210 protein-coding genes, 2 tRNA genes and 10 pseudogenes (2 of these 222 running past the window's edge) are annotated in these 227026 nt (G+C 69.5%); 116 read left to right on the top strand and 106 right to left on the bottom strand.

The genetic code is table 11. The features are described from left to right. From FNV62_RS43200 to FNV62_RS43180, 5 genes are all read right to left on the bottom strand, one after another. A protein-coding gene (locus tag FNV62_RS43200; RefSeq protein WP_144316063.1) for a ribonuclease inhibitor crosses the window boundary here: on the bottom strand, window positions 1-939 show its 5' portion. 285 nt of this gene lie to the left of the window's left edge; 939 of the gene's 1224 nt are visible here — the first part of the coding sequence; it begins with the start codon at window positions 937-939; its stop codon lies beyond the left edge, outside the window. Further along, complete coding sequence (locus tag FNV62_RS43195) at window positions 933-2270, bottom strand: SDR family NAD(P)-dependent oxidoreductase (RefSeq protein ID WP_144316062.1); 1338 nt, start codon at window positions 2268-2270, stop codon at window positions 933-935. The genes FNV62_RS43200 and FNV62_RS43195 overlap by 7 nt, the downstream gene beginning before the upstream one ends. A gap of 28 nt (window positions 2271-2298) precedes the next feature. After that, window positions 2299-2370, bottom strand: a tRNA-Glu gene (locus FNV62_RS43190). 40 nt (window positions 2371-2410) lie between these two features. Beyond that, window positions 2411-2482: transfer RNA gene (locus FNV62_RS43185), tRNA-Ala, on the bottom strand. 95 nt (window positions 2483-2577) lie between these two features. Continuing rightward, window positions 2578-2826 (bottom strand): WhiB family transcriptional regulator, encoded by a 249-nt coding sequence (locus FNV62_RS43180; RefSeq protein WP_177324188.1) that lies wholly within the window; start codon window positions 2824-2826, stop codon window positions 2578-2580. Window positions 2827-3059: 233 nt separating this feature from the next. Here FNV62_RS43180 and FNV62_RS43175 point away from each other — a divergent pair, with 233 nt between their 5' ends. After that, window positions 3060-3851: a VOC family protein gene (locus tag FNV62_RS43175; protein WP_143603722.1), complete on the top strand. Its 792-nt coding sequence runs from the start codon at window positions 3060-3062 to the stop codon at window positions 3849-3851. 192 nt (window positions 3852-4043) lie between these two features. Beyond that, window positions 4044-4709, top strand: a complete 666-nt coding sequence (locus FNV62_RS43170) for a TetR/AcrR family transcriptional regulator (RefSeq protein WP_144316563.1) — start codon at window positions 4044-4046, stop codon at window positions 4707-4709. A gap of 62 nt (window positions 4710-4771) precedes the next feature. Here FNV62_RS43170 and FNV62_RS43165 read toward each other — a convergent pair whose 3' ends face one another. Beyond that, a complete protein-coding gene (locus tag FNV62_RS43165; RefSeq protein WP_054228071.1) occupies window positions 4772-5809 on the bottom strand; it encodes a LacI family DNA-binding transcriptional regulator in 1038 nt (345 codons plus the stop codon). Window positions 5810-5965: 156 nt separating this feature from the next. Then, window positions 5966-6982: a non-homologous end-joining DNA ligase gene (gene ligD / locus FNV62_RS43160; protein ID WP_060897322.1), complete on the bottom strand. Its 1017-nt coding sequence runs from the start codon at window positions 6980-6982 to the stop codon at window positions 5966-5968. 141 nt (window positions 6983-7123) lie between these two features. On the opposite strand from ligD, the gene FNV62_RS43155 reads away from it, so the two are divergent. The 4 genes from FNV62_RS43155 (at window position 7124) to FNV62_RS43140 (ending at window position 11940) form a co-directional block, all read left to right on the top strand. Next, window positions 7124-7453: a hypothetical protein gene (locus FNV62_RS43155; protein ID WP_144316061.1), complete on the top strand. Its 330-nt coding sequence runs from the start codon at window positions 7124-7126 to the stop codon at window positions 7451-7453. Between the two features lie 157 nt (window positions 7454-7610). Continuing rightward, window positions 7611-8591 carry a threonine/serine dehydratase gene (locus FNV62_RS43150; RefSeq protein WP_144316060.1) on the top strand — a complete coding sequence of 327 codons (981 nt, stop codon included), beginning with the start codon at window positions 7611-7613 and terminating at the stop codon, window positions 8589-8591. A gap of 1127 nt (window positions 8592-9718) precedes the next feature. Next, entirely contained in the window at window positions 9719-10789 is a 1071-nt protein-coding gene (locus FNV62_RS43145) for an ATP-dependent DNA ligase (RefSeq protein WP_060897319.1), read from the top strand. 155 nt (window positions 10790-10944) lie between these two features. After that, window positions 10945-11940 (top strand): DUF3048 domain-containing protein, encoded by a 996-nt coding sequence (locus FNV62_RS43140; RefSeq protein WP_240363704.1) that lies wholly within the window; start codon window positions 10945-10947, stop codon window positions 11938-11940. Window positions 11941-12023: 83 nt separating this feature from the next. On the opposite strand, the gene FNV62_RS43135 is transcribed toward FNV62_RS43140, so the two are convergent. From FNV62_RS43135 to FNV62_RS43120, 4 genes are all read right to left on the bottom strand, one after another. Beyond that, on the bottom strand, window positions 12024-13262 hold the full coding sequence (locus tag FNV62_RS43135; protein WP_144316059.1) for a DUF2201 family putative metallopeptidase: 1239 nt from the start codon (window positions 13260-13262) through the stop codon (window positions 12024-12026). Further along, a complete protein-coding gene (locus FNV62_RS43130; RefSeq protein ID WP_144316058.1) occupies window positions 13259-14518 on the bottom strand; it encodes an AAA family ATPase in 1260 nt (419 codons plus the stop codon). Before FNV62_RS43130 ends, FNV62_RS43135 begins: the two co-directional genes overlap by 4 nt. Before the next feature lie 168 nt (window positions 14519-14686). Further along, complete coding sequence (locus FNV62_RS43125; protein ID WP_144316057.1) at window positions 14687-16174, bottom strand: hypothetical protein; 1488 nt, start codon at window positions 16172-16174, stop codon at window positions 14687-14689. Between the two features lie 89 nt (window positions 16175-16263). Next, the gene (locus FNV62_RS43120; protein ID WP_143656295.1) at window positions 16264-16767 is read right to left on the bottom strand and encodes a MarR family winged helix-turn-helix transcriptional regulator; all 504 of its coding nucleotides are present in this window, start codon (window positions 16765-16767) and stop codon (window positions 16264-16266) included. A 221-nt stretch (window positions 16768-16988) separates the two neighbouring features. On the opposite strand from FNV62_RS43120, the gene FNV62_RS43115 reads away from it, so the two are divergent. The 7 genes from FNV62_RS43115 to pcaD are packed head-to-tail and all read left to right on the top strand — an operon-like array spanning window position 16989 to window position 23428. After that, window positions 16989-17744, top strand: a complete 756-nt coding sequence (locus tag FNV62_RS43115) for a CoA transferase subunit A (RefSeq protein ID WP_097287254.1) — start codon at window positions 16989-16991, stop codon at window positions 17742-17744. After that, window positions 17744-18403, top strand: coding sequence for a CoA transferase subunit B (locus FNV62_RS43110; protein WP_144316056.1), 660 nt, complete (start codon window positions 17744-17746; stop codon window positions 18401-18403). The genes FNV62_RS43115 and FNV62_RS43110 overlap by 1 nt, the downstream gene beginning before the upstream one ends. After that, window positions 18400-19602, top strand: a complete 1203-nt coding sequence (locus FNV62_RS43105; protein ID WP_144316055.1) for a thiolase family protein — start codon at window positions 18400-18402, stop codon at window positions 19600-19602. Before FNV62_RS43110 ends, FNV62_RS43105 begins: the two co-directional genes overlap by 4 nt. Window positions 19603-19612: 10 nt before the next feature. After that, entirely contained in the window at window positions 19613-20383 is a 771-nt protein-coding gene (gene pcaH, locus FNV62_RS43100; RefSeq protein WP_060900686.1) for a protocatechuate 3,4-dioxygenase subunit beta, read from the top strand. Between the two features lie 2 nt (window positions 20384-20385). Beyond that, window positions 20386-20949 carry a protocatechuate 3,4-dioxygenase subunit alpha gene (pcaG, locus tag FNV62_RS43095; RefSeq protein ID WP_143610005.1) on the top strand — a complete coding sequence of 188 codons (564 nt, stop codon included), beginning with the start codon at window positions 20386-20388 and terminating at the stop codon, window positions 20947-20949. Further along, on the top strand, window positions 20946-22295 hold the full coding sequence (gene pcaB / locus FNV62_RS43090) for a 3-carboxy-cis,cis-muconate cycloisomerase (protein WP_144316054.1): 1350 nt from the start codon (window positions 20946-20948) through the stop codon (window positions 22293-22295). Before pcaG ends, pcaB begins: the two co-directional genes overlap by 4 nt. After that, window positions 22292-23428: a 3-oxoadipate enol-lactonase gene (pcaD, locus tag FNV62_RS43085; protein WP_144316053.1), complete on the top strand. Its 1137-nt coding sequence runs from the start codon at window positions 22292-22294 to the stop codon at window positions 23426-23428. The genes pcaB and pcaD overlap by 4 nt, the downstream gene beginning before the upstream one ends. 48 nt (window positions 23429-23476) lie before the next feature. On the opposite strand, the gene FNV62_RS43080 is transcribed toward pcaD, so the two are convergent. Further along, window positions 23477-26158 carry an ATP-binding protein gene (locus FNV62_RS43080; protein WP_144316052.1) on the bottom strand — a complete coding sequence of 894 codons (2682 nt, stop codon included), beginning with the start codon at window positions 26156-26158 and terminating at the stop codon, window positions 23477-23479. Between the two features lie 190 nt (window positions 26159-26348). After that, entirely contained in the window at window positions 26349-27584 is a 1236-nt protein-coding gene (locus FNV62_RS43075; protein ID WP_225900592.1) for an RNA-guided endonuclease InsQ/TnpB family protein, read from the bottom strand. A 274-nt stretch (window positions 27585-27858) separates the two neighbouring features. On the opposite strand from FNV62_RS43075, the gene FNV62_RS43070 reads away from it, so the two are divergent. The 3 genes from FNV62_RS43070 (at window position 27859) to FNV62_RS43060 (ending at window position 31427) form a co-directional block, all read left to right on the top strand. Beyond that, window positions 27859-29151: an MFS transporter gene (locus tag FNV62_RS43070; protein ID WP_144316051.1), complete on the top strand. Its 1293-nt coding sequence runs from the start codon at window positions 27859-27861 to the stop codon at window positions 29149-29151. 4 nt (window positions 29152-29155) lie between these two features. Further along, complete coding sequence (locus tag FNV62_RS43065) at window positions 29156-30313, top strand: anhydro-N-acetylmuramic acid kinase (protein WP_144316050.1); 1158 nt, start codon at window positions 29156-29158, stop codon at window positions 30311-30313. A gap of 109 nt (window positions 30314-30422) precedes the next feature. Beyond that, entirely contained in the window at window positions 30423-31427 is a 1005-nt protein-coding gene (locus FNV62_RS43060) for a DUF2510 domain-containing protein (RefSeq protein WP_143629171.1), read from the top strand. A gap of 687 nt (window positions 31428-32114) precedes the next feature. Here FNV62_RS43060 and FNV62_RS43055 read toward each other — a convergent pair. The 4 genes and pseudogenes from FNV62_RS43055 to FNV62_RS43040 form a co-directional block, all read right to left on the bottom strand. Continuing rightward, window positions 32115-33347 (bottom strand): annotated as a pseudogene (locus FNV62_RS43055) (IS256 family transposase). A 160-nt stretch (window positions 33348-33507) separates the two neighbouring features. After that, complete coding sequence (locus tag FNV62_RS43050) at window positions 33508-33717, bottom strand: hypothetical protein (protein ID WP_143629167.1); 210 nt, start codon at window positions 33715-33717, stop codon at window positions 33508-33510. Window positions 33718-33920: 203 nt separating this feature from the next. Beyond that, window positions 33921-34268 (bottom strand): hypothetical protein, encoded by a 348-nt coding sequence (locus FNV62_RS43045; RefSeq protein WP_143629165.1) that lies wholly within the window; start codon window positions 34266-34268, stop codon window positions 33921-33923. Further along, on the bottom strand, window positions 34265-34480 hold the full coding sequence (locus tag FNV62_RS43040) for a hypothetical protein (RefSeq protein WP_143629163.1): 216 nt from the start codon (window positions 34478-34480) through the stop codon (window positions 34265-34267). Before FNV62_RS43040 ends, FNV62_RS43045 begins: the two co-directional genes overlap by 4 nt. A gap of 171 nt (window positions 34481-34651) precedes the next feature. On the opposite strand from FNV62_RS43040, the gene FNV62_RS43035 reads away from it, so the two are divergent. From FNV62_RS43035 to FNV62_RS43015, 5 genes and pseudogenes are all read left to right on the top strand, one after another. Beyond that, window positions 34652-35404, top strand: coding sequence for a DUF6879 family protein (locus tag FNV62_RS43035; protein WP_144316049.1), 753 nt, complete (start codon window positions 34652-34654; stop codon window positions 35402-35404). A 10-nt stretch (window positions 35405-35414) separates the two neighbouring features. Continuing rightward, window positions 35415-36266: a helix-turn-helix domain-containing protein gene (locus FNV62_RS43030; protein WP_143629159.1), complete on the top strand. Its 852-nt coding sequence runs from the start codon at window positions 35415-35417 to the stop codon at window positions 36264-36266. Between the two features lie 43 nt (window positions 36267-36309). Then, window positions 36310-36504, top strand: a complete 195-nt coding sequence (locus FNV62_RS43025) for a hypothetical protein (protein WP_143629157.1) — start codon at window positions 36310-36312, stop codon at window positions 36502-36504. A gap of 117 nt (window positions 36505-36621) precedes the next feature. Further along, the gene (locus FNV62_RS43020) at window positions 36622-36903 is read left to right on the top strand and encodes a hypothetical protein (protein ID WP_144316048.1); all 282 of its coding nucleotides are present in this window, start codon (window positions 36622-36624) and stop codon (window positions 36901-36903) included. A gap of 121 nt (window positions 36904-37024) precedes the next feature. Continuing rightward, window positions 37025-37998, top strand: a pseudogene (locus FNV62_RS43015) (IS5 family transposase). Between the two features lie 545 nt (window positions 37999-38543). On the opposite strand, the gene FNV62_RS43010 reads toward FNV62_RS43015, so the two are convergent. Together FNV62_RS43010 and FNV62_RS57255 are read right to left on the bottom strand one after the other, a co-directional pair. Then, window positions 38544-38747: a hypothetical protein gene (locus FNV62_RS43010; protein ID WP_144316047.1), complete on the bottom strand. Its 204-nt coding sequence runs from the start codon at window positions 38745-38747 to the stop codon at window positions 38544-38546. Window positions 38748-38880: 133 nt separating this feature from the next. Beyond that, window positions 38881-38967 (bottom strand): annotated as a pseudogene (locus FNV62_RS57255) (hypothetical protein); the annotation flags it as partial. 45 nt (window positions 38968-39012) lie between these two features. Here FNV62_RS57255 and FNV62_RS43000 point away from each other — a divergent pair. After that, the gene (locus FNV62_RS43000) at window positions 39013-39348 is read left to right on the top strand and encodes a DUF6233 domain-containing protein (protein WP_144316046.1); all 336 of its coding nucleotides are present in this window, start codon (window positions 39013-39015) and stop codon (window positions 39346-39348) included. Between the two features lie 2 nt (window positions 39349-39350). On the opposite strand, the pseudogene FNV62_RS42995 reads toward FNV62_RS43000, so the two are convergent. After that, window positions 39351-40255: pseudogene (locus FNV62_RS42995) on the bottom strand (Ku protein). Between the two features lie 124 nt (window positions 40256-40379). Between FNV62_RS42995 and FNV62_RS42990 the strand changes: the two are divergent. The 3 genes and pseudogenes from FNV62_RS42990 (at window position 40380) to FNV62_RS42980 (ending at window position 42966) form a co-directional block, all read left to right on the top strand. Then, complete coding sequence (locus FNV62_RS42990; protein ID WP_143629149.1) at window positions 40380-40616, top strand: hypothetical protein; 237 nt, start codon at window positions 40380-40382, stop codon at window positions 40614-40616. 355 nt (window positions 40617-40971) lie between these two features. Continuing rightward, window positions 40972-41520, top strand: a complete 549-nt coding sequence (locus FNV62_RS42985; RefSeq protein ID WP_144316045.1) for a hypothetical protein — start codon at window positions 40972-40974, stop codon at window positions 41518-41520. 59 nt (window positions 41521-41579) lie between these two features. Then, a pseudogene (locus tag FNV62_RS42980) lies at window positions 41580-42966 on the top strand (IS1380 family transposase). A gap of 291 nt (window positions 42967-43257) precedes the next feature. Here the strand turns inward: FNV62_RS42980 and FNV62_RS42975 are convergent. Continuing rightward, on the bottom strand, window positions 43258-43770 hold the full coding sequence (locus FNV62_RS42975) for a hypothetical protein (protein ID WP_144316044.1): 513 nt from the start codon (window positions 43768-43770) through the stop codon (window positions 43258-43260). Between the two features lie 90 nt (window positions 43771-43860). Between FNV62_RS42975 and FNV62_RS42970 the strand changes: the two genes are divergently transcribed. Continuing rightward, the gene (locus tag FNV62_RS42970; protein WP_225900591.1) at window positions 43861-44244 is read left to right on the top strand and encodes an NUDIX domain-containing protein; all 384 of its coding nucleotides are present in this window, start codon (window positions 43861-43863) and stop codon (window positions 44242-44244) included. Between the two features lie 52 nt (window positions 44245-44296). On the opposite strand, the gene FNV62_RS42965 is transcribed toward FNV62_RS42970, so the two are convergent. Continuing rightward, window positions 44297-44443 (bottom strand): hypothetical protein, encoded by a 147-nt coding sequence (locus FNV62_RS42965; protein ID WP_164331844.1) that lies wholly within the window; start codon window positions 44441-44443, stop codon window positions 44297-44299. 298 nt (window positions 44444-44741) lie between these two features. Between FNV62_RS42965 and FNV62_RS42960 the strand changes: the two genes are divergently transcribed. Next, a complete protein-coding gene (locus FNV62_RS42960) occupies window positions 44742-45239 on the top strand; it encodes a DUF6083 domain-containing protein (protein WP_225900590.1) in 498 nt (165 codons plus the stop codon). A 93-nt stretch (window positions 45240-45332) separates the two neighbouring features. On the opposite strand, the gene FNV62_RS42955 is transcribed toward FNV62_RS42960, so the two are convergent. The 5 genes and pseudogenes from FNV62_RS42955 to FNV62_RS42935 all read right to left on the bottom strand — a co-directional run. Continuing rightward, window positions 45333-45710, bottom strand: coding sequence for a hypothetical protein (locus FNV62_RS42955; RefSeq protein WP_143629140.1), 378 nt, complete (start codon window positions 45708-45710; stop codon window positions 45333-45335). A 31-nt stretch (window positions 45711-45741) separates the two neighbouring features. Further along, window positions 45742-45984: a hypothetical protein gene (locus FNV62_RS42950; RefSeq protein WP_144316042.1), complete on the bottom strand. Its 243-nt coding sequence runs from the start codon at window positions 45982-45984 to the stop codon at window positions 45742-45744. Between the two features lie 113 nt (window positions 45985-46097). Further along, window positions 46098-46382 carry a hypothetical protein gene (locus FNV62_RS42945; RefSeq protein WP_144316041.1) on the bottom strand — a complete coding sequence of 95 codons (285 nt, stop codon included), beginning with the start codon at window positions 46380-46382 and terminating at the stop codon, window positions 46098-46100. A 108-nt stretch (window positions 46383-46490) separates the two neighbouring features. After that, window positions 46491-46844, bottom strand: a complete 354-nt coding sequence (locus tag FNV62_RS42940) for a hypothetical protein (RefSeq protein ID WP_143651754.1) — start codon at window positions 46842-46844, stop codon at window positions 46491-46493. Between the two features lie 211 nt (window positions 46845-47055). Next, a pseudogene (locus tag FNV62_RS42935) lies at window positions 47056-47946 on the bottom strand (ISAs1 family transposase); the annotation flags it as partial. Here FNV62_RS42935 and FNV62_RS57250 point away from each other — a divergent pair. The 3 genes from FNV62_RS57250 (at window position 47938) to FNV62_RS42925 (ending at window position 49605) form a co-directional block, all read left to right on the top strand. Beyond that, window positions 47938-48066 carry a hypothetical protein gene (locus tag FNV62_RS57250; protein WP_263986803.1) on the top strand — a complete coding sequence of 43 codons (129 nt, stop codon included), beginning with the start codon at window positions 47938-47940 and terminating at the stop codon, window positions 48064-48066. The pseudogene FNV62_RS42935 and the gene FNV62_RS57250 overlap by 9 nt on opposite strands. A 306-nt stretch (window positions 48067-48372) precedes the next feature. Beyond that, window positions 48373-48597, top strand: coding sequence for a hypothetical protein (locus FNV62_RS42930; RefSeq protein ID WP_144316039.1), 225 nt, complete (start codon window positions 48373-48375; stop codon window positions 48595-48597). Between the two features lie 54 nt (window positions 48598-48651). Then, a complete protein-coding gene (locus FNV62_RS42925) occupies window positions 48652-49605 on the top strand; it encodes an IS481 family transposase (RefSeq protein WP_144314686.1) in 954 nt (317 codons plus the stop codon). Between the two features lie 37 nt (window positions 49606-49642). Here the strand turns inward: FNV62_RS42925 and FNV62_RS42920 are convergent, their stop codons facing one another. The 6 genes from FNV62_RS42920 to FNV62_RS42895 form a co-directional block, all read right to left on the bottom strand. Then, window positions 49643-49918, bottom strand: a complete 276-nt coding sequence (locus FNV62_RS42920) for a hypothetical protein (RefSeq protein WP_144316038.1) — start codon at window positions 49916-49918, stop codon at window positions 49643-49645. A 348-nt stretch (window positions 49919-50266) separates the two neighbouring features. Next, window positions 50267-50485 carry a hypothetical protein gene (locus FNV62_RS42915; protein WP_143629132.1) on the bottom strand — a complete coding sequence of 73 codons (219 nt, stop codon included), beginning with the start codon at window positions 50483-50485 and terminating at the stop codon, window positions 50267-50269. Window positions 50486-50736: 251 nt separating this feature from the next. Further along, the gene (locus FNV62_RS42910) at window positions 50737-51156 is read right to left on the bottom strand and encodes a hypothetical protein (RefSeq protein ID WP_143629130.1); all 420 of its coding nucleotides are present in this window, start codon (window positions 51154-51156) and stop codon (window positions 50737-50739) included. Beyond that, entirely contained in the window at window positions 51153-51374 is a 222-nt protein-coding gene (locus tag FNV62_RS42905; protein ID WP_143629128.1) for a hypothetical protein, read from the bottom strand. The genes FNV62_RS42910 and FNV62_RS42905 overlap by 4 nt, the downstream gene beginning before the upstream one ends. Further along, complete coding sequence (locus FNV62_RS42900) at window positions 51371-51568, bottom strand: hypothetical protein (protein WP_143629126.1); 198 nt, start codon at window positions 51566-51568, stop codon at window positions 51371-51373. Before FNV62_RS42900 ends, FNV62_RS42905 begins: the two co-directional genes overlap by 4 nt. A gap of 348 nt (window positions 51569-51916) precedes the next feature. Continuing rightward, window positions 51917-52531, bottom strand: a complete 615-nt coding sequence (locus FNV62_RS42895; RefSeq protein WP_143629124.1) for a TetR/AcrR family transcriptional regulator — start codon at window positions 52529-52531, stop codon at window positions 51917-51919. 259 nt (window positions 52532-52790) lie between these two features. Here FNV62_RS42895 and FNV62_RS42890 point away from each other — a divergent pair, with 259 nt between their 5' ends. Together FNV62_RS42890 and FNV62_RS42885 are read left to right on the top strand one after the other, a co-directional pair. Continuing rightward, the gene (locus FNV62_RS42890; RefSeq protein ID WP_144316037.1) at window positions 52791-53690 is read left to right on the top strand and encodes a phosphatase PAP2 family protein; all 900 of its coding nucleotides are present in this window, start codon (window positions 52791-52793) and stop codon (window positions 53688-53690) included. Beyond that, window positions 53687-54646: a DMT family transporter gene (locus FNV62_RS42885; protein ID WP_143603691.1), complete on the top strand. Its 960-nt coding sequence runs from the start codon at window positions 53687-53689 to the stop codon at window positions 54644-54646. Before FNV62_RS42890 ends, FNV62_RS42885 begins: the two co-directional genes overlap by 4 nt. Window positions 54647-54771: 125 nt before the next feature. Here FNV62_RS42885 and FNV62_RS42880 read toward each other — a convergent pair whose 3' ends face one another. The 4 genes from FNV62_RS42880 to FNV62_RS42865 all read right to left on the bottom strand — a co-directional run bounded on the left by FNV62_RS42880 (window position 54772) and on the right by FNV62_RS42865 (window position 59242). Next, complete coding sequence (locus FNV62_RS42880; RefSeq protein ID WP_054236090.1) at window positions 54772-55629, bottom strand: phospholipid scramblase-related protein; 858 nt, start codon at window positions 55627-55629, stop codon at window positions 54772-54774. A 52-nt stretch (window positions 55630-55681) separates the two neighbouring features. Beyond that, the gene (locus FNV62_RS42875) at window positions 55682-57733 is read right to left on the bottom strand and encodes a phosphocholine-specific phospholipase C (protein ID WP_144316036.1); all 2052 of its coding nucleotides are present in this window, start codon (window positions 57731-57733) and stop codon (window positions 55682-55684) included. A 205-nt stretch (window positions 57734-57938) separates the two neighbouring features. Beyond that, complete coding sequence (locus FNV62_RS42870; RefSeq protein WP_097287240.1) at window positions 57939-58847, bottom strand: hypothetical protein; 909 nt, start codon at window positions 58845-58847, stop codon at window positions 57939-57941. Further along, on the bottom strand, window positions 58844-59242 hold the full coding sequence (locus FNV62_RS42865) for a hypothetical protein (RefSeq protein WP_143603683.1): 399 nt from the start codon (window positions 59240-59242) through the stop codon (window positions 58844-58846). The genes FNV62_RS42870 and FNV62_RS42865 overlap by 4 nt, the downstream gene beginning before the upstream one ends. Before the next feature lie 154 nt (window positions 59243-59396). Between FNV62_RS42865 and FNV62_RS42860 the strand changes: the two genes are divergently transcribed. Both FNV62_RS42860 and FNV62_RS42855 read left to right on the top strand, forming a co-directional pair. After that, window positions 59397-59708: a hypothetical protein gene (locus FNV62_RS42860; RefSeq protein ID WP_144316035.1), complete on the top strand. Its 312-nt coding sequence runs from the start codon at window positions 59397-59399 to the stop codon at window positions 59706-59708. After that, the gene (locus FNV62_RS42855; RefSeq protein WP_144316034.1) at window positions 59708-62560 is read left to right on the top strand and encodes a CHAT domain-containing protein; all 2853 of its coding nucleotides are present in this window, start codon (window positions 59708-59710) and stop codon (window positions 62558-62560) included. Before FNV62_RS42860 ends, FNV62_RS42855 begins: the two co-directional genes overlap by 1 nt. A gap of 75 nt (window positions 62561-62635) precedes the next feature. Here the strand turns inward: FNV62_RS42855 and FNV62_RS42850 are convergent, their stop codons facing one another. The 5 genes from FNV62_RS42850 to FNV62_RS42835 form a co-directional block, all read right to left on the bottom strand. Further along, window positions 62636-63100, bottom strand: a complete 465-nt coding sequence (locus tag FNV62_RS42850) for a hypothetical protein (protein WP_144316033.1) — start codon at window positions 63098-63100, stop codon at window positions 62636-62638. Between the two features lie 2 nt (window positions 63101-63102). Continuing rightward, window positions 63103-63303, bottom strand: a complete 201-nt coding sequence (locus tag FNV62_RS56190; RefSeq protein ID WP_225900589.1) for a hypothetical protein — start codon at window positions 63301-63303, stop codon at window positions 63103-63105. Further along, window positions 63300-63734 (bottom strand): ATP-binding protein, encoded by a 435-nt coding sequence (locus tag FNV62_RS42845; protein ID WP_225900588.1) that lies wholly within the window; start codon window positions 63732-63734, stop codon window positions 63300-63302. Before FNV62_RS42845 ends, FNV62_RS56190 begins: the two co-directional genes overlap by 4 nt. Before the next feature lie 458 nt (window positions 63735-64192). Then, a complete protein-coding gene (locus FNV62_RS42840; protein ID WP_225900587.1) occupies window positions 64193-64978 on the bottom strand; it encodes an anti-sigma factor in 786 nt (261 codons plus the stop codon). Between the two features lie 25 nt (window positions 64979-65003). Then, window positions 65004-65606, bottom strand: a complete 603-nt coding sequence (locus FNV62_RS42835; protein ID WP_143603678.1) for a sigma-70 family RNA polymerase sigma factor — start codon at window positions 65604-65606, stop codon at window positions 65004-65006. A gap of 577 nt (window positions 65607-66183) precedes the next feature. Here FNV62_RS42835 and FNV62_RS56185 point away from each other — a divergent pair. From FNV62_RS56185 to FNV62_RS42815, 4 genes are all read left to right on the top strand, one after another. Beyond that, a complete protein-coding gene (locus FNV62_RS56185) occupies window positions 66184-66729 on the top strand; it encodes a cupredoxin family copper-binding protein (protein WP_225900586.1) in 546 nt (181 codons plus the stop codon). Next, a complete protein-coding gene (locus tag FNV62_RS42825) occupies window positions 66726-67727 on the top strand; it encodes a metallophosphoesterase family protein (protein WP_143603676.1) in 1002 nt (333 codons plus the stop codon). Before FNV62_RS56185 ends, FNV62_RS42825 begins: the two co-directional genes overlap by 4 nt. Then, window positions 67724-68164, top strand: a complete 441-nt coding sequence (locus FNV62_RS42820; RefSeq protein ID WP_143603673.1) for a hypothetical protein — start codon at window positions 67724-67726, stop codon at window positions 68162-68164. Before FNV62_RS42825 ends, FNV62_RS42820 begins: the two co-directional genes overlap by 4 nt. A gap of 62 nt (window positions 68165-68226) precedes the next feature. Beyond that, complete coding sequence (locus tag FNV62_RS42815; RefSeq protein WP_143609991.1) at window positions 68227-68499, top strand: hypothetical protein; 273 nt, start codon at window positions 68227-68229, stop codon at window positions 68497-68499. Between the two features lie 155 nt (window positions 68500-68654). Here the strand turns inward: FNV62_RS42815 and FNV62_RS42810 are convergent. The 3 genes and pseudogenes from FNV62_RS42810 to FNV62_RS42800 all read right to left on the bottom strand — a co-directional run. Then, window positions 68655-68972, bottom strand: a pseudogene (locus FNV62_RS42810) (SDR family oxidoreductase); the annotation flags it as partial. Between the two features lie 10 nt (window positions 68973-68982). Further along, window positions 68983-69390: a cupin domain-containing protein gene (locus tag FNV62_RS42805; protein ID WP_143603669.1), complete on the bottom strand. Its 408-nt coding sequence runs from the start codon at window positions 69388-69390 to the stop codon at window positions 68983-68985. An 82-nt stretch (window positions 69391-69472) separates the two neighbouring features. Next, on the bottom strand, window positions 69473-69799 hold the full coding sequence (locus tag FNV62_RS42800) for a carboxymuconolactone decarboxylase family protein (RefSeq protein ID WP_060897459.1): 327 nt from the start codon (window positions 69797-69799) through the stop codon (window positions 69473-69475). Between the two features lie 217 nt (window positions 69800-70016). Between FNV62_RS42800 and FNV62_RS42795 the strand changes: the two genes are divergently transcribed. The 8 genes from FNV62_RS42795 to FNV62_RS42760 all read left to right on the top strand — a co-directional run bounded on the left by FNV62_RS42795 (window position 70017) and on the right by FNV62_RS42760 (window position 76820). Continuing rightward, entirely contained in the window at window positions 70017-70913 is an 897-nt protein-coding gene (locus FNV62_RS42795; protein WP_225900585.1) for a helix-turn-helix transcriptional regulator, read from the top strand. Window positions 70914-71103: 190 nt separating this feature from the next. Next, window positions 71104-72168: an aromatic ring-hydroxylating dioxygenase subunit alpha gene (locus FNV62_RS42790; protein ID WP_144316031.1), complete on the top strand. Its 1065-nt coding sequence runs from the start codon at window positions 71104-71106 to the stop codon at window positions 72166-72168. Further along, window positions 72165-72356: a hypothetical protein gene (locus tag FNV62_RS42785; protein ID WP_054236076.1), complete on the top strand. Its 192-nt coding sequence runs from the start codon at window positions 72165-72167 to the stop codon at window positions 72354-72356. The genes FNV62_RS42790 and FNV62_RS42785 overlap by 4 nt, the downstream gene beginning before the upstream one ends. Continuing rightward, window positions 72353-73288, top strand: a complete 936-nt coding sequence (locus FNV62_RS42780; RefSeq protein WP_144316030.1) for a PDR/VanB family oxidoreductase — start codon at window positions 72353-72355, stop codon at window positions 73286-73288. Before FNV62_RS42785 ends, FNV62_RS42780 begins: the two co-directional genes overlap by 4 nt. 187 nt (window positions 73289-73475) lie before the next feature. Next, on the top strand, window positions 73476-74447 hold the full coding sequence (locus tag FNV62_RS42775) for an ABC transporter substrate-binding protein (protein WP_144316029.1): 972 nt from the start codon (window positions 73476-73478) through the stop codon (window positions 74445-74447). Next, window positions 74444-75217: an ABC transporter permease gene (locus FNV62_RS42770; RefSeq protein WP_144316028.1), complete on the top strand. Its 774-nt coding sequence runs from the start codon at window positions 74444-74446 to the stop codon at window positions 75215-75217. The genes FNV62_RS42775 and FNV62_RS42770 overlap by 4 nt, the downstream gene beginning before the upstream one ends. Next, window positions 75214-75993, top strand: a complete 780-nt coding sequence (locus FNV62_RS42765) for an ABC transporter permease (protein ID WP_144316027.1) — start codon at window positions 75214-75216, stop codon at window positions 75991-75993. Before FNV62_RS42770 ends, FNV62_RS42765 begins: the two co-directional genes overlap by 4 nt. A 20-nt stretch (window positions 75994-76013) precedes the next feature. Beyond that, window positions 76014-76820, top strand: coding sequence for an ABC transporter ATP-binding protein (locus tag FNV62_RS42760; RefSeq protein ID WP_144316026.1), 807 nt, complete (start codon window positions 76014-76016; stop codon window positions 76818-76820). A 58-nt stretch (window positions 76821-76878) separates the two neighbouring features. On the opposite strand, the gene FNV62_RS42755 is transcribed toward FNV62_RS42760, so the two are convergent. From FNV62_RS42755 to FNV62_RS42705, 11 genes are all read right to left on the bottom strand, one after another. Then, on the bottom strand, window positions 76879-78471 hold the full coding sequence (locus FNV62_RS42755; protein WP_054236070.1) for a glycoside hydrolase family 13 protein: 1593 nt from the start codon (window positions 78469-78471) through the stop codon (window positions 76879-76881). 30 nt (window positions 78472-78501) lie between these two features. Then, window positions 78502-79383: a carbohydrate ABC transporter permease gene (locus tag FNV62_RS42750; protein WP_054236069.1), complete on the bottom strand. Its 882-nt coding sequence runs from the start codon at window positions 79381-79383 to the stop codon at window positions 78502-78504. Further along, window positions 79380-80351: a carbohydrate ABC transporter permease gene (locus FNV62_RS42745; protein WP_144316025.1), complete on the bottom strand. Its 972-nt coding sequence runs from the start codon at window positions 80349-80351 to the stop codon at window positions 79380-79382. Before FNV62_RS42745 ends, FNV62_RS42750 begins: the two co-directional genes overlap by 4 nt. 8 nt (window positions 80352-80359) lie before the next feature. After that, window positions 80360-81709 (bottom strand): ABC transporter substrate-binding protein, encoded by a 1350-nt coding sequence (locus FNV62_RS42740; protein ID WP_054236067.1) that lies wholly within the window; start codon window positions 81707-81709, stop codon window positions 80360-80362. Between the two features lie 158 nt (window positions 81710-81867). Next, entirely contained in the window at window positions 81868-82866 is a 999-nt protein-coding gene (locus FNV62_RS42735; RefSeq protein ID WP_179858356.1) for a LacI family DNA-binding transcriptional regulator, read from the bottom strand. A gap of 63 nt (window positions 82867-82929) precedes the next feature. Then, window positions 82930-83622, bottom strand: a complete 693-nt coding sequence (locus FNV62_RS42730) for a GntR family transcriptional regulator (RefSeq protein WP_097287220.1) — start codon at window positions 83620-83622, stop codon at window positions 82930-82932. A 58-nt stretch (window positions 83623-83680) separates the two neighbouring features. Continuing rightward, window positions 83681-84682: a proline racemase family protein gene (locus FNV62_RS42725; protein ID WP_060897444.1), complete on the bottom strand. Its 1002-nt coding sequence runs from the start codon at window positions 84680-84682 to the stop codon at window positions 83681-83683. Between the two features lie 57 nt (window positions 84683-84739). Beyond that, window positions 84740-85636 carry a dihydrodipicolinate synthase family protein gene (locus FNV62_RS42720; RefSeq protein WP_144316024.1) on the bottom strand — a complete coding sequence of 299 codons (897 nt, stop codon included), beginning with the start codon at window positions 85634-85636 and terminating at the stop codon, window positions 84740-84742. A gap of 73 nt (window positions 85637-85709) precedes the next feature. Next, a complete protein-coding gene (locus FNV62_RS42715) occupies window positions 85710-87185 on the bottom strand; it encodes an NAD(P)/FAD-dependent oxidoreductase (protein WP_144316022.1) in 1476 nt (491 codons plus the stop codon). Continuing rightward, window positions 87175-87474 (bottom strand): (2Fe-2S)-binding protein, encoded by a 300-nt coding sequence (locus FNV62_RS42710; RefSeq protein WP_060898511.1) that lies wholly within the window; start codon window positions 87472-87474, stop codon window positions 87175-87177. The genes FNV62_RS42715 and FNV62_RS42710 overlap by 11 nt, the downstream gene beginning before the upstream one ends. Next, window positions 87471-88622, bottom strand: a complete 1152-nt coding sequence (locus FNV62_RS42705) for an NAD(P)/FAD-dependent oxidoreductase (RefSeq protein WP_143603647.1) — start codon at window positions 88620-88622, stop codon at window positions 87471-87473. Before FNV62_RS42705 ends, FNV62_RS42710 begins: the two co-directional genes overlap by 4 nt. 165 nt (window positions 88623-88787) lie before the next feature. Here FNV62_RS42705 and FNV62_RS58155 point away from each other — a divergent pair, with 165 nt between their 5' ends. From FNV62_RS58155 to FNV62_RS58150, 5 genes are read left to right on the top strand one after another with little or no spacing between them, the layout of a single operon-like run. Beyond that, window positions 88788-89900, top strand: coding sequence for a TniQ family protein (locus FNV62_RS58155; RefSeq protein ID WP_144316021.1), 1113 nt, complete (start codon window positions 88788-88790; stop codon window positions 89898-89900). Continuing rightward, the gene (locus FNV62_RS42695) at window positions 89881-90651 is read left to right on the top strand and encodes a TnsA-like heteromeric transposase endonuclease subunit (RefSeq protein WP_225900584.1); all 771 of its coding nucleotides are present in this window, start codon (window positions 89881-89883) and stop codon (window positions 90649-90651) included. Before FNV62_RS58155 ends, FNV62_RS42695 begins: the two co-directional genes overlap by 20 nt. After that, window positions 90648-92801, top strand: coding sequence for a DDE-type integrase/transposase/recombinase (locus FNV62_RS42690; RefSeq protein WP_143603643.1), 2154 nt, complete (start codon window positions 90648-90650; stop codon window positions 92799-92801). Before FNV62_RS42695 ends, FNV62_RS42690 begins: the two co-directional genes overlap by 4 nt. Then, on the top strand, window positions 92801-93991 hold the full coding sequence (locus FNV62_RS42685) for a TniB family NTP-binding protein (RefSeq protein WP_143603641.1): 1191 nt from the start codon (window positions 92801-92803) through the stop codon (window positions 93989-93991). The genes FNV62_RS42690 and FNV62_RS42685 overlap by 1 nt, the downstream gene beginning before the upstream one ends. A 54-nt stretch (window positions 93992-94045) precedes the next feature. After that, a complete protein-coding gene (locus tag FNV62_RS58150) occupies window positions 94046-95188 on the top strand; it encodes a TniQ family protein (protein WP_164404951.1) in 1143 nt (380 codons plus the stop codon). A 26-nt stretch (window positions 95189-95214) separates the two neighbouring features. Here FNV62_RS58150 and FNV62_RS42675 read toward each other — a convergent pair whose 3' ends face one another. Both FNV62_RS42675 and FNV62_RS42670 read right to left on the bottom strand, forming a co-directional pair. Then, window positions 95215-96168, bottom strand: a complete 954-nt coding sequence (locus FNV62_RS42675) for a TniQ family protein (RefSeq protein WP_143603638.1) — start codon at window positions 96166-96168, stop codon at window positions 95215-95217. Further along, complete coding sequence (locus FNV62_RS42670; protein ID WP_164657664.1) at window positions 96161-97645, bottom strand: DUF6221 family protein; 1485 nt, start codon at window positions 97643-97645, stop codon at window positions 96161-96163. The genes FNV62_RS42675 and FNV62_RS42670 overlap by 8 nt, the downstream gene beginning before the upstream one ends. A gap of 232 nt (window positions 97646-97877) precedes the next feature. Here FNV62_RS42670 and FNV62_RS42665 point away from each other — a divergent pair, with 232 nt between their 5' ends. Genes FNV62_RS42665 through FNV62_RS42655 form a run of 3 tightly spaced genes read left to right on the top strand, consistent with a single transcriptional unit; the run spans window position 97878 to window position 101529 of the window. Beyond that, complete coding sequence (locus FNV62_RS42665; RefSeq protein WP_143603634.1) at window positions 97878-99089, top strand: ABC-three component system protein; 1212 nt, start codon at window positions 97878-97880, stop codon at window positions 99087-99089. Next, window positions 99086-99577, top strand: coding sequence for a three component ABC system middle component (locus FNV62_RS42660; RefSeq protein ID WP_143603633.1), 492 nt, complete (start codon window positions 99086-99088; stop codon window positions 99575-99577). Before FNV62_RS42665 ends, FNV62_RS42660 begins: the two co-directional genes overlap by 4 nt. Next, window positions 99574-101529, top strand: coding sequence for a DUF3732 domain-containing protein (locus FNV62_RS42655; RefSeq protein ID WP_143603631.1), 1956 nt, complete (start codon window positions 99574-99576; stop codon window positions 101527-101529). Before FNV62_RS42660 ends, FNV62_RS42655 begins: the two co-directional genes overlap by 4 nt. Window positions 101530-101690: 161 nt before the next feature. On the opposite strand, the gene FNV62_RS42650 is transcribed toward FNV62_RS42655, so the two are convergent. Beyond that, the gene (locus tag FNV62_RS42650; RefSeq protein WP_164404949.1) at window positions 101691-102074 is read right to left on the bottom strand and encodes a transposase; all 384 of its coding nucleotides are present in this window, start codon (window positions 102072-102074) and stop codon (window positions 101691-101693) included. A gap of 401 nt (window positions 102075-102475) precedes the next feature. Here FNV62_RS42650 and FNV62_RS58145 point away from each other — a divergent pair, with 401 nt between their 5' ends. Both FNV62_RS58145 and FNV62_RS42640 read left to right on the top strand, forming a co-directional pair. Further along, window positions 102476-102826 (top strand): SLOG family protein, encoded by a 351-nt coding sequence (locus FNV62_RS58145; RefSeq protein ID WP_143603627.1) that lies wholly within the window; start codon window positions 102476-102478, stop codon window positions 102824-102826. 192 nt (window positions 102827-103018) lie between these two features. After that, window positions 103019-103420, top strand: a complete 402-nt coding sequence (locus FNV62_RS42640; RefSeq protein WP_143603625.1) for a RidA family protein — start codon at window positions 103019-103021, stop codon at window positions 103418-103420. A gap of 23 nt (window positions 103421-103443) precedes the next feature. Here FNV62_RS42640 and FNV62_RS42635 read toward each other — a convergent pair. The 9 genes and pseudogenes from FNV62_RS42635 to FNV62_RS42595 all read right to left on the bottom strand — a co-directional run. Beyond that, window positions 103444-103547 (bottom strand): annotated as a pseudogene (locus FNV62_RS42635) (IS5/IS1182 family transposase); the annotation flags it as partial. Between the two features lie 211 nt (window positions 103548-103758). Further along, a complete protein-coding gene (locus FNV62_RS42630; RefSeq protein ID WP_205523053.1) occupies window positions 103759-105186 on the bottom strand; it encodes an alpha/beta fold hydrolase in 1428 nt (475 codons plus the stop codon). Between the two features lie 87 nt (window positions 105187-105273). Beyond that, entirely contained in the window at window positions 105274-105714 is a 441-nt protein-coding gene (locus tag FNV62_RS42625) for a hypothetical protein (protein WP_143603623.1), read from the bottom strand. A 34-nt stretch (window positions 105715-105748) separates the two neighbouring features. Continuing rightward, window positions 105749-106708 carry an ornithine carbamoyltransferase gene (locus tag FNV62_RS42620; RefSeq protein WP_225900583.1) on the bottom strand — a complete coding sequence of 320 codons (960 nt, stop codon included), beginning with the start codon at window positions 106706-106708 and terminating at the stop codon, window positions 105749-105751. 47 nt (window positions 106709-106755) lie between these two features. Further along, a complete protein-coding gene (locus tag FNV62_RS42615) occupies window positions 106756-107814 on the bottom strand; it encodes an ornithine cyclodeaminase family protein (protein ID WP_143603622.1) in 1059 nt (352 codons plus the stop codon). Next, on the bottom strand, window positions 107811-109955 hold the full coding sequence (locus FNV62_RS42610) for a prolyl oligopeptidase family serine peptidase (RefSeq protein ID WP_143603620.1): 2145 nt from the start codon (window positions 109953-109955) through the stop codon (window positions 107811-107813). Before FNV62_RS42610 ends, FNV62_RS42615 begins: the two co-directional genes overlap by 4 nt. Further along, window positions 109952-116377 (bottom strand): amino acid adenylation domain-containing protein, encoded by a 6426-nt coding sequence (locus FNV62_RS42605; RefSeq protein WP_143603619.1) that lies wholly within the window; start codon window positions 116375-116377, stop codon window positions 109952-109954. The genes FNV62_RS42610 and FNV62_RS42605 overlap by 4 nt, the downstream gene beginning before the upstream one ends. Further along, window positions 116374-117255 carry an HAD-IIA family hydrolase gene (locus FNV62_RS42600; RefSeq protein ID WP_164404948.1) on the bottom strand — a complete coding sequence of 294 codons (882 nt, stop codon included), beginning with the start codon at window positions 117253-117255 and terminating at the stop codon, window positions 116374-116376. Before FNV62_RS42600 ends, FNV62_RS42605 begins: the two co-directional genes overlap by 4 nt. Then, window positions 117252-118859 carry an aminotransferase class I/II-fold pyridoxal phosphate-dependent enzyme gene (locus FNV62_RS42595; protein WP_143603617.1) on the bottom strand — a complete coding sequence of 536 codons (1608 nt, stop codon included), beginning with the start codon at window positions 118857-118859 and terminating at the stop codon, window positions 117252-117254. The genes FNV62_RS42600 and FNV62_RS42595 overlap by 4 nt, the downstream gene beginning before the upstream one ends. A gap of 286 nt (window positions 118860-119145) precedes the next feature. Here FNV62_RS42595 and thrC point away from each other — a divergent pair, with 286 nt between their 5' ends. Continuing rightward, a complete protein-coding gene (gene thrC / locus FNV62_RS42590) occupies window positions 119146-120300 on the top strand; it encodes a threonine synthase (protein ID WP_164404947.1) in 1155 nt (384 codons plus the stop codon). Between the two features lie 38 nt (window positions 120301-120338). Here the strand turns inward: thrC and FNV62_RS42585 are convergent, their stop codons facing one another. The 3 genes from FNV62_RS42585 to FNV62_RS42575 form a co-directional block, all read right to left on the bottom strand. Then, window positions 120339-121160: an HAD-IA family hydrolase gene (locus FNV62_RS42585; protein ID WP_143603615.1), complete on the bottom strand. Its 822-nt coding sequence runs from the start codon at window positions 121158-121160 to the stop codon at window positions 120339-120341. After that, window positions 121145-121993 (bottom strand): class II fructose-bisphosphate aldolase, encoded by an 849-nt coding sequence (locus tag FNV62_RS42580; protein WP_164404946.1) that lies wholly within the window; start codon window positions 121991-121993, stop codon window positions 121145-121147. The genes FNV62_RS42585 and FNV62_RS42580 overlap by 16 nt, the downstream gene beginning before the upstream one ends. 521 nt (window positions 121994-122514) lie before the next feature. Next, on the bottom strand, window positions 122515-122910 hold the full coding sequence (locus FNV62_RS42575; protein ID WP_164404945.1) for a transposase: 396 nt from the start codon (window positions 122908-122910) through the stop codon (window positions 122515-122517). A gap of 203 nt (window positions 122911-123113) precedes the next feature. Between FNV62_RS42575 and FNV62_RS42570 the strand changes: the two genes are divergently transcribed. Further along, the gene (locus FNV62_RS42570) at window positions 123114-124403 is read left to right on the top strand and encodes an ISAs1 family transposase (protein WP_225900582.1); all 1290 of its coding nucleotides are present in this window, start codon (window positions 123114-123116) and stop codon (window positions 124401-124403) included. Here FNV62_RS42570 and FNV62_RS42565 read toward each other — a convergent pair. Beyond that, window positions 124396-125349, bottom strand: coding sequence for a TauD/TfdA dioxygenase family protein (locus FNV62_RS42565; RefSeq protein WP_143603612.1), 954 nt, complete (start codon window positions 125347-125349; stop codon window positions 124396-124398). The genes FNV62_RS42570 and FNV62_RS42565 overlap by 8 nt on opposite strands. A 592-nt stretch (window positions 125350-125941) precedes the next feature. Between FNV62_RS42565 and FNV62_RS57245 the strand changes: the two genes are divergently transcribed. Next, window positions 125942-126070: a hypothetical protein gene (locus FNV62_RS57245; RefSeq protein ID WP_258320972.1), complete on the top strand. Its 129-nt coding sequence runs from the start codon at window positions 125942-125944 to the stop codon at window positions 126068-126070. Between the two features lie 20 nt (window positions 126071-126090). Here the strand turns inward: FNV62_RS57245 and FNV62_RS42560 are convergent, their stop codons facing one another. The 4 genes from FNV62_RS42560 to FNV62_RS42545 all read right to left on the bottom strand — a co-directional run bounded on the left by FNV62_RS42560 (window position 126091) and on the right by FNV62_RS42545 (window position 129302). Next, window positions 126091-126615, bottom strand: a complete 525-nt coding sequence (locus FNV62_RS42560; protein ID WP_143603611.1) for a flavin reductase family protein — start codon at window positions 126613-126615, stop codon at window positions 126091-126093. Between the two features lie 50 nt (window positions 126616-126665). Beyond that, complete coding sequence (locus FNV62_RS42555) at window positions 126666-127826, bottom strand: GNAT family N-acetyltransferase (protein WP_164404944.1); 1161 nt, start codon at window positions 127824-127826, stop codon at window positions 126666-126668. 73 nt (window positions 127827-127899) lie between these two features. Further along, on the bottom strand, window positions 127900-128922 hold the full coding sequence (locus FNV62_RS42550) for an acyl-CoA dehydrogenase family protein (protein ID WP_143603609.1): 1023 nt from the start codon (window positions 128920-128922) through the stop codon (window positions 127900-127902). A gap of 113 nt (window positions 128923-129035) precedes the next feature. Next, on the bottom strand, window positions 129036-129302 hold the full coding sequence (locus FNV62_RS42545; RefSeq protein WP_164404943.1) for a class II fructose-bisphosphate aldolase: 267 nt from the start codon (window positions 129300-129302) through the stop codon (window positions 129036-129038). Between the two features lie 263 nt (window positions 129303-129565). On the opposite strand from FNV62_RS42545, the gene FNV62_RS42540 reads away from it, so the two are divergent. The 14 genes and pseudogenes from FNV62_RS42540 to FNV62_RS57695 all read left to right on the top strand — a co-directional run bounded on the left by FNV62_RS42540 (window position 129566) and on the right by FNV62_RS57695 (window position 145353). Beyond that, complete coding sequence (locus tag FNV62_RS42540) at window positions 129566-130900, top strand: ATP-grasp domain-containing protein (RefSeq protein ID WP_143603607.1); 1335 nt, start codon at window positions 129566-129568, stop codon at window positions 130898-130900. A gap of 58 nt (window positions 130901-130958) precedes the next feature. Continuing rightward, the gene (gene sbnA / locus FNV62_RS42535) at window positions 130959-131960 is read left to right on the top strand and encodes a 2,3-diaminopropionate biosynthesis protein SbnA (RefSeq protein ID WP_225900581.1); all 1002 of its coding nucleotides are present in this window, start codon (window positions 130959-130961) and stop codon (window positions 131958-131960) included. Beyond that, complete coding sequence (locus FNV62_RS42530) at window positions 131957-133144, top strand: ATP-grasp domain-containing protein (RefSeq protein ID WP_143603605.1); 1188 nt, start codon at window positions 131957-131959, stop codon at window positions 133142-133144. The genes sbnA and FNV62_RS42530 overlap by 4 nt, the downstream gene beginning before the upstream one ends. A 58-nt stretch (window positions 133145-133202) precedes the next feature. After that, window positions 133203-134333 (top strand): saccharopine dehydrogenase NADP-binding domain-containing protein, encoded by a 1131-nt coding sequence (locus FNV62_RS42525; protein ID WP_164404942.1) that lies wholly within the window; start codon window positions 133203-133205, stop codon window positions 134331-134333. Further along, entirely contained in the window at window positions 134330-135352 is a 1023-nt protein-coding gene (locus tag FNV62_RS42520) for an NAD-dependent epimerase/dehydratase family protein (RefSeq protein WP_143603603.1), read from the top strand. The genes FNV62_RS42525 and FNV62_RS42520 overlap by 4 nt, the downstream gene beginning before the upstream one ends. After that, window positions 135349-136566 carry an ATP-grasp domain-containing protein gene (locus FNV62_RS42515; RefSeq protein ID WP_164404941.1) on the top strand — a complete coding sequence of 406 codons (1218 nt, stop codon included), beginning with the start codon at window positions 135349-135351 and terminating at the stop codon, window positions 136564-136566. Before FNV62_RS42520 ends, FNV62_RS42515 begins: the two co-directional genes overlap by 4 nt. 106 nt (window positions 136567-136672) lie before the next feature. Further along, the gene (locus FNV62_RS42510) at window positions 136673-138184 is read left to right on the top strand and encodes an FAD-dependent oxidoreductase (protein ID WP_143603601.1); all 1512 of its coding nucleotides are present in this window, start codon (window positions 136673-136675) and stop codon (window positions 138182-138184) included. Beyond that, window positions 138181-138864 carry an MOSC domain-containing protein gene (locus FNV62_RS42505; RefSeq protein ID WP_169080942.1) on the top strand — a complete coding sequence of 228 codons (684 nt, stop codon included), beginning with the start codon at window positions 138181-138183 and terminating at the stop codon, window positions 138862-138864. The genes FNV62_RS42510 and FNV62_RS42505 overlap by 4 nt, the downstream gene beginning before the upstream one ends. A gap of 28 nt (window positions 138865-138892) precedes the next feature. Further along, the gene (locus FNV62_RS42500) at window positions 138893-140110 is read left to right on the top strand and encodes an ATP-grasp domain-containing protein (protein ID WP_143603599.1); all 1218 of its coding nucleotides are present in this window, start codon (window positions 138893-138895) and stop codon (window positions 140108-140110) included. A 61-nt stretch (window positions 140111-140171) separates the two neighbouring features. After that, window positions 140172-141509 (top strand): MFS transporter, encoded by a 1338-nt coding sequence (locus tag FNV62_RS42495; RefSeq protein ID WP_143603598.1) that lies wholly within the window; start codon window positions 140172-140174, stop codon window positions 141507-141509. Then, window positions 141506-142828 (top strand): ATP-grasp domain-containing protein, encoded by a 1323-nt coding sequence (locus FNV62_RS42490; RefSeq protein ID WP_143603597.1) that lies wholly within the window; start codon window positions 141506-141508, stop codon window positions 142826-142828. Before FNV62_RS42495 ends, FNV62_RS42490 begins: the two co-directional genes overlap by 4 nt. A 221-nt stretch (window positions 142829-143049) precedes the next feature. Further along, window positions 143050-143403: a transposase gene (locus tag FNV62_RS42485; RefSeq protein WP_225900580.1), complete on the top strand. Its 354-nt coding sequence runs from the start codon at window positions 143050-143052 to the stop codon at window positions 143401-143403. 560 nt (window positions 143404-143963) lie between these two features. Then, a pseudogene (locus tag FNV62_RS57700) lies at window positions 143964-144881 on the top strand (reverse transcriptase domain-containing protein); the annotation flags it as partial. Next, window positions 144820-145353, top strand: a complete 534-nt coding sequence (locus FNV62_RS57695) for a group II intron maturase-specific domain-containing protein (RefSeq protein ID WP_309171971.1) — start codon at window positions 144820-144822, stop codon at window positions 145351-145353. The pseudogene FNV62_RS57700 and the gene FNV62_RS57695, both read left to right, overlap by 62 nt. A gap of 127 nt (window positions 145354-145480) precedes the next feature. Here the strand turns inward: FNV62_RS57695 and FNV62_RS42475 are convergent, their stop codons facing one another. The 3 genes and pseudogenes from FNV62_RS42475 to FNV62_RS42465 all read right to left on the bottom strand — a co-directional run bounded on the left by FNV62_RS42475 (window position 145481) and on the right by FNV62_RS42465 (window position 148143). Beyond that, on the bottom strand, window positions 145481-145795 hold the full coding sequence (locus FNV62_RS42475; protein ID WP_143603596.1) for a hypothetical protein: 315 nt from the start codon (window positions 145793-145795) through the stop codon (window positions 145481-145483). Then, window positions 145792-146622: pseudogene (locus tag FNV62_RS42470) on the bottom strand (IS5 family transposase). Before FNV62_RS42470 ends, FNV62_RS42475 begins: the two are co-directional and overlap by 4 nt. Before the next feature lie 285 nt (window positions 146623-146907). Next, complete coding sequence (locus FNV62_RS42465) at window positions 146908-148143, bottom strand: MFS transporter (RefSeq protein ID WP_225900579.1); 1236 nt, start codon at window positions 148141-148143, stop codon at window positions 146908-146910. Window positions 148144-148269: 126 nt separating this feature from the next. On the opposite strand from FNV62_RS42465, the gene FNV62_RS42460 reads away from it, so the two are divergent. The 3 genes from FNV62_RS42460 to FNV62_RS42450 all read left to right on the top strand — a co-directional run bounded on the left by FNV62_RS42460 (window position 148270) and on the right by FNV62_RS42450 (window position 150387). Then, entirely contained in the window at window positions 148270-148788 is a 519-nt protein-coding gene (locus FNV62_RS42460; protein WP_225900578.1) for a CGNR zinc finger domain-containing protein, read from the top strand. A gap of 198 nt (window positions 148789-148986) precedes the next feature. Beyond that, window positions 148987-149355: a flavin reductase family protein gene (locus FNV62_RS42455; protein WP_225900577.1), complete on the top strand. Its 369-nt coding sequence runs from the start codon at window positions 148987-148989 to the stop codon at window positions 149353-149355. Between the two features lie 783 nt (window positions 149356-150138). Beyond that, on the top strand, window positions 150139-150387 hold the full coding sequence (locus FNV62_RS42450; RefSeq protein WP_225900576.1) for a hypothetical protein: 249 nt from the start codon (window positions 150139-150141) through the stop codon (window positions 150385-150387). A gap of 657 nt (window positions 150388-151044) precedes the next feature. Here the strand turns inward: FNV62_RS42450 and FNV62_RS57690 are convergent. After that, window positions 151045-151611, bottom strand: a complete 567-nt coding sequence (locus tag FNV62_RS57690) for a hypothetical protein (RefSeq protein WP_309171810.1) — start codon at window positions 151609-151611, stop codon at window positions 151045-151047. Window positions 151612-152244: 633 nt separating this feature from the next. On the opposite strand from FNV62_RS57690, the gene FNV62_RS42440 reads away from it, so the two are divergent. The 5 genes from FNV62_RS42440 to FNV62_RS42420 all read left to right on the top strand — a co-directional run bounded on the left by FNV62_RS42440 (window position 152245) and on the right by FNV62_RS42420 (window position 155847). After that, complete coding sequence (locus FNV62_RS42440; protein WP_143603593.1) at window positions 152245-152508, top strand: helix-turn-helix transcriptional regulator; 264 nt, start codon at window positions 152245-152247, stop codon at window positions 152506-152508. A gap of 159 nt (window positions 152509-152667) precedes the next feature. Next, complete coding sequence (locus FNV62_RS42435) at window positions 152668-153555, top strand: DUF6083 domain-containing protein (protein ID WP_143603592.1); 888 nt, start codon at window positions 152668-152670, stop codon at window positions 153553-153555. Continuing rightward, window positions 153552-154040, top strand: a complete 489-nt coding sequence (locus FNV62_RS42430; protein ID WP_143603591.1) for a hypothetical protein — start codon at window positions 153552-153554, stop codon at window positions 154038-154040. Before FNV62_RS42435 ends, FNV62_RS42430 begins: the two co-directional genes overlap by 4 nt. 73 nt (window positions 154041-154113) lie before the next feature. Next, a complete protein-coding gene (locus FNV62_RS42425) occupies window positions 154114-155583 on the top strand; it encodes a UvrD-helicase domain-containing protein (protein WP_143603590.1) in 1470 nt (489 codons plus the stop codon). 12 nt (window positions 155584-155595) lie between these two features. Beyond that, window positions 155596-155847, top strand: a complete 252-nt coding sequence (locus FNV62_RS42420) for a hypothetical protein (protein WP_143603589.1) — start codon at window positions 155596-155598, stop codon at window positions 155845-155847. A gap of 672 nt (window positions 155848-156519) precedes the next feature. Here FNV62_RS42420 and FNV62_RS42415 read toward each other — a convergent pair. The 4 genes from FNV62_RS42415 to FNV62_RS42400 are packed head-to-tail and all read right to left on the bottom strand — an operon-like array spanning window position 156520 to window position 160533. Beyond that, complete coding sequence (locus FNV62_RS42415; RefSeq protein WP_097287214.1) at window positions 156520-157335, bottom strand: ABC transporter permease; 816 nt, start codon at window positions 157333-157335, stop codon at window positions 156520-156522. A 10-nt stretch (window positions 157336-157345) separates the two neighbouring features. Further along, entirely contained in the window at window positions 157346-158236 is an 891-nt protein-coding gene (locus tag FNV62_RS42410; protein ID WP_143609980.1) for an ABC transporter permease, read from the bottom strand. 9 nt (window positions 158237-158245) lie between these two features. Then, on the bottom strand, window positions 158246-159466 hold the full coding sequence (locus tag FNV62_RS42405; protein WP_179858355.1) for an ABC transporter substrate-binding protein: 1221 nt from the start codon (window positions 159464-159466) through the stop codon (window positions 158246-158248). Window positions 159467-159495: 29 nt separating this feature from the next. After that, window positions 159496-160533: an ABC transporter ATP-binding protein gene (locus FNV62_RS42400; protein WP_143603587.1), complete on the bottom strand. Its 1038-nt coding sequence runs from the start codon at window positions 160531-160533 to the stop codon at window positions 159496-159498. Window positions 160534-160637: 104 nt separating this feature from the next. Between FNV62_RS42400 and FNV62_RS42395 the strand changes: the two genes are divergently transcribed. Further along, complete coding sequence (locus FNV62_RS42395; protein ID WP_375336806.1) at window positions 160638-161474, top strand: FadR/GntR family transcriptional regulator; 837 nt, start codon at window positions 160638-160640, stop codon at window positions 161472-161474. After that, the gene (locus tag FNV62_RS42390; protein WP_143609977.1) at window positions 161431-162210 is read left to right on the top strand and encodes a hypothetical protein; all 780 of its coding nucleotides are present in this window, start codon (window positions 161431-161433) and stop codon (window positions 162208-162210) included. The genes FNV62_RS42395 and FNV62_RS42390 overlap by 44 nt, the downstream gene beginning before the upstream one ends. A 31-nt stretch (window positions 162211-162241) precedes the next feature. Here the strand turns inward: FNV62_RS42390 and FNV62_RS42385 are convergent, their stop codons facing one another. After that, window positions 162242-162889, bottom strand: coding sequence for a hypothetical protein (locus tag FNV62_RS42385; protein WP_164331843.1), 648 nt, complete (start codon window positions 162887-162889; stop codon window positions 162242-162244). Between the two features lie 240 nt (window positions 162890-163129). Here FNV62_RS42385 and FNV62_RS42380 point away from each other — a divergent pair, with 240 nt between their 5' ends. From FNV62_RS42380 to FNV62_RS42365, 4 genes are read left to right on the top strand one after another with little or no spacing between them, the layout of a single operon-like run. Continuing rightward, window positions 163130-163786: a helix-turn-helix domain-containing protein gene (locus tag FNV62_RS42380; protein WP_144316019.1), complete on the top strand. Its 657-nt coding sequence runs from the start codon at window positions 163130-163132 to the stop codon at window positions 163784-163786. A 32-nt stretch (window positions 163787-163818) separates the two neighbouring features. Beyond that, entirely contained in the window at window positions 163819-164349 is a 531-nt protein-coding gene (locus tag FNV62_RS42375; protein WP_054236102.1) for a hypothetical protein, read from the top strand. A 15-nt stretch (window positions 164350-164364) separates the two neighbouring features. Then, window positions 164365-165573, top strand: coding sequence for an MAB_1171c family putative transporter (locus FNV62_RS42370; protein WP_144316018.1), 1209 nt, complete (start codon window positions 164365-164367; stop codon window positions 165571-165573). Continuing rightward, the gene (locus FNV62_RS42365) at window positions 165557-167005 is read left to right on the top strand and encodes an FAD-dependent monooxygenase (protein WP_143656280.1); all 1449 of its coding nucleotides are present in this window, start codon (window positions 165557-165559) and stop codon (window positions 167003-167005) included. Before FNV62_RS42370 ends, FNV62_RS42365 begins: the two co-directional genes overlap by 17 nt. Window positions 167006-167099: 94 nt before the next feature. Here FNV62_RS42365 and FNV62_RS42360 read toward each other — a convergent pair whose 3' ends face one another. Then, on the bottom strand, window positions 167100-168143 hold the full coding sequence (locus tag FNV62_RS42360) for an alpha/beta fold hydrolase (protein WP_054236051.1): 1044 nt from the start codon (window positions 168141-168143) through the stop codon (window positions 167100-167102). Between the two features lie 239 nt (window positions 168144-168382). Between FNV62_RS42360 and FNV62_RS42355 the strand changes: the two genes are divergently transcribed. Beyond that, window positions 168383-168625 (top strand): hypothetical protein, encoded by a 243-nt coding sequence (locus FNV62_RS42355; RefSeq protein ID WP_054236050.1) that lies wholly within the window; start codon window positions 168383-168385, stop codon window positions 168623-168625. Here FNV62_RS42355 and FNV62_RS42350 read toward each other — a convergent pair. Both FNV62_RS42350 and FNV62_RS42345 read right to left on the bottom strand, forming a co-directional pair. Further along, a complete protein-coding gene (locus FNV62_RS42350) occupies window positions 168622-169314 on the bottom strand; it encodes a 4'-phosphopantetheinyl transferase family protein (RefSeq protein ID WP_097287205.1) in 693 nt (230 codons plus the stop codon). The two genes, FNV62_RS42355 and FNV62_RS42350, sit on opposite strands and share 4 nt — an antisense overlap. Next, on the bottom strand, window positions 169262-170170 hold the full coding sequence (locus FNV62_RS42345) for a metallophosphoesterase family protein (protein WP_144316017.1): 909 nt from the start codon (window positions 170168-170170) through the stop codon (window positions 169262-169264). Before FNV62_RS42345 ends, FNV62_RS42350 begins: the two co-directional genes overlap by 53 nt. A 288-nt stretch (window positions 170171-170458) precedes the next feature. Between FNV62_RS42345 and FNV62_RS42340 the strand changes: the two genes are divergently transcribed. Both FNV62_RS42340 and FNV62_RS42335 read left to right on the top strand, forming a co-directional pair. After that, on the top strand, window positions 170459-171637 hold the full coding sequence (locus FNV62_RS42340) for an ATP-grasp domain-containing protein (protein WP_144316016.1): 1179 nt from the start codon (window positions 170459-170461) through the stop codon (window positions 171635-171637). Window positions 171638-171816: 179 nt separating this feature from the next. Then, complete coding sequence (locus FNV62_RS42335) at window positions 171817-173514, top strand: carbohydrate binding domain-containing protein (RefSeq protein ID WP_225900575.1); 1698 nt, start codon at window positions 171817-171819, stop codon at window positions 173512-173514. 378 nt (window positions 173515-173892) lie between these two features. Here FNV62_RS42335 and FNV62_RS42330 read toward each other — a convergent pair whose 3' ends face one another. The 3 genes from FNV62_RS42330 to FNV62_RS42320 are packed head-to-tail and all read right to left on the bottom strand — an operon-like array spanning window position 173893 to window position 179086. Continuing rightward, complete coding sequence (locus tag FNV62_RS42330; protein ID WP_144316015.1) at window positions 173893-176940, bottom strand: alpha-mannosidase; 3048 nt, start codon at window positions 176938-176940, stop codon at window positions 173893-173895. A gap of 44 nt (window positions 176941-176984) precedes the next feature. After that, entirely contained in the window at window positions 176985-178322 is a 1338-nt protein-coding gene (locus FNV62_RS42325; protein ID WP_054234545.1) for a 6-phospho-beta-glucosidase, read from the bottom strand. After that, complete coding sequence (locus FNV62_RS42320) at window positions 178319-179086, bottom strand: DeoR/GlpR family DNA-binding transcription regulator (RefSeq protein WP_054234544.1); 768 nt, start codon at window positions 179084-179086, stop codon at window positions 178319-178321. Before FNV62_RS42320 ends, FNV62_RS42325 begins: the two co-directional genes overlap by 4 nt. A gap of 126 nt (window positions 179087-179212) precedes the next feature. Between FNV62_RS42320 and FNV62_RS42315 the strand changes: the two genes are divergently transcribed. The 7 genes from FNV62_RS42315 (at window position 179213) to FNV62_RS42285 (ending at window position 190146) form a co-directional block, all read left to right on the top strand. Continuing rightward, window positions 179213-180250: a carbohydrate kinase family protein gene (locus tag FNV62_RS42315; RefSeq protein ID WP_054234551.1), complete on the top strand. Its 1038-nt coding sequence runs from the start codon at window positions 179213-179215 to the stop codon at window positions 180248-180250. Window positions 180251-180398: 148 nt separating this feature from the next. Beyond that, window positions 180399-181685 carry an ABC transporter substrate-binding protein gene (locus FNV62_RS42310; RefSeq protein ID WP_097287200.1) on the top strand — a complete coding sequence of 429 codons (1287 nt, stop codon included), beginning with the start codon at window positions 180399-180401 and terminating at the stop codon, window positions 181683-181685. Next, window positions 181685-182647 carry a carbohydrate ABC transporter permease gene (locus tag FNV62_RS42305; RefSeq protein ID WP_054234542.1) on the top strand — a complete coding sequence of 321 codons (963 nt, stop codon included), beginning with the start codon at window positions 181685-181687 and terminating at the stop codon, window positions 182645-182647. Before FNV62_RS42310 ends, FNV62_RS42305 begins: the two co-directional genes overlap by 1 nt. A 12-nt stretch (window positions 182648-182659) precedes the next feature. Beyond that, window positions 182660-183544 carry a carbohydrate ABC transporter permease gene (locus FNV62_RS42300; RefSeq protein WP_225900574.1) on the top strand — a complete coding sequence of 295 codons (885 nt, stop codon included), beginning with the start codon at window positions 182660-182662 and terminating at the stop codon, window positions 183542-183544. Further along, the gene (locus FNV62_RS42295) at window positions 183544-186462 is read left to right on the top strand and encodes a glycoside hydrolase family 2 TIM barrel-domain containing protein (RefSeq protein WP_144316014.1); all 2919 of its coding nucleotides are present in this window, start codon (window positions 183544-183546) and stop codon (window positions 186460-186462) included. The genes FNV62_RS42300 and FNV62_RS42295 overlap by 1 nt, the downstream gene beginning before the upstream one ends. 109 nt (window positions 186463-186571) lie before the next feature. After that, window positions 186572-188416: a LamG-like jellyroll fold domain-containing protein gene (locus tag FNV62_RS42290; RefSeq protein WP_144316013.1), complete on the top strand. Its 1845-nt coding sequence runs from the start codon at window positions 186572-186574 to the stop codon at window positions 188414-188416. Window positions 188417-188475: 59 nt separating this feature from the next. Then, window positions 188476-190146, top strand: a complete 1671-nt coding sequence (locus FNV62_RS42285; RefSeq protein ID WP_097287197.1) for a histidinol-phosphatase — start codon at window positions 188476-188478, stop codon at window positions 190144-190146. Window positions 190147-190172: 26 nt separating this feature from the next. Here the strand turns inward: FNV62_RS42285 and FNV62_RS42280 are convergent, their stop codons facing one another. The 4 genes from FNV62_RS42280 to FNV62_RS42265 are packed head-to-tail and all read right to left on the bottom strand — an operon-like array spanning window position 190173 to window position 193951. Then, a complete protein-coding gene (locus FNV62_RS42280) occupies window positions 190173-190628 on the bottom strand; it encodes a MaoC family dehydratase (protein ID WP_054234537.1) in 456 nt (151 codons plus the stop codon). Next, the gene (gene menE / locus FNV62_RS42275) at window positions 190625-192151 is read right to left on the bottom strand and encodes an o-succinylbenzoate--CoA ligase (protein ID WP_097287196.1); all 1527 of its coding nucleotides are present in this window, start codon (window positions 192149-192151) and stop codon (window positions 190625-190627) included. The genes FNV62_RS42280 and menE overlap by 4 nt, the downstream gene beginning before the upstream one ends. A gap of 10 nt (window positions 192152-192161) precedes the next feature. Then, window positions 192162-193034 (bottom strand): amidohydrolase family protein, encoded by an 873-nt coding sequence (locus FNV62_RS42270; RefSeq protein WP_054234535.1) that lies wholly within the window; start codon window positions 193032-193034, stop codon window positions 192162-192164. Next, complete coding sequence (locus FNV62_RS42265) at window positions 193034-193951, bottom strand: SDR family NAD(P)-dependent oxidoreductase (RefSeq protein ID WP_144316012.1); 918 nt, start codon at window positions 193949-193951, stop codon at window positions 193034-193036. Before FNV62_RS42265 ends, FNV62_RS42270 begins: the two co-directional genes overlap by 1 nt. 292 nt (window positions 193952-194243) lie before the next feature. Here FNV62_RS42265 and FNV62_RS42260 point away from each other — a divergent pair, with 292 nt between their 5' ends. From FNV62_RS42260 to FNV62_RS42245, 4 genes are all read left to right on the top strand, one after another. Next, complete coding sequence (locus FNV62_RS42260) at window positions 194244-194672, top strand: MarR family winged helix-turn-helix transcriptional regulator (protein WP_054234533.1); 429 nt, start codon at window positions 194244-194246, stop codon at window positions 194670-194672. Continuing rightward, the gene (locus tag FNV62_RS42255; protein ID WP_144316011.1) at window positions 194669-195436 is read left to right on the top strand and encodes an IclR family transcriptional regulator; all 768 of its coding nucleotides are present in this window, start codon (window positions 194669-194671) and stop codon (window positions 195434-195436) included. Before FNV62_RS42260 ends, FNV62_RS42255 begins: the two co-directional genes overlap by 4 nt. 251 nt (window positions 195437-195687) lie before the next feature. Continuing rightward, a complete protein-coding gene (locus FNV62_RS42250) occupies window positions 195688-196959 on the top strand; it encodes an Ig-like domain-containing protein (protein ID WP_144316560.1) in 1272 nt (423 codons plus the stop codon). A 173-nt stretch (window positions 196960-197132) separates the two neighbouring features. Next, the gene (locus FNV62_RS42245) at window positions 197133-198518 is read left to right on the top strand and encodes a glycoside hydrolase family 16 protein (protein WP_060898837.1); all 1386 of its coding nucleotides are present in this window, start codon (window positions 197133-197135) and stop codon (window positions 198516-198518) included. Window positions 198519-198617: 99 nt separating this feature from the next. On the opposite strand, the gene FNV62_RS42240 is transcribed toward FNV62_RS42245, so the two are convergent. Beyond that, window positions 198618-199529 (bottom strand): helix-turn-helix transcriptional regulator, encoded by a 912-nt coding sequence (locus tag FNV62_RS42240; RefSeq protein WP_097287193.1) that lies wholly within the window; start codon window positions 199527-199529, stop codon window positions 198618-198620. Between the two features lie 146 nt (window positions 199530-199675). Here FNV62_RS42240 and tkt point away from each other — a divergent pair, with 146 nt between their 5' ends. The 8 genes from tkt to FNV62_RS42200 all read left to right on the top strand — a co-directional run bounded on the left by tkt (window position 199676) and on the right by FNV62_RS42200 (window position 209207). After that, window positions 199676-201751 (top strand): transketolase, encoded by a 2076-nt coding sequence (tkt, locus tag FNV62_RS42235; protein ID WP_144316010.1) that lies wholly within the window; start codon window positions 199676-199678, stop codon window positions 201749-201751. A gap of 19 nt (window positions 201752-201770) precedes the next feature. After that, window positions 201771-202916, top strand: a complete 1146-nt coding sequence (tal, locus tag FNV62_RS42230; RefSeq protein WP_144316009.1) for a transaldolase — start codon at window positions 201771-201773, stop codon at window positions 202914-202916. After that, window positions 202913-204598, top strand: coding sequence for a glucose-6-phosphate dehydrogenase (gene zwf, locus FNV62_RS42225; RefSeq protein WP_225900573.1), 1686 nt, complete (start codon window positions 202913-202915; stop codon window positions 204596-204598). Before tal ends, zwf begins: the two co-directional genes overlap by 4 nt. Next, window positions 204595-205533 carry a glucose-6-phosphate dehydrogenase assembly protein OpcA gene (gene opcA / locus FNV62_RS42220; RefSeq protein WP_143656272.1) on the top strand — a complete coding sequence of 313 codons (939 nt, stop codon included), beginning with the start codon at window positions 204595-204597 and terminating at the stop codon, window positions 205531-205533. Before zwf ends, opcA begins: the two co-directional genes overlap by 4 nt. Next, window positions 205526-207175, top strand: a complete 1650-nt coding sequence (gene pgi / locus FNV62_RS42215; RefSeq protein ID WP_097287189.1) for a glucose-6-phosphate isomerase — start codon at window positions 205526-205528, stop codon at window positions 207173-207175. The genes opcA and pgi overlap by 8 nt, the downstream gene beginning before the upstream one ends. Before the next feature lie 5 nt (window positions 207176-207180). Then, window positions 207181-208059 carry a phosphogluconate dehydrogenase (NAD(+)-dependent, decarboxylating) gene (gnd, locus tag FNV62_RS42210; RefSeq protein WP_054234525.1) on the top strand — a complete coding sequence of 293 codons (879 nt, stop codon included), beginning with the start codon at window positions 207181-207183 and terminating at the stop codon, window positions 208057-208059. A 5-nt stretch (window positions 208060-208064) separates the two neighbouring features. Next, window positions 208065-208670, top strand: coding sequence for a histidine phosphatase family protein (locus tag FNV62_RS42205; protein ID WP_144316008.1), 606 nt, complete (start codon window positions 208065-208067; stop codon window positions 208668-208670). Window positions 208671-208751: 81 nt separating this feature from the next. Continuing rightward, window positions 208752-209207, top strand: coding sequence for a tellurite resistance TerB family protein (locus tag FNV62_RS42200; protein WP_054234523.1), 456 nt, complete (start codon window positions 208752-208754; stop codon window positions 209205-209207). A gap of 53 nt (window positions 209208-209260) precedes the next feature. Here the strand turns inward: FNV62_RS42200 and FNV62_RS42195 are convergent, their stop codons facing one another. The 3 genes from FNV62_RS42195 to FNV62_RS42185 form a co-directional block, all read right to left on the bottom strand. Beyond that, window positions 209261-210223: a hypothetical protein gene (locus FNV62_RS42195; protein ID WP_097287187.1), complete on the bottom strand. Its 963-nt coding sequence runs from the start codon at window positions 210221-210223 to the stop codon at window positions 209261-209263. A gap of 263 nt (window positions 210224-210486) precedes the next feature. Further along, the gene (locus tag FNV62_RS42190) at window positions 210487-212289 is read right to left on the bottom strand and encodes a bifunctional sugar phosphate isomerase/epimerase/4-hydroxyphenylpyruvate dioxygenase family protein (RefSeq protein ID WP_144316007.1); all 1803 of its coding nucleotides are present in this window, start codon (window positions 212287-212289) and stop codon (window positions 210487-210489) included. A gap of 235 nt (window positions 212290-212524) precedes the next feature. Further along, window positions 212525-213400 (bottom strand): shikimate dehydrogenase, encoded by an 876-nt coding sequence (locus tag FNV62_RS42185; protein ID WP_143605728.1) that lies wholly within the window; start codon window positions 213398-213400, stop codon window positions 212525-212527. Between the two features lie 162 nt (window positions 213401-213562). On the opposite strand from FNV62_RS42185, the gene FNV62_RS42180 reads away from it, so the two are divergent. After that, on the top strand, window positions 213563-214228 hold the full coding sequence (locus FNV62_RS42180) for a TetR/AcrR family transcriptional regulator (protein WP_097287185.1): 666 nt from the start codon (window positions 213563-213565) through the stop codon (window positions 214226-214228). A gap of 307 nt (window positions 214229-214535) precedes the next feature. Then, window positions 214536-215888, top strand: a complete 1353-nt coding sequence (locus FNV62_RS42175) for an MFS transporter (protein WP_144316006.1) — start codon at window positions 214536-214538, stop codon at window positions 215886-215888. An 81-nt stretch (window positions 215889-215969) separates the two neighbouring features. Here the strand turns inward: FNV62_RS42175 and FNV62_RS42170 are convergent, their stop codons facing one another. Next, entirely contained in the window at window positions 215970-216635 is a 666-nt protein-coding gene (locus FNV62_RS42170; protein ID WP_060896775.1) for a TetR/AcrR family transcriptional regulator, read from the bottom strand. A 133-nt stretch (window positions 216636-216768) separates the two neighbouring features. Here FNV62_RS42170 and FNV62_RS42165 point away from each other — a divergent pair, with 133 nt between their 5' ends. Next, window positions 216769-217695 carry an NAD(P)-dependent oxidoreductase gene (locus tag FNV62_RS42165; protein WP_144316005.1) on the top strand — a complete coding sequence of 309 codons (927 nt, stop codon included), beginning with the start codon at window positions 216769-216771 and terminating at the stop codon, window positions 217693-217695. Here the strand turns inward: FNV62_RS42165 and FNV62_RS42160 are convergent. Continuing rightward, on the bottom strand, window positions 217648-218088 hold the full coding sequence (locus tag FNV62_RS42160) for a PPOX class F420-dependent oxidoreductase (RefSeq protein WP_144316004.1): 441 nt from the start codon (window positions 218086-218088) through the stop codon (window positions 217648-217650). The genes FNV62_RS42165 and FNV62_RS42160 overlap by 48 nt on opposite strands. 99 nt (window positions 218089-218187) lie before the next feature. Here FNV62_RS42160 and FNV62_RS42155 point away from each other — a divergent pair, with 99 nt between their 5' ends. The 3 genes from FNV62_RS42155 (at window position 218188) to FNV62_RS42145 (ending at window position 221477) form a co-directional block, all read left to right on the top strand. Next, window positions 218188-218766 (top strand): TetR/AcrR family transcriptional regulator, encoded by a 579-nt coding sequence (locus FNV62_RS42155; protein WP_143603568.1) that lies wholly within the window; start codon window positions 218188-218190, stop codon window positions 218764-218766. After that, the gene (locus FNV62_RS42150; protein ID WP_205522315.1) at window positions 218763-220175 is read left to right on the top strand and encodes an MFS transporter; all 1413 of its coding nucleotides are present in this window, start codon (window positions 218763-218765) and stop codon (window positions 220173-220175) included. Before FNV62_RS42155 ends, FNV62_RS42150 begins: the two co-directional genes overlap by 4 nt. 75 nt (window positions 220176-220250) lie before the next feature. Continuing rightward, window positions 220251-221477 carry a serine hydrolase domain-containing protein gene (locus tag FNV62_RS42145; protein WP_143656268.1) on the top strand — a complete coding sequence of 409 codons (1227 nt, stop codon included), beginning with the start codon at window positions 220251-220253 and terminating at the stop codon, window positions 221475-221477. Window positions 221478-221483: 6 nt separating this feature from the next. Here the strand turns inward: FNV62_RS42145 and FNV62_RS42140 are convergent, their stop codons facing one another. The 5 genes from FNV62_RS42140 to ribA form a co-directional block, all read right to left on the bottom strand. After that, complete coding sequence (locus FNV62_RS42140; RefSeq protein ID WP_144316003.1) at window positions 221484-222635, bottom strand: saccharopine dehydrogenase family protein; 1152 nt, start codon at window positions 222633-222635, stop codon at window positions 221484-221486. Then, the gene (locus FNV62_RS42135; RefSeq protein WP_143656266.1) at window positions 222628-223755 is read right to left on the bottom strand and encodes a saccharopine dehydrogenase; all 1128 of its coding nucleotides are present in this window, start codon (window positions 223753-223755) and stop codon (window positions 222628-222630) included. The genes FNV62_RS42140 and FNV62_RS42135 overlap by 8 nt, the downstream gene beginning before the upstream one ends. Then, window positions 223752-224897, bottom strand: a complete 1146-nt coding sequence (locus tag FNV62_RS42130; protein WP_097287177.1) for an NAD(P)/FAD-dependent oxidoreductase — start codon at window positions 224895-224897, stop codon at window positions 223752-223754. The genes FNV62_RS42135 and FNV62_RS42130 overlap by 4 nt, the downstream gene beginning before the upstream one ends. Then, entirely contained in the window at window positions 224894-225871 is a 978-nt protein-coding gene (locus FNV62_RS42125; RefSeq protein WP_144316002.1) for an ornithine cyclodeaminase family protein, read from the bottom strand. The genes FNV62_RS42130 and FNV62_RS42125 overlap by 4 nt, the downstream gene beginning before the upstream one ends. Window positions 225872-225946: 75 nt before the next feature. Further along, window positions 225947-226636, bottom strand: a complete 690-nt coding sequence (gene ribA / locus FNV62_RS42120; RefSeq protein WP_054234509.1) for a GTP cyclohydrolase II — start codon at window positions 226634-226636, stop codon at window positions 225947-225949. A 49-nt stretch (window positions 226637-226685) separates the two neighbouring features. Between ribA and FNV62_RS42115 the strand changes: the two genes are divergently transcribed. Further along, window positions 226686-227026: the start of a creatininase family protein gene (locus FNV62_RS42115; RefSeq protein ID WP_060898578.1), read on the top strand. Its footprint extends 463 nt past the window's final position; 341 of the gene's 804 nt are visible here — the first part of the coding sequence; it begins with the start codon at window positions 226686-226688; the stop codon falls past the right edge of the window.

Raw genomic sequence — 227026 nt, 5'->3', positions numbered from 1 at the left:
GGTGGCCGCCGCGAGGTCGAGGCGGTTGTCTGCGGCGCCGAGCACCGCGGCCGCCCGCACCCGGCCGAGGTCGAGCAGGGTGACCCCCGCCGCGGTCGCCGCCGCCACCAGCCGGGCGGCGGCGCTCGGCCCGATGCCGTTGCTGGCGACGGAGAGCCGGGTGAGCCGTCCGTGCGGTGCCCGCGCCAGCGCGTCGGCGAGGCGCAGCGCCCCCGCGTCGCCCAACTCTGCCGCGGATACGTAGAGTTCGTCGACCGCGCCCTCGGCGATGAGCGCGGCCAGCGGCACCGCGCCCGCCGCGCCGAGCGGATTGCCGCCCACGAACAGCCGCTCGATGCGGCGGCCGTTCTCCGTCGCGGTGAGGAGGGCGTCGACGAGGACGACGGCGCCCGTCGCGTCGAGCCCGGTCTGCACGAGGTCCAGCGTGCGCAACGACTTTGCGGCCTCGACGAGTTCGGCCGCGGCCCGCCCTCCCCCGCTGCCCAGCGGGTTGCGTTTGAGCCAGACGCCCGTGACGACCCGCGGCGAGGCGCGCAGGTTGTCGGCGATGCGGCAGGCGCCGCCCGCGGTGATCCCGTTGCAGCCGAGGTACAGCGTCTCGACCTCGGCACGCGCGGCGACCGCGACCGCGCCCTCGTCGCCGAGCCCGTCGGTGCCGAGCAGCAAATGCCGTACGGGAGAGGGCCTGTCCGAGACGCCGGACATCTCGGAGAGGGCTTCGGCGACCAGCGCCGCGCCCCGCGCTCCGAGTCCCTGCTTGCACAGGTCGAGGCGTCCGTCGGGCAGCGCCGTACCGGCCGTGAAGTCCAGCCGCTCGCCGGCCGGACGGCCGTCGCGCAACCAGTCGAGCAGCGGGGCGAGTTCGGTCAGAGGGCGCGGTACGACCGCCGGTACGCCCGCGAACCGCGGGTCCGGCTTGCGCTGCGGCCCGGTCACCATTCCGCCTCCCGGTAGTCCTTGAGGAACACCCCGGACACGGGTGCGCCCGACTCGCCCCGCACGATCGGGTCGTACACCCGCGCCGCTCCGTCCACGATGTCGAGGGGGGTGCGGAACCCCGCGCCCGCCATCCGCTCCTTCTTGGGAGCGGGGTTCTCGTCGGTGATCCAGCCGGTGTCGACGGCGCACATGTGCACGCCCTGTTCGGCGAGTTCGGCGGCGCTGGTGCGCGTGAGCATGTTGAGGGCGGCCTTGGCCATGTTGGTGTGCGGATGGCCGGCCATCTTGTTGCGTACGGCGAAGCGGCCCTCGACGGCGGTCACGTTGACGACATATCGCCGCGGGTGGGGCGAGGCGAGCAGCAGGGGCAGCAGTCGGTCGCAGAGCAGTGCCGGGGCGAGCGCGTTGACCAACTGGGTCTCCAGGACCTCGGCCGGGTCGAGTGCGCCCAGCCGGGCCGACCAGGAGTTCTCCGGGGAGGGGTCGGGCAGCAGCCCTGCCTCGTCGGCCTCCCGCAGCGCCGCGGGGAGCGCCGCGGGGCCACCACCGGCCAGCGCCCGCATCGGTGTGAACCCCGGTGCCTCCCGGGCCCCTTCGGGCAGTCCGGCGCGCTCCCCGGCGGCCAGCAGCGCGTACGAGGCGGCGGGCCGCCGTACCGTCTGCGCGGCGTTGTTGACCAGGATGTCGAGGGGCTCGCCCTCCTGCCTCAACTGCTCGCAGATCCCCAGCACCTGGCGCGGATCACGGAGATCCACCGCCAGCACCGTCAGCCGGTCCAGCCATTTCGCGCTGCCCGGTTCGGCGCGGAAGCGACGCATGGTGTCGTGCGGAAAGCGGCTGGTGACGAGGAGTTCGGCGCCGTCGCGCAGCATCATCAGGGCCAGCTGGAAGCCGATCTTGACCCGGCTTCCGGTGAGCAGCGCTCGACGGCCGCTCAGGTCGGTGGTGAGCGCACGCCGGGCGGTGTTGTCGGCGGCGCAGTCCGGGCACAGCCGGTGGTAGAAGGCGTCGACCTGTCGATAGGGCGTCTTGCAGACATAGCAGGAGCGGGGCTTCACGAAGACGCCGCCGCCGCCGGGACGGGCGAGCGGTGCGTCCTCCCGCCGGTCGAGCGCTCCCGTCGCGGTCGCGGCCATCACGGCCGCGTCGGCGGCGGAGAGTTCGGCGCCGCGCACCTTGCGCCTGCGCACCCGCCCGTCTCTCGCGAAGGACGCGGCGACCTGTTCGGCGCGCAGCCTCACCGGGTCGTCGACGGGCAGTGCCCGCAGCTTGCCGACCGTACGGTGGAACGCCGCCAGTTCGTCCTGTGTGATCGCGCCGCCGTCACCCATCTGTCCCCGCCCCGCGTGTGCGCCGCCGTGGTCCTGACCGGATTCGAACCGGCGTATCCGCCTTGAGAGGGCGGCGAGTCTGCCTCTGCTCTACAGGACCCCGCTGTCCCCGGCCGCGAGGTCCACCCGGCCGGACGCAGCCCGGACGACCGGATTCGAACCGGCGTATCCGCCTTGCCAAGGCGGCGAGTCTGCCTCTGCTCTACGCCCGGGTGCGCCACGCCGATCCTAGCCAGCGCCACCGGATCGCCCCACCGAATTACGACGGGGCCCGGCGTCGCAGGGGCCGGTTTCGGCGTCGTCGGGGTCAGTTCTGGTCCGCTCGCCGGAGGCTGAGCCGTTCCTTCTCGGACAGGCCGCCCCAGACGCCGAAGCGTTCGTCGTTGTTCAGCGCGTACTCGAGGCAGGCGGAGCGCATCTCGCACATCCCGCAGATGCGCTTTGCCTCACGCACCGAGCTGCCCGGCTCGGGAAAGAAGAAGTCGGCCCCGGTCTGCGCGCACAACGCCTGCTCCTGCCAGGCGGAGTCGGCCGGGGTCATGGTGTCGGTGTGCATGACGAGGATCGTGCCGCGCGGCGAAAAACGTTCGATCAACGTGGGATCAACGCCTTGTTCCGAGATACCAGGCGGCTCGCCGCAAAGTATGAAAACAAAACAAACACAACCGATCACCCAGGGTAATCATCATGGTCTCTCCTGCCCGCGGCGGGAGTCCTGGCCGCGATTGTCAGTGGGCGGTGCCAGACTCGGCGGTACAGGCAACGGGACCCTTCAGAGGAGGGCACAACATGCTCACCACCCGCTTTGTCACGGGCGCTCCGAACTGGCTCGACGTCGGCACCCCCGACATCGAAGGCGCCTCATCCTTCTATGGCGGCCTCTTCGGCTGGCAGTTCCAGTCGGCAGGGCCCGACGCCGGCGGCTACGGTTTCTTCCAGCTCGCCGGAAAGACCGCCGCGGGCGGCATGCAGACCACCGAGGAACAAGGACCGCCCTCCTGGACGGTGTACTTCCAGACTCCCGACGCGCAGGCCACGGCCAAGGCGGTCGAGCAGGCCGGGGGCAGTGTGATCGTCCAGCCCATGGATGTCATGGGCCAGGGCCACATGGCGATTCTCGGGGACGAGGCGGGTGTGCCCTTCGGCATCTGGCAACCGGCCCTGACCAAGGGCATCGACGTGGCGGGTGACCCGGGTTCGCTGTGCTGGGTCGAGCTCTACACCCCGGACGAGCCGGCGGCCGCCGCGTTCTACAACTCCGTGTTCGGCTGGGAGACCTCGGCCGCTGCGTTCCCCGGCGGCACGTACACCTGTATCAACCCGGCCGGGGCGGAGGAGTCGGACATGTTCGGCGGCGTCGTCCCGCTGGCCGACGACCCGACTGAGGCCCAGTCGGGCGCGTACTGGCTGCCGTACTTCGAGGTCACCGACACGGACGCCACCGTGAGCAAGGCCCAGGAGCTGGGCGGCACGGTCCGCATGCCCGCCACGGACCTGGAGGGCGTCGGCCGCATGGCGAAGCTCGCCGACCCGTACGGGGCGCGCTTCGCGGTCATCAAGAGCGCGACACGAGAGGGCTGAGCGTACGAGCGAGGCCGGTGGGACTCCTGACACGCGCGTCCCACCGGCCCCCTCTTCAGTCCTGCCCCGCCCGGGAATTCAGTTCTGCCCCGCCCCGCTCCGTCCGGAAAACGGGGATCACTCCCCAGTTCTCGATTCGACGCTACCATCAGTTCCGGGGAGTACTCCCCGGAACTTCCGAGAGGCGACATGATGAAGGTCGACGTGAACGGGCCCGATCCGGTGCGGCGGCGCGACGCACGGCGCAACCGAGAGCTGCTGGTCGAGGCGGCTCGCGAGGTGTTCGCCGCGCAGGGCCTGGACGCGCCGCTCGATGTGATCGCACGCCGGGCCGGTGTCGGAAACGCCACGCTGTACCGGCACTTCCCCAGCCGCGCCGCGCTGGTCGACGCGGTCTTCCGCGACTCGCTCTCGCAGACCATGGACGCCGGAGACCGGGCCCGGATCGCCGAGGACGCCTGGGCGGGTCTGCTGGGATACGTCGAAGAGGTCTTCGAGGGCCTCGCCGCCGACCGCGGTGCCAACGATCTGATGACCACCCATCTGGCGGGCGTCCGCTCCCTCGACTCCGTGCACGCCCACAACCGGGAGACGGTGGAGGTGCTGCTGCGCCGCGGCCGCGAACAGGGCACGGTCCGCGACGATCTCACCACCGAGGACCTCCTCGTCGCGCTGGCCGTACTCGGCCGCGCCGTCCCGGCCCTCACGAGCACCGCCCCGGACGCCTGGCGCCGTCCCCTCGCCCTCCTCCTCGACGGACTGCGCGCCTCCCCCACCGCCGCCCCGCTACCCGAGCCGTCGCTCACCCCGCCCCAACTCGGCACGTTCCTCGGCAACTTGGGGCCGCACCGGGACTGAAGGAAGCAGACGGAAGCGAACGGAGGCGAACCGGAGCGGGCGGACGCACCACGGGGACGGTCCTACGCGGAAACCCGCCGCACCAACGTCGTCGGCAGCACCACGCCGGCCGGGCCATCGTCCGCCCCCTGCTTGCCCGCCCGGCGATCGAGGTCCCGCAGCAGCAGTCGGGCCATCAACCGGCCCATTTCCTCTATGTCCTGACGGACCGTCGTGAGCGGTGGGTCCGTCTGTTCGGCGACCGGCAGCATGTCGTCGAACCCGATCACCGCGACGTCGTCCGGCACCCGCCGCCCCCGCTCGCGCAGCACCCGCAGGGCTCCCGAGGCCGTCAGGTCGTTCGCCGCGAACACCGCGTCGACATCCGGGCAGCGCTCCAGCAACTCCCGCATCGCACGTTCGCCGCCCGCGGGCGTGAAGTCGCCCTCGACGACGAGGCCCGGATCGGCGTCGCCCATGACGTCCCGGAAGCCGTCGAGCCGGTCGACGGCGGAGGTCTGGTCGAGGGCGCCGGTGATGTGCGCGACGCGGGTGCGGCCGAGTCCGACGAGATGGCGTACGGCCTCGCGGGCGCCGCCCCGGTTGTCGCTGTCGACGTAGACGGCCCGCCGCGCGCCGTCGCCCCAGCCGGGTCGCCCACCGAACACGGTCGGCACGCCCGCGCCGTGGATCAGCTCCGGCAGCGGGTCGTCGAGGTGCAGGGAGAAGACGAGCGCGCCGTCGACATGGCCGCCGGCGAGATACCGGCCGACACGCGCGTGGTCGTCGCGGCCCTCGGTGAGCAGCAGGACGAGCTGCGAGTCGTGCGCGGTCAGCTCCTTGCTGATGCCGCGGAGCTGGAGGGCGAAGAAGGGGTCGGCGAAGACCCTTGTCTCCGGTTCGGCGATGACGACGGCGACGGCGTCGTGGCGCCGGGTGACCAGGCTTCGGGCGGCCTGGTTGGGGACGTAACCGAGCTCCTCGACGGCCCGCCTTACCCGCTCGACGAGCGGTTCGCGCACTCCGTCACCGCCGTTGACGACACGCGAGGCGGTGGCCCGTGAGACCCCGGCTCGCGCGGCCACGGCCTCCAGCGTGGGGCGCGACGCTGTCTCGGTCACCTCAGGGCTCCTCCTCGGCGGTTGCCAAGAAGGATAGCCCTGGGCAGCACGCGTTGAGAGCGCTCCCCTGACGACGTCCACCGCGGCACCGCGGGACTGCCTACCGACGTCCACCGCGCCGCCGCGGGACCGCCGACTTGATCCGCCGGACAGGCCCTAGCCGTCCTCGCGCTTGGCTCGGCTCGGTTGTACCCGTTTGGGCTCGCCCGGCATCTTCGGGTACTCCGGGGGATACGGCAGGTCCCCGAGACCGTGGTCGTGTTCGTCGCGGCTGGCCAGCTCCAGGAGCGCTTCGAGGGAGAAGGCGTGGTCGTCCATGTCGGCGTGCACATCGCCGAGTTCGGCGAAGCGCTTGGGCATGGTCGCCAGGTCGAAGTCCCGAGGACGCGCTTCGGCCACCTCGTCCCAGCGCAGGGGCGCGGAGACGGGGGCGTGCGGGCGGGGCCGTACCGAATAGGCGGAGGCGATCGTGCGGTCCCGCGCGGTCTGGTTGTAGTCGACGAAGATCTTCTCGCCGCGTTCCTCCTTCCACCAGGCGGTGGTCACCTGGTCGGGCATCCGGCGTTCGAGTTCGCGCCCGGCGGCGATCGCGGCCCGGCGGACCTGGGTGAAGGTCCAGCGCGGCGCGATCGGGACGAAGACATGCAGCCCTCGGCCGCCGGACGTCTTGGGCCAGCCGCGCAGATCGCCGTACTCGTGCAGGACCTCGCGCAGCTCATGGGCGGCGCGCACGGCGTCGTCGTAGTCCGTGCCGGGCTGTGGGTCGAGGTCGATGCGGAGCTCGTCGGGGTGGTCGACGTCGTCGCGGCGCACCGGCCACGGGTGGAAGGTGAGGGTGCCGTACTGCGCGGCCCACACCACGGCCGCGACCTCGGTGGGGCACATCTCGTCGGCGGTGCGCCCGCTGGGGAAGGTGATGTGCGCGGTCGGGATCCACTCGGGCATGTTCTTGGGCGCCCGCTTCTGGAAGAAGCTCTCGCCCGTGACGCCCTCCGGGTACCGCTCCAGGGTGGTGGGGCGGTTGCGCAGGGCACGCAGGATGCCCTCGCCGACGGACAGGTAGTACTGGGCGAGGTCCAGCTTCGTGAAGCCGCGCTCCGGGAAGAAGATCCTGCCCGGGCTGGACAGACGTACGGTCCTCCCGGCTGCGTCGAGTTCCACCGCATCGGCCATGCGAGCCACGGTAGGCCCAGCCCGCACAGCTCGCACACCGGGCGAAAGGCGTCGTGTCGCCGCAGAATCGAAACGCTCCTCATCCAGCCTTACAACAAGGTCGCGGACCTCAAGGGGTCGAAGGGCGTCTCCGACCCGTGGGTGAAGTCGCACGAGGCGACGATCAAGCACCTGGAGGCGTACGCGAAACGCGAGGACGAGGCGCTCCGCGGCCTCGCGGCAACGCGGGACTCCGCCGCGACGAAGCTCAAGGCGGCGCAGAAGAACCTCGCCGCATACTGCACCAAAGCCGCGTACGCGAGCGACAACCCTGGATACAACGCTGACGCCTCACCCGCAGCGCCTCTCAAGAAGGTGCAGCTCGCGGTTGGTCGCCTGCTGAGGTCGTCCGTGATCGAGACCGACACGGTGGCCGCGGGGCCTGCCACGTACTGTCCTGCCGACGCTGTGGCTGATCAGGCACGGCCGTGAGAGACAGGGGGCGCGTGAGCCCGTGCACGACTGCAACGACCAAGGGGCCCCGTCGAACACCCCGAGGAACCCGTCGCAGCGTGACGCACCTCAACCGACCTGCGACTCCCGACAGTCGCTCATGGGCCCAGCGCCGGTGGCGCTACGCTGCTGTGCCGTGCAGGAGACGCGTCTCGACACTGCCCGGATCCGTGCGGCCCGCCGGGTGATCGACCCGGTCTTTCTCGACACTCCGCTGTACCGCTGCGAGGCGCTGGAGCCCGGCCTCGGGTGCACGGTGAGCATCAAGCTCGAAACGGCGAACCCGGTCCGCAGCTTCAAGGCCCGCGGCACCGAGGTAGTCGCGAGCCTGCTGGCCGACCATGCCTCGCGGGCCGTGGTGTGTGCGAGTGCGGGCAACCTCGGCCAAGCCCTCGCGTGGTCCGGTCGCGGCCGGGGGCTCGACGTCACCGTCGTGGCATCCCGCTTCGCGACCCGGGCCAAGCTTGATCGCATCCGCGCATTGGGTGCCGGGTTGGAGCTGGTGGACGGCGACCACGAGCTGGCTCGCGAGCGGGCGGCGGCCATCGCACGGTACGACGGCATCCGGCTGGTCGAAGACAGCCTGGACATCGAGACCTGCGAGGGCGCGGCGACCATCGGCCTGGAACTGGTGGGCACCGCACCGTCGTTCGACACCGTCCTGATTGCTCTCGGCGGTGGGGCGCTGGCCACCGGCGTGGGTCATGTGGTGAAGGCACTGGCACCCGAAGTCGAGGTGATCTGTGTCCAGCCGCTGGGCGCGCCGGCGATGACACACTCGTGGCGCAGGCGGCGTGTCGTCACCACCGATTCGACCGACACCATCGCTGACGGCGTCGCCGGCCGGCATCCCATCCCGGCCGTCCTGGACGACCTCCTCCTTGTCGCCGACGACGCCGTCCTGGTCCAGGAGGCGTCGATCATCGCCGGTATGCGGATGCTCCTCGACCACGCCGGCCTCGTCGTCGAACCTTCGGCCGCGCTCGGCATCGCGGCGATCCTCGAGGACCGCGACCGCTTCGCCGGCCGACACGTCGTCACCATCGTGTGCGGCAGCAACGTCGACGTAGACGCCTACCACCGCTGGGTCGGCGCGGCTCCCCTCCACGCGTCTTGACAATTGCACTGCGGCGTTCACGGGGATGGGGGGAAGTCGAGGCGGGTGTCGTCGGGGAAGCCGACGGTTGCCGCGACGAGCGGGGCAGCTACGGCGGCTCTCCGTGCGTGCATGACCCCAAGGACGTGCTGTTGCTGAGGGGGCGTCATGCGCGGTGCCGGGGCCGCGTGTACGCGGTGTGGGTGTCACGTGACACGTGGGGGGATGTCCGCCGCGGCGGACGAGGAGGCGCACGCCCTCGGAGGGTGACGCCGACTGCCGGGCGGCCTGCTGGGCGGTGAGGTTGCCGTGGCGGGTGATCTGCGACTCCATGCCCTCCACGATGCGGCAGGGACCCGTTGGGGGAGTCGAGGTGCTGGACGGTACTGCTGACGCTGGCATGCGGCAAGTTGCAAGGTCCATCAGGGTGATTAGAGTAGTAATGACCGCATTTGGCCTATGTGACTGAGGGGTAAGGCCGTGAACGCCAGTCATTGGAAGCGATCCGTCGTCTTGAGCTCGACCCTCATTCTCGCCCTCGCTCCGGTTGGCCTGCAGCAGGCTTCGGCGGCCACGCCGAGCGAGACCCACGCGAGTGCGCCTACAGCCGTTTCAAATCAGAGTGAGTACCGCCGGGGCTACAGGGACGGCTTCCGGGATGGCTATAACGATGCCAGACACGACTGCCACAAGGACCGCGGCGGGTATGGATACGGCCGCTCCAACGGCGACTACTACCGCGGCTACAGCGATGGCTTCGGCGACGGGTTCTCCCGGGCCGAACGGCAGTACTGCCACCACTAAGTGGGTGGAGCTGTGGCGGGCGCCAGAAGACTCTTCCTGGGGGTCCATGGCCGTAGAGACCCCCCTCTTGATCCACTCGCTGGGTAGGGGTGGCCAGGAGAAGGGGGTCTCGTAGCGGGGGTTGTGGAGTCCTCCCCCTCTACCGGGCGTTGAGGAGCTCGGCGGTCATGGCGGCTTCGAGGTCCTCGCGACGGTATCCGGTGAGGTTCTTGCCGCCGCCGGTGACGAGGACGCCGAGACTCACGGTTCTGCTGGCAGGCGGCGACAAAAGTCCAGGCCAGCGGGACCCCGGCGGTCAAACGGCGCAGCGTGCGGACACCATGGACGACTCGTAGAGTCGAAGCATGGATCTGCCGGTGATGCCGCCCGTGAAGCCGATGCTCGCCAAGTCCGTGGCGAAGATCCCGCCGGACATGCAGTACGAGGCGAAGTGGGACGGGTTCCGCGCGATCGTGTTCCGCGACGGCGACGAGGTCGAGCTCGGCAGTCGTACCGGCAAGACGCTGACCAGGTACTTCCCCGAGCTGGTGGCGGCGTTGCGGGAGCGGCTGCCGGAGCGCTGTGTGATGGACGGCGAGATCGTGATCGCCAGGGAGGGCCGGCTCGACTTCGACGCGCTCACCGAGCGCATCCATCCCGCGGACTCCCGGGTGCGGATGCTGGCGGAGAAGACTCCCGCCTCCTTCGTGGCCTTCGACCTGCTGGCACTGGCCGACGAGTCGCTGCTCGACGTGGCCCTCGGCGACCGGCGGGCCCTGCTGACGATGGCGCTGTCCGGGGTGACGGCCCCGGTTCACGTGGCACCGGCGACCACGGACCGCGAGGTGGCGGAGCGGTGGTTCGAGCAGTACGAGGGCGCGGGCCTCGACGGGGTCATCGCCAAACCGCTCAACCTGCGCTACCGGCAGGACGAGCGGGCCATGTTCAAGATCAAGCACGAGCGCACCGCGGACGTCGTCGTCGCGGGGTACCGCCTCCACAAGAGCGGGCCCGTCGTCGGTTCCCTGCTGCTCGGTCTGTACGACGACGGGGGCACCCTCCAGCACGTGGGGGTGAGCGCCGCCTTCCCGATGAAACAGCGGGCACAGCTGGTGGAGGAGCTGGAGCCGCTGCGCATGGAGGACGTCGAGCGGCATCCCTGGGCGGCCTGGTCGCAGGAGTCGGCGCACGAGTCCGCGCGGCTGCCGGGCGCGCCCAGCCGGTGGTCGACGAAGAAGGACTTCTCCTGGGTGCCGCTACGGCCCGAGCGGGTGGCGGAGGTGGCGTACGACCACATGGAGAACGGCGTGCGATTCCGTCACACGGCCCGCTTCCGCCGCTGGCGCCCGGACCGGACCGCGGAGAGCTGCACGTACAGCCAGTTGGACGAGCCCGTCGGGTACGACCTCACGGAGATCCTCGGCCCGCAGAACTGACGCGGTCACCCGCACAACCGACCTGCGGCCCGATCGGTCCAACAAGTGGGCTGATCGGCCCTACTCGGCGCACACGAACAGAAGTGAGCGGGTATGGCCACCGATGAACCCATGAGCGCACAATCGATGGCACGGGACAGGGTGGCACGTTGAGCATGCGACAGATGGCGCGGACGCGGTGCGGCGCGATGACGGCGGCGCTGCTGACCGTCGCCGCGGCGGGCTCTCTGGTGACGGGCTGTTCCTCGGGCAGCAGCGCCACCGACGACGGACGCGCCCCGGCGCCGAGCCGCAGCCAAGGGCAGGAGACGGCGCCGACCCAGAGCCCCTCCAGTACCGCCGGTCCCGTACTCGCCGTGAAGATCGACAATGTGAGCGCGGCACGCCCTCAGACGGGTCTCGACGCGGCGGACGTCGTCTACGCGGAGCAGGTCGAGGGCGGTCTGAGCCGGCTGATGGCCATCTACGCGAGCAAGCTGCCCAGCGCCGTCGGGCCGGTGCGCAGTGCGCGCGAGTCGGACCTGGAGCTGCTGCGCCAGTTCGACAGGCCGACGCTCGCCTTCTCGGGTGCCCAGCACAAGTTGCTGCCGGTCATCGCCAAGGCACCCGTGCATGCGGTGTCGGCCGATGAGGGCTCCAGCGCGTATTACCGCAGTGCCTCCAAGGTGGCCCCCCACAACCTCTTCCTGCACCCGAAGCAGCTCATGCAGTCCGCGCCGGGGGCCGCCGCCCTCACCACCGGGTTCCACTTCGGTGCCGCCCCGGCGGGCGGCAGCCCGGAGACCTCGCGCACGGTGCGCTTCCCCGCGGCCAGCTTCACCTTCGCCTGGTCGGCGAGCAAGCACCGCTGGCTGGTGTCGATGGACGGGACACCGACGGTGACGACGGACGGGAAGCGGGTGTCGCCCGCGACCGTGGTCGTGCAGTACGTGAAGGTGCGCAACTCCAAGTACCACGACTTCCTCGGCAACAACACGCCGTACACGGAGACGGTGGGCTCGGGGACGGCGAAGGTGCTGCGCGACGGCAAGGTCTTCGACGTCGACTGGAAGCGCCCGACCGCCGGCGGCGGCACCGACTTCACGACCGCCGACGGCGCGCCGATGAACTTCGCGAAGGGGCAGGTGTGGGTGGTCTTCGCCAAGGCATGACGACGTAGCCATGGCGACGAAACCGTGACCGCGGCGGGCGACGGGACTTGTCGGGCTCGTCGAGCTTGTCGGGGTCGTCGGGGTTACCCGATGACCACCACCCGTGCCCACGCGGGCGGTGCGTCCGGTGCGTAGTCGGGATCGTCCTCGGCCCCCGACCCGGCTGCCGGCTCCCGGGGGAACAGACCCACCACCGTCCGGCACGGTGGCCGGTCCGGCCACGGGGTCTGCCCGTCCGTCAGGACCACGACGACGTCCGGTCGGGGCCGCGCCCGGAGCGCCTTGGCGAAGCCCGTGCGCAGGTCCGTACCCCCGCCACCCACCAGCGGTACTCCCTCGGCACGGCACAGCGCGTGCGCGATCGGGGCCGCCGCGTCGCAGGGCACCACGGTGACCAGGTCGCGGCGGCCGCCCACGGCACGGGAGATGGCGGTGACCTCGAGGAGCGCGCTGCCCAGTTCGGCGTCACTGACCGACCCGGAGGTGTCGATGACGACGCAGACCCGTGGCGGCCTGCGTCGCAGGCTCGGCAGCACGGCGCCTGGTACCCCGGCCGAGCGCCGCGACGGCCGGCCGTACGTGTAGTCCTCGCCCACGCCGGAGCTGGAGGCCGCCGAGCGGACCGCCGCGCCCAGCAACTCCCGCCAGGGCTGCGGCGGATGGAACGCTTCGTCCGCCCACCGCCGCCACCCGTTCGGGGTGTCTCCCGGACGGGCGGTGATGCCCTGCGCCACCCGGAACCGGACCGCGTCCCGTTCCTGCGGGCTGAGGCCGTGCGCGCCGTCCGGGCCGAGGTCCCACTCCCGTTCGAGTCCGTCGGCGCCGCTTCCGCAGTCCAGCCAGGCCAGGCTCTGGGTGAGCGCCCCGAGGCGGAACTGGCCCAGGTAGTCCTCCATGAGCTGTCCCTCGGGCAGCTTCAAGAACCGTGGCGTGACGGCGCCTTCGGGCCGGAGCAGGCCGTCGCCGAACGCGTCGTCGTTGATCTCGCAGTCCGCGGCGATGTTCATCCGCAGCCGTTCCCCCGGGCCGGTCAGTCCGCGCTCCCGCGCGACCCTGTCCCCGCGCCCGTGGTGGTCGCGCAGGAGGTGCGACACCTCGTGCACCCACACCCCGGCCAGTTCCTCCACCGGGGTCCGGTCCACGAACGTCGGCGAGGCGTAGCAGCGCCAGTGCCGGTCGACGGCCATCGTCGGCACGCGCCGCGACTCCACGGTGTGCAGGGCGAACAGCGCCGTGGCCAGGTAGGGCCGGACCCGGGCGGCGTGCAGCCGGGCGGCGAAGAGCTTGTCGAGGTCCAGTGTCCCCGGTGCGGGCGCGGTCATCGTCCGCCCTTCGCGGCGGCGGTCCGGACCGCCGCCCGGTCCGCCCGCCGGGACAGGGACACCGCGCCGGCAAGCCGCTCGATCGCTGCCGGAACGTCCCAGTCCTCCTGGCGCAGCGAGGCGAGGGTGGTCGCCGGAACGACCACCAGGTCCGGGGCTCCGGTCTCCAGCGCCCGCACCAGGAGCGCCCATGCAGCGTCCCAACGGGACCTCTCCGGACGCCCGCGGACCGCGGCCACCACACCGTCGAGCACGGCTTGGCGGAGGTCCCCCCGCTCGGGCAGGTCGGCACCCGCCGGGTCGGCGAGCAGCGTCTCGGGGTCCGGGAGGTCCATCCGGTCCAGGCTTGCCAGCAGTTCCAGCCCAGGACCGTCTCCCACCGTGCCCCTGACCAGCAGGGAAAGCACCTCCCGGGAGGAGCCGGCCGCGGTGGCGAAGGCGACGAGGCCCAGGGTCATCTCCCAGCTTCGGGGTGACGGCCAGGGGCCGCCCCGGCGCGTTTCGTTGCTGGGCAGCCGGTGCACGAGTCCGGGGCGGGCGGAGAGGAGCCCGCACACCGCGCGGCGGGCGAAGTCCACGGCCTCCGGCAAGCGCTCCGGGTCGAGCCGGGGCAGTGTCGCCCGCGGCCATGTCCCCCCGAGGCCGCGCACCACGACCTCGTGGTCGTGCGTCCACTGAAGATGCACGAACCGGTTGGCCAGCGGCGGGCTCAGCTCCCAGCCGTCGGCAGCCGAGGACCGCGGATTGGCGGCAGCCACGATCCGTACCTCGGGCGGCAGTTGGAGGGCGCCGATCCGCCGCTCCAGGACGAGGCGGAGCAGGGCGGCCTGGACGGCCGGTGGCGCGGTCGACAGCTCGTCCAGGAACAGCAGGCCGCGGCCGGCCCGTACCAGTCGCACCGCCCAGTCCGGCGGGGCCATCGGGACACCCTGCTGCGCGGGGTCGTCGCCGACGATGGGCAGTCCCGAGAAGTCGGACGGCTCGTGCACGCTGGCGATCACGGTGGTCAGCGGAAGGTCCAGCGCCGCGGCCAGCTGGGTCAGGGCCGCGGTCTTGCCGATCCCCGGCTCACCCCACAGGAGCACGGGCAGGTCGGCGGCCACGGCCAGCGTCAGTGCCTCCAGCTGGATGTCAGGGCGCGGTTCGGTGCCGGCGTCACGCAGCAGCGCCAGCAACGCGCCGGCTACGTCGATCTGGGAGGCGGTGGCCGGGTCGGCAGGAGTGTCGGTCGCAACGAACGGTATACATGTGGGCATATTTCATCACCTTTGGTTCGTGGTGGAACGAGTGGGTGGGTGCTTGGTGGGTGCTCAATGGGCGCTTGGTGGGCGCTTGGGCGGGGTGCTCGGTGGGTGTGCTTGGTGGGTGTGCTTGGTGGGTGTGCTTGGCGGCCAGGTGGGCGCAGGGCGACGGAAGTCCCCGGGTCAGCGAGCGGCCGTGTGGCGCGGGTGCGCTCGGTGCCAACGGGGGCGGTCGAGGCCTGGGAGCAGGCGGCCGGATCCGGGGCCGGGGCCGGTCATACCCGCTCTGAACAGGCCGTACGTGATCCGCCGTAGCGCGGCCGCTTCGAGCTCGTCCCGTAGTGGGCCGCTGCGCAGCACCGCGTCCGGACCCAGCAGGCCCTCGACGACGTCCAGCGCACCGGCGGTGTCGCCATGGATCAGGCGTTCGCGGACCCCGGTGAGGCAGTCCGGACGACGGTGCGCCTCGTCGATGGCCCGCAGGCAGGGAAGCGGCGTACCGGTCAGCGCGACCAGCAGTTCCTCCCGGCGGATCTCGGCCGGGTCGTGGTCCAGCGGCGCCAGTACCCCGTCGACCAGGCCGATACGGTGCTGGGCTCCCCGGCAGTCCACGAGGCGCGGCTGCCCGGCCCCGCCCGGTGTCCGGGAGGGACCGGCCGGGCCATGCTCCGGCGCCCGGCAGGAAGCGGTCGGCGAATGATCCGGTACCAGTGCCGAGGCGACCAGCGGATGCAGCCGATCGACCTCGATCGAACCGGTGCGGATCAGTTCCAGGTCGGGCAGCAGCCAGGTGGCCGCGTCGGGCAGGACGGGCAGCGCGGAGACACTGCCGTCCGTGGGCGCCGCCGCGATCCGCACACCCGGCGGCCCGACACCGTCCCTGTCCGCGACCACGTCCAGGACCAGCCGGTCCCGGGCCCCGAGCCGCACGGCGACGGTACCGGCCGTCCGCCCCTGGGCCCGGAGCAGAATCTCCGCCTCGGCCGCCCAGCGATCCACGGCACACCCGCGCTCCCGCGGCACGATTCCCGGCGGATCCGGGTTCTCGGGGCGACCGTCGGCGGGCACCAGGTCGGCCCCGGACCGCACGCGCAGCTCATCGGTCCTGCGCGCGTCCCAAAGATGGCGGTGCAGGTCGAGGCGGAAGCGGCGGCTGGGACGGGGGTGCGGATGCCGGCGGACACCGGCCTCGGAGTGGGATCGGTCGTGAGATCCGACGTGAGATCCGACGCGGGGTCCGACGTGCGGTGCGGCCCACACGGCGAGGCTGATCCGCTGACCGCCGTCCGCCCAGGCCGGTGGAGTCCGCACGACGAGGTGCACCGGACCTACGCCGTCACGCCCTTGGGTGTCGTACCGGGCCAGGGCGATGGTCAGCCCCGGGCGCAGCAACCCGTGCGGGGCGATCCTCGGCATGTGCCAGCGCAGCAGGTCGGGAGCCAGATGGCGGAGATCGGCCCGGACCCGAGCGGCGAGGTCGTGGCCGTAAGTACGCGCCACGGAACGCAGATTGAGATCGACATCGATGCCTGCGGCGGCGCATGCCCCCGCCCAGTCCCCGGCACGGCGGCGGGCGGTCGCAGTCTCGATCATGGCGGGCGGCACGGCGAACTCTCGCACGGGCAGCCAGAAGGAAAGGCGGGAATCCCCATTCGCGGTCTGAGTGAGCATCAGCACTCACCTTGCGCGGACGGGACCCCCATTCTGCCGACAGAGTGAGTCATCATCGCGGGGAGCCTAGCGCTCCTGACCGTGATCTGTCAGATGTTTTCCCCTGGCGTCGCCCGGTGAAGGACCGTCCGGCGTTGCGTGGTGGGGGGTTCCGTCGGGTAGCGCAGCCCCTCTGCGGCGTCCGAGACACGCTGGATGAGGTCGAAGAAGACGGTCTGCTCCTCGGCGGAGAGCGGGGCCAGGAAGACCTGGTTCATACGCGCCGTGCGCACGGTCAGCTTGCGGTGCGTACGCGTCCCCTCGTCGGTGAGGCGCAGCAGGAAGCGGCGGCCGTCCTGTGGATCGCGCACCTTGTCGAGCAGGCCCCGTCGACTGAGCCGGCTGATGACCTCGGCGATGGTCGACCGGTCCAGGCCCACCCGCTCCCCCACCGTGCGCTGATCCAGTCCCGGCTCCGCGATCAGCGCGTTCAGGACCGCGAACTGCGGTGAGGTGATCTCCTCGGAGACCATCGTGTTCCACAGCAGATAGTGGGCCTGCTGGAGTCGCCGGGCGAGGTGCCCGGGGTGGGTGGTGAGGTCCACCGCGGCCATGCGCGCTCCCCCTGGGTGAGTCCGTCATTTCGTTGGTGCACTGAACGATACCGCGCATCACCGGTATGCGTACCAGCACGCTCACGGCCGTACACCCAACGATTTCATGAAACTCTTGACGACACGGGCCGCTGGTGGCAGCGTGAGTGAAACCTCGCAGAAATAATCAGTGCCCTGAGTAATTGAGGGCCTGGACGCTTGGAAGAGATGGGGCTTCACGGATGGACAAGGTGGTCGCCACGGCCCTGGAGGCGGTGGCCGATGTGCCGGACGGCGCGACCCTGGCGGTCGGCGGTTTCGGGCTGAGCGGTGTGCCGAACGTGCTGATCGAGGCGCTGTACGAGCGCGGAGTCGGCGGTCTGGGCGTGGTGTCCAACAACTGCGGGGCGATGGAGTCCGGGCTCGCGGTGCTGCTGTCCGCCGGGCGGATCGCGCGGGTGACCGGCTCCTACATCGGGGCGAACAAGGAGTTCGCGCGGCAGTATCTGGCGGGCGAGCTGGAGGTGGAGATGATCCCCCAGGGCACGCTCGCGGAGCGGTTGCGTGCGGGTGGTGCGGGGATCCCCGCCTTCTACACCCCGGCCGGGGTGGGCACGCAGGTCGCGGACGGCGGGCTGCCCTGGCGCTACGACGGCTCCGGCGGGGTGGCGCTGGCCTCGCCGCCGAAGGAGGTGCGCGAGTTCGACGGCACCGAGTACGTGCTGGAGCGCGGCATCCGCACCGACTTCGCGCTGGTGAGGGCCGCGAAGGGCGACCGGCACGGCAACCTCGTCTTCAGCAGGTCCACCCGGAACTTCAACCCCCTCGCGGCGATGGCGGGCAGGGTGACGATCGCCGAGGTGGAGGAGCTGGTCGAGCCCGGCGGGATCGACCCGGACGCGGTGCATCTGCCGGGGATCTTCGTACAGCGGGTGGTGGCCCTCACTCCCGAGCAGGCCGCCGCGAAGATGATCGAGAAGCGGACGGTGAGCGGCTGATGGCCTGGAGTCGTGAGGAGATGGCGGCCCGTGCGGCACGCGAACTCCAGGACGGGCAGTACGTCAATCTCGGCATCGGGCTGCCGACGCTGATCCCCAACCACCTCCCGGCCGGCGTCGAGGTGATCCTGGAGTCCGAGAACGGGATCCTGGGCACCGGCCCCTACCCCACCGAGGACCAGGTCGACCCGGACCTCATCAACGCCGGCAAGGAGACCGTGACGGTCCTGCCGGGCGCCTCCTTCTTCGACTCGGCGCTGTCCTTCTCGATGATCCGGGGCGGCCACATCGACGTGGCCGTGCTCGGCGCGATGCAGGTCTCCGCGGGCGGCGACCTGGCGAACTGGGCCATCCCCGGGAAAATGATCACCGGGATCGGCGGGGCGATGGACCTCGTCCACGGCGCCCGCACCGTCATCGTCGTCATGACCCACACCGCCAAGGACGGCTCGGCGAAGATCCTTCAGGAGTGCGCGCTGCCGCTCACCGGCAAGGCGTGCGTCAACCGGATCATCACCGACCTCGGCGTCCTCGACGTCACCGACGACGGGCTGATGCTCATCGAGACCGCACCCGGCGTCACGGCCGGAGAGATCGTGGCCAAGACCGCCGCGAAGGTCCGTGTCGCAGCCGAACCCACCGAGGAGACCCAACCGTGAAGGACGTCTACATCGTCGATGCGGTCCGCACCCCCATCGGCAAGTACAACGGAGGCCTCGCGTCCGTCCGCCCGGACGACCTCGCCGCCCACGCCATCCGAGAACTCCTCGCCCGCACCCCGGACCTGGACCCCGCCCGGATCGAGGACGTCTACCTCGGCAACGCCAACGGCGCCGGCGAGGAGAACCGCAACGTCGCCCGCATGGCCGCCCTGCTCGCCGGGCTGCCCACCTCGGTGCCGGGCGTGAGCGTCAACCGGCTGTGCGCCTCCGGACTCGAAGCCGTCATCCAGGCCGCCCGCGCCATCGCCGTCGGCGACGCCCACATCGCCCTGGCCGGCGGCGTGGAGTCCATGACCCGCGCCCCCTACGTCCTGCCCAAGAACGACCGGCCCTTCCCCGCCGGACACACCCAGCTGTACTCCACCACCCTCGGCTGGCGCATGGTCAACCCGAGGATGGACCCCCAGTGGACCATCCCGCTCGGCGAGTCCGCCGAACTCATCGCCGACAAACACAAGATCAGCCGCGAGCAGCAGGACGAATACGCCCTCGCCAGCCACCGCAAAGCCGCGAAGGCCCAGGCCGGGAATCTGTTCGAGCCCGAACTCACCCCCGTGCCGATCCCCCAGCGCAAGGGCGACCCGGTCATCTTCGCCGCCGACGAATCCGTCCGCCCCGACACCTCCCCCACCGCCATGGCCAGGCTCAAACCGTCCTTCCGCACCGAGAACGGCACCGTCACCGCGGGCAACGCCTCCCCCCTCAACGACGGCGCCGCCGCCCTCCTCCTCACCGACGAGGAAGGACTGAAGGCCACCGGCCGCGAACCCCTCGCCCGCATCCGAGCCACCGGCGTCTCCGCGACCGACCCCCAGTACTTCGGACTCGCCCCCGTCGAAGCCGTCACCCGCGCCCTGGCCAAAGCCGGCAAGAACTTCGCCGATCTCGACGTGCTCGAACTGAACGAGGCCTTCGCCGCGCAGGTCCTCGGGTGTGTGGCCGAATGGCCCGAGTTCGACCCCCAGGTCCTCAACCCCCACGGCGGCGCGATCGCCCTCGGCCACCCCCTCGGCGCCTCCGGCGCCCGCCTCGCCGGCACCGTCGCCCACCAACTCGCCCGCAAGGGAACAGGAGTTGGTGTCGCCACCCTCTGCATCGGCGTCGGCCAGGGCCTCGCCCTCGTCCTCGAACGATAGGAAGTCGACCATGGCCCTCACCCAGTCGGACATCGACGTCGAGATCAAGGATCTCCAGGACGCGTACGACAAGGCGGTCGCCGGCGGAGCACCGGTTCGCCACCACCCGTCGCGCGACTACCCCCCGTACCGCAGCTCCCTGCTGCGCCACCCCAAGCAGCCGCTGGTCGCCGTCGACGGCGGTGACCCGGAGACGGTCGAGCTGTCGGGTCCGGTGTTCGGCGTCACCGACATCACCGAGCACGACAGCGACCTGACCATCCAGCACCGGGGCGAGCCGCTCGGCGAACGCATGACCGTCTCGGGCCGGCTGCTCGACCGCGACGGACGTCCCGTGCGCGGTCAGCTCATCGAGATCTGGCAGGCCAACGCCGCCGGTCGATACGCCCATCTGCGCGAGCAGCACCCGGCGCCGCTCGACCCCAACTTCACCGGTGTCGGGCGGACCCTGACGGATGATCAGGGCCGCTACAGGTTCACCACGATCAAGCCGGGCCCCTACCCGTGGGGAAACCACACGAACGCGTGGCGGCCCGCGCACATCCACTTCTCGGTCTTCGGTACGGCGTTCACCCAGCGGCTGATCACCCAGATGTACTTCCCGAGCGACCCGCTGTTCCGCTACGACCCGATCCTGCAGTCCGTGACGGACCGGGCGGCCCGCGACCGCCTGATCGCCACCTACCAGCACGATCTCTCCCGGCCCGAGTTCTCCATGGGCTACGAGTGGGACATCGTCCTCGACGGTCCCTCCGCCACCTGGATCGAGGAAGGCCGTTGAGCATGACCGAGCGGTTGCTCCCCACCCCGTCCCACACCATCGGCCCCTTCTACGGGCACGCGCTGCCCTTCCCCGACGGCGGTCAGGTCGCACCGCAGGGCCACCCCGAGGCGATCACCCTGCACGGGTACGTGCTCGACGGCGCCGGCGAGGTGATCCCGGACGCCCTCCTGGACTTCTGGCAGGCGGCGCCCGACGGCTCCCTCGAGGGTGCCCCCGGTTCCCTGCGCCGCGACCCGTCGACGGGCGGCTTCCTCGGCCGCAACGGCGTCGACTTCACGGGCTTCGGCCGGGTCGCCACGGACGCCGACGGTCGGTACGCGCTGCACACCCTGCCGCCGGGCAACGCCGGGCTTCCGTACATCAGCGTGTGTGTGTTCGCGCGCGGTCTGGTGCACCACCTCTTCACCCGCGCGTACCTCGCCGACGGCGCCGACCCGCTGCTCGACTCGCTCCCTGCCGACCGGCGCGCCACGCTGATCGCGGCCGAGGGCGCGAACCGGACGTACCGTTTCGACATCCGCCTTCAGGGCGAAGGCGAAACGGTCTTCCTGGAGTTCCAGTGACAGCTGCCGGCCCGGTCCGTTCCGAGTCCGATGCCGAGTCCGATGCCGGGCTGCTCGCCCCCGGGTGGGCGGGCTCCCCGGCGGCGTCCGCGACCTCGGACGGCGCGCTGCTGGCGGCGCTCCTCGACGCGGAGGCGGCCCTGACCCGCGCTCAGGCGGGACTCGGGCTCGCGCCGGACGCGGCGGCGTCGGCGGTGTCCGCCGTGGCGGCGGCGGACCTCGACGTCAGGTCGATCGCGCTGCGCGCCCGAGGAGGCGGCAATCCGGTGATTCCGCTGGTCGCGGATCTGACAGCGGCGGTCGGCAAGGAGTACGGGCCCTACGTCCACCGGGGCGCGACCAGCCAGGACATCCTGGACACGGCGCTGATGCTGGTCGCCCGTCGCACGCTGGACCTGGTCCTGGCGGATCTCGAGCGGACGGCGCGGGCCCTGGCCCGACTCACCGCCGCGCACCGGAACACGGTGATGCCGGGGCGGACCCTCACCCAGCACGCCGTACCGACGACCTTCGGGCTGAAGGCGGCGGGGTGGCGGTCGCTCGCGCTGGACGCGCGGGACCGGCTCTCGGTGATCCGGCTCCCGGCCCAACTGGGCGGTGCCGCCGGCACGTTGGCCGCCTTCGCGGCCTTCGGTGCCGAGGATCCGGGCGCGCTCGTGGCGGCGTACGCCGGTGAACTCGGGCTCGCGGAACCGGCGTTGCCCTGGCACACCCTGCGGACACCGATCGGCGACCTGGCCGGCGGCCTGGCCTTCACGGCCGGGGCCCTCGGGAAGATGGCGGCCGATGTGCTCACCCTCTCCCGCACGGAGATCGCCGAGGTCGCGGAGGGAAGCGGTGGCGGGTCGTCCGCGATGCCGCACAAGGCCAACCCGGTGACGGCCACCGTGATCGCCGCCTCCGCGCGCCGCGCGCCGGGGCTCGCCGCCACGCTCTACGGGTCGATGGTCGCCGAGGACGAGCGGCCGGCCGGTGCCTGGCACGCCGAGTGGGAGCCGTTGCGCGAGCTGCTGAGGCTGGTCGCGGGCATCGCCCGGAACGCCGCCGAGCTGGTCGAGGGGCTCCGGGTGAACGCGGACGCCATGCGCGATCACCTCGCCCTCACCCATGGGTTGATCGTCTCCGAGCGCCTGGCCGTCGAGCTCGCTCCGGTGCTCGGGCGGGCCCGCGCCAAGGAGCTGCTGACCCGGGCCGCCGAGCGGGCCGTCGCCGAGAGACGGCCCCTCGCGGACGTACTCGACGAGGAGCCGGAGCTCAAGGAGCTCGACCTCGTGGAACTCACCGACCCCACCCGCTACACGGGCTCCGCGGGAGCCCTCACCGACCGTGCTCTGGAGCGAACGTGACCCGCACCCTGCTCAACCACCGCGCCGAGGGCCCCGAGAGCGCTCCCCCCTTGCTCCTCGGGCCCTCGCTCGGCACCTCCCACGCCCTGTGGGACAAGGTCGCGCCCGAGCTGTCCGCCACCCACCGGGTGGTTCGCTGGGATCTGCCGGGACACGGAGGGTCGGCGCCGGACCTGATCGGACCGGGAGCCACCGTCGGCGACCTCGCCGCCCTGGTCCTCGGCCTCGCCGACTCGCTCGGCATCGAACGCTTCGCCTACGCGGGCGTCTCGCTCGGCGGCGCGGTCGGTCTGCACCTCGCCGTCCACCACCCGGAGCGTGTGACGTCCCTCGCCGTCATCTGCTCCTCGGCGCACTTCAACGGCTCCAAGCCGTGGGAGGAGCGTGCCGAGCTGGTACGCCGGGAGGGGCTGGCCGCGCTCGCCGAGAACGCGAACTCCCGTTGGTTCACGCCCGGTTTCACCGTGCCGCGGTTGATCGAGGACCACCGGAACGCGGACCCGGAGGCGTACGCCGCCTGCTGTGACGCGCTGGCCGCCTTCGACCTGCGCGACCGGCTCCCCGAGATCTCCGTGCCCACCCTGCTGATCGCGGGCCGCCAGGACCCGGCGACGCCGCCCGCCCATCTGCGGGAGATCGCCGACGCGGTGGCGAGCGCCACGCTCGTCGAGCTCCCGGGAGCCTCGCACCTGGCGCCCGCGCAGTGTCCGGCGGCGGTCCTGACGGCGTTGCGGGCCCACTTCGACGGGGGCGCCGAGCGGGGCATGGAGGTGCGGCGCGAGGTGCTGGGCGACGCCCATGTGGACCGGGCCCAGGCCCGGCAGACCCCCTTCACCGCCCGCTTCCAGGACTTCATCTCGCGCTACGCCTGGGGCGAGATCTGGACCGACCCGACGCTCTCACGTCGCGAACGCAGCATGATCACCCTGACCGCGCTGGCCGCACACGGTCACTACGACGAGCTGGCCATGCACGTCCGGGCGGCGCGCCGCAACGGGCTGACCCCGGAGGAGATCGGCGCCGTACTGCTGCAGACGGCCGTGTACTGCGGTGTCCCGGCGGCGAACTCGGCGTTCGCTACGGCTCAGCGGGTGCTCGCCGAGGAAGAAGGCGACGACGGCGCCACAGGGTGACCCTGCCCGTCCGCTCCGGACACCTCGTCCTCACGCACGGCCTGGCGGCTACCTCAGCCCTCGCCCTGTCGCCAGGACCTCCTCCGCCCTCGCCACCAGCCCGTCCGCCCCGCACGAGCGCGCCAGCGTCAGACCCTTACCGAGCTCCGAGACCGAGCGCGACGCGATGCCGTACTCGACGCGGGCCGCCGCGTGTTCGTACTGGCAGGGCGAGGCCTCCAGGTAGGTGACGGCCTGGGCGGCCAGGCGTACCGCACGCTGGCCCGATTCGAGGGCCGCCGCGCAGCGCAGTGCCTCACCGATCGCGGTGTCCGTGCCGAAGCGCTCGGCCTGGCGGCGGGCGTCGGAGGCCAGTGCGGCGGCGCGAGCCGGGTCGTCCGAGGCGAGCGCGCGGGCGAGGTCGAGCGCCCAGGGCGCCATCACCGTGTTGTGGTGGCCGCGCGCCGCGGCGGCCTTCTCGGCGGCCTCGAGTTCGTTGATGCCGTCCTTGACGCGGCCGACGGCGAGCAGCAGCCGTCCGCGTACGGAACGGGTGTCGGGCAGCACGATGGTGGACGGGTACGGCGGTGCGAAGCCGTACTGCTCGGCGATCGCCCAGGCCTCCTGGACGTCACCGCGGGCGAGCAGTGTGTCGACGAGGCCGCAGGTGGCGGACCAGTACAGGGGCAGCCCGCGTCCGACCCGCTCGGCGATGCGCAGCGACTCGCGCAGGGTGGTCTCGGCGTCCCGGAGCCGGCCCCGCCTGCGGTGGGCGAGACCGAGGAAGGCGTGCGCCAGGGCGAGGTGGCCGCCGCTCCATCCGGCGCTCGTGTAGGAGCGCAGCGCCTCGGAGAAGAGGCTCTCGGCCCGGTCGAGCCGGTCCGCGTAGGCGTACGAACTGCCCAGCATCATGAGGAGTTCGATGCCCCACTCGGTGTCGGTCCAGCCGAGTCCGGGCGCGAGGCGGCCGTTGACGAGGGCGCGGTCGCAGAGTTCCACGACCTCCTCCGCGCTCTCGCCGCGGGTCATCGCGTCGAAGCCGCGCAGTATCAGCAGGGCGCGCTCGGAGTTGTCGCGTCCGGTGCAGGTCTTGACGAGTTCGGCGAGGCTTCGGGAGCGTCCCGGAAGGTGGTCCTCGCCCGCATGGATGCCCTGCCACATGTAGTGGACGGCCTGAAGCCGCATCCGGGCGGGGCCCGCGTCGAGCCGGGCGGCCTCCGCGTCGACCGTGCGGACGGCCTCGTCCAGCTGGTCGTTGTGGACCAGGGCCTGGGAGAGGCGGAAGACGGCGTCCACGCGCAGATCGCCCTCGAGGCCGGACTGGTCGAGCGCGGTGCGCAGATGGCTGATCGTGGTGGCGGGAGCGGTCAGGAGGGTGGCGCAGCCCAGTTCGTAGAGCACGCGCGCATGAACCTCCGGAAGCGGGGGTTCCGCCAGGGCGCGCTCCAGGCAGCGCCTGGCCGCTTCGGGCGCGCCGACGGCGAGGTGTTCGCGGGCGGCCTCGCGCATCTGCTCGACGAGTTCGGGGTCGTCGTCCGGGTGCACTTCGAGGAGGTGGCGGGAGGCGGCAGCGGCTCCGCGGCCCGATTCGGTGACCGCCCAGGCGGCCTGACCGTGCATCGCGGTGCGCAGCGCGTCGGGGATCGAGCGGTAGACGGCGCTGGCGATGAGAGGGTGTACGAACTCCAGCTCACCGCTGGTCAGTTCACGGCTCGCGGGTTCGGTCGGGGTGAGGATGCGGGCCGCGCCGAGCAGTTCGGCGCAGCGCACGGCCTCGTCGCACTGCATCCCGGCGAGCTGGGCGGCGAGGTCGAGGGAGATCCCGGTGCCGAGGATCGCGGCCGCCCAGGCGAAGCGGGTGGCGTCGATGCCGAGTCCTTCGAGGCGGGCGACGAGTCCGCGACCGCGTGCCGAGCGGTTCAGGGCGCGCAGTTCGGCGGCCGAGGCCTCGACCGGTTCCAGCTCGCTGTCCTGCACCTTGGCGAGCAGTTCGACGGTCTCGTACGGGTTGCCGCCGGTGACCGCCCACACCTCGCGGCAGAACGGGGCGTCCGCGTGCTCCCCGAGCGTGGCGCGGGTCAGTCCGGCGGTGGCGTCGGGTGTCAGCGCGCTGAGCGTGAGGACCGGTCGGGCCGCGGCAGCGACGGCCTCCAGCTGGCGGGCCCGCTCACCGCTGACGTCACCCGGCCTGCGGGCGACCACGACGAGGACGGGCAGGTCGTCGAGGCGCTCGGCGAACGCGACCAGCCACTGCAGGGTCTCCTGGTCGGCCCAGTGCGCGTCGTCGAGGATCAGGACGAGGGGCCACTCGCGCTTGGCCAGCCGCCGCGCCGCCGCGACCAGTCCGTCGCACACGCCCTGCGGGTCGGCCTGGCGGTCGCCCGGTTCGGCGATGCCGAGCGCGGGTCCGGCGATGTCGTACCAGTCGCCCAGGTATTCGCGGGCCTCTTCGGGCATCAGCGAGACGATGGCGGGCTGGAGGAGTTGCCGTATGACGTTGAAGGGAACGGAGGTGACGGTCTCGCCGCCGCGGGCCGACCACACCGTGCAGCCGTGGGCCTCCGCGATCCGGCGCGCCTCGGCGAGCAGCGCGGTCTTGCCGATGCCCGCCTCGCCGCTGAACACCAGCAGACTGCCGGAGGACGAGGCGTCCGCGCGAAGGGCCTTGACGGCCTCCACCACGTCGGCGATCTCCGCCTCGCGCTCCCACAGGGAAGACGAGGCGGCCGGTCCCGGCCGTGCCTCCGTCATGCCGCTACCTCCCCAGGTCGCCCGTACGACGTACAGACATCGAGCCTAGCCGTCCGGAAGCCGATGTGGCGGCCCGTCGGCGCACCTGTTGCCGAGACGGGTGACGGGAGGTGTCCGCAGGCGACGCGACGGCGCGACGACCAGCCGTGGTGAAAGTTGTCGACAGTCAAAAGACGTCAACTACCCGGCGCTAAAGCCGGGCTTGCACAACGGGCATCACTGGCGGTGATGCTGCGTTTGCGTCCAGCCCCACTCCCGGTTTCCGGGGTGGGGCGGGGGCCGTTGACGGGGCCCCGCGTCGCCACAACTCCCACGCGCGGGCGCGGATGTTGCGGGAGCTGTTCCGGTCTGCGTGATCAACGAATCCGCAGTTCCGGCACGCGAACCAGGCCTGCGAGACCCGGTTCGCCCTGTCGATGTGGCCGCACTCGGCACAGGTGCGGGAGGTGTACGCCGGATCGACGTACACCACCGCCACCCCCGCCCGGCGGGCCTTGTATCCGACGAAGCTCCCCAGCTGGGCGAACGACCAGGAGGAGTGGGTGGCCCGTTGGGGCTTGCGAAGCCGTACCCGCTCGCGGATCCCTGTCAGGTCTTCCAGGGCGATTCCACGACCGGTGCGTTCAGCCTCGGCCACCACATGCTTCGCGATCTTGTGGTTGATATCCCGCGCCCGCCGCGCCTCCTTGCGCCGCCGTTTCCGCAGGCGGCGCTTGGCGGACGGGGTGTTCTTCTGCTGCAGCTTGGCCCGCAGGCCTCGCTCGCGCAGGCGGGTGCGGTTCAGCTCGCGTCCGGCCATGATCTCGCCGTCCGAGGTCGTGGCGATGTTCACGATCCCCAGGTCGATGCCGAGGAAGTCCACCGGATCGGTGTTGCGCGGCGCTTCGGGGACCTCGCAGGTGGCGTTCAAAAACCACATGCCGTCCCGCTCCAGCAGGTCCGACTCACCCTTGCGGTACCGGGCCAGCGTGGCCAGCTGCTCCACCGAGGCGGTGAACGCCACGTTCTTGACCCGGCCTCTGGTGGTCCAGATGGACACCGTCCGGTCCGGGATCTGCCAGGACAGCATGCGATCGTCGTAGGGCTGCGCGCCCCAGGGGCGGAAGACGATCGGCTTCTCGATGGCCCGGCGGTATCGGCGTGAGCCGGGCCTGCCGAGGTTCCCGGCCCTCAGGTTCGCCTTCAGTGTGGTGTAGGCGTCGCACGCTTTCTTGATCGAGTGCTGCGCGGCCTGCGCACCGAGACTCCAGCGGGATTTGACAGCCTCGTAGGTGTGCTTGCGCAAGGCGAAGTTCTTGAACTCTCCACGCTCGAATGCGATCTCACTCACCCAGGTGGCGGCCTCGTTACAGGCGTGAAGGGTCGCCTCAAGTGCCGCCGCCTGTTTCGGTGTCGGCTCCAGCTTGACCTGCACGACCAGCTTCACGATCACCGATCGTAGGCACCCGCGCGAGACGCCACCACACGTTCGAGTCCGTTCATCACATTGAGCGAACCTACCGGCCATACGTTCGCACCACCCGGCTCCGCCGAGAAGGCATCCGGCCGCTCCGCGGCCGAACAGACACAGTGATACTGCGGCGCTCCGCGCCGCAGCCACGGGGATGCGATTCCTCCCGGGCGTAAACGCCCGGGGTTCCTCGCAAGAATTCGCTGAAAATGGCGCTAATTTTCCAAGGAACAGCGAGGAGGAGGGACCCATGAGCGGCGCCCGCGTGCACGACTCCGTCCCGCACACCGCCCGTCCCCCGCGCCCGCGGCGTGGGGCCCTGCTGGCGGGCTCGGTCGGCAACTTCGTCGAGTGGTACGAGTTCGGGGTCTACGGCTACTTCGCGACCGTCATCGCGGCCCGGTTCTTCACCCCGGTGGGCGGCAGCGAGACCGAGGGGCTGGTGAGGACGTACGCGTCCTTCGCGCTGGCGTTCTTCTTCCGGCCGGTGGGCGCGGCGCTGTTCGGACGGCTCGGCGACCGGATCGGGCGCCGCCCGGTACTGATCCTGGTGATCGCGCTGATGACGGGCGCCACGACGCTCATCGGCGTGCTGCCGACCTACGCCACGGTCGGTGCCCTCGCGCCCTGGCTGCTGACCTGCCTCCGGGTGGTCCAAGGGCTGTCCGCGGGCGGGGAGTTCGGGGGCGCGGTCTCGGTCATGACGGAGTTCGCGCCGCCGGGCAGGCGGGGGCTGTACGGGTCGTGGCAGTCGTTCACGGTGGCTCTGGGGCTGCTCGGTGGTGCGGGTGTGGCGGCGCTGCTGGCGACGGTGCTGACCGAGGGGCAGTTGAGCGACTGGGGCTGGCGGGTGCCGTTCCTGCTGACGCTTCCGCTGGGGCTGGTCGCGCTGGGGCTGCGGCTACGGCTGGAGGAGACGCCGGCCTTCCGGCACGAGGGAAGACGGGAGCGCCCGCCCGGGCGCGAGGTCGCGCGGGCCGTCGTCCTCGGAGCGGGGCGCGTGATGGGCTGGTCGGCGGCCGGATACACCTTCCTGGTCGTGCTCCCCTCGTACCTCCAGAACACCCTCCACACCGGCTTCCGGCAGGCGCTGCTCGTCACGGTCGTCGCCAACCTGGGCTTCGCGGCCACGATCGTCCCGGCGGGTCTGCTCAGCGACCGGATCGGGCGGCGCCCCGTGCTGCTCACCGGCGCCGGCCTGGTCGTGGTCCTGTCCGTCCCGCTGCTCAACCTCCTTCAGGACACCGGGACTTCGAACGCCGTGAAGGGTCTCGCCGTGTGCGGGGCGGGTGCCGTCGTCGGGTTGATGGCCGGGCCGGGGCCCGCCATGCTCTCCGAGATGTTCCCCACGAGCGTCCGCCACACCGGCCTGGGACTCGCCTACGCCCTGTCCAATGCCGTGTTCTCGGGCTGCGCGGGCCTCATCATCACCGAGATGATGAAGCGGACCGGAAGCGTGGACATCCCCGCGTACTACGCGGCGGCGACGTGCGCCGTCAGTGCGCTCGCCCTGGCCACGCTCCCCGACAACCGAGGGAGTTGAGCACGTGCGGGTGATCGGCCTGATGTCCGGGACGTCGTACGACGCGATCGACGCGGCGGCGGCCGAACTGACCCTCGAAGGTGAGGACCTCACTCTGCGGCCGCTCGGGATGGTCGGTGAGGCGTACGACGGCGCACTGCGCGAGGCGCTCGCGGCGGCGCTGCCCCCGGCGGCCACCATGCTGGCCGAGGTGTGCCGCCTGGACACCCTGATCGGGCAGGCGTTCGCCGCGGCGGCGGTCCGGGCCGATCGTGAACTGTGCGGCGGTGGAGCGGAGTTGGTCGCCTCGCACGGGCAGACCGTCTACCACTGGGTCGAGGACGGGCGGGCGCACGGGACGCTCCAGCTCGGTCAGCCGGCCTGGATCGCCGAGGCGACCGGACTGCCGGTGGTCGCCGACTTCCGCCCCCGGGACATCGCCGCCGGCGGTCAGGGCGCGCCCCTGGTGAGCCTGGTCGACCTGCTGTGGCTGCGCGGCAGGGCGGGGACTCCGGTGGCGCTGAACCTCGGCGGTATCGCCAACCTCACCGCGCCGGACGGCACCGCCTTCGACTCCGGGCCCGGGTGCGCCCTCGTCGACGTGGCCGTGCGGGGGTTGACCGGGGGACGGCTGCACTACGACGTGGACGGCGCCCTCGCCGCCCGCGGCACCGTGCACGAACCGTTGCTGGACCGGCTGCTCGTGGAGCCGTACTACGCGCTGCCCGCGCCCAAGACCACCGGCAAGGAGCTCTTCCACCTCGGCCATCTGCGCGACGCGCTGACCGGGTTCGGCACGCTCACCGCCGAGGACGTCATCGCGACCCTCACCCGGCTCACCGCCCGTACGGTCGCCGACGCGGTGCGCTCGGTGGGTGCCACGGAGGTGATCGCGTCCGGTGGCGGCACCCGCAATCCGGCGCTGATGGCGATGCTGGGCGCGGAGTTGCCGGGAGTGCCCGTACGCACGTCCGACGCTCTGGGTCTGCCGGCGGCAGCCAAGGAGGCGTACGCCTTCGCCGTGCTGGGTTTCCTGACTCTGCACGGCCTCACGGGCACCGATCCGGTGAGCACCGGGGCCCGGCATCCGAGTGTGCTCGGCTCGATCACGCCGGGGCGCGGCGGGCTGCGGCTGCCGCCGCCGAGTGCGGGGGCGGCGCCGGTGCGACTGGTCCTGGCATGACACCCGCTGCTCGTGACAAGGCACCCGGCGGCGCTTCCGGGGCGTTCTTGAAACGAATCTTCCGGATCCCTCTCATCCGCCTTTCACCCACGGCTCATACGGTGGGTCCATGACGCAGGTGACTCCTCCCGGTTGGTATCCCGACCCGGGGCAGACAAGTGACAGTCCCGCCACCGAACGCTGGTGGGACGGCAAGACATGGACGGACCAGACCCGCCCCGTCGGGTCCGCCGCCGCATGGGGTCCCCCGACGCACCCGCCGGCCGCCGGACCCTATCCGGCGCTCGCTCCGGGCGCCCCGCGGCGCGGACTGCGTACCGGTATAGCCGTCGCCGCCGCGATCGCGGTCCTCGCGGGCATCGGGGGCGGGGTGTACGCCCTGACCAAGAGCGACGGCGACGGCGGGAACAGCGCCACTTCCCAGGCCCCCGGCGGGCAGAACGGCGGCCAGGGCGGATTCGGCGGCCAGGGCGGCGGCAACGGGGGCCTCGAGGGCGGACCGGGCGGCGGCTCCGGGGGCTCGGGCGGTTCCGGGGGCCAGACCCCGGCACCGGGACAGTCCGGGCAGCCGCAGCTCGAGGACGGCTACGCCACCGACCTGATCAGCGGCATCAGTGTGCCGGTGCCCGACAACTGGACCGGCGGGAGCACCACGACGGGTGCCGTGCTGTCGACCAAGGACACCTACAAGTGCCCCGGCGACACCTCGCAGGAGTGCCAGCGGGGCGGCGCGTACTCGGCGACCGCCGCAGCACAGAAGCTGAAGTCCACCACGGCGGAGGCGGCGGCCAAGGAGGACATCTCCAAGAACGCCACCGAGTCGTACGGCAAGGGCTACGGCACGATCACCTCGCACACGGAGCTCGCCTCCAAGGCGGTCACCGTGGCCGGCGAGAAGGGCTACCTCGTCCGCTGGAAGGTCGTCACCAGCAAGGGTGACGACGGTTACGTCGAGTCGCTCGTCTTCCCGTCCCCCGCCGACTCCAAGTCACTGATCGTCGTCCGCTTCGGCATCGACGTCAGCTCCAAGGCCCCCAAGGAGTCCGTGATCGACGACATCACCAAGGGCATCAAGGTGGCGTCGGGAGTGAGCGGCAACGGGCAGAACGTCTAGCTGCAGGTAGGTGCGCTGAGCTGCCTGTCTGACCTGGAGGGACGAAGCCGGAATCCCGCTGGAGGGTGACCGCGCATCTAGAGATAACTGGAGATAACTAGAGGCAACTCTAGGAAGCTCGACTAGATCATCTCCCATTCGTCTCCCATGGGAAACGTCGACGGCCCCCGCAGGTTCAGGCCTGCGGGGGCCGTCGACCATTCCTTACCGGCGGACCAGGGTGGGGGCTCCACCTGGGGGGTGGAATCGCGCCCCCACCCTGGCCATACCATCCAACGATCAGATCAGGCACATGACACGGGCACTTGCATCACTCGATCCAACGAGTTTGCGCTCAGATCAATCGGACACGAACAGAAGCCGCCCGCCCGCCGACAAGGGGGTGCTCACGGCGGACAGGCGGCCGCCTTTGATGCGAGCCAGGCCCGAGTTGGCGTGCGGCGGAGCCGAGGGCGGCTGTGACCTCAGCAGGGAGCCCGGCAGCACTTCACTGTTTCGCGAAGGCGAGACAAAGAGGCACCAACTTATCGAGCGCTAAGTAAGTTGGCGTCGAGAGAATCGCCTGTCAACGCCGCCAGACGGCCTTGCACGAGCTGCCCGACCGCCCGCCGGTCGGCTGTCGGCTGGCAGCGAGAGCTCAGACCCACGCGCTCACGAGGGTCACGTCCCTTGTGATGGTGTAGGCGATCAATCTTGCGTAGCGTTCGGGATGTTGGGGAGTGCATGGGTGGTGGGGTCGGCGTGTTCGGCGGCGTAGATGGCAGTCATGCTGGCTTCGGAGAGGTAGCGGCGGGGGAAGGCGATCCATTCGTCGTCTCGCTGAGCACGGCGGTGACCAGCCGTTCGAGGGCGGCCGGGTTGGGGAAGACCTGCACGACGTCGGTGCGGCGCTTGATCTCGCGGTTGATCCGTTCCAGGGGATTTGAGGACTGGATCGTGGGAGATGGGGAAGGCGGCGAAGGCGGTCAGGTCCTCCTTGGCGTCCAGGAGCATCTGCCTGACCTTGGGGAACTGCTGCCCGAGCATGTCGGCCACAGTGTCGAGTTGGTGGTGAACGGCTTCGGCGGTGGGCTGGATGAAGATGGTGCGGATGGTCGCCGCGACCATTTCCCCGGATCCCTTGGGGATCACGGAGAACACGTTCCTCAGGAAATGGACACGACAACGCTGCCAGGCGGCGCCGAGCATGACCTTGCGGATCGCGGCCACCAGGCCGCTGTGACTGTCGGAGATGGCCAGCCGGACCCCGCCGAGGCCGCGTTCGCGCAAGGAGCGCAGGAACTCGCTCCAGAACGCTTCGGTCTCGCTGTCGCCGACCATCACGCCCAGCACCTCACGGCCGCCGTCCTCGGTGATGCCGGTGGCGATGACCACGGCCTGGGAGACGATCCGGTGGTTCACGCGCACCTTGCAGTAGGTGGCGTCCAGGTAGAGGTAGGGGAAGCGGCTGTGGTCCAGGGGCCGGCCGCGGAAGATGGTGAGTTGTTCGTCCAGGTCACCGCAGATCCGTGAGACCTCGCTCTTGGAGATTCCGCTGTCCGCGCCGAGCGCTTTGACCAGGTCGTCGACCGAGCGGGTGGACACCCCGTGCACGTATGCCTCCATGATGACGGCGTAGAGCGCCTGGTCGATGCGGCGGCGGCGTTCCAGCAGGCAGGGGAAGAAGCTGCCGCTGCGCAACTTCGGTATCGCCAGGTCCAGATCGCCGGCCTGGGTGGCCAGGGTCTTCTCCCGGTGGCCGTTGCGGAAGGCGGTGCGGGCTTCGGTGTGCTCGTTCCACTGGGCGCTGATCCGGCCGCTGAGCTCGGCCTCGATCAGCTCTTGCAGCATGCGCTCGGCGACGTTGCGGACGAGCTCGATCCCGTCCGCCGTGCGTAGTGACTCCAGCAGGCGTTGTAGGTCAGACTGAGACAAGGCCATCGGGCACCTCTCGGGTTGAACTGGCCGTTCACCAGGGAGATTTGCGCGGTGGCCTGCCCTATGCGCAGGGAGCGGAGACCGTCACCGGATGCACGCCCCGGGCACCCGCCCGCGCACACCCGCACCGTGATCGCCTACACCATCACGCGGGACGCCATCCTCACGAGGAGTTCGCCTCGCGGTACATCTCCCACAGGCTCTGGGCCGTCGCGCACTGAGGACTCTCCACCGCACACACGTCGCATAGGCGGCGGTGGTCGATATACGCGCGGTGCGCCCGCTGCACCTTGGCGAACTGGCCGTTGCTGGCGACGCGCCGCATCTGACCGAAGGCGCTGCCCGCATCCTCGTACTCGTACCGACTGCTCACGGCTGCCTCCCCCCGTCCGGGGGGGCTGTGCCACTGCCTGCCTGCGTAGACGTCCTGGTCCGGGTAGGTCTGCGAGTGGTCCGGGGGCCAGGTGTAACGGCCCGGCTCATGGGGGTTCTTCTCCCAGCAATAGCCAGCTGCGCGTCCAGCCGAACGGCTCGCCTGTTCCTCGACTGCTGCGGTTTGGCCTGCGCGACGTTGGCTCATCGGTGCTCCCTCATCAGCCGGTACAGACCGCGGCCGACATCGCATCGCCCCGCCTCCGCCACGCAGTCCTTGCACGTCGAGCAGTGGGCGAACATGGCCCGCTGCGCTCTGTCCACGACACATTTCGGGCAGGCGCGGGGGAACCAGCGCTCGCCTACAAGGCTGTGAGAGTCGGCGTTCGGGGCCAGCTGCTCGCCGAGGTCGACCACGGTCTCGATCGTCAGGCGTTCGCCGCCCCAAACGCAGTCGCGGCCGGCGGCCTTAGCCTCCGCGAGGCCTGCGAGGGCTGGCAACGCCAGGACTTCGAGGACCTCTGGCGGGATTGCCAGTGGCGTTCTGCTCATGCTGCTGCTCCTCGCTGGAGTGCTTGGGCCAGTCGTATGGCTACGTCCGCGCGGACACGCCCGAGCTCGATGAGGGCCAGGGCGGGGGTCGCCGGATCGACTGCAAGGGACGGCAGCACGATGCCGGCCGTGTCGAGGGCCGCCCGGAGGGACTCCATGGCGGTGAACGGGTCGACGCTGACGGCGTCGCGTAGCTCGGGTGCTGGGGCCATGAGCAGGACGTTAGGAAGGGGTGGCCGTCAGGGCATAGGCGATGTTCTCGAATGTTCTCGATATATGGCCGGATGTTCTCGTGTGGTCTCGTGGAAGGGACGGCACCTTGTAGAAGGGGGCTCGTCGAATGGTGATGCTGGTGGCGACAACCCCGTACTGACGGAGGCGACATGGCGCGACGACTGCGACTCAACGGCACGGACAGCAAGAACGGCGGATGCCCGGCGATCCACGAGGACCTCGACTCCGGAGAGGTCATCGTTCAGGGAACACCGGTCACTGATCCTGCGGACCTCGGCCAGCTGCAGCACTTCGGGCCACACGATGCTGCGGTGGTGGTGCCGCGGGAACTGATCGTCAACCACGGCCCCAAGGAGATGGAGCGGGTGCCCAAGCTGATTGACCTCGAGGCGTTTGGCCGGCTCTTCGAGACGTTCGAGCACTCGGCGTGGCACCTGGAGACGCGCCGCGGATACGCCTCGGACCGCGAGGATCCGGCGTTCGAGGACTTCCTTCGGACGGGCACGGCTCCGAGCGATCTGGACAGCGAGTGGTGCGCGAACATCAGTCGGCAGACGTCCAGCGGTAAGTACGTCGGCCGTGTGCGCGTCGTCGACAACCCGCCCACAGAGGGTCAGCTGTTCCTGCTGGACTACTCCAGGTGCAACGCAGCCACGGGCGAGGACGTCCGTACCATCTGGCGCGAGGATGCGCAGCGCGCGCACCTGCCCGCAGAGGACTTCTGGATCTTCGACAGCCGTCTCGTGGCCGTGCTCCGCTTCGACGACGAGGACGCCTTCCACGACGTAGAGGTGATCACGGAGCCCGCCGAGGTCCTGCGATACTGCCAGGTCCGGGACGCGGCCGTGCATCACGCCGTCCCGTACGACGAGTTCGCGGCGCAGCTGCGCGCCGATCGATAGCGGGGAGCCGGTGAGCACAGACTTCCAGCAGGCCCGGGAAGCCCTCGGAGCGCGGCTCCGGGAACTACGGCTCGCGGCCCCTGAAGGTCGGCTCACCGGCACTCAGCTTGCTCAGCGGCTCGGCTGGCCGCACTCCAAGATCTACAAGCTGGAGAACGGTCAGCAGACCGCGACGACCGAGGACCTACGCGCCTGGGCTGGAGGCGTCAGCCACCCGGAGGCCTTCGAGGAACTAGACGCGCGCCTCAAGGGGTTCGAGTCCCACATCCGCTCCTGGCGGCGTCAACTCGCCGCCGGCCACAGGCCCGTACAGGACAGCTGGAACATCGAGGTGAACCGGTCGACGGTCATCCGCGCGTGGGAGGAGGCCGTCATCCCCGGCATGCTCCAGACCGCGGACTACGCGCGAGCCATGTTCCTGCGGTACGCAGACCTCTACGGGACGACGCGCGACACCGACGAAGCTGTCCGCGCTCGCATGCTGCGCCAGAAGTGGCTCTACGAGACGGGCCACCAGTTCCACGCGCTGGTGTGGGAGCCAGCCCTGCACGCACTGATCTGCTCCCCCTCGGTCCTCGCGAGCCAGCTCGATCGGCTCGCAGGAACGATCGGCATGGACACCGTGCAGCTCGGCGTTATCCCGCTCTCTGCCTCGCTCAAAATCCCCACGGCGAACGGCTTCTGGGTCCTGGACGAGCGGCTCGTCATCGCCGAGGACTGGCACGCGGAATTGTGGCTCGACGATGACGACAGCGTGGCCGCCTACCTGCGCGTCTGGAGCACGCTTAGGGAATCCGCCGTGTACGGGGCAGACGCGCAGACCGCCATCACCCGGGCCCAGCGATCCGTCCGTCCACGCTGACGCGAAACTCCTCGTTGTCAGTGGCGAACCGTACTCTTTTCTCATGACCACCGACCCCGCGAGCCCTGGTTCCGCACGGTCAGCTGCCGAGTGGAATGAGCTGATCCGCGCCCTGTGGGAACGCGCGGGCGGCACGCTCTCCCCGGAGGAGCGGGCGGAGTACGAGGCGTACGTCGTGGAGTGGGCGGCGGCGGTACGGGCGGAGGTGGCGCCGCCGGGGATCGTCGAGGCAGCGTAGGAGGTTTCACGGAGGTCCGTGAAAACCCAGGTCAATCACTTCGGCACCTCCCGACGTGATGTCACTGTCGTGGTGCCGCGAATGTGATCAGCTCACCGCGACGTAGGATTCCCCCTCGTGGGCGACGCACCTTCTGATGATCTAATCCCCCTTGAGCAGGCAGCCGTGGACGCGCATGCCCGGCTCCTCGAACTGCAGGAACGATACGGCAGCCCCGGCGCAGGCGACGGCTGGACCAAGGCGCAGCACGCCGAATACGACCAGCCGTGGCAGCCCTGGCGCGACGCGGCAGCCTCCTTCCACGCGAAGCTGCGAGACAAGGGCGGCGACCGGATCGGCGAAGTGATGCGAGTCAAGGCGGCGGTCCGGCACAAGAGCGACGTCGTTGAGGCAGCCTGACAGCCGAGCGCCCCGCCCGGGCGCTGTCCGGGCGGGGCTTCAGCTCTAGGGCCTGTGTGGAGTTGTGATCTCGTGGGCCCCCGGCCCGGGAGGGTCGGGGGCCTTGGGGTAAAACGGTGGGGTGTCTCGACCTCAACTTTCGGATGCCGAGTGGGAGTTCGTCTCCCCGTTTCTGCCGGTCGGTGAGTACGGGCCGTACCCGGAGAACCTGCGGGCGCACTTCGAGGGCGTCGTGTGGCGGTTCAGGAACGGGGCGAAATGGCGGGAGTTGCCCGAACGTTTTGGGCATTGGTCCACCGTTTACGGCCGGTTTCGGCAGTGGCGGGATGCTGGGGTGTTCACCGCGGTGTTCCAGGGTGCGATCGCCGAGGCGGCGAAGCGGGGCCTGGTGGACTTGTCGCTGGTCAGCGTGGACTCGACCACAGTCCGGGCCCATCATGATGCTGCCGGGATGATCGTGGAGCCCGAGACCCTGGACGCGTTGGAGAAGGCCGCCGCAGAAAAAGGGGCGCCGGCCAGGAACAAGACGGGCAACTGGACCCGGAGCGGGAAGAACGACGACGCGTGAGGCGTCGCCGCAAGGCCCGACTCGCCGCCGCTGACCTGGGACGTTCCCGCGGCGGACTGACCACCAAGACGCACCTTTCCTGTGTGCCGCAATGCCTGCCCCTCTCGCTGAAGATCACTGCGGGGCAAGCCGGGGACAGTCCGCAGTTCATCCCCGTCCTGAACATGATCCGCGTCCCCGGCCCGGTCGGCCGGCCCCGCACCCGGCCCGACGCAGTCGCGGGCGATAAGGCGTACTCGTCTCGCCAGAACCGGTCTCACCTGCGCAAGCGTGGGATCAAGGCGGTCATCCCCGAGAAGAAGGATCAGGCCGCCCACCGCAAGAACCGCGGCTCACGCGGCGGGCGGCCCGTCACCTGGGACAAGCAGTTGTACAAGCTCCGCAACAGCGTCGAACGCACCATCAACAAGATCAAGGACTGGCGCGGCCTCGCCGTCCGCTACGACAAAAAGCCTGAAAGCTACCAGGCCGGACTCGAATTATGTGCCGGCCTCCTCTGGATCCGACACCTCGGATCACAGCCTTGATCACAACTCCACACAGGCCCTAGTGCCAGCAAGGGCTGATTGAAGAGGCCATGCTACGAGGCGCCACTGACAACGCGGGGCGTCACGGGCCACCGATGCTTGGCACCCCGATCGTCGGGACAGGTGACCCCTTCCGCGTCACCACGTACTCCGCCCCGCACGACGGGCACCGGTACTCGAATCATCGTCGGGTGGTGGCCACGCGACCGGGCCCTTCTGCTCCCTATCCGTCATGCCTGCGAGGGTGGCCCAGCGGCAGCCGCGCGACAAGAACGCCTCAGCGCGTGGACAGACGGTACTCGTCAACGGAGTGGGGGCTCTGCAGCAGCGTCGTAGCGCTGGGCAAGCCGCGGAGAGCAGCCTGCATTCGGCGCCCCGCTTCATGCAGGGTGGGCTGGTGCCTGCCACCAGCGGATTCGACACCGGCGCGGCGACGCGCCAGCTGCCGCCGGGCACGGTCGGCGTTTGGGTACGGGCGGTGGGCCATGGTCCCCTCCTCGAGTCGAGCTCAGCATGGCAGGGCCGCCGGATACCCGGGGGGACCGTCACTCTTCCGTGTCAGGCCAGGACGCCAGGACCCGCGGCTCCTCCTCCTCGTCGACGAGGACGATGCGGGCCGCGTCGACGTTGCCGTGCTTACCGATCCACAGCGTGAACATGTCTTCCGCCGTGTCCCACTTCGCCCACCAGCCGTGCATCACCGGCCGGGCGCCCGTGAAAAGGGTGAGGTGATACCGCTGGTCGTCCATCACGCGAGCCTGATCCCGCGGCGTCGGCCCGGCTCCCGGACGATCGCGTTCTTCGTCTCCAGCTCCCCCAGTAGTGGACGCTCGCGCTGCTACGCATGCCGACCCGCTCCCCGATCTCCTGCACGGTGGGCGCTTCGCCGCGGTCGGTGATGGCCTCGCGGATGCAGCGGAGAATCCGCTCCTGAGTGTCGGTGAGGTGCTCGACGCGATGTCTAGCCATACAGCGATTAGATCGGGTGTTCGAATTATGGTGCAAGCTGGCAGCATGCAAGACCTCCCGCCCGACCTGCCCAGACTCCGCACCCTGGAGACCTGGCTCGCCCACACCCTCGACCGGGTACGGCAGCAGATCGCAGCAGCCGAGCAGCGGGAAGCCGAACGGCGACACGGCGAACAGGCCCGGCCACCCGAGCCTGACTGGCTCACCGAGCAGCGGCTCGGCGGACTGCAGGCCGTGTACGTGCACCTCGGCGGCTGCCGCATGGCAGGCAAGCGATCCAGGGGCGTGGCGCGCGACCAGGCACTGCGGGCACTCGCCGAAGGAGTCGACGCCTGCACCCACTGCCGGCCGGACAGCGAGCTCGGGTTCGTCGAAGGGTGACGTCAGGCGCTCGACTTCCGCCCCGCCGTCTCCTTGCTCGTCTTCTTCGCCGCGGCCTTCTTGGCGGGCTGCTTCTTCACAGTCTCCTTGGCCGCGGTCTTCTTCTTCGGCATCTCGTGGACGGTGGCGTCCTCGCCACGGCCGGTGCGCGCCTTGGCGACAGACTCCTGCAGGGCGGCCATCAGATCGACAACCTTGCCGACCGGGGCCTCTACTTCGGGTACCTTCTGCGGCTCCCCGTCCTCCCGCTTCGCCTTGATGAGCTCAGCGACCGCGTCCGTGTAGTGATCCTCAAAGTCGGGCCCTTCGAGGTCGTCGCGGGTCAGGCGGTCGATGAGATGCTCGGCCTGGCGATCTCCTCGTAGGTGAGTTCCACCGTGTCCGGCGCCAACTCGGCGGGGTCGCGGATCTCGTCGTCCCAGCGCATCGCATGCAGCACGATCACATCGTCGCGAACCCGCAGCAGGCCGAGGCGCTCGCGGCCGGACCAGGCGAACTTGGCGACCGCCACCTTCGACGACCGCTCGAGGGCCTGCGCCAGCAGCTTGTACGGCTTCGCCGCCACCTGCCCGTCTGGCTGCAAGTAGTACCCGTCCCCCACCCGGATCGGGTCGATGGCCTTGGCCGGCATGAACGCCACCAGCTCGATGGCCTTCGCCGTGGGCAGCGGCATCTGTCGCAGCTCCTCGTCGAGCACCGGGATGATCGTGTCCTTGGTCAGCTCGTAGCCCTTGCCGATCTCGCCCGCCGTGACCTCGCGGTCCTCGAGCTCGCAGTACTTCCAGACGCGGACGCGCGCCATGTCGTCGAGGTAGACGAGGTGGAAGCGGATCGAGTGATCCTCGGTCGCGCTGACGACGTGGATCGGGACGCTGACCAGGCCGAACGAGATGGCACCTGACCAGATGTTCGGGGCATAGCAGACCTCCGCGACAAGCCCCGAGAAGGCCAGGCTATGGCCGACCTTCCTTCATGGCACTCCGGTAAACGCTAGCTTTCTCATCCGGCACAAGACCATCTGCGAGGCAGCCATGTGGGAACACCTGATCGTCCACTACAACGTGAACAACGCAAAGCGGTGGGTTCTCCCCGACTCGGCGATCCCCATCCCAGACGATGCGGGCCTCAATGACGGATGCGCGATGCTCGGGCGGGATGGCTGGGAGCTCGTCTCCGCCACTTCGCAGTCGGTGACCATCTCCATGAACTACTTCGGCACGGAGTACTCACTCTTCTTCAAGCGTCCAGCCTCACTGGCCCACGGGTAGGGAGTCACGCCGGCCCGGCACAGCCGCATGGCCTCCCGTGGGGAGCCGGGAGGAGCGGCGGGCCCCACCGCTCGCAGCGATCGGCAGGACCCGAAAGGGGCTCCCACCTGGGGGTGGAGGACCCGCAGAAGCAACGATGCACCCGAACCAGCCACAGGCATAGAGTCGTGACCGGAAATAGTTGCGTCGCTCGAGCTGGCTCCATCGCGCACGGCCGCAACGTCTCCCAGGGGTGTGATTCGCGCACCTCCGAGGCCCGAACACCATTGGCGGCGAGCCGTTACGCAGCGAAGCGATACTGAGCGGCTGGCCCATTCCCGCCACTCACGCGTGACTGCCTTGCTTGCATGCCAGCATGAGTCAGTTGGGGGTAGCACTAGTCAGTGCAGGGTCCGCGCTCACCGGCGCGACCATCGGCGGCCTGTTCACCCTGCTCAAGGGACGACAAGAAGCGCGCGAGCGGCAAGCCGACAGGGAAGAACAGCGGCGGCAGCAACGGCTCGACAATCGCCGCACGGCCTACGTGGCATTCCTCAAAGCGTTGTCGGAGGCTGAGGACAAACTCCACCTCCTATACGAGTTCAAGGTGCCGGAAACACTGGAGAACTTTGAGGTTGTTGAGCGCCCCGTGATCACCGCGTTCAATCAGCTGTTCCAGGCAAAGCTTGAGGTGGAAATGGTCGGACCGGCTGTGATGGCAGCACAGGCAGAGCGTGTACTGGAAAGAGTGATGACGATCATCGAGGAGTACGAAGGGGCCTTCGAGCACAACAAGGACCGCCCCGACCCCTCGGAACTGATCGCTCTCGTCCCAGGGCAGGGGCGCCTCTCCAATCGTCTCAGCCTCGATTCACCGCGTGGTGATCGGTCTGTGGACAGAGGAATAGGAAGAGGTGCCCGCTGACCTGCGATGATGGGAGTTCCTACGCTTCCAGCACGTACGATCGGCAAGGCACCTCTGAAGTGAAAGTCTCCCACAGGCCCGCGGGGCTGTTCGCCGCGTTCGACGACCCCGACCTGATCGCGCATGCCGGGCTGGTTCCCACGATCCGGCTGGCCGAGCGGTGCGGTCTCCCCGCTCTGGTGGCCGCGAAGGTGAAGCTGACCGGCGCGGCAAACGGCGCCGGGACGGCCGCCGAGGCGAAGGCACTTTCGATCGTGGGCGGGATGGTGGCCGGGGCGGACAGCATCGATGACCTGGACGTTCTTCGCCACGGCGGCCTGCCGCGCCTGTTCGGCGGGGTGCGTGCCCCGTCGACGCTGGGCACGTTCCTGCGCGCGTTCACCTGGGGCCACGTGCGCCAACTGGAGTCCGCCACGCGGGCGTTCACCTGCAACCTCGCCGCGCACACCGGACTGGTCCCTACCGGGGACGAGGTGGTGTTCGTCGACATCGACTCCAAGGTCAAGCAGGTCTACGGCCCGGCCAAGCAGGGTGCCTCCTTCGGCTACACCAAACAGCGCGGCCTGCACTTCCAGATCGTCACGGTCAAGACGGGCACCTGCGCGCCGGTGATCGTGGCAACGAGACTGCGCAAGGGCTCCGCAGGCTCCGGCAAGGGAGCGGCGAGTCTGCTGCGCGAGGCCCTTTCCACCGTGCGGGCGATGGGCATCACCGCGCAGATCATCGTCCGCGCCGACTCCGCGTACTTCTCCCACAAGGTCGTCGACGTCTGCCGCAAGGCCGGCGCACGGTTCTCCCTCGCGGTCGCGGTCAGGAAGAAGATCCGTGAAGCGATCGCCGGCATCGCCGAGGACGCCTGGACGCCGATCAAGTACGCCGCCGTCTGGGAGGCCGAAGAGGAACGCTGGATCTCCGACGCCGAGATCGCCGAAGTCCCCTTCACCGCGTTCACCAGCAAGAAGAAGGCGTTCCACGCCACGGCCCGGCTGATCGTGCGCCGCGTCAGGCGCCTGAACCCCACAAGCGTGCCCGAGGGGCAGGCCGAGCTGTTCGGCGTCTGGCGCCACCATGTCATCTTCACCGACAGCCCGTTCGTCCTGGCCCAGGCCGAACCCATGCACCGCGAACACGCCCAGGTCGAGCAGGTCTTCGCCGACCTGGAGGACTCCGCGCTCGCCCACCTGCCCTCGGGGAAGTTCACCGCGAAACGCCGCCTGGCTCACTCTCGCAGCCACCGCCTACAACCTCACCCGGGCCGCCGGCCACCTCGCCTCGGTCTTCCACGCCAGAGCCCGTACCGGAACGATCCGCCGCCACCTGATCAACATCCCCGCCCGGATCGCCACCGGCGCCCGCCGCCTCACCCTCCACCTGCCCCAACTCTGGCGCTGGCAGCACGACTTCACCGACCTGTGGGCCGCGACCGGACAGCGCATGGTCACCTGACCCGCGCGACCGCCCTGTCCGCCCACGACCTGAAAGATCTTGGAGACCCCGCACCGGACGGCCACCCGGCGATCACCGCTGCCCGCATCCCGAAGAAACCCCCGGACCCCGCCCGACGCCCGTGATCAGAATTCGGGCGGTGGATCGAGGCTGAATATGGAGCAGCGACCGCTGCCTATGAGCCTGACAGCAAACCTGTTGTTCCTGACTCTGAGAGTCACACTGGCCAACGGACAGGAGATCAATAGCAACAAGGGCCGGCTCAGGCACGTTGCTAAGAAACACCAAGACCTACTGGAAGCCCGCGAGCGCATGAAGGTGTTTCAACGACTGATGCCTGAACGGGACACAGACCCGACAGAGTTCGAATGCATCCATAGAAATCCTTGGAGAATGGAAGAGCAGTAGGCGGAGTAGCTTGATCACTTCGACGTACCGACCGGTGACTTGACCTTCGCGGGTGAGTTCGGCTTGCTGTTCATCTCGCTGCTGCGTCTCACGAAGTGTGGTCGCGAACTGCTGTTGAGCGTGCTCGAATTGGCGCTGGTCGAGTTCGTGCTTCTTGCGGGTGTACCAGAGGCCGAACGCCGTGAAAATGCCAGCGCCGATGGCGACGAGCATGGTGCGGAAGCCGGTGACGATGATCCCGGCGCTGGAGACCAGCTCGCCTTTGTCGTCCTTGAGGTGGTGGCCTTCAATCCACCAGGGCCCCCAGATCAGGGCGGTGATGAAGAGGGCGGCGCCGAGGGTTCCACCGACCCAGACTTTGATCGGCACTTTTGTCTTGTCGTCGCTGCCGCTCATGGCGGCATGATGTCCGTGCACACCGGAAGGCATGCGCCGAATGACCGTTCTCGGAGGGAGAGTTGAGGTTCCATGTCGGGTGGAGAGGCGATGATCGCTGGCGCGGTGATCGTGCATGCAGGGCGCGTCTTGCTGATTCGCCGCAGCGCTCCGGCGGCCTCTCTGCTGTGGACGTTCCCGTCGGGCAAGGTCGAGCCGGGCGAGACCGCGGGCCAGGCGGCGGCGCGTGAGGCCCTGGAAGAGGCCGGCGTGGTCGTGGAGCCGGTCTCGCTGCTGGGTGAGCGGGTGCACCCGGTGACCGGCTGGCAGGTGGCGTACGTGGCGTGCCGACTGCTGTCAGGTACGGCCCACGCGGCGAGTCCGCGGGAGGTTGCGGAGGTTCGCTGGGTGCGCCTTGGGGAGATTCCGGAGCTCGTGCCGGGCGGGCTGTTCGCGCCGGTCCAGGCGTACCTGGATGAGCAGCTGGCCGAGTAGTCGCACATAGCGAAGGCCCCGACCGCTGATCAGGTTCGGGGCCTTCGTCTACTCAAGGGCGGGCAGGCACCTCGGCTGCCATCTCCGGGTCGCGCTTGCGGGCGATTTCGACCATCGCCTTGGTCAGCCCTTCGAGTTCCTCAGGCGTGACTCGCTCGATGAAGATCTTGGCGACTTCTTCCCCGTTGTCGTAGGGCATTTTGGCGTAGGTCCCGTCGGCCCGCTCGTAGTAGATGTCGTCGTCGATGATTGCGACACCGCATGCCCGTCCAACGGCCTGCCGCGCGTGACGTCACGCCGCGTTGCGCCGTTCGGTGAGCGGCAGGTCGATGAGCTCGCGCCCTGTCTAGACCGCCTGTCCGGCCGCGTCCACCGCGGCGTGTGGGTTTGCCGGCGGCATGCCGTGCCCCGTGTGCCGCTCTGGGGCCGAACTCACTCACGCGTCCCGTCCGGTTCGCGCTCTACGCATATGCCGCCGCTTTGCGGACTCTGGCCGTATGGGGGTCTTTGAGGACGATTTCGTGCAGCCTGGGCGTCTGCTCGACGAGTCGGACGAGGCGTACTGGGGGCGGGTGCAGCGGGCGTCGGACCGGGTGGAGGCGGTGACGGAGGGCGCGATCGCACCCGCGCCTCCGAATCCGCCGGTGTGCCCGGAGTGCGGCTTAGAGGCTGACCGCTTCCCGACGCTGTCGCAGGCGTGGGTGCTGTTGGAGCCGTTGGATCCGGTGAATGTTCTGCCGGCGCATTTCGTGCCGCCTCGCCAGCGGTGGCTGATCAACAGTGATGGCGTGGCCTGGAATCCGTGGAATGCGGAGCCGACGGAGGGCGCCCAGTGCCGTATCTCGCACACGGTGGCGTGCCCCGGTATCGAGCCGCCGGATCTGTGGCCGTGGCTGACGGCGATGCGGGAGGAGAACGCGCGGCGTGCTCAGCGGCTGTTCAATCCACCGCGGACACCGACGCTGGCGAAGGTGGAGATGCCGGACGTCGGGTAGCGGCGCAGATCCGCCGGGCCTGCACCGGGCGGTTCTAGGCGCAGCGAAGCGCCCCCGCAGCCTATGCGGCTGCGGGGGCGCAGGCGTCCGACCCTACCGAGGTGACTGCTGATGCGGGTCGGTCGGCATCCGGAGGATGACCTCGTGGTAGTCGCCTCGCGGGTCTTCTGCGAATGATCGGCTGACGTTGTGGCTGAGCTGTTCGAGGAAGACGTCGATCTCTTCCCACAGGTTGATCCAGTTGTCGTCGATTGGGTACTGCGCTTCGAGCCAGCTTTCGAGAGCGCGGTCGCAGCCGCCTTTGTGGGAGGCGAAGAGCGGGGATTGCTGTCGCAGATCACCCTTGCCGCCGGCTCGGATGCACCAGACGACGTTGCCTTCACCGACGACCTGCTTGCGGCAGGTGTCGCAGATGACGGCGGGGCAGTTCATCGCTTCGGGCTCGCCGCTGTAAGGGACGTATTCGATCAAGGGTTTCTCCGGTGCGGGACGGATCGGCCGGCTAGCCGAGGTAGTTGATCTGCAGCACGGTGATGGTCTTCAGCGTGTGCCCGACGAGGAGGACGGCGAACGCCTGCTCGGTGATGATCATCCGCATGACACCGTCGTCTTCGCCGTAGGGCTCGGTGGCGGCTATCGGATCATGGCAGGCGTCGGCTAACGCGAGGGTGAGGGTTTCGCCGGCGGCCGGGGGCATCGCCTCGTGGACGGCTTCGGCGGCGGGGTCGTACTTGAGCCGGTACATCTGTGCGGCGGCCCTCCTGCTCGCGTGCGGATATGGGTATCCCCTGGTCTGCACGCCCCCGAGCAGAGCTCAGAGTGTAGCCGGGCGGTGACGCCGTGTGCGCACGGTTCGGGTCAGGCTGCGCCGCGGGCGCGAATACGCGCAGCGTCGCCAAGGACGCGTTCAGTCGCGTCGATCCACTCGCCCGGAGACTCCTCGCCGCGGGCTTCGGCTGCCGCGATCTCTCGTCCGCGTTCGACGACGGCGAGAGTGTCCTTGGCGATCCGCTCCCACTTGGCGAACACGGCGAGCAGCTGGTGCGCCGGCGCCCGGTTGATCTCGCCTAGGAAGCGCTGGGCGAGGGCAGGATTGCCGAGGGCGTTGCGGATGGACTCGATGGTCCACGGCTCGCTGCTCATCGCTGCCTCCTGCTGAAAGTGGTACCGCATTTGCAGCGTAGCGTTTTCTCTACCCCATGGTGATATCACCATGGGGATTCCCGCCCGCTTGTCCCGGCCGGGGCGCCGTCATGCGTGGTCCGGCTGCGGCTCGAGGTTGCTGGCTTCCCAGGCGGCGCGAATCACGGCGCGGTAGCCGTCCTTGTCGAGTAGGGCCTCGAGGGCGTTGAGCATCGTGTAGGCGAGATCGAGTCGCACGTCTGACGCCGCCCCGAATCGTCGCTCGAACGCCCGCTCACGGCGGAGGCCGAGGAAGTCATACCTGGTGGGTTTCTCAATCTCCTGATAGATGGCTTCCACGGCGCACTGAAGGACCGGCTGGTACCTGTCGCCGATCAGATTCTCCAGGACGGCGAGGTGGGCGGCTGCGGCCCGAACATGGAGAGGCCAGTAGTCGCCACCACCGTGCGTGTGCTCGAGCACTTGCCGAGGCGGGGCAGGGCTTCGGCGTAGTTGGCGGGCGTCCGTTTCGTGATCACTTGAGCCCGAGCAGGGCGAGCGGGTGGTCCGCGTTGCGGGCGTTGTGTCGCAGCGCCGCGGCGATGCTGGTCGCGCCGGCCAGCCGTAGGGCGCCGATGGCGAGGTTGCGCCAGGTGGCCATCGCCCAGGGCGCGTTGCCGGTTCGCAGCTGTGAGGCGTCTTCGGCGAACGTGGTGTCTCTGACGTGGTGCAGGGCTTCGATCTGCCAGTGATCACGGATCAGGGTCGCCAGCTGGGCGGGGATGGCTTGCTCAGCGGTGAGGCTGGTGACGGCGTAGACGGTCTTGATGGTGGTCTTGCCGGTCTTGCGGTCGGTGCGGCGGCGTTTGATCTGGACGGCCTGCCGGGCTCCGGGGAAGAGCAGGCTGTTGACCGTGACCGCCTTGATCCGTCGGATCTCCGAGCGTCCGTGGCCGGTGCCCTTCACGCGGCCCTGCAGCGGGATCTCTGTCCACGGAAGGGATCTGAGCTGCTTGCGGAGCTTCTTCTGGTTGCCCTTGACGATCACGATGTAGTGGGCTTCGCGGCCCAGGAGATAGTCGGCGTGCTCGCATTGGGTGTGCATGGCGTCGCTGGTGACGACCACCCCGGCCAGGTCGGCCATGGCCTCCAGCAACGGCTGGAAGCAGGTGATTTCGTTCGTCTTTTCCTGCACGTCCAGCTGGGCCAGGACCAGGCCGGTGGTGTGGTCCAGGGCTGCGAGCAGGTGGATCCTGCGGCCGTTGGCCCTGGCCGCGCCGCGAAGGCTCTTGCCGTCGACCGCCAGGCCGCGCAGCCGGCCCCGGGTTCGGTGGCGGCGGTCGGCGAGCCAGCGGCCGACCGCCAGGTCCAATGCGTCGCCGTCGATCCGGGCCAGTAGTCGTCGGACCGTCGTTTCCGCAGGCAGGCACCGTTTGGGGAACAGGGGGTCGAATCGCACGCCGACGTGTTCCAGCACGTGGGGCGGAGCGTCGGTGATCCATTCGCCGACCGCCAGCAGCGACGTCGCCCCCGCCAGCACCGCGCAGGCGACCAGGGCAAGGACGCCGACCAGAGCGTGGCGCACTCCACGGGGATCACGCGGATCGGGCACCTGGGCGAGGCGGCCCAGCAGTCCGGGCACTTCTTCCGGCGCGGCCTCTGGATGCTCGCGGAGTTGGTCAAGGGCAGGCGGGATCAGCGATGATGCTTCGGCAGGCACGGTCTTCCAGGCAGGTCACGGGGCGTCGAGAACTCCATGATCTTGGAAGCCGTGCCTGTTCCGCTCTCCCTGACCGACCAACCTGGCGGACCGTCATGAACCGGACGCCCGGCGACTACGCCGAAGCCCTGGGAGGCGGGGTGGTGGCGTGAGGCAGGTGTGGCTCATGCGGATCTTGCTACCTGGCCGAGTGCGCAGCCTCGCGGAGGCGCGCGCATCGGCCTGGGTGAAGCATTGATCGCCAGGTGGACGGTGCCGTGCCCCTCGAAGCCTCGCGCCAGTTGGGCGGGCATGGACGAGATCGATATCGCCTTGTCGCGGCAATTGGACCGCCCGGGCGAGCTGAGCCCGCTGCTCACCTTGGGCGAGGCTCGGGCTGCCCGCTACGCATTGCACCTGTTCGGCCAGGGCGATGGCCCGGGATCTCAGGCCGCCCGGGACCTCGAGGTCCGCCTAGATGTTCTGTCCACGGAGGTTGGTGACAGGTTTCACGGTGGGGTGATCTTGAACGAGTGAGGGCCTTCCGGGTTCGGTGTGGATTGCGACGTCTACACCGACCGAAAGGCCCTCGTGCTCCACCGTAATGCACCCCTGACCGAGACCGGACGCCTGCGTCTGGCCCGCTGCGTCGTAGAGGACGGCTGGACGCTGCGCCGGGCCGCCGAACGCTTCCAGGTCTCACCCACGACGGCTCAGCGATGGGCCGGCCGCTACCGCGAACTCGGCGAGGCAGGCATGGCCGACCGGTCCTCGCGCCCACACCGCAGCCCGCGCCGGACCCCGACCCGCACCGAACGCCGGATCATCAAGGTCCGCGTGCTGCGCCGCTGGGGACCGGCCCGCATCGCCTACCTCCTGGGCCTGAACCCGGCCACCGTCCACCGCGTCCTGACCCGCTACCGCCTGGCCCGGCTCACGCACCTGGACCGGGCCACCGGCCGGGTGATCCGCCGCTACGAGCGCGACCGCCCGGGCGAGCTGGTGCACGTCGACATCAAGAAGCTCGGCAACATCCCCGACGGCGGCGGACACAAGACCCTCGGACGCCAGGCGGGCCGCAAGACCCGCTCCGGCGCCGGCTACAGCTACCTCCACAACGCCGTCGACGACCACTCCCGCCTCGCCTACAGCGAGATCCTCACCGACGAGAAGAAGGAGACCGCCGTCGCCTTCTGGACCCGCGCCCACGCCTTCTTCACCCAGGCCGGGATCACCGTCGAACGCGTCCTGACCGACAACGGCTCCTGCTACAAATCGCACCTCTGGCGCAACTCCCTTGCAGAGTCGGGGATTTCACACAAACGCACCCGCCCCTACCGGCCCCAGACCAACGGGAAAGTGGAGAGGTTCAACCGAACCCTCCTCGACGAATGGGCCTACGCACAGCCCTACCGGAGCGAAGCCGAGCGACGCGAGGCATACCCCGTCTGGCTCCACACCTACAATCACCACCGCGGACACACCGCGCTCAAGGGCCAACCACCCGCCAGCCGCGTCCCCAACCTCACAGGTCAGTACACCTAGAGCGGCGGCTGGAGGCAATGTTCCCGGGCGAGGAAATCTACTTCGCCGAGGAAATCTTCAGGGGGGTGCCGGGTGGGCCAATCAACGCCCCTGCCAGCTGACGGCGAGCGCCAGCTGCACCGCGTAGGCGGGTGCCGGCGCGAGGATCAGTCAGGCGAGGACAGCCCAGATCGCGGTCACGCCTGCTCCCCGTGGACAGCGCGTACACCTCGGCCCATTCGCTGTGGCAGAGGGCACAGCCGTCGGTGAGTTCGTCGTGGCCGTGCTCCCAGCGGGCGGCGATCTCGTTGAGGCGGTCGGTCAGGTCGTTCACGGCTGCTCCTCGGCGTCGGGGCGCGGTCCGCGCCAGCCGAGGTGGGCGTCGAGGTTCGCAACGCGCCCCATTTGGCCGTATTGCGGTGTCGGACGGTACGGCGCGGCGTTAGTCGTGCATGAGCAGGAGTCGCAGGTTGCGGGATCTGTCAGGGCCTCAGGCGTTCGACCAGCTGCGTTCGCAGTTGGCTCGTGCCGCTGCCGGGGTAGCCAGGGAGAAGGAGCCGCGGCAGAGGGCGATCGAGACGGCGCTTCGTCCAACGCGTGCGGAGCCGGATGACATCCACGGTGAGGCGGGCCAGCCAGGTTCGAGCTGAGGTCATCACTCGCCCGCCCTCTCGCCGTCGAATCAGCGCCGATCGTCGGCCTTGCAGTCGGCGACGGTCGGACCGCCGTCGGTTGGCTGGGGTTCGTCGGAGCCCCAGGCGTCGCCGCTGTCGAGGGGGCCGTGGGGGGTTACGGCCAGTTGGTCGGCACGCTGCCCGTTCTCGATGGCCCGGTCGGCGTACTGGGCGGCCATGCGGACCGCGCGGCCGGGGCTCTCGCTGGCGGCGACGAGGAGCTCCATCCGTTCCGGACGGCGAGCACCTTCGAGGCGATGAACGCGTCCACGGTGAGGCCCCTCGATTCGGGTACGTCGCTGTGCCACTCGCGGAGAGCATCGGTCACGGCCGCTGTGTACTGCTCTCGCAGCGCGCCCGGGTCGTTCGGGGGCGGCTGCAGGTGCTTGCGGTGGGCGTTCGGCCCGTGCGCCCCGACGAGGCAGTCTTCGCACGGCTCCCTCAGCTGCTGCGCCCACTTCTCGGCGAATCTCGCGCGCTACTCGGGCGTGCTCGCTTGGGTGAAGAGGATGGTGCCGCCGTCGACGGGCATCGTCCACGTGCCGTCGTCCTGCTGGGTCCAGCCGCCGGTCGCTTCGGTCGCTGCCTTGGCGTCGGCTGCCAGCTGCCTGCCGCACCGTGCGCCCTCGGGATCCGGCTTCTTCAAGGCGCCGATGCGGTCCAGCTCGCGGACGACGCTGGAGATCATGGCGTCGTGGAAGGCGCCGAGGGTGCAGGTGCCGCCGCAACCGCAGGACTTGCAGCAGGGGTGGGTCGGGCCGGCCACGGGGTGGCCCATGGTGTCCATCCACCAGCGGGCGGTGGCGTGTCCGAAGTGCTGGAGTTCCTCTTCGTCGTTCCAGACGACCATGTCCATGGGTAGGAGATCGATGAGGTCGTCCCGCTCTTCCTCGGTCACGCTGCCTCCTTGTGGTCGTGTTCGGTGCGGGCCCACGAGGGCGTGGGGCGGGTGTCGGGCGGGTCGGGTGGGTCAGGTGCGGGCGCGGAGCCTTCGGGCGGGCTGTTCGGCGTTCCGCGGGTCGTACGTCGTCGCAGGGGCCATGGCTGGTTGTGGTGGCAAAGGCTGATCGCGGAGAGGGAGATGACGAGGGCGATGAACGCCAGGACGCCGATCACGCTGCCTCCCGGTAGTCGCGTGCGTCTGCGCGCTTGGTCCAGGCCCGGGACGGCCATGTGCCGGCACGCCACACCCAATGGATGCCCAGCACCACGGCGGCCAGGGCGGCGGTCGCTGCGGCGGCGAGGATGACGATCCAGGCGACGATGGCCCAGCCGATGGACACGGCGGTGTCTATGGCCTCAGCGATCACGAGGTGGACTCCGGGGTGTGCTCGGCCTCGACGGCGTGCACGGTCGTCGCACGAACGAGCCGGTAGGCGCGTGACTGTGAATACGCCGACTTCGAGGCCACGGCCGTGGCGACCGCGGCCTGGAAGTCCCCGCGTCATCACCAAGGGCATCAAGGTGGCGTCCGGGGTGAGCGGCAACGGGCAGAACGTCTAGCCCGTAAATCCGTCCCCCGGACATGAATCGGCCGGGTAGGGTGCCCCTCCGCTCAAGAGGAACCCCACCCGGCCGGGGGTGCGCGCCGCCCCCGTCCCCACGGTGCGGCGCGTGCAGGCCGACGTCCGGTCATCCCGCGGACGGCGACCTGAGTCTCAGGTCAGGCCGAGGGCCGGAATCACGACGGCCTCGACGAATTGTGTGAGATACGCCGCGTCGGCGTTCCGCCCTTCCAGCACGGGACGAACCCGCACCACACCGAAGAGCTGCGCCGGGATGAACTCCAGCGCCGGGTGGTCCGCGGCGACCTCGCCGCGGGCGACCCCGCGGGCGAGGATCTCCTTGACCGCGCTGATCTCGGGCTCGACGAGCGCGTCGCGCAGCGCCTCCTGCAGTTCCTTGTCCTGGAACACGGCGTGGCCCAGTGCCTGGTGCAGCTGACTGTCGCGACCCGACCAGTTCCCCGCGGCCTGCGCCATCGCGCGCAGGTCCCCGGCGAGCGTGCCGGTGTCGATGCCCGAGAAGCGCGGACAGCTGTTGGCGCGCAGGGCGGCGGCCACGAACTGCGGCTTCGTCTTCCACTGGCGATAGAGCGTGGACTTGCTGCACCGGGTGCTCGCGGCCACGCCCTCCATGGTGAGCGAGTCATAGCCGCACTCGCGGATCTGCTCGAGCACGGCGTCGTAGAACTCCTGCTCACGCTCGGGCGTGATCTTGGAGCGGCGCGAGGCGACGACCGTCTCCGGTCCGTCCGCGGCCTGCGACGTCATGGCTCATCTCCTCGCTCGGGTGGGTGACTCGCCTGGTGTTCCGCTTCTCACAGTGTATATCGATACGCCACTGTACCGGTACGGGTCCGTATCGGTACAGTGGCGTATCGGTACACCTTCGTATCGGTACACTTCCGTATCGATGGGCCTTGGACAGGACCCACTCCGCTGTCGAGTGAATCTCGAGTGATCGAGTGGATTCTGTCCTGGGCTCACCGCGCACCACCCCGAGCAACATCGTCAGCAAAGGGGCCGGGGGATGGATTCCCGAACCGAGCCTGCGGAAGCAGAACCAGAGCCGGCCGCGGCGATACGGCGGCCGTCGCCGCCGAGCACCGCGGCACGGCCGCCTCTCGTGCGTGAGCTCCTGCTCGTCGTAGGGCTCTTCGTCGTCTACAAGGTCGGCAGGCAGCTGGCCGACGGCCACACCGCCGAGGCCTTCCGCAACGCGAACCGCGTGTGGGACTGGGAGCGGACGCTCCACCTGCCGGGCGAAGGCTCCGTACAGGGCGCGCTGCTGCACAGCGACACCGTGGTGCACCTCGCGAACACCTACTACGCGACCGTGCACTTCCCGGCCACCGTGGCCTTCCTGGTCTGGATGTACCTGCGGCGGCCGGTCCACTACGTGTGGGCCCGCCGGGTCCTGGCCGCGGTCACCGCCGCCGCCCTGGCGCTGCACCTCACCTTCCCGCTCGCCCCGCCCCGGCTGCTGGCCGCCGCCGGCCTGGTGGACACCGGACAGGTGTACGGACCCACCGTCTACGGGGCGCACCCGGCGACCGACGAGATGGCGAACCAGTTCGCGGCGATGCCCTCGCTGCACTTCGGCTGGGCCCTGATGGTGGCGATCGGCCTGATCGCCGCGACCCGCTCCCGCCTGCGCTGGCTGTGGCTGCTGCATCCGCTGCTCACCCTGGTGGTGATCGTCGGTACGGCGAACCACTACTGGCTCGACGCGATCGTGGCGACCGCCCTGCTCGGCATCGCGCTGGCCGTGATCCGTCAGCCGCGCGGGGCCGGGGCGACCGAGGCGCACGGCCTTGTCGCCGCCGACAAGACATCTGACGAAGCCGACGGAGCAGCCGGGAATTCCGGCGGGGCCGGCGGTGCTGGCGAAAAGGAATCCGTACCGGAGCTCGTGGGGGCAAGACGATGAACGCCACACTCGCCGCCGTGGTCCTCTCGCTCTTCTCGGCCGTGGCGTACGCCGCCGCGGCCGTGGCCCAGGAGCGGCTGGCCTCCCGGACGACCGACTCGGGCATGCTGCGGCTGCTGGGCAGCGGGGCCTGGTGGTGGACCGTCGTACTGAACGCCTCCGCCGCGCTGCTGCACGTCGCCGCGCTGAAGTACGGCACGCTCACGCTGGTACAGCCGCTCGGCGCGCTCACGCTGGTGGCCGCGGTGCCGCTCGGCGCACGGGTCGCCGGACGGCGGGTCAGCCCGGTCGAGTGGCGCGGTACCGCGCTCACCCTGATCGGACTGTCCGCGCTGCTGGTCACGGCGTCCGGGCCCGCGCCCGACGACGTGCTGAGCGTGCCGCAGGCGCTGGGCGTGGCCGCCACGACGGCCGCCCTGATCGGCATCCTGTCGCGGCCCGGCTCCCGGCCGGGGCTGCGGCACGCGACCGCCTCCGGGTTCGCCTCGGGTGTCGCCTCCGCTCTCACGCAGACGGTGACCGTGGCCGTGACGGACCGCTCCGGCCCGCTGCTCAGCGCCCAGGTGATCGTGGTGGCCCTGCTCGTCGCCGCCTTCGCCGCGGGCGGACTGCTCCTGTCGCAGACCGCCTACCGGGGTGGTCTCGGCGCCCCGCTCGCCGTCGTGACGCTCGCCAACCCGGTCGCCGCCGCGGCGATAGGCCTCTTCCTGCTCGGTGAGCAGTTGCAGGGCGGCCCGGCCGGTCTGCTGCTGGCGGCCATGGGCGCGGGCGTGGCGGCGTGGGGTGTGGTGACGCTGTCCCGCTCGGTGCCGGAGCCGGCGCTGCCCGGACCTCTGGTGGACGCCGGGGACGAGCACCCCGTCGCCGCGGTGCTGGCACTGGAGCCCGGATCGGCGGCGTACGAACCCTCGTTGCTGCCGAAGCAGCCCGGCTCGGGTCAGCTGACGCCCCTCTAGGGGCTCCCGCGGGGCTCCAGGAAGGCTCTCAAAGGAGCACGCACGACAAAGAGCTCCAGGAGCACGCACAACAAGAAGGGTGGCCGCGGAGAGTTCCGCGGCCACCCTTTTTGTTGTGCGCCGGTTCAGCCCAGCCCGCGGGCGTCCTGCTTGAGCGCCGTGTCGACGGTGAGCGCCGTCGCGACGACGAGGCTCAGCAGGGGCTCGGGAAGCTGGTAGTGGATCTGGAGGACGTAGTTGTCCGCCGTGGTGAACATCGTCTTGGCGAGGCCTTCCCAGGTCTTGGTGATCCGGGCGACCTCGTTGTCCGTGTGGTCGACGATGGCGAAGTTCCAGGCGCGCCAGTTCTCCGCCTTGATCGCGCCGACCTGCTGGCCGTTGACGTTGATCGCGAAGTTGATCTTCCCGATCATGTTCTGCTGCACGATCTCGCCGACGGGCTGCCCGTCCGGACGCTCCACGACCACCCGCGACTTGATGAACTTCGCGGGACGCGTGAGCCGCAGTACCGGCTGCCCGTAGGCGTCACGGATCTCCAGCTTGTGCGTCATGTACTGGTCGAGGCTGGAGACGAAGCGGATCGCCTTCTTCAGACCGCTCTGACCGACCTCGACGACCGCGCCGAGCTGGTTGCCCTGCTGGTCCATGACCTTGTACTCGTTGGTCAGCTCGATCAGCTTGGCCTTCTGGTTCACCACCAGGACCGGCTCGGTGAACAGGGTGCCACCGCCGGCACCACCACCCGCGACACCCGCCTGCTGCTGCACCTGCCGCTGCACCTGCTGCTGCACGCGAGGGTCGGGACCGGCCGCCGGCTGTCCGTACGGCTGCTGGGCCTGCTGCGGAACCGTCTGCCCCGCCGGGGCCGCCTGGTCCGCATTGGTGTGCTCGGTCCACTGCGAGCCGTCCCAGTAACGCAACGTCTGGGGCGCCCCGTGCGGATCCGGGTACCAACCTGCAGGAGTGTTCGAATGCGTGGTCACCGGGGCACACTACCGTGAGTTGGCCGGAAATTGACCAGAGCCGAGATATCCATCAGAAGGTGACGATCGCCGGGTCGCTCACACCCGCGTGACCGTTCTCGACATGTCCGGCGAACCGCCTCAGGAACCCCGCGTCCGCCGTGGACACGACGGTCAGGTCGTACCAGCGCCGGCTCGCCCGCAGGTCCACCGTGTGCCGTACGGTCGCGCCCGCCCGTACCTTGAACGAACTCGGCCGCCCTCCGTAGCCGTTGGTGAGCTTGAGCTCGACCGTGCCGGACCCCTTGTTGGTGAAGGTCAGCTCCACGTTCGCGCCGACGTGGCGCGCGGTGACCTCGGGTCCCGCGGTCTTGCCGGGGCCCTTGAAGACGCGCAGGAAGCCGTTGGGACCGTGCACCGTCAGGTCGTACGAGCCGCCGGAGTACGCCGAGTTCCAGGTGTCCGAGACGGTCTTGCCGGCCTCGGTCGTGTACGTCCAGGGGCCGTCGGTGCGGTTGCCCGAGGTGATGAAGAAGGCGGCACCGGCCTTGGCGCCCGAACCGAAGGTGAGCGTGAACTTCCCGGCCGCCGCGTCCGCCGAACCGTCCACGAGGGGCGCGTACTTGAGCGGGCGGGCCGGGCGCGAGCCGCGCTCCTGCCGGGGCAGCACGGGGTTCGCGGGCGGGGTCGGCACATAGTCGGGGTGCCGGTCGTGGTCCGGCGGCTGGTAGCCGTCGGTGTCCGGCAGCGCGACCGGCTTGGTGTCCTTGCGCGAGAAGTCGAAGGCGGCGGTGAGGTCACCGCTGATCGCACGCCGCCAGGGCGAGATGTTGGGCTCGTGCGCGCCGAAGCGGCGCTCCATGAACCGGATGATCGAGGTGTGGTCGAGGGTCTCGGAGCAGACGAAACCGCCCTTGCTCCAGGGCGAGACGACGAGCATCGGCACCCGCTGGCCGAGTCCGTACGGTCCGGCGGCACGGCCGGCGTCGCCCTTGTAGAGGTCCGGGCCGACGTCGACCGTGGACTTGCCCTGCGCGTCCGACTGGGGCGGGAACGGCGGCACGAGGTGGTCGAAGAAGCCGTCGTTCTCGTCGTAGGTGATGAACAGGGCCGTCTTCGCCCACACCTCGGGGTTGGAGGTCAGCGCGTCCAGGACCTGGGCGATGTACCAAGCACCGTAGTTCGCGGGCCAGTTGGGGTGCTCGGTGAAGGCCTCGGGCGCGACGATCCACGAGATCTTGGGCAGCTTCTTGCCCTTGACGTCGGCCTTCAGCTGGTCGAAGAAGCCCTCGCCCTTGCGGGCGTCGGTGCCGGTGCGGGCCTTGTCGTACAGCGGGTCGCCGGGCTTGGCGTTGCGGTACTGGTTGAAGTACAGCAGCGAGTTGTCGCCGTAGTTGCCCCGGTAGGCGTCCGGGATCCAGCCCCAGGAGCCGTTCGCGTCGAGGCCGTCACCGACGTCCTGGTAGATCTTCCAGGAGACCCCGGCGGCCTCCAGCCGCTCCGGGTACGTCGTCCAGTCGTAGCCCGCCTCGTCGTTGCCGAGGACCGGGCCGCCGCCCTTGCCGTCGTTGCCCGTGTAACCCGTCCACATGTAGTAGCGGTTCGGGTCGGTGGAGCCGATGAACGAACAGTGGTACGCGTCGCAGATGGTGAACGCGTCGGCGAGCGCGTAGTGGAACGGTATGTCCTCGCGCGTCAGGTACGCCATCGTCGTCGACGACTTGGCGGGCACCCACTTGTCGTACTTGCCCGCGTTGAACGCGGTGTGGCCGTCGCTCCAGCCGTGCGGGAGGTCCTGGATGAACTGCAGGCCCAGGTTGTCGGCGGCGGGCCGGAAGGGCAGCACCTCCTTGGTGCCGTCCGACTGGTGCCAGACCGACTTGCCGCTGGGCAGCGTGGACGGGCGGGGGTCACCGAAACCGCGGACGCCTCTGAGCGAGCCGAAGTAGTGGTCGAAGGACCGGTTCTCCTGCATCAGCACGACGATGTGCTCGACATCGTCGATCGTGCCGGACCCGTGGTGCGCGGGCAGGGCGGCGGCGCGCTCGATGCTGTTCGACAGCGCGGTGAACGCCGCGGTGCCACCGGCGAGTTGGAGGAAGCGGCGTCGGTTCACTTGAGGCATGACTGGGTGACCTCTTGTCCTGACGTGGTGCTGTGGATGGGACCTGCGCGGGGGGAGTGTTCCAAGAGGAACGAACGTCGGGGAAGACCCCGTGGCGCTGGTGTGACGCACAGGGGTCTGCGATGCGAACACCAGCGCGCGTGCTGTCCGCGCCGATGCGCGGTCTCAGGCGCCCTTGCGGAGCAGCGCGGCCCGGGTCACGGATTCAGGCACCCTTGCGGAGCAGTGCGGTGATCTCCAGGCCGGTTTCCCGGTCCAGCCTGCCCGGGCAGTCCACGCCCAGCGCGAGGGCCAGGTCGCGGCCGTGGAGGTCCACCGCGGACTCGACCAGCTCGGCGAAGGCGTCCATCGCCGACCGGCCCCGGCGCGCTCCGAGCATCGCCAGGCCCAGCGCGATCACGGCGGACGGCCACCACCAGACGGCGACCAGCAGGTACGGCAGGCTCCACGCGGTGAGGCGGACGGCGGCGTCGTAGGCCTCCCGCGCGGTGCGCAGTTCGGTGCGGGTGTCGGCGGGCAGGACGAGCCAGAGCCGGGACCAGGCCGAGTCGAGGTCGAGCCGGTAGGCCTGGTGGACGCGCAGGTCGAGGGCGCGGACGCGATCGCCGGTCCAGCAGGGGTGGGCGGGCTCGACCAGGGAGATCCGGTTGCGTACCGCGGCGAGTCGGGCGAGTTCGCGGACCGTGCCGGGGTCGAGGGGCGGCCCCTGCTCCACGGCTCGCGCGTCCACCCGCGCGTAGGCGTCCTCGGCCGCCCGCCACCTCCCTCGCCGACGCTCGGTCAGCCGTCCGCCGAGCGGCCGTACCGGTGGAGGCCAGTCCCCCGTCCAGAGCCGCTCCACCGACCCGCCGAGCGCCTGGGCGAGGAGGCCGAGTCCGGCCGAGGCGATCACCGTCGCGGCGGCCGCCAGCACCACACCGCCGGTCGACCGGCTCGCCGGATGCCCGGCCAGCTCGTCGAGCGCGCGGGTGACCCGGCCGACGTCGTACCAGTGCGCCTGGCCCAGCAGCCGCCCCGCCCCGGCGACCGCGAGGAACAGCAGCCCCGAGGGGACGAGGTGGGTGAGCCAGCGCGCGGCCAGGTTCTTGCCCAACTCCGCGAGCACGGCGTTCATGACAGCCTGCGGCGGCGCATCGGCTCGCCGTACAGACGGCAGGTCTCCGGCACCGGCTGGTTCCGGGCCGGGGCCCGGCGGTCGCAGCGGTCCCCCGGGCAGACGTACGCCTCCACCACCGGGTGCCCTTCCACGGCCGCCGGGAGCCCGCCGATGCCCGCGCCCCGGGTGAACGCGCGCAACCCGGCCGCCACCCCGCAGCGGCGCAGGAGTCGGTGGAGCGCGGCCTGCGGGCCGGCCGGGTCGCCGCTCCCCCGCAGCGCCTCGAGGATCTCCTCCAACTCCGGCCGGCGCTCGGCCGGTACCACGCCCCTGATCTCGTCCAGCCGGGCGCAGATGTCCGACCGCACCGCCCTGGACCCGCCGTCCCCGTCGCCGGTGCGGATTTCCGCCATCCTCGCAACCTCCTTACATGTCAACCGAGTTGAGAGGATACTGGGCGATCACCGACGGTCACGGGGGGTGATGCCGATGTTCTGGCGTCGACGCACGCGGGCACGGAGAGCGGAGCAGGACGGATCGGACGGACCGCGGTTCACGTTCCGGGCGATGCCGTCGGAGGCCGAGCTGCGCCGGGCGGCCGAGACGGGCTCCCCGCAGGCGCTGAACCAGTACGGCGTCAAGCTGCGGCTCGACGGGCGCCTCGAGGAGGCCGTGGAAGTACTCACCGAGGCGGCGGAACAAGGCAGCCAGGACGCCACCGCCAATCTCGCCCTGACCCTGCTCTCGCTGGGGCGCGACGACGAGGCCGCCGCATGGTTCGACCGGAACGGGCCGATGGGCGCGCTGATGGCCCGACGCATCCGCGAGAAGCGCGACGAGCGTGACACTCCGGGATCTCCTGGGCAGCACGGTTCCTGATGTCCGCCCCGTACGGCCTGTTCGGCACACCCGGGTACGAGCAGTTGCTCGCGGTGCTCGGCGCCGCCGAGGAGTCGCACACCCGGTACGAGCGCACCGGCCGGCTCCCTGACCTGGAACGGGCCCTGGTCCTCTTCGACGCCGTGCTCGACAGGACGCAGAACATCGACCTCCGCGGCGCCGCCATGAACGGGGTCGGCACGGTCCTGTGGTCCCGCTACGAACGGTTCGGCGAACCGGCCGACCTGGACGGGGCCATCACCCTGTTCCGCGAGGCCCTGGCCCCGTACGGGACGGAGGTCACCGCTGTCACGCCCTCCTATTGGACGAACCTCTCCGGCGCGCTGCGGCTGCGGTGGCTGCGTACGCGCGACGCCCGGGATCTGACCGCCTCCGTCGACGCGATCCGCACAGCCCTCGACTCGACGCCGCCCGGGGGCGCGCGACGCTCCAACCGTCTGGACAGTCTGGGCGACGCGCTGCTGAGCCTCTACCACGTGCACGGCGACTCCGCCGCGCTCGCGGAGGCCGTCGGAACCTTCCGGGCGGCCGTGGCCTGCGCCGAGCCGGGCACGGAGGAGCAGACATGGGCCCGCTCCAACCTCGCCGAGGCGCTGCGTCTGCATCACCACCAGTCCCCCGACGGCGCCCCGGAGGCGCTCGACGAGGCGGCTGTGCTGGCGCGCGCGGTCCTCGCCGCAGTCCCACGGCGCCATCGGCTGTATCCGCGGTTCCTGTCGAACCTCGCCTCGATCCTGGCCGAGCGCCATCAGGCCCGGGCGGACCCCGCCGACCTGCGCGAGGCCGCCCGGGCCGCCCGCCGGGCGGTCGACGCGACCCCGGCGGGGCATCCCAACCTGGTGCAGCGCAACGCGGTGCTGGCGAGCGTACGGCGGCTGGAACTGATCGGCGCGGCAGATGTCGCCGCGCCCGCACCCGGGGTTCTCGACGGTGGCGGCGGACGGCGTTCGACGCGCCGCGAACGGCGGGCCGTGCGCGCATGGGTCCGGGCGACCGCCGAGGCGTACGCCACCACTCCCGAAGGGCACGCGCTGCGCGGGCTCGCCCTGCTGAACCACGGTTCCGCCCTGGGCACGCGGGCGGTGACCGAGGGCGATCCGCACGCCCTCGCGGCGGCGATCGACCTGTATCGGAAGGCCGCGTCCGACCCGACCATGGACGTCAGCGTCCGGGTGGGCTGCGCGCACCTGTGGGCGCTGAGCGTCATCGGCGGCGGCGAGAGCCGCTCGCCCGACGACCACGCGGCGGCCATGGAGCCGTTCCGGCTCGCGGTCGAACTGCTGCCGCGTACGGCGTCGTACCGCATCGGACGCATGGACCGCGCACGCCAGTTGGGCAAGTTCGCGGGTCTCGCGCAGGACGCGGCGGCCTGCGCGCTGGAGCTGGCCGACCCCGAACTCGCGCTGCGGCTCCTGGAGCAGGGCCGCGGCGTGCTGCTCGCCCAAGCCCTCGACGCCCGCACGGACACCACGGACCTGCTGAGCCGTCTGCCGGACGAACTCGCCGCCGAATCCGCCCGGTTGATCCCCCAGCTGGACCGCCCCGAAGCCGCCGCCTTCATCGCGTCCGGGCCGGCCGGCGCCGGCCACTCGGGCCCTGGCACCCCGCTCGCGGGCGAGGACCGGCACGCCCTGGCCGAACGGTGGGACCGGCTCGTGGCGGCGATCCGACGCGAGCCGGGCTACGGAGACTTCCTGCGGCTCCCCCGCACCGCCGAGATGCTCGCCGGACTCGGTGACGAGGGCCCGGTGGTGATGGTCAACATCAGCCCGCTGCGCTGCGACGCGCTCGTCCTGCGCGAGGGACGCGTGCGGTGCGTACCGCTGACGGGGCTCAGTCACGCGGAGGTGGTCCGACGGGCCGACGCCTTCCTCGTCGCCGTCCGTACGGCGGGCGACGCCGGCCTGCCGTTGTCCCGCCAGCGCGACGCCCAGTCCGACATCCGGGAGACGCTCGCCTGGCTGTGGACGGCGGTGGCCGAACCGGTCCTGGACGCGCTCGATTTCCGCACCGACGGCCGGCCCGGCGGGGAGTCCCCGGGACGGATGTGGTGGATCCCCACCGGCCCCCTGACCGCCCTGCCCCTGCACGCGGCCGGGCGCCACGAGAACGACCGGGACAACCTGCTCGACCGTGCCGTCAGCTCGTACGCCCCGACCGTCAACAGCCTCGTGCACGCCCGGCGCCGCCAGACCGCAGGACCGGACCGGCGGCCGACCGTCCCCACGGCCCCGCTGGTGGTCGCCGTGCCGGCGCCGCCGGGCGCGGGGCTCGTGCCGCTGGAGGGCGCGCGGGCGGAGGCCGCCCTGCTGGCCGCGCGACCCGGCGCCCGTCTGCTCCTGGACGAGCAGGCGGTACGCCGGACCGTGCTCGACGCGCTCCCCCACCACCCCTGGGTGCACTTCGCCTGCCACGCCGTCGCCGCCGACGGCGGGGCCGCGACCGGGCAGGTCCTGCTGCACGACCACGACACGGCCCCGCTCACCCTCACCGACATCGCCCGGCTCCGGCTCCCGGCCGCGGAGCTGGCGTACCTCTCGGCGTGCGAGACCACCCGGGGCCGCGGCGAGTACGCCGACGAGGCGCTGCACATCACCGGCGCCTTCCACATGGCCGGCTTCACCCACGTCATCGGCACCCTCTGGGCCGTCGACGACGACACCTCCCGAGAACTGGCCGACCACTTCTACTCGGCCTTCGCGCCCCGACACCCCTTCCCCGGCCGGACGGCACACGCCCTGCACACCGCGGTACGCGCCCTCCGCGACGCCGACGAGGGCTACCGCCTGAACCCGAGCCTGTGGGCGCCGTACATCCATGTGGGGCCGTAGGCGTATCGGCCTGAAGCACGCGGGAGGATTCTCCGTGGCCGAAGGTGTAGCCGGGCTCCCCGAGCGATGTCGTACTCACACGCCCGCCCGGTACCGGAGGTCGGGCACCCGCCGCTCCTCCTGGTGCGTGCCGGGGCGCCCGGCGGCCGTCCATGCGGCGTACTCCTGGCGCACGTAGGGCCGACGGCCGGGGTCGAGCGTGATCGCGTCGGGGTGGTGCGGGCCGGCCACCAGGCCGGGATGGCGGCGGTCGTACAGCACGAGCTGTTCGGCGGTCTGTGCGGCGGCGCCGTCCGGGCCGGGGCCGGGGCCGTCCAGGGCCATCCGGTCCATGAGAGCAGCCCTGCGCAGCAGCCAGGCGCGTTCGGCGGCCGTCGCATCGACCGGCGGCCCGGTGACGGTCCGGACTCGGCGGCCGTCGCGTTCGGCTCCGAGGGCGAGCACTCGGTGCATCTCGCGGCGCAGGTCGGGGGCGTTCGCGTACGCCACGTGCGGAGGCGGCGCGTCGATGGCCTCGGCGGTATTCGGGGTGACCTTCATGCTCACACCTCCGCCGGTACACCTGGGCCGCAGCGTTTGCAGAGCACCGTGTCATGGTCGGGGTCGCCGTGGTCGAGGACCGACAGGTTCGCCGGGGAGGGCACGAGCACCTGCGCCGGGCCCGGGCAGCGGTCGATGGGGCACGGCTTGTGGGTAGCGAAGGCCCAGTCGGTAGAGGCATCGGGTGATCCGGGGCCGGTCATGCCGAGCACCTCAGACAGGCGCGGACCTCGCGGCCGTTGCCCGTCTGGTGGACCTCGGTGGACTGTGCGAGGTGCTGGACGATACCGGTGCCGCGCCGGTGTTCGTCCGGGGCGATGTCGGGGCGAAGGTGCTCCACGACCATTCCGGAGTCACTGACCACTATGTGCAAGGTGCCGCGCTCGAGGACGAGCAGCAGGGTCATGCGCTCGCGTCCGTACTGGGCGGCGTTGGCGGCGAGTTCGTCGACGATGAGAACGGCGGAGTCCCGTTCGCTCGCGGGAACACTCCAGGTCTCCAGCAGATCGGCCGCGAAGTGACGAACGGCGGAAACGTGCGCCTCCTGCGCGGGCAGGGTGAGCAGCGCCTGGTGACTGCAGTGCCGGGTGAGCAGCGAGCTCGGACGGGGGGAATCGGTGACAAACATGGTCATCTGGCTCTTCCGTGGATGTGCGGAGACCGGAAAATGGAGGACCGCCAAGGACTTCGGGGGGCGGTCGGTGGGCCGGATCCTGCAGGGGAGCGCTCATTCAGTTCCACGGGCGGCACATGCCGAACGGTTCGGGTTGTTCACGCCTTTTGCTCAATTTCTTGCGGCTCAGGTCAATGCCGTTGGCCGGGCCGAGCTCACTCGCCTCCGCAGGAGCTCGATGCCGAACCCGACGAGCAGGGCACCGGCAGCACCTCGGCCGTCGGGCGCGTCCCGAGTGGGTCCGGGGCGCCGCCTTCGGCTTCCTCCCGGCGGAAGTTGAGGTGAACGCCACAGGCCCCCGCACAACCGTGTCCACCCGCACACGCAGCCGGCGCGTCTTTCCTCCAGACGCGCCGTGAGGAGTCGGCCGGATACGCGGGGAGCCCGCCCGACGCATCGTCGGGCGGGCTCCCCACCCCTCACGCCTGCATCGTGACCAGCTTCTGACCGTTGCCTGCGACGATCTCAAAGTGCTCGATGGCTCCCGGAGACATGGCAACCGCCCCTGGGATCGTGGTGCCGGGAGGGTACTCGCCCGCCCGCCAGGTGGCGCCGTCCGCCCTGACCCCGCCAGGCCCGACCGCCTGCAGCCGGCAGGTGATTCCGGCAGGCGCTCCCCTGGCGGAGACCTGGAGGACACTGCCCCAGGCAGAGGGCGTGACCTTGACCGAGGCGGTGACGCCGGTGGCGGGATCGCTTCCCGAGAAGGTGCGCCAGGCGGTCGGCGCGGTCGGCCCGGGCTGCGTCGCCAGACTGCCCACCGATCCGGTGGTCGCCAGCCATGTGCCGCCGGCCGCTGCCGCGATGAACGTCAGGGAGGCGGCGGCACCGGCCAGTTGCAGACGCCAGGTCCTGCGGCGCCGGGCCGCGGCCTGCTGGAGCAGCCGCTCCAGCACACCCGCCTGCGGCACCGCGGACACGGTGGGCGGTACTGGCGCGGAGCCCTGAGTGCTCTCGGCCGCCCGCGCCACCAGCCGGTCGGCCAGGTCTTCGTCTGCCACCGGCGCGGTCCGGCCCGCGGCTTCGGCCGCGGTTACCGTCGCCAGCAGCGCGGGCAGTCCCGCCAGCTGGACGTGTTCCGCCTGGCACTCGGCGCATTCCGCGAGGTGGACGCGCACCTGTTCCATTTCCGCCGGGGGCAGCGTGCCCAGGACGTATCCCCCCAGCGCCTGCCGGAGGGCGTCGTGCTCCGCGCTCATGCTCATGGTCGCCACCTCCTGCATGCCACGGTCATGGCTCGATGCCCCGTTCCTGCAGCGCCAGCCGCAGGGCGTGCAGGGCGTAGTACGTCCGCGACTTCACGGTGCCCAGCGGGATGCCCAGCACCCGGGCGGCCTCCGCCATGGTCCGGCCCCGGTAGTAGGTCTCCAGCAGGATCGCGCGATGGTCCGGGGTGAGCGTCCGGATGGCATCGGCCACCGCCCAGCTCTGCAGTGCCTGCTCGATCTCGTCCTCGCCCGGCGCCTGCTCGGCGGCTCGCTCCAGCGCCTCGCCGCCGACCTCGGCCGGTCTGGCCCGCCGGGCCCGGTGGGCGTCGATGACCAGGTGCCGGGCCACCGTACACAGCCATGCCCGGGCCGGGCCGCGTGCCGGGTCGAACGCGGCGGGATGCTGCCACGCCCGCAGCAGCGTCTCCTGCACGACATCCTCCGCCCATTGCCAGTCTCCTGAGGTCAGTCGCAGCACGTAGTGGAACAGGGGTCCCGCGTGCTCCGCGTACAGAGTGCGCAGCAGTTCCTCGTCTGCGGTCGAAAGGGTCCCTTTACCAGAGACACGGTGCGCGGAGTCATCCGGATCGGTCTTTTGATCACGTTTTCGGGAACTCCAGGGCATAAGTCGATCATCGCGCATATGTATCGCTTTGTCGTGTAACGCACGGCGCGGCAATGGTGACGCTCCGCGAGCGGAGCACCCGGGGGGCGACCGTTCTACGGCGATCACCAAGAAGCGTCATAAAAAGTGCATATCTACCGAACCGAGCGCCCTCGCCGCCCGTGGAGCCATACAAGAGCCGACTTACGCGTCGCTCCTCCTCCATTCCCCACACGGCAAGGACGGATCAGAGGTGACCGAGAGACACGACGCGGCGCACTCGCCGAGGGCGCCGGCCGCACTCGCCCCGCGCACACCACGACAACGGTCCTACGGAGTGCTCGACGCGTACGACGCGCCGCTCGCGGCCCCGGATGCGGAACTGCCGCCTGCCCCCTGCGACTTCACGGCACGTAGGTGCGGATGCACAGCGCGGGGCATGCCGTGGCGACCGGCCGCCACAGGGGCAGCACCAGCGCTCACGGGTTCCGTCAGGGGCACGCGGCCGCGACACGGCATCCACCACACATCACGGCGGGTGCGTGGGCTCAGTCGGCACATACCCCATCCCTGCCTTGACCAGTGAGGAACGAACACCATGTACCTGAACCTTCGTACGCCAGGCCGGCGATCACGCGCCGCGGCCGGGTCGGCCGTCGCCGCCGCCGTCGCGTTGGGACTCCTCAGCTCATGCGGCCAGTCGTCGCATGCCTCGTCCACCGGAACCGGCGCCATCACACCCGGAGCAGGTCAGCACCAGACGGCCGGGATGCCCGGTGCCGCCGGACCGGGGAACACGGCGGGCTCCGCTCCCGGCACCTCGCCCATGCCCAGCATGAGCATGCCCATGGGCCCCCCGAGCACGGGCGCGAAGGCCGCGCCGGTGGCCGGTGACGCCGTGGCGATCAAGAACTTCGCGTTCGCCCCGGCCACGCTCAAGGTCAAGGTGGGCACGACGGTGACCTGGACCAATCAGGACACCGACGCCCACACGGTCACCAGCGCGGGATCGGGCGGCCCGTTGCATTCGGCAGCCCTGAACACCCACGCGACCTACAGCTACACGTTCACCAAGCCCGGCACCTACTCCTACCTCTGCACCATCCATCCGTTCATGACCGCCACCGTGGAGGTGACCCGATGACCGGCTACTACGACAATCATGACAGTGCATCGGCCGACGATGCCGAGCGGCCCGCCGCGGAGCACGGCATGTCCCGGCGCCAACTCATCCGCCACGCGGGGTGGTTCGGCGGCGCCGTGGTGCTGACCGTGGCCAGTGGAGAGGTGATCAGCCACATCGCCGACTCCCGGGAACCCGACTCCATGACCGCCGCCGGCGCCACCGCGGCGGCGAACAGCTCGCTGCGGTTCGTGCAGGTCTCCGACAGCCATATCGGGTTCCAGGGCCCGGCGAACACGGACGTGGTCGGCTCATTCACCGAAGCGATCAACCAGGTCAACTCTCTCGGATTCAGGCCTGACTTCGTCATGCACAGCGGCGACCTGACCCACCTGTCCACGGCCGGCCAGTTCGACCAGGTCAAGCAGATGCTGACCGGTATGCAGACAGACCGTGTCTTCACCGTACCGGGCGAGCACGACTCCATCGGCGACGCGGGCCGCGCCTACCGGAAGACCTTCGGCATGGGCACGCTCGGCGATGGCTGGTACAGCTTCGACACCCACGGCGTGCACTTCATCGCCCTGGTCAACACCCTGAGCCTGGAGAAGCTCGGCCATCTCGGCAACGACCAGATCGACTTCGTCCGCAAGGACATCGCGGGACTGTCGTCGGACACCCCCATCGTGGTCTTCAGCCACATCCCGCTGTTCGCCATGTACCCGAAGTGGGGCTGGAGCACCGATGACGCCCTCAAGGTCATCGCCCTCCTGCGCCGCTTCTCCTCCGTCACCTGTCTCAACGGGCACGTCCACCAGCTGTTCACCAAGACAGACGGCAACATCACCTTCCACTCCGCCACCACCACCGCCTACCCCCTGCCCAAACCGGGCCGCGCCCCCGCCCCCACTCCGCAGGTCGTCCCCGCCCGGCAGCTCAAGGACGCACTCGGCATCCGCACCGTCGGCTACCGCCAGGGCGACCGCGAGCTGGCCATCAAGGATCAGAGGCTGGCATGAACGCCCGAAGACTCCTCGCCCCCACCCTGCGATCGGCGAGCGCCGTCACCCTCGCCGCCGGCGGATACATACACGCCCAGCTCTACGTCGACGGGTACCGCTTCATCCACATCATCGGCCCTCTGTTCCTGCTCCAGGCGAGCGCCTCCTTCGCCCTCGCCGTCCTGCTGCTGATGGGCACACCACCCCTGCTCCTGAGGGCCGCCGCGGCCGGCGTCACGCTCGGCGCCCTCGCCGGTTTCACCGCCTCACGCACGGTCGGCGTCTTCGGATTCACCGAACACGGCCTGCAGCCCGCCCCACAGGCCCTCCTCAGCCTCCTCACCGAAACCGGCACACTGCTGCTCCTCTCGGTCTGGCAGGTGACCGTGACGAGACAACACCGCGCTGCCCGCACACCCGTCAGGACACCCGTCCGGGAGCGGGCCACCAACTGAACCACCACCTCAACCACCACGGCCAAGCCGCTCGGGATGGCCCAGAACCAAGGAGTATCCCCATGTACCTGGAACCGCGCCCAGGAACCGCCGGGCCGAGCCCGCACCTCCGCGCACTGAAGGACGCCGTGCGCGCCCTGCTCGGCCTGGACAACGACACCGCCGTCATCATCCGCCAACTCACCCGCAGCGAACCCGGCCACCCACCGCTGGAGACCGTCGTCGCCGTGGTGCCTATGGACGGCGAGGCCCACCGCTGGACACTCCACCGCCCCGCCGACCAGATCACCGAGAACGACCTGAGGGCCACCCTGCTCCCCCACCGACCGAGCTGACCCGAACAACCGATCCACGGAAGCCCGTCCGCCCGACAGAAGCCGCCTCGCCGAGCCACCGTCGTGGGATCTCCGTGTGCGGTGGGTGGCGACCCGACGGAAGGGCCTGCGACCGTGTGCCGTCCGCCCGCCGCCGATCGAGGTGTACGGGGCGTTCAGTGCGTGGTGTATCCGCCGTCGACGGGCAGCGCCACGCCGACGACGAAACTCGCGGCGGGGCTGCACAGCCACAGGACGGCCGCGGCGACCTCATCGGCCCGTCCCAGCCGTCCGATCGGCTGCTGCCTCATGATCTCCGCCATGGCCTCGGCCTGCCCTTCGAGCATGTCCGCGACCATGGAAGTGTCGATCACTCCCGGGCACACCGCGTTGATCCGGACGCCCTTGGAGGCATACTCGACGGCGGCGCTCCTGGTCAGGCCGATCACGCCGTGCTTGGAGGCGTGGTAGGCGGCCCGTTCGGGCAGGCCCACTCAGCTGTGATCAGCGCGAGGTACGGGTGCTGGTGCGCGGGCGGCCGTAATCGGCGTCGGTGACGTGCTCCAGCCAGTCGACCTCGTCGCCCTCCCACAGCGCGATGTGCTCCATGAAGTGGTCCGGGCTCGCGCCGTGCCAGTGCTCCTCGCCGGGCGGGCAGCCGATGGTGTCGCCCGGGTGGGCCTCGATGATCACGCCGTCCCGGGTGCCGATCAGGGCGACTCCGGACACGACGTGCAGGGTCTGGCCCAGGCCGTGGCTGTGCCAGGCGGTGCGGGCACCGGGGGCGAAGCGGACCAGGTTGGCCCGCGCCCGGGAGGGCTCCTCGCCCCGGTGGATCACGTCCGCCCAGGCGTCGCCGGTGAACCACCGGGCGGGCAGCTTCATGGTCGCGGGCTTCTTGAGGATCTCCATGGTGGTACGTACTCCTTGCGTCGGCCGCCGCAGGGCGGCCGTGAGTGGGTGATGAGAGTGAGGTCCGGCAGGTGGGGCGGGGTCAGGCCACGCGGAACACTTCCCGGGCCACGGTCAGGGCGGACATCGCCTTCGGCCAGCCGGCGTAGAACGCCATGTGGGTGATCGTCTCGATGAGCTCCGCCTCGGTGACGCCGTTCTGCCGGGCCAGGGGGAGGTGGAAGGTGAGCTGCTCGCTGCTGCCGCCGGCGATGAGGCCGGCCACGGTCACCAGGCTGCGGTCCCTCGGCGACAGCTCCGGGCTCTTCCAGGCCTGCCCGAACAGCACGTCCTCGCTGTAGCCGGCCAGCGCGGGCGCGATGTCCCCGAACAGCTCCCGCGGACCCGGCCGGGTCGTCTTCTCCGTCATCGTTCGTGTCCTTTCCACGTGTCCGCATGTCCACGTTTCCACGCGTCTCGGTGGCGTTCATCGGCCCGCCGAACGGCGGGGCGGCGCCGACACAGCCTGCGCCACAACCGATGGAACCGCAGGTCACACGCGCGGGGAAGAACTCGTTGATACGTGTACTGGCAGTACACCCCACCGCCGGAGACACCGCCGAGGAAGCCGACGTAGCCTCGAAGCCATGGACAACCGAAGCGAGGTACGCGAGTTCCTGACCAGCCGCCGTGCCAAGATCACGCCACAGCAGGCGGGGCTGCCCGTCTACACCGGCAACCGGCGCGTCAAGGGGCTGCGCAGGGAAGAAGTCGCGATGCTCGCCGGCGTCAGCGCCGAGTACTACGCCCGCCTGGAGCGCGGCAACCTCTCCGGCGTCTCGGAAACCGTCCTCGACTCGCTCGCCCGCGCCCTTCAACTCGACGAGGCCGAGCGCGCCCACCTCGACGACCTGGCCCGCACCGCCAACACCACCCGCCGCGCACCCCGCCGCCGGCCCTCGCAGCCCATCCGTCCCAGCCTTCAGCACCTGCTCGACGCGATGACCGAGGCACCGGCCTTCATCCGCAACGGCCGCCTCGACATCCTCGCCACCAACCGGCTCGGCCGCGCCCTGTACGACCCGGTGTTCGCCGACCCGGCCCGGCCCGTGAACCTCGCCCGGTACGAGTTCCTCAACGCCGGTGCGGCCGACTTCCTGCCCCATCTGGAGGCCCAGGCGGCCGGAGCGGTGGCGCTGCTGCGCACCGAGGCGGGACGCGACCCGTACAACCGGGACCTCACCGACCTCATCGGCGAACTCTCCACCCGCAGCGAGAAGTTCCGCACCCTGTGGGCCGCCCACGATGTGCGCCTGCACCAGACCGGCGTCAAGCACTTCCACCACCCCGCGGTCGGCGAACTCTCCCTCCCCTTCGAGGCCATGCCCATCCCGACCGACCCCGGCCTCACCCTCACCGCCCTCAGCGCCGAACCCGGCACCCCGTCCCACGACAGCCTCAAGCTCCTGGCCAGCTGGGCCGCCACCCTCGACCAGGACGGCCAAGCGGACACCGCGGCCGCCGGCGGCGCACAGAGCGCCTAGCGAGAGCCTTCCCACGCCGCCTTGCGGTTGCACGGCCCGAACGCGGGTGCCGAGTTCGAGATTCAGCCTCTTCACGGAAGCCCTTCCGCCTGGCAGAAGCCGCCTTGCCGAGCCACCGCGCACCTCACGACCCTGTTCCCAACCACGGCACGCGGGGCGACGGCGCCCCGCCGACAGGGACGGGACCCAGATGCCTCACATGACCGCCTTCGCCAGGAACCAGTGGTACGTCGCCGCCTACTCGCACGAGGTCGGGCGGGAGTTGCTCGGTCGGACGATCCTCGGTGAACCGCTCGTCTTCTACCGGACGCAGGACGACGGGACGGCCGTCGCGCTGGCGGACCGGTGTGTGCACCGCCGCTTCCCGCTCTCGGAGAGCCGGCTCGACGGCGACAGGATCGTGTGCGGCTACCACGGGTTCACGTACGACACGACCGGCAGCTGTGTGTACGTGCCGGGGCAGAAGCGCATACCGCGCACGGCCCGGGTCGCCTCGTACCCCGTCGTCGAGCAGGACTCGTTCGTCTGGGTCTGGATCGGCGACCCGGCGCTCGCCGACCCGGGGGACGTCCCGCGCGCCCGGCACATGGACTCGCCGGACTGGACCACCGTGTGCGGCATGGAGCCCATCGACGCCGACTACGGGCTGCTGGTCGACAATCTGCTCGACCTCTCGCACGAGACGTATCTGCACGGCGGCTACATCGGCACCCCCGAGGTCGCCGAGACGCCGATCACCACCGAGGTCGACGAGGGCGCGGGCATCGTACGGGTCAGCCGGCACATGGACGACGCCGAGTGTCCGCCGTTCTACGCCCGTTCGACCGGCATCGAGGGCCGGATCACCCGGTGGCAGGACATCGAGTACCACGCGCCGTGCCTGTATCTGCTGCACAGCCGGATCGCCCCGGTCGGGGTGCTGCCCGAGGCGGGCGGCAGCGACCCGAACGCCTTCCACACCGAGATCACCTACGCGATCACTCCGTCGAGCGACGGCCATGTCTACGACTTCTGGGCGGTCTCCCGGGACTTCGCGAGGGACGACGAGGAAGTCACCACGTTCCTGCGGGACTTCAACCACACGGTGGTGATGCAGGACGTCGACGCGCTCAACCTGCTGCAGAAGACCCTCGGCACCGAGCGGACGGGCTACCAGGAGCTGAGCATCAACATCGACACCGGCGGTCTCGCGGCCCGGCGCATCCTCGCCCGCCTGGTCGAGGAGGGCGACAAGCCGATGGAGAAGGTCCTGTGACCACGCCTCCCCGCCTCGCGACCCGCGAGATCTACCGCATCGACTGGATCCCGGGCACCGACGTGCTGCACGGCACCTGCCACTGCGGTGCCGAGCACAGCGCCCAGGACCCGATCGAGATGTGGGAGTGGATGCTCGGCCACCCCGAAGGACATCGGCCGCAGGAGTCACGGGGGCTTGGATCATGAGTTCCTACGACATCGAACTCGTCGTGGAGGAGCGGGAGTTTGTCGCCGATGGCGTGCTCTCCCTCAGCCTGCGCCACCCGCTCGGCGAGGAACTCCCCGCATGGGAGCCCGGCGCCCACGTCGACGTCGTGCTCGGGGCCGGCCTCGAGCGGCAGTACTCGCTGTGCGGGGATCCCGCGGACCGTCGGACGTGGCGGATCGCGGTGCTGCGGGAATCGGACGGGCGCGGCGGATCCTCGTATGTGCACGAGCAGTTGGGCGCGGGCGACAAGGTCCGGGTCCGCGGCCCGCGCAACCACTTCGCGCTCACGCCCGCCGCCCGCTACCGCTTCGTCGCGGGCGGCATCGGCATCACCCCGATCCTGCCGATGCTCGCCGCGGCGCAGGCGGCGGGCGCCGAGTGGACGCTGCTGTACGGCGGGCGGACGCGCGGCTCCATGGCGTTCACCGGGGAGTTGGAGCGGTACGGGGACCGGGTGACCGTCGCTCCGCAGGACGAGTGCGGACTGCTGGACCTCGACTCCGTCCTGACCGGGATCCCCGAGGGCACGCTCGTCTACTGCTGCGGTCCCGGCCCGCTGCTGGACGCCGTGGAGGCGCGCTGCCCCGCCGGGCTGCTGCGCGTCGAGCGTTTCCGGCCGAACGTTCAGGACACGGGCGGGGACGGCGAGTTCGAGGTGGAGCTCGCGCGCAGCGGGCGTACGCTGACCGTCCCCGCGGATGTCTCGGTGCTCGATGCCGTGCGCGGCGCGGGCGTCGAGGTTCTCTTCTCCTGCACCGAGGGCACCTGCGGGACCTGCGAGACGGATGTCCTCGAAGGGACCCCGGACCACCGGGACTCGGTGCTCACGGACGAGGAGCGGGAGGCGGGCGAGACCATGCTGATCTGTGTCTCCCGGTGTCTCGGGAAGCGGCTCGTGCTGGACTTGTGAGCCGCGGGGCCCTGGAGGCCCGTCTCGGCGCGGGCCCGTCTCGGCGCGGGCCCGACCCACTAACTGTCAACAATATTGTTGGCCAAAGCCATTGACCCCGCCGTACGAGGGCTCTACCTTCCCGCTGAGCACCCATTGCGGTGCGCGCACAGCCTGTCGCAACAATGTCGTCTGCACAGGAGGAGCCATGCGTCGTCTGCTCGCCGGTCTCGCGGTCGGATCCTTTCTGGTCGCCGCGTCGGCCTGCGGTTCGTCCGGCGGCGGTGGCGCCTCGGACAAGAACGCCTCGTCCGGCGGTACCACCACGGTCAAGGTCGGGGTCATCCCCATCGTCGATGTCGCGCCTCTCTACCTGGGCCAGCAGAAGGGCTTCTACGGCAAGCGCGGTCTGAAGCTGTCCATGACGACCGCGCAGGGCGGCGCGGCGATCGTGCCGGGAGTGGTCAGCGGCCAGTTCCAGTTCGGGTTCAGCAACATGACCTCGTTGATGATCGCCCAGAGCCAGAACGTGCCCGTGAAGGCCGTCGTCAACGGGGTCGCCTCGACGGGCGTGGCGGGCAAGGACTTCGGCGCCATCACCGTGAAGAAGGGCAGCCCGATCAAGTCCGCGAAGGAACTGGAGGGGAAGAAGGTCGCGGTCAACACGCTGAAGAACATCAACGAGACGGCGGTGCGCGAGTCGGTGCGCAAGGCGGGCGGTGACCCGTCCAAGGTGAAGTTCGTCGAGCTGGCCTTCGACCAGATGCCCGCCGCCCTCGACAGCGGCCGGATCGACGCCGCGATGGTGGTCGAGCCGGCGCTCGCCACCGTCAAGAGCCAGGGCGCCACGGAGATCGCCTCGTCCCTGGTCGACGTCGCCAAGGGCCTCACCGTGGCGATGTACTTCACCTCGACGCAGTACGAGCAGAAGAACCCCGACGTGGTGAGGAAGTTCCAGGAGGCGACCGCGGAGTCCCTCGCCTACGCCGACGCCCACCCGGACGAGGTCCGTCAGGCCGTCACCACGTACACGAAGATCCCGGCGGCGACACTGGCCCAGGTCACCCTTCCGAAGTGGCCGGCCGAGCCCAACCGCGCGTCGATCGAGGCGCTGGAGAAACTGGGCGCGCAGGACGGGCTGTTCAAGTCGACGCCCGACCTCGACAAGCTGCTGCCGTGAGGGGTGCGAACGCCGCTCTGGGCGCCGCCGGGCTCGCGGCCTTCCTCGCGCTGGGCGAGGCGGTGCCGCGGCTCGGTCTCGTCAAGGAGGCGTACTTACCGCCGACCAGCCGCATCGCCCACGCGCTCGGCCGGGAGGTCTCCGACCACGCCTTCTGGACGGCGCTCGGCGACACCCTGACCGGCTGGGCGCTGGGCCTGGCGATCGCGATCGGCGCGGGTGTCGTCGTGGGGCTGCTCCTCTCGGTCGTGCCGTATCTGCGCGAGGCCACCGCCTCGACGATCGAGTTCCTGCGCCCGATCCCCTCCGTCGCCCTGATCCCCCTCGCCGTCCTGCTCTACGGCACCGAACTGCGTTCCGTCCTCCTCCTCGTCGTGTACGCCTCGTTCTGGCAGGTCCTCGTCCAGGTCCTGTACGGCGTCCAGGACGTCGACCCGGTCGCCGAGGAGACGGCCCGCTCGTACGGCCTCGGCCCGTGGGCACGCGTCCGGCACGTCCTGTGGCCCACGGCCCTCCCGTACGTCATGACGGGCGTCCGGCTCGCCGCCGCGGTGGCCCTCATCCTCGCCGTGACCGCCGAACTCGTCATCGGAGCGCCGGGGTTGGGCGCGCGGATCGCGGTCGCCGAGTCCTCGCAGGCGGTCCCCGACATGTACGCGCTGGTGGTGGTCACCGGACTGCTCGGGCTGCTCATCAACGTGGGCGCCCGTACGGTGGAGCGCCGGGCGCTGGCCTGGCACCAGTCGGTGCGCGGGGAGGTGATGGTGTGAGGCCCTTCCTGCTGCGGCTGCTCTTCGTCTTCGCGTTGCCCGCGCTGCTCGTCGCGGTCTGGTGGCTGGCGTCCGACGGCAGTACGAACGTGTACTGGCCGCCGCTGCGCACGATCCTCAGGACCTTCCCGGACGTCTGGACGGGCGAGCGGCTGCGCTCCGACCTCGTGCCCAGCGTGCTGCGGCTGCTCGCCGGGTGCGCGGCGGCGGCCGTCGTGGGCGTGGCGCTGGGCACGGTCATCGGCTCGTACCGGCGGGTGCGGGCCGTGTGCGAGCCGGTCCTGGAGTTTCTGCGCGCGGTACCGCCTCCCGTCCTGGTCCCCGTCATCATGCTGTTCGCCGGCATCGGCGACACGATGAAGATCGCCGTGATCGCGAGCGGCTGTGTCTGGCCGATCCTGCTCAACACGGTCGAGGGTGTGCGGGCGGTCGACTCGGTGATGGCGGAGACGGCGCGTTCGTACGGCATCACGGGCGTGGCCCGGCTGCGCAGCGTGGTCCTGCGCGCGGCGAGCCCGCAGATCTTCGCGGGGCTGCGCCAGGCCCTGTCCATCGGGATCATCCTGATGGTCATCAGCGAGATGTTCGCGGCCAGCAACGGCCTCGGCTTCACCGTCGTCCAGTTCCAGCGGAGCTTCGCGATCCCCGACATGTGGACCGGAATCCTCGTTCTGGGCCTGCTCGGTTTCCTTCTCTCGGTCGTCTTCCAGCTGGTCGAGCGCCGGGTGCTCGGCTGGTACCACGGTCTGCGCGCGGTGTCCCGGCGGTCTCCGTGAAGCTCGCGAAAGGGCGGTCCATGCACGCGTCTCTTGTCGTATCCGGCCTGAACAAGGTCTACGAGGGTTCCGGCCGCCGGGTGGAGGCGGTACGGGACCTCACCTTCACCGTCGAGGCGGGCGAACTCGTCTGTCTGGTCGGTCCGTCGGGATGCGGCAAGACCACGCTCCTGAAGTGCATGGGCGGGCTGCTGACGCCGACGGCGGGCGAGGTACGGCTGAACGACCGCCCGGTGAGGCCGCCGGGCATGGCGTTCGTGTTCCAGGAGTACGGACGCAGTCTGTTCCCCTGGATGCGGGTGCGGGAGAACGTCGAACTACCGCTGAAACAGAAGCCGTTGAGCAAGGTACGGCGCCGTGAGCTGGTCACCGACGCGTTGGAGTCGGTCGGGCTCACGGATGCCGCCGGGGCCTATCCGTGGCAGCTGTCCGGCGGGATGCAGCAGCGCGTCGCGATCGCCCGCGCGCTCGCGTACGAGCCCGACGTCCTGCTGATGGACGAGCCGTTCGCGGCGGTCGACGCGCAGACCCGGGCCGATCTGGAGGACCTGGTGCGGGGTCTGTGGCGGGAACGCGGCATCACCATCCTGTTCGTCACGCACGACATCGACGAGGCCGTGTACCTCGGCGAACGGGTCCTGATCCTCTCCGCCTCACCCACCGTCGTACAGGAGCAGCTGAAGGTCGATCTCCCCGACGAGCGGGACCAGTTGCACACCCGGGTCGCCCCGCGCTTCGCCGAGCTGCGGACCCATGTGTACGAGCAGATCCAGGCGGCGAAGCGCGGGGGGACCGATACCGGTCCCCCCGAGAAGACGCTCACCTGAGTTACGCCTCCACCTCAGTTGAGCGAGGGTGCCCTGGGTGTAATGAGTCGACGCGGTCTCAGCCGCGCAGCCAGACCGCCGTGTCCTTCGGCAGTCGCCCCTGTGGGTCCAGGGGGCCGCTGCCGAGGAGGAGTCGGGAGTGGGCGGGGAGGTCGGCGGGGGCGTCGGCGAGGTTCACGACGCACAGCAGCCGTCCCTCCTGCCCGGGCCGGGCGAAGGCGAGTACCCCCTCGGGCGTGGGCAGCCAGGTGAGCGGGCCGTCGCCGAACTCCGGCCTGATCGTCAGGGCCGCGCGGTAGAGGGAGAGCATCGAGCCGGGGTCGGCGGCCTGGAGGTCGGCGGCGTACGCGGACCAGCCGCTCGGCTGCGGCAGCCAGGGCTCGCCGCCGAAGCCCGCGTACGGCGCGTCGGCCGTCCACGGGAGCGGGACGCGGCAGCCGTCCCGGCCCGGGTCGGTGCCGCCGGAGCGGAAGTGCATCGGATCCTGGATGCGGTCGCGGGGTATCTCGGCCTCGGGCAGGCCCAGCTCCTCGCCCTGGTAGAGGTAGACGGCACCGGGCAGGGCGAGGGAGAGCAGGGCCCCGGCGCGGGCCCGGCGGGTGCCCAGAGCGAGGTCGGTCGGGGTGCCGAAGGCCTTGGTGGCGAAGTCGAAGCCGCTGTCGGCGCGGCCGTAGCGGGTGACCGTGCGGGTCACGTCGTGGTTGCACAGCACCCAGGTGGCGGGCGCGCCGACCGGGGCGTGTTCGGCGAGGGTCTCGTCGATGGACGTCCGCAGGCGCCCTGCGTCCCAGGGGCAGGACAGGAAGGAGAAGTTGAAGGCGGTGTGCAGCTCGTCGGGGCGCAGATAGCGGGCGAAGCGCTCGGTGTCGGGGAGCCAGACCTCGCCGACGAAGATGCCGTCGTAGGCGTCGGCGACCGTCCGCCAGGAGCGGTAGATGTCGTGGAGCTCGTCACGGTCGACGTACGGATGCGGATCGCGGCCCTCGACGAAGTCGGGGAGGTCCGGGTCCTTGGCGAGCAGGGCGGCCGAGTCGATGCGGACGCCCGCCACCCCGCGCTCGAACCAGAACCGCAGGATCTCCTCGTGTTCCTGGCGTACGGCGGGGTGCGCCCAGTTGAGGTCGGGCTGCTCGGGAGTGAACAGGTGGAGGTACCAGGTGCCGTCGGGCAGCCGGGTCCAGACGGGCTCGGCGGATCCCGCGAACTGGGACGGCCAGTCGTTGGGCGGGAGTTCACCGTGTTCGCCGCGTCCGGGACGGAAGTGGAAGAGCTCGCGTTCGGGTCCTTGGGCCAGGGCGGCCCGGAACCAGGGGTGTTGGTCGGAGACGTGGTTGGGCACGATGTCGACGAGCGTGCGGATGCCCAGCTCCTTCGCCTCGGCGATGAGTTTCTCCGCCTCGGCGAGCGTCCCGAAGGCCGGGTCGATGACACGGTAGTCGGCGACGTCGTAGCCTCCGTCCTTCATCGGGGACAGGTACCAGGGGTTGAACCACAGCGCGTCCACGCCGAGTTCGGCGAGATACGGGAGTTTGGCGCGGACCCCCGCGAGGTCGCCGGTGCCGTCGCCGTCGCCGTCCGCGAAGCTGCGGACGTACACCTGGTAGATGACGGCGGAGCGCCACCAGTTCTGGGCATGGGTGGGCTGTCCCACGGTGCCTGCCTTTCTGTTGTGGGGTCGGTGTCAGCCCTTCGTGCTGCCCGCGCTGATCCCGGCGATGATGTGCCGCTGGAACACCAGGAACATCAGGACCATGGGGATGCTGGCGATCACCATCGCGGCGATGAGCACGGTCAGCTGGATGTTCTGCGACAGCTGGACGAGGGCCACGCTGATCGGCTGCTTGTCGGTGTCGGAGAAGACCATCAACGGCCAGAGGAAGTCCTGCCAGACGGCGACCAGGGCGAAGATCGACACGACGCCCAGGACGGGGCGGGACATGGGCAGCACGATGGACCAGAGGGTGCGCAGCCGTCCGGCGCCGTCGATCTCGGCGGCCTCCAGGACATCGCGCGGGATCTGGTCGAAGAAGCGCTTGAGGAGATAGAGGTTGAAGGCGTTGGCCACGGCGGGCAGCCAGATGCCGAGCGGGTCGTTGAGCAGGCTGGTGTGGATCAGCGGGAGGTCGGCGACGGTCAGGTACTTCGGTACGACCAGCGCCTGCGCCGGGACCATCAGGGTGGCGAGGATGCCGCCGAGGATCACCTTGCCGAACGCCGGCTTCAGCTTGGAGAGGGCGTACGCGGCTGCCGTGCAGAACACGAGCTGGAGCAGCCAGGCGCCGGCCGCCTGCACCACCGTGTTCCACAGGTGGGTGGGCAGGTCCATCAGGTCCCAGGCGTCGGTGTAGCCGCTGAGATGCCATGCCTGGGGCACGAGGGTCGGCGGGGTCCGCGTGACCTCGTCCGGGGACTTCATCGCGCCGGTGACCATCCAGTAGACCGGGAAGAGGAAGGCGAGCGCGAAGAGTAGGACGACGGCCGTGAAGACGGTCCAGTAGAGGGCCTTGCCGCGGGGGCGGGCGAGGGTGAGCGGGGAGACCAGGGTGCGGGTGCCGCTGCTCATGAGTACTCCTCCCCCGACGAGCGGGTCAGCCGCAGATAGACCGCGGAGAAGACGCCGAGCAGCACGAGGAGCATGACGCTCAGCGCGCAGGCGCCGCCGAAGTCGTTGTAGAGGAACGCGTACTTGTAGATGAGGTAGAGGACGGTGACCGTGGCGTTCTCGGGGCCGCCGCCGGTGATGACGAACGGCTCGGTGAAGACCTGCATCGTGGCGATGATCTGAAGCAGCATCAGCATGAGGACGATGAACCGGGTCTGCGGGATCGTCACGTGCCGGATGCGCTGGAGGATGTTCGCGCCGTCCAGTTCCGCCGCCTCGTACAGCTCCCCCGGGATGCCCTGGAGCGCGGCCAGGTAGATCAGGACCGTGCCGCCCATGTTGGCCCAGGTCGCCACGATGACCAGGGAGACGAGCGCGGTGTCGGTGCCGTTGGACCAGTTCGAGGTGGGCAGGTGCAGAAAGCGCAGTGCCTCGTTGGCGAGGCCCGCTCCGGGATCGTAGAACCACTTCCACAGCAGGGCGCTGACCACCGGCGGGATCATCACCGGCAGGTACACCACGACCCTGAAGAAGGCCTTCGCGTGGCGGAGTTCGTTGAGGACCAGGGCCATCACGAACGGGACGGCGAAGCCGATGAGCAGGGCGAGGAGCGTGAAGGTGAACGTGTTGCGCCAGGCCGCGGTGAACTCCGGGTCGTGGAAGACACGGGTGAAGTTGGCGGTTCCGACCCACTGGGGCGGTGAGCCCGGCGTGTACTTCTGGAAGGCGATCACGACCGCGCGGATCGCGGGGTACCAGGAGAACAGCGCGAAGCAGAGCAGGCCGCCGACGAGGAAGGCGTACGCGCGGGACTGGTCGGCCAGGCGCCGGCGCCATGGGCCCCCCGCCCGGCGCCCGGCCGACCGCGGCGCCTCCGGCGCGCCGACGGCGGCCGGAGGGAGCACCACGGGCTTCGATGCGGTCTTCATACGCCTGGTCAGCCCCGGGCCAGGATGGAGTCGATCTTCCCGGAGGCGTCCTTCAGGAGCTGGTCGATGTTCGCGTCCTTCTTGGTGAGGACCGCGGAGACGGCTCCGTCGAGGACCGAGTAGATCTGCTGGGCCTGGGGCGGCTCGATCTTCATCTGCAGGCTCTGGTTGCCGTCCAGGAAGGCCTGGTAGTTCTCCACGGGCACATTGGCGTTGGCCTTCTTGACCTGCTGGTCCTTCGCGTCTGCGGCGCCGGTGAAGAGCCGGGGCTCGGGGAGGCCGACGGGGGCGTTGTTCTGCTTGGCGCGGGCGTAGTCGCCGAGGAAGCCCGCTCCGGGGGTGAGGAACATGTGGTCGAGCCACTTCAGGCCGGCCTTGATCTGCTCGGGACTGTCCTTCTTGTTGAACATGTAGCCGTCGCCGCCGATGAGCGTGCCCTTGCCGCCGGGCATGGGCGCGAGGGCGAGGTCGTCGTAGTTGCCGCCCTTCTCCTTGACGAGGATCGGGATGTTGTCGGGCGCGGAGAGGTACATGCCGAGCTTGCCGGAGCCCATCAGCTGCTGGACGTCGTTGATGACGAGGAGCTGCTTGCTGCCCATGGAGTTGTCGCTCCAGCGCATGTCGTGCAGGTTCTGCAGGACGGCCTTGCCCTCCGGGGTGTCGACGCTGGCCTTCTTGCCGTCCGGCGTGACGACGTCGCCGCCCTGCGAGTACATCTCGGCGGTGAAGTGCCAACCGCCCTGGTTCTGGGCGCTGTAGTCGGCGTAGCCGACGGTGCCGCCGCCGAGCGCGGCTATCTTCTTGGCGTCCGCGCGCACTTCTTCCCAGGTCGCCGGGGGCTTGTCGGGGTCGAGACCGGCCTTCTGGAAGAGCTTGCGGTTGTAGATGAGTCCCATCGAGTAGCCGGTGCGCGGCACTCCGTAGATCTTGCCGTCGACGGTGTAGATGTCGCGCAGTTGCTGCTGGATGGTGCCGTAGCTCTTGAGGTCCTTGACGTACGACGTGATGTCGGCGGCCTGGTTGATGTCGACGACGTGCTTGGAATCGGTGAAGTACGTGTAGAAGACGTCCTCCATCTGGCCGCCGGCGAGCTTGGCGTCGAACGTCTTGGGGTCCTGGCAGGGGAACGCGTCGTGCGCGACGACGTCGATGTCCGGGTTCTGCTTCTCGAACGCCTTGATGTCGGCCTCGAAGAACGAGCGGTCGACCTTGGCGCTCTTCGGAGGCATGCAGTTGACCGTGATGCGGGTCTTGCCACCCGCGGAGCCGTCGCCGCTGCCACCGCAGGCGGTGGCGGTGAGCGCGAGGGCGGACGCCGTGAGTACGACGAAGGTACGGCGGAACCCGGTACTTCTCATCGGTGGACCCCTTTGGGCAGGAGCGAGGAAGGCCCACGGGGGCACGCCACCTTGATCTGGCGCACCGCCGTGTGCTGGCGCCGCACACTCAAGCACCGCCGACAAGGGTCCGCAAGATGTCGCGCAGAATCTGGAATTATTTGACAGCAGAATGGATCTCAGAGGCGGGGCGCTTGCGCGGTGGACCCCCGGACCACCAACTCCGGCTCGAACAAGAGCTCTTCGGCGGTCACGCTGCTCCCGCCGATCTGCGCGTTGAGCAGCTCGACGGCCGCCCGGCCCATCGCCTCGATGGGCTGGCGGACGGTGGTCAGGGGCGGCTCGGTGCAGTTCATCAGCGCGGAGTCGTCGTAGCCGACGACGGACACCTGCGAGGGCACGCCGAGTCCCTTGCGACGGGCGGCGCGCACGACACCGAGGGCGAGCGGGTCGCTGGCGCAGATGAAACCGGTGACCCCGCGGTCGATGAGCCGGGCGGCCGCCGCGTGGCCGCCCTCGATCGAGAACATGGCCCGCGCGATGTGCGCGTCGGGCAGCTCGGGCGCGAGCGCGCGGGCCGCCGCCAGCTTCCGCGCCGAGGGCATGTGGTCGGCGGGCCCGAGCACCAGACCGATGCGCTCGTGGCCGAGCGAGACGAGGTGGCGCCAGGCCTGTTCGACCGCCACGGCGTCGTCGCAGGAGACGCACGGGAAGCCGAGGTGCTCGATGGCCGCGTTGACCAGCACCACCGGGATGTTGCGGTCCGCGAGCTGCCGGTAGTGCTCGTGCGGGGCGTCGGCCTGCGCGTACAGTCCGCCCGCGAACACCACTCCGGAGACCTGCTGTTGGAGCAGCAGCTCCACATAGTCCGCCTCGGAGACGCCGCCCTTGGTCTGGGTGCAGAGCACCGGCGTCAGCCCGAGCTGGGCGAGCGCCCCGCCGATCACTTCGGCGAACGCCGGGAAGATCGGGTTCTGCAGCTCGGGCAGGACGAGCCCCACGAGCCGCGCTCGCTCACCGCGCAGCTGGGTGGGCCGCTCGTAGCCGAGCACGTCCAGCGCCGAGAGCACCGCCTGCCGGGTGGAGTCGGAGACACCGGGCTTCCCGTTGAGCACCCGGCTGACCGTGGCCTCGCTGACCCCGACCTTCTTCGCCACCTGAGCAAGTCGTCGCGTCATGAGCGCAAGAATAGCGCAAGAAATGCAAACTGCTTGCGTAACACTCACTTGGCCCAGTCGAACCTAGTGGGCCGCCCACAGGCCGCGGACATGGCCCAGGTGCCGGGTCATGACCCTCCGTACGGCCTCGGGGTCGCGGTCCACAAGGGCGTCGAGGAGTTCGAGGTGCTCCTCGGCGGAGTCCTGGAGGCGGCCCGCCTCGACCAGGGCGTGGAGGCCGTACAGGCGCGAGCGCTTGCGCAGGTCGCCGACGACCTCGACCAGGTGGGCGTTGCCCGCGAGGGCGAGCAGACCGAGGTGGAAGCGGATGTCCGCCTCGACGTAGGCGATGAGGTCACCGGCCGCCGCCGCGGTCACGATCTCCCGGGCGGCCGGGCGCAGCGCCTCCAGGGAGACCGGATCCGCGGTGGTGGCCAGCTGCACGGTGGTGGGGATCTCGATCAGCGAGCGGATGTGGGTGTACTCGTCGAGCTGCTTCTCGGAGACCGCGGTGACCCGGAAGCCCTTGTTGGGCACCGTGTCGACCAGGCCCTCCTTGGCGAGGTCGAGCATGGCCTCGCGCACCGGTGTCGCCGAGACGCCGAAGCGGGCGGCGAGCGTCGGCGCGGAGTACACCTCGCCGGCCCGCAGTTCGCCCGCGATCAGCGCGGCCCGCAGGGCGTCGGCGACGCGCTCGCGGTAGCTGCTCTTCTTGCCGCCGAGGACGGGCAGGGCGGTGGGAGCGGCGGAGGGTGCGCTGCTGCGCGTGGCGGGCATGGGTCGACTCCTCGTACGGCATGGCGGGTTTGTGCAATGTCACGTGACATCAGTATCTCTAGAGCACGAAGCCCGCCGGGAAGGGGTCGGTCGGGTCCAGGAGGTACTGGGCAGTGCCGGTGATCCAGGCGCGGCCGGTGAAACTGGGCAGCACCGCCGGGATTCCGGCGACCTCGGTCGTACCGAGCAGTCGTCCCGTGAACTGCGTCCCGATGAAGGACTCGTTCACGAACTCCGTGTGCAGGGGGAGTTCACCGCGGGCGTGCAGTTGCGCCATGCGCGCGCTGGTGCCCGTACCGCAGGGCGAGCGGTCGAACCAGCCGGGGTGGATCGCCATGGCGTGGCGCGAGTGACGGGCGGTGGCGCCGGGCGCGTACAGGTGGACGTGGTGGCAGCCGCGGATGGACGGGTCCTCGGGGTGGACCGGCTCGTCCTCGGCGTTGACGGCCGCCATCAGCGACAGTCCGGCGGCGAGGATCTCCTCCTTTCGCGACCGGTCGAAGGGCAGGCCGAACCGCTCCAGCGGCAGAATGGCGTAGAAGTTGCCGCCGTACGCGAGGTCGTACGTCACCGTCCGGCCGTCGGGCAGGGTGGCCTTGCGGTCGAGGCCCGCCGAGAAGGACGGCACGTTCTTGAGCGTGACCGCGCGGGCGGCGCCGTCCTCGACCGCGACCTCGGCGACGACGAGGCCGGCCGGGGTGTCGAGCCGGATCGTGGTGACGGGCTCGACGACCTCGACCATGCCCGTCTCCACCAGGACGGTCGCCACGCCGATGGTGCCGTGCCCGCACATCGGGAGGTAGCCCGACACCTCGATGTAGAGGACGCCGTAGTCGCAGTCCGGGCGGGTGGGCGGCTGGAGGATGGCGCCGCTCATCGCGGAGTGGCCGCGCGGCTCGTTCATCAGCAGCCGCTTGATGTCGTCGCGGTGCTCGCGGAAGTACAGCCGCCGCTCGTTCATGGTCGCGCCGGGGATGGTCCCGATGCCGCCGGTGATCACCCGGGTGGGCATGCCCTCGGTGTGCGAGTCGACGGCGTGCAGGACGAGTTTGCTGCGCATGGGATCTCCCTAACTCCTGCTGTTCGCTGGGAACTTGGCCCACTCGAGAGGCGCCGCTCAGGCGAGACCGGCGGCGAGGGCCTTCTCGGTGGCGGCGCGGACCGTGGCTTCCTGCTCGGGCAGCAGCGGGACGCGCGGTGGACGCACCCGCCCGCCGTGTCGGCCCACGATGTCCATGGACAGCTTGATGGCCTGGACGAACTCGACCCGGGAGTCCCAGCGCAGCAGCGGGTGCAGCCGGCGGTAGAGCAGCCGTGCCGTGTCGAGATCGCCCTCGACGGCCGCGTGGTACAGCTCGACGCTCGCGGCGGGCAGCGCGTTCGGGTAGCCGGCCACCCAGCCCTTGGCGCCCGCGACGGCCAGCTCCAGCAGGACGTCGTCGGCACCGATCAACAGGTCGAGTTCGGGGGCGAGTTCGGCGATCCGGTAGGCGCGGCGGACATCGCCGGAGAACTCCTTGACGCCGTGGATGTACCCCTCCGCGTGCAGCTTCGCGAGCAGTTCGGGCACCAGGTCGACCTTGGTGTCGATGGGGTTGTTGTACGCGACGACCGGGACGCCCACCTCGGCGACCGCCTCGTAGTGGGCGAGGACGGAACGCTCGTCGGCGCGGTAGGCGTTCGGCGGCAGCAGCATCACGGACCGGCAGCCGGCGTCGCGGGCCTGCTCGGCCCAGCGGCGGGCCTCGGCGGAGCCGTAGGCGGCGACGCCGGGCATCACGCGGGACCCGCCGATCGCCGACACCGCCGTCTCGACGACCTTCGCGCGCTCCTCGGGCGTGAGCACCTGGTACTCGCCGAGCGAGCCGTTCGGCACGACCCCGTCGCAGCCGTTCTCGACGAGCCAGGCGCAGTGCCGCGCATAGCGGTCGTAGTCGACGGAGAGGTCGTCGTTCAGCGGGAGCGCGGTGGCGACGAGGACGCCGCGCCAGGGACGGTTCTCGGTGGCGGTCATGAACGGTTCCCTCCGTGGTGTGTGACATTTCACTGACGATCGGTCGCGGTGGGGCGGGGCGGTACGAAGGTGGTCAGTCGTCCTCGGGATCCCCGGCCCTCGCCAGCACCCCGAGTGGCACCGGGCGTGCCAACAACCGCCGCGCGGGCGTCTGTTCGCATCCGGCGAGTCCGGCGACGGCGGGCTCGCACATCCGGCCCTGGCACCAGCCCATCCCCGCGCGGGTGAGCAGCTTCACGGTCCTTACGTCGCCCGCGCCGAGCTCGTCGACGGCGTTCCTGACCGCACCGGCGGTGACCTCCTCGCAGCGGCACACGACGGTGTCGTCGGTGACCTGCTCCGTCCAGTGCGCGGGCGGCGCGTAGACGGTGTCGAGCGCGGCGAAGAACTCCCGCGCTCTCCTGCGGGACCTGGCGGCGCGCGCCCACGTGCGCGGGTCGGGCCGCGTCCCCGTCAGCCGGGCCGCGGCCGAGCCTCCGGCGATGTGCCCCTCGGCGAGCGACAGTGCCGCGCCACCGATGCCGGTGGTCTCGCCCGCGGCCCATACGCCGGGCACGTCGGTGCGCTGCTCCTCGTCCACGGCGACGTTCAGGCCGTCGATGCGGCAGCCGAGCGACTCGGCGAGGTCGATGTGCGCCAGCATGCCGTGACCGACGGCGAGCGTGTCGCACGCGATGCGCCGCTCGGTGCCGGGCCCGATCCGTCCGTGGGTGTCGAGCGCGGCGACGGTCACGGCGTCGAGCCGCCGCTCGCCGTGCGCCGCGACGACGGTGTGCCGTGGGAGCAACCTGACGTGGTGTCGCAGGAGTTGGGCGCCGTACCGCACTCCTTCGGCGACCTTCCCGGGCTGTGCGGCCAGTGCCACGGCCCGCCGCAGGAACGCCCTCGGGTCGGCGGACTCGACGAGGGCGGCGACCTCGACCCCCGCCGCGGCGAGCCCGGTCGCCACGGGCAGCAGCAGGGGCCCGGTCCCCGCCACGACCGCCCGCTGTCCGGGGACGACGAGCCCGCCCTTCAGCATGGCCTGCGCACCACCGGCGGTGACGACCCCGGGGAGGGTCCAGCCCGGGAACGGCAGCACCTTCTCGTAGCCACCGGTGGCGAGAAGCACGGCGTCGGCGCGGACGGTGACGGGCTCCTCCTGGAGGGGGCCGAGCAGCGCGTGCACGACGAAGCCGGCCGAGCCGGGCCGGGCAGGGGGCGGCTCGGTGTCCGGCGGCGCTTCGGGGACGGCGGGCTCGAAGAGTTCCCCAGGTTCCACGGCTTCGACGCACCACACGTGATGGTCCGCCAGATGCCTGATCGTGCCCGCCTCGACCCGCGCGGCCAGCGCGTCCCCGAGGCGCCGCCAGGTCCGCCACCGGTGGTGCAGCGCCTCCGGGCGCCGGGCCCCGAGTCCCGCCGGGGGCCGGCGGTAGAACTGGCCGCCCGCTCCGGCCGCCGAGTCGATCAGCGTGACCCGGACACCGCGCGCCACGGCGGCCAGGGACGCGGCCAGCCCGGCCGGTCCCGCGCCGATCACCGCGAGATGCGGTCGCTCAGTCGCCATGGCCCGTCCCCTCCTGCGTACGGATCGTGTCGCCCGCTCGGACCGGCACCAGGCAGGCCCGCTGGTTGGGGCGGTCGTTGACGGTCACCAGGCAGTCGAAGCAGACGCCGATGCCGCAGAAGACTCCGCGCGGGCGTCCCGCGCCGCGGGTGGCACGCCAGGAGGTGACGCCCGCCGCCCACAGCGCGGCGGCGACGGTCTGCCCGGGCAGGGCCGTGATCTCGCGGCCGTCCAGGGTGACGGTGAACGCGGGGCCCGGCTCGGCCCCGACCAGCTCCAGGGGATTCACCCGGCCTCCTTCGGGAAGCGGTCGGGCCGGAACGGCCTGAGGTCCAGGTCGGGCGTCCCGCCCGCGACGGCCTGCGCGATCAGCCGCCCGGTGCCGGTGGCGAGGCCGATTCCCGCGCCCTCGTGCCCGCAGGCGTGGAAGAGCCCCGGCACCCGTGGATCGGGGCCGATCGCGGGCAGGTGGTCGGGCATGTACGGCCGGAAACCCAGGTACGTCCGCAGGGCCCGTACGTCGGCGAGGAACGGGAACAGCCTGGTCGCCCCGGCCGCCAGCGCCCGTACGGCCGGCAGCGAGAACGACCGGTCGAAGCCGACCCGTTCACGACTCGCGCCGATCAGGATCGGCCCGGCCGCGGTGCCCTCCACGACGGGTGAGGTCCCCAGCGCGGCCGAGTCGCTGGCCACGTCGGCGACGTAGTCCGCGGCGTACACCTTGTGCCGCACCCGGCGCGGCAGTGGTTCGGTCACCAGCACGAAGCCGCGTCGGGGCAGAACGGGCAGGAAGACCCCCGCGAGCGCGGCCACTTCGGCACCCCAGGTGCCGGCCGCGTTGACGACCACCGGGGCGTGGAGGTCACCACGGTCGGTCCGCACGCCGCGTACCGCCCCGTGCGCCGTGCGCAGCACCTCGGTCACGGTCCGCCCCGTCAGCAGCCGTGCCCCCGAGGCCCGTAGGAGATGCGCCGCGGCGAGTGCCGGCATCACCTGGGTGTCCTGGGGGTAGTGCACGGCGCCCGTGAGGCCGGGTGCCAAGTGGGGTTCCAGGGCGTGCAGTTGGTCGGCGGCGACCGGCACCGCCTCGACCCCGGCGGCTCGTTGTCCCGCCGCGAACGTCTCCAGCGCGGTGAGCCCCTCGGGCGTGGCGGCCACGACGACGCCCCCTTTGGCCTCGTACTCGAAGGCCTCGCCCAGCTCCTCCGCGAGGTCGGCCCACAGACGCCCCGACAGCAGGGCGAGGTCGAGTTCGGGCCCGGGTTCCTTGTCGGAGACGAGCAGATTGCCCTCACCGGCGCCAGTGGTCCCGCCGGCCACCGGGCCGCGGTCCACGAGAGCGACGTCGAGGCCCGCCCGGGCCGTGTACAGCGCGCAGGCCGCGCCGACCATTCCGGCTCCGACGACCACGACATCACAGGTCAGCCGCTCGCTCACGCCAGTACTATGTCACATGCTTCTCTGGTCGGGAAGCACTGCCGGAACAGTCCACGGCTGAGCGCGGCACCTCAAAATGAGAGTGAATACCTCAACATGAGAGTGCAAATGAGAGTGAATACCTCAAAATGTTAGTGACGCAGGTCACTCTCAGGAGGTGGGCACATGCTGCCACGGCGATTAGCGCTGGTCACAGCTCCGCGGGCGGATGAGGCGTTCGCGTCGTGGGTGGATCGGATGGCTCGCGCGAACCGATGTCCGTCGGCTGAGGTCGCCGACCTGATGGGGCTGCGCCTTCGGGGGGTGTATGCGAAGGCCCGGCCCCCTGTGTTCGGAGTGCAATGTGATGAGGCGGTCCGGCAAACCGTGTACGCAGCGACGGGTGTCCCTGGCGGCACGGTGGACAGGATGGACCTGTCGGTTTTCGAGGGTGGGCCGCTGAGCGTGGCGGCGGTGCTCTCCGCGGACAAGGCACACTGGCCGTCGGCAACCCGGGAGTGGGTGGAGGTGTACGGCAGCCGGGCCTGTCCGTGCTGTCTGCTGGCATCGGGTGGGGTGTGGCAGCTGTGGTGGAAGCTGTCGTGTGCGGCGGTGTGCCCCAAGCATCGGGTGACGCTGCTGGATCGGTGTCCAGCGTGCGGTTGGGTACTGAGATGGGGTGGGGACCGGCCTCGGGTCATGCCGGCACAGTGGGTCAGGTCGCCGACGTGCTGCGCGAATTCTGTTCGCGGGAAACCGTGCTCGCAGTGGCTGCCCGCGATTCGCGTGGGCCAGGCAGACAAGCGGACGGTCGCCGCGCAGCGGCGATGGCTGGACACCGCGTACAACCGGGCTTGCCCCTCGCTGGGAGGCGTGAACGTGTCGGCAGGAGAGTGGTTCGCGGCGTTCCGAGCATGTGTGATCTTGTTGCGGCTCGGGCTGCCCCAGATCCTAAAACGTCTACCGAACGTGCCTGACTGGTGCGGTCGCGCCCTTCTGGATGAACGCATCGAGCGCGATGTGTACCGGAACCAGTTTGGTTGGGGTCCCGCTTCGGCCGGAGCCGCGGCAGCGTTTCTCACGGTGGTGACCCCTCTTCTGGCTGCGGCTGACACGCGGAAGTTGACTCGGCGGTTGGCGCCGTTGGTGCGGACGGCGGTTGAAGAAGGCTGCTTGACGGCCCGGCCGTTGGCACGGCTCTCGGTGCCGGAGGTTTTCGCGGAGGCAGTGGCGGCGCAGGTGCCGGTGGGACGTTCGGCAAGGAGTCCGTGGGGAGGAAGTGTTCGCGGTGAGCAGTGATGCGGGAGCACCGGAGCCATCCGTTCGAGACATCGACCTAGTGCGGGTACGGTACGTCGATTCTGAGGGGGACGAGTATCTGGTGCGGCTGGAGGAAGCCGCTGACGTGCCGTTCGAGAACGGCAGGATGGCGCGGGCCATCCCCAGCCAGAGGGACCAAGGGCACATGCCGGGCCAGTACTGGGTGGCGAAGTGGGGTGACTTCGTCGACTACGAGAGCGTGCTGGAGTCGAAGTGGCTGACGCTGCTGGACTTCGACCCGCAAGTGACCGTATTCGTCACACAGCCCTTGGAGTTCGAAGCGATCGATGCCCGCGGGGCCTGGCAGCACACGCCGGACGTCTTCGTACGCCGCCGTGACGGCAGCGTGCTGCTGTTGGACGTCAAGAACCCCGAGATGCGTGACGATCCGAAGGTGCTGCTGCAGGAGGAGCGCACCCAACGTACGTGCGAGCGGCTGGGCTGGGACTACGCGATGGTTTCGGAGCCGAGCGGGCAGCGCTGGGTGAACGTCGATCTGCTGTCCAGTGCTCGGCGCCCGCTGCATCTCGGTGCGGATCTGGTGCCACGCCTGCTCGAACTGGCCCGTGACCCAGTGGAGATCGGGGAGCTCATGCGGTTCATGGAATACCCGGATCTGGCACGCGGGGTGCTGTATCACCTGATGTGGCATCAGCGGATCGTCACCGATCTGGACCGCCCGTTGCGGGAGACAACGCTGGTGAAGACTGCAGCGGAGGCACAGGCATGACGTCTGACGGCGCGGTGCGGCTGCAGCGTGGATCCAGATTGTGGCTGGACGACGAGGTGCACACGGTGACCGGGGTGACCGATGACGGTGTGCGACTGCGTTCGGAGAGCGGTTCTTGGACCGTGATCGGCGTGGGGCACCTTCTCGCAGATCCGACCTTCCGTCCCTACGAGGGCGACGCGAACCCGGCAGGCGAGGACGCTGAGCACGACGCCTCGACAACGAAGCTGTGGCTGGACGCCGCCGCCCTGTTCGACAAGCTGAGTGACAAGCAGTTGGGGGAACTGCAGCGCGCCCAGGAGCACCTCCTGGAAATGACGACCGGTTTTCGCAGTGGAGATCCGCAGGACGCGTCGCCCGGAGAACCCAGGCCGGAGTATGCCCCTGACGTGTCGCTGGCCCAGCGGGTGCAGAGCAAGGCGCGGGAGCTGGGCTACAGCGAGCAGCAGGTTTGGCGGCGTCTGCGGAAATGGCGGGACGAAGGTCCATGGGGCCTGGTGGACCGGCGCAGCCATCGGCCGTCGGATCCCCTGGCTGGGGCGGATCCACGGTTGATCGATGCGATCGTCACCCAGTACCAGGTGACCGAGGCGGACGACTCGACCGGCAGTCTGAACCGGCTGCGCCGGCGAGTGGAGCGCCGCCTGGTTGACGCCCACGGGCCGGGCACGGTGAAGATGCCGGTGCTCAAGACGTTCAACCGGTACGTCGCCGCGCTCCTGCCCGGCCGCTACACCACTGGACCGGCCACGACACGGCAGTCGGTGGCGAACCGGCCGGGCGGCCACTACCGTCCAATCACCGCCGGCCGTCCCGGCGAGCTGGTGATGATCGACACCAGCTGGCTGGACGTACGTGCCTACGATCCGGTCGAAGACGTCGTCTTTTCGGTGGATCTGACCATCGCGATCGATGTGTGTACCCGCAGTCTGCTGGGATGGCGTCTGGTGCCCAAGGGGACGAAGGGCGTGGATGCGGGGCTAGTGATCGCGGATGCGATGATGCCGGAGCCGATGCGTCCGGGCTGGCCCGAGTGCCTGCGGCACCGGATACTGCGTCTGCCGTGCGAGCCGTTGCTCGCGCAGGACGAGCGGTTCGCTGCCGCCGCGGCCCGCCCGGTGGTGTTTCCCGAGAGGATCGTGATCGACCACGGCAAGGCGTTCGCCTCTCAGGCGGTGAAGAACGTGTGCCGCCGCTACGGGATCACCATCCAGGACACCCGTAAGTACCGGCCCACCGACAAGCCTCAGGTCGAGTCCGCTTTCAAGACGATCAGAAGCCAGTTCTCCGAGCACATCGCCGGTTACAAGGGCAACCACGTGGTGCACCGCGGCCGGGATGTCGACGCGACCGCCCGGTGGACGATCGAAGACCTGGAGGAGTTCTTCGCGGAGTACGTCGTCGCGGTCTATCAGCGCCGACGGCACACAGGGCTGGTGCTGCCAGGGTTCCCGGAGATCAGCCTGTCGCCGAACGACGCCTACCGGCTGGCGGTGCACCGCTGCGGCTTCATCGCCGCCCCGCGCGATCCCAACCTGTTCCTGGAGCTGCTGCCGATCCACTGGTGCGGCATTCACGACCGCCGTATCCAGAAGGACTACCTGCACTACAGCGCGCCCATCACGGGCACCTACAACGGGTCCAAGTCCCCCTACGCGCACGCCGGGGGCGCTTGGCCTGTCCGATATGACCCACGAGACATGACACAGGTCTACCTCCATGACCCCTACACCGGAGACTGGCACACGCTACGCTGGACCCACGCGTTGACCGGGCTCGAGCCGTTCACGGACATCACCCTGCGCCAGGTCAAGCAGGAACTGCGTGAACGGGGCCGCGACCCACAGGACCAGGAAGCCGTCCTGGACGCGTTGTTGGATCTGCAGAACCGCACGGACGCCGCCGAGGCGTCCACCGCCCGCTCCCGCCGGGCCCGGGCCCGGGACGCCGAGCGAGCCAGGGCGGCGGCGCGGGACAAAGCTCGCACCGAACTGGTCGATTCCGCCGCCGATTTCCCGGTCAAGGATTCCCACCTGCGGGCCGTGCCGCCACTGCCCGCGGACGACGAGGAAGAGGTCACGATCGACTTCGACGCCCTGCCGTCGTACGAAGTGTGGGGCGGTCGTCCGGAGAAGGACGACGCACCGTGATGGCCCCGCGACCGGAGGAGTCCGAGAGCCTGCACCCTGGCCTGGCTGAACCGCGCACCAATGAGGACTGGTTCGACTACGTCTTCTATGAGCCGCCACCCCGCCCCCACCTCCCCCCGTACGACACCTACGTGGAGATGGACAAAGAGGATCCTGAACGGCGTCGTCTGGACCGAAGCCGCAACCGGTATCACAGCGCCTTGGTCCTGGCCTGGACCCCTGCCGTTCAGCACTTCGAATCGGAGATCACGGAACTACTCGATGCCAACGAAATGGCTCCGCCCGGCGCCCGGCTCGGACTGCTCATCGACGGTCCGCCCACGGTCGGCAAGTCCACTCTGGTCAAGATGATCGGCCGGAAGTTCGAACAGGGGCTTCGCAAGGACTTCCCCGAACGGTTTGCCCCAGAGCGGCTGGGGGTCTACGTCCCTGTCGTCTACATCTCCCTCACGGACCAGGTCACCCCCAAGCAGATCTCCCTCGCGATCGCCCGCTACCTGAGCGTCCCGACCAGCGGCACCAAGGACACCGTCGACGATCGTGTCCTGACCGCGCTCACGGCGTGCGGTACGCAATTGCTCATCTTCGACGACCTGCATTTCCTGGACTGCTCCCACAAGGACGGGCGGGCCTCCAATGACCACATCAAGTTCCTCGCCAACCACGCCCCCTGCACGATCATCGGCACCGGCGTCGACCTGGAGGAGAGCCCTCTGCTCAGCGAGGGAGGTCCTACCGGACCCGTCAAGCGGAACACCCGCGTCAAGTCTCCGCCGCGCAGCGGACCCAGGACCCAGACAGCCGGCCGGTTCAGCCGCCAGGAAGTCGCGCCCTTCACCCTGGACAGCAAGACCGAAATCCTGCAATGGGTCGGCGTCGTCAACTCCCTGGAGAACGCGCTGTGCTTGTACCGGCACGAAAAGAAGAGCCTGACCCGTCGGCACTGGCGCTATCTTTTCGATCGCACCAACGGCAGCATCGCCGGTCTCCACGCCCTCCTCCGCCGCAGTGCCGTACGCGCCGTCGCGCAGGGAACAGAGGCCGTCACGCGCGAGATCATGGACTCCATCGTCCTGTCGTACGCCCACGAACGCGCCTACGCCAATGTCGTCGAACTGCAGTCACGCCCGTCGGCAAAGAGCGGGAGCAAGCCCAACAAGAAGTCGTCGGCAGCAGACGGCAGTGCCTGAGAGGACCAGAGCGCCTTGTGGCGCCTGATACAGGCGCACTGGCATGCTCTGCTCGTGCCCACGTCGTTGCGTCGTCTCGCGCTGGTGCCGGAGCCGTACCCCGGTGAGTCCCTGCTCAGCTGGGTCGACGCGCTCGCCAGGCTCAACCGGATCAGCCGTCTGCAAGCCCTGCGTTACGCGACCTTCATCCGTCCCGGTTCCTCTGTGTACCGGCCCAGTGTGCGCTTCGTCGCCCATCTGCCGACAGAGGTGATGGCCCGTGTGGAGTTCACCACCGGATTGTCCGCCGGGCAGCTACGTCGGATAACCCTCATGCATTACGCCGATGGAGTTCTGCCGTCGGCGCCTTCTTCTACGCACCGACGGACCATCGCTATGTGGCTGCACCGCCTGCAGCTCGCGCAGCCCATCCGTTCGCGCGCGTGCCCGGCCTGTCTGCGGGAGAACGGCGGTCGCTGGCTGCTGCGTTGGCGTCTGATCTGGTCCGTCGCCTTTGTACGCCACCGCGTTTACCTGCTCAGTGCCTGCCGCGGCTGCGGCGGGGGTCTGCACCAGGTGCTTCCTGGTCCAGGAAGCTCTGTAGTGTGCGGCCAGACCGACTGGCACCGTCCGGGGTACGTCTGCCAGCGTTCCATCTGGCGCATGCGCCCTCCCTGGCTATCCGACGCGCACCTCCTTGAATGCCAGCGCCGTCTCGACGATCTCGTCGATCATCCCCACCGTCCGGGCAGTAAGGACATCCTGCGGACGCTGCACCTGGGCTGGAGGACATCAGTGGCGGTTACGACTTCGCCCCGTCGCTGCCGGACACCGATGCCGTGCTCTATCGCCGGTGGCACGGGCACGGCGGTGCGTTGTCGTATCTGGACGATCCCCTGCTCACTGCGGCCCTCATCAAGATCGCAACGGTGGGCGGTCTCGCCGCCTCTCAAGAGGTCTGCGCGCAGGTGGACATGGCCTCGTGGTCGACCGACGGCTTCCCTCGGACCACCGACGTATCGCCGGTCAACCGATTCGGTGGAACGTGCCGTGCCATCGCCTGTCTGGCCTGGGTACCACCCGGACAGGGCGTCGTGGTCCATACAGAGGACGGACCGTTGGTTCTGTGCCCCACGCACGTCGATCAGGCCACGTCGGCCAGTTACAGATCCGTGCCACCTCCCGTGGCCGAGACCTTCTCCCCACGGCATGCCGTGACTCGCTGAAGTCCAATCCAGGTCGAACTAGATTGCTGTTCCGCCGGCCAGGGGCACGGAGGTCGGGTCGTCCGACAGTAGGGTGCGCGCGGCGATACGTACGAGGGCGGAGAGCGCAGCAGGCGACCCGCGTTCCAGCGTCCACGCCAGCGGTGGATGGTAAGGCTGCCCTTGGCTCTCGTACACAGCGCGCACGACGTTGTTCTCCATCCTGTCGAGCATGCCGCCTATCGTCTTCCGTCTCGCAGCATCCTGAACGATCCCAGACATGTCTCGCAGCAGGCCGCGCGACTTGTCATTGTGTGAGGCGTCTGCGGGTGTGAGTAGTGCGGAGACACGTCGTTGGACGTGAACAGCCTCCTCGTCCTCTACAGGGATTGCCGGGATCTCCGGCACCCGGAACCCGCACACTTTGGCCCCCACGCGGCTCCTGCCGCGGCCGTGGCGCCCCAACGGCCGCGTGCAGTGCTCGCGTTGTCCGGGACCGGTCGCCTCATGACGCCAGTAGAGCCACAGATGGCAGCGCGGGCAGCGGTCCGCCAAGTACACCAGGTGATCCGCACACAGGAAGGTCCACTTCAACCGCCAGCTGAGCAACCACCGGCCGCCCGATGCCTGGAGGCACGACGGACATGCCGCCGAGTGGTCGCGCCGCAGCCACGGGTTACGCACGTGCCATCTCCGCTCCATGTCGGAGGTGAACTGGGGTAGTGCCGTGGGGGCGTAGAAAGCGAACAGTATCCGCTCTACCTGCGCTGGACGCAGCCCCGTCCGTCGGCACACTCCTCCCAGCTCTTCAGGACTCAGATGAATTTGCGATGTGCTGAATGTCGGCGAACCCGGCAATCCCAGTTCCTGCAGAGTCGCCGCACGCGACAGCCTCAAGGTCACCGCAAGCGTATCGACCCAGCTGAGGAACGACTCCCCGGCGAAGGGAGCGGGGACGACACCGAGCCGCCGGACTCGCTGCGGGTCAATCACGGTCCACCATGTCTCCGCTCGTCTTACCGGCCACGCTCTCCCCGATGGGGTACGCGGGGTTCTCACCCCGTCGTGGCAGCCACGCTGGTCGAAAGTCTGGGTGGCTGGCGTAGGGCAGCAGCAGGCACCGCACGGCGTACCTCAGCGCTTTCCCCTCGCTGGTTCGCGGATCGGTGTCCACGCAGGCGTCCAGGATCAGCCGCTGAGCCTCGATCCCCTGCCCTGGCAGTTCGTCGTTTCCCTCTTGGAGGCGCTGTTCTTCATCGCGGAGCCGGGCGTCGAGGAATCGGAGTCGTGGGTCGGTGCTCGTGATCGGCCCGGAGCGTTCCCGAGGACGCGCCCGGACGGTGAGCTGATCCGCATGGTGTGGACAGTGGGTGCCTCCGCCGGATGCGTCGTTCACCCTCGCACCGTGCCCTGCCGGAACCCAGGTCCCGCAGCCATCGTGGTGACAGTGCCCCCCGAAGCGGTTCGCGGGCAGTTGGAATTCGCCATGGGGTACCAGGCGTCGCAGCCGTGGAGGGCCCCAGTTCGGCCGTGCCTTCACCTGCTCTGCTGCCCCGGTTCCCCTGCTGTCCGCCGAGCCGAGCCCGGCCTCGGTTGCGATTTTCATGCCGGCGGCCACGATCAATGGCGGAGGCTGCCAGCGGAAGCCGTCGGGTGCATGATCGCTGTCCCATGCCTGGTGGACGACCTTGTCGGTGTGAGGAAGGCGCACCGGCCGCTCTGCATCCCACACATCCTGCATCGAGCGGTACAACACTCCGAAAAGCTCGTGAACTTGTGCCTGCGTCAGGTCTTCCGAACCCTCCAGAAGGCGGTCGATCCGCTGCTGGCAGTCGAGAAGCCGGAGGTCATGGACCGGCTTGGCAGGCATTCGGCGGATGTCACGGCGGCACGGCCTACTCGGCTTGTAACGTCCCCAGCCCGGAGCGGGGCCGGGACAGATCCAGGACTGCGGAGTCCCGGGCTGCGGGGGATGGAGTCCGGCGTCACAACCCCGGCATTCCGAGATCAGGTAACGCCGATGCTCCACGCATGCGAAGGACCAAACCAGCCGCCATTTCAGGAGCCATCGGGCGCCGTTCTCCCTCAGACATACCGGACAGGCGTTGGAACGCTGGCGCAACACCATCCGCTGCCAATATCTCCAACCGGCCAGGGCGTCCTGCCCTTCCGCGTCAGGTTGCGGCAGCGGATCCAGTACCCCTCCTGCGTAGCGGGCAAGCGTTATGCCCCGCACCTGCTCCTGCGTCAGCCCCGTGGTGAGCCGAACCGATCGGACAACGGCGTCGCTCACGTGGTAGCCGAAAGTGTCCGACGCCGAAGGGGCATTGATCATGCCCGTCATCCACAGTGCCATGGGCCGGGAAACCTGGTTGAGTCGCGCGAGCGCGTCCACCCAGCTCAGCAGCGACTCACCGGAATGTGGCTCGGGCACCAGTGCAAGCCTGCGCAAGGGGCTTCGAACGTTCATGATCTCCTTTCCCTGTTTCCCCAGCTTGCACAGCCACTCCCGGAAATCGGGGACTCCAACCGTTTGAGGCGAGTCGCCCATGGCACTGATCTTCGGCGCACGTTCCGCCAACTCATCGACGGCGTGATGCGCAATTGGCCACCGGCCTCCCGACACAGGGGTGTCGGGCGATATGTGCGCCATGTAAAGATCAGTGTCACGTGCATGAGTCTGGTGAGACCTGGGGGAAGAAATGGCGGACACGACCGCTCCGTTCGAGGCATCGGCGTCCGCGGCTGGCTACGTGTACCAGCTCCGCAAAGCCCTTCATTCCTGCGTCGAGCAGCACGGCCGCGGGCTCGACTGGTGCATCGCCGTCGAAGCCGGCGACGACGTCGAGGAAGTCGTCAAAGGAGGCAGGGTCCTGTACCAGCTCAAGCACCGGGCCGCTGGTGTCACCATGTCGGACTACAGCACGGACCTGTGGAAGACACTGCGGATTTGGGCGCATGGGATCACCAACAAGCAGCTGGACCTGGACGAGACGGACCTGTTCCTCCTGACCACCGCCGACCCGACTGCCGATTCCGCCGGCTATCTCCTGCAGCCTCTCGCCTCCGGTGTCAGGGACGAAAGCCGAGCGCTCAAGGCGCTGGAGGCTGCTCGGAAGGCTTCCACCAGCAAGGACAACAAGAAGGCGTACGAAGCCTTCGACAAGCTCTCAGCTGACGAGCGACGCGACATGCTCGCCCGAATACAGGTCATCGGCAACGCCCCCGATGTCGACGAGGTGGAGCACCTGCTGTTGGAGCGAGTGGTCTCCGCTGTGGGGCATGCGTACGCCAAGCCATTCCTGCAGCGTCTGGAGGGCTGGTTCTACCAGCGCACGATCCGGCAGCTGCGCACGGACGAGATGGATGCGATCACGGGCGACGAGTTCGACCAGGTCTTCACCGATCTACGCAATCAGTTCCGACCGGAGAACCTGCCCATCGACGAGGACATCGCCGTCCTCGAACCCGATCCGTCGGACTATGCGAACATGACTTTCGTCCGCCAGCTGGATCTACTCGACATCGGCAAGACCAGGGTCGGCATCGCGGTGCGCGATTACATCCGCGCCTTCACCCAACGCTCCCGGTGGTCGGACGACAATCTGTTGCTGCCCGGAGAGATCAGCAAGTACGAGCGTAGGCTCATCGAGGAATGGCAGGACCTCTTCGCGGAGATGGAAGACGATCTGGGGGCCGCGGCGACGGATGCGGAGAAGGTGGCGGCCGCTAAGGAGATCTATCGGTGGGCCACGCGTGAGGCACGGCCGCGCATCCGTATTGGATGCGACGAGCCGTTCGTCTCCAAGGGCTCCTTTCACATCCTCGCCAACGATCTGCAGGTGGGCTGGCACATAGATTTCATGACACGGCTCATGGCCGTCTTGGAGCCGGCGGGAGCAACCCAGGCGTGAACACGCTCACTCAATTCAGCCGGGAAGAACGCGCACTGTACAACCCGGCGTTCACCGCACTTGTCACCTGCCGCGCCGTGCAGGGCTACGAAGTCCAGTACAGCCGGCCATGTCCGATCTCAGTTGCCGTCTTGTCCGCCGTGATGGCGCTGCAGCCAGCCGTTCGCCGCACGCTGCCGAAAACTCTCAACAGCGGGCTGACTCGGTGGCTGGAGGAGAACAAGGGCGTCAAAGTGACCATGTCACAGAACGCTACCGCCCTGGCCGCCGTGGTCCGCCCCGGACTGCTCCTGGCCCTGCAGAGCGACACCCTGCACGTCGATGAGGAAGGGCAGCTCACCGTGGCGCCGGGAAGGCTCACGAAAACGATCAACGGCGCCACGGACGAGGTCCAGACCATCCAGAAGGCGGCCCACATGCTGGGGCGCTGGCTCCCCAGCACGGGCAGCCTCAGCACCGTCATGACACTGCTAGGAGTCCGGCCGTGACGTTCCAGATCAGCGCCATCTCGATCTACAACGAAGACGGCGGCATCCGCACTGTCCCGTTCAAGACCGGCAAGCTCAACATCATCACCGGTGACTCGCGGCGCGGGAAGAGCGCTCTGCTCAACATCGTTGACTACTGCCTGGCCAGCAAGGACTACGTCATCAAGGGCGCGGCCCTGCGCAACTTCGTCCAGGTCTTCGCCGTCACTTTGGTCAAGGATCAGCAGCAGCTTTTCGTCGCACGGCCGGTCCCGGCGGGCAAGGCTGCCACCGCGACCACGATGTGCGTCGTCTCCCAGGCCCTTGGCGCACCGCCGCCGCAGCGCTCAGAGCTGACCTTTTCCACCCCGCTCGACATCGCCAAGGATGTCCTGTCGGAGTTCGCCGGTATCGACCGGACTGTGCGGATCCCTGCCGTGCGCAGCACTACCCCCATCTCGCCGTCGGTGCGCCATGCGCTCTTCTTCTGTTTGCAAAAGCAGAACGAGGTCGCCAACCCTGACCTGCTGTTCCACTCGCAGGGCGAGGAGTTCCTGCCAGCGACGATCCGGGCGATGATCCCCTACTTCCTTGGTGCTGTCGATCCCGAGCAGTCGCTGATGGAAAACCGGCTGCGTCTGCTGCGTCAGGAACTCGCGCAGCTGGAGGCGGCGGTGGCCGCTGCCCGCAGCCTGTCGCTGGCGTCCGGGCAGGCAGTGGGCCTGGTGACCGAAGCAGTCGAGGCAGGCCTGCTGGAACCGCTGCCTCGGGAGGAAATGACGGCAGAGAGGGCATCGGAGCATCTGGCCCGTGCCATCGCCGAGGCCGCCCCCACGCAGACGCCTGATGCCGGAGACGATCCGGTCGCCGCCCTCGTAGAGCAGCGCCGAGACCTGCGCGAGCGGCACGGACGGGCCCGCGCCCGCATCGCCAACCTGAAGCGAGCCGCTCGGGAGAACAACGAATTTCTCGACCAGGCAGCAGAGCAGCATGCCCGCCTGTCCACGCTCAACCTCTTCACACCGGCCAACACGCCGGACGAGGAACCACGTTGCCCGGTGTGCGACAGCCAGCAGCCGCAGTTGAGCCAGATCGCAGAGGTCATCAACCGCGACCTCGGCCGCCTCGACGCCGACATGTCCGTCATCGGCAGCGACGTCCCCGAAATCAACGCCCTCATCGCAGCAGAAGAAGGCACGCTTCAGGAGATCCGTAGCGCCCTGGGCCGCAACCAGGACCAACTCGATACGCTGACTGCTGGCCAGCGCGCGGCGCAAGGACAGGCGGACGCCTCGCGACGTGCCGTGCTCGTTCAAGGCCGCATCAGTCTCTTCCTGGAGACGGCCGGGCGTCATGTCCAAGCCCCTCGAGTCGTTGACCGGCGCGAGGAAATCAGCGTGAAAATCGCGGAGTTGGAGGAGGCGATCGGCGCGGGAGCCCGTGATGACCGGCTCAACAGCTTCGTTTCCCGGATCAATACGAAGATCAAGGACCAGGCTGTCGCCCTGGATCTCGAACACAAGGAATCGCCCATCCGCCTTGACCCGCGGGGGCTGACCGTCGTCGCGGACACCACCCGCGGACCGGTCCGACTGGCCGACATGGGCGGCGGGGAGAACTGGCTCGGCTACCACGTCGCCACCTTGCTCAGCATGCACGAGTGGTTCTCCGAACAGCGCAATCCCGTGCCGCGCTTCCTCATCCTCGACCAGCCGTCTCAGGTCTACTTTCCCGAAGATGCCCCGGACGGCACCGCCTTGGCGGGACCCGACAGAACCGCCTTGCTCAACCTCTACAGGACCATCCAGAACACGATCGTAGCCCTCGACGGCGACTTCCAGGTGATCGTGATGGAGCACGCGGACCTGGACGACGAACCCTTCCGCAGCTCCGTGGAAGCCCGCTGGAGGCGCAGCAACAACCAGGCTCTCGTACCCCAGGACTGGATCACCGAAGAAATCGATGACCACTGACTAATCGGCACCCGCCGCAACAACATGCACGCTTGCTCCATTGAGTTGAGCGTCCAGTCGCGGCCCGCTCCATCGTCGCAGCAACCGCGGACCTGGCCACCGCGGCTTCGGAGATGGAGGCGAGAGCTGTGTCGCCACGGCAGGACGAAGGTTCTACGTTGTCAGGGGCGGGGACGGCCGCAGATGTTTCCCACGTGTACTTCTTGGGGCACAACTGAGGCTCCCCCCCTTTTCGCACGGACGTGGGACCCGTCCACGCACGCGCGAGTCCAGTCGAGCTTGCCGGCCGCGTGCAGCTCAGCGAGCAGGATCCGGTGCAACTGCTCAAAGACTCCAGCCTTCTGCCAGCGGTCCAGACGCCGCCAGAAGGTCTGCCCGGAGCCGAACCCCAGTTCCAACGGCAGGAGTTGCCAGGCGACGTCCTGGTGCAGGACGTAGAGAATGCCCTGCAGACACAGCCGGTCCGGCACCGGTCTCGGCCCCGGTGAACCTTCCGGCCACGGCGGCAGCAACGGTTCGATCAGCGCCCACAAGTCGTCATCCACGATCCACGGCCGAGTCGTCACACACCACAAACGGTCGGATCATTACGTCGGTCACGCCCGACCAGGGCACTTCGGCAAGATCCTGTTACGAGGTCTTCATACCTGCTCTTGGCTGGATTCACCGCTGAGCGTCACGGAGGGCATCCCTGTTTCAAGACTGCCAGCATCAATCGGAGACCTTGTCCGAAGTATCTCCAATTCCGGAACACGTATCGTCTTCACCGACATCACCGGGCCCATCGCCTCGCTGATCAGCGAGCGAGAACTGAGGGAACTCGAAGACACGTTCGCGATTGCGGAAAGCGAGCAGCGGAAGGCCGGCTCCTCATCCTTCATGCCGCACGACGAAGCGGTCCAGGAGAGGCCGATCGACGACGGGACCGGGGAAGACGGGGAACAGCATGCTCCTGGCTGAACTCCGCGTGCTGGTGTGTGGCGACCGGCAATGGGCCTGGCCCGCCACGGTCGCCGCGGTGTTGGACCGGCTCTCGGCGCGTCATGGTGATCGGCTCGTCGTGATCGAGGGTGCCGCGTCCGGTGCCGATCACGCAGCGCACCTCTGGTGCGAACGGAACGGACTCGGTGCGGACCGTCACCGTTGCCACCCGGTGGACTGGCAGACCGCGCGGCGTACGAGGCCGAAGACGTGGCGGCTGGCGGGGCCCAAGCGGAACACTCGGATGCTGCTACAGGAACGCGCTCAGGTGATCATCGCCTTTCTCGGCACCAGCCGGTCGCGATCGACACGCTGACCGAGCACACGACCCGGTTCGCCATGCTGCTGCAGCTGCTGCGACACCGAGGCCGTCAAGGACGTGATCGCTGGTGGCACCATCACTACGAGCTTCCCCGCAGCTCGCCCACGCAGGGCCTGCTGGACTTAACGCTGGCCAACTCATCAGGTCCGTCGAGGCGTTACCGGTTCCCTGACCTATCATGGCCGCATGAGTGAGCTGACCAGGATCTCCGCCCCTGACGGTGTCGTCCCCGCCAAGCAGTTCAGCCACGTGGTGGCGGCCACCGGCCGTTTCGTAGCCGTGGCTGGCCAGCTTGCCCTGGACGATACCGGGAAGCTAGTCGGCGATGGTGACCCCGAGGCGCAGGCCCGTCAGGTGTTCGAGAATCTGAGGCGCTGCCTAGCCGCCGCCGGGGCAACCTTCGACGACGTCGTTAAACTCACCTATTTCGTCACAGACATGGCCCACACGGTGGCCATCCGCGCCGCCCGCTCCGAGTTCATATCCGATCAGCGACCGGCGTCGACGGTGGTCCAGGTCGCCGCACTGGCTGGGCCGGAGTTCCTCATGGAGATCGACGCGTTCGCGGTGGTGAGCAAGTCAACTTAAGGCACTGGCTCGTCACAAGGCGTAAGCCAGGAGACATACTCGACCAGCTCATGCGGGACATCGAGCATGGAAGGATACGGAACCAACGGAGCCCCTTGGTCGCCGGTGTGATGAGTGAGATCACCAGACCAACGACGAGGGGCTCCGCCATGTCACCGCCCCGCTGACCAGCCCATTTCACCCCGGCAGCACAGGATGAAAGAGGCTCAGTGAGGGTGGTGAGGAAGTCGCTCGTCAATGTTGCGACGGATGGCGGCGTACGCTTCCCATGCCCATCAGCGGGAGTTTTCCTTACAGGGTGGGCCGATGCGATGCACATGGCGTCGGGACAGCGGGACTCACATTTCGTGCAGCAGGAAGTCGTACACCGCCTGGCGGCCTAGATCGCTGGTGGCGTGGGTCTGCACCGAGTGGGACGCCCCTGGGACGACCACGACCCGGCCGAGGGGCGCCATGGCCGCCTCCTGGTAGAGCCACTCCACTGGTGTGGACAGGTCTCGATCACCGCCCAGCAACAGGACTGGCACGTGGGGAAGTTTCCTGTGTTCCGGTGGAGAGGGCGGAACCTCTTCCTGAGGCCAGGACAGGCAGGCGAGCAAGCTGCCCAGCTCGGTGGCAGTCGCCGGGTCGTACGGCCAAGTCTGATCGCCCGTCAGCTGCTGACGCGCGCGCTCCAGCGCCTCCGTCCGGCCCTGGACCGGTGTGTCGGCGATGCCCCATGGAAAGTGGCCATCGGCGCACAGAGTGCTGACGTGCAGCCCTTGGCTGAGCTGGTCGGCAGGGACCGCGTCGAGCTGACGGGTCCTGTCGATGTAGCTCTGCAGCAGTTCGGGAGCACCGGCTGCGGCCTGGTGCAGGGCCTCGGGGATCCCGCCGTAGTCGGGATCCAGAAACTCATATGTGGTCAGCATGTCCAGCACGGCAGGGCCGTTGTGATACCTGCGCACTGTCTCGGCCAGGTCGGCAGTCGGATCGGTTGTGCATCCTGTGGCCTTGCAGCCCGCGGTCAGCACCCGGGCGCTGGCTGGCAGGGCAGCGAGGTCGAGCGGGTCGTAACCCTGCTGTGGCACCACCGAGTCCAGCACCAGCCTGGCCACATGTGACGGATGGGCGAGCGCGTACCGCTCGGCAACGAAGGTGCCATAGGAGACGCCGTCCAGGGTGAGGCGATGCACGCCCAGAGCACGCCGCAGCACATCGAGGTCGGCCACGGTGTCCGCCGTGCTGTAGAAGCGCCGGTTCGGGCCGAGGGCCGTCGCGCAATCGGTGACTGCCTGCGAAGTGGGCGCCGCCAGGTCCGAGGCGCCCATCTGCTCCTGCAGTTCTGGGCACTGGAGCGCACCTTCACCGGTGCCCCGCTGGTCGAACATCACCAGCCGGTACTGCTTGAAGAGCGGTGCGAGCTTGGTCACGACGTGGTTCACCAGTGCTACGCCCGGCTGCCCCGGCCCGCCGGTGAGGAAGACCAGATCGCCCTTAGGCGCGTCGGCGTTGTCCGACACCGCGACCTTCAGGTTCAGGCTGCCCGCGGTACCCCCACTGTGGTCGAGCGGTACGGCGAGGGTGGCGCAGGTGAACCCGTCCAGGCCAGGGCAGGATGCCTGCCCGTTCAACGCCCCGAGCGTGTCCGGGCCGGCCCATGCGGCCGAAGCCGCATGGGCCGGCCCGGCAGCCGCGGCGCCCGCGAACATCGCCAGGGCAGCAAGCAGGGCGCCGAAGCGGCTGTGTGTATTCGCCATGTTTCCTCCTTCGTCTCTTGCGATCACATCCGGGCCCTCACGGGACGGTGAGGGCAGGCGTCGGCCCAGCGAGTTCACGTTGGAATGTAGAGGCGTTCGCGCGCACCGCACCGGTCACGCGAGGGTTTGCCAGAGGCCGGAGGCGACACGGGCCTGGTAGCGGGCCCTGGCGGGAAGTGACGCACGGGTCTCGGCCAGCTTCGCGGCATTGTGCTCGACAGCCTGCAACCACGTCGGGTCGGCTTCGTCCACGTGGAAATCGGCGAGCCAGCCGGTGACGAACATCGCGACCGGCTCTATGGAAAGGATCAGCGCGAGCGAGCTGTCACCAGCGGCGATCAGGCTGATGGCATGCGCGACCGCCCGGGTGGACCGTGCGGTGGATGCCCACAGTCCGCCCATCGCCTCCGGAACCAGCAGCTGGTGGAAGCCGGTCGCCGCCACCGCGGCGAAGTCGTCTGCCGACAGTTCCCTGGCTCCGGAACGGGGATCCGAAGCCAGGCGGTGCGCCAGGATCTCGACGTTCTCGAGCACACCGTTGGTGGACAAAGTCATGAGGCATCCTCGGCCGGGACGAAAGGGAACCGCATCAGGCCAGGCACCAGTCCAGTACGGCCATCGCGCTCGCCAGCTTCATCTGCGCCTGCGACCACGCGATCGACCGCGGCCCGTCCAGTACGGCGCCAGTGACCTCTTCACCTCTGCGGGCCGGCAGATCGTGCATGAACACGGCCCCGGGCCACCTGGCCATGAGGCGCTCGTCGACGGCGAAGGGCTGGAAGACCGTGCGCCATTCCGGATCGCTCTTGGTGGTGCCGGTGGTCTGCCACTGGGTGGTGTAGACGACGTCCACGCCGTCGCGGATGTCATCGACGTCGTGCACCTCGACGACGTTCCCGCCCGCCTGCTCCGCCGTCTTCTGGGCACGCGCGAGGACCGTGGGATCCAGCCCGTAGCCGGTGGGCGTGGCCAGGGTCATGGAGGCTCCGGGTACCAGCGCCAGGCCGTACGCCAGGGCCGCAGCCGTGTTGTTGCCCTCCCCTACGTAGGCGAGATGGAGTCCCTGCAGCGATCCGAAGTGGCGGGCGAGCATGGAGATGTCGCTGATGCCCTGGGTGGGGTGTTCCTCGCGTGCCATCGCGTTGACGACCGGGATGGACGCCGACCGGGCGAACTCTCTCAGGTCGTCCTCGCCTACAGCACTCCGCACCACGAGGGCGTCCAGCATGCCGCCCAGAATGCGGCCGGTGTCCGACAGGAGCTCGCCCGTGGCCAATTGGAGGTCGTTCGGGCCGAAGGCGATAACCGTCGCGCCGAGACGTGCGGCGCCACTTGTGAACGCGGTGCGGGTGCGGGTCGAAGTGTGGGTGAACAGCGTGCCCACCACGCGGTCACGCAAGGGCCGCTCCTGGGGCCACCGGTCCTCGTACCAGGCGCACGAACGGCGGACCAGGCCGAGCAGTTCGTCCGTGCTCAAGTCGTACAGGGAGATGAGGCTGCGCGGAGAACGCGTTCTGCGGTCCGGCCACACCGGCATCGGTTCTGTCATGGTTCCGTCTTCACCTTTCTCGGTGTGCGTCATGTGCCCCACCGCGCTCACGCGTGGGCCCGGGCGGGGTCGCCCAGGAGGTCGACGACGGCCCCGAGGCCAGCCTCGGCTGCCTGGACCGCCACCTCCTGGCAGATCGCCACATCGAGAATCGCCATGCCGAAGGGATTGCTCACCACGAATCCGTCCCGTGGCCGGACCGCCTCGGCCCGGCCGAGCAGAACGTCCCCATACCGCCTGGCCAGGGCGCGTCCCTCGGCGGCCGCGGTTTCGGGGTCGGCCACCACGTCGCCCGCCTGCATCACCGCTCCGAGGATGCGGCGCGGGTTGTCGCGGACGAGGTCGACGTCGTCCACGTAGATCGCCTCCGCCTCGCGGAAGACGGCGGGGAGCACATCGTCGAGCGAGACATGTGCGACGAAGGCACCGGACGCGAGCCAGTGCGGCGGGATATACGGCTCCGATGAGACCGTCAGAGTGACGACCACGGGGGAGGTCTTCACGCAGGACTCCAGGTCCTGGTGCTCCGTCGCCTTCAGTTCCGGGCACTCGGTGCGCAGCTGCCGAGCGAGCGCCGCCGTCCGGTTCGGATCGATGTCGAACAGGTGTATCTCGCGGACCGCTGGAAAGTACTGGCGCAGGAGCCTCGCGTGCATGGCCGCGAGGGTTCCGCACCCGATGATGCTCACCGCGTCGAAGCGCGCCGGACCGAGGTGGCGCAGGGTCGACATGGTGTAGGCGGCGGTGCGCAGCGCGCTGACATGACCGGCTTCGACCAGGGTGACCGGGCGTGCGGTCTCCGGATCGAACAGCACGCTGAAGCCGCCCGCGCGCTCGATGCCCAGGGACGGGTTGGTGACCGAGGCGTTGATCAGCTTCATGCCGTAGGCCGTGCCCGGCCCGTGTCGCACCGCGCCGAGCATGGCGACCGAACGGGTATAGGCCCCGGCTGAGTTCTCCCACGCCATGTAGCCCTCGGCGGGCAGTTCGGAGTGCCCCTGGGTGTGCGCGCACACAGCGGACTCGACCACCGTGACAGGATCGATCTCGTCCAGGCAGCGCGTCACGGTGGCGCGGTCGAGGATCCTGATCTGGTCTGGCTTCACTTGAGCTGTTCCCCTCGCAGGTGTGGGACGGGCAGTGGTGCGCCGAAGGCATCCGGCTGTGGGAGGACCGCGTTCAGGAAGGTCAGGCGATCGGCGATCTCGTTGTCCAGCTGGCTCTTGGTCGACCCCACACCGTGGCCGGCGTGCTCCTCCACGCGCAGGAGCACCGGATGAGTCGAGGTCGAGGCGTACTGCAGATGGGCGACGAGCTTCGCCGGCTGGAACGTGGTCACCCGGGGGTCGTGCAGGCCCATGGTGACCAGCACCGGCGGATACGGCGCCGTCGTGACACGGCGGCACACGTCGGACACCAGGAGGGCCGCAAGGCCGTCGGGAGTAGTCACGGTTCCGTACTCGGGGATGTTCGGCGGCCCGTTCTCATGCATCTCGAGCCGCAGCGTGGTGGTGACCGGCACCCGCAGCACCACGGCGGCGAACCGGTCCGGGGAGCGCACCATGGCGCCCGCGGCGGTCAGCCCGCCGGCGCTCGTGCCCTCGGCGGCCAGCCGGTCGGCAGACGTCCAGCCCGCCTCGACGAGATGGTCGGCGCAGTCCAGGAAATCCGCAATGGTGCGCTTCTGCCCGGTTCCGTGACCGGCCCGCGCCCACCGCTCGCCCCCCTCTCCACCGCCGCGGACGTGGGCAACCGCCCACACCCGGCCCGCCGCGACCCACTCGACCACCGCCGGGTTGAACGCCGCCCGGAGTGTGATGCCGAAGAACCCGTAGGCGCTCAACAGAGCGGGTGCCGTGCCGTCCGGAAACTGGTCCACACGGTGGACCACGGTCATGGGTATCTCGACCCCGTCCGACGCGACGACCGTCACGGTGCTCGTCGTCACGTCCTGCCGTTCGACGCCGGAAGGCGGAACCCAACCCGTGTCCGTGCAGTCCGTCGATTCGGCGGTCACCCGTAGCAGACGCAATGACCTCGTCCACGACGAGAGACCGATCAGACATTCTCCGGTCGCGGGGTCGTGCGCCCATTCGGTGACGCTGCCGAGGTGCGGCAGGCTGACGGTTTCGCCGTCGCCAAGAGGGCGCCGCACCCGGACGACCGCGGAGGAGCCCTCTTCGAGACAGCGCAGCAGCAGTGCTCCATCCACCGCGCAGAAGTCCTCCACGACGGGACCCTTGTCGAAGACGACGGTGTGTGGTGCGTCGTCGTCAGTCAGGGAACGGGCGACGATGCGTCCCCGGCCGTCCTCGCCCGGATCCAGCACGTAGGCCTCGTCGCCTGCCACGTGCCAGGCGAGGGCCGCGTCGGACACCTGCTGCCACGGTCCCCCGGGCGCGTCCGCCGCACGCACGTGAACCGAGGATGTGCGCTCGCATCCGGAACGTATCCCCACCACGAGACGCTGGCCGTCGTCGGAGAACGTCACCACGGGGGTGTCGTCGGGACCGGTGGTGAGGTCGCCGATGTCGTCCAGCGGACGGGTGGTGGCCTTGCCGTCCGCGCTGTCGATCTCACACATCTCGGTCCGCATGTTCTGGTACTTCGCGGTGCCCGAGTCGGCGCTGAGACGCTGGTAGACGAATCGGCGTGAGTCCGGGTGCCAGGAGATGCCGGGATGGCGCAGCCTAGTCATCCGGCCAGGGGCGGCACCCGGCACGGACACGGGGAGCCACGTTCCTCGCACCACGTCGACGACGTACAGTGTGGAGAGTTCGGAGCCGTTGGCGGAGACGCCGTAAGCCACGAAACGACCGTCCGGGGACGCGCTGTACCAGTCGATCGAGACATGGTGGGCCCCGTCTTCGGCGTGCCGCACGGAGGGATCGACCACGACGCGCTCCTCACCGTCCGGGCGGACCCGGGCGACGAGCCGGTGTGTCGGTGCGTCCACGTCGCGCCGGAGCAGGAACACCTGCCCACCGCCGTACTGCACGTTGACGACGTGGGCATCCGCCGCGCTGAGACGAGCGCACAGTTCCCTGGCCTCCGCCTGCCCGGGCTGTGCCTTCAGGAAGTGCTCGAAGTGGCGGGACTGCTCCTCCAGCCAGGAGCCGAGTGCGTCGCCGTCCGTCTCCATCCACCGGTAGGGATCCACCACCGTGATCCCGTGATAGGTGTCGGTGACCGGATCCCGGCGCGCGGCCGACAGCCGGGGAATGTCGGGGCGAAGAAGACCAGTCACCGCTGCACCTCGACTCGGGCGCCGAGCCGCTCGCCAAGGGCGGCGGCGAGGGCCGGCAGATGTTCCGGAGCCCACATGCTGTAGTGATCCCCCGGCACGGTATCCACGGTCACGTCCAGGCCGGCGCGGAGCCAGGTCAGATGCGGGCTGCCGACGCCCTCCGGCTGCGTTGCCGCCTGGATGAGCCGTACAGGACCGTCGTACGGGCCACCGCGATAGCGCGCGATGGCGCGGAGGTTGGCGCCGTACAGCGCGCGCAGCTGCTCCCAGTTCTCGAACGAGATCTCCTCGGGAAGGACCCCCCGACGCCGGAGCTCGGTCAGGACCGACGCGGCATCCAGGAGCGAAGCGCCGACTTCCGGCTGCCCGGGCTGCCCTGTGAGGTCCCGTACGATCCCGGCCAGTACCTCACGGTCGGAGAGTTCCCTTCCAGCGGTCGCCGGATCGGGCAACTCCGCATCGATCAAGACCAGTTGGGCGACCTCGGCACCCTGGTCCGCAAGCTGGCGCGCCATCTCGAAGGCGACCAGTCCGCCCATGGACCAACCCCCCAGCAGATAGGGGCCTTCGGGCCGGATCGCCCGCACGGCGGCCAGATAGGTTCGCGCCATGTCCTCGATCGTCCGGAGCGGTTCCTCCCCGTGTCCCAGACCGACGGCCTCGATCCCGTGGAACGGTGTCGACTCGGGCAACAGGCGGGCGAGTTCGGCGTAACACATGGTGGTTCCGCCCACCGGGTGCACGCAGAAGAAGGGCGTGTCGATGCCGGACTCCTTGATCGTCACCACGGGGGAACGGTGCGTCCGCTCGCTGCCGCCGGTCTCGATCAGCGCGGCCAGCCCACTCGGTGTCGGTCGGGCGAAGAACGACGACAGCGACACCTCGATGCAGAACCGCCGCGAGAGTGCGGTCGTCAGCCGGATGGCAAGGAACGAGTTGCCACCGCACTGGAAGAAGTCGTCGTCCGCCGTGACATCGGTCCGGTCGAGCAAACCCGCGAACAGGGCGCCGATCTCGGCCTCCACACCCGGACGCAGGGACCTGCATGGCTTCGCCCCCGCCGCCGCGGGTGCCGCCTCGGCCGTGGCCAGCGCCTTTCGGTCGACCTTGCCATTGGAGGTCAGCGGCAGTGCGGACACGGTGTGGATCACCGTGGGGACCATGTAAGGCGGAAGAGCCGACTCAAGGCTGCGCCGTAGCGCCTCCACGTCGATCTCCTCTTGGGCCGGCACCACATGGGCGATCAGCGACTTGCCGCCGGCGCCTGCCGACCGCACGGACGCGACGGCGTCCCGGACCGACGGGTCCTTGTTGAGAGCCGCGTCGATCTCACCCAGTTCGATCCGGAACCCGTTGATCTTCACTTGGAAGTCGTCCCGACCGAGGAACTCGATCGTGCCGTCCGGCAGGACGCGGCCTTGGTCACCCGTCAGGTAGAGCCGCTCCCCAGTGGCGGAGTCACGCACGAACCGCTCGGCGGTGCGCTCGGGGTCCCGCCAGTACCCGCGGGCGAGCCCCACTCCGCCGATGGCGATCTCGCCGGTGGCCCAGTGCGGGCGCTGTGCCCTCAGGTGGTCCAGGACGTACATGCGCTGGTTGGTCATCGCCCGGCCGTAGGGGATGCTGCGCCACTCCGGGGACACCTCGCCCACCCGGTGCATCACCGACCAGATCGATGCCTCGGTGGCGCCTCCCATGCTGATGACGTCCGCGTCTGGCCAGATCCGCCGGATGCGGTCGGGCAGCGTCACCGGAATCCAGTCACCGCTCATCATCACGGCACGCAGCGGAATCCGTGCGGCGGCCGGCGCCAGCTCGGCATGGTCGACGAGGATCTCCATCAGGGCGGGCACGCTGTTCCAGACGGTGACGCCTTCGGACAGTGCCGTCTGCGCCCAGCGGGCAGGATCACGCGACGAGCGGCGGTCGGGCAGCACGAGGGCCGCACCGGCGGAGAGGACCCCGAAGACGTCGTACACCGAGAGGTCGAAGCTCAGGGAGGACACACCGAGAACCCGGTCCTCGGAGCCCAGCCCGATCAGATCCGACACGTCGCGCACGGTGTTGACGGCGCCCCGGTGATCGACCTCCACACCCTTCGGCAGGCCCGTGGATCCGGAGGTGAAGATCACGTAGGCCGTGTCCCGAGGGGTCTGCCGCGGCTCGACCGACGCCGCCACCGCGGTCGGTTCGACTCGGTCCACCAGCAGCTGTGTCACGCCGTCCCAGACGCTCTCCTCGACGCCAGCCCACGACTGGGTGAGGGCCACCTCCTTCGTCGCCTGGCTAAGCAGGTGGCGGATGCGCTCCGTGGGCAGTCCCGCGTCGATGGGAAGGTATGCGGCACCGGCTCGGAGGATGCCGAGCACCGCCGCGATCTGCTCCCACCCCTGGCGGGCGACGACGGGGACGAGGTCTCCCGGGCCGGCCCCGCGTCCGATCAGCCAGTTCGCGATCGTCTCGGCGCGTTCGGCCAGTTGGCCGTAGGTCAGCATGTTGGGACCGTCAACGAGGGCCGTGCGGTGGGGCGCTTCCGCGGCACGCGAGAAGAACGGGGTGTGGAGCAAACCGTTCGTGTCCAACGTGAGGCAGGACCGGGCCGCTTCGATCCGCGCGCTGCGCGGCAGGTCCGCAGACGCGGCGAGGGAAGTCTCCCACGACGTCTCCTCTGCCAGCGATTCGAGCAGGCGGGTGAACCCCTCGAACGCGGTCCCCGGGAACCCCTCGGGGAAGGCGGCGTCCACGGTGTCCCAGTTGGCGACGAGTGCCCCGCCGTACTCGTACACCTGGTGGTCCAGGTAAACCTGCGGAGTCTGCAGACCGCTGTCGATGACGCGTGCGTCGAAGGGCAGGTTGTCCAGGAAGGACGTGTCTACATCAAGCACACTCGCGAAGACGACCGGGAACACGGCGCGCTGGGACCAGCCCTGAACACGTGCGGCCTCGCGTGCCACGCGTACACCGTCCACATCACCGTGCTGCAGATCCTGCAGCAGGCGGGCCTGGACGGTACGGCAGCGCTCGGCGAAAGCCGCCGCGCCCCGGCAGTCCACCTCGAGCGGCAGCGTGCTGCTCAGGTTGCCGACCACGAGCTCGGCACCGGAGACCTCCGGGAGCCGCCAGGACGACAGGACGTTCAGGGTGAACCAGGGCGTCTTGGCCCAGTGCGCCAGAACCTCGGCGAATACGGTGAGCAGGGCGGCGCTGGGCGTCACCCCTGCCTTGGCCGCATGCCGCTTGAACGCGGCCCACTGTGCGGGCTCGAGCCTCGCCACACGGCGGGTGAAACGCCCCGCCCGTGCCGGTATCCGGTTGCTGACAGGTAGTTCGGGAGCCGACGGCAGCTCGCGCAGGCGCTCCTTCCAGTACTCCCAGGAAGCCCGCGCGGACCCCACGCGTCCTTCGAGCATCGCCGTGACGTAGTCGCGGTACGTGAGCTCGCCCTGCTCCGGGGCGGCGGCGGGGTCGCGGTACAGCGCCAGCCAGTCGTCGAGCAGGGCGTGCTCCGAATACCCGTCGGCTGCGAGCAGCCCGAGAGAGAGGTGTACGCGGTGCACCTCGTCGTCCAGCACATGGACCACGACCTCCAGCTGCGGGGCGCGCTCGGGCGACGGGCCCTCGGCGGCCATGCGCCGCGACACCGCCTCGGTGATCCGGTCGATCTCCTCGGCTCCGCGACCGCGCAGGTCCTCGACCGCCAGCGCGGTCCGCCCCGTGGGCAGCACCTTCTGTCGCCCGTCGTTCCCGATCACGAGGCGAAGGACGTCATGACGTTCGACGAGCCGCCGCAACGCCTCCTCGGCCCGGTCCAGATCGAGGCCGGCGCACTCGACCGCGAGGTAGATGTGAGCCCGCACCCCGCCCAGTTCGAACCCGTCGGTGCACCCCACCCAGTAGGCCTGCTGCAGGGGGGTCAGCTCGAACGCGTCGTTCCGTTCCGCCGTATTCCCGCGTGGCGTGTGCTCCTCGATCCGGACCGGCTCGGCCCGCGCGGCCTGCTCAACGAACTCGGCCAGCCGCCGCACCGTGGGGTGGCGGAACAGGTCGGCCAGTGACACCCGCACGCCGAGACGCCGTTGGACCGCCACGACCAGGCGGGCCGCCAGGACGGAGTGCCCGCCCAGCTCCATGAAAGTCCGTTCCGGAGGGACCCGGGAGAGGCCGAGGTTATCGGCCCAGAGTTCCGCGAGCACGGTTTCCAGTTCGGTCTCGGGCGTCTCGTCGGCGTCACCGCCCACGAGGTCCCGTTCGGTGACCGGCGGCAGGGCCTTGCGGTCGACCTTTCCGCTCGCGCCGACGGGAAGCGCGTCAAGGACCACATAGGCGGTGGGCCTCATGTGCTTTGGAAGACGGGCCTCGGTGTGGTCGCGCAGCGCGCCGAATTCCACCGCGCGGCCGTTGTGGAGCGAGGTGTACGCGGCCAGACGCCTGTCGGTGACGTCGCCGGCATGCGCGTACGCGACGACGACGCAGTCGTGGACATCCGGATGTTCGCGGACGATCCGCTCGATCTCGTCGACCTCAACCCTCAGCCCCCTGACCTTGACGGTCAGGTCGATACGGCCCAGGAACTCCAGCAAGCCGTCCGAACGCCAGCGGACCTTGTCCCCGGTGCGGTACATCGACGCCCCCGCCGTACTGGCGAAGGGGTCCGGCACGAACTTCGCGGCCGTCAGGTCCGGCCGCCCCAGATAGCCCCGCCCGACTCCGATACCGCCGATGTGCAGCTCGCCGGGCACACCCACCGGCATGACCTCGCCGTGCTCGTCGAGGACGTACGCCGAGGTGCCGGGGACGGGACGTCCTATCGGCACGATCGCGGGCAGGTCGGGAGACCACTTGCGGACGACGAGATGGCACTGGTCGTCGCTGCACTCCGTGGATCCGTACGTGTTGAGGATCGGCACGTCGGGGCAGATCTCGAACCAGAGCCGGACCAGGTCCTCGGGCAGGGCGTCCCCGGTCGGAACCATCCAGCGCAGGGCGGGCAGCGGCGCCTCCTCGGCACGGTCCGAGCCCGGCAGGACCGCGACCAGGGACCGCAGCATGGCCGGGACCAACTGGACGACGGTGATGCCGAGACGGTCCAGCGCGTCGACGAGGCCGAGTGGGTCCGTCGCCTCCTCGTCGTCGACGACCTGGACCCGGGCACCCCGCAGCAGCGGAGCGAGACACTGCCACACCACGATGTCGAAACAGGGCGGAGCGGTCTGTGCCACGACGTCGTCGCACCCGATGGCCAAGTCGTTGAGCTTGGCCTCTATGTGCGCGACCATGCCCTGGTTCTCGACCATGGCGCCCTTCGGCTTCCCCGTCGACCCCGAGGTGAACATGAGGTAGGCCAGCGCGTCGCGCGAGCAGCAGGGGCCGGCATGAGCGGCCGTCGGGGAGTCCGTCTCGTCGACGGCCGACGACCGGGCGTCCAACACGGCCGGTGAACCGTCGAGCCGGTTCAGAACGTCGTCGAGGACCGGGGCATGGCGGTCGCAGGAGATCACGGCCACGCATCCGGCCTCGCGCATCACCCGCGCGTGGTGCTCGCTCGGCCGAGCGGGATCGAGCAGCACGAAGGCGGCGCCCGCGCGCAGCACGCTCAGCATGGCGACGACGAAGTCGACACCTCTGTCGAGCAGGACGGCCACGGTACGGTCCCGTCCGGCGCCCGCGGCTCGCAGGGCCGTCGCGATCCGCATCGAACGCGCCTGCACCTGCGCGTAGTCCAGGGTTCCGGTGCGGTCCGTGACCGCCGGGCTGTGAGGTGTGCCGCGCACCTGCTGGTCGAACAGCCGCGTGAAGCACTCCTGCCGGGGCTCCGCTCCGCTGCCGAGGCTCCACGTGCGCAGCAGACGCCCGCGCTGGTCGCCGGTGAGCAGCGGGAGGCGGCCGGCGGCCAGACTCGGATCAGCGACGGCGGCCGTCAGCATCACCGTCAGCTCGTCCGCGAGTCCGTGAGCGGTGGCCGGCCCCAGGGCGTTCACCACCAGGTCGAGTCGGCACTCGATCGCAGCTCCGTCGGTGAGCACCTCCAGGACGGCCGAGGCGCGGTCGCCGTTCCCTCCGACGGGCCCGGAATCGCCGTCGCTGTTCCAGCGGAACGCGACCCGTACGCCGTCCGGCTGCTCCCGGTCCCCGGCGCTAGTCGTCGCTTCAGCGTCCACTGCGCGCACCAACTCCGCGAACGGGGCGTGCGGCGAGTACGTCGTGCACACGACACGCTCGTTCGTCCCGGTGGTCCCGTCCCGGGTTGTCACGTGCGTGAACACGTCGGGCGCCTCCAGATGGCGGGCGACGAGCGTCGCCCACGCGGCCTGCAGGACGGAACCGGGCCGCGTACCGAGCCGCAGAGCGGTCTCGGACAACGCCTGCACCGTCGACGGATCCAGGACGAAATGATGACGGTCGCGATCGGTACAACTGGTCATGCGTACTCCCCTGTCATCGGCCGGGCCTGCGGCCGTCCTCCCCGTGTGACCACCTGCGGTGTGTCCGCGCGCCTCTCCTGCACGGCAGGCAGCCGAGCGTCGGGCAGGGACGCGATCGACTGAAGGACCAACGACTGCCCGGTGTATGTGTCCGTCGCGGTGTGGGCCGCCCCGCTCGCCATACCTGTGAGTACGAGGACACTGCGGGCGCCGCAGTGTTCGGCCGCGAGAACATCGCTCGTGCTGTCTCCGACGACCACCAGCGATTGGGGTTCGACGCCGAGCCGACGAGCGGCCAGTTCGAGCATGAAGGGATCCGGCTTGCCGATCACGAGAGCCCTTGCACCGGTGGACCGTTCGAGCGCGGCCACCATGGCCCCGGCTCCGGGAGCGGTCTCCTCGTCAGAGGCCGGATAGGCGCTGTCGGCGTTGGTGGCGAGCAGTCGGGCTCCTTGCCGGACGGCGGTGTGGGCCGCCCGCAGCCGGCCGTACGACAGCTCGCGGTCGAGGCCCACGACGACGACGTCGGCCCGCGCGCCCGGCTTGGGTTCGACCACGTCCAGGCCGGGACAGGCCCGGCGCAGCTCCGCTGTGATCGCCTGCGGGCCGAGCACCATGGCCGCCTTCGGGGTATCCGGCTCCATGGCCACCCGGGCAGCGACGGCGAAGGCCGACGTGATCACCTCGTCCTCGCGTGCCGCGAAGCCCATCGAGGACAGTACGGCCGCCCGCTCCGCCCTGGTCAGGGTCGCGTCGTTCGTCACGAAGACGACGCGGTGGCCCTCGGCCCGCAGCCGCGCGACAGCCTCGACGGCCCCGTCGATCGGAACGGACTCGTAGTAGAGCGTGCCGTCCAGGTCCAGCACGAAGTCGGTCACTGGGCCAGCTCCGGCACAGAGCCGGCGGCCGAGAGCACCGCCGTGTCCTCCGGTGCCGCCGCCGACCGTGCGTGGCGGGCCCTGAGCTCCTGCTGGTTGTCGAGTGCCAGACGCACCACGGCAGGTCCCAGACGGCGCTGGATCGCCTCGGTCAGTTCCTCGCGTCCGCCCTGGAAACCGGGGTTGAGCTGGTCGAGGGACGACCACTGCGGGTCGATCCCGGCCGCGTGGAGCCGCTCTGCGACGGCTCTGTCCGAAAGCCCTGGGTCGAACGCGGTCAGGAGCGCCCCCGCGCCGGCGACGATCTCGGCGTGCTTCGGGTACGCGTACGTGTGCTCCCAGCCGAGACAGCCGAAGGCGATGCGTACGGTGCAGTCGGTGAAACCGTTCGAGACCCCGGGTGACAGGCAGACCCGCGCCGTGTTGAGGAAGTGCCTGGTCACGTCAGTGCTGTCGGTGATCTCCCGGCCGTCCGGGGTAAGCAGACCGGCCATGCCGTTACCACTCACCAGGACCGAGTGGGCCGCCTTCGGGTCATGGGCCACCGTCAGGAGCGGCTCGGCGGGAGTGAACCCCAGCGCCGACGCGACGTTCTCGTTGATCTCGTCGAGCAGGCGGGCGACCAGTTCTGCACGGGCCGCGCACTCAGCGATGTTCCCCTCGAGGTATTCCGCCGGAGCTCGCAGCGCCGCCAGGGCCATGGCCTTGGCGATGTGCGGGACGGTGATCGAGGTGGCCATCGTGTAGTAGTTCATGCGCTCGATCAGATACTGAGGACCGCACCCCCAGCCGATCCGGATGTTGGCCAGCCCATACGCCTTGGAACCGCCGTTGATGGTCACCACGCGCTGACTCATTTTCGGCATGCCGGCGAGATGGGCGGAGCTGCGCCCCGTGAATTCAGTGCCCCGGAATATGGCATCTTCGAGGACCACCAGATCGCGTTGCTCCACGAACTCCGCTATTTCAGCGAGCTCGCTTTCCTCATATACCGCACCGGTGTAACTCGGACTGAAGAGAATGAGCCCCTTCGGGCGGCGCACCTCTCCCGTATCAACGCGTCGGCGGTAGAACTCCTCCAGGTCCCCGCGGGTAAACTTGTAGTCGTTGGACCGCCGCGTCTCGACCGTTTCGAGATATACGGAACTGATGTCCGCCCACATGTTCACGGCCTGGTAGTAACCCTGCGGCACCAGGAATACATCGCCGGGATCGCCGACCGCGTGGAAGAAGGCGAGGAAGAGCCTGGTGTTGCCGCTGTCGATGCACAGGTTCGACGCGGCGTCGTCCGGGATGCCGGCAGCCCGGAAGGTGGCCGTCAGCTCCTCCTCGAAGGCGGGGAAACGCCGCAGGTAGAGGTAGTTGTCCAGCGATGACTCGGTCGTGTCGAGCAGGGCGCGGACACCAGCCGCCACCACGGAGTGGTGCGGCCTGCGCACTCCCTCCCCGTGAGCGAGCGAGATGACGTCGGGATTCATCCACCCGCCGCCGCCCTCCTGGTCGTCGGCGGCGCTGATGGCGTCCCGAGCTCGAATGAAGGAATTGATGGCACGGTGGGACCGGTCCTGCTTTGCCAGCAGGTGCTCTTTAGCAGACGTCGTCACTTGGATCGACTCCTTGGAAATTTGGTACGGAAAGTCGGTCTCGGATCTGTCGCCGCTCTTGACCCTACATGCGGCGCGGTTTTTCGTTCAAGCCTTGCAGAAGGCACTTCGATGCAAATATGGTGGGCGACGCTTTCCGTAGAAAGCGCGTACGTGTACCACGCACTCGAAGGGGAACGCGATGACTTCAGCACACAAATGGGAATGCTGGCGGTGTGGGGGCTTTTTCACCGCGGACGAGGTCCGCTACCTCTGTCCGGCATGCCCGAACGGATCGCCGGTCACCATGGTTCCCGACTACGACGCGGCAGGGCGCGGCCGACCGGTCGGCGAACTCGTCGGCGCCGAGTTCTCGATGTGGCGTTACAGGTTTCTCCTGCCCATACCGGATGGCCGACCGGTGCACCCGCTCGAGAGCGGTTACGGCGTCGGAGGCACTCCCCTGGTCGATGCCCCGCGACTCGCGGCGGAGTTCGGCGTGGGCCGGCTGTGGGTCAAGGACGAGGGGCGCAATCCCACCGCGTCGTTGAAGGACCGGGCCAGTGCGCTGGTGGTCGCGGCCGCCGCGCGCGCCGGCCAGGAGGTGGTGTGCACCGCGTCCTCGGGCAACGCCGCCGCCGCTCTCGCCGGCTGCTGCGCTGCGGCCGGTATGCGGTGCGTGGTGTTCGTCCCCGGTGACACGGCACCGGCCAAGATACGGCAGCTCCTTGCCTATGGCGCACAGGTCTTCGCCGTCCGGGACGGGTACGAGGCGGCCGTTCGGCTGAGCTACCAGGCAGCGGACCACTTCGGCTGGCTGTGCCGCAGCACGGCGTACAACCCGCTGACCGCCGAGGGAAAGAAGACGGCGGCGCTGGAGATCGTCGAACAGCTCGGGCTCCGCGCTCCGTCCGTGGTGCTCGTGCCCGCCGGGGACGGGAACATCCTCACCGGGCTGTACCGCGGATTCGTCGACGCGATGCGTCTGGGCTGGACCCGGGCCGTGCCCCGGTTGGTGGCTGTGCAGTCGGCGCAGTCGCCCGCCCTGCATCGAGCTTGGCGGCTCGGTCTCGACGACGTGGAGCCCCATGACGCCTCGAGCATCGCGGAGAGCATCAACGTCGCGGTGCCGCAGGACGGTTTCCGCGCGCTGCGCGTGCTTCGGGAGACCGGCGGAGACGTGCTCAGCGTGCCGGACAGCGCCCTCGGAACCGCCGTACGGCGACTCGCCCAGGGCTCGGGGGTCTTCGCAGAACCCTCGGCGGCCATCACCCTGGCAGGTCTCGGGGAGTTGCGGGAGCGCCGCGCGCTGACGGGCGACGACGAGGTCGTGCTCATCAGTACGGGCAGCGGACTGAAGCACGCCGCTCCCAGAGCAGCCGACGATCCGGAAGTGATCATGGTCGACGCGGACCTGGCGGCAGTCGAGAGAGCCATGCGGGTGACAGAGGCCGGACGCTGAGGTCCATTTCCGTGAGGCGGCGCACCGCAGGGCGGCGGTCATGCGACACCGACCGTGCTGGCGCGTGTGCCAGCCTCGGAGGAGAGAGAGGGAAAGAGGGGGTGCACCACTGACAGGTGAAACTCGCCGTCCAGGCTGAGCCCCGCCGCATTCGCGATCACCCGCATGGGGCCTTCCGGGTCAGGGCCCAGGGCGCTGAGAACGGCTGCGGCCCCGGGGAAGTCCGCGCTGGACCGATATCGGGTCGGGGTCACCACGCAGGTCATCCCCGCCCGCAGCGCCGCCTGCAGGCCGACGGCACTGTCCTCGATCACCAGGCAGCGGGAGGGATCGGACCCCACGAGCGCCGCGGCCTGCAGATAGACATCCGGGGCCGGCTTCTTGGCCCCGACGCTGTCTCCGGCCACGATGACGGTCACGACCGCCAGTTCGTCGCCGAGCGCATGCCGGACCACCGATCGGACTGAGCGCACCGATCCCGAGGAGGCGACCGCCAGTGCCCAGCCGGACTCGACGGCCTCCCGGGCGAGCCGGCGCACACCGACACGTACGTCCAGTTCTCCGCGCTCGACCATCCCCAGATAGATGTCCGTTTTGAGTGCGTGCCAGGTCCGGACGAGGGCCTGCCACGCACTGTCGCTGGAGGGAAGGTCGACGGCTGCCCGGAAGGCGGCGTCGTGCCGCAGACTGGCCAGACGTTCCTTCCCCCCGGAGATGGCCAGTTTCCTGGCGTAGTCCTCCGGCGTCCACTGCCAGGGAACATCCAGCCGGCGCCACATCTCGTTGAACGCCCGCAGATGGCCGGTCTGTTCGGCATCGACCAGGACACCGTCGCAGTCCAGGATCAATGCTCTTCGCACGACCGCCCCTTGCTGCCGAGTGCCTCGACGAAATCGGCGACAACCGCTTCCGCCTCTTTGGAGAACTGCTGCAGGAGATCAAGGGGCTCCGCGCCCGGCGTCGGCCCAGCCGTGCCCAGGGAACTACGGAAGGCGGCCTTCAGCGCACTGGAGACGTTGACCTTCGCGATGCCGCAGTCGACGGCCTGCCGCAGCGTCTTGTCGTCGAGCCCGCTGCCACCGTGCAGGACCAGGGGGAGCCCGGTGCGTTCCGCGAGTGCGGTGATCCCCTCGAAGTCCAGGGCCACGGGCGCAGCGGAAAGACCGTGCAGTGTGCCCGCCGACGGGCTGAAGCAGCAGACTCCTGTGCGTTCCAGGAAGTCCACCGAGCGGCTGACGTCGACCACTGCAGGCCGGCTGCAGGCGTCCCGCACGGATCCGATCGGATCAATCTCGCCCTCGATGTCGAAGCCATGGTCGGCTCCCCGCGCCACCAGCCGGCGCGTCAGCCGCACAGCGGTCTCGAAGTCCATGGACGACGCGTCGAACAGAGCGGAGTCCCACCCCGCCTCCATGCAGGAGGTGATGAGGTCGGGATCGGTGCAGTGGTCCAGGTGGAGCACCGCCCGGACATGCCGCTGTGCCACCAGGGCCGCGAAGAGCTGCCGCAGCCGGTGCGCCCCCCAAGCACGCAGGGTGCGCGTCGAAACCTGCACCACCACAGGCGACGAGAGCCGCTCGCCGGCAGCGAGAACAGCATCCATTCCCACAGCGTCGAAAACGTTGCAAGCCGGTACTGCGTAGCCGCCGAGTTTTGCCGAACGTAAAACGGAACCCAGCATCAATCTGGACATGCGACCCGAATCCCCCAAAAGCCGAAAGCGGGTACAGGGATATCCAGGGAAGTCGCACTCCAACGCGCGACACATCCCGGGCAATCCACCGATGGCAATTCCAGAGTTTGCACTGGAGGGTCATCGCAAATCCACTGACGAAGGATGTGACGATCATCACACTCACTACCGTATCCCTGGTACGGCAGTGATGCTAACTTGATCACTATAGGCGGCTGAACTGCGAGTTTCTGTACGATCCTTACGCCGCCACAGAGAGCTTCTTGATCGTTTTTGATATTCTTTTAATTACTCTTTGGTTCATCATGAGCCCGACATTTGCTATCGCGATGCCTTATATTAGCGTGCGCAAATCTCCAGATGGGGGAATCGGGTGAAGGCAGTCCTCCTCATCGAGAGCAACATGTCGGGCTACGGCCCTGAAGGTATACAGCTCACCGGGGAAAAAGGATGTCGAGCCCTTTTTGCCGCCCGTGACCCCAGGGAAATTGCAAAGTCTGATGACCTTGGGTCGGTGCTGGTCAGCTGAGTCCGAGGAGGGTCAGTGGCCGCTCGAAGGGACGGAGGGACATCTCGCGGAGTCCGGCGGCGATGTCGGTGTGGCCGGCAAGGCGGAGCTGGTTGATCGCGAAGCTGCGGAGAGGGGCCGAGTTCTCCGGTCCGTGTCCGGCGCGAACCTTGGAGGCGTCCTCGCGAAAGGCGGTGTGCCGCACGAAGTGGAGCCGGTTTTCGATCACCCACTGCGACCTCACGATCTGCGCGGTCCGCTCGGGGGAGGCCTGCCTGCTGGTCAGGTCGGTGATGACGTAGACAGTCTCGCGGGTGCGCTTGCCGGTTTTGGCCGACGTGCGGTGCCGCACGATCTTCGCGACCTGGGCGGCGTGCGGGAAGTCGACGCCGAGGTCGGTGACGGTCAAGGCCTGCACCACGCGCGTCCCCGGGCCTCTGTGTCCGGTGGACCGGCACGGCGGTTGCAGTTCCGAGGTCGTGCGACTGGTCGGGTTGTGACCGGTTGGGGCACATAGCAGAGCACGCACGGACTTCGTGATCATTGTGGTGTCTAAGCCAGATGATCACGAGGTGGCCCGTGCCTGCTGCTGCGGCTTCTCCCATCCCTGCCGTGCTGGTGAAGTTGGGTCCGCTGGATGCCGGCCGGATCGCCGACCTGCGCCCCTACTTCGACGCGGTGCCCAACCCGCGCTCCCGGCGGGGCCGATGGTACTCACTCACGGCGATCCTGCTGGTGTGCGCCTGCGCGGCCGTCTCGGGGGCGAGGAGCATCGATGAACTCGCCGAGTGGGGCCGGCGTGCCCCGACCGCACTCCTGACAGTGACCGGGATCCGCCGCCACCTGCTCAGATGGCGGCGCACTCCGGCGCCGGCCACGATCGGCCGTGTGCTGGGGGCTGTTGACGGTGACGCCCTTGACCGGACGGTGGACGCCCACCTGGCCGACCGCCACCGCGCCCTCGGCAAACCCGCCCGGGCGCCGTCACCCTCCGCGTCCGAGCGCTCGCGCGTGATTGCTGGCGACGGCAAAGCACTTAGGGGATCAGCCCGTCTCACCGCGAAGCGCCGGCATCTGCTCTCCCCGGTCACGCACGGCACCGTCGTGACCCTCGCCCACGTGGAGGTCGGCGCGAAGACGAACGAAGCCACACACTTCCGCCCGCTGCTGGCACCACGGGACCTGACCGGCACCGTCGTCGCCTTCGACGCCCTGCACTCGGTCAAGGCGAACATCTCCTGGCTAGTCGAGACCAAGAAGGCCCACTACATCGCCGTGATCAAAACCAACCGGCCCACCGCCCACACCCAACTCGCCGCTCTGCCCTGGCAGTCCATCGCAGTCCAGCACACCGCCTCCGGGACCGGACACGGACGCCGCGAGTCCCGCTCGATCAAGACCTGCGATATCGCCGACGAACTCGTCGGAATCGCCCTTCCCCACGCCCGCCTGGCCATCCGCGTCCAGATCCGCCGCAAGCAGACCGGCCGACGTGAGACCCGTGAGACCCGTGAGAATGTCTACGCCGTCACCAGCCTCGACGCCTACCAGGCCGGCCCCGCCGACCTGGCCGCCGCGGCCCGCGGGCACTGGACAGTGGAAAACTCCTCGCACCACATCAGGGACGTCACCTTCGCCGAGGACGCCTCCACCGTCCACACCGGGACCACACCACGGGCGATGGCGGCCCTCCGCAACCTCCCGTTGTTTCAGCATTACCCCCTGCGATCGCCCCAAATCAGTACTTGGCGCTTCTCCTTCAATAGAGATCGCCGGAAAGGCGCTCCGAATACTGTTGGCGGCACTTGGGGTCATACGGTCGCTTTTCGCGGAGCATTCATCTGGAACATATCTGCCGCGCTACGCCTGAATTACCCCGGAAATCTCCAAAACCTCATTTAGTATGCACTTGCTTGCCGGTGAACGGCTGGCCAGCCAGCAGGTCGGACTCGCGTCCGTCGGGACCGACCGGGATGTCGCCGATGACCGTCACCCGATGCAGCCTGCGCTGCACATCGAGGTGCTGAAAGTCGGTCGGCGCCAGGTGCGCGGTGGCGCGGTTGTCCCAAATGGCCACCGAGCCCGGCTCCCACCGGAATCGCACGATGTACTCCGGCCGAGTGATCTCGGCGTAGAGCAGGTCCAGGATCGCCTTCGATTCGCGCGTGGACATGTCCACGATGTGGCTGGTCAACCCTGGGTTGACGAACAGCCCCTTCTTGCCGGTAACCGGGTGCACGCGGACGACCGGGTGCACCGCGACCAGCCGGTTCTCATCGATCTGCTTGCCCTCCGTGGAGTAGCCGCCGCCTCCGCCGCCGTACCGGTGCTCGGCGCGCAACCCGTCCACGAACGTCTGCAACGCGGGTGATAGCCCCTCGTAGGCAGCCTGCAGGTTGGTCCACTGGGTGTCGCCGCCGATCTGGGGCACCACCTCGGCGCGCAGGATCGCGATGGCCGGCGGGTTCACCGCCGCGGTCACGTCGGTGTGCCAGCCGCTGAAGTAGCTGGACCTCCGGAGGACGGTCTTGTGGTAATCGATGCCGTACCGTTGCTTGTGCAGGCGCAGGTCGACGGTGAAGATCTCCGCATACCCTTCCGGCGGTGCCTCATCGAGCGGGTGTGCGTAGGTTAGCGCGCCGAACTGCCGCCCGAAGGCGATGTGCGAAGCGTGATCTAGATTCTGATCGCGGAAGAAGATGACCTTGTACTCGTGCAGCGCGTCGCGGATCCGCCCGAACACTTCCGGCGATAGCGGCTGCGAGATGTCGACACCGGAGATATCCGCGCCGGTATACCCCGCAACAGGCCGGACGGTGACGGTTTTAGCTTCGTTCAGCGCTGCCATGACATCCATTCCCGTGGTTAGTAAATGGTATTTGAACATAACATAGCGACCATTGTGTCCGCTAGCGTTCGCGTTGACTCGGCAAAGACGCATTCCTGGAATGGACCGCCGACCGTTGCCGTGAACGGCGGATCCAAGGCCTACGGCTTGGCTACTATCAGAATTGGCTGGGCGTGCGGACCGGGGGCGAGCCGACACTTCGCCCAGATATCGGAGAGATTATCTGCAGCGCCCGGACTGTGTTCGACCGGGTGGAGTTGACCACGAATCGTGCACAGCTCAATAGGATTTATGACGTCGGCGTTCCCTGTGAGACACTTGCAGCGTTATTGATCGCTGCGCCTGCAAGCTGGTGTGCATATCGGCCATCCGAAATACCGACGGAAGCAAAACGAAGCCTGGCGCTACCCCTGCATTACGGCTTCAGTCGCAGATGTCGTGATCAGTCATTGTCGGGACCCTGCGTGACTGGCCGAACTCGGCCATGGCGGCGACACATGGACCGTCGAGCGGAATGTCTTGCACATGAATAGGTTCGGTTGGTCATCCATTGGCTGCGACGGTAATCCGTGCCGTCCCGTCATCGACGTACATGGCCACTCTCCGCAGCTTCGCGATCAACCAGCTCCGCCTTGCCGGCCACACCGACATCGCCGCCGGACTCCGCGAGATGTCCCTCCGTCCCTTCGAGCGGCCACTGACCCTCCTCGGACTCAGCTGACCAGCACCGGCCCAAGCTCATCAGACTTTGCAATCGCCCTGCCTCCCCCCGGCCGGACTCTCAGAAAGCGCGGTAGGCATTAGCCGAGTGAACCGCCCGGCATGGAACACCAGTGGGCCTGTCTGTCCCCTTAGCGCACCGGCGGTCACCTCGGCGATCACCACGTCATGATCCCCCGCCGCATGGACCTGGGAGATCCGACAGTCCAGCCAAGCCAGCCCATCGTCCGCGAGGGGATGGCCGGAGTGGCTGAGCGTCCAATCCCGGCCGGAAAACCTGTCGGAGGCGCGTACCGAGAACGTGTGGCACAGCTCCGCCTGCCGCTCGCCGAGGATCGTCACAGCGAAGCTTCCCGAAGCTCGGATAGCGGGCCATGTGGTTGAGGTGTGCGCAGCGCACAGCGCGACCAACGGCGGGTCGAGCGACACGGAGGTGAAGGAGTTGACTGCAAGACCGACGGGACCTTTTGGGGTCTGCGCGGTTATCAGTGCCACTCCCGTGGCGAAATGACCCAGAATGTTTCGGAACGCGCGCTGCTCCAGCATCTGTCGTCCTTCCGTCCTGTTCTTCCTTCTGCATGCGGATGCGACCTGCTCTACAGCTCGCTGCGAGAGAGAGAGGCGAACTCGTGCCAGAGAGTGGACGTGACCCGGTTCTCGTAACGGGGGCCATCAGGCAGTAACGCACTAATCTCAGCCAGTTTTGCGGCATTGTGCTCGATGGCCCGTTCCGACAGCCAGGGACGGGCACCCAGGGCGATCGCCCACAGAGGAGTGATCGCAGCGCCGCGCAGAATCTTCGCTTCATAGGCGGAAGTACCTAGATGCAGGCGTCGCATACCGCTTCGGTAAGCGTGCTCGATGGGAGCGTAGTAGCCGAGCGTGAAGTATTCGGCGCCGTCACGGAGCCGGTCGTAGTCGAATCCGACGGCTCTGCCGTAGATCGTGTCGCCAGCTTCGTAGGCCAGGCAGAAACCGAGTGTCTCGTCACCGTCGGCGCACTCGTAGACGACACCAGTATTGCCGGTGGCCTCATTCTGTACCGTCAGCACATTGGTCATCGACTGCGGCGAGACGTCGAAACCGTATCGGTTCTGGGTCTTGCTGAGCAGGTCTCCGGCTACGGAGAGCAGCTCGCTCAGCGGGCGGCGCCGCACGGTGTAGCCAGTCCGGTCGAAGCGTCGACGGTCCCGCATGATCTGCCGGCGTCGGCCGGTGGCCGCGAGATAGTCCTCAAACGAGTGGCCGTGGAGGTCGATGGCGCAGTCACCGCGCAGCACCCTCGGAATGGTTTGCGCCCAGGGGCGCAGCAGTTCCACGTCCTCGTCGGAAAAGTAGAGCCACCACGAGACCCCGTCGGCGTCCTGGTCGGCCATGGCCTGCACATGGTCGACCAGCAGTCCTACAGCGATGCCACGGTGCTCCGGGGACAATGCGTCGTCATCCAGCAGGATGCGGCTCTGGTAGCCCCGAGTGCCGCCGACCAGCAGGACGTGGGTGTCCTCACTGACCGCATCGGGAAACATGGCGGCCACGTTGTAGTGCTTGTTGGCCGGACGGGGGGTCAGGAACGTGGGGAGAGCGGCGATGAGCCGGCCGCCATCCGAGACGGTGATGAACCGGCAGCGTTGCTCGGGGTTCATCTTCTCCTGGAAGCGCAGCCAACCCGTTCCCATGTAGAAGGACTTGTGGGCCGCCAGCGTGTCCCAGGCCTGCGTGTCAAGGGAATTCACGCTCTCGTACACATCAACGCGCATCGTCGTGTTTTCTCGCGAGAGGGGGGACTCGGCCGCGTCTGCGCCGCGGCCGAGTCCCCCCGGCAGGAATGTGTTAGGAGACAAGTCGGCCGCCCAGATGGTCCACAGTCTCGGCGAGGGTCGGCCGGATGAACGCCATGGCCCGCACATCCGTGTGCCACCAGCCGAAAGGCGAACTCTGCGAGTAGGTCAACCCGCCCAGCGCCCCGCTGATGTGCTGCAAGGTGTGCTCGGCCTGCTCACCCACGGCCAGCTTCGCCATGTTCGCCATTCGCACGAAGTCCTTGGAGGACGCACCTACCTCCGTTGTGCGGAGCACACCCTCGAAAGCCTGCTCCACCAGCCAGCCGGAGGCCTGCGCACGTGCCCACTCCACCGACGCGAGGCTGGACCGGGTGCCTCCCCGAGCCTGCACATGTTCCGTGGCCTCGGCCACGGCAGCCCGGACGATGCCCACGAACGGTGCGAGGCGAGACCCGATGGTCGGGCTGGACGACATCCGGTTGATCAGGTCCTGGCGCCCGGGCCACGCCACACGGTGCGCCAGCGCGTTGTCCAGCACGACTGCGTGGCTTCCCGAAGCCGTCATGCCGTGGCCGTCCCAGACGCGGTTGACGGTGACCCCGGGCAGCACCGTCCGATTCTGCAGGTCGAGCACGAACAGCTCCGGCCGGTCCTCTCCCTCCGGAATCGCGTTGGTCAGCATGAACGACACGTGGTCCCAGCCGCTTCCCGAAGATTTCACCCCGGAGATCGACCACTCTCCGTTGGAGTCCTGCTTCGCGGTACTGCGGATTACACCGTCCCGCTCGGAGAGCATGACGCCCCAGGCTCCGGTGCCGGACCCCAAGAGGCCGAGGAACTTCTGGCGTTGACGCAACCACGTCGCATCGACCTCCTCCTCGCGGAAGTCGGTGAGCCAGCCTGTGACAAACATCGCGACCGGCTCCATGGAAAGGATCAGCGCGAGCGAACTGTCGCCGGCGGCGAGGGAACTGATGGCCTCGGCCACGGCTCGCGTCGACAGGGCGGTGGATGACCACAGTCCGCCCATCGACTCCGGGACCAATAGCTGATGGAAGCCGGTCTCGGCCACTGCGGCGAAGTCGTCGGTCGACAGCTCCCTGGCCCCGGACCGCTGGCGACGCTGAGACGCGAAACGTTGCGCGAGACTCTCGACGTCGTGGAGAACACCACGGACGGACAAACTCATAAGACCTCCTCGGCCGAGGATTTGAGGAACGGGATTTCAGGCTGCCGCTGTGCCACCAGGGCCGCGGAGAGCTGCCGCAGCCGGTACGGCCCCCAAGCACGCAGGGTGCGCGTCGAAACCTGCACCACCACGGGCGACGAGAGCCGCTCGCCGGCAGCGAGAACAGCATCCATTCTCACGGCATCGAAAACATTGCAAGCCGGTACTGCGTAGCCGCCGAGTTCAGCCGAACGTAAAACGGAACCCAGCATCAATCTGGACATGCGACCCGAATCCCCCAAAAGCCGAAAGCGGGTACAGGGATATCCAGGGAAGTCGCACCCAAACGTGCGACACATCCCAGGCAGTCCACTGATAGCAATTCCAGAGTTTGCACTGGAGGGTCATCGCAAATCCACTGACAGAGGGTGTGATGATCATCACACTCACTATCGTATCCCTGGTACGACAGTGATGCTAACTTGATCGCCACAGGCGGCTGAACTGCGAGGTTCCGTGTGTCATCTGCGCCACCCATGGTGGCTTCTTGATCGTTTTTGACATTCTTTTAATTGCCCTTTGGTTTATCACAAGCCCAGCATTTGCTATCGCGATGATTAATATTCGCGTGCGCAAATCTCCAGATGGGGGAAATCGGATGAAGACAGTCTTCTTCATCGAGAGCAACATGACGGGCTATGGTCCTGAAGGTGTACGACTCACCAGAGAAAAGGGATATCGAGCCCATTTTGTCGCCCGTGACCCATCGGAGTACGAAAAGGTGCATCCGAATCCGGTCACTCTGGCTGATTCCCACAGCGTGGTCGACACATACGACCTGGTGAAACTCATGCACTTCTTCGCCGACCAGGCGCCGGACGCCGTCATCGCGTTCGACGACTACAGGCTGGTGCAGGCCGCCGTGATCGCGGAGCGGCTCGGCCTTCCGCACGCCTCGGCGGACGGCTTGCTGAACTGCCACTTCAAGGACCGCACGCGCAGTCTCACCAAGGGGATCGGGTACTCGGTGGCAGCCGTGCGTGTGCCCCTGGGCGATCCGGTGGAGACCTCGGGCGTCGGCTACCCGTGCGTGGTGAAGCCCGTGGATGACAGCGGAAGCACCGGTGTCCGGGTTTGCTGGAACGACGAGGAGTACCTCGCGGCACTGCACAGGGTGACCGCACATCCGGTCAACCTCCGCAGCTACCGGTGCGCTCCGTACGCCCTGGTCGAGGAGTTCGTCGACGGTCCGGAGTTCACGGCCGAGCTCATCTGGGACGACGGTGCCGACGGCTGGCGGCTGCTCGGCTTCACCAAGAAGCTGATGGCAGAGCTGCCTTTCCGGGTCGAACTCGGGGCGATGTTCCCGTACCACTTCGACTCGGTGGCGGACGACGAGCGCATCGCGCGCGTCGTAGTCCAGTGGCTCGACGCGGTGGGGCACCGACATGGCGCGGCACACGTGGAGTTCAAGCTCGTCGATGGTGTTCCGGCGCTGATCGAGATCAATCCACGCCTGGGCGGTGACCAGATCCGGGAGCTGATGCGACTCACCATCGGCCAGGACTCGATCGACCTGTACACGCGCCTCTACCTCGGGCTCTCGCCGGCAGCGGCGTCTCCCGACGCGCGGGGTGGATACGCCACGAGTCTCTATCTGACGCCCCGGCGCACCGGGTTGGTCACCTCCGTGACACCGCCGCCCGTACTTCCTGCCGGAATCATCCGCAGCACGTTCGCCTCGGAGCCCGTGCAGATGAATGGGGTCGCCGACAATGACGACCGCCTCGGATACGCCATCTCCTGGGCCGATGAATTCGGCACCTCAATGGCAATCGCCGAGGAATATCTTGCCTCCATCGATGTCCGGTACGCGCAGTAGAAGGTGAATGTACGCGCTCTGGTGCATCGCACGGCAAGGAATCACCTGGGGAGGATTCTTGTTGCACGACTCCATTGTGGACTGTATCGGCTGTACCCCGATGGTCCATCTGAGCCGCCTCTTTCCGACGGGGCCTCAGGTATATGCCAAGCTTGAGTTGCTCAATCCGGCCGGGAGCGTCAAGGACCGGACTGCCCGGTACATCATCGAGACGGGCCTGCGGGAAGGGGTTCTCTATCCCGGTGCGCATGTCGTGGAGAGCACCTCGGGGAATTTTGGCGTCGCCCTCTCCATGATGTCCCGGATATATGGTCTGCGACTCACACTGGTGGTCGACCCACACATCACAAAAAGTAATTATGCGATTCTCAAGAGTTATGGCGCCCAGGTCGAGATGGTGGAAGACCCGACGACCGAGGGCGGATACCTCCCGGCCCGTATCGCTCGGGTGAAGGAGATCCTGGCCCGCGACTCCGCCGCGGTGTGGATCAACCAGTACGCCAACGCCCTGGGTCCTGAGGCTCATTACCGGGGAACCGCGGAAGAGATCTCCAGGGACCTGCGGGGGCCGCTCGACTATCTCGTCGTGGCGGTGAGTACCACGGGCACCCTGAACGGGCTCGCGCGTCGGTTGAAGGAGCGTGACAAGCGCCTCGAGGTGATCGCCGTGGACGCGGTCGGATCGGTGGTTTTCGGCAATCCTCCAGGACCCCGACGGCTGCCCGGAATCGGCTCCAGCAGGGTGCCGGAACTGCTCGACAGGAACCTGATTGACCGGGTGGTGGAGGTGACCGACGACGAGTCGATCACGGCCTGTCATGAAATCCTGGACAGGGAGGCAATTTTCGCCGGCGCGTCTTCCGGGTCGGTCATCGCGGCCATCAAGAAAATTCTCCCCGAAATACCCGCCTCATCCTCGGTCGTCACCCTCTTCCCCGACCGGGGAGACCGGTACATCGATGTGGTGTACGGGGCCGAAGCGCCGTCCTCCGTGATGGATTCCGTCGCCACACCTGCCCACGGCGCGGCTCCGTTGATCGGTGCGAGGGCGGGCTCATGAGCGGCGCCGGCCTCAAGGCGCGGACCGGCGCCCCCGCCCCGGGCTGCGTCGTGCTCATCGGCGCCAGTCCGTTCGGTAGCCGGGCCATCACCCGGCTCGGCATGTCGTACGTCCTGGTGTGCGACCCCGACGAGGATCCGACCCCCGCGGCCGACGGCGCCGCGGCCGTACACCGGGTCGCGTACCGGACCGATCCCGGCGCAGTGCGTGCGCTGCCCAGGCCGGCCGGCGTCCGGGCAGTCGTGTCCTTCACCGAACTCGGCCTGCTTCCCGCCGCCGGACTCGCCGAGTTGTGGTCGGTCAGCGGGGTCCCCGTCTCCGCCGTCCGCGGCTCACGGGACAAACTGCAGATGCGAAGACTACTGGCCCAATCCGGGCACCCCCTGCCATGCGGGCGCCTGCAGCATGTGAGCGACGTCGACTCCAAGGCGTACCCGGTGATCGTCAAGCCCGTCTCCGGCGTCGCGGGCCTGGGGGTCCACCTGGTGACCAACGCCCGCGACCTGCGAGTGGCACTGCTGGCCACCAATGAGCCCCTGATGTGGGAACGGTATGCCGTGGGCCAGGAGCTTTCGGTCGAGACCATCAGCCAGGGCGGACGTCACCGGGTGCTCGGCATCACCCGAAAAGTGACCACTGGGGCACCCCACTTCGTGGAACACGCCCATCTCACGCCTGCCGCTCTCACCTCGGACGAGGAACGCGCGATCGCGGAGACGGTGATCGACTGCCTGGACGCCGTCGGACTCACCGTCGGACCAGCTCATACGGAAGTCGTGCTGGGTACGGACGGCGTCACGGTCGTCGAGACACACACTCGCCCGGGGGGAGGCAGGATCCCCCTGATCACCGAGTTGGTGACCGGACTCGACCAGTACGAACTCGCGGTCCGGGCCGTCTGCGGCCTTTCACTGCCCGAGGTGGTCTCTCCCTCGAAGTCGGCTGGTGTCCGCTTCTTCTCCGGAGAGCCTGGCGTGGTCACGACGGTCACCGGCCTGGACGACGCCCGGCGGCTCCAAGGCGTGGTCGAGGTCGGCCTGGAACTCGCCCGCGGCGAGGCGATCCGCGCCTGGGAGAACAACCTGGACCGCGCCGGGTTCGTGGTCTGCGAGGGCCGTAGCCACGGCGAGGTCGAAGAGCGCCTGGACCGTGCCGTCTCGGCCATCCGTCTCGTCACGCGGTGACAACCCGCACTGAACAGTCAAGAGCCATCACATTTCTGGCCTTTCGTTAGGAGCGCCCGTGAAGGACACCCACCTACTGGTCATCGGTGCCGGCAACGTCGGCACGCACACACTGGATCTGCTGGCACGTCGGCCCGATGCGCCGCGCATTACGCTCGCCGGACGGGACGAGGAGCTCTTGGTCCGGCAGGTGAACCTGTCCCGCATGGTCGCCGCACAGCTGGGTCACACGCCTCGGCTCGATCACGTCGTCATGGACGTCGACGACATCGACCGGACCGCCGCGACCCTCGCCGAGCTGAGCCCCGACATCGTGTTCAGCACGGTCAGCCTGCAGGCGTGGTGGGTGATCAACGAGCTTCCAAAGGACCTGCTGACCCGGCTCGACGAGGCGGAGATCGGACCCTGGCTGCCGATGCAGCTCACTCTGATCCACAAGGTGATGCAGGCGGTGAAGGCGAGCGGCATCGACACGCAGGTCGTCAACGCCGCACTGCCCGACGCCACCCACACCATCCTCGACAAGGTGGGTCTGGCTCCCACGATCGGCATCGGCAACGTCGCCAACATCGTGCCGACGCTCCGCCACGCCGCGGCCGACCAGCTGGGCAAGCGCCCGGACCAGGTCGACCTGCGGGTGGTGATGGAGGCGTTCGTAAGCCACCGGGTGCCGCGAACCGGCGACGCCGGGGACGCACCGTATCGCATCAGCGTGCTGGAGAACGGCAGTGACGTCACGGAACGGGTGGACGTAGACAGCCTGTTGCAGGCGGTTGCGACCCGGTACCGGCGTCTGGGCGGTGTGCGCGGTGCGGTCCTGACCGCCGCGTCGGCGGTGACGGTGATCGAGGCACTGACCTCCACGGAACCCCGCCTGGTCCACGCCCCCGGCCCCGACGCGCTCATCGGCGGCTATCCGGTGGCCGTGTCGGCCAAGGGCCTGGACATCCAACTGCCCGACGGCCTCTCGCTAACGCAAGCGCTCGACATCAACAAGAAGGCGCTGTGGCACGACGGCATCGCCGAGATCCGTGACGACGGCAGCGTCCGCTACAGCGACCCGCACATGGACATCGTGAAGAGCATGATCGGCTACGACGTCCGGGAGATGAAGCTCGCGGACTCCGAGGCCTGCGCACGTGAACTCGCCGCGAAGTACAGCGAGTTCAAGAAAAGCCTGGGGTCATGAAGAAGATCCTCGTTCTGGGGGGCTCGGTATTCCTGGGGCGGGCCGTCGCGACGGCGGCCCTGCGCCGGGGCCATGAGGTCACCACGTTCAACCGGGGTCTGTCGGGCTCCGACGTCGAGGGCGTCGAGGTGACCCGGGGAGACCGTGACAACGAAGGCGATCTCGAACGCCTCGTCGCTGGCCGGCACTGGGACGCGGTGATCGACACCTGCGGATTCGTGCCCCGTTCCGTCTCCGCGGGTGCCCGGGTGCTGTCCTCACACGCGGATCACTACGTGTTCGTGTCATCGGTCAGTGCCTTCCAGGACTGGCCCGCCCGCCCCATTGACGAAGCGTCACCGCGCTGGGAGTGCCCCTCGGACGCGGACGAGTCGAGCGGCACGTACGGTCCCCTCAAGGCAGGCTGCGAACGCGCCGTGCGCGAGCACTTCGACGGCACGGTGAGCATTGTCAGCCCGGGCATCATCGTGGGCCCCGGCGAGAACGTGGGCCGTCTGCCCTGGTGGCTGCGCCGTGTCGCGGCCGGCGGGGCACTCGCGCCGCACCCGGGAGACCGGGAGATCCAACTCCTGGACGTCCGGGACCTCGCCGAGTTCATCCTTGCCCGGGTCGAGCGGCCGTCGGAGTGTGGCCTGCTGGTGACCGCGCCCGCTGGCCAGGCCACGTTCGCGGAGTGGCTCGCGCTGTGCGCGAAGGCGACCGGTGCAGACCCGGCTCTCGTGTGGATGGACGAGGAGTTTCTGCTGGAGCAACAGGTGACTCCGTGGTCCGAACTGCCGTTGTGGGCACCCTTGCGAGCCGACTGGCGGCACGCGTGGTCCGTGTCGAGCGACGCGGCGGTCGCGATGGGACTGACCTGTCGTCCGCTGGCGGACACGGTCGTCGACACGTGGGAGTGGCTGCGCGGCACGCCCGGGTTCCAGGGGAAACCGAAGATCGGCATGGACTCCGAGAAGGAACGCTGGCTCCTCGCCGCATGGCGTGGAAAAGGATCAGGAAGCGAGGAAGCGGCACGGTGAGCATCGACCTGCTCTACATCGAGGTCAACCTGACCGGATACGGCACCCACGGGATCCAACGGGCTCAGGCACAGGGACTGACGACCGCCCTGGTCTGCCGGGACCCCCGGGAGTACGCACGTCTCGATCCGGACCCGGCCGAACTGGTGGACCGGTTGGAGCGCGTGGATACCTACGACACCCCCCAGCTCATGAGGGCGTGCCTCGGCCTGGAGCCGCGCGCGGTGATCGCGTACGACGACTACCGCCTGTTCCAGGCCGCCGTCGTCGCGAACGGCCTGGGTCTTCCGGGACCCGATCCAGCGGGCATCCTCGCCTGTCGGTACAAGGATCTCACCCGCAAGGCTACGGCCGGTATCGGTCGTGACGTCAGGCATGTCGTGGTCCCCGTTGACGGGACGGTGACCAGCTCTCCGCTGGGCTACCCCTGCGTTGTCAAACCGGTCGACGACGGCGCCAGTGCCGGAGTGCGTGTCTGCCGCTCCGACGAGAACTTCCAGGCAGCGGTGGGCGGAGCGATCGACCACAGCACACACGGCCGTGGCTACCGCTGCCTCGACGCCGTACTGGTCGAGGAGTACGTGGAAGGGCCGGAGTACAGCGCCGAACTCCTCTGGGACAACCAGGCGGGGAGCTGGCGGCTCCTGGGCTTCGCCGAGACGGTGCTGAGCCGACCGCCGAAGTGCAAGGAACTCGCGCACGTCTTCCCCGCCCGCCTGGACCCCGAGACGGAGCAGGTCGCCGAGAAGACCGTCCTGAAGTGGCTGGAGAGCACGGGGCACCGCGGCACGGCGGCACACGTCGAATTCAAGATCGATCACGAGGGACGCCCCGCCCTCATGGAGATCAACCCCAGGCTCGGCGGCGGCGACATCCGTCTCCTCATCGAAGCGAGCACGGGCCTCGACGTGGTGGACCTCTACCAGCAGCTGTGGCTCGGACGCCCGGTGGCGCTGCCCGACCGCCCCTGGGACGGAGTCGCCCACTCCGTGATTCGTTACCTGACCCCGCCCGGGGACGGTGTGGTGCGGCACATCGGCAGACCGGAGACCCTGGACGACGCCGTCATCGCCCACGAGATCCAGGACATCGGTCCCGACGGAGTGACCGCGACCGACACCTCACGCCTCGGCTGGGTCGTCACCCTGCACGAGGACGCCGAGCGGGCCGTCGCCGCGGCGGACGGGTTCCACACTTCGCTGGTCTTCGAGTGACACACATCCATTCCCATCCCGACCTTCTGGGGAGGTGCCCGCTGGTGCGCCCGACAGATGCAACGAACGCACATCGGTTCGATCGAGTGGGCGAGGCCCAACGGACATGCCGGACGACCTGGGACACGGTGACCGACGACAGCACTCCTGGATGGCCCCGATGAGCCGGGCGGTCCACGCGGCCGTGATCGGCGCGGGGCTGGGCGGGATGCTGACCGCCTTCTGTCTGGCTCGGCGAGGTGTCCGGGTGACCGTCTTCGAACGGGACGACTCGGCGGTGCCCGATACCCCGGCCGCGGCGGGGAACTGGTCGCGTACCGGCGTGCCGCACCTGCACCAGACGCATGGCTTCCTCGGCGCCTTCCACTCGACGCTGCGAGACGAACTTCCCGACCTGCTGGAGCAGTTGCTCGCCTACGGTGTCGAAGTCCGCGACTTCGGGAAGATCGCTGCGGACCACGGCTTCAGTCCCGAAGCCGGCGCCGACGTCGCGGTGCTGCTGGCTCGGCGCAGCACGGTCGAGCAGGTGCTGCGCCGGGCGATGACGAAGGAAAACGGAATCACGCTGCGCGTCGGCACCGGCGTGGACGAGATCCTCGTCGGGCGAGGAAGAGTCCGGGGTGTGCGCACCTCGGGACACGAACTCGACGCCGACATCGTGATCGACGCATCCGGCCGGCGCGCGGCACCCTGGGCCTCCTGGTACGACGCCGTGGGCGACAACCGCGGTGAGCTGGCCTACATCACGCGCATGTACCGGCTCGCCGACGGAGCCGAGCCCGGGCCGCTTTCCCGGGTGAGTGGTGCCGGCGTCATCGGCGACGGCTACCACACGGTGATCAATGTCCACGACAACCGTACGTTCTCCGCGGTCCTGGCCTGCTCACCGCATGATCGCGAGCTGCTGCGCGCACGGGACGCCCGGGTCTTCGAACCGCTCATGGAGTGGATACCGAAGACCGGTCCCTGGGTCGAGGAAGGCAGGGCCGTGCCCCTCTCTCCGCCGCGGGTCATGTCGAACATGCGCAACACCGCGCGGCGGATCTCCGGCAAGGCTCCGCAGGGCTTCTTCGCCGTGGGGGACGCACTCGTCACCACGGATCCGAGCCGCGGTTTCGGTGCCTCCATGGCCGCCGTCGGCTCGGTGCGGCTGGCCGAGGCGATCGCCGGCGACCACCGCGACATCGACGCGGCCCGCGAGGCCTATCTCGCGCGGCTCACTCCTTGGGCGCTTGACTGGTACGAGGACACAGTGGCGCACACCGCCACCCGGGCGAAGCGGTGGTCCGCGCTGCTGGACGGGGAACGTGTCCCCGTCACCATCCCCGTCCCCGAGCCGGTGCCCGCCTTCGTCACCTTTCAGCTGCCGTCCGCCGATGAGGAGGAGTGGTGGCACAAGCGGCGCTACAGCCAGCTGCTGGAAACGCCCGGCTCACTGACGCGGCGATGGGGCGGGAACAGGACAGAAGCCAGGCCGGAAGGGCTCCAGGTCTACATGACGGACGTACCGACCCGGGCGGAAGTCGTCGACCGCATGGAGGAGTTGACGGCAGCACACGGTACGCCGTCCGGGCCGCCACCGTACGCCGTCAAGGGCAGGCAGGGAGATCCCCGGTGACGCTGGGGCACGTGCGGTCGGTCAACGTCAGCCGCGCCAAGGCGGCGACGTTCAAGGGGCCGCGGTCGACGACCGGCATCGACAAGCGTTCCGTGCTCTCCACCGTCGCGGTGACGCGCAACGGGTTGCACGGCGACGAACAGGCGGACCTGCTGCACCATGGCGGGCACGACCAGGCGGTGTACGCCTACGCCGCGGAGGACCACGACTGGTGGGCGGCCGAGCTGGGCTGCCTGCGCCCCGACGGCGCATTCGGCGAGAACCTCACGACGGTCGGCTTCGACGTCAACGCCGCCGTGATCGGTGAGTGCTGGCGTATCGGTGACACCTTGCTTCAGGTCACGTCCCCGCGCATCCCCTGCCGCATGTTCGCCGGCTGGATGGGTGAGGACCACTGGATGAAGCGGTTCGCGCACGCGGCGCGGCCCGGAGCCTACCTACGCGTCGTCGAAGAAGGATCGATCTCGGCGAACGACGGGATCCATCTGGTCGACCGGGCCGCCGAGAGTTTGACGCTGGCCGAGGCGATCAATGCCTACTACGGCGACTGGGAACTTCTGCCCCGGCTCCTCGCCGCTCCCGCGCTCGCCACGCGCTGGCGTGAGATGGCCTTGGAACGCCAACGGTCCGGCAAGCTGCAGCGGCTTCCCGACCGGAAACCGGACGACGAGCACCAGTAACTTTCCATGCCGTGTGCGAGGAAGCGTAATGCGTGTACTGATGATCGGGCTCAACAGTGGCTATCGCCGACTGGTCGACAACAACTCAGACCTCGAACTCTATGTCATAGAAGAAAAGGAGATCATCGAGGCCAATGCCGCCGCCTTCGCGGCTCCGTGGATAAAAGAGGTGCGAGCCGGCGGATATCAGCAGTGCGATGAGGCCACGCAGACGGCACGCAAGTGGCACAGGGACGTCGGGTTCGATGCGGTGGTACCGGGCATGGAATACGCCGTACCCACGGCATTCGGGCTGGCCCGGGAGTGGGGACTCGGTGAGCCAGGTGCCGTCGCCACCGATGTCTGCACCAACAAACTGCTGCTCCGGCGACTCGCGCATACAGCGGACATCCCGCAGCCCAGATTCGCCGAGGCCACCTGCGCGGACGATGCGAAGAGTTTCTTCAAGGGCCGGCCGATCGTTCTGAAGCCCTCCAACCGTCGCGCCTCGGTGGGGGTGATACGGGTCGACAGGACGGAAGACATCGAGTCCGCCTGGCAGGAGACGACGCTCGCCGGAGAAGGATCCCGCACGGTCGGCAGGGACCTCTCCTGGAGGTTTCAGTGCGAGGAGTACATCGACGGCCCGGAGATCTCCGTGGAAAGCGTCGTCTTCGAGCGTGAGGTCCTTTTCGACAACATCACGGCGAAGCAGACTGTGGGCGGGCGCTACTTCACCGAGGTCGGACACGTCGCCCCGGCCCGGGTGGACGACCAGGAGCGCCGCCTGATCCTTGCGCGGGTGCACCGACTGCTGACCGCCATGGACGCGGTTTCCGGCGTCTTCCATTCGGAGTGGCGTGTCAACCGAGGCGTCCCGCACCTGGTCGAGTGCGCGGCCCGGCCTCCGGGAGACCTCATCCCCGAACTGATCAGACGGAGCCAGGGGGTTGACCTCTACGGCGCCTTCGTCGGGGTCCTCGCCGGCCGCCGCCCGAATCTCCGCCCCGTGCCGGCGTCGGTGGCATCAGTGCAGTTCTTCCGCCCGCCGGCCGGGAGATTCGTGCGGCTGCGGGGGGAGGACGCGCTGGCTGCCTCCCCGTGGGTCTTCGACCATGAGGTGAATCTCCGCGTGGGGCAGGAGACCCCCAGCTTCGCCAATTCCTGGCAACGGGCCGGTTATTACGCGCTGGAGTGCCCGGACCACGCTGCCCTGGAACGAGAGATGCGCGCGCTTGAATGGCATCTGGAGTTCATCGTCGAATAGCGCGGAATCGGAATCAGTGAACCTTTTCATTGTGCACCGACTAGTGAAGGGAGAGCCCGGCATGGGAAGTTCAGTCCGGAAACGGACCGACGGGGGCGAGACGATTCCTCGCGCCAGCCGACCTCAACAGATACTGCTGTTCGCGCTCCTCATCAACGCGACCGGCAGTGGCCTGTATGTGGCCAGCGCGCCGGTATACCTCACCCGCGAGGCGGGATTGAGCGACTATCAGGCCGGCCTGGGTTTCACCATCGGCTCCGGAATAGCGTTGGCACTGATGGCCCACTTCGGATACATCTGCGACCGCGTCGGCGCCAAGCGGACGTTCGTCCTCTCGTGCCTCTTCTACGCCGTCGCCATGGTGGCGTTCGCCAACATCCACGGAATGCTGGAATTCACGCTGGTCGCGACGGCCACCGGGATCACCTCAGGCACCAGTTCAGTAGCCCGGCCAGCGCTCGTGCGCCAAATGTCGGAAGGCAACCTCCGGTGGTTCGGCTTGCGCAACCGCGTCGTGAATAATTTCGGTATGGGGTTGGGAGCCATCGGTGCAATCGCAGCGCTGAAGGTAGGTAGCCTATTCGCCTTCCAGGTGATCTACCTGGCGAACGCGGCCTCTTTCGTCATATGCGCTGCGATCGTCATGTTGGCAGTCAAGGCGGCAAACACGATGGTCGTTGCCCGACCGGTGTCCCGCAAGTGGGTGGCAATCCGAGACCGACAATTCATCCGCGGCACAGTACTAAACGGCATCATCGCCCTGCAGTATCCGCTCTTGACCTTCGCAATGCCACTTTGGGCAATCAACACCATCGGTGCGCCGATGTGGGTCTCATCCGGCTACGTCTTGCTGAATACGGCCTGCATCGTTGTGATCCAGAGCAGGCTCAGCCGGAGCATCGGTTCTCTCCTCTCGGCCGGGAAGGCGATGCGCCGAAGCGGCCTGATCTTTACCGTCAACGTGATCCTGGTGGGGATGGCGCCACTGCTGCCATCCGTGGTAGCAGCAGTAATCCTTGTCCTGGCGGTCATTGTGCACAGTATTGGCGAGTCCCTCCACGCCGGTGCATCGCAAGAGGTCTACTACGGCATGGCGACAAACGAATCGCAGGCCGAGTACGCAGGCGTGTTCTGGATCGGACAGGGTCTAGCGCTCACGATCGGGCCGACCTTGCTCGCGTTCACGTGCCTCGGGATGGGGACTCCCGGATGGCTGCTCCTGGCAGCCGTCTTCCTCCTCACCGGGATCCTGTCTCCCCGAATCCTCATGGCAGGCGCCGGCAGGCCCGTCGAGGCAGACGACTCGGGCAACTCCGCCGGGGAACCTGCAGCTGACACCTCCGTAACCACCAAAGCCAAGACTCTATTCGACACCGCACCGGAAGGGATAAATCCATGACCTCTCGTCAACTCCCCCTGCTCATTGGGGTTGATCGATATGTCCTACGGGCGTGCGGAAAGCGCGGTATCCCCGCCGTTCTCGTGTACGGCTCGAAATGGCGTGACATCGGACTCCCGGATCTCCCGGACTGTGTCACACCTGTCTTCGCGGAGGACGAGTGCAGTCCAGAGGCGGTGCTGTCGGCGCTTACTCGTGCGGGACTCGCCGGAAAACGATTTTCATCCGTGACAACTACGAATGAATTTGCCATTGTCAACGCCGCTCTTCTCGCCCAAGCGCTGGGCTGTGCGGGTCTCCCGCCAGCCGTGGCGGTCCGGTTCCGTGACAAGTTCATCCAGAAGCACATCGTGCGCACACACGGCATTCCCACCGCTCGATCCGTGATCATTGAGGACGTCCAGGATGACGCCGGCATCGAGCTTTCATTCGATGCCGGCGTCATAAAACCGGTAACCGGTGCCGCGACGCGGCAGGCCGCTACCGTGCGCAGCACAGAGGATCTACGTGAAGCTGTCCGCCGTTTCCGGTCCGAGGGCGGCCCGGCTCGCACCTTTGTGTTGGAGGAGTTCCAACAGGGGGACGAATGGTTGGTCGACGGCGTTCTGCACGACGGCGAGATCCTCTTCTCCTCCGTCGCCGAGTACACCCAGCCCTGTCTGACGACTGTCGAGTCGCAAGCGCCGCTGCAGATACGCCGGTTCGACCCCACTACCGAAGCATGGACGTATCGCCTGGCGGAACCCGTTGTCCGTGCGGCATTGAAGGCGCTCGGCTTGACCGACGGCGTCTTCCACATGGAGCTGTTCCATCAGGATGGCGAAGTCGTCTTCAGCGAGTGCGCTGCGCGGAGAGGCGGCGCACTCGTGCACGAGGAGATCGAGTGCAAGTTCGGCGTAGACCTTGGCGAGGCCGCACTGTCGCTGGCGATAGGTGAGCAGCCGGACGCGGCAGTCAGGCAACGCCCGGGATTCGTGGGCACCACGTTCATCACCTCACCGCCGGGCATTCTGTTCGACGCGCCGTCGTACGAGGAGGTCATGAGCCTTCCCGACATCGAGTACGTCATGCTCGCCCATTCGGTGGGTGCTTCCCTGCCCTCCTCGATCTCCGACACGACCAAGCGTGTTGGTCAGGTCATGATCAGGACGGAGACACTCGATCAGTTCTACAAACGTTCGGAAGAGGTCCTGGCCTGGTTCGCCGACCACATCACGGTCGTACCGGCCGGCTTGAAGATCAGAGAGCTGAGGGCAATGCAGCCCGCTCTTGGACATGACACCAGACTCCTCGCGAGCTACCGGAGAGAGGACAGGTAGTGACGGCGGAGCCCTTCCGGCTGCCACCCGTCATGCAGCAGAGGAGCGTGGGCTCGCATTTTCGACGATGGGTGCAGCTCTCGGCTCAGCCAAGATTTTCGGACGCTGTTGGTGATCTTCGCGCGGTGGGGTGAGACTCGTCGTCGTTGTCCCTGTTGATCTCGTTGTGGTGGTCCGCTGAGGGGAGCGGGGAGGACCGAGCGGTCGGAGGGGTGACCGCGGTGGCAGTGGGTTCGGGCACGGGGCGGGGGATTCCGCCGTTGACGGTGCGGATGGCCAGGGCGAGCAACCCGCGGTGCACCACGGCGATGTGGATGCGGGACCGGCTGGACGAGTTGTTCACGGACGACGACTTCGCCGACTGGTATCCGGCAGACGGGCGCCGGGGCCTGTCGCCGGCCCCGCTGGCCATGGTGTGGGTCCTGCAGTATGCGGAGAACCTGACCGACCGCCAGGCCGCCGAAGCGGTGCGCTGCAGGCTGGACTGGAAGTACTGCCTGGTGCGCCACGAGGCGCCGCTATTCCGGGCGGGGACGGAAGGACCCCGCCGCTGGCCTGTCGCAGCAGGTCAGTGAAGCTGAGGGCAGCCTGATCGCGGAGACGCGCGGGAGGGCGGTAAGCAGCCCTGACAACGACGGGACGTATCGGCACTGCCAGACGGTACGGGCCCGGCAAGCGAGACGAGAAGCCGTACGAGAGGAACCAGTGCCTGAAGCCTCGTAACACTTCCACCGGCTCGAATCTGGCAGATCTGGGCCGGGTGCAGTACACGCGACCGCATAAGGCAGGTGGTTGCGACTCCGTGGCTGGTGAAGTGCGCTGGTCCGGAGGCCATGTTGAAGGTCTGCGGCGTAGGCATGGCGATGCTGCCGGGGTACAGCTGGGCGGCTCACTCGACAACCGAATAGCGGTGAACGTGGGAAGCGGTCCGATGCCGCCCCAGGTCCGGCGGCCAGCCGGGCGGAGGGCAGGTCCGTCGTCGATTGATGGCACCGGGTCGTGGCGGAGTCCTCGTAGTAGTCCGAGCACGCGAGAGGCGCGTACATGGCGAAGGAGGACAGCAAGTCGGCAGTGGAAGGACTGGAAGACCAGGAGATAGTCGCCGGTGAACACCGACGAGCTGGAGTACGTCCTGATGAGGGCGGAACGCCGGGTACTGGAGATCCAGACGAAGCTGCACCGGTGGGGCCGCGAGGATCCTCATCGCAGGTTCAGTGATCTGTTCAACCTCGTTGCCGACCCCGCGTTCCTGTTGGTCGCGTGGGTTCGAGTGCGGGGCAACAAGGGAGCCCGCACGGCCGGAGTGGACGGCGAGACCGCCTACTACGTGGAGACCGTGCGGGGCGTCGAGAACTTCCTCGACGGGCTGCGGACCTCGATCAAAGACCGCAGTTTCTGCCCGCTCCCGGTCCGGGAACGGATGATCCCCAAGGCGGGCGGCAAGAAGCGCCGCCTGGGGATCGCGACCGTGACCGACCGGGTGGTGCAGGCGGCCCTTAAGCTGGTGTTGGAGCCGATCTTCGAGGCGGATTTCCTCCCGTGTTCCTACGGGTTCCGTCCGAACCACCGGGCTCATGACGCGGTGGCCGAGGTCCGCCACTTCACCTCCCACTCCTATGAGTGGATCGTGGAAGGCGACATCAAAGCCTGCTTCGACGAGATCTCGCACGCCGCCCTGATGGACCGGGTGCGTGCTCGCGTCGGGGATAAACGCGTCCTGGTCCTGGTGAAGACGTTCCTGAAGTCCGGGATCCTCGGTGAGGATCGGGCGTTCAGGGAGACCAGCGCCGGAACCCCGCAAGGATCAATCCTCTCCCCGTTGCTCAGCAACGTGGCCCTCTCCGTTCTGGACGAGCACTTCGCCCAGGGGCCGGGAGGTCCGGCGAGCACCTTCAACGACCGGCGCAAGCGCCGCCGTCGCGGACTGCCGAACTACCGGTTGATCCGTTACGCGGACGACTGGTGCCTGGTGGTGTCGGGCACCAGGGCCGATGCGGAGGCGCTCAAGGAAGAGGCGGCCGAAGTCCTCTCCACGATGGGCTTGCGCCTGTCGCCGGAAAAGACACTGGTCACCCACATCGACGAGGGCCTCGACTTCCTCGGCTGGCGCATCCAGCGCCACCGCAAACGAGTACTACGTCTACACCTACCCGTCCCGCAAGGCCCTGGCGGCCGTGATGGCCAAGGTCAAGACGCAGTGCCGCAAGACAGGCACCGACCTGCCGTTCGACGCCCTGCTCATCTGTCTCAACCGGATGCTGCGGGGCTGGTGCGCCTACTTCCGGCCGGGAGTGTCCAGTGCCACTTTCCAGTACCTGAGCTCCTATGTCTGGGGCCGGGTGATCCACTGGTTGCGGCGCAAGCACCCCCGGATGAACTGGAAGGATCTCCGTCGTTGCTTCTGCGGCGGCGACTGGTGGCCGGCCAGCGAGGAACGGGAACTGTTCAGCCCTGGGAGAGTGCGCACGACGCGCTACCGCTACCGGGGCTCAGTCATCCCCTCGCCATGGCCGACCGTGGGATGAGGGCAACACTCGTGGAATCCATGGGGCTTGTGGAGCGCCCGTTGCGTTGAGAGGCGCACGGCGGGTGCGGGAAGCGGTCCGGAGAGACGGCCCAGTCGAGAGGCTGGGACCGCGCTCCGGGCCGACTTCACGGCCTTGCCCTGGATGATCCCGGCTTCGACCACTCCGTCCTCTGCGAGTTCCACGACCGGATGGCCCCGGACGACCGCGCGGACCGATTGCTCGCCTTGATGGTCGACCGCTTGGCCACGGCGGGCCTGGTCAAGCGGCATGGGCGGATGCGGGTGATGCGGATCTCTTCGGCGGTTTGATGGAACTCCTCCAGCTGTGCGGAGAGCTCCGCGATCCGCTCCTTGGCTGCCTCGGTCTGCGCGGCGATCTGCTGTTCCCGTTCCTCCAGCCGTGCCAGCAACGCACCGAGGGTGAGCTGGTCGCCGGTCATGCGGTGTGCCAGGACGGCGCGGTTGCCCCGGTCAGCCGACGCAGTATCACCGCGGTCATCGCCCAGTACACCCGCGATTCGGAGGTGCGGGGCTGGTGCTCGTAGTCGCGCACCAACCGGCGGTGCAGTATCAAGATCCCGTAGGCGCGCTCCACGATCCACCGCTTGGGGATCGGAACGAACCCGGTCTGCGCGGGGTTGCGCTCCACGATCTCCAACTTGATGCCCACCTTCTGCCCGTGCGCGACGACGGCGTTCTTGAAGCCCCGGTCGACCAGGGCTTTCTCGACGGTGTCGGTTTCGGCGGCGACCTTGTCCAGCAGCGTGATGCCGACGGTGTTCTCATGCGCCGACGCGGCCACCACGACCACCGCGATCACCAGACCCAGGACGTCAACGGCCAGGCCGCGCTTGCGGCCCGAGACTTTTTTGGCCGCATCACGCCCCGTCGAGTGTGCGGGCACCCCGGCCGCGGCGTGCACGCTCTGGGTGTCGAGCACCACCAGGCTCGGGTCCGCCTTGCGGCGCGCCTTCTCCCGCACCTGTCAGCGCAGCAGGTCGTGGATGGTCTGGTCGGTGCCGTCGTCGCGCCAGGTGTAGAAGTAGTACCTCACCGCGCCGGACGGCGGGAAGTCGTGCGGGAGCAGGTCCCACTGGCAGCCGGTGCGGCCCTGGTAGAGCAGCGCGTTGACGATCTCCCGCATCGTGTACCGGCCCTGATGGCCGCTGACCGAGGGATGCGCGGCCTTCCATGCGGTGATCACCGGTTCCACCAGCGCCCACTGCTCGTCGGACAGGTCGGTCTTGTAGGGCTTGCGCTCGCTCACGGCGACCAGCCCAGCACGCTCATTGCCGCCGACCGGCCGAAATGCCGTCCTGCCACGTTCAGGCGACGACAAAATTACATATGTAGTCACATACTGCCCTTTCAGCCCGCGACCGTGCGCAGCGCGGACGACCTGCGCGAGGCTGTGCTCCGTTTCCGGTCGCAGGGCGGCTCGGCGCGTACATTCGCGGTGGAGGAGTTCCAGCAGGGGGACGAGTGGTTGGTCGACGGCGTGGTACACCACGGAGAGGTCCTCTTCTCGTCCGTCGCCGGGCATGTCCTGGCCTCACTCCACGGAGTCGGCGGGTGCCCTGGCATCCGTTGTGTCCAGGGCCGGCCGAGTCCTGCGGGTGTCGACGGCACGGGCGACCGCCGGCTGGAGGAACGCGAGGGCCAGGCAGACGCCTGCCATGGTGGCCCACAGGGCGGTGACACCGGCTCGCTGAAGGAGTTCGGTGCCGGCGATCGGCGCGACGACCGCCGCAACGCCCCAGCTGAGGCCGTAGACCGCCATGTAGCGGCCGGAATGGTGCTCGGGGGCCAGCTCCGCCACGATGGCGTAGGCGCGTCCGACGAGCACGAGGTCACCGGCGCTCCACACGATCGTCGAGACGACATAGGCCGGCAGACCGTGCGCACAGGCGTATCCGATCAGGCCGAGGGTCATGAGGCCGTATCCCAGGGCGAACGCCACTGACATCGGCAGCATGGCCACTCTGGCCGCGCGGACCAGCGGCTGACCGGCCACCAGGGTGACCGCCGACGCGGTGGAGAGGAGTCCGGCGTCGGTTGCCTGCAGGCCGCGGTCCACCAGGGCCAGCGGGAGCAGCATCATCACCTGCAGACAGACGACGGCCATGAGTGTTCCGCAGCCGAGCATGAGCAGCAGAGCGGGGTCACGCCAGGGAGAGAGGCGCCGCTGCGGCCCCTGCGCCGTCCGAGCCGGCGTCGGCCGGTTGGCCGGCAGCATCAGATGTACGACCGCTGCGCAGATCGAACAGGTCAGTGCGTCCACGACGAACATCCAACGGAGGTCCCATCGCCCCAGCGCCGCGGCGAGCAGCCCGGCCGCCATGCCGGCGGCGGCGAGGGCGGCGTTCAGCAGGCTGTAGGCCCGCACGCGTTCGTCGGATGCCACAAGGTCTGCGATCATCGCCTGACTCGGGGGCTCGTACAGCTCGAATGCCAGTCCCAGCAGAATGGCGAACACCATGACGACGACCAGGCTGTCGGCCCCTGCGATCCCCAGCTGTGCCAGGGCACACGCGGTCAGTCCCACAACGATGGTCCGGCGCTGCCCCAGGCGGTCTGCGAGGCGTCCGCCGACAAGCCGGGAGGGAATGGTGGCCAGGCCGAACGCCGCGGAGATGACGCCCGCGGTGGTGGCGTTCACTCCGAAGCGGGTCGTGATCAGGACGGTGAGGAAGCTCAGGGAGAAGGCTCCCAGCCGGTTGACCGCGCGTGCGGCGACGAGGAGGCGCACCTCGCGGGGCAGCGGCTGTCGGGTCTGCCAGATCGGCATACGAATCCCGTCTGTGACTGGTGAATAAGATAATGCAAGTGACGAGAAACTAGAACTCAAGAGGTGACTGGTCAAGTGATGTTCGACAGTCACGTGGCGACGCTGCTCAGTGTGACAGTGTCGCTCGTGAACGATTTGACGGACGGATCCCGCGGGGGCAAGCCGTATGTCGCGCCCGGGGACGAGCAGCTGATTTCCGCGGTCGCCCGGGTGCTGCCGTCCGTCTCGGATCCGCAGGAGATCGACCATGTGCAGGCCCTCAGCCTGGCGACCGCGGCCCAGCAGATGCGGCTCGTGTTCGTGGCGGTGGACGACGAGCGCCTCGACGACGCAGCCGAGGCCGTGAACGCACTGCTGCGCACCACGGGCACCCGCCCGCAGCTGGACCGTGTTCCAGGAGAACCGTGGCAGGTGCATTTCCACGGTTACGACGACTCCGACGCGGTGGGATGGAGCGCAGGGTGTGCCGCCGCTCTGGCCCTGGCCATCGGCAGTGATCTCGCCGGCCGCCTCGGGGTATGCGGTGCGCCGCGGTGCGACCGGGTATACGTCGACGGATCGCGGAACTCCGCACGCCAGTTCTGCTCCCTGGCATGTCAGAACCGCGTCAAGGCCGCGGCGTACCGTGCGCGCGGATCTCATTGACGACGGACGTCCGCCATCCCACCCAGGGGTCAGGACTGGCGTCCTCACCCCATTCCAAGTGCTGCCCCAAACACATTTCGCGCATTCGTTGTCGGCGTCTGCCGTGCCACCAGACCCGTGATGCCCACGTACGGCTCGCTACTCGACATCCCGGGGGCTCCACCCCCTCGTCAGCCATGCCCGAAAGGTAGCCACCTCATGACCACATCCACTTCCGCCACCCTTGACACACAGACCCTCCGGCAGGCTTACGGCCAGTTCCCCACCGGAGTCGTGGCGATTGCTGCACAAGTGGATGGTGAACCTCTCAGGCTCGCAGCGAGCACATTCGTGCCGGTGTCCCTCGATCCTCCGCTGGTCGCCTTCTGTATCCAGAACACGTCAGCGACCTGGCCTCGGCTCGCCGGTGCGGCCCGCCTCGGCGTCAGCGTGCTGGGAGCAGATCACAGTGGTGCCGCCCGTTCCCTGGGCAGCAAGGACAGCGACCGATTCGTCGGCCTTACGACCAAGACGACCTGCGAAGGCGCTCTGTTCATCGACGGCGCCACCGCCTGGCTGGACACCTGACAAGACACGGTGCCGGCCGGAGACCATGCGATCGTAATCCTGCGAGTGCACGGACTGACCGTCCGTCCGCAAGTGAGCCCGATCGGCTTCCATGCCAGCGCCTTCTGGAATTTGGTCGCAACACCCTGCTGAGCCGACTGTGAGTTCTTGGCTAAGAAGTACTGGATCCAGCACGTGGGGCTCGACTAGCGTCACGCCAGGACGCAGACGTCTCGTGTTCCCCCGCAGGTCAGGCCTCACTTTCTTCGATTTCATGGCGCAGGTCGTCCAAAGTGCGGCCGTCGGCCAGCCGCCAGGTGGTCCGGCCGTTCGCCTGGCTCTGCGTCACGGCGAACGCAGCCATCGACAGCGAGCGGAACCGGGGGGAGAGCCGGCCTTCCACCGACAGCGTGCCGTCCGCGTAGAGGGTCCCCGTCGCGGAACGGTTCGCGCGCGGCTGATGAAGGTGCGGGCGGGTTCCCGGCGCCAGGAGTCCACACGCAGCAGGGGCGCGAGGGGCTGGTGGGATCGGGCGCTTCCGCCGGCGTCACGGCAGAAGCACTGCCGACGTGCAGGGTCAACTCGACGGTGCCCTCCGCTCCGACCTCGGCCAGTTCGGAGAGCAGATCGCTCGGAAGGTGGAGTACGACGGTGGGCGTGGGGCCTCCACGACGGTGGGCATGGGGCCTCCGGTGGACCATGAACCGATCATCTGTACCCGATACACCTCGACCGCCCGCTAGCAGCACTACGAACTCCGGGAAAGACCTGTCTCGGCCGCCCGCCGGGCCACAGAATGTGTCGGTGATCGACGCGCGTTTCTTCAACGATGAGCCCTTTGTCAGCGAGGCCGAAGCTCCCGATCTGCTCGGGCACCAGCAATACGCGCAGCACGCGGTAAACCTGCTGGAGCGAGTGCGGGCCCAGACGGAGAGCGGGGTGCTGGCTTTGATCGGCCCGTGGGGGTCGGGAAAGTCGACGGTCCTGGGCTACCACCTGGTCAAGGAGCTGAATCCCGACGCCCTCGCCATCGGCAGTCGATCCTTGAACTAGTCCTGGCCGTCCAGCGGATGCCCGCTAGCCAAAACCGGACGCTGCCGGAGTTCTGCCGCCTCGCAGAAGACAGCAGCCATCGCGTTCGTGCTTGGGTCCCCGTAGCCCTGGGACGTTTCCACGCCACGGAGTCTGGCGATCTCGCCACCGCGGCTGTGTTCGACCGACTCCAAATGGACCCGGCCCGATAGGTCCGCGAACAGCTGAATATCGCACGGCAGACGGTCACGTCGCCTGCTTGGCCGGAAGGTGCCGCGTGGTGGCCTTGGCGGGGCAGGGACAGCACGACCGTCCCGGCCCCGCCAGTGGCTGGGGCCCCGGCATCGGTGATCGCTTGCTGCGGACGTTCGGGGCAAGACACCAGGGACGCAACCGGCGCGAGGATTTGTGCCGCTATCTCAACCATCGCCTGTTGCTGCAGCTGTAGCTTGTGCTGCGTTCCCTGATCGGACGCGCTGTGCTCGAGGTATGGGAAGAGGCGTTCTCTTCGCTGTGTGCGACTGCCGCCGACGACGAGCCACCCTTGTTCCAGCGCCCTCGACCAAATTCCGCAGAGGGTTACCCTGGGCAGGCCGGGTTAATGCCCCCCGCCGAAGGAGTGGCGTGGGCCGTCGTCTCAACCGAGCGAACCCGCTCGCCTTGCGCCTCTAAAGGCCATCAACGCACTGTGCTGCCTGGCGTCCATCGCAGCTCCCCGGAGTCCGGACACACGTTCCAGGACGCAAGGAGGCCTGCCCTCGCCAGCTGGTCGAGTACGTCCGGCAGAGCAAACGGATCCAGACCGCAGTCGCGAGCCATCCGGTCCACCTCAGTGAGCCCTCTACCGGCCCCGGGGGGCGTGTACGCCGCGAGGCATACGGCGGCCAGTTGCGGGAGCGGTCCGCCTGCGGCGACGCGGGCAGTTCGAGCCGCACGCAGGGCCCAGTCGGCGGCCCGCCTGCGGTCGGGGCGGGCCGGGGACTGCGTGAGCAGCGCGGCGTCGAACAGCCGGGCAGCTACTGTCGCGGTGTCGACCTCCGGCGTTTCCGGGATTCTGCTCAGCCACCGCGCCCGCTCCAGCTCCTGCCACGGCTCTGAGTAGTGGCCCAGACGAAGTCCGCGCAGGATCCCTGTCGGAAGTTGAACGTTCGCTGCGGCGTCCATCCGCAAGGCGCACTGCAACGCGAGGAGCCGGGCGGCCGCTCCCGTGTCGGCCGGCAAGGCGGCGGCGAGATAACTGAGCATCTCCCGCACCCGGGTCTGTTCGCCGGGCCCACGAGGCTGCCGTCCGCGTCCACGGCGCAAAGCTGCGGATGGCCACGGCGCAGCCGCCGACAGGATCGTGTCGGGTACGACGGCGGACTGATCCGTGGCCGCGGCGCAGGCGGTGCAGGAATCGGCGAGCCGCCAGACCCGCCCTCCTCGTTCACGGGCCAGGAGCAGCCGGATAGGGCCGGCACAGCCACGGTGGCGGGGATGCCAGCAGCAGCCGCGTTCGTGGCACTGGCACGTGCGCATGTGCACCGGGAGCACATCGCCGCGAGCGTGCCGGGCAAGGTGAGCCAAGGCCGCCGAGCGTGCGGACGCAGCGGCAAGGGGGCTGCCGTTCTGGGGACAGTGCTGGCATACGAGTACCTGCCCACCCGCCTGCGGACGCAGTTCCACGATCCAGGTGCGCCGCACCGCGGGACACCTTGTGCGCAGCCTCATCGGGCCCTTGCTCCTCCCATCGTGTGTTTTCGCGCCGACGCCCTCCAAAGGGTGGGGCGACAGCACACGGTAGTGCAGACATCTGCCCTTCCGCTCTCACCCCCACCTGCAGAAATAGGGCAGAGGTCCGCACTGACAGGGCAGGGGTCTGCACCGTCGGATGGTGGGGTGACGATCTTGCCGCCCGACCCGGACCTTGACGCGCTGCGCCTGGAGCTCGCGCGCCTGCGGGCGGCACGGGGGTGGACCTACGACGAACTCGCCGCCCGCACCGGCCTGGCGAGACGCACACTCATCGAGATCGAGCAGGGCCGCACGGTCGGGACCCTGAAGACCTGGCACGCTCTCGCCCATGCGCTGGACACCCCACTCGACGTGCTCTTCGCCAACCTGTGCCGCGGACATGAGCCGCCCGGGCAGACCAACGACTGACCCCCGCCGGAGCGCTCTTCGTTGACCACCCGAAACGGGGACCACGATGCGAACGCGTGAGCGCCTGCCCGTACGCCAGTCGCACTCGATGCGGCCGACCGAGGGACATCACGGCGCCGACGCACCGGGTTCGGCGTGTTGGCTGACAGGTTCGCCCGCATGCGCTCCACACCCCCACCCCCCGGACGCCGCTGGGACGGCAGCCTCACCACCGTCCATCCACGGCGCTCCCTGCGCGTCGCCCCTGATGGCGTCAGCCGGCTGCTGCGCTGCGGCCAGACCGGCCAATGCCCCGACTGCGGCAACCGGATCGAGTGGTACCACCGGACCAACCGTCAGCCCGTCCGCCTTCACCCCCACGAGCTGCCGACCGCGCGCGTGCCCGCCGCCTGTCGCTGGCACGTCAGCTCCGGCGTCGCCTATCCGGCAGGCGACGGCACGAGCTGGTGCCGCCTGCCGCACGCGGTGGTGTGCCCTGCCCGCGACGCCTCACCAGTAATGCCCGAGCTGGTCGCGCTCCGCCGCGCCCTGGCCCTCAACACCCGCCGTCTGCTCGACACCGGCGCCTTCACCCCGCCCGGTGCGCCCTCCGCTGCCGATGCAGGGGCTTCGACCGTCTGCCGCCCTGCCCGCCCCGTCGTGCAGCTCCTCTACATCCGCTACCTCGCCGCCCGTCCCGTCGATGAGATCCAGTGCGTCGCTCAGGCCCGACGGCGCCATCGCTGCAGCAATCCGTTGCTCACTCCCGATGCCCCTAGCGGCACCTGGGCCCTGCTGCCCGCCACTCGGGCGCACGGCCAACTCGCCCTGCCCACGGAGGTCATGGCCGTGTACGACCTTTCCGGCCTGCCGTACGCGGAGCAGTTGCGCTGGCGAGCCCAGCGCTGCCCGCAGCACGCTGTCGCGCCTTCGGCTGCGGACATGACGGTCCCCGACTGGGAATCCTTCGACCCCCTCGTTCACCAGGCACACATCCACACCCGGCTGCCGACACGCGTCCGGCGCCCGGGTCCTACCGCTCGATCCCGCAAAAGGCCCTGGAGATGACAGCGCACCACGCGATCGAGATCGTCCTGACGCGACCCGCCACCGTGGAAGAACTCCCCCGTGCCCACAGCGCCGCGCGGCTGGCCGCCAACACCGACCGCACCCGGTTGCTGGCACTGCAACGGGCCAAGAGTCCAGGCCGTGCACTGCGGGCACTTCGCCGCCAGCTTGACGCGCTGTTGCCCATCGACGTCCTGACCAGCCACTACCCGGACCAGTACGGTCAGGTCCTGCTGAACCTCACCCTCAGCAACACGGCCCGCACCGCCATCCGCCGGGCCGCAGCCACCCGAGGCCAACGCCCCCAGGACTTCCTCAGCCACAGCGTGGCCGCGGCCGTCGCCCGTCACGAACAACAACGCCGTCGACACCTGACGGCCCAACTCGAAGGACTGCTCGTTCACCACTCCCCTGAAGAAGTGCTGACGTGCGCGGCCGACGCCCTTCTCGGCCATCGCCACCACCGCGTACCGACGAAGCGATAGCCCTCCGCAGAGGCTCCCCCGCGGAGCCACCGCGAACGCCAAGCCACTCATCAACCCTTCTGCGGAGCCCTTGTTGCCCACTCCAACTGATGAACAGGTCGAGGCCGCCGACATTTTCCACGCAGGGCACCATCTCGTCCTGCAAGCTGGCGCCGGCACCGGCAAGACCACGACCCTCGTCCAGCTGGCCGAAGGAACCAAGCGGCGCGGCCGCTACCTCGCCTTCAACAAGGACATCGCCTCCGACGCTTCTACCCGATTCCCGCGTGCCGTGCTGTGCAAGACCGCCCACGCGACGGCATACGCCGCTCTCGGCCACCGCTACGTCCGCCGCCTGAACAGCCCACGCCAACCCGGCTGGAAAATCGGCCAGGCCCTCGGCATCACCCGGTCCATTCGTATCGACGACCGCGAAGTCGGGCACAGGACGCTGTCCAACACGGCGCTGCGCACGGTCTCCCGCTTCTGTCACTCCGCCGACCGCACCCTGGCCCGACACCACGTACCACCCCTACGCGGCCTGGGAACGCGGACCCAGCATGCCCAACTTGCGGAGGAGATCTTGCCGTTCGCCGCCAAGGCATGGGCCGACCTGCACAACCCCGATGACGGCATCGTCCGCTTCGAGCACGACCACTATCTGAAGATGTGGGCCCTGACAAAACCGAGGATCGACGCGGACTTCCTCTTCCTCGACGAAGCCCAGGACACAAACCCGGTCCTGGAGCAGGTCTTCGCCTCACAGCGCGACCATGCCCAACTCGTCATGGTCGGCGACTCCGCCCAGGCCATCTACGGCTGGCGCGGTGCCCGCGACGTGATGACCGGTTTCGACGCCACGCACCTCACGCTGACCCAGTCGTTCCGCTTCGGCCCTCTCCTCGCCGAGCAGGCCAACCGTTGGCTCGAACTCGCTGATGCCCCCATTCGCCTGACTGGCAGCCAGACCATCCCCACCAAAGTTGGCGACATCGCCCACCCTGACGCGGTCCTCTGTCGTACGAACATCGGCGCCATGACCGAGGTCATGAACCTGCTCGCCGGAGGTAACCGCGTCGCTCTGACCCGCGGAGGACACACATTGCAGGCGCTGGCGCTCGCAGCCCGCCACCTCAAGGAAGGCCGCCGTACCAGCCACCCAGAACTGGTCTTGTTCTCTTCGTGGGGCGAACTGCAGGACTACGCCGCTTACGATCCCGCTGGTGGTGACCTCCAGCCCTTCGTCGACCTTGTCGACACTCACGGGCCCGACGCCATCCTCTCCGCGGTCGACGAGCTCACCGACGAAGAGCACGCCGACGTCACCGTCTCCACGGCCCACAAGGCCAAAGGCCGCGAATGGTCCGCTGTCAAAATCGCCGACGACTTTCCCCCGCCCAAGGACACCGAGCAACACGACGCCCAGGGCCGCCCGATCCCGGAACCGGTCAATGACACCGACGCCCGCCTGGCCTACGTCGCCGTCACCCGCGCCCGTCACCAGCTCGACCTCGGCGGCCTGTCGTGGATCGACACGTACCCCGTCCCACTGGCTATGGCATGACCCTCGGTTGGCATGGTGCACGTGCGATGGCGCTCGGTGCAGGCGCCCCAACTTCCCAAGGATTGCGGCCCAGCGTTCTGGCTCGATGAATTCGGCCCGCTCCCCGAACACTTTGCGACGTCGCTCGTAGTTGATCGGGGAGCCTTCGTGATCGAGGACGTCCGCCAGCAGGATGACGGCGCGCAAGATTTCGACGCCGGCCTCGTGTGTGTGAAGTGTCCCCAGCGTGCGGGACAAGGTCTTCACTGGAATGCTGTTGCCTAGGAGGTTCAGCACCTGGGGCAGGTTGATCCATGCTCCGACCTGCAGCGGACTCACCGCGAGGGCCTGTTGGTCTGTGCTCCAGCGCAGGTTCCCACAACTGGTGCGCGGCATCATCCGCAAGGTCCAGGTGTCCCACAAACTTACCGGTGTCTTCTGCGCCCGAGCTCTCGGCAGTTGTAGTCCCCTGGCCGACGGCTGGGGGCGTCCCGTAGTGGTTCGGTAGTACAGTCGCACAGCCCGCCGTCCTTGGCTTCGGTGCACGGCTCCCAGAACGATGGCAACAAGGTCGGGCGAGACCTCCGAACTCCACTTCTCGATGTCGCAGTGTGCAACGCCCCTTCCTTTCGCTTCCAGCCGACCGGTGCGCCACGCAATGCGATCGCACAACCACGTGATCGCCACCTGCAGCAAGAGACGCGAGAAGCACTGCGCCCCCCCGGGGCGCCAGCCGGAGGCTCCACGCAAAGATCACTGCCGCGCCTCTCGATAAGCGCAGGTCAGCGCCACTCTCATTTCCAATGTCCCAAAATCGCACTAGTACGATGTTCCTCGAACTGATAGTGCGCAGGTCAGAGGCCTTGTCAACTCTCATTTTCAGCGGCGGCCCTCAACGGCGCGCGCCGGATGCGGGAGTTCACCGGGTGGCCGGCCCGCACCACCTCCCGCTCGCGTTCACACCCGGCTCCCGGACGCCGTGTCGGCGGACAGCCGCTGGGCCGCGTAGATCGGGAGCACGGAGAGCAGGACGAGCACCGCCGCCACGACGTTCACGACCGGTGCCTGCTGGGGCCGCGTCATGTTGTTGAAGATCCAGATCGGCAGGGTCTCGATGCCGGGCCCGGCCGTGAACGTCGTCACCACGATCTCGTCGAAGGAGAGCGCGAAGGCGAGCAGTCCGCCCGCCAGCAGGGCCGAGCGCACCAGCGGGAAGGTGACGTCGACGAAGGCCCGGAAGGTGTCCGCGCCCAGATCCATCGCCGCTTCCTCGTACGAGCCCGAGGTACGACGAAGCCTCGCGACGACGTTGTTGAAGACGACCACGATGCAGAAGGTGGCGTGACCGACGATCACGGTGAACAGACCGAGACCGACGCCGAGTGGCTCGAGTACCGTACTGAACGCCGAGTTGAGCGCGATGCCCGTGACGATGCCGGGCAGCGCGATCGGCAGGACGACCACGAACGAGATGGCGTCGCGGCCGAAGAACCGGTGCCGGGCCACGGCGAAGGCGATCAGCGTGCCCAGCACCAGGGCGATGGCCGTGGCGCCGAGGCCCGCCTTCACCGAGACCCAGAGCGCCGCGCGGGCACCCTCGTTCTCCCAGGCGACCGACCACCAGCGGAAGGTGAGTCCGGACGGCGGCCAGCTCGCGCTGCGGTCCGGGTTGAAGGAGTTGACCAGGACCAGCGCGAGCGGGACGTAGATGAACGCGAAGCCGACCCCGGCGGCGACGCGGAGCGCGATGCGCGCGGAACGGGAGAGTTGCACGGCGGGCTCCTCAGAGACTGCTCAAGGCGCCCGTGCGGCGCATCGCGAGCAGGTAGAGCACGATGACGACGACGGGGACCGTGCCGAGCGCGGCGGCCATGGGCAGGTTCAGTTCGATGTTGGAGTAGACGAGGTTGCCGATCAGCTGGGTCTTGCCGCCGACGATCTGCACGGTGATGTAGTCCCCGAGGCTGAGCGAGAAGGTGAAGACCGAGCCGGCCGCCACGGACGGCAGCACCATCGGGACCACGACCGAGCGGAAGGTGCGTCCGGCGCGGGCGCCCAGGTCCGCCGAGGCGTCGAGCAGGTTGGCGGGCAGCTGCTCCAGTGCCGTGTGGATCGGCAGGATCATGTACGGCAGCCAGAGGTAGGTCAGCGCGATGACCGCCGCGAACAGTCCGAACCCCGGCCCGCTGAGCCCGAAGGGCTTCAACGTCCAGTCGGCGAAGCCTCCCTGGGAGAGGATCAGCCGCCAGGCGTACACCTTGACGAGGTAACTCGCCCACAGCGGCGTGAGAATGGCGACCACGAGCAACGGCCGCCACTTGGGCTTGGCGACGCGGGCCGTGTAGAAGGCGACCGGGAAGGCGATCACCGCGGACAGAGCGGTGACGGCGAGCGCCACACCGATGCTGCGCAGGATCACCTGGCGGAAGACAGGCGTCGTGAACAGGGCATGGAAGTTGTCGGTCGACCAGACCTTCACGACCTCGGAGGTGAAGGAGTTGGTCGTCCAGAACGCCGAGACGAACAGCACGGCCAGCGAGCCGAGGTAGAGCACGGCCAGCCACAGCAGCGGCGCGGTGAGCAGCAGGGACAGCCTGAGCCGCGGCCGGCGGTGCAGGGTCCCGGCGAGCCGCCGGACGGGGGACCGTCCGGCGGCCTGCGCGGTGGAGGTCATGGTTGTCTCTCAGCCCTTGATCTCGGTCCAGGCCTGGACCCACTTCGCGTACGGCACGCACTTCACGTCGGTGCGGCCGTCCAGGCACTGCTCGATGGGCGTGTTCCAGAAGGCGATGTTCTTCCAGTAGCTCTCGTCGGCGGCGTGGAAGGTGTCGCAGAAGGACTTGTCGCTGGTCTCGGTGCACGCCTTGGAGTTGGCCGGGGCCTCACCGAAGTACTCTGCGACCTGGGCGTTCACCTTCGGCGAGATGATCCAGTCCATCCATTTGTAGGCGCAGTTGGGGTGCTTGGCCTTGGCGGAGATCATCCAGGTGTCCGACCAGCCCGTGGAGCCTTCCTTGGGCACGAAGGCCTTCACCTTGGCGCCCTCGTCCTGCGCGAGGTTGGCGATGACCTGCCAGGTGGTGCCGACCACGGAGTCACCACTCTTGAAGGCGGAGATCTCCTTGAGGTAGTCGCTCCAGTACTCCCCCACGTTCCCGCTCTGCTTCTTCAGCAGCGCGACGGCCGCGTCGAACTGCTTCTGGTCCAGCGCGTAGGGGTTCTTGATCTTCAACTCCGGCTTGGTCGCCTTCAGATACAGCGCCGCGTCGGCGATGTAGATCGGCGAGTCGTACGCCGTCACGTGCCCCTTGTGCTTCGGGGCGTCGTCGAAGACCGCGGACCAGGAGGTGGGGGCGGGCGTGACCTTCTGCGTGTTGTACATCAGCAGGTTGGCGCCGCGGCCGTGCGGGATGCCGTACATCTTGCCGTCGACGGAGTTCCAGGCACCGTTCTTCAGGCCGCTGAAGACGTCCTTGTAGTTCGGCACGAGGCTGGTGTTGACCGGGGCCGCGTCGCCGGAGGCTATGAGGCGCAGGGACGCGTCGCCGGACGCGGAGACGGCGTCGTACTGGCCGGTCTTCATCAGCTTGACCATCTCGTCGGAGCTGGCGGCGACCTTGGAGTTGACCTGACAGCCGGTCTGCATCTCGAAGTCGCTCACCCAGTCGACCTTGGGGTCGTTGGAGCCGTCCTCGACATACCCGGCCCAGGCGACCAGGTTGACCTGTCCCTCGGTCTTGCCCAGCTTCGACTGCGCCTTGAGGTCGGGGGGGTTGAGGCCGGTGGCCGAGGAGGCGCCCGAGTCGGACGACCCGCAGGCGGTCGCGGCGAGGAGCACCGCGACGGCGGTGAACGAGAGAAGAGAGGTGCGGAGGGTTCGGTTGGGGCGCACGACGTACTCCATACGTGATGGGGGACTGAGCGTGGGGGTCGTCAGCGGGGGGCGGGGACCTTGAAGCTGTGACGGTGGTGCCACCGGAGCCGGACCCGGGTGCCGCGATAGGCGGCGACGTCCTCGGAGGAGGTCTCCAGGTTCTGCTGGAGCGCGGTCAGCCGTCCGCCCGCGTCGAGGTCCACCAGGAAACGGGTGGCGTCGCCGAGATAGACGACCTCGACGACGGTTCCCGTGGCGGTCGAGTGCTCCGGCTCGTCGGCCTCGGCGGACTCCTTGAGGACCCGGATCTTCTCGGGCCTGATGCTGTAGGTGCCCGAGGCGCCCACCACCTGCTGCGCGGAGTCGCCTTCGAGCAGGTTGGAGGTGCCGACGAAGCCCGCGACGAAGGGGGTGGCGGGGCGTTCGTAGATCTCGGCCGGCGTGCCGACCTGCTCGATACGGCCCTGGTTGAAGACGGCGATGCGGTCGCTCATCGTCAGGGCCTCCTCCTGGTCGTGGGTGACGAAGACGAAGGTGATGCCGACCTCGCGCTGGATCGCCTTGAGTTCGACCTGCATCTGCTCGCGCAGCTTGAGGTCGAGGGCGCCGAGCGGCTCGTCGAGGAGCAGCACCCGGGGGCGCCCGACGAGGGCGCGGGCGAGTGCGACGCGCTGACGCTGACCGCCGGAGAGCTGGGAGGGGCGGCGGGCCCCGAAGCCTTCGAGGCGTACGTCCGCGAGCGCTTCGCGGGCCTGTTGGAGCCGCTCGGCCTTGGGCACCTTGCGGACCTTGAGGCCGTACGCGACGTTCTGCTCGACGGTCATGTGCGGGAACAGCGCGTAGTCCTGGAAGACGGTGTGCACGTCCCGCTCGAAGGGGGCCAGCCCGGTGACCTCCTGGCCCGCCAGTTCGATCCGGCCCGCGGTCGGGCTCTCGAAGCCGGCGATCATCCGCAGGACGGTCGTCTTGCCCGAGCCGGACGGGCCGAGCATCGAGAAGAACTCACCGTCGGCGATGTCCAAGTCCACTCCGGCCACGGCGGTCGTCTCACCGAACGCCTTCCGCAGGCCCTGGAGCCGGATCGCTGTTGCCTCCATGGGCGGGAACCTTTCTGGTGCACTGGCGCGTTGACCGGAAAGATATGAAGTCATAGTTCAAAGCTCAAGACCCCCTTAGAGTAAAGGTTGAGTCAACGCACAAGGTGGTGGCCGTGAAGCAGTACGTGAACAACAGCGCCGAGGGTGCCCGTAGAGCCGTCTTCGCCCCCGTGGACAACCGCGCCCGGGTGGACGCGGTCATCCGCAGGCTCAGCGACGCCATCGAGCTCGGCCTGCTCGCCGACGGGGAGCAGCTGCCCGGCGAGATGGAGCTGGCCGGCCAGCTCGGCGTGTCCACGGTCACCCTGCGCGAGGCGCTGATGGCGCTGCGCCAGCAAGGGCTGGTCACCACCCGCAGGGGGCGCGGCGGCGGCAGCTTCGTCTCCCTCCCCGAGGTCCCCGGCGAGGAGCGGCTCAGGGTGCGGCTGGCCGGCTGGAGCACGGAGGAGCTGCGCGATCTGGGCGACCACTGGGCCGCCCTGTCGGGCGCGGCCGCCCAGCTGGCAGCGGAGCGCACGGAGCCGGGCGACCTGCAGCAATTGCGGCGCACACTGGATGAGTTGGCGTCCGCCGAGGACGCCGCGGCGTGCAGCCGGGTCTACGGCCGGTTTCATGTCGAGCTCGCCGCGGCGGCCCAGTCCGCCCGGCTGACCCGCGAGCAGGTCGCGCTCCAGACGGAAGTGGGGGCACTGTTGTGTCTCGTGCTCGGGGACGACGCATATCGTGAAGAAGTCGCAGACCGTCACCGCTCCGTAATCTCGGCCGTGCAAGATGGGGCCCACGCATCGGCCAGAGCGCTGGCCGAGCGGTGCGTCCAGGCCTCGACGGCACGGCTCATCGCCCTCCGCCTCGCGATGCCGCGCGCCGCGTCCGGTCCCCGTCCGCTGGAGGGCACCCATGAGCAGGAGCCCCGGTCCGGCCGGCGCCACGGCGACGCTTGACGCGACACCGGAGGCGGCCGTCGCCGCCCAGGTCCGCTCCACCCTCGAGGCCGTGTTCGAGGCGGTGGCCGAGACACGCGCCGACACCGCGGCCCGGCTCACCGGGGTCGCCGCGCAGGGCCGTCGCCCCGCGACCGTCGACCTGGCCGCGCTGCGCCCGGGGATTCATCTCCGGCTCGCCCGGCAGGAGTTGGTGTCGGGCGTCGGGTTCGTCGCCGCGCCGGGACTGCTGAGCGACGTACCGGCGTGGCTGGAGTGGTGGCAGACCGGCTCCGACGGAGACGTACGGCCGCTGCTGCTCGACCTCGACCCCGCGCACTCCGCGTACTCCGACTACACGCACTGGGACTGGTTCGCCCTCCCCCGTGACACCGGGCAGCGGGCGGTCGCCGGCCCCTATGTGGACTACCTCTGCTCCGACGAGTACAGCCTGACGCTGTCCGCACCCGTGCAGGTGGAGGGCCGGTTCGTGGGGGTCGCCGCGGCCGACGTGTATCTGCGGCACTTCGAGGCCGCGGTCGTGCCGCTGCTCCAACAACTGCCCGGGGCCGCCCATCTGGTGAACGCGCGCGGTCGGGTGGCCGCGTCCGCCGATCCGGCACATCTGGCCGGATCGCTCACCAAGGGCCCGGACTTCGGGGCCGTACTGGCAGGGGCGCGGACCGCGCGCCACGACGGGATGCGGCTGATCCCGTGCGACGGAGTGCCCCTTGTGCTCGTTGTACTGGACCCCTGAGCGGGCCCACACCCCGGACCGCCGAGCGGGCTCACACCACGCGCAGCTCCGCCGCGCCGTTGCGTGTCCTGCGCGGTCCGGCCGTCATGTGCCGCGCCTCGCGCAGGACCAGGGTCATCCGCGTGTATCCCATGTCCTGAAGGGTCTTGGGGGTCTCGCCGACGATCCGGCAGTCCGTGCGGCCCCAGCGGGGATCGGGGTGCACCAGCGGCCGTACGGCGCCGTCGTGCTCGACGGCGTCCGGGCCGACGGCGCGGATCCAGTGCGGCAGGCCCTGCCGGTAGGCGGCCTCCATGATCGGGTCCTGGGCGATGTCCCGGCGGATCGACTGGAGTCCGCGGTCCTGGCCGTGGCGCTCCACCGCCGCGGCGAAGTGGGCCAGCATCGGCAGGCACCAGCTCGACTCGTGCTCGCCGAGGACCGTGGCCGCGTCCGGGTGAAACAGGACGAACCGGAGGAAGTTGTCACCCGGCATGGCGGTCGGATGGGGGCCCACGCCGCCGAAAAGTGTCTCGAACGCGGTGTTGGACAACACGACGTCCCAGCGGTGGTCGAAGACGACGGACGGGAACGCCACGGCCTCCAGGAGAGCGGCGTAGTCCTGGAGATACGCCTGAGCCTCGAGACTCTCGGGGACAGGTCGCGGTTGGGACCGCTGCCATCCTGCCTGGTACGCCATCGGGAGGTCACCCCTCTTGCCTCTGCGGCCTTCACGCGGCGCCCCGATCCTGCTGCCCGGAGCTCAACCATGTCAACTATCGTGGCATTTAGCGCTTGTTGACGGCTGATTCGCGCCACAGTTGTGGCGACCGCTGGATGTGAGTTCGAGCGAACGGCTAGTCTCCCGTTGGTCCCTGACCCTTGTGAGAGACACCCGAGAGACCTGAGCGAGACTGAGAGAGACGTAGGAGATCAGTCGGTGACGGATGGCTTCGAAGTTCCGGGCGCCACGGCGACGGTTCTGCTGCCGGCCGTCGTGGCCCGGGTCACCGCACTCGCCGACCGGCTCGATGTGCAGCACTCCGAGGTTTTCGACGTCCAGCGCCTGTCGGCCGAGTCCGGCGTGCCCCAACCCGTGGTGCGGGCCCTGCTGGGCGGTCGCCGCGCCGGGGAACCCGATCTCCAGGCCCGCTTCCTCCAGCGCCTGGACCTGTTGCGCCGCACCCGGCTCAAGCCCAATGGGCGCAAATACACTCAACAGGAGATAGCCGACGGCGCCGGAATGTCGCGTCAACAGGCGGGCGCCCTCATCAACGGCGACCGGCGCCCCACCATGGAGCACTGCGACGCCATCCAGCGCTTCTTCCGGGTGCACGCGGGGTTCCTGACGGCCGAGGACTCCGAGGCGCTCGTGGGCGCCCTGCAGCGCTCGGAGCAGGAGCTGCTGCAACAGCTCGCCGACCGCGAGCGCGAGGCGGCCGCGGCCGCCGACGACCCGCTGGAGCGGCTGCTCCAGGACCACGGCGTCCGTGGGATCGCCTGGCGGGCCGCGCAGTTGCCCACCGACCAGCACCGCGACAAGGTCGCCGAATGGCTGGACATGCTCTTGGAGAGCGTCAAGCGGCCCGAGTCGTGATCCGGGGGAGAACTGTGGGCATCGGAAGGGACATGCGCCGCCTGTGCGGCGAGTTGGTCGCGGAGCTCTCGCTCCCGGCACCGGCGGAACCCGGCGACCTGTACGCCGCCCTGTGCGACGCCATGAGCAGACGCCGCGGACGTCCCGTCCAGTTCCGTACGGCCGCGTTCCCGCCCGGCACCGCCAGCGGGCTGTGGCTCGACATGGCCGACCAGGACCTCGTCGTCATCGAGGAACGCACCGCCCCCGACCACCAGTTGGTGATCCTCGGCCACGAACTGTGGCACATGAAGGCCGGGCACTGCAGTCACCACGTCGAGGGCGCCGCCGTCGCGGCCCGCTTACTCAGCGACACCGCCGATCTGCAGGCGACCGTCCTGAGGGTCGCCGCGCGCACCCGCTTCGACCTCGCGGACGAGAAGGAGGCCGAGAGCTTCGGTCTGCTGCTCGCCAGCAAGTGCCGTACCTGGCTGGCCGGTTCGCCACTGCGCGGGCCGGTGAGCCGGGACGGTCTGGCCGGCCGCATCGAGGCGTCCCTGGGGTACCGCGGACCGCAGGGCTGAGGCGCCTTCCCGGACATGGACGGATCCAGCTACTACGTCCCGGCCGTCGCCATGGGCGCCGCCCTCGCCGTCAAGGCACCCACCCTGATCCGCGGCTGGCGCGACCCGCTGCTGCGGTCGGTGGGCATCCTGCTGGCGCTCGCCTGCCTGGTCTTCCTCTTCGCGGCCCCGCCGACCATCGCCGAGGTCAATGACCTCACCGGTGTCCCCAACGTCTCGGCGCCCCTGGTCTACTGCCTGCTGAGCGTCTTCAGCGCGTCCTGTCTGGTGCTGATCATCCACTGGCGCGGCGGACCCCCCGAGGTCACCCGCCGGCTCTCCCGCCGCTGGATCACCGGGTACGGCGTGGTCAGCGTGGCGCTGGTCGTGCTCTACCTGCTCGGGGACTGCCCCGAGGAACGCCTGCGCGACCTCGACACCTACTACGCGAACACCCCGTTCATCCGCGAGATGATCGTCCTCTACCTCCTGGCGCTGACCGTCGCGGGCGTCGCGATGAACGTCATGTGCTGGCGCTGGGCCCTTCAGGTGGACGGCTGGCTGCGCGCCGGGCTGCTGACGATCGCGGTCGGCTTCCTCTTCAACGTCCCCTACTCGGCGACCAAGTTCATCGCCGTCGTGGCCCGCTGGAACGGCGCGAACCTGGACGGTCTGAGCACCGACGTGGCCCCTGTGCTGGCCTCCGTCGGAGCCCAGGTCAGCGCGGTCGGCTTCCTGCTCCCGCTGGCCTGCCAGCGCATCGGGGACAGCTGGACCACCTGGTCGACGTACCGCCGGCTCGGGCCGCTGTGGCGCGAGCTGAGGACGGTCTCGGCGCACGCGGACCACGCGGTGCGGATCTCCTGGTGGTCCTCCGCCGAACTCCAGGTCACCCAGCGGGAGTCCGACATCCACGACGGCATGCTCAGCCTGTACCCCTACTTCGACTCCGCGGTACGCTCCCTCGCCTACGACGCGGCCGTGACGGCGGGCTCCGAGCCCGCCCAGGCTCAGGCCGAGGCCGACGCGGCGATGGTGACGGCGGCGGTGCGGGCCAGGGCCGCCGACCCGAAGGGCAGGGTCATCAGCGCGGCGGAGGCCGCCACCACCCCCGCCGCTTCCGCCGAGGGTCCCCGCGACCTCGTACGGATGTCGATGGCCCTGCGTCAGTCACCCGTCGTCGCGGCCGTCCGAGGACGGGCCGCGACCAGGTCAGAGAGCGACTTCCATGAGCAATCCCGCTAGCGCGGCAGCAGGCGACAGAGGTACGGCCCCCCGTCGGGCCGTCGTCATCGGCGCGGGGACGGCCGGTCTGCTGGCCGCCGCCGCCCTGGAACCGTACGCCGAGGTCACCGTCGTCGAGCGCGACGTCCTGCCGGACGGGCCCGCGCCGCGCAAGGGCCTCCCGCAGGCCCGGCACGCCCATCTGCTGTTGTCCGGTGGCGCCCGCGCGATGGAGGAGCTGCTGCCGGGGGTGACCGCCGCCTGGCTCGCCGCGGGCGCCCGCCGGATCCCGCTGCCCACCGGATTCGTCTCCCTGACGGCGCAGGGCTGGCTGCGGCGCTGGCCCGAGATGGAGTTCATGATCTCGTGCAGCCGTGATCTGCTCGACTCGGTACTGCGCGACCGGGTCGCCGCGATGGACCGGGTGACCGTCGTGGACGGCACGGAGCTGCTCGGTCTGGAGGGTGACGCCTCCCGGGTGACGGGCGTGCGCGTACGGATGCGCGACGGCGGGCAACGGGTGCTGCCGGCCGACCTGGTGGTGGACGCCTCGGGGCGCGGCTCACGCTCCACCCTCTGGCTCGACGCGCTGGGTGTCGCACCGGCGCGGCTGGACGAGGTCGACTCCGGACTCACCTACGCCAGCCGGATCTTCCGGGCACCGGCGGGCACCGAGGACTACCCCGTGGTCGGTGTGCAGCCCGACCCGGCTCAGCCCGTGCCGGGCCGCTCCGCGACGATCGTGCCCGTCGAGGGCGGACGCTGGCTGGTGACGCTGTCGGGCACCCGCGACGGACAGCCGACGGACTCCGTCGAGGAGTTCGAGCCGTTCGCGCGCGGCCTGCGGCACCCCGTGGTGGGCGAGCTGATCGCGCACGCGCAGCCGCTGACGGACGTCGCCGTCAGCCGCAGCACGATCAACCGGCGGCGCTTCTTCGAGAAGGTCAAGGGCTGGCCGGAGGGGTTCGTCGCGCTCGGCGACGCCGTCGCCACGTACAACCCGGTCTACGGGCACGGCATGACGGTGGCCGCACAGGGCGCGCTGGCGCTGCGCGGCCGGCTCGCCGAGCACGGGATCGCGGCTCCGGGGCTCGCGCGGCGGGTGCAGCGGGCGGTGGCCCTTCCGGTGACGATCGCCTGGGAGCTGGCCACGGGCACGGACATCCGCTACCCGGGCGCGATCGGCGAGCAGCCCGGGGCCACGCGGAAGTTGCTGGGGCGCTATGTGGAACGGCTCCTGCGGACGGCGGCGGGACGCCCCCTGGTCGCCCAGGCGTTCCTGGCCGTGCTCACCCTCTCCGCGCCCCTGTCCGCGCTGGTCAGACCGGAGGTCGCCATCGCCGTACTGCGCGGCCCGCGCCGCCCTCCTCTGACCGACCCGCCCCTCACGGCCGAGGAGTGGGAAACGGTGCTGAGCGTCCCGGAGCCGTCGGGAACGCCGGCGGTGGGCTGAGCGGAGGGCAGGCGTCCAGCGGCGCCGGGCACCTTCGGCGGTGGGGCCCGGCTCGGCGGCGGGCGGCCGGCGGCCGCCGCGTCGGCAACGGGTGTCAGGTCGCGCTGCGTTCGCTCGCCTCGCGCAGGTCGCGCTCCACCGCCCGGTTGTGGGCGGTGTCGGGCCGGCCGGCCGTCGTGCCGGGGCGACCCGCGCGCAGCAGTTCGCGCCAGTGCTCGCGGCTCCAGTCGGCCGGGCTGGTGGTGCTGGTGAACTCCTCGACAAGGTCGAGGAAACGGGCCGGGTCACTGTGGAAGGGGAAGTGGCCCGCGCCCTCGAAGATCTCCAGCCGGCTGCCCGGCATGGCCTGGTGCGCGCCGTACGCGTGCCGCACCGGCACCACGCTGTCCCGGTCGCCCCAGAGCAGCATCGTGGGCATGCCCTCGGTCAGATAGCAGCGGTCGAGCATGGTCACCGCCTGCCCGCGCCAGTCGACGACCGCCCGCAGGGTGCGGATGAACGCGCTGCGGGAGGTCGCGTCGGGCAGCGCGTCGACGAGGTTGAGCAACTCCGGCGCGTCCTGGCCCAGATCGGTGTCCAGGAGCCTCATCAGCCGCAGGAAGATGCCGACTTGGAGCCGCATGCCGGGCAGCCGGAGCGCGGAGAGCATGAGGTGGGCGCCCGGCAGCGAGACGGCCCGCAGTACGGGGTTGACCTCGCCGCCGACACCGCCCGCGCTGACCAGGATCAGCCGTTCGGTGCGCTCCGGGAACTGGTAGGCGAACTGCATGGCGACACCGCCGCCGAGCGAGTGCCCGACCAGGGTGGCGGACTCGATGTCGAGCGTGGTGAGCAGATCACGGACCCCGTTGGCGTACGCGGCCACCGAGTAGTCGGCGCGCGGCTTGTCGGAGGAGCCGTGGCCGAGCAGGTCGGGCGCGATCACCGTGTGGGAGCGCGCGAGGTCGGGGATCAGGTCCGCCCAGGTCGCCGAGGAGTCGCCGATGCCGTGGATCAGGACGAGCGCGGGGCCCTCACCGGCCACGCGGTAGGCACGACGGTAGCCGTGCACGACGCGGTGCTGCAGACGCAGCTCCGCGTCGTGCACGGAACGCAGCCGCGGGTTGCGCCGCGGACGCCGAGGCGGTACGTCGACCACGGGCTCACCTCCTGTTACGGGCCGCCGTGGAGGCGGCTTCCCCGCTGCCGGGAAGGCGCTTCCCGGCTCTTCTCACCACCCTAGGGCCCCTGTCCCACAAGGGATTTCGGTGATGTTTCGCCTCCGCTAAGCGGGCGAACCCGCACGCATCGAAACCGCATTGTCAGTGGCGGTTGGCAAGCTGGAGGCACGTACCGCCATGTACCGCTTCGACCAGCCGACCCGGGGAGAGCCGTCCGATGCCGACCGCCGTACTGACCGACCACGAACGCGCCGCCGTGCAGGCCTATCTGCGTCTCCTTCAGACCGTACGAGCGGCGTTCGACGGTCCGCCGGACGGACGTCGACCACCCGTGGTGCCGCCCGCCGCGCTCGCCGAGGCGGAGCAGGCGCTGGCGGCGGCCGGACTCGCGGGCAACGAGGAGGAGTTCTTCCGGCTGCTGCACAGCTGGTGCCCGGAGCCCGGAGGCCACCTTGGCTAGGCGTCGGCCCCGGTGTGCGGGACGGTGACGGCCGTGGCCAGCAGGCCCCGGCGCACGGTCCAGCGCCCTTCGAAGGCCTGTATGCGTCGCCCGTTCACCAGCGGTCCCGGCACGAGGAGTTCGGCGCGCAGGCCGCCGGAGCGTGCGGGGCCGTCGTCCGCGACGAGCTCGATGTCCGCCTCGAAGAAGTCCAGCCACTTTCCGGTGAGGGGGTACCACGCCTTGTAGACGGACTCCTTGGCGCTGAACAGCAGCCGGTCCCAGTGCACGGAGGCGTCCCGCCGCGCCAGCTCGCGCAGCCGGTCGTTCTCCCTGGGCAGGGCCACGGAACCGATGACGTCGTCGGGGAGTTCCTCGTGGGGTTCGGCGTCGATGCCCAGCGAGGCCAGGTCGGTGGCGCGGACGAGGGAGGCCGCGCAGTAGCCCTCGCAGTGCGTCATGCTGCCGATCAGCCCGGCGGGCCAGACGGGCGCCCCGTGTTCGCCGCGCAGGACGGCCTGCGCGGGCACGCCGAGCTTCTCCATGGCCTGGCGGGCGCAGGCGCGCACGGCGGCGAACTCACGGCGCCGCTTCTCCACGGACCGCGCCACGAGCTGCTGCTCCCCGGGGTACAGCGGTGCGCCCCAGTCCTGGTCGTCACCGTGTGTCTCCACGGTCACGACCGATTCCGGGAGCAGCTCCTCGATCACCGGTTCCGACCTCCATCGGCAGTACGTGGCGCAGGGTGTCCGGCGGGCCGGGGCGGGGCCGCCACTCCCGGGGGTATCCCACCGAGACCTCTTCGAAGCGGACGCCCTCGTGGTGGGTGGTCCGCGGGATGTGCAGATGACCGTAGACCATGACCTGGGCGCGGAAGCGGCGGTGCCAGTCGGCGGTCAGCCGGGTGCCGCACCACATGGCGAACTCGGGGTAGCGCAGGATGTCGGTCGGGTGACGGTCCAGCGGGTAGTGGTTGACCAGGACGGTGGGCAGGTCCTCGGGCAGCTCGGCGAGCCGGCGCTCGGTGTCGGCGACCCGGGCCCGGCACCAGGCCTCGCGGCTCGGGTAGGGGTCGGGGTGCAGGACGTGCTCGTCGGTGCAGATCACCCCGGTCCCCTCGGCGTACGCCATGCCCTCGTCCTTGGTCGCGCAGCCCGGCGGCAGGAACGAGTAGTCGTAGAGCAGGAAGAGCGGTACGACGACCGCGGGGCCGCCCGGCCCGTCCCAGACGGGGTAGGGGTCTTCGGGGGTCGTGACACCCAACTCCCGGCACATGGCGACGAGATGCTCGTAGCGGGCGACACCGCGCAGCTGCACGGTGTCCTTGGGGTGGGTCCACAGCTCGTGGTTGCCGGGCACCCAGACGACCTTGCGGAAGCGCCCGCTGAGGGTTTCGAGGGCCCAGTGGATGTCGGCCACGGTCTCCGAGACGTCACCGGCCACGAGGAGCCAGTCGTCGTCGGTGTGCGGGCGCATCTTCTCGACCAGGGCGCGGTTCTCCGCGTACCCGATGTGCAGGTCGCTGATGGCCAGCAGGTTTCCGTGTCCGCCGGCCGTCGACCGCACCCTTGCCACCTCCGAGAAAAGGACTGGAAACACAAGAACACATTCGCCCCCGCGGGACAAGGACGGCCCGCGCGCCGGGCCTCGCGCCCCGGCGCGTCGGGCCTGATTCCGGGGTCGCGGGAAATCCGTAACACGCCCGTAGCGTCACACCGGGCTCGCGCCCCTTATGATCGCCCCAACACAACCGCCACGAACCCTTCTCGGCGTATGGCGGTTTGCTGTTCCTCCCTCTCCCCTGGCCGGGCACGGCCTGCTCCGCCGTGCCCGGAACCCTGAAAGGCGGCCTGCATGGGTTCTCGCGTACGCGTCTGGCTCAACCGCACGTACGCGGAGAACGTGTTCTTCATGGACCAGCTGCGAAGTAATCCGCAGCTCCGCCCGGTCGAGATCCACGCCACCCACGGCGATCCCGACTCCCCCGTGCTCGCCGCCGCCGACACCGCCGCCATGGAGCCCGAGGGCCTCTCCCCCGCCGCCTACGTCGAGTACGCCCTCGACCAGTGCGCGCGCCACTCCATCGACGTGTTCGTGCCGGTCCTGCACCAGGCGGCGATCGTGGCGCACCGCGCCGAGTTCGCGGCGCTCGGCACGGCCCTGCTGGCGCCGCCCTCCGAGGCCGTGGCCGTCTTCCTGGACAAGGCCACCGCGTATCAGGCCGTGCAGGCGGTGGGCGTGCCGGTGCCGCCGTGGTGGCGGGTCCGCACCGAGGAGGAGCTCGTCGCAGCGGTCGAGACCCTGGAGGCCGAGGGTCACAAGGCCTGCTTCAAGCCGGCCGCGGGGGCGGGCGGAGTGGGCTTCCGCGTCATCACACGCACCCCCTTCTCACTCGCGCACCTCAATGGGTTTCCGAGCCCGTACGTGCCGCTCGACCTGGTCGTGGAGGCACTGCGGTCGGCGGAGGAGCCCGTCGACTGGCTGGTCATGCCGCTCCTGGGGCAGCCGGAGGTGTCCGTCGACTGCCTCACGGCGCCGGACGGCCGGGTCCGGATGGCGGTGGGCCGCACGAAGAACGGACGGCGTCGCGGTTTCACGCTGCACCCTTCGTTCATCGAGCCCGCGCGGCTGCTCGCGGAGGCGTTCGGACTGCACTATCTGACGAACATTCAGTTCCGGATGCTCGGTGACGACCCGGTTCTCATGGACGTCAACACCCGCCCGGCGGGCGGTCTGCACCAGCTCTCCCAGTGCGGCATCAACGCCCCTTGGGCCGCGGTGCGGTTGGCGCTCGGCGAGGAGCCGGGCGAGATGGTGCCGCCACTGCTCGGGCAGGACTACACCGTGCTCGCGGGCCCCCGTCCGGTGCGTCCGGTCTCGCTGCCGCAGCAGCGCACCGACGCGCCCGCGCCCACCCTGCCCGCCGTGCCCGCCCCGGCCCACGCCACGGAGGCCGCTCCGGCACCGGAGCCCGCACCCGCCCATGCGTCCAAGGCCTCCAACGCGACCACGGCGGCCATCGCCCCCGCCTGAGCCTCACGCCCCCTGCCCCACCCCTCCCCCCTCGCATCTCACCTTCACCACCCACTCACCGGTCTGGACCAATTCCGCGCAACGCCTTGACAGCGGGATTGGTCCATACCAACTTGGTTGCGCACCTCTCAGCACTCCCGAAGCACTCCCGAACACCCCCATGCCTCAAGGGAGATCGCGTGCGCATCAACCTCAGAACAGACCTCAGGCGCTCCAGACATCGTGTCCTCGCGCTGCTCGGCACCGCCGCCCTGGCGCTGGCCGGGGCGGTCGCGCTGCCCACCACGGCCCAGGCGGCCAACATCCTGTCCAACCCCGGCTTCGAGTCGGGCAGCCTCTCCCCCTGGTCGTGCACCGGGAACCTCGGCTCGGTCGTCTCCAGCCCCGTGCACGGCGGCTCCAAGGCCCTGGCCGGTGCGGTGAGTTCGAGTGACAACGCCCAGTGCAGCCAGACCGTCTCGGTCCAGCCGAACACCACGTACAGCCTCTCGGGCTGGGTGCGCGGCAGTTACGTCTACCTGGGCGTGGACGGCGGTGCCTCGACGTGGACGACCTCCCCGTCGGCGTACAGCCAGCTCAGCGTCTCCTTCACGACCGGCGCCTCGCAGACCAGCGCCAAGATCTACGTCCACGGCTGGTACGCGCAGGGCACGTACTACGCCGACGACATCAGCCTGGACGGTCCGGGCGGTGGCGGCGGCTCCGACACCCAGGCGCCGACCGCGCCGACGAACCTGACCTCCACCGGCAAGACCTCCTCCAGCGTGTCCCTGTCGTGGGGCGCGTCGAGCGACAACGTGGGCGTCACCGCGTACGACATCTACAGCGGCTCGAACCAGGTGCTGAGCGTGTCGGGAACGAGCGCGACGGTCAGCGGTCTCGCGTCGAGCACCGCCTACACGTTCACGGTGAAGGCGCGGGACGCGGCCGGGAACACCTCCGGGGCCTCCAACTCCGTGTCCGTGACCACGGACGCGGGCGGTGGCGGCGGCACCGGCTTCAAGCAGGCGGCACCGTACCTCTACCTCGGCTGGGGCGACCCGCCGAGCGCGACCTCGGTGATGAGCTCGACCGGCGTCAAGTGGTTCACGATGGCGTTCATGCTGGACTCGGGCGGCTGCAACCCCGCCTGGGACGGCAGCAGGGCGCTCACCGGCGGCACCGACCAGACCGTCATCAACCAGATCCGCTCCGCCGGCGGTGACGTCGTCCCGTCGTTCGGCGGCTGGCAGGGCAGCAAGCTCGGGGCCAACTGCTCCTCGGCGAGCGCGCTCGCCGGTGCGCTCCAGAAGGTCATCGACGCCTACGGGCTCAAGGCGATCGACATGGACATCGAGAACACGGACGAGTTCGAGAACGAGGCCGTCCAGGCGAAGATCCTGACCGCGCTGAAGACCGTCAAGGCCAACAACCCGGGCCTGAAGACGATCGTCACCTTCGGCACCTCGACGACCGGACCGACCTACTACGGCAACCGGCTCATCGAGCAGGCGCAGTCGCTGAACGCGGGCATCGACGTCTTCACGATCATGCCGTTCGACTTCGGCGGCGGCTCCGACATGTACGGCAACACCGTCAACGCCGCCGAGGGGCTGAAGGCCAAGCTGAAGTCCACCTTCGGCTGGGACGACGCCACGGCCTACTCCCACATCGGCATCTCCGGCATGAACGGTCTGTCCGACCAGCAGGAGAACACCACCCCGGCGATCTGGACCCAGATCCGCGACTGGGCGAACTCGCACCACATCGCCCGTCTCGCCTACTGGGCGGTCAACCGTGACCGTCCCTGCCCCGGCGGCGGCGTGGTGAGCAACTGCTCCGGCATCAGCCAGAACAACTGGCAGTTCACCTCCATCACGGCCGGGTTCACCGGCTGACGCTCCCGGCGTGGGGGTATCCGGCCGTCAGGCGGTCGGGTACCCCCACGTGTCGCTCCAGCCGCCGGGAGGCGCAGCGGCACGTACGGCAGGCCGCCGGGCGCCCTCGGGGCTCCGGGGTGACGGCACCCCGTCGAGGGTTCGCCGCGGCGGGCGCACCGCCTCCGCCATCAGCCTCCCCGGCGCTTCAGTCCCTTGCCGATCGCGGACGTACGCGGGTCTCGCACCGTGACACCTCTTTCTCGCTGGTCCCCGCGCCAGAAGGGGGAAGGGCGAACTCCAGGCGTCACGCAAAAGGAGCGCCGTGGTCACGGCGGGCGGAAACCCCGCCGTGACCAGGCCTTTTACCGTTTCCCTAGTACTTCATGGGAACTGGGGTCACGCCTTCGCCACCGCCAGCCGCAGCGTCCGCACCTCGAAGGGGCGCAGTGCGACCGCGACCGCGTTCCCGTCCGTGTCCACCGTCGTCAGCGGGCGCTCCAGGAGGTCGGTCACCTGGGCCCCCGCCAGCGGGAAGCCGGTGCGCAGGGTGCCGGTGCCGCGACCTCCGCGGGACTCGTAGAGGCGTACGACGACATCGCCCGAGGCGTCGTCGGCGAGCTTGACCGCCTCGATGGTCACGCCCTCGCCGTCCACGGAGACGACGGGCTCGGCCGGACCGGCCGAATCCGCCACCCGCAGCGGCAGGTTGAGCGCGTACCCCTCCGCGATCGCGTCCTCGATGCTCGCGCCCGGCAGCAGCGCGTAGGTGAAGCGGTGCTTGCCCTGGTCGGCCTCGGGGTCCGGCACGCGCGGGGCGCGCACGAGGGACAGGCGTACGGTCGTGGTCGTACCGCCGTCCTCGCGGACCGTGCGGGAGACGTCGTGGCCGTACGTCGAGTCGTTGATGACCGCGACACCGTAGCCGGGCTCGGCGATGTGCACCCAGCGGTGGCCGTAGACCTCGAAGCGGGCCGACTCCCAGCTGGTGTTGGTGTGCGTGGGCCGCTGGACATGGCCGAACTGGATCTCCGCGGAGGAGTGCGGGGCCCGGATGTCCACCGGGAAGGCCGCCTTGAGGATCTTCTCCGCCTCGTGCCAGTCGATCTCGGTCTCGACGTCGATCCGGCGGCTGCCGGCCCGCACGGTGATCGTCTGGACGATCCGGGAGCCCTTGCCGAAGGCGCGCTCCACCTTCAGCGCGCCGAGCAGCGGGCCGTCCTCGACAACCGTGACGGACTCGGCGTCGAGCAGGTCCGTGTAGCGGTTCTTGTAGTGCTTGTCGATGTCCCAGGCGTCCCAGTAGTTCGGGAGGTCGCTGTGCAGACGGAGCAGGTTGCCCTTGTCGGCCAGGACCTCACGGTCGGCCGTCAGGTCGCGTACGGAGGCCAGCGTGCCGTCCTCGGCCAGCTCGACGCGGACCAGGCCGTTGTCGAGGACGCGGCCGTCGACGCTCACCGGCTGCGGGGGCTCACCCGCGTCGAGCAACGCGCTGCCGTTCGCGGGGACTTCGGCGTACATCGGGATGCCGACGGAGGTGCGGACCACCTCGGCGCGGTCGACCGGGCTGGTGTTGAACACCCGGGTCTCGCCCGTGCCCAGCGCGGCCACGGCCTCGGCCGTGATCGCCTCGACCTCTTTCGCCACCCGCGCGTACTCCGCCTCGGCCTCCCGGTGCACCCAGGCGATGGACGAGCCGGGCAGGATGTCGTGGAACTGGTGGAGCAGGACCGTCTTCCAGAGCCGGTCGAGCTTCTCGTACGGGTAGGAGTAGCCCGGCGCGTTCAGTGCGGCGGTGGTCGCCCACAACTCGGCCTCGCGCATGCGGTGTTCACTGCGCCGGTTGCCCTGCTTGGTGCGGGCCTGGGAGGTGTAGGTGGCGCGGTGCAGCTCCAAGTACAGCTCACCGGACCAGACCTGGTCCCCCGGGATCTCCTCGCGGGCGGTGGCGAAGAAGGCGTCAGGGTGCTCGACCCGGACCTTCGCCGAGCCCTCCAGGCTCGCCAGCCGCCGGGCGCGCTCCATCATCTCGCGGGTGGGGCCGCCACCGCCGTCACCGTGGCCGAAGGGGGCCAGGGACGTCGTACCGCGGCCCTTGTCCTGGTAGTTGCGGACGGCGTGCGCCATCTCCTTGCCGGAGAACTCGACGTTGTAGGTGTCGACGGGCGGGAAGTGGGAGAAGATGCGGGTGCCGTCGAGGCCTTCCCACCAGAAGCTGTGGTGGGGCAGCTTGTTGGTCTGGTTCCAGGACAGCTTCTGGGTCAGGAACCAGTCGTTGCCTGCGAGCTTGGCGAGCTGCGGGTAGGCCGCGTTGTAGCCGAAGGAGTCCGGCAGCCAGACGCCCTTGGTCTCGATGCCGAAGTGCTCGATGAAGAACCGCTTGCCGTGGATGAGCTGGCGGGCCAGCGCCTCACCGCCGGGCAGGTTGCCGTCGGCCTCCACCCACATGCCGCCGACCGGCGCCCAGTTCCCGTCGGCGACGGCCTTCTTGATGCGCGCCCACACGTGCGGGTAGTTGTCGCGCACCCACTCGTACTGCTGGGCCTGCGAGCAGGCGAAGACCAACTCCTCGTACTCCTCGGCGAGCGCGGTGACGTTCGAGAAGGTGCGGGAGGTCTTGCGCTTGGTCTCGCGGATCGGCCACAGCCAGGCGGAGTCGATGTGCGCGTGCCCGGCCGCGGAGAGGGTGTGGGCGCTGGCGTGCGCGGGCTTGGCCAGGGTGGGGGCCAGCACCGCGCGGGCGGCGGCGGCGGTCCCGGAGATGTCGTCCAGGTCGAGGGCGTCCATCGCCTGGTCCAGCGCGATCATGATCTCGTGGCGGCGCGGGTCGAGCTCGCCCAGCTCCAGCATGAGTTCGCGCAGCACCTGGACGTCGAGGTCGAGGTGCCAGACGTTCTCGTCGAGGATGGCGATGTCGGCGCGCTTGAAGGTGTAGAGCGGCTTGTCACCGGCCGTGAGGCGGTCGCCGAGCGGGGTCGGGCCGGCGAAGTCGTTCGCCAGGATGTCGGGGTTGGAGGCCGCCTCGACCAGGTAGTGGATCTCCTCGCCGCCCGTGGCCGGGTGGGCGATCGGCACGTACTGGTTCTGCGGGTTGACCGCCTTCAGCGGGACCCCGTCCGGGAGGTGGACGAGTGCCTCGGCCTGGTTGCCGGGCCAGTCGCCCACGAAGCCGAGGTCGAAGACGGCCTCGACGCGCTTGCCCGTCCAGTCGGCGGGAACCGAGCCGCGCATCCGGAACCAGGTGGTGCCCCACGGCGGCCCCCAGGGGGTGTCCATCGCGAAGGGCTTGTACGGCGCCGCGGCAGCCTCCTCGAAGGGGACCGGCTCGCCGGGCGCCTGCCAGGCCTCGACCTCGAAGGGCACCGAGGCGGCGTAGATCGCGGGCTTGATGCGCTGGTCGTGGACGCGTGCGACGCGCTCCTCGATCCGGCGGCGTTCGTCGTGCATGTGGGGTCTCCAGGAGCCAAGAAGCCAAGAAAGGGGGAAAGCGCTTACTTAAGGTACGCCAGGCCGGGATGGACCGACGTGTACCCCTCGACCAGACGGCGGGCCACGTTCACGGAGTCGACGAGCGGGTGCAGGGCGAAGGCCTTGACGGCGGTCGTGCGCGAGCCGGACTCGGCGGCGGACAGGACCTCGCGCTCCACCGCCTTGACCGCGCACACCAGTCCGCTGGCGTGGTCGGGCAGCGGGTCGACGGCGACCGGGTGGGCGCCGTTGGCGTCGACGAGGCAGGGCACCTCGATGACGGCCTCCGTGTCGAGCACGCCCAGCGTGCCGCGGTTGCGGACGTTCAGGATGAGCGTGGTGCGCTCGTCGCGGGCGATGGCCCGCATCAGGGCCAGCGCCACCTTCTCGTAGCCGCCGGAGAGGTCGTCGGCGTCGCGTTCGCCCGCGCCCGCCGCGTCCCTGTTCTCCGCCATGTAGGTGGCCTCGCGCTCGGCCCGCGTACGGTCCCAGGCACTCAGCGCGGCGGTGTCCGGGCGCCTCATCTCGGCGTAGAACTGTTCCTGCTGGTCGCGCAAGAACGCGCCGCGGGTCTTCTCCGCCTGCTGGTAGGCCCGGACGGCCTCCCGGTTGAAGTAGTAGTAGTGCAGGTACTCGTTCGGGACGGCGCCCAGGGACTGCAGCCACTCGACGCCGAAGAGCTTGCCCTCCTCGAAGGAGCCGAGCAGCTCGGGGTCGGCGAGCAGCCGCGGCAGCTCGTCGCGGCCCGCGACGCGCAGCCCGCGCACCCAGCCGAGGTGGTTGAGGCCGACGTAGTCGATCCAGGCCTCGCGGGGGTTGGCGCCCAGGACGGTGGCGATGCGGCGGCCGAGGCCGACCGGCGAGTCGCAGATGCCGATGACGCGGTCGCCGAGGTGACGGGACATGGCCTCGGTGACCAGTCCGGCCGGGTTGGTGAAGTTGATGACCCAGGCGTCGGGGGCGAGCCGGGCGACCCGCTGCGCGATGTCCACGGCCACGGGGACCGTGCGCAGGCCGTACGCGATGCCGCCGGCGCCGACCGTCTCCTGGCCGAGGACGCCCTCCGCGAGTGCCACCCGCTCGTCGTCGGCTCGTCCCTCCAGGCCGCCGACGCGGATCGCGGAGAAGATGAAGTCGGCGCCGCGCAGGGCGTCGTCGAGGTCGGTGGTGAAGGACACCTCGGGGGCGTCCGGCAGGTCCTTCGCCTGCTCGGCCAGCACCCGGGCGACGGCCGTGAGCCGTCCGGCGTCCACGTCGTGCAGCACGACATGGGTGACGCGGCCCTCGGCGCGGTCCCCGAGGAGTGCCCCGTACACGAGCGGCACCCGGAATCCGCCGCCACCCAGAATCGTCAGCTTCACGCCGTTTCCGCCTTTCCTGTCACGACCACTTGCACGCCCGCCTCTTCCAACGACGACCGCGTCGCCGGGTCCAGCGGGCCGTTCGTCACCACCACGTCCAGCTCCTCGGGGCCGCAGACCCGCGCCATCCCCGTACCCGGGAACTTCGCGCGGTCGGCGAGCAGGACGACCTTGTCGCCCGCCTCGATCATGGCCCGCTTGACCGGCACCTCGACGACGGTGGTGTCCATCACCTGCCCGCCGGGCCGTACCCCGCTGGTACCGAGGAACAGCCAGTCGGCGTGCAGTTGTCGCAGGTTGTCCTCGGTGAGGAAGCCGACCAGGGAGCGGTACTCACGGCGGACCATTCCGCCGAGCAGCACCAGCTCTATGTCCTCGTCGTCCACCAGCTCCTCGTAGACCACCAGGTTGCTGGTGATCACGGTGATCCGGCGGCCGTGCAGCTGCCGGGCCAGCCGGTAGGCGGTGGTGCCGATGTCCAGCAGGACGGACTGGCCGTCCTGGACCATCGAGGCGGCGCGCTCCGCGATGGCGTCCTTCTCGGCCACACGGACCTCGGCGACCTCGGCGAAGGGCTGGTCGCCCTCCTCCACGACCGCCCCGCCGTGCACCCGCGTGAGCAGGCCTTCCTCCTCCAGTTTCAGCAGGTCACGGCGGACCGTGGCGGGGCTCACGCCCAGCTGTTCGGAGAGATCGGTCACGGCTGCGGGCCCGCCGGAGCGCAGGGCCCGCAGGATGAGTTGATGTCGTCGCTCTGCCAGCACCCTATGAACAGTACTCGTCATTCCCAATCATTTCTATGCTCAGTTCTGCTCGACTCTTGCCAAATTGGCCAGAGGCGCGCACGATCCTGTGCACCGCTTGCAGAGTTTTGACGAGAGGATGTGCTCGTGGGTGACGAACGGCCCGATGTGATGCTGACCGGGCTGCTCTTCTACGACCTCGTTCTCACCGGACTGGGGAAGCCGCCGACGGCCGGCGAGGAGATCTGGACCGAGGGAATGGGCGTGAGCCCCGGCGGCATCGCCAACCTGGCGGTCGCGGCCTCCCGGTTCGGCCTGCGCACCTCCCTGGCCACGGTCTTCGGTGACGACTACTACGGCGCGTACTGCCGTGAGGTCCTCGCCGACCAGGAGGGCATCGACCTCTCCCTGTCCCGCACCGCGGACGGCTGGCACACTCCCGTCACCGTCTCGCTGGCCCACGGCAACGACCGGGCCCTGGTCACCCACGGCCAGGAACCGCCGTACTCGCAGGACGAGCTGATGGGCGACCCGCCCGAGGCGCGCACCGCCCTCGTGCACATCGAGGCCGAACCGCGCGCCTGGCTCGCCAAGGCCGCCGCGGCCGGCACCCAGATCTACGCGGACGTCGGCTGGGACCCCACACAACAGTGGTCCCGGGACCTCCTCGACCAGCTCTCCCTGTGTCACGCCTTCCTCCCGAACGAGACGGAGGCGATGGCGTACACGCGCACCGAGAGCGCGGTCGCGGCCCTGGGCACGCTGACCGAGCTGGTGCCGGTCGCCGTGGTCACCCGGGGCGGCGACGGCGCGGTCGCGGTGGACCAGACGACGGGCGAGTACGCGGAGGTGCCGGCCCTCCCCGTCGACGTCCTGGACGCGACGGGTGCCGGAGACGTCTTCGGCGCGAGCTTCGTCGCCGCCTCGCTCGGCGGCTGGCCGCTGGAGGAACGGCTGCGCTTCGCGGTGCTGGCCGCGGGCCTGTCCGTGCAGCGGCACGGCGGTGCGCTGGCCGCGCCCGGCTGGTACGGCGTCCACCGCTGGTGGCAGACGCTCGAAGACCGTGAACTGCGGCGTGCGTACGGCTTCCTGGCCGACCGCGTCCCGGCGGACCCGGGCCCGCCCGTCCGTCCCGCCCCCGTGACCCCGCCCGACGCCACGCGTCGGCCGGGCACACCCCGATGACCCCACGCGCAACCCCCCGCATGACACGCACAACACGCATGACCCCACGCATCACAACGCGAAACACCCCATGCACGACCCCCTGCAAGACCCCACGTAAGACCCCTCGTACGCGAAGACCGAAAAGATCCGAAAGGCGGTGGGAGCTGTGCGGCTCTCACGAAGGGGCCTGCTGCGCGCCGGCCTGGCCGGTACGGCCGCCACGGCGCTGGGCGGCCTGGCGACCGGCTGCGGCGTTCCGACCGGCTCGACCGGACGCAACATGGTCCTGTGGTACTGGAGCGGCGGGCTGAGCCCGAAAGTCGTCCAGGACGCCAAGGCCCGCTACGACAGCGCGGTGAATCTGCAGGCCATCCAGATCGGCGGCTACTACCGCTCGAAGCTGATGACCACGATGACCGGACGCGCCCACATTCCGGACATAGCCGGGCTCAAGGGCGAGGACATGGCCTCGTATCTGCCCAACTCCGACCAGTTCGTGGACCTGCGCACGCTCGGTGCCGAGAAACTGAAGGACCGGTACCTGCCCTGGAAGTGGGATCAGGGCATCGCCCCGGACGGTTCGATGGTGGGCTTCCCGATCGACTGCGGTCCGGTCGCGCACTACTACCAGCCCGCCGTCTTCGAGAAGGCCGGACTGGCCTACGAGCCCGCGGACGTCTCCAGGGAGCTGGCCACCTGGGACCAGTTCTTCGCGGCCGGCGAGCAGCTGAAGAAGCGCCTCCCCGGCACGTTCATCCTGACCGACGCGCTCAGTGTCTTCGGCATCTCGGTCAACCAGACGACGAAGCGGTTCGTCGACAAGGACCGGCACTTCATCGGCGACCAGGAGCACGTACGCACCGCCTGGGACCGTTCCGTCGAGGCCACCCGCCGCGGACTGGTCTCGAAGATCATCAACGGTACGGCCGACAACACCTCGGCCACCGAGCGGGGCCTGCTGCCCAGCCAGCTGAACGCCTCCTGGGCGGCCGGCGACATCAAGCTCAACGTACCCAAGACCAAGGGCAAGTGGCGGGTGGCCGCGTGTCCGGGCGGGCCCTCGAACATCGGCGGCTCGTTCCTCGCGATCACCAAGGCGTGCCGAGAGCCCGAGAAGGCCTTCGAGATGATCACCTGGATGCTCGACGCGAGCAACCAGGCCCAGGGCTTCGTCGACTCGGTGCTCTTCCCCTCGACCCCCGCGTCCTACGCGATGAAGAAGCTGCGCGAACCCGACGCCTTCTTCGGCGACCAGGTCACCATGGACGTCTTCGGTCCGGCGGCGCAGAACATCCCGGTCGCCTTCAACAGCCCGTACGACGTCGCACTGAGCACCCCGATCAACGACGAGCTGCGGAACTTCTCCGTCCTCGGCAAGGACCCGGACAAGGCCTGGAGGGACGCCATGAGCAAGTGCCGGCGCATCGCGGACCACCTGGGGGTGAGTTACTGATGGCTACCGCACCCGTGGTCGACACGCCCCCCGCGGCCCTCGCCGAGACCCCCGTCACCCACCCCAAGAAGGGCATCCTCAGCTACTGGCGGCTGTACGCCGCGATCTCCCCCTTCTATCTGTTGTTCCTCGCCTTCGGTCTGATCCCGGTCGGCTTCTCGCTCTATCTGTCGTTCCACCGCTGGGACGGCCTCGGCTCGATGGAGTTCGCGGGGCTCTCGCAGTACCGCTATCTGCTGTCGGACACCCAGTTCTGGACCTCGATCGGTAACACGATCATCATCTGGGCGCTGGCCACCTTCCCGATGATCTTCCTGGCGATGGTCACGGCCGTGATGCTCAACTCGGCCGTCCGCTTCAAGAACCTCTACCGGTTCGCCTACTTCCTGCCGAACGTCACCTCGATCGTCGCGGTCGCGATCATCTTCGGCTCGGTCTTCTCCACCAACTTCGGCCTGGCGAACGCCTTGCTCCAGGCGGTCGGCCTCGACCAGGTGGCCTGGCTGAACACACCGTGGGGCATCAAGGTCGCCATCGCCGTGCTGATGACCTGGCAGTGGACCGGCTACAACGCGATCATCTTCCTCGCGGGGCTCCAAACGATCCCGGGCGAGCTGTACGAGGCGGCGCGGATGGACGGCGCCGGGCCCGTCCAGACCTTCTTCCGGATCACGCTGCCGCTGATGCGTCCGGTGCTGCTGTTCGTGCTCATCATCTCGACGGTCACGGGCCTGCAGACGTTCTCCGAACCGCAGGTGCTGCTGCAGACCACGGACAACAACTCGTCGTTCGCGGGCGGCCCCGGCCACTCGGGCCAGACGATGGTCCTCTACTTCTTCCAGCAGACCTTCGACAACAACGACTTCGGTTACGGCGCCGCCGTGGCCTGGGGCATCTTCCTCGTCGTCATCATCTTCTCGATCATCAACTGGCGCCTGGTGCAGCGCCGGGGCGAAGACTAGGGAGGCCCCACCATGGCAATCCTCAAGGGTTCATCGGCCTCCATGAAGGGGGCGGGGCACACGTCGACCATCAAGGGGTCACGGCGCCGGGGCATATCCCTCCACCTCTCCCTGATCATCGGTCTGCTGCTCTCGGTCTTCCCGTTCTACTGGGCCGTGATCATGTCGACGCACTCGTCGACGGAGATCTTCTCCTACCCGCCGAAGCTGCTGCCCGGCTCGCACTTCCTCGAGAACGTCCGCAACCTCTTCGACAACGTCGACTTCTTCGGGTCGATGTTCAACTCGCTGCTGGTCGCGTGCTCGGTGACCGTCCTGGTCCTGTTCTTCGACTCGCTGGCCGCGTTCGTGTTCGCCAAGTTCCAGTTCCCGGGCCGCCGGGTGCTGTTCGCGCTGATGATGGTCATCTTCATGGTCCCGGCGCAGCTCCAGGCGATCCCCCAGTTCGTGATCATGGCGAAGCTGGGCTGGATCGGCTCGATGACCGCGCTGATCGTCCCGGCGGCGGCCAACGCGTTCGGCATCTTCTGGATGCGCCAGTACATGAAGAGCGCGATCCACGACGAGCTGATCGACGCCTCCAAGCTGGACGGGGCGGGCTTCCTGCGCCAGTACTGGCACGTGGCGCTCCCGGTGGTCCGGCCGGGCCTCGCCTTCCTCGGCATCTTCACCTTCATGGGCCAGTGGAACGACTACGCCTGGCCGCTGATCGCCCTCACCAACCCGGACAACGTGACCCTCCAGGTCGCGCTCTCCCAGCTGAACGGTGTCCACGGCACCACCGACTACGGAATGGTCATGACCGGCGCGCTTCTCGCCCTCGTCCCCCTGCTGATCGTCTTCGCGATCGGCGCCAAGCAGATCATCGCGGACCTCGGCAAGGGAGCCATCCGCTGATGACGGACCCGCTGCTCGCGCTCCGCCCCTGGGAAGCACCTGAGGTGACCTCCTGGGGGCGGTTGCCCATGAACGCCGTCGACCGCCGGGCCGGTGCCCTCTCCCTGGACGGCTCCTGGCGCTTCCAACTGCTGCCCACACCCACCTCGGCCCCCGGTCTCGCCTGGTCCTCGCTCCAGGTGCCCGGCTCCTGGACCACCCAGGACACCGACGACCTGCCGCAGTACACCAACTTCACGATGCCCTGGGGCGAGTTCCCGCCCACCTCGCCGGACGCGAATCCGACGGGCGTCTACGAGCGTGAGGTGGACGTCCCCGCCGAGTGGGCCGGCCGCCGGATCGTGCTCCAGGTCGGCGCCGCCGAGAGCGTGCTGCTGGTCCATGTGGACGGGCGGCCCGTCGGCGTGTCCAAGGACTCGCACCTCGCGGCCGAGTTCGACCTCTCCGACGTCGTTCGCCCTGGAGAGCGCTCCTCGCTGCGGCTCACCGTCGTCAAGTGGTCGGACGCCTCGCACCTCGAGGACCAGGACCAGTGGTGGCACGCCGGGATCACCCGCTCGGTGCTGCTGTACGCGACCGATCCGCTGTGGCTGGCCGACGTGACCGTACGGACGCGGTGCGACGGCGGCCTGCGGGTCGACTGCCACGTGCGGGACGCCGGGGGCGCGCTGCCGGAGGGCTGGTACGTCACCGGGGAGCTGGACGGCCAGCTGCTCACCCAGGACGCCGAGTACGAGCGGTTCAAGGAGGAGGACGGCCGGGTCTCCGACTTCCTCGGCGAAGCCCGTCTCACCACGGTCGTCGCGGGAGTCCGCACCTGGACCGCGGAGACGCCCGAACTGTACGACCTGACCGTACGGCTGCACCGCGCCGACGGCTCGGTCGCCGACACCTCGCACCACCGCGTGGGCTTCCGCGAGGTCGAGATCCGCGGCCGGGACCTGCTCCTCAACGGCGAGCGGGTCTACATCCGGGGCGTCAACCGGCACGACTTCCACCCGCTGACGGGCCGGACGGTGTCGTACGACGACATGCGCGCCGATCTGGTGACGCTGAAGCGCTTCGGGTTCAACGCGATCCGTGCCGCCCACTACCCGAACGACCCGACCCTGCTCGACCTCGCGGACGAGCTGGGCTTCTACGTCGTGGACGAGGCGAACATCGAGGCGCACGACCACGCGCACGAGATCGCCGACGATCCCCGCTACCTCGGCGCCTTCGTGGACCGCGTCTCCCGTATGGTCCTGCGCGACAAGAACCACCCCTCGGTGATCATCTGGTCGCTGGGCAACGAGTCCGACTACGGCGCCAACCACGACGCCGCCGCGGGCTGGCTGCGCCGCCACGACCCGAGCCGGCCCCTCCAGTACGAGGGCGCGGCGAAGCTGGGCTGGGCCGACCCGAAGGTCGCCTCCGACATCGCCTGCCCCATGTACGCGCCGCTCGAGGACTGTGTCGCGCACGCCCTCTCCGGGGAGCAGACCAAGCCGCTCATCCAGTGCGAGTACTCGCACGCCATGGGCAACAGCAACGGCACGCTGGCCGACCACTGGGCCGCCATCGAGTCAACCCCAGGGCTTCAGGGCGGTTTCATCTGGGAGTTCTGGGACCACGGCATTCTTCAACGCGTGAACGACGGAAGACCGGCCGGGCGCGGTGGCGTCGGGCTGTATGACAACGGTGTCGCCGCGCCGGGCCACCGCTGGGCCTACGGCGGCGACTTCGGCGAGACGATCCACGACGGCGCCTTCGTCGCCGACGGGGTCGTCTTCCCCGACCGCACGCCCAAGCCGGTGATGTACGAGCACCGGGAGATCGCGGCGCCGGTGCGCCTCGCGTACGTCGGGGGCGAGCTGCGGCTCACCAACCACCAGCACTTCCGGGGCCTTGAGTGGCTGACCGCCGAGTGGGAGCTGTCCCTCGCGGAGGGCGGCACGCTGACGGCCGCGGCCGAGCTGCCCGACGTACGGGCGGGCGAATCGGTGGCTGTGCCGATGCCGTTCACGCTGCCGGAGGACGGCGGCGAGGCCTGGCTGACGCTGCGGGTGACCACGGCGGACGAGGAGGCGTGGGCACCGCGCGGCACGGAGGTGTGTGTGCCGCAGGTGCGACTCAGGGCGGCCACCCCCGTGAGCTCCGCCGTACTGCCGGACTCCGCCGTCGAGGTCGACGAGGACGGGCTGCTCGTCCATCCGCTGCTCACCGCGGCCCCCGTGCTGTCTCTGTGGCGGACACCGACCGACAACGACGAGCTCGGCGGCATGGCGGTGCGCTGGCGGGCCTGGGGGCTCGACGCACCGGAACGCAAGCTCGTCGACGTGCGCCGCGAGGACGGAAGCGTCACCGTGGTCGCCGAGTACGCGACCCTGGCGGGCGCCGTACGTCACGAGCAGGTGTTCACCCGGGTCGAGGGCGGGGTGCGGATCGAGGAGACGGCGCAGTTGCCGGCCGCGCTCGACGACGTACCGCGGGTGGGCTCGGTCTTCGAGACGGTCGCCGGGCTCGATGTCCTGGAGTGGTACGGGCAGGGCCCCTGGGAGTCCTACCCGGACCGGAGCACAGGCGCGCCGGTGGGCCACCACTCCCTCCCCGTGGACGAGTTGTTCACCCCCTATCTGCGTCCGCAGGAGAGCGGCGGGCGGCACGGTGTACGCCGCTTCACGCTCTCGGCGCCGGACGCCACGGGCTGCGCGGTCGCGCTCGACGAACCGCGCCAGGTGACCGTGACCCGCTACCGGGCCGCGGATCTGGCGGCCGCCACCCATCACGACGAGCTGGTGCCGCGGCCCGGCTGCGTGGTGCACCTCGACGCCGCGCACCGGGGGGTGGGCACGGCCTCGTGCGGACCCGACACCTCGCCCGGCCATCTCGTCCCGGCCGGCTCCCACCGCTGGTCCTGGACGCTGCGCGTGCTCTGACCCGCGCGCGGCGCGCCGCCCGTCCCACCGGCTCGACCCGTTCGACGTGACTCGACGCCCGACCTGACTCGCACTCCTCACTGACCTTTCGCACCTTCATGGAGCAGACGTGTGTACTTCGCATGACCAGGCGACGGAGGCCGAGCAGGCCGGCGCCGGCAGACGCAACTTCCTGCGGGCCACGGCCCTGATCGGCGCGGCGGCCACCACCTCGGTGGCCCTGCCCGCGGTGACGGCACAGGCGGCGACGCGTGAGGCGAACTGGCGGCCGGACGCCGACAGCCGCCGCTTCACGCTCGCCGTCATGCCCGACACGCAGTACCTCTTCGACGGGCCGAGCATCAACCCGGCGCCGATCGAGGCCTCGCTGCGCTATCTCCTGGAGCACGGGAAGGACGAGAACATCGTCTTCCTCTCGCACCTGGGCGACATCACGGAGAACGGCGGCCAGGCCGAATTCGCGGCCGCGGGCAAGGCGTTCGAGCTGCTCGACCGGCGTGGCGTCGGCTACAGCGTGCTCGCGGGCAACCACGACATCAGGTCGTCCACGAACGACCAGCGGGGCGCGACCCCCTACCTGGACGTCTTCGGCCCGCAGCGCTTCCGGGGCGGGCGCACCTTCGGCGGCGCCTCGCCGGACGGCTACAACACCTTCCACCTGTTCCGGGCGGCGGGCATGGAGTGGCTCGTCCTCGCCCTGGACTGGCGGCTGTCGGCGCAGGGCTACGCGTGGGCGAAGGACGTCATCGCCCAGCACCCCAAGACGCCGGTCATCCTCACCACGCACGAGCTGGTCGTGGACGACGACACCCTGTCCTCGTACGGGCAGCAGCTCTGGGACCAGCTGATCCACGACCACGACCAGATCTTCCTGACCCTGAACGGGCACTACTGGCCCGCCGCCCGCGCCACCCGCACCAACGCGGCCGGGCACGACGTCCACCTCCACCTGACGAACTATCAGAACCGTTACTACGGCGGGGCGGCGATGATCCGTCTCTACCGCTTCGACCTCGACCGCAACACCATCGACGTCGAGACCATCTCGCCGTGGATCCTGGGCCGCGCGGCCAAGGGGCTCAACGAGCTGGAGCGGCAGGAGATCGAACTCAGTGGTGACGCCGACCGGTTCTCGGTCGCCGTCGACTTCGAGTCCCGCTTCGCGGGCTTCGCGCCGGTGCCCGCCCGCTCGGCGCGGCCGGTGTCCGAGATGCTGGTCCGGGGCACGCTCGCCTACTGGCGCTTCGACGGGCACGCGGACGGTACGGCGGCCGAGGGCACGGTGCGCGACCAGTCCGGGCACGGCAACGACGTGACCGTGGTCAAGGTCGGCGACAGCGCCCTCACCTGGTCCTCCGCCCACCACCCCGACCAGCCGGGTCACGGCAGCCTCTTCTTCCAGGGCGGCAAGCCCCCGCTGAAGGGCGCGTATCTGCGCACGGTCGACGGGGCGCCCCTCAACTCGGCCACCTTCAAGCGCGGTTACACCATCGAGGCCTTCTACCAGCTCCCCGCCGACTGGGACGCCTCGCACAACGCCTGGGCCTCGCTGATCAGCCGTACCGGCACGGGCGGTGGCGCGGGCAAGACCGCCGACGACCCGGACGAGCCGCTCGCCACCCTCTCCCTCTCCGACGGGCCCGGCCCGCAGTGGGCCGTCCGGCCGCTCAACCAGCAGGGCATCGTCACCAACTGGGGCGACGAGACGGCCCGCGAGCAGTGGTGGCACGTCGCCGTCGTCAACGACGGCTCGCACACCACGATGTACGTCCAGGGCTGCCCGGTCGCCCGCAACCCGCACACCGTCGCGGCCGGTCTCACCTCGCTCGGGCTGCCCTGGCTGCTCGGCGGCTACGAGTACGCGGGCAAGATCGACCAGATCCTGCACGGACGGCTCGGCGACGTACGGATCGTCGAGCGGGCGCTTTCCGTCTCGCAGTTCATGAACCACTGAGCCGTCCCGGCCACCGGTGACCCCGAAGACCTTCTGACTCCCCGAGGGAGAAGTTCCGCATGTCCGAGCAGCAACTGCCCGCCTGGGCCGATCCATCCGTCTCCCCCGCCGCGCTGGACCCGCAGGGCGTGTCACGACGCGGGCTGCTGCGCAGCGCCGGCCTGTTCGGGGCTGCCTTCGCGGTGGGCTCGCTCGCCACCCCCGCGGCGGCCGACTCCCGGCGCCTCGGCGGCGACGACCCGCGCCTCGCCTATCTCGTCGGCGACCACCACATCCACTCCGTGTACAGCCACGACGCGAAGTACACGTTCTCCCAGCTCGCCCAGGCGAGCGCCAGGTACGGCCTGGACTGGATGGTCTTCAACGAGCACTCCAACTTCGGGCACGCCAACTACGGCGCCCAGTTGGAGCACCAGGAGATCCTGAAGGCGCGCGCCGAGAACCCGCGTCAGCTGATCTTCCAGGGTCTGGAGTGGTACATACCGGGCGCCGAGCACGCCACGGTCTTCGCGGCGCCCGGCCGGCACGAGGTGGATCTGCTCACCAAGTTCGAACTCGCCTACGACGGCAAGCTGCTGGGCTACACGGCGGGCTCGCCCACCAGCCCCGACACGGCCCGCAACGAGGCCCACGCGGTCAAGGCCATCAAGTGGCTCGCGGAGCAGCGCCGCACCGGTTACGTCGACGACGTGCTCGTCCTCGCCAACCACCCCACGCGCCTGGGCATCGACTCCCCGCACGAGATACGGGGCTGGCGGGACGCGGCGCCCGAGATCATGATCGGCATGGAGGGCGCGCCCGGCGCCCAGGGCGGCGGCATCCCCGGCTGGGTCGGCTCGGGCCAGCAGCGCGGCGAGTACACCAACAAGCCGTCCGAGAACTCCTTCGCCGGGTACCCGGAGAACGCCTACGTGCTGTACGGCGGCTTCGACTGGATGACGGCGACCGTCGGCGGCATGTGGGACGCGATGCTCGCCGAGGGCAGGCTGTTCACCATCACCACCAACTCCGACGTGCACCGCGTCGTCTTCGACACCTGGAAGAACGGCGACTGGGCGCCCGGGCAGAACTTCGACAACACCGGGCACGTTCCCGACCCGGTGAACACCGACTCCCAGCAGCCGGGCGGCGACTTCTGGCCCGGCCAGTTCAGCCGCACCCACGTGGGCGTGACCCGCTACGGCTACCGCGCCGTGATGGCGGGACTCCGCGCGGGCCGCGTCTGGCTCGACCACGGGCACCTGCTCGACGGGCTCGACGTCCGGGTGAAGCGGGACTGCGACCACGGTCCGGGTGTCACCATGGGTGGCCGGATCCGCGTCCGCAAGGGCGAGAAGCTCACCCTGTCGGTCACCGTGACGACCGCCTCGCGCGCCAACCCCCACGGAATCCTGCCGGAGTTGGCGCACGTCGACGTGATCCGTGGCGCGGTGCGCGGACCTGCCGCCGACCGCGACGACTGGCGCGCACCCGACACCAAGGTCGTCCGCACCGTGGACGTGAGCGGCCGCAAGGGCACGTACACCCTGCGCATCCCGCTGGTCGCCGGCGACGAGTCCTTCTACGTCCGGCTGCGCGGCAGTGACGGCAACCGCAACGGCACGGGCTACCTGGGCGCCTCGATCGACCCGCACGGCCCGATTCCGCACGTGCCCGGAAACGGTGACCCGTGGGTCGACACGTGGTTCTACGCGAACCCCGTGTTCGTCGACGTGGTCGGCGGCCGGTAGCGAGAACAGCCGCCTGACGTGGACCGTCAGACGTAGAAGCGCGACAGGCTCTGGAGGACGGCGGCGGGCTTCCCGCCGCCGTCGATCTCTATCGTCCCGTCGACGGCGATCTGCACCCCGCCCGGCACGTCCTCGACCGAGGCGAGCCTCGCGACCAGCCGGATGCGCGAGCCGACCTTCACCGGGGCGGGGAAACGCACCTTGTTCAGACCGTAGTTGACCTTCGTCGACACGCCCTCGACCTCCAGCAGCCCCGTGAAGAGCGGGATGAAGAGGGAAAGCGTCAGATAGCCGTGCGCGATGGGCGCGCCGAAGGGGCCCTCGGCCGCCCGCTGCGGGTCGACGTGGATCCACTGGTGGTCGCCGGTGGCGTCGGCGAAGGTGTTGATCCGCTCCTGGGTGACCTCGATCCACTCGCTGGTGCCGAGGTCGCCGCCGGCGAGCTTCTTGAGTTCGTCGAGACCGTTCACGGTGATGCTCATGTGCGCTTCCTTGCTGATGAGTCGGTGGTGCCGTACCGCGTACGGACACGGGCCTTGAGGAGCTTTCCGGAGGCGGTGCGCGGGAGCTCGTCCACGACGACCACCGACTTCGGGATCTTGTACTTGGCGAGGTGTCCGGCGAGCGAGGCGAGCACCTCGTCCGGGTCGAGCTGGACGCCCTCGCGGGGGACGACGACCGCGCGCGGCACCTCGCCCCACTTGTCGTCGGCGACACCGATGACGGCGCACTCGACGATGCCGGGGTGGCCGAGCAGCAGGTCCTCGATCTCGGCGGGGTAGATGTTCTCGCCGCCCGAGATGATCATGTCCTTGATGCGGTCGACGATGAAGACATAGCCGTCCTCGTCGACCCGGGCGGCGTCCCCGCTGCGGAACCAGCCGTCGGCGAACACCGCGGCCGTCTCGTCGGGCAGCCCCCAGTAGCCGGGCATGACGTGCGGCCCGCGGACGACCACCTCGCCCGTCTCCCCGATGTCGACCGGCGTGAAGTCGGGCCGTACGACCCGCACATCGCTGAAGAAGTGCGGCACGCCCGCCGAGCCCGCCTTGCCGACCGCGTGTTCCGCGTCCAGGAAGAGGGTGCCGGGCGACGCCTCGGTCATGCCGTAGCCCTGCAGGAAGGTGAGCCCGCGCTCCTGGTAGGCGGCGATGAGCGGGGTCGGTACGGGTGAGCCGCCGCAGGTGAGGATGCGCAGCGAGGACAGGTCGGCGTCGGCCCACCGGGGATGCCGGGCCACCTGGTCGAACATGGTCGGCACCCCGAACATGAAGGTGATCCGGTGCCGTTCGATCAGGTCGAGGGTGGCCGCCGGGTCGAAGGACTCGACCAGGACACAGGTGCCGCCCTTGAGCAGCACCGGCAGGGTCAGCATGTTCAGCCCGGCCGTGTGGAACAACGGGGCGGAGACCAGGGCGCGTTCGTCGGCGGTCAGGTCGTGGTCGACGAGGACGTTGACCGCGTTCCAGGTCAGATTGCCGTGGGTGAGCATCGCGCCCTTGGGGCGGCCCGTCGTGCCCGAGGTGTACATGATGATGCACATGTCCTCGGCGGTGACGGGCTGGTCGATCGGTTCCTCGGCGGCCTGGTCGATCAACTCCTCGTACCGGGAGCCGACTTCGACGAACGTCCGGACGTGCGCGTTGCCCGGCAGCCCCGCGACGAGTCCGGCCAGCGAGGGCGCGTACACGAGGACCTTGGCGCCCGAGTCGCCGAGCTGGTAGGCGATCTCGGGTCCGGCGAGGCGGGGGTTGAGCGGCACGAAGACCGCGCCGAGCGTGCCCGCCGCGAAGAGGGTTTCGAGGTAGGAGGGGTGGTTGGGGCCGAGATAGGCGATGCGGTCGCCGCGGCGCAGGCCGAGCGCGCGCAGGGCGTGGGCGAGGCGGGTGGTGCGGGCGTACAGCTCGGCATAGCTGACGGTGGTGTCGCCGTGGATCAGGGCGGTGCGGTGCGGGGTCTTGCGGGCCCGGCGTGCGGGCCACGACCCCAGTCCCTCATTGCGCATCTGTGGCCCCTTACGGTGTCAGCCCGAGCAGTCGGGCGGCGTTCTCCTTGAGGATCTTCGGCTTGACCTCGTCCTTGATCGTCAGCTTGTCGAAGTCGGCGAGCCAGCGGTCGGGGGTGAGGACGGGGTAGTCGGAGCCGAAGAGCACCTTGTCCTTGAGCAGTGTGTTGGCGTACTGCACGAGCTGTGGCGGGAAGTACTTGGGCGACCAGCCGGACAGGTCGATGTGCACACCCGGCTTGTGGGTGGCGACGGCCAGCGCCTCGTCCTGCCAGGGGAAGGAGGGGTGCGCCAGGATGATCTTGAGGTGCGGGAAGTCGGCGGCCACGTCGTCCACGTGCAGGGGGTTGGAGTACTTCAGCCGGATGCCGCCGCCTCCCGGAACCCCGGCCCCGATCCCCGTCTGCCCGGTGTGGAAGAGGGCGATGGTCCCGGTCTCCTCGATCACCTCGTACAGGTCGTACGCCACCGACCTGTCGTTGGGGAAGAAGCCCTGGATGCTGGGGTGGAACTTGAAGCCCTTGACCCCGTACTCCTCGACGAGCCGGCGGGCCTGCTTGACGCCCGCCCTGCCGCGGAAGGGGTCGATGGAGGCGAAGGGGATCAGCACGTCCGCGTTCGCGGCGGCGGCCTCGGCGACCTCCTCGTTCGGGACGGGCGCGGTGCCGGTGGCGGACTCGGCGTCCACCGTGAAGATCACGGCGGCCATCCTCCGCTCGCGGTAGTAGGCGGCCGTCTCCTCCAGGGTGGGCTTCCGCTTGCCCTCGACCTTGAAGTAGGCGCTGGAGGCTTCGTGCAGATCGTCGTCGAGCGAGGAGTGGCCCTTCGAGGACACCTCCGCGTGGGTGTGGACGTCGATCGCGACGAGTTCGTTCAGGTCCATCACGCCTCCGGAAGCTTCGGCGCGGGGATCCCGACGGTCTGCGGCTCGGCGCCGACCGACGTGGCCCAGGCGTCGGCCAGGGTGTCGGGGGTCCAGCCGCCGTCCGCGTACGCCGCCCTGACCTCCTGCGGGTGCGACCAGAGTGCCACCTTGTCACCGCCGATGCCGATGGCCTGGCCGGTGACCCCGCGAGCGGCGTCGGAGGCGAGGAACGGGACGAGGGCGGCGCAGTCCTCGGGGGTGCCGAAGCCCTCGCCCTTGCGGAGGAAGTCGGGCAGCGGCTCGCCGTTCCTCATCGCCTCGACGTACGGGGCGAACGCGGGGATGGTCTCGGTCATCGCGGTGGCGGCGACCGGCACGATCGCGTTGACGGTGATGCCCGCGCGGCCCAGCTCCATCGACCAGGTACGGGCCATGGCGGCGATGCCCGCCTTCGCGGCGGCGTAGTTCGTCTGGCCGAAGTTCCCGCGCTGCCCGGCCGGCGAGCCGACCAGGATCAGCGAGCCGCCCTCGCCCTGCTCGCGCATGCGCACGGCGGCGGCGCGGGCGCAGGTGAAGGTGCCCTTCAGATGCGTGGTGATCACCGCGTCGAAGTCCTCGTCGGTCATCTTCCACAGCACCTTGTCACGCAGGATGCCCGCGTTGGTGACCAGGATGTCGAGCCGTCCGAACTCCTGCACCGCGCGGGCGACGAGCCGGTCGGCCGCCTCTGTGGTGCCGACCGGGACCACCTCGGCCACGGCCTTGCCACCCGCGGCGGTGATGGACTTCACGGCCTGCTCGGCCACGGCCTCGTCGACGTCGTTGACGACCACGCAGGCGCCGACTGCCGCCAGGGCGTGCGCGTAGGCCAGGCCGAGGCCACGTCCGCTGCCGGTGACGACGGCCACCTTGCCGGTGAGATCGATGCTGGGCACGAGGGGGTCCCTTCGACGCTGAGGGTCCAGAGCGCGGCGTGCGATGCCGAGCTGCGGCTACGGGATCGAAGCTAAGGACAATAATTGTTGACGTCAATAGTTGTTGGCGACTCATCCGTGCGGCATGCTGTGCGGAGTACGGCGCGATGCTGTACGCAGTACGGCATGCCGTACCCGGCACGAATGAACCGCCCCGCCCGGGGCCCGGCCCAGGGAGCCCGTCATCACAGGCCAGCAGCACGCCACCAGCCCGGCCACCGGCCCCGTCCCCATCGACGCCCAGGAGCCGTGGATGCGCGGACTGCACGCCGACACCGGCTATCTGCTCTACCGGCTGGGCCTTCGCTCGGGGCAGTTGTTCAACACCTTCCTCCAGGAGTCGGGACTACGGCTGCGCCACTACGCCCTGCTGCGCTTCCTGGCCACCTCCGAGGGCGCGCTGCAACGGGAGCTGAGCGCGCGGCTCGGCTACGACCCGAGCGCGATCGTCGGACTCGTCGACGACCTGGAGAAGCTCGGCTTCGCCGAGCGCCGCCCGTCGCCGGACGACCGCCGCAGCCGGATCGTCGTGCTCACGGACGACGGCCGGGCGTTCCTGCGCGACACGGACGAGGCGGGCCTGCGCGTCACGAACGACCTGCTCCAGCCGCTCGCCCCCGCCGAGCGGGACACCCTGCACACGCTCCTGCAACGGGTCGCGGAAGCCGAACTGGACTCATGACCGCACTGTCCGCGCCCGACCGTCTGCTCGCCGTGCTCGCCGCCTTCGACCACCAGCACCCGGCACTCTCCCTGACGGGAATCAGCCGCCGGTCCGGGCTGACCCTCACCACCGCGCACCGGCTGGTCGGCGCCCTCACCGCCTGGGGCGCGCTGGAGCGGGACGCGGACGGCGTCTACCACGTGGGCCTGCGCCTCTGGGAGATCGCGGCCCTGGCACCCCGTGGCCTCGCCCTCCGCCAGATCGCGCTGCCGTACCTGGAGGACCTGTACGAGGCCACGCACGAGAACGTGCAGATGGCGGTCCGCGACGGCGCCGAGGTCGTCTACATCGAGTGGATCTCCGGACGCTCCGCGGTCGGTGTACGCATCCAGGTGGGCGCCCGCTGGCCACTGCACGCGACGGGCGTGGGCCTCGCACTGCTGGCGCACGGCGACTCGGCGTTCCAAGAGGCCTACTGCTCAGGTCCGTTGGCCGCGTTCACCCCGCACACCCTCACCGACGGGGCCCGCCTGCGCCGCGCGCTCGCCGAGGTCCGCCGCACCGGCGTGGCGGTGAGCAGCCGTCAGGTCACCGACGACGCCCTGTCGGTCGCCGCTCCGGTGCGCGGCGCGGGCGGCGCGGTGGTCGCGGCGGTCTCCGTCGTGGTCCCCGAACACGACGCCCAGGTACCGGCGTTGATCCCGGCGGTACGGCTGGCGGCGCGGGGTATCTCCCGCGCCCTGGGGTGGCAACCGCAGACCCGGCCCGAGCCGGGCACCTGAGGCTCCCTGGAGCCGCGATGCGCGGTTCACGTCGGCCGAACGTACGAGCCACGCCTCCTGGCCCCTGTCCGCGGCACTCGCCGTTCCCTCGCACGGCGCTTCACCCATTTCCGTGCGCCGTTCCTTCAGGACGATTCTCAGGTCCTCCTCACGCAAATCTCAGGCGGCGGCCCCGGGTTTCAAAGAATCGCCCCAGGAAGGCGGCGCAGGATGCACCAGCAGTCGTGGTGGTCATCCAGGAAAGGCGTGCCGTGGGCTTCGCGAAGAATTCGAACCGGTCCGAGCGGCGGACGGCGAACCGGTCCGAGCGGCAGGCCTGGTCGCGGCGCGGGGTGCTGGCCGCCCTCGGTGCCGTGCCGGCCGTGGGCGTCCTCGCGGGCTGCGGCGGCTCGGCGGACGCCTCGCAGGGAACGGACGCCAAGTCGGGCTCGACGGCGGGCGCGAGCGCGAAAGCCGAGGTCAAGACCCCGACCGTGACCGTCACCCCGGCCGACGGCACGAAGAAGGCCGGCTTCACGAGCCCGGTCGAGGTCACCGTCAGCGACGGCACGCTCGCGAGCGTCGAGGTCAGCGGAAACGACGGCTCCACCCTGACCGGATCCTTCAATGACGCCCGTACGAAATGGACGTCCACGAAAAACCCATACTCGGGCACCAAATACACGGTCACGGCCACGCCGAAGGGCGCCGCCGCGCAGAGCGCGAGCTTCGTCACGAAGCAGCCCTCGGAAACGTTCGTGGGTTATTTCACGCCCGAGGCGAATTCGACCTCCGGTGTCGGCATGCCCGTGTCGATCAACTTCACCGAGGCCGTGAAGGACCGGGCCGCCGTGGAAAAGGCGATCACGGTGACGGCGGAGCCCGCGGTCGAGGTGGTCGGCCACTGGTTCAGCGACACTCGCCTCGACTTCCGGCCCGAGGAGTACTGGGCCGCGGGCACGAAGATCACGCTGAGCCTGCGTCTGAAGGACGTCGAGGGCACGACCGGCGTCTACGGCACCCAGTCCAAGGACGTCACCTTCCACATCGGCCGCCGTCAGATCAGCACGGTCGACCTGGCGAAGAAGACCATGACCGTCGAGCGCGACGGCTCCACCCTCGCCGGCTACCCGGTGAGCGGTGGCGACGCCGACCACACCACCTGGTCCGGGATCATGGTGATCAGCGAGCGGTTCAAGCAGACCCGGATGGAGTCCTCGACCGTGGGGCTCGGCGACGAGTACGACATCTCGGACGTCCCCCACGCCCAGCGTCTGACCACCTCCGGCACCTTCATCCACGGCAACTACTGGGCCTCGACCTCGGTCTTCGGCTCCACCAACACCAGCCACGGATGTATCGGCCTGCACGACGCCAAGGGCGCGAACGACAGCTCCGTGCCGGGCTACACGTTCTACGCCAGTTCGATGCTCGGGGATGTCGTCGTCGTCAAGAACTCGGGCGAGAAGACCGTCGAGGCGTCCAACGGCCTCAACGGCTGGAACCTGTCCTGGTCGGACTGGAGGGCGGGCAGCGCCCTCTAGGCGAGGCCCCGTGCATCCCACTCTTCATTGCATGAACTCCCGCACAGGGAAAGGAGTTTCTCGGCTTTACCTCTTGACGGTCGGAGTAGCAGAGAGCACATTGGCCGCGCACCTTGCTTGAGAGCGCTCTCAGCAGCACCCGCGCACCCCCACTCCGTACCGAAGAGGCATCCATGAGTGAACCCTCCGGCACACCTGTCAGACGCGGCCCCCTGCGGCGCGTCATTCTGGCCGCGGTCGGCACACTGACCCTGGCCGTGGCCGCGGTCCTCCCCGCGAACGCGTCCGCGCCCACTCCCCCGGCCGGCTGGTCCCAGGTCTTCGTCGACGACTTCAACGGGGCGGCCGGCTCCGGCGTCAACACCTCCAACTGGCAGTACGACACCGGCACCAGTTACCCGGGCGGCGCCGCCAACTGGGGCACCGGCGAGGTCGAGACGATGACCTCCAGCACCAACAACGTGGCGCTCGACGGCAACGGCAACCTGCTGATCACCCCGCGCCGGGACGCCTCCGGCAACTGGACCTCGGGCCGTATCGAGACCACCCGCACCGACTTCCAGCCACCCGCGGGCGGCAAACTCCGCGTCGAGGCGCGCCTGCAGATGCCGAACGTGACCGGCGCCGCCGCCAAGGGCTACTGGCCGGCCTTCTGGACACTCGGCGCGCCCTACCGCGGCAACTACCAGAACTGGCCGAGCGTCGGCGAGCTGGACATCATGGAGAACGTCCAGGGCCTCAACACCGAGTGGGCCACCATGCACTGCGGCACCAACCCGGGCGGCCCGTGCAACGAGACCAGCGGCATCGGCGGCAACACCCCGTGCGCCGGCACCACGTGTCAGGCCGGCTTCCACACGTACGCCATGGAGTGGGACCGCTCGACGAGCCCCGAGGAGATCCGCTTCTACCTCGACGGCGTCAACTTCCACACGGTCAAGGCGAACCAGGTCGACGCGACCACCTGGGCGAACGCCACCAACCACGGCTACTTCGTCATCCTGAACGTGGCGATGGGCGGCGGTTTCCCCGACGCGTTCGGCGGCGGTCCGGACAGCGGCACCGAGCCCGGCCACCCGCTGGTCGTGGACTACGTCCAGGTGCTGCAGGCCAGTGGGAGCGGTACCACACCGCCTCCGACCGGCAACCGTGACGCCTACGGCGCCATCCAGGCCGAGTCGTACGACAGCCAGTCGGGCACCAGCACCGAGACCACCACGGACACCGGCGGCGGCCAGGACATCGGCTCGCTCGCGGGCGGCGACTGGGCGCTCTACAAGGGCGTCAACTTCGGCTCCACGGCGGCCACGCAGTTCTACGGGCGGGTCGCGAGCGGTGCGGCGAGCGGGGTCAGCGGTCTGGTCGAGGTGCGCCTCGACAGCCGTACGAGCACCCCCATCGGCAGTTTCGCGGTGGGCAACACCGGCGGCTGGCAGAGCTGGCGGACGGTCCCGGCCAACATCACCGGCGTCACCGGCACCCACGACGTCTATCTGACCTTCACCAGCGGCCAGCCGGCCGACTTCGTGAACGTCAACTGGTTCGACTTCGGCCACTGACGAGGAGGTTCCTCGACGAGCGGCACGAACGGTGAAGGGGCGGGCCCGCGGGCCCGCCCCTTTTCTTCCGTACGGTCCCAGCTCTCCTCCGGTACGGACTCAGCGAAGCTCCGCCCGGAAGACCACGGGACTCGTGCCCGTGTGCTGGTGGAAGAACTTGGAGAAGTTCGCCGAGTCGGGGAAGCCCACGGCGACACCGATGCGACCGATGGGCATCTCCGTGTGGGCCAGCAGCCGCTTGGCCTCCAGGACCACCCGCTTGTCGATGAATCCCTTCGGGGTCTCACCGGTGGCCGCGCGCACCGCGCGGACCAGGGTGCGGCGGGAGTAGCCGAGCGCGTCGGCGTACGCGCTGACGCTGTGGTTGGTGGCGAAGTCCTTCTCGACCGCGTCCCGGAAGCGCGTGAAGGTGGTGTCGGTCTGCTCGCGGGCCGCTTCGGCGGAGCTGGCCGCGAGATGGGCGAGGCGCAGCAGGAACGCGGTGAGGGAGTGCCGCAGCACCGAGGTGTGCAGGCTGAGCGGCAGCGTGGTGGTGTCGACGTACTCGCGCTCCAGCTGGGTGAGCGAGTGCTCCAGGGCGGCCAGCTGGGCGGCGCCGGGGCGCAGCAGCGGGGGCTGGTCGTAGCGGTAGAGACCGGTCGCCTCGACGGTCGCGCGCGGCAGGAACCCGGGCTGCATGATCAGGACGGTGCCGCGGTAGCGGTCGGTGCGGGAGAAGCGGTGCACCTGACCGGGGCGGATCCACAGGATGTCGCCCGGGGACGCCTCGTATTCGGCGAAGTCGATCATGTGTCTGACCGGGCCTTCGTGGAAGAGCATCACGACGTGGAAGTCGATGCGGTGCACGCGGTCCAGCGGGGCGTCCACGTGCCAGACGCGTCCGGTCCCCATCGCGCCGACCTGCATGCCGACGCCGGACAGGCTCAGATCGACCGGGAAGGGGAAGGTCCTGATCCCGTCCCCGGTCCCGCCTTCGCCCCCGGCACCGCCTTGGGTGGTTCTGTCTGTCATGTCCCTCTCGCGTCGACTCGCTCCAGCACTCCGTGTCCCATTTTCACCGAAGGCTGACACACGGGCACCTTCCCCGGCAAAAGTCAGACTTTTAGTTTTGAAGGCGTTCCACCAGCGATTCCCGATCCAGTGAGGACTTCTTGAAGATGAGTACGCAGAGCCCCGACGGCTTCGAATGGACCGAGCTGGACCGCCGGGCGGTCGACACCGCCCGCATCCTGGCCGCTGACGCCGTTCAGAAGGTCGGAAACGGCCACCCGGGCACGGCGATGAGCCTGGCCCCGGCCGCGTACACGATCTTTCAGAAGGTGATGCGACACGACCCCGCGGACCCGGAGTGGACCAGCCGCGACCGGTTCGTCCTGTCCCCCGGTCACACCTCTCTGACCCTTTACACGCAGCTCTTCCTCTCCGGCTACGAACTGGGTCTTGACGACCTGAAGGCGTTCCGCACGCACGGTTCGAAGACGCCGGGTCACCCCGAGTACGGGCACACCGCGGGCGTGGAGACCACCACCGGACCGCTCGGGCAGGGTGTCGCGAACGCGGTGGGCATGGCGATGGCCGCCCGCTACGAGCGTGGTCTGTTCGACCCCGAGACGCCGGAGGGCGAGTCGCCCTTCGACCACACCATCTGGGGCATCGTCTCGGACGGCGACCTGGAGGAGGGCATCTCCGCCGAGGCCTCCTCCCTCGCGGGCCACCAGAAGCTGGGCAACCTGGTCTTCGTCTACGACGACAACCACATCTCCATCGAGGGCGACACCGCCACCGCCTTCTCCGAGGACGTGCTGAAGCGCTACGAGGCCTACGGCTGGCACGTGCAGCGCATCGAGCCCTCGGCCGACGGCGACATCGACGTCCGCGCGCTGTACACGGCGCTGAAGGCGGCGCAGGCCGAGACCGGACGGCCCTCGATCATCGCGATGCGCACCATCATCGCCTGGCCCGCGCCCAACGCCCGGAACACCGAGGCCTCCCACGGCTCCGCGCTCGGCGCGGACGAGGTCGCCGCCACCAAGCGTCTGCTGGGCTTCGACGCGGAGAAGTCCTTCGAGGTCGCGGGCGAGGTCCTCGCCCACGCGCGCCAAGCCCTGGACCGCGGTGCCGAGGCACACGCCGCCTGGGACAAGCGGATCGCCGAGTGGCGCACCGCGCAGCCCGAGCGGGCCAGGCTGTTCGACCGGATCGTCGCCGGCCAGCTTCCCGAGGGCTGGCAGGACAAGCTCCCGGCGTTCGAGGCGGGCACGTCCGTCGCCACCCGCGCCGCCTCCGGCAAGGTCCTCCAGGCGCTCGGCTCGGTGATCCCCGAGCTGTGGGGCGGCTCGGCCGACCTGGCCGGCTCGAACAACACCACCATCGACAAGACGTCCTCCTTCCTGCCGAAGGGCAACCCGCTGCCGGAGGCCGATCCGTACGGCCGTACCGTCCACTTCGGCATCCGCGAGCACTCCATGGCCGCGGAGATGAACGGCATCGCGCTGCACGGCAACACCCGCATCTACGGCGGCACCTTCCTGGTGTTCTCCGACTACATGCGCAACGCCGTACGTCTGTCCGCGCTGATGCAGCTCCCCGTCACCTACGTGTGGACGCACGACTCCATCGGCCTGGGCGAGGACGGCCCCACCCACCAGCCGGTCGAACACCTCGCCTCGCTGCGCGCCATCCCGGGCCTGAACATCGTCCGCCCGGCCGACGCCAACGAGACCGCGATCGCCTGGGCCGAGATCCTCAAGCGGCACGCCACCCACCCCGCCCCGCACGGCCTGGCCCTGACCCGCCAGGGCGTTCCCACCTACGACGCCAACTCCGAGGCCGCCAAGGGCGGTTACGTGCTGCGTGACTCCTCCACCGGAACGCCCGAGCTGGTCCTGATCGCCACTGGCTCCGAGGTGCACCTCGCCGTCGAGGCGCGTGAGCTGCTGGAGGCCGAGGGGATCGGCACCCGGGTCGTGTCGATGCCGTCCGTGGAGTGGTTCGAGGAGCAGCCGCGCGAGTACCGCGATCGTGTGCTGCCCCCGTCCGTGAAGGCCCGCGTGGCGGTCGAGGCGGGCATCGGCCTGACCTGGTACCGCTACGTGGGTGACCACGGACGCATTGTCTCGCTGGAGCACTTCGGTGCCTCCGCCGACGCCAACACCCTGTTCGCCGAGTTCGGTTTCACCGCCGAGAACGTCGCCGCCGCCGCCCGGGAATCCCTCGCCGCCGCCCGCGGTTGATCCGATCGCACGAAGGAAGATGATCACTGTGACCGAAGCAACCGCGACCGCGGTAACCCTGAAGCGCCTCTCCGACGAAGGCGTCTCCATCTGGCTGGACGACCTCTCCCGCAAGCGCATCGCCTCCGGCAACCTCGCCGAACTCGTCGAGACCAGGCACGTGGTGGGCGTCACCACCAACCCTTCCATCTTCCAGGCCGCCATCGGCTCCGGTGAGGGGTACGAGGAGCAGCTCGGCGACCTGGCCGAGCGGGGCGTGACGGTCGACGAGGCCGTCCGGATGATGACGACGGCCGACGTCCGCGCCGCCGCCGACATCCTGCGCCCGGTGTACGACGCGACCGCCGGCCGTGACGGCCGGGTCTCCATCGAGGTCGACCCGCGCCTCGCCCACAACACCGGGGCGACCGTCGCCGAGGCCAAGCAGCTCTCCTGGCTCGTCGACCGCCCGAACGTGATGATCAAGATCCCGGCGACGAAGGCCGGCCTCCCGGCGATCACCGAGGTCATCGGCCTCGGCATCAGCGTCAACGTCACGCTGATCTTCTCCCTGGAGCGCTACCGCGCGGTGATGGACGCCTACCTGGCGGGGCTGGAGAAGGCCAAGACGGCGGGCATCGACCTCGCCACCATCCACTCCGTCGCCTCCTTCTTCGTCTCCCGCGTCGACAGCGAGATCGACAAGCGGCTGACGAAGGTCGGGACCGACGAGGCCCTCGCCCTCAAGGGCAGGGCGGCGCTCGCCAACGCGCGGCTCGCCTACGAGGCGTACGAAGAGGTGTTCGCCTCCGCCCGCTGGACCGCGCTCGCCCCGGCCGGTGCCAACAAGCAGCGCCCGCTGTGGGCCTCGACGGGCGTCAAGGACCCCTCGTACAAGGACACGCTGTACGTCGACGAGCTGGTCGCGCCGGGCACGGTCAACACCATGCCGGAGGCGACGCTCAACGCCACGGCCGACCACGGTGACATCCACGGCGACGCGGTGACCGGCGGCTACGCCCAGGCGCGCGCCGACCTTGCCGCCGTGGAAGGTCTCGGGATCTCCTACGACGAGGTGGTCGACCAGCTGGAGGACGAGGGCGTCTCGAAGTTCGAGGCGGCCTGGGAGGATCTGCTCGACGCGGTCGCGACCTCGCTGAGCGGCAAGGGAGTTGAGGGGGAATGACCAAGCGTGAAGCGATTCCCGACGGTACCCCGCAGGATGCGGCCACCACGCCGGAGGGACCTGGTGACACGACCATGGAACCGGTCGGTGTGAAGGCTGTCGATGTGAAGGCTGTCGATGTGAAGGCCGAGGCCAAGAGCAACGGCCCCGTTCCGGTGGCGGAATGGGAGAACCCGCTGCGTGACCCCCGTGACCGCCGCCTCCCCCGTATCGCGGGCCCCTCGGGCCTCGTCATCTTCGGTGTCACCGGCGACCTGTCCCGCAAGAAGCTGATGCCGGCCGTCTACGACCTCGCCAACCGCGGTCTGCTGCCGCCGGGCTTCTCGCTCGTCGGGTTCGCCCGCCGCGACTGGGAGGACGAGGACTTCGCGCAGATCGTGCACGACTCGGTGAAGGAACACGCGCGCACCCCCTTCCGGGAGGAGGTCTGGCAGCAACTCGCCGAGGGCATGCGGTTCATCCCGGGCACCTTCGACGACGACACGGCGTTCAAGCAGCTGCGCTCCGCCATCGAGGAGCTGGACGCGGCCCGGGGCACCAGCGGCAACTACGCGTTCTACCTCTCCGTGCCGCCGAAGTTCTTCCCGAAGGTCGTCCAGCAGCTCAAGAAGCACGGGCTCGCGAGCCCGCCGGAGGGTTCCTGGCGGCGCGCGGTCATCGAGAAGCCGTTCGGCCACGACCTCGAGAGCGCGCGCGAGCTGAACGCGCTCGTGCACGACGTGTTCGACCCGGAGCAGGTCTTCCGCATCGACCACTACCTCGGCAAGGAGACCGTCCAGAACATCCTGGCGCTCCGCTTCGCCAACCAGATGTACGAGCCGATCTGGAACCGGTCGTACGTCGACCACGTGCAGATCACCATGGCCGAGGACATCGGCATCGGCGGCCGGGCCGGATACTACGACGGCATCGGTTCGGCCCGTGACGTGATCCAGAACCACCTGCTCCAGCTGATGGCGCTGACCGCCATGGAGGAGCCGATCGCCTTCGACGCCGAGTCGCTGCTGACCGAGAAGCTCAAGGTCCTCAAGTCGGTGAAGCTGCCGGAGAACCTGGGCGAGCACACCGTGCGCGGCCAGTACGCGGCGGCCTGGCAGGGCGGGGAGAAGGTACGCGGCTATCTGCAGGAGGAGGGCATCGACCCCAAGTCGACGACCGACACCTACGCGGCCGTCAAACTGGAGGTCGACAACCGCCGCTGGGCGGGCGTCCCCTTCTACCTGCGCACCGGCAAGCGCCTCGGCCGACGGGTGACGGAGATCGCGGTCGTCTTCCAGCGCGCCCCGCACTCACCGTTCGACTCGACCGCCACCGAGGAGCTCGGCCAGAACGCGATCGTCATCCGCGTCCAGCCCGACGAGGGCATGACGGTGCGCTTCGGATCGAAGGTCCCGGGTACGTCGATGGAGATCCGGGACGTCACGATGGACTTCGCCTACGGCGAGTCGTTCACCGAGTCCAGCCCGGAGGCGTACGAACGGCTGATTCTGGATGTCCTGCTCGGCGATGCCAATCTCTTCCCCCGTCACCAGGAGGTGGAAGAGTCCTGGAAGGTCCTCGACCCGATCGAGGAGTACTGGGAGACCCATGGCAAGCCCGCGCAGTACCCCTCGGGCAGCTGGGGTCCGAAGGAAGCCGACGAGATGCTCGCACGAGACGGACGGAGCTGGCGCAGGCCATGAAGATCGACCTGACCGACACCACGGCAAGCAAGATCAACAAGGCGCTCGTGCAGGGGCGCCGCGCCATCGGCACCCCCGCCGTGGGCATGGTCCTGACGATGGTCATCGTCACCGACGAGGAGAACGCGTACGACGCGATCAAGGCCGCCGAGGAGGCCTCGCGCGAGCACCCCTCGCGCACCCTGGTCGTCATCAAGCGGCACGCCCGCACCCCGCGCGACCGCACCAACTCGCGCCTCGACGCCGAGGTCCGGGTGGGCGCCGACTCCGGTGCCGGTGAGACCGTCGTGCTGCGGACCTACGGCGAGGTGTCCGACCACGCCGACTCCGTGGTCCTGCCGCTGCTGCTGCCGGACGCGCCCGTCGTCGTCTGGTGGCCGGTGGACGCCCCCGAGGTGCCCGCCAAGGACCCGCTGGGCGCCCTCGCGCAGCGCAGGATCACCGACATGTACGCCGTCGAGGCGCCGCTCACGGCCCTGGAGGCCCGCGTCAACTCGTACGCGCCGGGCGACACCGACCTGGCGTGGACCCGGCTGACGCCCTGGCGCTCGATGCTGGCCGCCGCGCTCGACCAGGCCCGTGCGAAGGTGATCTCGGCCGCCGTCGAGAGCGAGGCCGACAACCCGAGCGCCGAGCTGCTCGCCCGCTGGCTGGGCGCCCGGCTCGACGTGCCGGTCGAGCGGGTCGTCACCGCCGGTCCGGTGGTGACCGCGGTGCGGCTCGGCACGAAGGACGGCGAGATCGTGATCGACCGGCCCGAGGGACCGCTGGCCACGCTGTCGCTGCCCGGGCAGCCCTCCCGCACCCTCGCGCTGAAGGTGCGCAGCACTTCCGAGCTGATCGCCGAGGAGCTGCGCCGCCTCGACGCGGACGAGATGTACGCCGTCGCCCTGCGGGGCGAGAACGGCACCAAGGAGACCCCCCGTCATGTCTGACTCCCCCAAGCTCACGCGGCGTCCGGAGTGGGTGGCCCTGGAGGACCACCGCGCGGACGGTCTGCTCCACCCGCGGCTGCGTGAGCTGTTCGCCGCCGATCCCGCCCGCGCGGAGCGCTATGTCGTGCGGGTCGGCGATCTGCGGATCGACTACTCCAAGCACCTGATCACGGACGAGACCCTCGCCCTCCTCCAGGAACTGGCCACCGCCACGGACGTGTTCGGACTGCGGGACGCGATGTTCCGCGGCGAGAGGATCAACGTCACCGAGGACAGGGCGGTGCTGCACACCGCCTTGCGGGCCCCGCGGAACGCGGTGATCGAGGTCGCCGGCGAGAACGTCGTCCCCGGCGTGCACGCCGTGCTCGACAAGATGGCCGACTTCGCCGAGCGGGTCCGCTCCGGCGAGTGGACCGGCCACACCGGCAAGCGCATCAAGAACGTCGTCAACATCGGTATCGGCGGCTCCGATCTCGGTCCGGCGATGGCGTACGAGGCGCTGCGGGCCTTCACCGACCGCTCGCTGACCGTGCGGTTCGTGTCGAACGTGGACGGCGCCGACCTGCACGAGGCCGTCCGCGACCTGGACCCGGCCGAGACGCTGTTCATCATCGCCTCGAAGACGTTCACCACGATCGAGACCATCACCAACGCCACCTCGGCGCGAACCTGGCTGCTCGGCGCGCTGGGGGGTGACGAGAAGGCGGTCGCCAAGCACTTCGTGGCGCTGTCGACGAACGCCGGGAAGGTGTCGGACTTCGGTATCGACACGGCCAACATGTTCGGGTTCTGGGACTGGGTCGGCGGACGCTACTCGTTCGACTCGGCGATCGGCCTGTCGTTGATGATCGCGATCGGTCCGGACCGGTTCCGGGAGCTGCTCGACGGGTTCAGGCTCGTCGACGAGCACTTCCGTACAGCTCCCGCCGAGGCCAACGCGCCTTTGCTGCTCGGCCTGCTGGGGGTCTGGTACGGCAACTTCTTCGACGCCCAGTCGCACGCCGTACTGCCGTACTCGCACTACCTGTCCAAGTTCACCGCCTACCTGCAGCAGTTGGACATGGAGTCCAACGGCAAGTCGGTGGACCGCGACGGCCACCCGGTGGAGTGGCAGACCGGTCCGGTGGTGTGGGGCACGCCCGGCACGAACGGGCAGCACGCCTACTACCAGCTCATCCACCAGGGCACGAAGCTGATCCCGGCCGACTTCATCGGCTTCGCCAACCCGGTGGACGAGCTGGAGCCCGAACTCGCGGCCCAGCACGACCTGTTGATGGCGAACTTCTTCGCGCAGACCCAGGCCCTCGCCTTCGGCAAGACGCCCGACGAGGTGCGCGCCGAGGGCGTGCCCGAGGAACTGGTCCCGCACAAGACGTTCACCGGCAACCACCCGACGACGACGATCCTCGCGAGCGAGCTGACACCGTCGGTCCTCGGCCAGCTCATCGCCCTCTACGAGCACAAGGTGTTCGTCCAGGGCGCGATCTGGAACATCGACTCCTTCGACCAGTGGGGCGTCGAGCTCGGCAAGGTTCTCGCCAAGCGCGTCGAACCCGCGCTCACCGAAGGCGCCGACGTGCCCGGCCTCGACCCCTCCACCGCCGCCCTCGTGGCCGCGTACCGCACCCTCCGAAAGAAGTGACTGTCATGCAGCTCGGACTCATCGGCCTCGGCAAGATGGGCGGCAACATGCGCGAGCGGATCCGCCGCGCGGGCCACACCGTCGTCGGCTACGACCGCAACCCCGAGGTCTCGGACGTGAGCAGCCTCACCGAACTCGTGAGCGCGCTCGAAGGCCCGCGCGTGGTGTGGGTGATGGTCCCCGCAGGCGCCGCCACACAGTCCACCATCGACCAGCTCGGCGAGCTCCTGGAGCCCGGTGACACCGTCGTCGACGGCGGCAACTCCCGCTGGACGGACGACGAGAAGCACGCGGAGGAGCTGGCCGCCAAGGGCATCGGGTTCGTCGACGCGGGCGTCTCCGGCGGCGTCTGGGGCCTCAAGAACGGCTACGCGCTGATGGTCGGCGGCGACGCCGAGAACATCGCCAAGGTGCAGCCGATCTTCGACGCCCTCAAGCCCGAGGGCGACGCCGGCTTCGTGCACGCCGGCAAGGTCGGCGCGGGCCACTTCTCCAAGATGGTCCACAACGGCATCGAGTACGCCATGATGCAGGCCTACGCCGAGGGCTGGGAGCTCCTGGAGAAGGTCCACTCCGTCACCGACGTGCGCGAGGTCTTCCGCTCCTGGCAGGAAGGCACCGTCATCCGCTCCTGGCTGCTCGACCTCGCCGTCAACGCGCTGGACGACGACGAGCACCTGGAGAAGCTGCGCGGCTACGCGGACGACTCCGGCGAGGGCCGCTGGACCGTCGAGGCGGCCATCGACAACGCCGTCCCGCTGCCCGCCATCACCGCCTCCCTCTTCGCCCGGTTCGCCTCCCGCCAGGACGATTCCCCGCAGATGAAGATGATCGCGGCGCTGCGCAACCAGTTCGGCGGCCACGCCGTCGAGTCGGCGAAGTAACGACCATGGGCGACCTCCTGCTGGTCCGCCACGGTGAGACCGAGTGGAGCGTGTCGGGTCAGCACACCAGCTGGACCGACCTGCCCCTCACCCAGCACGGCGAGGAACAGGCCAAGTCCCTCGCCCCGCTGCTCGCCGGCCGGACCTTCGCCCTGGCCCTGACCAGCCCGCTCGGCCGCGCGGTGCGCACGGCGGAACTCGCGGGCGTGTACGGGCCCGTGGCCGATGCCGATCTGCACGAGTGGGACTACGGCGCGTACGAGGGCATCACGACCGTCGAGATACACCGCACCCGGCCCGACTGGTTCCTGTGGAACGACGGCGTGCCGCCCGGCCCCGACGGCCATCCCGGCGAGTCACCGGCGGAGGTGGGAGAGCGCGCCGACCGCGTGCTGTCCCGCGTCGGGCCGGCGCTCGCCGACGGCGACGTGATCCTCGTGGCACACGCCCACTTCCTGCGCGTGCTGACGGCCCGTCGGCTGGGGCTGTCCCCCGCGGATGGGCGGCTGTTCCAGCTCGCGACGGGCACCGTCAGCCGGCTGTCCACCGAGCACGGGCATCCTGTGATCGCCGAGTGGAACGCCACCGGAACTTCTGCGGCGGTTCGCTAGTTTCTACATTGCTGTAGAAATCGAAAGGTCACGGCCCGCCCTCCGGGGCGGGCCGGTCCTCTCCCAACGTATGGAGCTCTCATGGCCCTGTGGGACCGCATCAAGGAGTCCGCGTCGACGATGCAGACCCAGCTCGTGGCGAAGAAGAACGACCTGAAGAGCGGTGCCTTCCGCGACGCGAGCATGGCGATGTGCGCGCTCGTCGCCGCGGCGGACGGGACGGTCGATCCCTCCGAGCGCCAGCGCGTCGCACAACTCATCGCCACGAACGAGGTGTTGCAGAACTTCGACGCCGACGACCTGCGCCGCCGCTTCGACGACAACCTGAACAAGCTGACCGCCGACTTCGCCTTCGGCAAGGTCAGCGTCCTCCAGGAGATCGCCAAGGCGAAGAAGAAGCCGGCCGAGGCGCGCGCCGTCATCCAGATCGGCATCGTCATCGGCGGCGCCGACGGCGACTTCGACAAGACCGAGCAGGCCGTCGTGCGCGAGGCGTGCTTCACGCTCGACCTGCCGCCGCACGAGTTCGACCTGTAGTTCCCCACCGGCCCCGGCCGTGCCACCTCGACGGCCGGGACACGTGAGGTGGCTCAGGCGCCGCGCGTGGCGCGCCTGCGCCACTTCACGTACTCCGCCTCCGGGTCGCCGGTGCGGGACCAGGGCATCCGGCTGGCGCGCACCCCCAGGGTCTTGAAGAGCGGGGCCGCGAGGTCCGGCAGGCCCGCGTAGCTGGCGGCGTGCGCCAGGTAGTTGAGGTCGCGCACCTCCTCCGGCGCGGGCTGGCCGTCCGGGCGCGCGGCGATCCAGCGCTGCCAGGTACGCCGTACGTCGTCGACGGCTCCCTCGTTGTTCCAGTGCCCGTCGAGGTCGACGGACACGTCCGGCCGCCCGTTCGCCCCCTCCTGGAGAGAGCGGTACTCCTCCACGCGGGCGAACTGCACCAGGACCGGCAGCGCGCAGCCCGGCGGGGCGACGGCCGCCGCGTCGCGGGCGAAGTCGTACATCAGGCCGTGGGTGCCGTGCCAGCGCGCCGAGTAGTAGCGCAGCACATGGAGGTGCCCCTCGATCGTGTAGGGGTCGCGGGCGTGCAACTCGTCCCACCAGCGGCCGAGTTCCTGGCGGCGTACCCCGGCGGCGTAGAGCCGGGCGACGGAGATGAGGCAGATCCAGGGCGTGGGGTCCTCGGGGTAGGCCTCGGCGCCCTGCAGACAGGCCATCACCGCCCGGTCGACGCGCCGCTGTTCGACGGGTACGCGCCCGCCCGCGGCGGTGGCGAGGGTGAAGGCCCTGGCCACCTCGGTCGCGGCCCGCAGTACCAGGGCGTCGGGGCTGCGCGGCTCCTCGGCGAGCCAGGACTCGACCGACGAGTTGCCCGCGCACGCGGGCGCGAGCAACCGGATCCGGTGGGCGCGCACGGACCACGCGGGGCCGGTCACCCGCAGCAGATCCCGCAGACCCTGCCAGCGCCCGTTGGCGATGTCCTTGCGTGCGGTGCTGAGGGGTGCGTCCCCGTAGTCGGGGTCGAAGTCGGGGGTGAAGCGGTCTCCCGGCATGGGCTCCCTCTCAGAACGTGAAGCACTGAAACCGGCCTCAGAGCCGGAGGCCGATTGCTCCACGTCCTGGGCAGCAGACTGGGGGCGATACCGTGCTGCCGCTGTCATCGGCCGACGGTCGCTCCGCAGAGGTGTTCCGCGGGTGGTGTGATGATAGCGGTGGGCATTGATGTTTCAATGTCAACTGACGGGTAATATGGCTCCGCCTGGGGCTCGGGCTGGCGGCGTCGTGACGCGAGTGGCGCCGTGCCGCGGTCGAGGGGTCAGCTCCCCGGTCGGCGCGGCAGGTGCTGCGCGGCCAGCCGCACAGGGGCGTTCTGCGCTCCGTAGCCCCGGTAACCGCCGTCACGCTGGACGAGTTCGAAGAAGACACGGCCGACCGTCTCCGTGTAGCAGTGGCGGAACTCACCCTGCGCGTCACGGTCGTAGAGGATGCCGAGTTCGCGGTACGTCTCCGGCTCGCCGTCGGCGAACTCATACCGTGCGGCGAGGTCGTCGTAGTAGTTCGCGGGCATCGCCAGCAGTCGGCCGCCGGCCTCGCGGAAGCGGCGGGCCGCGGCGACCACGTCGTCCGTGGCGAGGGCGATGTGCTGGGCGCGGGCGCCCTCGTCGGTGGGGGCGGGCCCGACGCCGAGGGCGATACGGACGCTGCCGTCGGCGTTGGTGACCGCGCGGCTGCGGTGCAGTCCGTACGGGTCGGCGACATCGACGCTGTCCTGTGCGCTCAGCCCGAGCACACTGCGGTGGAAGAGGGCCGCCTCGTCGAACTGGTGCCAGGGCTGGGTGAGGGCCAGGTGGTCGATGCGGGCCACGTGCTGCGGGAGTCGTTCGTGCGGGACCGGCACGAAGTCGCCCGTCCACCCCGCGGGTTCGGGGTGCCCGGAGCGATCCGTGACACAGAAGAAGAGTTCGGTGCCGTCGGGGGCGGCCACCGCGTCCAGCGGTGCGTCCTCGGGGGCGCGGCGGCGGGGCAGGACCGGGGCGAGGAGGGATTCGGCGCGCCGGGCCGCGGCGGCCGGGTCCGGGGACTCCAGGCCGACGGCGGCGAGGGAGGTGCCGTCGCGCCGGGCGGCCGGTCCGGTGTTCACGAGGACACGGGCCTCGCCCTGCTGCCAGAGGTCGACGGGCTTGCTGCTGTGCCTGGCCCTGCGGGTGAAGCCGAGGGCGCCGAGGAGCGCGGTGACGGGTTCGACGTCGGGGGTGACGAGCTCGGCGAAGGCGACACCGGTCGGCACCACGGGCGCGGGCGGGGCCGCGAGTCCCGTCGCCTCCTGGAGGACGAGGAGGGAGCGACGCGCGTCCACGGCGGTCGGCCCGGCCTCGGCCTGCCGGAAGACGTCGTTGAAGACCTCGAGGGAGAGCGGTCCGCGGTATCCGGCCCGCAGGACGTGTCCGAGGAACCCCGCGATGTCGAAGCCGCCCTGGCCCGGGAAGCAACGGTAGTGGCGGCTCCACTGCAGGACGTCCATCGCCATCAGGGGGGCGTCGGCCAGTTGCAGGAAGAAGATCTTCTCGCCGGGGATGTCCTCGATGCCCTTGGGGTCGCCGCCGCGGGCGAGGATGTGGAAGCTGTCCAGGCAGGTGCCGAGGGCGGGGTGGTCCGCGGCTTCGACGATGTTCCAGGCGTGGTCGTACGTACTCACGTGGCGGCCCCACGCGAGCGCCTCGTAGGCGACGCGCACACCGAAGTCCTGCGCGAGGTCCGCGAGCCGGCGCAGCTGGTCGGCCGCGAGCGCGTCGTCGTCCACGGCGAGCGGGGAGACGCTGGAACAGACCAGGACCGTGTCGGTGCCGAGGCGGCGCATGAGCTCGAACTTGTGCCGGGCGCGGCGCAGATTGCGGGCGAACTCCTCTTCGGGGACCGCTTCGATGTCCCGCATCGGCTGGTACAGGTCGATGCTCAGACCGAGGTCCGCGGTGCGGGCCCGGATCTCCTCGGGGGTGAGGGGGCTCGCGAGCAGATCGTTCTCGAAGATCTCCACCCCGTCGAACCCCGCCCGCCCCGCGGCCGTGAGCTTCTCGGTCAGGGACCCACTGAGCGAGACAGTGGCAATGGACGTACGCACGTCGATACTCCTTAGCTGTCGCTGCACATCAGCTGTCGCTGCACATCGAGGCGCGGCCACGAGAGCCGTCGGCTCGGACGAGCCCCGCAAGGGGCGCGGGGCCGTGACATCTGCGGCTCCGCCGCGTGGGCGCGCCCCGCACCCGCCCCGCAGGGGGCGCGGGGAACTGCGCGACCAGCCCCCACGCCCCCGCACCCCGCCACACAATCCGAGCCGCCCCACCCATCAGGCGCCCTCAGCCACCGACACCCGCACCCGATACACCCGCCAGCTCAGCAATGTCCGCCAGCATCCGCACGGCATCCGGCTCCCGCCCCGTGAACAGCCGAAACGCGTCCACCGCCTGGAACACGGCCATGCCCCCGCCGTCCAGCGTCGCGCACCCCACCGCCCGGGCCGTGCGCAGCAACTCGGTCTCCAGCGGCCGGTACACCACCTCGGCGACCCACAGTCCGGGATGCAGCAGCTCGGCCGGGAACGGCAGCCCGGGATGGGCCGCCATCCCGGTGGGCGTCGCGTGCACCACCCCGTCGGCACGGGCGAGCAGCCCCCCGAGCGCATCCGGCGTCGCGGCCGCCACCCGCCCCGCGCCGAAGTGCCGGTTCAGCCCGGCGGCAAGATCCGCCGCCCGGTCCGGCATCGCGTCCACGACGGTGACGTGCCCCGCGCCCAGCGTCAGCACGGCGTGGGCGACCGCCGCACCCGCCCCGCCGGCACCCAGCTGCACGACCCGCTCCAGCGGGACGTCGGGCAGCCCGCGCGCGAAGGACGCCGCGAACCCGGTGACATCGGTGTTGTGCCCGATCGCGCGACCGCCCTCGAAGACGACGGTGTTGACCGCGCCGAGGGCCGCCGCCTGCGGAGCGAGCTCGTCGAGGTGGTCGATGACCAGCTGCTTGCAGGGGTGCGTGATGTTCAGCCCGTCGAAGCCGAGGTCCCGCGCGGCCCGTACGAGATCGCCCACCGCCTCCGGCCCGACGCCGAGCACGTCGATGTCGATCAGCCGGTACACATAGCGCAGTCCCTGCCGGTCGGCCTCCCGCTCGTGCAGCGCGGGGCTGAGCGAGGGGCCGATGCCGGAACCGATGAGGCCGACGAGATACGTGTCCATGGTCACGGCGGACCTCCTGAGCGCTCACTAATGTACGAACTAGTACGTTAGCTATATCAGCATCCCGAGCTCGCGGGAAGGCCCGCCCCGGAACTCGGGACCACGGCGGCAGACCCTGCTTCTACAATCGCGGGCACTGACCCCCTCGCCCGAAGGAAGCCGATGACCAGCGTCGAAGAACCTGCACGGCCCGTCGGGCGCATCCGCGACGCCGCCCGGACCAAGGCCGAGATTCTCGACGTGGCGACCCAGGAGTTCTCGCGCGCCGGCTTCGCCGGTGCCCGCGTCGACGAGATCGCCGCCCGCACCCGCACCACCAAGCGGATGATCTATTACTACTTCGGTGGCAAGGAGCAGCTGTTCACGGCCGTCCTGGAGCGCGCGTACTCCGTGATCCGGATGGCCGAACAGGAGCTGGACGTCGAGCACCTGGACCCGGTCGCGGCCATCCGCAGGCTCGCCGAGCTGACCTTCGACCACCATGAGGCGCATCCGGACTTCATCCGGCTGGTCAGCATCGAGAACATCCACGAGGCGGAGCACATAGTCGCGTCCGAGGAACTCGGGAAGATCGGTTCACCCGCGCTGGAGGTGATCCGCCGCATCCTGGAGACCGGCCGGAAGTCGGGGCTGTTCACGGCCGACGTCGACGCCGTGGACCTGCACGCGATGATCAGCTCGTTCTGCTTCTTCCGGGTCTCCAACCGGCATACCTTCGGCGCCCTCTTCGGCCGTGACCTGGTGGCCCCCGACCAGCGGGAGCACTACCGGACCATGCTCGGCGACATGGTCATCGCCTATCTGACGGCGGACCGCACGGAGGACTGAGAACGGCAGGACCGTCACCCCCTCCCGTCCCCCGCTCCGGGCCCCGCTCGGGGGTCAGGGCGGGGCACGGCCGGGAGAGATCCTTCAGTACGACCTCTTGACACCCGGGAAACGTGGGCGCAACATCCGTAGCCATCCGCTACTAACTATCCAGTGGGTTAATTAGCCGGACGCGCAACGTTGAGCAGACCTCCCACCGTCGAGCAGACTCGTCGCATCCGGCACGGCCGACCCGTACACCCCCAGGGCCCCGGCACCTCACCCCTCCGCCACTCCCGTCCCCGGAGTTCCCTCGAAGGAGCACGCCGTGTCTGTCCCCGCCGTCCCGCTCGACGCGCCACCCGGCCAGCCCCGGAAGGCCGCCATGGCCGCCTGGATCGGCAGCGCCCTGGAGTACTACGACTTCTTCATCTACGGCAGCGCCGCGGCACTGATCTTCCCGAAGGTCTTCTTCGACGAGTCGGACCCGGCCACCGCGACCCTCCTCTCGCTGGCCACGTTCGGCGTCGCGTACGCGGCCCGCCCGGTCGGCGCGCTCTTCCTCGGCCACTTCGGCGACCGGGTCGGCCGCAAGAAGATCATGGTCTTCACGCTGATCCTGATGGGCCTGTCGACGTTCCTCATCGGCTGTCTGCCCACCCGCGCCCAGGTCGGCGGCCTCGCCCCGGTCCTCCTGGTGCTCTGCCGCGTCCTCCAGGGCATCTCCGCGGCCGGTGAGCAGGCGAGCGCCAACTCCATGACGCTGGAACACGCGCCGCCCCACCGCCGGGGCTTCTTCACCAGCTTCACCCTCAGCGGCACCCAGGGCGGCCAGCTCCTGGCGACCCTGGTGTTCCTGCCGGTCGCCGCGCTGCCCGAGGACCAACTGCTCTCCTGGGGCTGGCGCGTGCCGTTCTGGGCGAGCGTCGCGGTCGCCGTGGTCGGCTATGTCATCCGCCGCACCCTCCAGGAGACGCCGGCCTTCACCCAGCAGGCCGCGAGCGAGGGCGTTCCCAAACAGCCGCTCCTCGTGCTCCTCCGCGAGCACTGGGCGGACGTCCTGCGGGTCGTCGCGGGCGCCCTGATCGCCTCGGTCAGCACGATCTTCACGGTCTGGGCGCTGGCGTACGGCACGAGCGACTCGGTCGGGCTGTCGCGCACGCAGATGCTGTGGGTGGGCGCGCTCGCCAACATCGTCGCCCTCGGCGCGATCCCCGTCTGGGCCACGCTCTCCGACCGCATCGGCCGCCGTCCGGTCTTCCTGATCGGCGCCGCGGGCAGCGCCGTGCTGATGTTCGCCTACCTGTGGGCCATCTCGACCGGCTCGTACCCCCTCGTCCTCCTCTTCGGCATCCTCGCCTTCGGCGTCGTGTACAGCGCGGCCAACGGTGTCTGGCCGTCCTTCTACGGCGAGATGTTCTCCACCCGCGTCCGGCTCTCCGGTATGGCGATCGGCACGCAGATCGGCTTCGCCGTCGCCGGGTTCGCGGTCACCTTCGCCGCGCAGATCGCGGGCCCGGGCGGCGACGACTGGTCGTCCGTGGCGCTGTTCACCGCGGCGCTGTGCGTCCCGCCGGTGCTCGCCGCGCTCACCGCCCGCGAGACGCACACGGTGCCGACGGAGGAGCTGGGCGAGCGGGCGTCCCAGGACGCCGCGAAGCGCGAGGCCGTGACCGCCTGACCGCCCGACGGGGGGGCACGGTTGACAGCTGACGTTTTCGGCATGAACATCGCCCGGGGCAAGCGGAAAGAAACAGCGCGGTTACACAGAGCCACTCCGCGCACCCCGGCCGGGTTCAGGGGCGGCCGGTGTGCGCGGAGATCCTGTCGCCCCTCGGCTCGTCGTCCGGGCCCCGTCCAGGAAGGGACCGAGTTCGTGGGCCACGGCGGTCAGGGCCCGTACGTCCCGTTCGGTCCTGGCGATGAGGAGCGCCCCCTCCAGGGCGCTGATCATGACCGTGGCCAGCGGTTCGGCGCGTTCCGCAGGTACGCCCATGTCCGTCAGGGCCTCGGCCACCGGACGGTTCCAGCGGGCGAACGCGGCGGCGGCAGCGGTCCTGGTGGACTCGGTGGACTCCGCGCAGTCCACGGTCGCCGCCGCGACGGGGCAGCCGGAGGCGAATCCGGCCTCCTGGAACTCGTCGGTCCACTGCCGCACCATCGCCGCGAACAGACCGCTCGGCGTCGGTTCGTCCAGCGCCGCGAGGAAGCGGGCGACGCGCTTGCCCGCGTAGCCGCCCGCCCAGTCCACGGCCTCGTTGACCAACTGCTCCTTGCCGCCCGGGAAGTAGTGCTGGAGCGATCCGCGCGGCGCCCCCGCATGCGCGGCGACCTCGCGCATCCCCGTCGCGGTGACCCCGTCGCGCCGGATGAGCTGTGCCGCGCTGAACACCATCCGTTCGCGCGGCCCCCGCTCGGAAACCGCCATCATCGACCTCCCACCAGGACTGACGTAGGCACACTACCCACTATGACCGCTGTCATAGAGCTGGCTATCATGACAGCGGTCATAGGCGGCGACGGCGGCCCGACGGGGGTGCCGGCAGAGACGGTGGTGCGTCGTGTACGTGGGATTCATCGGCCTCGGTGTCATGGGACAGCCCATGGCGCTCAACCTCGCGAGGGCGGGCACCCCGCTGGTCGTCTGGAACCGCACCGCCGCGAGGACCGAGCCGTTGCGGACCGCGGGAGCCGAGGTGGCCACGGACCCGGCCGAGGTCTTCGCGCGCTGCCGCGTCGTCCTCCTGATGCCGGCGGACGGCTCCGTGACGGACGCCGTCCTGGGCCGCGGCACCCCGCAGTTCGCCGCGCGCGTCGAGGGGCGCACCGTCGTCCCCATGGGCACGACGTCGCCCGAGTACTCACGCGGCCTGGAGGCCGAGGTGCGCGCGGCGGGCGGCCGGTACGTCGAGGTCCCGGTCTCCGGGTCGCGGGTCCCGGCGGAGGCCGGGCGGCTGGTGGCGATGCTCGCCGGGGATCCCGCGGCCGTCGAGGAGGTACGGCCGCTGCTCGGCCCGATGTGTCACGAGAGCTTCGACTGCGGGCCGGTGCCCAACGCCCTGTTGATGAAGTTGTCCGTGAACCTGTTCCTGATCACCTTGGTGACCGGCCTCAGCGAGGCGTTCCACTTCGCCGAACGGCAGGGCCTGGACCGCAAGCTCTTCCTGGACGTGCTGGACGCCGGTCCGATGGCCAGCGGCGTCTCCCGGATGAAGGCCCCGAAGCTGCGGGAGCGCGACTTCGCCGTGCAGGCCGCGGCCCGTGACGTCCTGATGAACAACGAGCTGATCGCCGGGGCCGCGCGCCGAGCGGGGCTGGCCTCACCCCTGCTCGACGTCTGCCACGCCCTCTTCGACGAGACGGTGGCACAGGGCCACGGCGGGTCCGACATGGTGGCCGTGCTCCGCGCGATCGAGGCCCGCAGCGACGAGGGAGCGGGCTCAGCGTCCGCGGGGCACGCCGTACGCGCGCTCCACGTGGAGCCGTAGGACGAGCCGGCCGTCGCTGACCATCGCGGCCCGGTATTCGTCCCAGTCGGGGTGCTCGCCCCGCACGGCCCGGTAGAGCCGCACCAGTTCCTCGACCGTCTCGTCGTGGGGGTCCCGGGCGACGGGAGTGAGCTCGGCGGTGCCCTCGGCGACCGTGTACGCCCAACGGTCCTCGGCCGTGACGTGATAGGAGGCCCGCGGGTCCCGGCGCAGATTGCGGGTCTTGGCGCGGTCGTCCGTGACCGAGACCCGGACGACCCGCTCGTCGGGATCGTAGGCGTGGTTCACGTTGGACAGCTGGGGCCGGCCGCCCTTCTTGAGGGTGACCAGCACTCCGCCGTCGTACTCGGAGAGCAGCTTGAGCAGTGTGTCCTGCGTCGCGTCCTGAGTCATATTTCGCTCAACCCCGGGGAACGCATGGCCATTCCCGTCACGTAGACACCGTCTACCAGATTGGTAGACAGCGTCTACGGGGACTGGTAGACAGTGTCTATGAGTGAAGCGGACACGGGGCTGCGGGCCCGGTTGATCGAGGTGGGCGTGGACCTGGTGTCCACGGAGGGCGCGCAGGTTCTGACCCTGCGGGAGATCGCCCGTCGCGCGGGCGTCTCGCACGGTGCCCCGCGCCGCTACTTCCCGACCCATCTGGAGCTGCTCTCCGCCATCGCGCGCCGGGGCTTCGCCGACCTGGGGGCCCGGGCGACGGAGGCGCTGGGCGACCCAGCGGCGAGTCCCCGTGACCGGCTCACGACGCTGGGGAGGGTCTATCTCGACTTCGCCTTCACTCAGCCCGGAATGTACGAGCTGATGTTCCGCCATGATCTCTTGGAGAGCGGGAAACTGGGGCTCCGGGAGACCAGTCTGCCGCTGTTCGGTGTCCTGGTGGACCTGGTCGGCCGGGCACGCCCCGAGGCCGACACCGCGCTCGTCGCGGGCGCCCTCTGGGCGAACCTGCACGGGATCGCCCAGCTGTGGGGCTGGGGCAGCCTCCAACTCGCCACGGGAGCCACCGACTTCATACCCCTGCTGGATGCCGCGCTGGACGCGCACCTCGGGCCGGAGGAGCGGTGAACCCCTCGGCGCGGCGCCGTCTCACGCTGGCCAACAGCGTCGTCGGGGCCGTCGTCGTCGCACTGGACGGAACCGTCCTCACCGTCGCTCAGCCCACGCTGCGGCGCGACCTGGACGCCTCGTTCGCACAGGTGCAGTGGACCAGCACCGGCTATCTCATCGCGGTGGCCAGTCTGTTGGTGTTCGCGGGGCGACTCGGCGACCGGTACGGCCACCAACAGGTCTTCGCCGTGGGGATGGTGGGCTTCGGGGCGGCGTCGGCGGGGATCGGTCTGGCGCCCGACATCGGCTGGGTGATCGGACTGCGGGTCGCCCAGGGGATCTTCGGCGCGCTGTCGCAGCCCGCCACGCTCGGGATGCTGCGCGCGGCCTACCCGCCCGACCGGCTCGGCATGCCCATCGCGCTGCGCACCAGCGCCATCGGTCTCGCGGCGGCCGGGGGTCCCCTCATCGGCGGGGCGCTGGTCACCCAGTTGGGCTGGCGGCCCGTTTTCTTCCTGAACGTCGTACCCGCGCTCCTCATGGCCGCCCTGGCCCTGACCGTCACGGACGCGCCCCGGGCCAGAGGCTCGGCGGCCGGACTGGACCTGCCCGGCGCGGCGCTGCTCGCGGTGGCCCTGGTCGCCCTGGTGCGCACGCTCGTCGTGCTGCCGGCGACCGGCTTGACCACGGCGACCGTGCTCGGGCCGGTCGTTGCGACGGCCGCGGCAGCCGCGTTCGTACGGCACGAACGGCGCGCGGCGAGCCCGCTGGTGCCGCACGGGCTGCTCGGCTCCCCCACGGTCGGCGCGGCGCTCGGCACCCTCGTGTGCGCCTCCGCGGCGCTGTTCGGCACGCTCTTCGTCAGCACCTACTACCTTCAGGACGTGCTCGGCCTCGACCCGCTCCAGAGCAGTCTGCGCGCGCTCCCGCTGGCCGTGATGATGGTGCTGGGCGCGCCGGTCTCCGCCGTACTGCTGCGCCGCCACGGCCCGCGCCGCACGACCGGGACCGCGATGCTGCTGCTCCTCCTCGGCGTCCTGCTGCTGTCCCGGCTCGACCGCGCCTCGACGGACCCGGCGATCGGCGCCGGATTCCTGCTCCTGGGCGCGGGGTTCGTCGCGGTGATGGTGAGCGCGACTGCCGTCGTCGTGCGCTGCGCGTCCGCCGGGTCGGCCGGCGTGGCGGGCGGGCTTCAGCAGACCGCGATGAACATCGGACCGACGGTGGGGGTGGCCGTGGCGACCACACTGGTCGGCCTGGCCGGCGTCGCCATGGGACCCGCGCTGACCGTCCTCGCGGCCCTCACGGCGATCGGCGCGCTGTCGGCGTTGCGGCTCCCGGGCCGCGGCGACGCGCCGGTCGCCGAGCGGCGACCCGCCGGTCACTCACCCGGCGACGCCGCTCGCGAAGTCCATACGAGACGATGAGGACGAGCGAGACGATGAGGACGAGCGAGACGATGAGGACGAGCGAGTCCGAGAGCCGCAGTCCGGAGGAGAACCATGGGACATCTGCGACAAGAGATCGAGCCGCGCGAGGCCGGCCTTGATCCGAAGGCGCTGGCCCGTCTGGACCAGCACTTCTCCCACCTGGTCGACGACCTCCGGCTGCCCGGCTACCTCGTGTCCGTGTCCCGGCACGGCCGGGTGGCGCACCTCACCACGTACGGCCATCGCGACGTCGAGGCCCGACTCCCCGTCGAGACCGACACCTTGTGGCGGATCTACTCGATGACGAAGCCGGTCACCTCGGTCGCCGCGCTGATGCTCCTGGAGGAGGGACGCCTCCGGCTCGACGACCCCGTGGCGCGTTTCCTGCCCGCCTTCGCCGACCCCCGGGTGTACGTCAGCGGGTCGGGCGCCGACATGGAGACCCGCCCGGCCGGGCAACCTCTCCTGATCCGGCACCTGTTGACCCACACCTCGGGTCTGACCTTCGGCTTCTACCACTCCCACCCCGTCGACGCGCTCTACCGCGACGCCGGTCTGGAGTCGTCGGTGGCGCCGGGCGCGGACCTGGCCGGGACCTGCGACGTGTACGCGGGCCTGCCCCTGCAGTTCGAGCCGGGCACCGAGTGGAACTACTCCGTCTCCACCAATGTGCTCGGCCGCCTGATCGAAGTGGTGTCGGGGCAGGATCTCGACGTGTTCCTCGCCGAGCGGATCTTCGGGCCGCTGGGGATGACGGACGCCGGGTTCTGCGTCACCGACGAGCAGGCCGGGCGGCTCGCCGAGCTCTACGGCGAGGACGCCGAGGGCCGCATCACCCCGATCGCCGGGCTCCCTCTGCACGGCCGCCCGCGCTTCCTCTCCGGCAGCGGCGGCATGGTGGCCTCCGCGTACGACTACCACCGCTTCATGGAGATGCTCCGCCGTCGCGGCGAACTCGACGGGGTCCGGCTGCTGAAGCCGGAGACCGTGGACACGATGGCCGCCAACCACCTCCCGGGCGGCGTCGACCGCCGCACCTTCGGCAGCGCGCTGCATCGCGAACCCGGCAACGCGGGACTCGGCTTCGGACTCGGGGTCTCCGTCGTGGTGGACCCCGAGATCACCCGGTCGCCGTCCAGCGAGGGCGCGTTCGGCTGGAGCGGGGTCGCCAGTACGACCTTCTGGGTCGACCCGCGCCACGACCTGACCGTGCAGTTCTACACCCAGGTCCGCCCGACCTCCTCGCACTCGATCTATCCCGAGCTCAAGCGGCTCGTTCACGAGGCGGTGCTCGGCTGAGCCCGGCTACCCCGCGCGCAGGGTGAAGGGCACTCCCTCCCCGGCGAGTTCGGCCAGCCACTCCTCGGAGCGCTCGGCCGTCTCCGCGGCGCGGACGAGGCCCGGCGGGAGCGAACCGTCCAGGATGTGGCGGACCCCGAGGGCGAGCGTGCGGGAGACACAGCGGGCCATGGCGCTCTCCTCGGCGGTGCCCACGAGGTCGAGGAGGTAGCGCCCCGACCAGGTCGCGCCGGAGCCGCCGCGCACGTCGAGGGAGACGGCGAGGACGACCCGGTCACGGTCCGCGTCGGTGGTCGGATAGGTCCTGGCCAACTCCTGGGCGAGGGCGGTGATCCGCCGGTCGTCGCCCGCCTTCAACTCCTCGAAGACCGTGTCCCAGGCCCGCAGCCAGCCGTCGAGGCGCAGGGTGCCGCGCACGAAGGTCTCCGGCTTCCAGGTGCCGGGAAGCCCGTACTGCTCGACGAAGGGCACGCTGTCGCGGTTGGGGTAGACCTCGAAGGCCTCGCCGTCGATCAGGTGCGGGCGGGTGGCCTCCCAGGGGCGGTCGGCGGTGGTCTCGATGCCGTCCTCGACGTATCGGGCGGGCGAGCGGAGAGCGTTGAGCACGCCCGCGGGTGCCCAGCTGAAGCGGTACTTGAAGTCGTTGGGCACGGCGGGGATGCCGCCGCAGTACGAGGTGAGGCGGTACGAGGCGGCCGAGTCGGCGCCGATCTCAGCCTCGGCCCGGGCGATCAGACTGTGCGCGAAGAGGTGGTCGATGCCCGGGTCGAGCCCGCACTCGGTCAGCACCACCACTCCCGCCGCCTCGGCCGCGGGCACCTGGTCGAGGACCGCGTCCGACACATAGCTGGAGCAGGCGAAGTGGGCGCCGCGCTCGACGCAGACGGCGAGCAGCGGGGCGTGTTCGGGCGCGGGCAGCATGGAGACGACGACGTCTCCGGGGGCGAGCTCGGCGACGAGCGCCTCCCGTGTGTACGCACGGGGCTCCGCACGCCCGGTCAGGCCCAGCGCCTCCAGGCTGCGGGCGGCACGCTCCTCGGTGCGGTGCCACAGGCGTACGCGGTCGGCGGCGTCGCAGGTCGCGGCGAGACCGCTGCCGGTGGACAGGCCCGCGCCGATCCAGTGGACGGTGCCGCTCGCGGCCGTCACCTCAGACATCACGCGACTCCCCTTCCTCTGCCTTCTCGGCTTGCTCTGCCTTCTCGGCTTCCTCAGCCACCCCGGCATCCGCGGCATCCTCGGCTTCCTCGGCTTCGAGGGCGCGGCACGCCTCGTGGAAACGGTCCAGGCAGCGCCCCCACGGTCCGCCGACCCCGAACTCCAGCAGCTGGGGCAGCAGCGCCGCCGAGAAGTCGACGCTCGCCTCCAGCGGCAGCAGCGACGGCAGGTTGTCGATGGCGATCAGGTCGAGGGCGGGTCGCTCGCGGATGCGGCGGGCGGGGTGCGTCCAGTCCGTCGTGGTGTCGTAGATCGGCAGCACGTTCAGGGGGGAGCCGACGTCGCAGGTGACGTCGCACAGGGTGCGCAGCCTGCGGCCGGGCTCGTCGAGGTCCTCGTCCGTGAGGAAGGGCGGGATCGGCCGGGTGGTGAGCACGGTGTTGACCATCAACTCGTGTGCCAGCAGCGCCCGTCGGTCCAGCTCACGGGTCTCGGCGAGGTCCCAGCTGGTGGGCTCGACCCCGGCCACGCCCAGCGCCACCCGGGCGCCCCGGCCGCTGCGGCCGAGCGCGCCGATGACGAGGGCTCGCAACTCGCCCTTCTCTGAGGCGAGTTCGGCGTCCAGGTCCTCCTTCGAGGTGGGCCGCAACGGGGCCTTGAGGCTGCCCCGGTGGTGCAGCACCGCCAGGGCGGCGCCCAGGTATCCGGCCCAGTAGCCGAACGCGGCGAGCCTGCGCCCGTCGTCGTGCACCAGGTACTCGATGTCCAGCAGGGCCCCGCCCCCGGCGAGGAACCTGCGGAGCAGCGCCGCCGCCCCCGGCTGCCGTTTGTAGGCGTGCCCGAAGAAGACATGGCGATGTGTCAGCGCGGGCGGTCCGTCGGGGAGTTCCTTCAGTCCGACGACGACCGCTTCGGGCGGCGCCGACACCCAGGAGCCTGCCTTCGCGACCCGGCAGCCGGCCTCCTCGTAGGCCTCGATGGGGAAGACCCGCTGCGGCGACTCCTCGACCGTGAGCGTCACGCCGCTCTCGACGAGCCGTCGGGCGTCCGCGGGCACGATCGGGGTACGCCGTTCGGTCGTACGGATCTCGTGGCGCAGCCACAAGTGGAGCTCGGTCATACGAGGTTGACCTCCGGGCGCGGGGCGTCGGCGGTGAAGCGTTCGACGCTCAGGGGGCTGATGTCGACGAAGGGTACGCGGCCCAGGTACAGATCACGGATCACCTCGCCGACCGCCGGTCCCTGGAGGAAGCCGTGCCCCGAGAACCCCGTCGCGTACAGGAAGCGTGCGCACGAACGCGCCTCGCCGATCAGGGCGTTGTGGTCCGGAGTGATCTCGTACAGGCCCGCCCAGCCGCCCGTCCGGCGCAGGTCGAGCAGGGCCGGGGCGCGGCGCTCCATCGCCTCGGACAGGCGGGGGATCCAGCGGTCGTGGGGAGTGGTGGCGAAACCGGGGACCTCGTCGGGGTCGGACATGCCGAGGAGGAGGCCGGGGCCCTCGGTGTGGAAGTAGAGGCTGGTGGTGAAGTCGATGGTCATGGGGAGGTCGGGCGGCAGGCCCGGGACGGCTTCGGTGACGGCGATCTGGCGGCGCAGCGGTTCCACCGGCAGGTCCACGCCCACCATCGCGCCGACCGCCCGCGACCAGGCACCGGCCGCGCAGACGACCGTGTCGGTGGCGATCCGCCCCTGGCTGGTGACGACCGCGGTGATCTCGTCGCCGCGGGTCTCGATACCGGTGACCTCGCGGTGGCGCAACACGGTCGCGCCGTACCGGCGGGCCCCGGCCGCGTAGCCCTGCACGACGGACTCGGGCGTGCAGTGCCCGTCGTCCGGGGAGAAGGCCGCCGCCAGCAACCCGTCGGTGCTGATCAGCGGGGACAGCCGCTGGGCCTCGGCCGGGTCGATCAGACGGCTGGGCACCCCTAGCGCGTTCTGCCGCCGTACGCCGTCCTCGAAGGCGGCGACCTCCTCGGGCGTGGAGAGCAGGAACAGATAGCCGACCCGGCGCAGCCCGATGTCCTGGCCCGGTTCCTCACCGAAACGGGCGAACGCCTCCAGACTCCGGGCACCCAGCTGGATGTTCAGCTCGTCGGAGAACTGCGCCCGGACCCCGCCCGCGGCCCGCGAGGTGGACCCGGAGGCGAGTTCGTCGCGCTCGACGAGCACCACGTCCGGTACACCGGCCCGGGCCAGGTGGTAGGCGATGCTCGTGCCCATCACCCCGCCGCCGATGACGACGACCCGCGCGCTCCCGGTCATCGGCGCGCCTCCCGGGCACGAGCGGCCTCGATCACGGCCCAGGCCGCGGCGGCGTCCTGGATGCCGAGCCCGACGCTGTTGTAGAAGACGATGTCGTCGGGGTGGGTGCGGGCCGGGTGCCTGCCGGTGAGGACGCCGCCGAGCGGGATCAGGTCGGCGCGGGTGAGTACTCCCTCTCTCAGCGCGTCCACGATCGGTCCCGCGTGCTCCGCCGCCGTCTCCGGGTCGTCGACCACGACCGCCGCCGCCCGCCGTACGACGTCCATGTCGACCTCGCGGCGGGTGGGCTCGAAGGAGCCGACGCTGACGACCGCGCACCCGGGCGCCAGCCACGCGCCCTGTACGACGGGTGTGCTGCTGAGCGTGCAGGCGGCGACCATGGGCAGGCCCGCGACGGCTTCCTCCGCCGTGTCGACGGCCCTGGTCGCGACCCCGAGTTCCGTCGCGAGGCGCCGCGCCGCCCGCGCCCGTCGGGCCGGGTTCGGGCTCCACACCCGTACGGACCTGAGGTCCCGCACCCGGGCGACGGCCCGCGCGTGGGCGAGGGCCTGGGTGCCGGAGCCGAGGAGGCCCAGCTCCGCGCTGTCGGCGGTGGCCAGCGCGTCGAGGGCGACGGCGCTCGCCGCGGCGGTGCGCAGGGTCGTGACCGCCGTACCGTCCATGACGGCGGCGAGTTGCCCGGTCACCGGATCGAGCGCGTTGATCACGGCGTGCACGGTCGGCAGCCCGGCCGCCGTGTTGGCCGGGTTGACACTGCCGAACTTGGCGACGGCCCCGGTGTCGGCGGACAGCCGGGCGAGGTAGGCGAAGACGACGCTGTCGTCGAATCGGCTGGGGTGCATGATCTTGCCGGGGAGCTCGGCGGTGCCGTCACCGAGCGCGGTGAACGCCGCGCGCTGCGAGGCGATCGCCGCATCGGTGTCCAACAGCTCCGTCACCCGGTCCCGGGAGAGGTACAGGACGTCGTCGGTCATTCCTTGTACCTTTCCCCGCGCGCACCTCTCTCACCACAGCCGACGCCTCCGGGTGACGCCCTCGGGCGCCCGCGCTCAGGAGGAGTGGGAGACCACCACGTCCAGGTGGGGCAGGAAGTGGTCGAGGCGCTCCCGCTTGGTGCGCAGATAGGTGATGTTCTGCGGGCACGGCGGTATGAGCAGCGGGACCTGCTCGGCGACCTTGATGCCGTTGCGCTGGAGCGACTCCCGCTTGCGCGGGTTGTTCGAGAGCAGGCGTACGGAGCGGACGCCGAGGTCGTGCAGGATGTCCGCCGCGACGCGGTAGTCACGGGCGTCCACCGGGAGGCCGAGGGCGACGTTCGCCTCGACGGTGTCGAGACCCTCCGACTGGAGCTTCATCGCCTGCAGCTTCGCGAGCAGGCCGATGCCGCGGCCCTCGTGGCCGCGGAGGTAGACGAGGACGCCACGGCCCTCCGCGACGATGGCGCGCAGCGCGGCGGCGAGCTGGTCACCGCACTCGCAGTGGGTGGAGCCGAAGGCGTCCCCGGTGAGGCACTCCGAATGGAGCCGGGTGAGGACGCCCTCCTTCGTGGCGCCTTCCCCGCTCTTGCTGAGGTCGCCGACCTCCCCGTAAACCAGGGCCACTTGCTCCTCTCCGCGATCGTGGTCCAGGAAGCCGACCGCCTGGAAGTCGCCGTACACGGTGGGCAAAGGGGCATTCACGACTCGTTCGACACCTGTGAGGCGTGCGGTCCCGGCGAGTACTCCAAAGTTATCTGTCATGATCTGGTTCCTAAGCAGAGTCGAAAGCAGCGTCGAAAGGCCGTGAAACATGAGTGGTTCGGGAACGCGCTCGGCGGTATCCGGTCTGTTGCCCACGGACACCACGGAGGATGTACGCGAGCGGGGGGCCGGTGTCGCCCGTGAGGTCGCCGTGCTTCCCGTCGGGAGTTTCGAACAGCACGGTGCCTACCTTCCGTTGGCGACGGACACCCTGGTCGCGTGCGCCGTCGCGGAACGGATCGCCGCCGCTCATCCGGTCCATCTCCTTCCTCCGGTGACGATCTCCTGCTCGCACGAGCACGCGGCCTGGCCGGGTACCGTCAGCATTTCCGCCGTCACGCTGCACGCGGTGGTGCGGGACATAGCCGCATCGCTGCGCCACTCCGGCGT

It is taken from the genome of Streptomyces sp. RLB3-17 (assembly GCF_007113425.2).
Taxonomy (GTDB): domain Bacteria; phylum Actinomycetota; class Actinomycetes; order Streptomycetales; family Streptomycetaceae; genus Streptomyces; species Streptomyces mirabilis_D.
This window is presented reverse-complemented; position numbering and strand designations above follow the sequence as displayed.

Excerpts from the sequence above, each read along its gene's own strand:
- FNV62_RS43195 (WP_144316062.1), bottom strand. The coding sequence starts at position 2,270 with ATGGGTGACGGCGGCGCGATCACACAGGACGAACTGGCGGCGTTCCAC.
- FNV62_RS43180 (WP_177324188.1), bottom strand. The coding sequence starts at position 2,826 with ATGCACACCGACACCATGACCCCGGCCGACTCCGCCTGGCAGGAGCAG.
- FNV62_RS43175 (WP_143603722.1), top strand. The coding sequence starts at position 3,060 with ATGCTCACCACCCGCTTTGTCACGGGCGCTCCGAACTGGCTCGACGTC.
- FNV62_RS43170 (WP_144316563.1), top strand. The coding sequence starts at position 4,044 with ATGAAGGTCGACGTGAACGGGCCCGATCCGGTGCGGCGGCGCGACGCA.
- ligD (WP_060897322.1), bottom strand. The coding sequence starts at position 6,982 with ATGGCCGATGCGGTGGAACTCGACGCAGCCGGGAGGACCGTACGTCTG.
- FNV62_RS43145 (WP_060897319.1), top strand. The coding sequence starts at position 9,719 with ATGGATCTGCCGGTGATGCCGCCCGTGAAGCCGATGCTCGCCAAGTCC.
- FNV62_RS43140 (WP_240363704.1), top strand. The coding sequence starts at position 10,945 with ATGCGACAGATGGCGCGGACGCGGTGCGGCGCGATGACGGCGGCGCTG.
- FNV62_RS43135 (WP_144316059.1), bottom strand. The coding sequence starts at position 13,262 with ATGACCGCGCCCGCACCGGGGACACTGGACCTCGACAAGCTCTTCGCC.
- FNV62_RS43130 (WP_144316058.1), bottom strand. The coding sequence starts at position 14,518 with ATGCCCACATGTATACCGTTCGTTGCGACCGACACTCCTGCCGACCCG.
- FNV62_RS43125 (WP_144316057.1), bottom strand. The coding sequence starts at position 16,174 with ATGCTCACTCAGACCGCGAATGGGGATTCCCGCCTTTCCTTCTGGCTG.
- FNV62_RS43120 (WP_143656295.1), bottom strand. The coding sequence starts at position 16,767 with ATGGCCGCGGTGGACCTCACCACCCACCCCGGGCACCTCGCCCGGCGA.
- FNV62_RS43115 (WP_097287254.1), top strand. The coding sequence starts at position 16,989 with ATGGACAAGGTGGTCGCCACGGCCCTGGAGGCGGTGGCCGATGTGCCG.
- FNV62_RS43110 (WP_144316056.1), top strand. The coding sequence starts at position 17,744 with ATGGCCTGGAGTCGTGAGGAGATGGCGGCCCGTGCGGCACGCGAACTC.
- pcaH (WP_060900686.1), top strand. The coding sequence starts at position 19,613 with ATGGCCCTCACCCAGTCGGACATCGACGTCGAGATCAAGGATCTCCAG.
- pcaG (WP_143610005.1), top strand. The coding sequence starts at position 20,386 with ATGACCGAGCGGTTGCTCCCCACCCCGTCCCACACCATCGGCCCCTTC.
- FNV62_RS43080 (WP_144316052.1), bottom strand. The coding sequence starts at position 26,158 with ATGACGGAGGCACGGCCGGGACCGGCCGCCTCGTCTTCCCTGTGGGAG.
- FNV62_RS43070 (WP_144316051.1), top strand. The coding sequence starts at position 27,859 with ATGAGCGGCGCCCGCGTGCACGACTCCGTCCCGCACACCGCCCGTCCC.
- FNV62_RS43060 (WP_143629171.1), top strand. The coding sequence starts at position 30,423 with ATGACGCAGGTGACTCCTCCCGGTTGGTATCCCGACCCGGGGCAGACA.
- FNV62_RS43045 (WP_143629165.1), bottom strand. The coding sequence starts at position 34,268 with ATGAGCAGAACGCCACTGGCAATCCCGCCAGAGGTCCTCGAAGTCCTG.
- FNV62_RS43040 (WP_143629163.1), bottom strand. The coding sequence starts at position 34,480 with ATGGCCCCAGCACCCGAGCTACGCGACGCCGTCAGCGTCGACCCGTTC.
- FNV62_RS43035 (WP_144316049.1), top strand. The coding sequence starts at position 34,652 with ATGGCGCGACGACTGCGACTCAACGGCACGGACAGCAAGAACGGCGGA.
- FNV62_RS43025 (WP_143629157.1), top strand. The coding sequence starts at position 36,310 with ATGACCACCGACCCCGCGAGCCCTGGTTCCGCACGGTCAGCTGCCGAG.
- FNV62_RS43010 (WP_144316047.1), bottom strand. The coding sequence starts at position 38,747 with ATGGACGACCAGCGGTATCACCTCACCCTTTTCACGGGCGCCCGGCCG.
- FNV62_RS43000 (WP_144316046.1), top strand. The coding sequence starts at position 39,013 with ATGCAAGACCTCCCGCCCGACCTGCCCAGACTCCGCACCCTGGAGACC.
- FNV62_RS42990 (WP_143629149.1), top strand. The coding sequence starts at position 40,380 with ATGTGGGAACACCTGATCGTCCACTACAACGTGAACAACGCAAAGCGG.
- FNV62_RS42985 (WP_144316045.1), top strand. The coding sequence starts at position 40,972 with ATGAGTCAGTTGGGGGTAGCACTAGTCAGTGCAGGGTCCGCGCTCACC.
- FNV62_RS42975 (WP_144316044.1), bottom strand. The coding sequence starts at position 43,770 with ATGAGCGGCAGCGACGACAAGACAAAAGTGCCGATCAAAGTCTGGGTC.
- FNV62_RS42970 (WP_225900591.1), top strand. The coding sequence starts at position 43,861 with ATGATCGCTGGCGCGGTGATCGTGCATGCAGGGCGCGTCTTGCTGATT.
- FNV62_RS42965 (WP_164331844.1), bottom strand. The coding sequence starts at position 44,443 with ATGCCCTACGACAACGGGGAAGAAGTCGCCAAGATCTTCATCGAGCGA.
- FNV62_RS42960 (WP_225900590.1), top strand. The coding sequence starts at position 44,742 with ATGGGGGTCTTTGAGGACGATTTCGTGCAGCCTGGGCGTCTGCTCGAC.
- FNV62_RS42950 (WP_144316042.1), bottom strand. The coding sequence starts at position 45,984 with ATGTACCGGCTCAAGTACGACCCCGCCGCCGAAGCCGTCCACGAGGCG.
- FNV62_RS42945 (WP_144316041.1), bottom strand. The coding sequence starts at position 46,382 with ATGAGCAGCGAGCCGTGGACCATCGAGTCCATCCGCAACGCCCTCGGC.
- FNV62_RS42930 (WP_144316039.1), top strand. The coding sequence starts at position 48,373 with ATGGACGAGATCGATATCGCCTTGTCGCGGCAATTGGACCGCCCGGGC.
- FNV62_RS42915 (WP_143629132.1), bottom strand. The coding sequence starts at position 50,485 with ATGGAGCTCCTCGTCGCCGCCAGCGAGAGCCCCGGCCGCGCGGTCCGC.
- FNV62_RS42895 (WP_143629124.1), bottom strand. The coding sequence starts at position 52,531 with ATGACGTCGCAGGCCGCGGACGGACCGGAGACGGTCGTCGCCTCGCGC.
- FNV62_RS42890 (WP_144316037.1), top strand. The coding sequence starts at position 52,791 with ATGGATTCCCGAACCGAGCCTGCGGAAGCAGAACCAGAGCCGGCCGCG.
- FNV62_RS42885 (WP_143603691.1), top strand. The coding sequence starts at position 53,687 with ATGAACGCCACACTCGCCGCCGTGGTCCTCTCGCTCTTCTCGGCCGTG.
- FNV62_RS42875 (WP_144316036.1), bottom strand. The coding sequence starts at position 57,733 with ATGCCTCAAGTGAACCGACGCCGCTTCCTCCAACTCGCCGGTGGCACC.
- FNV62_RS42870 (WP_097287240.1), bottom strand. The coding sequence starts at position 58,847 with ATGAACGCCGTGCTCGCGGAGTTGGGCAAGAACCTGGCCGCGCGCTGG.
- FNV62_RS42865 (WP_143603683.1), bottom strand. The coding sequence starts at position 59,242 with ATGGCGGAAATCCGCACCGGCGACGGGGACGGCGGGTCCAGGGCGGTG.
- FNV62_RS42860 (WP_144316035.1), top strand. The coding sequence starts at position 59,397 with ATGCCGTCGGAGGCCGAGCTGCGCCGGGCGGCCGAGACGGGCTCCCCG.
- FNV62_RS42855 (WP_144316034.1), top strand. The coding sequence starts at position 59,708 with ATGTCCGCCCCGTACGGCCTGTTCGGCACACCCGGGTACGAGCAGTTG.
- FNV62_RS42850 (WP_144316033.1), bottom strand. The coding sequence starts at position 63,100 with ATGAAGGTCACCCCGAATACCGCCGAGGCCATCGACGCGCCGCCTCCG.
- FNV62_RS56190 (WP_225900589.1), bottom strand. The coding sequence starts at position 63,303 with ATGACCGGCCCCGGATCACCCGATGCCTCTACCGACTGGGCCTTCGCT.
- FNV62_RS42845 (WP_225900588.1), bottom strand. The coding sequence starts at position 63,734 with ATGACCATGTTTGTCACCGATTCCCCCCGTCCGAGCTCGCTGCTCACC.
- FNV62_RS42840 (WP_225900587.1), bottom strand. The coding sequence starts at position 64,978 with ATGAGCATGAGCGCGGAGCACGACGCCCTCCGGCAGGCGCTGGGGGGA.
- FNV62_RS42835 (WP_143603678.1), bottom strand. The coding sequence starts at position 65,606 with ATGCCCTGGAGTTCCCGAAAACGTGATCAAAAGACCGATCCGGATGAC.
- FNV62_RS56185 (WP_225900586.1), top strand. The coding sequence starts at position 66,184 with ATGTACCTGAACCTTCGTACGCCAGGCCGGCGATCACGCGCCGCGGCC.
- FNV62_RS42825 (WP_143603676.1), top strand. The coding sequence starts at position 66,726 with ATGACCGGCTACTACGACAATCATGACAGTGCATCGGCCGACGATGCC.
- FNV62_RS42820 (WP_143603673.1), top strand. The coding sequence starts at position 67,724 with ATGAACGCCCGAAGACTCCTCGCCCCCACCCTGCGATCGGCGAGCGCC.
- FNV62_RS42815 (WP_143609991.1), top strand. The coding sequence starts at position 68,227 with ATGTACCTGGAACCGCGCCCAGGAACCGCCGGGCCGAGCCCGCACCTC.
- FNV62_RS42805 (WP_143603669.1), bottom strand. The coding sequence starts at position 69,390 with ATGGAGATCCTCAAGAAGCCCGCGACCATGAAGCTGCCCGCCCGGTGG.
- FNV62_RS42800 (WP_060897459.1), bottom strand. The coding sequence starts at position 69,799 with ATGACGGAGAAGACGACCCGGCCGGGTCCGCGGGAGCTGTTCGGGGAC.
- FNV62_RS42795 (WP_225900585.1), top strand. The coding sequence starts at position 70,017 with ATGGACAACCGAAGCGAGGTACGCGAGTTCCTGACCAGCCGCCGTGCC.
- FNV62_RS42790 (WP_144316031.1), top strand. The coding sequence starts at position 71,104 with ATGCCTCACATGACCGCCTTCGCCAGGAACCAGTGGTACGTCGCCGCC.
- FNV62_RS42780 (WP_144316030.1), top strand. The coding sequence starts at position 72,353 with ATGAGTTCCTACGACATCGAACTCGTCGTGGAGGAGCGGGAGTTTGTC.
- FNV62_RS42775 (WP_144316029.1), top strand. The coding sequence starts at position 73,476 with ATGCGTCGTCTGCTCGCCGGTCTCGCGGTCGGATCCTTTCTGGTCGCC.
- FNV62_RS42760 (WP_144316026.1), top strand. The coding sequence starts at position 76,014 with ATGCACGCGTCTCTTGTCGTATCCGGCCTGAACAAGGTCTACGAGGGT.
- FNV62_RS42750 (WP_054236069.1), bottom strand. The coding sequence starts at position 79,383 with ATGAGCAGCGGCACCCGCACCCTGGTCTCCCCGCTCACCCTCGCCCGC.
- FNV62_RS42745 (WP_144316025.1), bottom strand. The coding sequence starts at position 80,351 with ATGAAGACCGCATCGAAGCCCGTGGTGCTCCCTCCGGCCGCCGTCGGC.
- FNV62_RS42740 (WP_054236067.1), bottom strand. The coding sequence starts at position 81,709 with ATGAGAAGTACCGGGTTCCGCCGTACCTTCGTCGTACTCACGGCGTCC.
- FNV62_RS42735 (WP_179858356.1), bottom strand. The coding sequence starts at position 82,866 with ATGACGCGACGACTTGCTCAGGTGGCGAAGAAGGTCGGGGTCAGCGAG.
- FNV62_RS42730 (WP_097287220.1), bottom strand. The coding sequence starts at position 83,622 with ATGCCCGCCACGCGCAGCAGCGCACCCTCCGCCGCTCCCACCGCCCTG.
- FNV62_RS42725 (WP_060897444.1), bottom strand. The coding sequence starts at position 84,682 with ATGCGCAGCAAACTCGTCCTGCACGCCGTCGACTCGCACACCGAGGGC.
- FNV62_RS42720 (WP_144316024.1), bottom strand. The coding sequence starts at position 85,636 with ATGACCGCCACCGAGAACCGTCCCTGGCGCGGCGTCCTCGTCGCCACC.
- FNV62_RS42715 (WP_144316022.1), bottom strand. The coding sequence starts at position 87,185 with ATGGCGACTGAGCGACCGCATCTCGCGGTGATCGGCGCGGGACCGGCC.
- FNV62_RS58155 (WP_144316021.1), top strand. The coding sequence starts at position 88,788 with ATGCTGCCACGGCGATTAGCGCTGGTCACAGCTCCGCGGGCGGATGAG.
- FNV62_RS42690 (WP_143603643.1), top strand. The coding sequence starts at position 90,648 with ATGACGTCTGACGGCGCGGTGCGGCTGCAGCGTGGATCCAGATTGTGG.
- FNV62_RS42685 (WP_143603641.1), top strand. The coding sequence starts at position 92,801 with ATGGCCCCGCGACCGGAGGAGTCCGAGAGCCTGCACCCTGGCCTGGCT.
- FNV62_RS42670 (WP_164657664.1), bottom strand. The coding sequence starts at position 97,645 with ATGAACGTTCGAAGCCCCTTGCGCAGGCTTGCACTGGTGCCCGAGCCA.
- FNV62_RS42665 (WP_143603634.1), top strand. The coding sequence starts at position 97,878 with ATGGCGGACACGACCGCTCCGTTCGAGGCATCGGCGTCCGCGGCTGGC.
- FNV62_RS58145 (WP_143603627.1), top strand. The coding sequence starts at position 102,476 with ATGCTCCTGGCTGAACTCCGCGTGCTGGTGTGTGGCGACCGGCAATGG.
- FNV62_RS42640 (WP_143603625.1), top strand. The coding sequence starts at position 103,019 with ATGAGTGAGCTGACCAGGATCTCCGCCCCTGACGGTGTCGTCCCCGCC.
- FNV62_RS42625 (WP_143603623.1), bottom strand. The coding sequence starts at position 105,714 with ATGACTTTGTCCACCAACGGTGTGCTCGAGAACGTCGAGATCCTGGCG.
- FNV62_RS42620 (WP_225900583.1), bottom strand. The coding sequence starts at position 106,708 with ATGACAGAACCGATGCCGGTGTGGCCGGACCGCAGAACGCGTTCTCCG.
- FNV62_RS42605 (WP_143603619.1), bottom strand. The coding sequence starts at position 116,377 with ATGACCAGTTGTACCGATCGCGACCGTCATCATTTCGTCCTGGATCCG.
- thrC (WP_164404947.1), top strand. The coding sequence starts at position 119,146 with ATGGTTCCCGACTACGACGCGGCAGGGCGCGGCCGACCGGTCGGCGAA.
- FNV62_RS42580 (WP_164404946.1), bottom strand. The coding sequence starts at position 121,993 with ATGTCCAGATTGATGCTGGGTTCCGTTTTACGTTCGGCAAAACTCGGC.
- FNV62_RS42565 (WP_143603612.1), bottom strand. The coding sequence starts at position 125,349 with ATGGCAGCGCTGAACGAAGCTAAAACCGTCACCGTCCGGCCTGTTGCG.
- FNV62_RS57245 (WP_258320972.1), top strand. The coding sequence starts at position 125,942 with ATGGCCACTCTCCGCAGCTTCGCGATCAACCAGCTCCGCCTTGCCGGC.
- FNV62_RS42560 (WP_143603611.1), bottom strand. The coding sequence starts at position 126,615 with ATGCTGGAGCAGCGCGCGTTCCGAAACATTCTGGGTCATTTCGCCACG.
- FNV62_RS42555 (WP_164404944.1), bottom strand. The coding sequence starts at position 127,826 with ATGCGCGTTGATGTGTACGAGAGCGTGAATTCCCTTGACACGCAGGCC.
- FNV62_RS42545 (WP_164404943.1), bottom strand. The coding sequence starts at position 129,302 with ATGTCCAGATTGATGCTGGGTTCCGTTTTACGTTCGGCTGAACTCGGC.
- FNV62_RS42530 (WP_143603605.1), top strand. The coding sequence starts at position 131,957 with ATGAGCGGCGCCGGCCTCAAGGCGCGGACCGGCGCCCCCGCCCCGGGC.
- FNV62_RS42520 (WP_143603603.1), top strand. The coding sequence starts at position 134,330 with ATGAAGAAGATCCTCGTTCTGGGGGGCTCGGTATTCCTGGGGCGGGCC.
- FNV62_RS42510 (WP_143603601.1), top strand. The coding sequence starts at position 136,673 with ATGCCGGACGACCTGGGACACGGTGACCGACGACAGCACTCCTGGATG.
- FNV62_RS42500 (WP_143603599.1), top strand. The coding sequence starts at position 138,893 with ATGCGTGTACTGATGATCGGGCTCAACAGTGGCTATCGCCGACTGGTC.
- FNV62_RS42495 (WP_143603598.1), top strand. The coding sequence starts at position 140,172 with ATGGGAAGTTCAGTCCGGAAACGGACCGACGGGGGCGAGACGATTCCT.
- FNV62_RS42490 (WP_143603597.1), top strand. The coding sequence starts at position 141,506 with ATGACCTCTCGTCAACTCCCCCTGCTCATTGGGGTTGATCGATATGTC.
- FNV62_RS57695 (WP_309171971.1), top strand. The coding sequence starts at position 144,820 with ATGCGGAGGCGCTCAAGGAAGAGGCGGCCGAAGTCCTCTCCACGATGG.
- FNV62_RS42475 (WP_143603596.1), bottom strand. The coding sequence starts at position 145,795 with ATGACCGGCGACCAGCTCACCCTCGGTGCGTTGCTGGCACGGCTGGAG.
- FNV62_RS42465 (WP_225900579.1), bottom strand. The coding sequence starts at position 148,143 with ATGCCGATCTGGCAGACCCGACAGCCGCTGCCCCGCGAGGTGCGCCTC.
- FNV62_RS42455 (WP_225900577.1), top strand. The coding sequence starts at position 148,987 with ATGACCACATCCACTTCCGCCACCCTTGACACACAGACCCTCCGGCAG.
- FNV62_RS57690 (WP_309171810.1), bottom strand. The coding sequence starts at position 151,611 with ATGCTCAGTTATCTCGCCGCCGCCTTGCCGGCCGACACGGGAGCGGCC.
- FNV62_RS42435 (WP_143603592.1), top strand. The coding sequence starts at position 152,668 with ATGCGCTCCACACCCCCACCCCCCGGACGCCGCTGGGACGGCAGCCTC.
- FNV62_RS42430 (WP_143603591.1), top strand. The coding sequence starts at position 153,552 with ATGACAGCGCACCACGCGATCGAGATCGTCCTGACGCGACCCGCCACC.
- FNV62_RS42420 (WP_143603589.1), top strand. The coding sequence starts at position 155,596 with ATGGTGCACGTGCGATGGCGCTCGGTGCAGGCGCCCCAACTTCCCAAG.
- FNV62_RS42410 (WP_143609980.1), bottom strand. The coding sequence starts at position 158,236 with ATGACCTCCACCGCGCAGGCCGCCGGACGGTCCCCCGTCCGGCGGCTC.
- FNV62_RS42405 (WP_179858355.1), bottom strand. The coding sequence starts at position 159,466 with ATGGAGTACGTCGTGCGCCCCAACCGAACCCTCCGCACCTCTCTTCTC.
- FNV62_RS42400 (WP_143603587.1), bottom strand. The coding sequence starts at position 160,533 with ATGGAGGCAACAGCGATCCGGCTCCAGGGCCTGCGGAAGGCGTTCGGT.
- FNV62_RS42390 (WP_143609977.1), top strand. The coding sequence starts at position 161,431 with ATGAGCAGGAGCCCCGGTCCGGCCGGCGCCACGGCGACGCTTGACGCG.
- FNV62_RS42385 (WP_164331843.1), bottom strand. The coding sequence starts at position 162,889 with ATGGCGTACCAGGCAGGATGGCAGCGGTCCCAACCGCGACCTGTCCCC.
- FNV62_RS42375 (WP_054236102.1), top strand. The coding sequence starts at position 163,819 with ATGCGCCGCCTGTGCGGCGAGTTGGTCGCGGAGCTCTCGCTCCCGGCA.
- FNV62_RS42370 (WP_144316018.1), top strand. The coding sequence starts at position 164,365 with ATGGACGGATCCAGCTACTACGTCCCGGCCGTCGCCATGGGCGCCGCC.
- FNV62_RS42365 (WP_143656280.1), top strand. The coding sequence starts at position 165,557 with ATGAGCAATCCCGCTAGCGCGGCAGCAGGCGACAGAGGTACGGCCCCC.
- FNV62_RS42355 (WP_054236050.1), top strand. The coding sequence starts at position 168,383 with ATGCCGACCGCCGTACTGACCGACCACGAACGCGCCGCCGTGCAGGCC.
- FNV62_RS42340 (WP_144316016.1), top strand. The coding sequence starts at position 170,459 with ATGGGTTCTCGCGTACGCGTCTGGCTCAACCGCACGTACGCGGAGAAC.
- FNV62_RS42330 (WP_144316015.1), bottom strand. The coding sequence starts at position 176,940 with ATGCACGACGAACGCCGCCGGATCGAGGAGCGCGTCGCACGCGTCCAC.
- FNV62_RS42305 (WP_054234542.1), top strand. The coding sequence starts at position 181,685 with ATGGCTACCGCACCCGTGGTCGACACGCCCCCCGCGGCCCTCGCCGAG.
- FNV62_RS42300 (WP_225900574.1), top strand. The coding sequence starts at position 182,660 with ATGGCAATCCTCAAGGGTTCATCGGCCTCCATGAAGGGGGCGGGGCAC.
- FNV62_RS42295 (WP_144316014.1), top strand. The coding sequence starts at position 183,544 with ATGACGGACCCGCTGCTCGCGCTCCGCCCCTGGGAAGCACCTGAGGTG.
- FNV62_RS42285 (WP_097287197.1), top strand. The coding sequence starts at position 188,476 with ATGTCCGAGCAGCAACTGCCCGCCTGGGCCGATCCATCCGTCTCCCCC.
- FNV62_RS42280 (WP_054234537.1), bottom strand. The coding sequence starts at position 190,628 with ATGAGCATCACCGTGAACGGTCTCGACGAACTCAAGAAGCTCGCCGGC.
- menE (WP_097287196.1), bottom strand. The coding sequence starts at position 192,151 with ATGCGCAATGAGGGACTGGGGTCGTGGCCCGCACGCCGGGCCCGCAAG.
- FNV62_RS42270 (WP_054234535.1), bottom strand. The coding sequence starts at position 193,034 with ATGGACCTGAACGAACTCGTCGCGATCGACGTCCACACCCACGCGGAG.
- FNV62_RS42260 (WP_054234533.1), top strand. The coding sequence starts at position 194,244 with ATGCGCGGACTGCACGCCGACACCGGCTATCTGCTCTACCGGCTGGGC.
- FNV62_RS42255 (WP_144316011.1), top strand. The coding sequence starts at position 194,669 with ATGACCGCACTGTCCGCGCCCGACCGTCTGCTCGCCGTGCTCGCCGCC.
- FNV62_RS42245 (WP_060898837.1), top strand. The coding sequence starts at position 197,133 with ATGAGTGAACCCTCCGGCACACCTGTCAGACGCGGCCCCCTGCGGCGC.
- FNV62_RS42240 (WP_097287193.1), bottom strand. The coding sequence starts at position 199,529 with ATGACAGACAGAACCACCCAAGGCGGTGCCGGGGGCGAAGGCGGGACC.
- tkt (WP_144316010.1), top strand. The coding sequence starts at position 199,676 with ATGAGTACGCAGAGCCCCGACGGCTTCGAATGGACCGAGCTGGACCGC.
- tal (WP_144316009.1), top strand. The coding sequence starts at position 201,771 with ATGATCACTGTGACCGAAGCAACCGCGACCGCGGTAACCCTGAAGCGC.
- zwf (WP_225900573.1), top strand. The coding sequence starts at position 202,913 with ATGACCAAGCGTGAAGCGATTCCCGACGGTACCCCGCAGGATGCGGCC.
- opcA (WP_143656272.1), top strand. The coding sequence starts at position 204,595 with ATGAAGATCGACCTGACCGACACCACGGCAAGCAAGATCAACAAGGCG.
- pgi (WP_097287189.1), top strand. The coding sequence starts at position 205,526 with ATGTCTGACTCCCCCAAGCTCACGCGGCGTCCGGAGTGGGTGGCCCTG.
- gnd (WP_054234525.1), top strand. The coding sequence starts at position 207,181 with ATGCAGCTCGGACTCATCGGCCTCGGCAAGATGGGCGGCAACATGCGC.
- FNV62_RS42205 (WP_144316008.1), top strand. The coding sequence starts at position 208,065 with ATGGGCGACCTCCTGCTGGTCCGCCACGGTGAGACCGAGTGGAGCGTG.
- FNV62_RS42200 (WP_054234523.1), top strand. The coding sequence starts at position 208,752 with ATGGCCCTGTGGGACCGCATCAAGGAGTCCGCGTCGACGATGCAGACC.
- FNV62_RS42195 (WP_097287187.1), bottom strand. The coding sequence starts at position 210,223 with ATGCCGGGAGACCGCTTCACCCCCGACTTCGACCCCGACTACGGGGAC.
- FNV62_RS42185 (WP_143605728.1), bottom strand. The coding sequence starts at position 213,400 with ATGGACACGTATCTCGTCGGCCTCATCGGTTCCGGCATCGGCCCCTCG.
- FNV62_RS42180 (WP_097287185.1), top strand. The coding sequence starts at position 213,563 with ATGACCAGCGTCGAAGAACCTGCACGGCCCGTCGGGCGCATCCGCGAC.
- FNV62_RS42170 (WP_060896775.1), bottom strand. The coding sequence starts at position 216,635 with ATGGCGGTTTCCGAGCGGGGGCCGCGCGAACGGATGGTGTTCAGCGCG.
- FNV62_RS42160 (WP_144316004.1), bottom strand. The coding sequence starts at position 218,088 with ATGACTCAGGACGCGACGCAGGACACACTGCTCAAGCTGCTCTCCGAG.
- FNV62_RS42155 (WP_143603568.1), top strand. The coding sequence starts at position 218,188 with ATGAGTGAAGCGGACACGGGGCTGCGGGCCCGGTTGATCGAGGTGGGC.
- FNV62_RS42145 (WP_143656268.1), top strand. The coding sequence starts at position 220,251 with ATGGGACATCTGCGACAAGAGATCGAGCCGCGCGAGGCCGGCCTTGAT.
- FNV62_RS42140 (WP_144316003.1), bottom strand. The coding sequence starts at position 222,635 with ATGTCTGAGGTGACGGCCGCGAGCGGCACCGTCCACTGGATCGGCGCG.
- FNV62_RS42135 (WP_143656266.1), bottom strand. The coding sequence starts at position 223,755 with ATGACCGAGCTCCACTTGTGGCTGCGCCACGAGATCCGTACGACCGAA.
- FNV62_RS42130 (WP_097287177.1), bottom strand. The coding sequence starts at position 224,897 with ATGACCGGGAGCGCGCGGGTCGTCGTCATCGGCGGCGGGGTGATGGGC.
- FNV62_RS42125 (WP_144316002.1), bottom strand. The coding sequence starts at position 225,871 with ATGACCGACGACGTCCTGTACCTCTCCCGGGACCGGGTGACGGAGCTG.
- ribA (WP_054234509.1), bottom strand. The coding sequence starts at position 226,636 with ATGACAGATAACTTTGGAGTACTCGCCGGGACCGCACGCCTCACAGGT.